Below are 230,686 nucleotides of genomic sequence, written 5' to 3' on the forward strand. Positions count from 1 at the left end.
ATATAGCGCACTTCGCCGTCGCGCAGATGCACGCGGATGCCGCAGCGGCACGCACACATGTAGCAGGTCGTGGTTTTGACTTCGAGTTTTTCGTTTTGCGTACGCGCGTGGTGTTCCATGTGTGCCTCCTCCTGCATTGCCAACTGCGTGAGCCCCGCTCCATTTCATCAGCCGCGCCCATCATGGACGGCGGCAAAACCTACCCATGCATCGTATGACCGATAGATGTAAAAGAAAAATCGCTATTTCATATCCAATGTATCGCACGCACCGATAGTTTCAGCCGCCCGTTCCAGGTGTCAGGCTGCCTGCAGCGCGCGGGTATCGCTGCCATAATGGATTTTCAGCCAACCCCAACCTGCCCCACATGAAGGAGCCGTGCAGTGAGTGATTCCGCAGCCTCGTCTTCCAGCGACGCCAAGCGTCGCGTTGCGTTTCTCGGCCTCGGTGTCATGGGACATCCCATGGCCGGACACCTGGCCAAGGCCGGCCTCGACGTCACCGTCTATAACCGCACCTTTTCCAAAGCGGAACAATGGGTGTCCGAGTACGGCGGCCGCGCAGCCCGTACGCCACGTGAAGCCGCGGACGGCGCCGAACTGGTGCTGGCCTGCGTTGGCAATGACGATGACCTGCGCAGCGTCACGCTCGGCGACGACGGCGCATTTGCGGGTATGAGGCAAGGCACAACTTTCGTCGACCACACAACCGCGTCGGCGAATGTGGCGCGTGAATTGGCGGCAGTCGCCAGCGAACAGGGCTTGCAGTTCATCGACGCGCCCGTCTCGGGCGGCCAGGCCGGCGCGCAAAACGGCAAGCTGACCATCATGTGCGGCGGCGATGCAAAGGCGTTCGAATATGCCGCTGTCACGCTCAGGCACTATGCCGCGGCCGTCACGCTGATCGGTCCGGCTGGCGCCGGGCAACTGGCGAAAATGGTCAATCAGATCTGTATCGCCGGTCTGGCGCAGGGTCTGTCGGAAGCGATCAACTTCGGTGAATCCGCCGGACTCGACATGCCGCTCGTGCTGGAAGTGATCGGCAAGGGCGCCGCCGCAAGCTGGCAGATGGACAACCGCGGCAAGACGATGATCGAGGGCAAATTTGACTACGGCTTCGCGGTGGACTGGATGCGCAAGGACCTCGGCTTCTGCCTCGACGAGGCGAAGCGCAACGGCGCCGCGTTGCCGGTTACTGCGCTGGTCGACCAGTTCTATGGTGACGTGCAGAACCTGGGCGGCAATCGTTTCGATACCTCCAGTCTGATCTGGCGCTTACGGCAGTTGAAGCGCGCCGACTGACGACGCGCGGCTCCCACTTGTTTGCGCCGCTTCGATACGAGCCACACCGTCCGATGAGCCAGCCACGTTCGCGTCACGTGTTAAATGCGGAACATCAGGTTGTAGAGGCCGCACTCGATGCACAGGAGCAAGGCGACCTCGCCGGCGCCGAGCGCCTGTACCGCGCATTGATTGAAGCCGACGATCGCAACGGCATCGCCCACAACAACCTGGCGAATCTGCTGCGCACGTCCGGGCGGTTCACCGACGCTGTGGATCACTATCGACGCGCGCTCGAATGGATGCCGGATTCGGCGCCGATCCGCGCGAATCTGGCGGACACCCTCGAAAGCATTCAGCAATACGAGGCGGCCGAAGCTGAATACCGCCGGGCGCTGGAACTTGACCCTGCTTGCGCCGAAGCCCGCTACAACTACGGGCTCCTGTTGCTTGCGGCGGGACGTTATGCGGAGGGCTGGGCCTATTACGAAGCACGCTCACAGGTATTCCGTGAGCACGGTGCGTTGCCGTTTGCGCGCTGGAACGGCGAAGACCTGCGCGGCAAGACGCTGTTGCTGCTGCCTGAGCAAGGCTATGGCGACACGATCCAGTTTGTCCGCTACGTGAGCCTGCTTAAGGCGCGCGGTCTCGCGAAGCTCTCGGTGATCTGCAAACCAGCGCTCGTGCCCCTGCTACGCACGGTGCAAGGCATTGATGCGCTGATTACGGATCCGCAAGGTCTGCAGGTACACGATTACTGGGATTCTTTGCTCAGCCTGCCTTGCCGCTTCGGCACGACGCCAGAGTCGATCCCAGCGCAGATTCCTTACGTGGGGGTCTTCACCAACCGCCTCGAGACGTGGCGAACCCGCCTGCCCGCCCACGGGATACGCGTGGGACTCGTCTGGCAAGGCAACCCAGAACACGATAACGACGCCGAACGCTCGTTGCCCCATTTTTCCGCGCTGCGGCCCTTGTGGTCAGTGCAGGGCGTGAGCTTTATCAGCTTGCAGGTAGGCGGCGCCGAGGCCGAGGTACAGGAATGCGCTGACGAACAGCCGGTGGTGTGCCTCGGCGACGAAATTCGCGACTTCGGCGATACCGCCGCCATTGTCGGACAACTGAATCTCATCATCTGCGTCGATACCGCCGTCGCCCATCTGGCCGGCGCGCTCGGCGTGGCCTGCTGGCTAATGCTGCCGCGCCGGGGCGTCGACTGGCGCTGGCATCGCACCGGCGTGCAGTCGCCGTGGTACCCCAAAGCCATGTACCTGTTCCGCCAGCGCGAGGCTGGCTGGCAAGGGATGATCGGCGAGGTCAGAGACGCGCTGACGGATATCGTGCGCGAGCGGCAAGCCTGATTTCCGCGGCTGGGGAAAGCAACGCCCAACGGACGACGCGGGCGCCTCGTGCTGGTGCCTCAGGCTGCTGCCTTGTGCGGGCGCCCTAGGCTGGTGCCTCCGTGCTGGCACCTCAAGCAGCCACCTCACGCAAGCGTCTCAATTCGCCTTGCACAGCACGGCAGTCATGATGAGCGGCAGGACTTCATGCACGACCGCGTCGCTGCCCGCGTCGTGTAAATGCACCTTCACGGATTCGCTCGTCCCGAACACCACCACGCCGTAAATCGAGCCCGCCATGGCCTCGCCCTTGCCCTTGTGAAACAGGTCGTCATCGCGCGCGTAGCCGAGCACGGCATAGACGCGAAAACCGAAGGCTGTCAGTTGGCTGTCGCGGGTCGGGCGAAACGCGTTGACGGAGTTCGCTTCCACGTGCATCGGTTGCGCTTCGATGAACTGGTCGTCTTGCAGCGAAGTGATGAAGGCGTGCGCGTTGGAGGTGCAGTCGAGCTGCGCGTCAAGTTCGTGTGAGACAGCAGGGAGCGAATAGAGTAGCGCGCCGATGGCGGTCAGCGCTCCGAGCGCGTTGGGAAAGCACATTCTCATGGTGATGCAACCCCTATCCTGGCAGGTATCCGGCACGCGGAGCCCGTTCCTAACATAGGACCTTTGCCCCGCTCCCACTGTACGGCAGCCATCAATGCAGATTACATAGGCCCTCAAGCGGCACCGCGGTGCCACAGTACGCAGGTGGCGTGCCTGACTGCGTGCCTGACTGCGTGGCTGGCGCGTCAAAACCGTGTCAAAACACTTCGCGCCGAATCCAGGCCGTTTCGCGCCACACCTCGTCATTCTGTCGCAAACCGCTCGAACCTTGCAGAAGCCGGCTCGAAGATGTGCGTCATCGAACCTCTCGTTCATAGACACGGAGCCAGCCGCCATGTTCATTTCCATTCTTCAGCAAACGCCTGATTGGGTCTGGGGCCTACTCGCCGCTCTGACCTTCATTGGCCTCAAGCAGACGCTGCCGCGCCGCAGGTCGTTGCGCGCCAGCATTTCGTTGCCTCTCGTGATGGTGTTCCTGTCGCTGTATGGCGTCGCGTCCGCCTTTCCCAGCCAACCGCTGGCATTGATCGCCTGGGCGAGTGGCGGGGCCGTCACGCTGTTACTGGCGCAAATCCTGCGCGTGTGGGGTGAGATTCGCTGGCTGCCGCAAGAACGCAGCGTGCTGATGCCGGGAAGCTGGCTGCCGCTCGTCTTGCTGCTCGGACTGTTCGTGGTCAAGTTCGCTGTCGCCGTGGCGCTGTCGATGACCCCTGGCCTTGCCGTCGACGCAGGTTTCGCCGGCTTTACCGGCCTCGTCTACGGCGCGTTTAGCGGCGTCTTCCTCGCCCGCACCCTTGCCGTGTGGCGAGTGGTACGCTCATCATCCTTGCCATCGCGCTCGACGAGCGCCTGATTCCGGACTCTCGCATGCCCCCGTACCCCGTCGTTTTCAAGTGGCTTTGGCGTGAACTGAGAATCACGGTCCTCATCGCGCTGGCGAGCACGTTCATCTTCGGCCCATTGTCGGACGGGGCATTTGTCTCCAATCTGATCTACTCGTTCACCGTCACGATTTGTATTCAGACCTTGGTCGAAACCGGGCGCTACGGCCTGTCGACCCGCCCGTTCCAGCGCCTTTCCGCTGGCCGGCACGCCGGCGCGTCCGACAGCCTCGAACCCCGTCGGCGTTGGCCCGGCTGGGCCTTGATGGCGCCGTGGGTGGCGATGTCGGCCGTGGTGGGTTATCTCGGCGGGCATGTGCTCGGCGACCTGCTCACCGGCACGCATCGTCCCCCGCTTGGCTTTATCCGCGATGCGCAGTCGCTACTGCCCGCCCTCGCGCCGACCCTCGCTCTTGCGATCGGCTGCACCTATTTTTTCTATGCACGCGGGCGACTCGCCGCGACCGAGGCACGCGCGCAAGCCGCACTGCGCACCTCCGCCGAAAACCAGCTCAAGCTGCTGGTGTCGCAACTGGAACCACACATGCTGTTCAACACGCTCGCGAACCTGCGCGTGCTGATCGGTCAGGACCCGCCACGCGCACAGGCGATGCTCGATCATCTGAATGGCTTTCTGCGCGCCACGCTCGACGCTTCGCGCTCGAACTCGCACGCGCTGGCTGCCGAGTTTGCCCGCATCAGCGATTACCTCGAGTTGATGCAGGTCCGCATGGGTCCGCGCCTGCACGGCACGCTCGACCTCCCCGCCGACCTGAGCGGCTTGCCCGTGCCGCCGCTGCTGCTGCAACCGCTGGTCGAGAATTCGATCAAGCATGGACTCGAGCCGAGCGTCTCGGGCGGGCAGATCGAGATCGCCGCCCGGCGCGACGGCCACGCGCTCGTGCTGAGCGTGCGCGACACCGGCGTAGGCCTCGGCGCAGCGGCGACGCACGGCAGCCGCTTCGGTATGCAGCAGGTGCGCGAACGGCTCGCCGCGCTGTACGGCGACGCGGCATCCCTTGAATTGACCACGCCGAGCGACGGGCGCGGCGGCGCGCTCGCCGTGATCCGCTTACCCGTCGCCTGAGCCCACCCAATCCATCAGTCACGCACCCCTTATGCACGCTACCGCCCTGATCGCAGAAGACGAGCCCTTGCTCGCCGCCAACCTGCAAGCCGAACTGAGCCGTTTGTGGCCCCAACTGCGCATCGTTGCAAGCGTCGGCGATGGCATGTCGGCGCTTAAACAGGGGCTGGCTCTGCAGCCCGATGTGGTGTTCCTCGATATCCGCATGCCTGGGATGAGCGGTCTGGAAGCGGCCCAGGCGCTGGCCGAAGATTGGCCCGACGCCGGCCGCCCGCTACCGCTGCTCGTCTTCGTCACGGCTTACGACGAATACGCGCTGCACGCCTTCGAACGTGCCGCGCTCGACTATGTCCTCAAGCCCGTGCAACCGGAGCGGCTGGCAAAAACCTGCGAACGGCTGCAAGCAGCATTGCAGGCGCGTGCGCAACCGCAAAGCGGGGAGCTGGCGTTGGCGCCGATGATCGATCAGTTGCGCACGCTGTTTGGTGCGGGGATACCTGCCGCCGCGGGTGTGCCTGGCGCAGCTCAACAGGCCGGAGTGGGCGCACCAGCCACGCCGTTGCGCGTGATCCAGGCGAGCGCCGGCAACACGATTACGATGGTTCCGGTCAGCGAGGTCTTGTACTTCGAGGCGGCCGACAAATACGTGCGGGTGATCACGGCCGGGCAAGAGCACCTGATTCGCACGTCATTGCGCGAGCTGCTGCTGCAACTTGACCCGCAGCAGTTCTGGCAGATTCATCGCGGCACGGTGGTGCGCGCCGAAATGATTGCGAGCGCCTCACGCGACGAGGCGGGCAAGCTGACGCTCAGCCTGCGCGGTCATCCCGCGAAGCTGAGCGTGAGCCGTTTGTACGCTGATCAGTTCAAGGGCATGTAAGCCCATTGCGTCCGCTGGGCGCGTGCGGGCCTTTCTAAGACGTCAGCCGACCGAGTTCCAGCGCGCATCCGCGACGGTCAATTTCTTAGGTATGAGCTTGAGATCGGTAAACGTGTCGGCAATCTGCTGCTGATACGCCAGCGTGGCATCGGTAATCGGCTGCACGCCGTAAGCGGCGCGCCCCAAAGCCAGCTCAAGGGTCGCTGCGTCGAGTCCGACGAGCGGCGACAACTGGGCGGCCACGGCGGGGATGTTTTTGCTCCCCCACTGGTCCACCTGGTTCAGTTCGTCGAGCAGCGTATGCAGCACTTGCGGCTGGGAGTCGGCAAACTTGCGCGACGAGACGTAATACTGGGTGTTGCGCACGATGCCTTCGCCGTCGGTCAAGACGCGCGCATTAGCCTGACGCTGGATAGCGGCCAGATACGGATCCCAGATCACCCAGGCATCAATGCTGCGTTGGACGAAAGCGGCGCGCGCGTCAGCGGGGGTGAGATAGACCGGCTGGATATCCGTGTACGTCAAGCCGGCGCGCTGCAATGCCTTGACCAGCAGATAGTGAACGTTCGAGCCCCGGTTGAGCGCGACCTTCTTGCCGCGCAGGTCCGCAACGGTGCGAATCGGCGAGTCCTGCTGCACGACGAGCGCCTCGCCTTTGGGCGCGGGCGGTTCGTTGGCGATGTAGACGAAGTCGACCCCTCCGGCCTGCGCAAAGATAGGCGGAGTTTCGCCCACCGTGCCGACGTCCACCGCGCCCGCATTCAGTCCTTCGAGCAATTGCGGTCCGGCTGGAAATTCCAGCCACTGCACGCCCACGCCTTGCTGAGCGAGCCGTTTTTCGAGCGTGCCGCGCGCCTTCAGGACAACGAAGTTACCGTATTTCTGGAATCCGATTCGCAGTGTTTTCGAATTCCCCTGAGCGAACGCGGATTGGCTCGACAGCAGCGCCCCTGCGCCCCCGGCAATAACGGCACCTGTCCCCACGGCGAGCGCGGCGGCGGCCTTCAAAAGCGAGCGTCGGCTGGAATCGACCGGTTGCGCGTCGGGCGTGGAATGTTCTGATGAAACCATGATGTCCTTCGCAAGTTCGTGATGGGTTGTACCGCCGCAAGCGGACGGACCATCGCGGGGCGATGATTAGAATAAGGACACCCTCGCGAGAAGCGAACTAATCATTGCGCATATGCAAAGCACGGCAGATGGGAACGCGCCTGCCGTGAAACGGTGAACCGATATCGGCGAAGCGGCACCCGCTCGCTGCGGGCGCATCAGCGGCGCTCAACTCGGAAATTCGGCGCGCTCCATCGAGCTGCCGGCCGGCATGGCAGTCGCGATCTCGGCGATCGTCACGGGCTTGATTGGCGCGCGGATCCGGTAGTAGCCGACTTCTTCCGGCGGCCGCCCCTGCACTTCGGCGAGCAGTTCGGAGACCGTCGTGCCGCACCAGCGGCCCTGGCACGGGCCCATTCCACAGCGGGAAAACGCCTTCATCTGGTTTGGCCCGGTGCAGCCGAGTCCCGCAATCCGCCGGATCTCACCCGCACTGACTTCCTCGCAACGGCACACGATCACGTCGCTGGCCGGCTGCCGCAGCGCCGGTGCCGGTGTGTACATGGCGTCCAGCAACGGACGGATAGCCAGATGGCGGCGTGTGGCCGAGCGTGCCGAATGGCCGTCGCGGTCGCGAGTCGCGGTGTCGATCCGTTGCAGCGCGGCGGCAATATCGAGCGCGGCCAGTTCGCCCGCGCGTTCGGCGACCTTGGCGCCGCCGACGCCCGCGCCGTCGCCGGCAATCCAGATGTTCGCGACGCTGCTACGCCCCCAGTCGTCGACTTCCGGCCGCCAGCACGCCTGATGCGCATCCCAGCGATGCACGCAGCCGATCGAGCGCGCGGCGTTGGTGCACGGCACGACGCCTTGATGCAGCAGCACCAGGCTGGCCGGCAAGGCATGAAGCTGCGCGCCCACCCGGAAGCGCAGCGCCTCCGCGTGGGTCTCGCCCAGCACCTCCAGTTCGTGCGCAGCGCGGTAGATCTCGACCCCGGCGCGCCGCACCGCGCGCATCATTCGCATGCCCTTTAGCAGATAGTCCGCGGCCAGCAGTGCGCGCGGCAGATAGCGCAGCGCGCCCCGCGCGGCGCCTGGCGGCGTCGTGTCGACTACCGCGCGGATCGTGCGCCCCGCCTTGAGCAGTTGCGACGCGTAGAGCCACAGCAACGGACCGCTGCCGGCCAGCACCGTATCCGCGCGCGGCGCGAGGCCGCCGGACTTCAGCAAGGCCTGCGCGGCCCCTACGCCCATCACCCCGGGCAAGGTCCAGCCGCGCACCGGCCACGGCCGCTCCAGCGCCCCGGTTGCGAGCAGCACCGCCCCGGCATGGACCTGCCGTGTGCCCGCCTGCGAGCCGCGACAGGTCAGCATGGCCACCGGCGACGGTGCAGGCTCGATCTGCCAGACCAGCGTCTGCGCGAGGTACTGCGCGCCGCTCGCCATGAAGCGTGCAATCAGCGCCTTCCCCGCGGCATAGTCCGCGCCGAGCACGGTTGGGTCCGCGAGCGGCGACACACTGGCGGCACGGTAGATCTGGCCACCCGGATGCGTGCCCTCATCGGCGACGATCACCGTCAGTCCACTGCGGCGCGCGGCAATCGCCGCAGCCATACCGGCGGGCCCCGCGCCGACGATCAGGAGATCGCACCGCAGTTTGCCCCTTGATTCGCCGTTTAATTCGCTCCTCGGTTCATAGCCTGGTTCGCTCACGCCAACCTCGCCTTGCCTTGCATGGCGCGCACCCGCATGCCGTCACGGACTGGCGTCATACAGCCCTGCACATTCGACACGCCGTCCACTTCGACGAGGCACTCGAAGCACACGCCCATCATGCAGAACGGACCGCGCGGCGCCCCACTCACCGTGGAGGTGCGGCATGCATCCTGGCCACTTGCCAGCAACGCGGCGGCTACCGTGAAGTGAGCCGGCACCTGCTTGAGGCGGCCGTCGATTTCAATCGAAACGACATCGTTCGCCGTCAGCGGCAGTAACTCAAACATGCTGGTTGACCGAAGAAGCGGTGAAACGGGTCGTCGTGAATGCGTCGAGCACCTCGGGCCGCGCGCCGCCGGCCATCCACGGCGCCAGCACGTCAGCATGGGCGGCCGCGAGCGTCACGCCGCTGTGGCAGATGGCGATGAACGCGCCCGGATGCGTCTGCGATTCCTCATAGACCGGCAAGCCGTCCGGGGTCATGATGCGCAGCGCTCCCCAGGCGCGCACGATCCGCGCATTCGCCAGCAGCGGGAATGCGTTCTGCGCGCGCTGCGCGATATCGGACATCACGTCGCGTCTCACGCCGTCGTTGAGGCCGACGTTTTCCGCCGAGTCGCCGAGCAGCACCGAACCCTCACGCGTTTGCCGCGCGACGAGCGTGGGGTAGTCGAGAAACGGTGCGAGCTTTTCGGTGACGAGTATCTGGCCCCGCAGCGGGGCAATCGGCGCATCGAGACCGACCATCGGTCCAAGGCGCGCGTTGCCGAGACCCGCCGCCAGCACCACGCGCTCGGCTTCGAGCGTCGCGGCCGTGGTGACGATATCGAAACGGCCGCTGCGCGGGATGACTTCCGTCACATCATGGCGCGGCAGATACACGCCGCCGCGCGCCTGAAACGCCTCGTGCAGCGCCCGTAGCGTGAACAGCGGGTTCGCGTGACCATCGTTGCGGGAGTACAGGGCACCGGCCAGTTCGCTGGAGGCCGCGGGAATGCGCCGACGCAATTCGGCGTTGTCCAGCACCTGATAGTCGAGTCCGGCGTCGCGCTCGCGTAGCGATTCCAGTAAGCGCTGGCCCTCGTCCAGTTGCTGGACGGTCTCGCATAGCTCGAAGCCGCCCGGTCGTTCAAAGCACGGATCGACGCCGGTCTCGCAACGCAGTTGCGCGGCGAACGTGCCCCAGCGCTGCGACGACACGAGCGACCATTGCGCATACGGCAGGCAGCGCCCGCCTTTGCCTTGCACCCAGATCAGACCGAAGTTGCCGCGCGCGGCGCGATAGGCGGTGTCGTCGCCGTCGCAAACCGCGACGCGTCGGCCTGTGCGCGCGAGGCCGTAGGCCAGCGCCATGCCGACCAGTCCGCCGCCGGCCACGACCACGTCGAACGTGCGCGCGGTGCGCGGCCTTTGCTGTGCCGGTGCCGTCATGCGGCCCGCCACGGCTTCGATCCGATATTATGGTGATGCGTCACGCGTCAGAACCCCTGAAAAAGCCCACGGGCTCAACTTTCGGGCTGGCAGAAGAACGCGTCAAATGACCTTTTTTGGGTCACCCATTCCTCAATGTTATGGCCTCATCCGACCTTAAAATCCGCCAGGTCGAGGCGTTTCGCGCCTTGATGCAACGTCACACCGTCACCCGCGCCGCGCAGACGCTGCACGTCTCGCAGCCCGCGGTGAGCCGCCTGCTGGCCGACTTCGAGGCGAGCGTCGGCTTTACGCTATTCGAGCGGCAACAGGGCCGGCTCGTGCCGACCGCCGAAGCTCGTGTGTTGTTCGAAGAGGTCGAGCGCGCGTTTGTCGGGATGGACCGCATCACGCTGGCTGCACAGCAGATCCGCGCCATGCGGCGCGGCACGTTGCGGGTTGTTGGCTCACCGGCGGTTGCACTGGAACTGTTGCCGCGGGTCGTGACCGCGTTTGTCCACGCGCATCCAGGCATCGATGTCACGCTGCTTACGCATAGCTCGACCACGGTGGTCGAACTGGTCGCCTCGCATCGCTGCGACGTCGGCTTTGCCGCAGAAGCAATCCCGCATCCTGCGGTGCGGCTCGAACGTTTGACGGACGCGCCCATGCGCTGCATCGTGCCACTTGGCCATCGGCTCGCCAGGAAACGCACGGTGCAGCCTGAAGACCTCCGCGACGAAGCGTTCGTCTCATTTCCCCACTGGTTCGATGCACGCACCGCAATCGACCGCCTCTTTGTCGAGCATGGCGTGTCGCGTCAATTGGCGGTGGAAGCGCAACTGTCGCAGACGATCGTCTCGCTGGTCGCCAATGGCGCAGGCGTCGCGCTGATCGACCCAGTGACGGCCGCGTATGCCGCTGGACGCGTAGTAGTGCGGCCGTTTTTGCCCGAGCTGCCGGACGAGTTCTATCTGGCGAGCGCCGCCGCGCAGCCGCTATCGACGCTGGCGGCGGCCTTTGTCGACAGGGTGCGGGCGGCGCTGCAGGAACTGCTGGCGTAAGCGGTGCACGCAGCAAGACCCGCTGGCCGGTTTTACGCCACGGCCGGGAAATCCAGCGTCGTGTCGTTCACGCGGTTCACCAGGTTGGTGAACGTAATGGAGGCGATCGCCAGCGCTACTTCGATCACTTGCTGTTCGCTGTAGCCAGCCGCGCGCACCGCGTCGACCTCTTCCGCCGCGACCGTGCCGTGCGTTTGGACCAGCGTGCGGACAAAGCGCACGAGCGCATCGCGCTTCGCGTCCCCGGTCGAGGTGCCGGCGCGAACCTCCTTCATGACATCCTGCGACAGGCCCGCAAACTTGCCCATCAGCGTATGGGCGGCGATACAGTAGTCACAACCCGCCACTTCGCTGACGGCCAGCTTGATGGTTTCGATATCCGCCTTGGCGAGGCTGCTGCTTGCCAGAACGGCTTCGACGCCAAGTATCGCGCCCAGCGCGGCCGGGCTATGCGTACCGACGGTGGCGTAGGCATTCGGCACTCTGCCGGCAGCCTTCTTGATCTTGGCGAAAAGTTCTGCGGCGGCGCCGGTAGCGGCTTCAGGGTTGATTGCGCTAAAACGGGACATGATCGACTCCTTGAGGTCTGGTTTAATCTGCAAGCCATGTCGTATGGCATGGGAGTCAGTGTAGTCAGAGTCAGTGAGCGAGTTAATGCCACAATCACCCAACTTTTTGCTCAAACGTCTCATCTCAGCCTAAACGGGTCCTTCACCGTCTGGCGATCCGCCGCAAAGACCCGACGCACTGAACGTTTGAGCCGGATCCAAACGCACCCTGCTACCGCCCGCTCAGCGAGCCACGCCCGCGTACCGCCGTGCGCGGTAGTTCAATTGAGAAGACGGTGCCCTGCGTCTCATCCGACTGCACGCCAACCTCGCCGCCATGCATATGGACGATCTCGCGCACGATATGCAGGCCAAGCCCGAGCCCTTCCCGCGGCCGTCCGCCAATACTGCCCGCGCCGAACGCCCTGAACAGATGCGGCACGACCTCAGCGGGAATCACGCCCCGGTTCGTCACGCTCAGCACAATCCGCTCGGCCGTATCAGCTTTGATCCGCACCACGATGCTGCCGTCCGGCTCGCCGTGATGCAGCGCATTGCTGATCAGGTTCGAGATGGCCTGCCACATCAGATCGTTGTCCCAGCGACCTGCCGAATCGCCCTCGCTCACAAAGACGATCTGGCCCGCGCCCTTATGCGTGGCGAATTCGTCGATTACGGATTTGCACAGCGTCGCCAGTTCGATGGAGCGCGGTTGCAATTGCAGCCGGCCGCCTTGCAGGCGCGCGAGGTTGAGCAACTGGTCGACCATGCGGGCCATCCGCAGAGAGCTGCTCTTGATGCGCGTCGCCGTGGTCGTCACCGCCTCGCTGGCCTCGAGGCGCATCAGATACTCCGCCGACGAAAGCACCGCCCCCAGCGGCGTGCGCAGATCGTGGCTCAGCACGGCCATCAGCATCTCGTTGGCTTCCAGCATCTGGCGCGTGGTTACGAGTTGCGCGGCCAGCTGACGCTTCTGCTGTTCGAGCTGCACGAAAACATCGACCTTCGATTGAAGGATGCGCGAATCGAACGGCTTGTAGAGGAAATCCACCGCGCCGGCTTCGTAGCCGCGGAACGTCCGCGAGGCGTCCTGCGCGGTCGCCGTCAGAAAGATGATCGGCACGTGCGAGGTACGCGGACTGCCGCGCATCAGCGACGCCAGCTCGAAGCCGTTCATGCCGGGCATATTGACGTCGAGAATGGCGAGCGCCACCTCGTGCTTGAGCAGCAGGTCCAGTGCGGCGGTGCCGGAATCGGCCACCAGCAGGTTGATTTCCGGTCCGATCAACGACGCCTCTAGCGCCGTAATGTTATGCGCGATGTCGTCGACGATCAGGATGTTGACAGGGAGATTCGTCATGGCATCGGGTCAGGATTCATGTTCGGTAAAGGCCGGTAACCGCGCAAGACGGCGGGCCATGGTAGAAGGAGACAGAATTTCGTCCACTGCGCCGCGTTCGATCGCGGAGCGCGGCATTTTCGGCGACAGGGCGGTTTCGGGCGCTTGCACCCAGGCTGCCCCGCCTGCGGCGCGCACCGTTTCAAGGCCGTGCACGCCGTCTTCATTGGCGCCCGAGAGCAGGATGGCAAGCATGCGCTCGCGATACAGCCACGCCGCGGATTCGAACATCACATCGATGGACGGCCGCGAAAAGCGCACGGCCGCTTCGATGGACAGCGCCACGGTGCGATCGTCTTCGACCAGCATGTGATAGCCGGGAGGCGCGACGTACACGCGGCCGGCGAGAATCCGCTCGCCGGCATCCGGTTCGACCACCGGCAAGCTGCTGCGATGGCTGAAGCTCTCCACCAGATAACTCGACGGATCGGGCGGCAGATGCACCACGATCATGACGGCCGCCGCGAAATCGCCGGGCAACGCGGCCAATAGCCCGTTCAGGACATCGAGTCCGCCTGCGGACGCGCCGAGCGCCACCAGCTCGAACGCGCGCGAACGCGTTGAGGCGGACTGGCGCTTCACGGCGGGACGGATGGCACGCATAGTGGCTCGCGTCAGTATCGGCAGGGTTGGCCGGGCGACATGGGCATGGCGGTCGCGCTAGCGCTTCTGGTAGATGCGCTCGCGCGGACAAAACTCGTCAAACGCTTCGTGCTGGTTTGAAAAACGCAAACTTTCCTTACTGCCGAGGCCGAGAAAGCCGCGCCGCACAAGGGCGCGCTGAAACAGCCCCAGCGCGCGGTCCTGCAACGCGCGGTCAAAATAGATCATAACGTTGCGGCAGGACACCAAGTGTGCTTCAAGAAACACTTCGTCGGTCGACAGGCTGTGATCGGCGAATACCACCCGGTCCTTCAGCGCGCCGGCAAAGCGCGCCCCGCCATAGGCCGCGTGGTAGTAATCGGATAGGGATCGCTTGCCGCCCGCCGCCAGATAGTTTTGCGTGAAGCCGGCAATCCGGTCGAGCGCGTAAATGCCGGCTTCGGCACGCGTCAGCGCGTCGGGGCTGATATCGGTAGCGTAAAACAAGGTGCGCTCGGTCAGGTCCTCTTCATCGAAGAGGATCTTCAGCGACCACAGTTCCTCGCCCGTGCTGCACCCCGCCACCCAGACCTTGATGGACGGATAGGTCCGCAATACCGGCATCACCTGCTGGCGCAGCGCCAGAAAATAGGCCGGATCGCGGAACATGTCGCTCACCTGCACCGTCAGGTATTGAAACAGCCGTGCGAAATCGGCGCCGCTTCGCATGATCCTGTCCTGCAGTTGCGAAAGCGTGGTGAGGCCGAACTCGTCGAGCGCCTGGGTCAGCCGGCGGCGCAGCGACGACATCGCGTAATGGCGAAAATCGTGCTGATACTTCAGATAGATCGCCTCCAGCAGCAGCGTCAGTTCGATGTCGAAATTGCTGATGCGCGGGGGCCGCGGTTCGGGCGCAGTGGGGTTCATCTTCATGACAGGTCTCTCTACCCCTAGCGCTGCCGCAGCCATACGCGGCACAGCGAGACGAGCTTGTCGACGTCGATCGGCTTCGAGATGTAATCGTCCGCGCCCGCTTCCAGGCAGCGCACGCGGTCGTTCGCCATCGCCTTCGCGGTCAGCGCGATGATCGGCAGATGCGCGAAGCGCGGATTGCGGCGAATCTCGGCCATCGCCGTCAGGCCGTCCATCTCCGGCATCATGATGTCCATCAGCACCAGATCGACCTCGGGCTCGCTCTCCAGCAACTCGAGCGCTTCGCGGCCGTTGCGCGCAATCTGCAGCTTCGCACCTAGCGGCTCGATCACGTGCGACAGCGCGAAAATATTGCGCACGTCGTCTTCCGCCAGCAGGATGTTGCGGCCTTCAAATGCGTTGTCACGCTGCCGTACGGTGCGCAGCATGCGTTGCTGCTCCGGCGCGAGCGACGATTCCACGCTGTGCAGGAACAGCGTGACTTCGTCGAGCAGGCGTTCGGGCGACTTTGCGCCTTTGATGATGATCGATTTCGAATAGCGGCGCAGCCGGTGCTCTTCTTCGCTGGACAACATCCGGCCGGTATAGACGATCACCGGCAGCGCGAGATGGGCGGCGTCGAGCGCAAGCCGTTCGAGCAGGTCGTAACCGGTGCCGTCCGGCAGCGCGAGGTCGGTCACCACGCAGTCGAAGGAGCTGGCCGCCAGTTCGTCAAACGCGCTCGCCAGCGTCGCCACGGCGACGATTTCCGTGTTTTCGCTTTGCAGCAGCGCGCGAATGCTCTCGCGCATCGGCGGATCGTCCTCGATCACCAGCACGCGCTTCAGACGTTGCTGCAGGCGCGCTTCGAGACGCCGGATCGCCGCTTCCAGCGTCGAGCGTGCGGTCGGTTTGAGCGTGTAGCCGATGGCCCCCAGGTGCAGCGCTTTATCGGCGTGATCCGTGGCCGACACGATATGGATCGGGATATGGCGCGTGAGCGGATCGTTCTTCAGCCATTCGAGTACGGTCAGGCCCGAGCGGTCCGGCAAGCCGACATCGAGCAGCACGGCCGCAGGCCGCATGTCGCGCACCAGCGCGACGCCGCTCGTGGCGTCGGTGGCGTGCAGGAAGTCGAAGTCGAGCTCGTGGGCCAGGTCGCGCAGAATCTCGGCAAACGGGATGTCGTCCTCGATCGCGAGAATCATCCGGCTGCCGCGTGCGCGCTCGTAGCGGTCGTCGCCAATGGGCGCGCCGCCGGCCTCCTCGGCGCCGTTACGCGCACCGGCTTCGGCGGACGGCGCACGCTGGAGCGCGGCTGCGCTCGTGGCGGTGGTCGTAGTCGTGACCGACGATGCCAGCGAAGACGAGGCATGCGCCACCGGTGCAGGCATGGCGGCCGCAGAATCAGGCGACGCGGGTTTAATAGTTTCACCCTGCGTCTGCCCTGGGTTGGTGGCCACTGCAGCAGCTACTGCCGCGCTCGCATCCCTCGGCAGCCACAGCGTGAACAGACTGCCCTTGCCCAGTTCGCTCGCCACCGTGATACGGCCGCCCAACAGCCGCGCGAATTCGCGCGAAATCGACAGCCCCAGGCCACTGCCACCGTAGTGCCGGCTGGTGGAACCATCGGCCTGCTGGAAGGCCTCGAAAATCATCTCCAGCTTGTCCGGCGCAATGCCGATGCCGGAATCGCGCACCTCGAAGCGCAACATGCCGTCCTCGGCCGGCGCCACGCTCAGCGACACCTCGCCACGCTCGGTGAATTTCACGGCATTCGACAAAAGATTGCGCAATACCTGCACCGCACGCTGGCTGTCGGTAACGAGCATGTCGGGCGCACCCGGTGCCCGGTCGAACGTCAGCTTCAGATTCTTCGTGGCGGCCAGCGGCGCAAACGTCTCGCGCAGCGACTGCAGCGTGCTGTCGAGCGAGACCGTCTCGAGTTCGATGTTGATTTGCCCAGCCTCGACCTTAGACAGATCGAGGATGTCATTGATCAGCACCAGAAGGTCGCTATTGGACGCGTGAATCGTTTCCGCGTAGCGCACCTGTTCTTCGCTCAGATTACCGGTGCGATTCTGCTGCAGCAATTTGGCGAGGATCAGCGAACTGTTCAGCGGCGTGCGCAACTCGTGCGACATGTTGGCAAGAAACTCGGACTTGTAGCGGCTCGACTGCTCGAGCCGTGCCGCGTTGGCCGAGAGTTCGTCCTGCGCGCGCAACAGATCGGTTTTTTGCCGCTCGAGACGCTGCGCGTACTCTTCGAGTTGCACATTGGTCTGTTCGAGCTCGGCCTGCTGGTTTTCGAGCCGCGCCTGCGAATCCTGCAGCGCGCGACCCCGCTCTTCCAGGCCTTCGTTCGAGACGCGCAGTTCTTCCTGTTGAACCTGCAACTCTTCGTTCAGTTGCTGCATCTCGACGAGCGCGTCCTGCAGGCGCTCGCGGTACAGGGCCGCCTCCAGAAAGTCGCCCATGCCGCCGGCAATCAGTTGCAGGAACTCCTGGTCGCGCTCGACCAGTGCGCGGATGAAGCCGAGTTCGACGACCCCGTTGACGACGCCGTCGTTTTCGATGGGCAGGACAATCAGATTTCTCGGGGGACTCATGCCGAGGCCCGATGCGACCTTCACGTAGTCGTCCGGTACGTCCTGCAGCAGGATGGTCCGGCGCGTCAGCGCGGCCTGGCCGATGAGGCTCTCGGCACTCTGGAAATTCTGTGACGCCTGTTCGCTCTCAAAGCTGAAACCGTACGAAGCCGCGCGGTGTAGCACGCTGCTTTCCTTGTCGCGCACATACAGCGCCGCCACCACCGCTCCCAGATAGTGCGCCAGAAATTCGAGCATGGCGGCGCCGACCAGCGCCGGCGTGGATTGCCCCACCACCTTCTCGGCTAGCAGCCGTTGCCCCGAACGCAACCAGACCTGCTGCTGCAGCACCTCGGTCTGTTCGTCCTGTTGCTTGAGCACGCCGTCGTAGGAGGCGGACAGGTCGAGCAACTCGCGCCGCCCCCGCCAGGCGAGCAAACCGCTCACCAACAGGCTAAAGAAAACGAACGTGCTGACCATGACAATCGTGACGTTGCGTGCCGCCGCCGTGCGCTCCTGTCTCAGGCGCAACTCCGCATCGAGGAATTCGCCGAACTCGCGGCGCGTCTCGTCGAACAGGACTTTGCCGCGGTTGCTCGCTATCTCCGGCTGATACGCCAGGTTCCGGCGACGCAGATCGATGGTCTGCTGCGCGTAGGCGTCCCATTGCGCCTGCACGGCATGGATCCGCTTTAGCAGTTCGACCTGAGGCGGATTGTCGGAGACGAGATTCGTCAAGTTGGCGATCTCGGCCTCGAAGCGCGGTTGCCCCAACTCGTACGGCGCGAGGAAGCTCTCGTCGCCGGTAATCAGGAAGCCACGCATGGACGACTCGCGGTCGACCGCGAGCCGCAGCATCTCGTTGGCGTCGCCGATCACGCGCTCCGAATGCTCGGCCCAGCTCATGGTATTGACGAGGTACGCGATCAGCGCGACGAACACCGCAACGGTCAAGAGACCCACGCCTAACGGCAGTGCAATGTTACGACGGATGATGCGGCGGAATTGATCCTGGTCGACGGCTATTGAGGCAGGCATTTTTTTCTGTGTTTCGTCTGGTTAGTTTGCTCGGCTCGGCAATTTCGACTGATATACCGCCACTACAAGATACGTTGCCACGTCCAGTTGGCCAAAAAAGTATGAGGACGCAACGCAAGGTCTCGATACACCCCATACACCTGCGACAGCACGCGCGGTTTGCCTTCTCGCCGCGCGATGGCCACGTATCATACAGCGACTGTACCCGTTCGATCCATGCACATTGCTTATCGGAAGCATGCAAAGCCGTTGAATCGGATAGGTCTGCTCAGCAAGCGGCGTGCCCGGTCCTCTGCACCGGAATGCCAATCCGCGTCGTTCACTGAGGAACGTAACTTGCTGCCCAAATCCTCCGTTTTTGACTCTCGCCTCCGCGCGTCGCTCATGCCCAATCGCCCTCGCCGCACGCCCCGCTATCTCCGTTCCTCCGTTGCAGCGCTATTGGCTTGCCATATCGCATTCAGTCATGCGATGCCGCCGGAGACACCGCTCGCCTCGTTGCCCGCGACCGCCAGTGCGGCCCTCGGTTCAGCGCCGCGGCAGCCCAATGGGGTTGCGAAACAGCCAGGCATATCAGCAGGCACGCATGCCAATCCTCACGCCCAGCCATCACCGGTGGCCCCGGTGCCGCCGTCCGAGGCGTATGGCGATCTTTACCGGGACGTTGAACTGGCGCACCTGTTTCCCGACAGCAAGACGTTCGCCGACATGGTGCCCAACGCGCCGCCACCGCAAATCGTAGCAGCCTATACAAGCGCCCGGCAGCAGCCTGACTTCAACCTGGCCGCGTTCGTCCGCCAGTACTTCGTCACACCGCAGCACACGGTGAAGCCTTATGTGTCCGATCCCAATCAGGACGTGGTGGGCCATATCGACACGTTGTGGGACGTGCTGCGCCGCGACCCGGACGCGAGCGCGAGCCCCTGGTCATCGTTACTGCCGCTGCCGGATCCCTACATCGTGCCGGGCGGCCGCTTCGACGAAATCTATTATTGGGACTCGTACTTCATCATGCTCGGTCTCGAGCAAAGCGGCCGGCACGATCTGGTCGTGGACGAGCTGCAGAACTTTGCGACCTTGATCAATCGCTACGGTCACGTTCCGAACGGCAATCGCACCTACTATCTGAGCCGCTCGCAGCCGCCGTTCTTTGCGCAGATGGTGGCACTCGTCGCCGAAAAGGATGGCGAAAAGACCTACCTGCAATATTTGCCCGAGCTGCAGCAGGAATACACGTACTGGATGGAGGGTAGCAACCAGCTGGCGGCGGGACATGCGTACCGTCATCTGGTGCGGCTCGCCGACGGCACCTTGCTGAACCGCTATTGGGATGAGCGCGACGTGCCCCGCGACGAGTCTTATCGCGAGGACGTGACGACCGCCAGGGAGACGCCGCAACGCGACTCCGCCGACCTGTGGCGCAATCTGCGCGCAGGCGGCGAAACCGGCTGGGATTTCAGCTCGCGCTGGTTCGGCGACGGCAAGAACCTGGCATCGATCGAGGTGACCTCGCTCGTGCCGGTCGATCTGAATTGCCTGCTTTACCAACTCGAGCGGACGCTCGCGCATGCCTATCGCCTGAAGGGTGACGTGACGCGCGCGGAGAATCTGGAGCAGCGTGCGAAGGAGCGCGCCGATGCCATCCGCCGCGTGCTGTGGGATCCGCGCCTGCAGGCGTTCAGCGACTTCGATTTCACGCATCATCAGTTGGCGCTCCGCCTTACCGCCGCGACGGCGTACCCGCTCTATGCGGGCGTGGCGGACAAGCAGCAGGCGCATGCCGTCGCCCAAACCCTGCAGCGCGGGCTGCTTCGACCGGGCGGATTGGCAACCACCCAGGTCAGAACCGGGCAGCAATGGGACGAGCCGAATGGATGGGCACCGCTTCAATATATTGCGGTCACGGGGTTGCGCCGTTATGGCGAGGCGGCGCTGGCGCAGACGATCGCCACGCGCTGGATCCGCACCAACGTCGCGTATTACCAGCACACCGGCAAGCTCGTCGAAAAATATGATGTGGACGCGAGTACCGTTGGGGTGTCGGCCGGTGGTGGCGAGTATCCGCTGCAGGACGGTTTCGGCTGGACGAATGGCGTGTTGCGGGTGCTGCTTGTGCTGTATCCGGATGCGGTTAACGTATCCGCCAGCCGGCCGGCGGATATTCCGGCAGGACCAGTTGGGGTGTCGGAGGCGGCGTCCGCTGCTGCTGCGGCGCATTAAAGCGCACTGAAGGGCGCGGCCGGTCGCACTTTGCGGCACGGCCGGGTGCACTCTGCGGCCCATCGAGGGCGTCTTCGGGTCGTTGCTTCCGCACCCGGCGCCCTCTGCCCTACTCGTCGTGGCTCATGCCGGCACCGACTCCGCCTGCGCCTGACGCGACCACACCCGATGCTGCTCCGCCGCCGCGACGAACGCCTTCACGACCTCGGCGATCTGCTTGTCGTCGCCGGTCGCCACGCCATCCGCGTCGGCCGGCAGGTGCGCCGCATCCAGCACGTCGCGGCCCGCGCCGAGCGCTGCGATCGCTTTCAGGTGCTTAAAGGCTTCGAGCACGAAGTGCCACGCGTCTCCCGATTGCGCAAGCGCCTTCGCGCCGGCCTCGCCGCCGACAACCACGATCGCGTCGAACATGATCGACGGCATCCCGGCAATCGTCGCATCGGGCTGCAGATTGCCGATTGCCGCGAGCGTCGGTGCGACCAGCAGCGGCGTGGCGCCTTCGTCCCGCAGCGCTTTCTGCAGCTTGCCAATTGCCGCTGCGTCCGAGCCGGGCGCTGCCAGCAAGGCAATCTTGCAGGTCTTGATGCCGGGCTTCGCACGGTTGAGCAGGCTCAAGGCCGGTGAGGTCTCCGGCTTCGCTGTAGCTGGCGTCTTGCCCTTCTTCGGCGCAGGCAGGCCGAGCCCGGTCGCGACTTCGGCCGCCAGACCAGCATCGAAGTTAGCGAGAATCTCGTTGACGACGCGCTCGCGAATCTCCGGCTTCGTCACCTTGCCAAGTTCGAACTGGTAAGCCGCGCTGATGTGGGCCTTCTCGACCTCGGACATGCTGCGATAGAACAGCGCCGCCTGCGAGAAGTGATCGGCGAACGATTCGCTGCGCACGCGGATCTTGGTGCCGTCGACGCGCTCGTGATAGGTCTCGAAGCCGCCGTCAGACGCCGCGGGATCGGTTTCCTTCGGCCAGCCGCCGTTCAGCGAATTCGGTTCATACGACGCTTGCCCGACGTTGATTGCCTGACGATGCATCGCATCGCGCTGGTTGTTCTGAAACGGGCACACCGGGCGGTTGATCGGAATCTCGTGGAAATTCGGTCCGCCGAGGCGGCTGATCTGCGTATCCGTGTAGGAGAAGAGCCGTCCCTGCAGCAGCGGATCGTTGCTGAAATCGATGCCAGGCACGACGTGCCCCGGATGGAACGCCACCTGTTCGGTTTCGGCGAAAAAATTGTCGGGGTTCCGGTTCAGCGTCATCTTGCCGATGATTTGCACCGGTACCAGTTCTTCTGGAATCAGCTTGGTCGGATCGAGCAGGTCGAAGGTGAAGCTGCTTTCATCCTGCTCTTCGATGATCTGCACACCGAGTTCGAATTCCGGAAAGTCGCCGCGCTCGATGGCTTCCCACAGGTCGCGTCGATGAAAGTCGGGGTCCTTGCCGGCGAGTTTTTGCGCTTCATCCCACAACAGCGAGTAGGAGCCGAGCACGGGACGCCAGTGAAACTTGACGAAACGCGCCTTGCCCGCGGCGTTGACGAAACGGAACGTGTGAATGCCGAAGCCTTCCATGGTGCGCAGGCTGCGCGGAATCGCACGGTCCGACATGGTCCACAGCACCATGTGCGCCGATTCGGGCACGAGCGAGACGAAATCCCAAAACGTATCGTGCGCGGAGCCGCCCGTCGGCATTTCATTGGGCGCTTCCGGTTTGACTGCGTGGACGAAGTCCGGAAACTTGATGGCGTCCTGAATGAAGAAGACCGGCATGTTGTTGCCCACCAGGTCGTAATTGCCTTCCTGCGTGTAGAACTTGACGGCGAAACCGCGCACGTCGCGCACGGTATCGGCCGAGCCGCGCGGCCCCTGCACCGTCGAAAAACGCACATAGACCGGTGTCTGCACTGCGGGGTCCTGCAGGAATGCGGCCTTGGTGTACTCGCTCATCGGCTTGTAGACCTGGAACACGCCATGGGCGGCCGAACCGCGCGCATGCACGATGCGCTCGGGGATGCGTTCGTGGTCGAAATGCGTGATCTTTTCACGCATGATGAAATCTTCGAGCAGCGAGGGGCCGCGCGGACCGGCGCGCAGCGTGTTCTGGTTATCGGCGATCTTCACGCCCTGATTGGTCCTGAGCGCTTCGCCATCAGGCCGCGAGCGAAACTGTTCGAGATCTTTGGATTTGGAATCGGTGCCCGCGGGGGCATTGCCTGCGGTCTGTCGGGTATTCGATTTACCTGCCATGGAAAGACTCCTTGCGTTCGGCGCCGCCAAGCGACACGTTGGCCTGGCGCCAGGTTGACAAGCAGCAAGCGGTGTTCCCAAGGGCGCGGATGGTTTGGTACCAAGGGAAAGTCGTAGATTGCACAAATACCTGTATGAATGTACAGTACTATTCACCTGTTTCCTTGCCGTGAACACGCGACGGCTACTTCTGCGAAAACCGTGACGGCTCGTGCGTGGGAACTGGCGCGAGTTGCCGGCACAGGTCACGCGCCGGGCGAACACCGGTTATATCTATGGAGAAGACATGCTGCGATTGTTGAGCGCGGGCGCGGCGTTGCTCGTGGTGGCATCCACTGCGACTGCCGGTGAGCACTACGTGGAAGTCTGGAATCCGCCGGAAGCGCGCATCGGGCAGCCCGCGGGTAAAGGAAAACCCAAGGTGGGAAAAACGGCACTGCTATCGCGCGGCATGGGCAAGGTTGCGACACGCCGCATCGCGGATCCATTGGCTAAAGCTTCGGCAGGGAAACATGTCGCAAGCGACGGTGCAAGGAAAGCCACGAACCCGCGCTTTATCGACATTCCCCGCATCCTGACGCCCGAAGGCAATGTGCTGCAGGTCGGCACCGGACACACGTCCGTCTATGTGCTGCGATGATGCAAGCGTTTGACCTACAGTAGCTTAATGGAATCCGAAATCTATCAGGGCTATGCGATCTGGGGTCACGCCATCGTTCAAGGCGACGGATACGCGGCCAGCGGCACCATCACCCGGGGCAGCAAGCTCGTGGAAGGGTCGGGTGTGCTCGGGACATTCGAGACCGACGAAGAGGCCCGGTTGGCCGGCCTCGACTGGGCTCGGGCCTGGGTCGATAGTCACGGGTGAATAGTCACCATTTGGTTGCGGCTTGGTTGCCGCTTATTCACCGCTTCGTCACCACTTAATCACCGCTGAAACGAGCCCGCGTGGAATCGGGCTCGCACGCGGGCTTGTGACGATGCGCTTGCCACCTGTCAAACCAGACCATGATTGTCCCGTTGGTCGGCGACTGTCCGGTTCGCGGCATCTAACGTCCTATAGGCTGATGGGAGCGTGCTTTGCAAACCGGCATCCGCAGACGGTTGCGAAGTAATCGCCTTCACCCCGTTCTGGATGGTAGGTGCGGCGACGTAAGGGACGAATGCTGCGATGGCAACGACAAAGACGAAAGTAAACATGGCTGCCAGCCTCTCGATTTCCAGGGTTGGGGGATCCCCGCGAAGGACATCTCGCCGAGGCATTTCGGTCCACCGCCTGGCAATGGCGAACATCCGAGGACTGCATGTTTCGCCCAAGGCCACTGCGTCCACTACCCGCGTAAGGATGGCCGGCACGCGCCACCCAGCGCTTCGACTTTTTGCCGATATCTCTACTGCAATCCCTTCCGATTTTAGACGTGAATAGAAGCTGGCGTTAGCGCGGCACCATTGCAAAGGTCTTCTGGCCCGAGTACCCCATGAAGTTGTCGATCAGCAGCAGCAGGTCTGCCTCGTCGGGTTGCGTACCCCATCGGCTATGGCCCGAACTCGACGCTATAGCGAACCACGAATGTGGCGGAAACCATTCGGCGTGCACAGCGTGCTCGCCGATGATACGCAGGCGTCCGGTATCGCAGAGATACTCGGCGCGAACGGTTTCCCCGTCCACCACTTTGCTAGCAGTAATAGGTGCGGACTCAAACATGATGTCCTCCCGTTTTATGGACCTTCTCCCTCCAGACGCGCGACTGCCCTCCTCTGTACTCGAACGATTCAAACGAGCCCACTGCTGGCAGCGTGTTTTTAGCAGCCATCGGGGCAAGCCTGGGTAATCGTGCGAGCGCCTCGCGCATCGCTGTAGAAGGCAAGTTTTGTGCCGATTTGGTCAACTGCCCGATACACGGGCTTTTGCTCAAACATCAGTTTTAACGGCTGCATGCTTGTGTGGCGAAACGCGTCGCGTCATGCGCCAAATCGAGCACGTCAGCACCGCTTCGGTGCGGATCGAGGGTGCGGGACACACAGAGTATTCATCTGATGTCATTTAATACGGTGTACAGATCAATTTACAAACGAGCAAAGGGCCGTAATTTCAAACTGTATAGCCTCCGCCTTCCCGCGCGCTTGATCTGTACAAAGCACGGCCCGACACTGCCATCAGTAGGCGGATCGCCTGTGCCAATCGTCTGCGCAATTCGTTCAATACATCAGGGAAATCGCCCGCAAGGCACGCACAGCGTTAGCTGGCATCTCACGCTCCCGCCGCCTCTGGCACCGCTTCGTGTCCCTGCAATCCTGCGCGACGTGCCTATTGGCCGCTGCGGAAACGCGGCGTGGCGACCTCGCCGGCGTCGCCAAGGCAAGCAATTCGCCGAACTGCACGGCCAAGTCCCCTCGTTTCGCCGGATCGTGCTCGTTTCTTTCTCTTTACACTGGTTTTCATGGGCACGACGAATCACTGAGCCCATACGCGGTCTTCCCCCGCGTTGTATTGACCGTACCTGTAGAGCAGTTCCGTAGAGCAGTTCCGGTAGTGGCCGTAGAAAAACGCAGTCCATTCAAGCGATACGCAGTAAGCAGCAGGTCTCAGGCAGTTGAACCAGGCAGTGGGTATCACGCAACACGCCGTAACGAGTAAAGCAGTCTGTAGCAGGCATTTGCAGTAACCGAAGCACCCAAAAGCGCTTCTCGCATCACATGAAATAAAAGCAACAGGGGTTTGCAGCAAAGCGAAGGTGAAGGACCACGTTTCAAGCAGTATCGAAGTGCAACAGCGTTGTTTTGATGGGAAACACGTCGGCAAGCTCCACGCGCCTGTACGACTCTTCCATCCTGTCCGGCCCTGTCCCTCGCGGGACGGGGCTTTTTTTTCGGCCATCGCTATCCTCATCCGCGAACCATGTTTTCGTAACAGACTTTTTCAGCGCGCCGCAGTTTAAGCCTATCTTAATTGTTGCTTGCGATCATGCTGACAGGACGCATATCAGAGGTTGCTTTTACCCGCCGGTGCAACGCATACAAGTAAGTTCGGTGGCGGGCCGAGCGTTACAGAACGAGGTTGAAACCGTCATGCCCAACAAATCGCCAAGCCGCAAACGCAACCAGCCTGCCATGTCGCCGCTGTTGCGCGCCCTCACTTTCAGCCGGGCTGCGCACGAACCGGTGACGCAGGCCATGCTCCTGCAGTGCTACACCGCCATCGATGCGTTCAAGCGCGGTCATGGCTCGCGGGATCTGTTTATGACCCTTGGCCGCCATTTTCTGGTGTCGGAAGAACTCTGCCGTCTCGGACTCCAGCCTGAGGGTCTGGAGTACGTCGAGAGCGCGCACGCCGCCATGGTCCAGCTCGACGTCACCGAGCATCAGGCCGGTGGCTGGACACTCGGCGAGAACGAATATCTGCGCCTGTGCGCCGCGCTTTCGATTCTGGATGGCCAACTGTCTGCTGCATCGCTCGAAATGATCGCTCGGGCAGAGGCGCGCATGGTGGAAGGCCTGCTTCGAGCGGGACAAAGACAGGCCGTTGCCGAAGCGCCGACAACGGTCTGCTAGGCCGGCCCCGTCGCGCGCAGTGTGCCGAGGCAACAAGCCGGGTCACTGTGCACAGGCTCCCGTTGGCACCCGCGCACAGCAAGCTGAGTCAGGCAAGCCGACTCAGAACTGATAGTTGATCGACAGATCCAGCACGCCGTTCGACGCCCGCTGCGTGATCGGACTGCGCGCCGCGCTGCCGACCAGCTGTTCGAGCGCGAAGTCGCATGCGGCAAACCAGTGTTTCTGGAAAAACCAGATCGCACTGACGCCGAAGCCCGCAGACTTGAGGCCGGCGCTCGCGTGATAGGCGGCGTATTGGGAATCCGCGGCCTGCGCGTCGCTGACACCGAACCAGCTGTTCATGTACTTCGAATCCGCGAACGTCAGGCTTGGGCCGGCAAACCAGAAGAATGTTTTCGAGCTGCCCGGCAGCGGCATATACGCGCCAATATCGCCGATCCAGCCGTTGGAGCCGCCGAAACTGCGACGGATGTCGGCGCGTAGCACCAGCGGGAAGTCCTTGGACACGACGTAATCGGCCGCCAGCTTCAGTTCCGGTGCAGGGTTGATGTTGCCGAGGCCGTGCAGATGCTCGTCATCGTCCTGGCCGCGCCGTCCGAGATCGTAGGCGGCGGCAAGACTGATCCGCCAGTTCTGGCCCTGCGCCACGTTGGCGCCGAAGCCTTCGCCTGTCGAGGCGAAGTACAAGTCGCTATAGCGGATGTCGACGCTCGGACCACCTTCGAAGTGGTATCGGTCCGCGCCGTCATAGCGCGGCTGAAAGGCCGCGGCGGCGCCGACCGCGACCTGCCACGTGGGGATTTGCGGCTCCATCAGTTTTTCCAGCGGGACGCCCGCGGAATACTGCCACTCCTGCAGCGGCGCCGGCGTTTGCGCCTTGGCCGGGGCCGGCATAACAGCCATGCCTGCGACAGCGGCGACGGCCAACCACGGCGCCACGGCTGTTGTCTTGTGGTCGCGGCAGCGGATTATTTGCGTTATACGTCTGTTCGACACCCATCCTCCGATCGCGTTGGCTGCGAATGAATTGATTGCCCGCCATCCGAATTGCGCGTGAGGCTGTAAAGGCTGCCACGCAGACATGCCTGGGCATGTAATTTCTTCAGCGGCGAGTACGTGTGGGTCAGGCGCTGGCTGGGTTCAGCCTGGGTTCATTGTCGCGTTCTCACGAAACACCTGCTTTCTCGCGGTCCCATTCTCCATACGACTGACCCCTCGCAGGCTGGTCCTTCGCAATAACCGGGCCTGATCGGTGATCGGACTGATCGGTGGTGCGCTCGCGGAGACGGCGGAGTACGTGCGCAACGAGGCAACACGCGAGCGGATGCGGCACGCATTGAATGTACGCGCGCCGCGCTTCGGAGGCAAAGACTCGAATGATCTAGCGTGCGAGGACAGACGGCGATTCGGCGAGGCGCGCCAGAATCCGCTCGTAGTCGTTGGGCGTATCCATATCGGTTGTAAACCGGTCGTGGACGGCCTCGTGGATAACGACCTCGTCGGGATGCTCGGCAATCAGCTTGCGACACCCCGGATTGATGTGGCCGCTGATCACCTCGGCGGCATAACTCACGGAGAACGCCACCGGATTTCCCCGCTGCCCGTTAAACGCGGGGACCAGGATCGATCCGCGCGGCATGGCGGCGTAGGCGTCGATCAGCTCGCGGTAATCCTCGGCGGTAAGCAGCACCTGATCGGCAAGGCAGACCAGAACGATGTCGCAAGGCGCTGCCAGTCCGGCCACGCCGGCGGCCACCGAGGTCATCTGGCCTTCTTCGTAGCGTGGATTCGGCTGGAAACGGACCGGCAAACCATCGAGCGCTTCCATCACGGCTCGTCCGCGAAAGCCGGTCACCACGACGATTTCTGTCGGCCCAGCGGCAGCCAGCGCACTTACCGTGCGTCGCACCGCCGGCTCTCCACCGAGCGGCAGCAGCAACTTGTGCTGCCCCTGCATTCTCGACGACATGCCGGCGGCCAGCACGACCGCGGAGAAAACAGGAGTTTGCGGGGCCGCACCACTGCTCCATGGAGCGTTCATGTTTTCTCCAACGGTTCGGTCGGCTCTGCCGGTTCAGCGGGTACGTCGGCCGGCGCCGCCGCCAGATATTTCTCCGGCGAGCGTTCGAACTCGATCTTGCAACCGTCGCAACAGAAATAGACGCGCTGTCCGCCCCAGTCGATCACGTGCCGCGCCGAAGCGATGTCCACTGCCATACCGCACACCGGGTTGACGTAGCGTGCGCTGACAGCCCGCGGCTCGACCGATGCCATCGCTTCGCACGGCGGCAAATCCGGCACCACCTCGCCGCTCGCTGGGGACGAACTCTCTGCCAGCGCCGCTGCCTCTTCCAGTTCACGGCGCAGCATCACCAGTCCGGCAACCGCTCCCAACGCAATCTCCTGTGGCGTATGAGCGTGGATCGACGGTCCGGCGGGGGCATGCAGCGCCGCAAGACGCTGTGCGCCAATGCCACGCGCTTGCATCGTCTCGCGCAGCTTGTCCGCCTTGCGACGACTCGCGACCAGCAACACGCCCATCGCCTCGCTGCGTAACGCGGCTTCGAGCGCGTCCTCGTCGTTGTCGCCCTGGGTGGCGACAAGGATCAGTTGCGGCTTGACGCTGTCGAACGCGGTGGCGTCGTAACCTTGCATGACGTGCCGCAGCGAGAGGCCCGCGAACGGCGCACTCACCGTGGCCGCAGCGCTCACGCGCAGGCCGACGCGCTGCGCCAGCGCGCACGCCTCGAGGGCGGTGGGCGTGGAACCCAGCACGAGGATTGACGGCGCGGGCACGGTCGGCTGGATGAACAGTTCGAGGGCGCCGTTGCTCGCACACGGCATCGCATGCGTTTCGATCCCCGCCTCGCTATCGGCCTCTACGTCGGCCTCCGACACGCCCGGCTGGTTGCTGATACGCACGCGCTTAGGCTGCCCCGTGCGGATCGCCTGCTGCGCCGCCTGAATCACGATCCCCCGTGAACAACCGCCGCCTATCCAGCCATGCAGTTCGCCGTTACCGTCGATCAGGGCCTGTGCTCCAACCCATGCAGAGGTAGGCGGCCCGGCGCGGATCACGGTGGCCACCGCGAACGGCTCGGACAGGTCGATGAGCCGTTGCTCGAGTTTCAGGAGGGTATCGGAGATATCAGTGTTCATTGCAGGGCGGATAGCACTTGGGGCAGCACCCGTTCGAGACTCGCCAGGTCGCGGGCGCCGGCCAACAGATCGATATATGGGAGCGCAGCCTGCATGCCGGCGCTCGCCGGGGTGAAATCGGCACGGCTCGCGAGCGGGTTGAGCCACACCAGACAGCGGCAACGGCGCCGCATCGCGGCGAGCGATTGCTGCAGGCGTTCGGGGTCCCCGGCGTCATAGCCATCGCTGACCACTACTACAGCGGTGCGTGAGTGCAGCAGTTTCGCTGCGTACTGCTGATTGAATTCGCCGAGGCTGTCGCCGATGCGCGTGCCTCCCGCCCACCCTGCAGACAAAAGCTGCAAGCGTTCCTGGGAGCGCCACGGGTCGGGGTCGCGCAACGCCTGTTCGATGCCCACAAGGCGTGTATGGAAAATAAAGCAGTGCACGTCCGACACCCGCGCGCTCAGCACCCGCGCGAGCCGCAGATAGAAAAAGCTGTACAGGCTCATCGAACGGCTCACATCCAGCAGCAGCACGATGCGCGGCCGCTGGCGGCGTTTGCGCCGCCAGCCGAGTTCGAGCGGCATGCCGCCGCGCGAGACGCTGCGACGGATCGTCCACGCCATATCGACGACGCGCCCGCTGTTGGCGCGCTGTTCGCGGCGCAACTGGATACCCTGCAAGCGTTGGGCGAAGCGGCGGATCGCATCGTCGATCGCGAATAATTCGTCGGGCTGGTTCAGATGCCGGAAGTCCGCATGCGCGAGCGATGCTTCAACGGAAGCGCCCTGCTCGGCCGTCTTGCCTGGCACCTGATCCGGATCGGCCGCACCGGGGCCGTCGCGGCCAAGGGGCGTGCCTTCGCTTGCGTCGCGGCGCCCAGCAGTGTCGCCGGTTTCAATGCGGCCCGCGCCGCCCGCTTTGGATTCGCCCAACTTGCGGCGATTCGGGGCAAGAAAATACGCCTCGAATAAGGCGTCGAAACGACGCCACTCCTCAGCCCGCGAACACAGCAAAGCGCGCAGGCTCCAGCGCAACAGCTCGCTATCAAGTTGCCCCATCCGTTGCGCCACCTCCAGCGACGCGGCCACGTCACTCGAGGTCACGTGAAAATCGTTCGCGCGCAGCCAGCCGGCAAAGCCCGTATAACGCGCTACGAGCGCGTCTTCGAGGCTCGCCGGCGGCGCGTGGCCGGTGGCGCTGGGGATTCCGGTCAACATGACGCCACCAGTCTTTCGACGACAGGCCGCGTCATGCCCGCCTGATCCTCGCGCGTCTTCACGAGGGCCGAGAGCGAATCCATGATCCGCTCCACACCGTCTTCGTCGAGCGCGCTCACGCCCAGCCGGAGCAAGGCGGCGACCCAGTCGAGTGTTTCCGCGAGCCCCGGCTTTTTCTGCAGGTCCATCTGACGCACCGACTGCACGAATTCGACCATCTGCCGCGCCAGCTTCTCCGGCACCTCCGGCACCTGGGTGCGCACGATCAGCAGTTCCTTGTCGAAGCCCGGATAGTCGACGTACTGGTAGAGACAGCGGCGCCGCAACGCATCCGAGATCTCGCGGGTGCCGTTCGAGGTGAGAATCACGAAGGGCCGTTCGGTAGCGCGGATCACGCCGAGCTCCGGTATCGACATCTGGAAGTCGGACAGCAGCTCCAGCAGATAGGCCTCGAAGGCTTCATCCGTGCGGTCGATTTCATCGATCAGCAAGACTGGTGCGGGTGTGGTCGTGATCGCTTCGAGCAGCGGTCGTTTGAGCAGATAGCGCTCGGAGAAGATGTCCTGCTCCTTGTCGTGAACCGGCCGCGAATCCTGCTCCAGCAATTTGATTGCCAGCAACTGGTGCTGATAATTCCATTCGTAGAGCGCCGAGTGGGCGTCCAGTCCTTCGTAGCACTGCAGACGAATGAGCCGCGTGTCGAGCAATCTGGCGAGCGCCTTCGCGACTTCGGTCTTGCCTACGCCGGCTTCGCCTTCGAGCAAGAGCGGGCGGCGCATTTCCATTGTCAGCAACAGCGTGGCCGCAAAGCTGCGCTCGGCGATGAAGCCGTGCTGTTCCAGCCGCTGCTGCAGGCTGACGACATCGCTCATTCGGTCGGTCGCCATGGCGGTCTCGATAGTCAAACCGTCTTGTGCGAGAACAGCCCGCGCAGCCAGTCGCGCAAGATGGCCCATGCCATTGCGAGGCCGTTTAGCTCGGCGGGTGGCGCGGTAGGTTCGGGCATCGTGGCGGGGCGCGCGGAGGGCGCGGCGGCAGCCTTCGCGGCGCCCGTCGCAGTGGTAGCGGCAGTCGCGGTGGTAGTGGTAGTGTGCATACCCGCCGAGGCGGCCGCGGGCATGGCAGTTGCCGGATCGGCGGATGCGGCGCTGCAGGCGCTCGCATCGCTGGCGCTCGAAGCCGACGCGGTAGCCCCGACCGTGGGCGTGTTGATGGCCCCGGCTGCGTCCGCTCCCTCCCCGGCCGCTTCCATCTGCTGCGCCTGCAATCGCGCCGCAAAATTCGCCACAAACTGCTTGAGCATCTGGTCCGCCACCGGCCCCATCAGCCGGCCGCCTAAAGAAGCGGCCTTGCCGCTCATCGTGACTTCGCTCTTGCCCGCCAGTTCGCAGGTGTCACCGGTGGCCCTCACAGCAGCGGTCAGATCCATCGACGCCGCCGAGGTGCCTGTGGCATCGGAGCCTTTTCCGACCATATGCAGGCTGCGTGTCGCGGTATCGAGATTCAACACCTCGATCTCACCTTTGAACGCCATCGTCGCCGGCCCTAGCCGCACGGTGATCGCGCCTTTGTAATGGGTCTCGTCGATGCGTTCGGTAATCTTCGCGCCCGGCATACAGCCGGCGACGGTTTCGATGTCCTGCAACAGCAGCCATGCACTTTCCGCCGTGCCGGCGAGTGGAAATACCTTATCGAGTGCGACTTTCATCCCAGCATCCTTTTCTAGTGCGGTGCGGCGCAACCCGGTTCATCAAAAACCTGGTACTGCAGAGCGACCCCGCACGAGCTCAATTACCCAACAGCAGGAACCGACCCGCGCCGCGCTACTGCCTCGTCAGTCCGAGCGCGCGGCATTGCTGCCAGACGCGCCAGGCGTTATGAGGCATGTTCATATGCGTGACGCCGAGGTGTGCGAACGCATCGACCATCGCCGACGTAAAGCACGGGATCGAGCCGACGTGCGGCGACTCCGCCACGCCCTTGGCGCCGATCGGATGATGCGGCGATGGCGTCACGGTGAAATCGGTCTCCCAATGCGGCGTTTCTACCGAGGTCGGCACGAAGTAATCGAGCAGCGTCGCGCCGAGCAGATTGCCGGCTTCGTCGTATGGCATCTCCTGCCCCATCGCGACCGCAAAGCCTTCGGTCAGGCCACCATGAATCTGCCCTTCGATAATCATCGGATTGATGCGCGTACCGCAGTCGTCGAGCGCATAGAAGCGGCGCACGCGGGTTTCGCCGGTATAGCGGTTCACTTCGAGCACGCACACATAGGCGCCGAACGGAAACGTGAAGTTGGGCGGATCGTAGTAGTCGACTGCCTCGAGGCCCATTTCCATACCCTCTGGCACGTTGTTGTACGCGGCCCAGGCTACTTCCTTGATGGTCTTGAACTGCTCGGGCGAGCCCTTCAGCACGAAGCGGTCGAGATCGAACTCCACATCGCCTGGACTCGCCTCGAGCAGATGCGCCGCGATCTGCCGGGCTTTCTCGCGAATCTTGCGCGAGGCACGGGCCACGGCGGCGCCCGCCACCGGCGTCGAACGCGAGCCGTAAGTGCCGAGGCCATAGGGCGCGGTCGAGGTATCGCCTTCTTCGACGGTAATCACCGAGGCCGGAATGCCGGCCTCGGACGCGATGATCTGCGCGTAAGTGGTCTGATGGCCCTGCCCTTGCGTGATCGTGCCCATCCGCGCGATGGCCGAGCCATCCGGGTGCACCCGAATCTCACAGGAATCGAACATGCCGACGCCGAGGATGTCGCACATCTTCGACGGTCCGGCGCCCACGATCTCCGTGAAATTCACCACGCCGATCCCCATCAGCCACTCCGCGTTGGGGTCGGCTCGTCGCGCGGCCTGCTCGGCGCGCAGCGCCGGATAGTCGACTGCGGCCAGCACTTTCTTCAAGGCCGGCTCGTAATCGCCCGAATCGTATTCGAGCCCGAGCGGCGTCGTATAGGGGAACTGGTCCTTGCGAATGAAGTTGCGCAGACGGATTTCGACCTTGTCCATGCCGAGTTTCTGGGCCAGCACGTCGACCATCCGCTCGATCAGATACACCGCCTCGGTCACGCGGAACGAGCAACGGTAGGCGACGCCGCCCGGAAACTTGTTGGTATAGACGCCGTCGACCGAGACGAACGCGTTGGGAATTGCGTACGAGCCGGTGCAGACATGGAACATGCCGGCCGGCCACTTGGTCGGATCGGCGCAGGCGTCGAACGCGCCGTGGTCGGCCGTCACATGGACGCGCAGCGCCTTGATGCGGCCGTCGCTATCCGCGGCCAGTTCGCCTGTCATCAAGTAGTCGCGCGCAAAAGCAGTACTACTGAGATTTTCCGAGCGTGACTCGATCCACTTGACCGGCCGCCCCAGCACGATGGAAGCGACAATCGACACGACATAGCCCGGATACACGCCAACCTTATTGCCGAAGCCGCCGCCGATATCCGGCGAAATGATGCGAATTTTCGACTCCGGTATCGCGGACAGCAGGCCCACCACGGTACGCACCACATGCGGCGCCTGCGAAGTGATATACACCGTCAGATCGCCGCGCACCTTGTCGAATGAGGCCACACAGCCGCAGGTTTCCAGCGGACAGGGATGCACGCGCGGATAGAGCATCTCCTGCTTGACGGTGACGTCGGCGTGATCGAAGACGCGGTCGGTCTTGTCCTTGTCGCCGATGTTCCAGGTAAAGATGTGATTCGGATGACGGCGCGCGCCATGCGCACCAGTCTGCTTGTCGCGGATGTCTTCGCGGATCACCGGCGCGTCCGGTGCGAGCGCCGCCAGTGGATCGACCACCGCAGGCAGTTCTTCGTATTCCACTTCGACCAGTTCTGCCGCGTCTGCCGCCACATAGCGGTCGTCGGCAACGACGAAGGCCACCTCCTGATTCTGGAAGCAGACCTTTTCGTCGGCCAGCACGGCCTGCACGTCGCCGGCCAGCGTCGGCATCCAGTGCAGCTTGAGCGGCTTCAGGTCGTCCGCAGTGAGCACCGCGTGCACGCCCGGATGGGCGAGCGCACGAGACTTGTCGATCTTCTTCACGCGGGCATGTGCATACGGACTGCGTACCATCACGCCGAACAGCATGCCCGGCATCTTGATGTCGTCGACGTAGGTGCCTTTGCCCTGAATGAAGCGCGGATCTTCACGGCGCTTGCGGGAGCAGCCCATCCCTTCCAGCGCGGCAAGACGATCGAGATTGGCATCGAGGTTTCCCATGGCGTATCTCCGGTCGTCAATGGTGATCTGCGGTTTCCGCTGCCATCAGCGGATGCGATGTTTCCACAGCTTCACCTCGCAGCTTGCGCGCTGCGTACTGCACTGCCTTCACAATGTTCTGATAGCCCGTACAGCGGCACAGGTTGCCCGCCATCCAGTAGCGGATTTCTTCTTCACTCGGATTGGGGTTCTCCTGCAGCAGGCGATACGCTCGCATCAGCATGCCGGGCGTACAGAAGCCGCATTGCAGGCCATGCTCCTGCGTGAAGCCTTCCTGCAAGGCATGGAGCTCGCCGCCTTGCGCCAGTCCTTCGACGGTCATGACCTCCGCCCCTTCGGCCTGCACCGTCAGCATCGTGCAGGACTTGACCGACATGCCGTCGAAATCCACCGTGCACGCGCCGCAATGCGACGTTTCGCAGCCGATATGTGGGCCGGTATGGAGGCATTTTTCGCGCAGCGTGTGAATCAGCAACTCGCGCGACTCGACCACTACATCGGTTTCCTTGCCGTTCAGCTTGAACGACACCATGATTTTTCTGCTCATGCCGTGTTCTCCAGGACTCGTGGTTTCAGTGTGCCGCTCGCGCATAGGCAGTAGTCAGTGCGCGCCGCGTCATTTCGCCCGCCATCGCGGTCTTGTAGTCGAGGTCGCCGCGCAGATCGGCCACCGGCGCGCACACGCTCATCGCCAGACGTGCGGCCTCGGCGATGCTGGCTTCATTAACCGGCTTGCCGCGTAGCGATTGCTCGGCATCGGTCGCGCGGATGGCCGTTTCGGCGACATTGGTCAGCGCAATGCGCACCTCACTGACCGTTGCTCCGCTCATCCTTAAAGTTACCGCTGTCGCTGCGGTCGCGAAGTCACCGGTCTTGCGCTTGAGTTTGGCGTAGCAATAGCCGGTGCCCGCCGCCGGTGTCGGGATACGGATCTCCGTCATGATCTCGCCGGGTTCCAGCAGCGTCGTATAGGTACCGACAAAGAAACCGTCCGCCGGCACGACCCGCTCGCCGCGCTCGCTCGCCAGAACGAAGGACGCATCGAGCGCGATCATCAGCGCCGGATGGTCGTTGCCCGGATCGCCGTGCGAGATGTCGCCGCCGAGTGTGCCGCGATAGCGCACCTGTGGATCCGAAATCTGCCGCGCGCCTTCGACCAGCAACGGGCAGCGCGTTTGCAGCAACTCCGACCAGATCAGCTCGTTCTCGGTGGTCATGGCGCCGATACGGATTTCGCCGTCCACCTCGCGAATCCCCTTTAACTCGCTCAGCTTGCCCAGGTCGATCAGATGCTCCGGTTCGGCAAAGCGCAGCTTCATCATCGGCAACAGACTGTGGCCGCCGGCAAGCAGCTTGGCGCCTTCGCCGTGTTCGTTGAGTAGCGCGATAGCTTCCGGCAAGCTGCGTGGAACGTGGTATTCGAATGGTCGTGGGATCACACCGGCCTCCTTTTTTGTCATCCGCCTGGGAGCGGGAGTGTCATGGCCCCGTGATCGAGCATTTCACAATGCAACGCAGCAATTCAACGCGATTTCACGAACGGCGGCACGCGTGCGTCAACTACCGGAAAACGTACATGAAAGCCGAAGCGCGTCAGACGATAAGGCGCACGCGTACGGTGGTGCGCCGAGGTTGGCAAATGGAATACCCGCTTCATAATCTACTTCCGGCACGCTGCACCACGCCGACGCCGTTTTCCCGAACGGCGGGTTTACCTGCGTGAATGACCCGGAAATTTGCGCGAAAATGGCTCAGGACAGATGCGGAGCCCATGCGCCATCGCGCCTGGACACGCCCCATGAGGGCATGGAGACCGTATGAAACCGCTTGAACACGCCACACCAACGGCGTCTGAGTCGCGTCGCAGCGAGACCTTCCAGCACAAGCTGGAACAGTTCAATCCGGGCATGGTTTGGCTCGACGAGCAGGGATACGTCACCGCCTTCAACGACGTGGCGCTGCAGATTCTCGGGCCCGCCGGCGAACAGTCGCTCGGGGTCAAGCAGGACATGCTGTTCGGCATCGACGTGGTGCAGCTGCACCCGGAGAAAAGCCGCGACAAGCTGCGCTTTTTGCTGCACTCGCGCGATGCCGGCGGCTGCCCCGTCAAATCGCCGCCGCCGGTGGCGATGATGATCAACATCCCGGACCGCATCCTGATGATCAAGGTCTCGAAGATGAGCAACTCGAGCGGTGCCTGTGGCACCTGCATGATCTTCTACGACGTGACCGACCTGACCACCGAGCCGTCAAGGCCGGAGGCGGGCGAATCCGGTGCCCCGGGTGCTCCCTTTGCGCAGCCTCGGCGCCTGTTCAAGATCCCGGTGTACCGGGGCAACCGCGTGATTCTGATTGACCTGAAAGACATCGTACGTTTTCAGGGCGACGGCCATTACACGACCATCGTCACGAAGGACGACCGCTACCTGTCCAATCTGTCGCTCGCCGACCTCGAACTTCGGCTCGACAGCAGCATCTACCTGCGTGTGCATCGCAGCCATATCGTGAGCCTGCCGTACGCCGTGGAGCTGGCTAAGTCAGACGAAAGCGTCAATCTCGTGATGGATGACGCCGAGCAGACCCAGGTGCCGGTCAGTCGCTCGAAGACGGCGCATCTGAAGGAGTTGCTCGGGGTGGTTTAACGCTGCCACGCCGCTTTCCTGACGCCTTCACGCAGCCAGTGTCTTGGCCAGTTGCTCGCGCAAGAAGCCCGTGAACGCCTGGATGGTCGTCGAGCTCTGGCGGTGCTGCGGATAGACCGCATAGAGCGCCGACGCGCGCGGCAGGAACGGCTCCAGCACGGAGACGAGTTGCCCGGCTTTGAGCGCAGCAGAAACGATGAAATCCGGCAGCCGCGCAATGCCGAGCCCGGCGATGGCGGCATCGCGAATCAACTCGCCGTTGTTCGCACGCAGCGGCCCATGCACCTCGACGGCCTTTTGCACCCCGTCCACTACGAGGTCCCAGCTCCCCGGGCCGCCGTGTCCATACAGCAGACAGGCGTGACGCTCCAGATCGGCCGGTGCGGCAGGCGTGCCGCGCCGCCGCAGATACTGCGGACTGCAACAGGCCACCATCCGCACCTCGGCCAGCTTTTGCGCGATCAGCGTAGAGTCGGCCAGTGTGCCGATCCGGATTGCCATATCGAAGCCCTCGCCGACCACGTCGACGGTGCGATCGCTCAGTTCCATATCGAAGCGCACGTCCGGATGCTTTTTCAGGAACATCGCCACCAGCGGCGAGAGATGCACCATGCCGAACGACATCGGCGCGCTCACCCGCAGCAAACCATGCGGTGCCGCGCGGCGCAGCGACATGGCCTGTTCCGCCTCTGCCACCTCGCCGAGAATGCGCTTTGCGCGTTCGTAGAACTCCTGACCAAGCTCGGTGACCGCCAGCTTACGCGTATTGCGGATCAGAAGCCGCACGCCGAGCGCTTCCTCCAGCGCCATCACGCGCCGGCTGACCAACTGCTTCGAGAGCGACAGGCGGTTGGCCGCGCTCGTGAAATTGTGCGCGTCGACCGTGGCGACAAAGATCCGCATGTCATCGAGTTGCATCGCATTCACCTCTCTCTGGTGACCTGATTGCCCACCTGGCTGCCCGCTTGCCTTTCGGCGCCATTGTCTACTCCACCGTGACAGTGTTTCCGATTAAGCCTCGATTATAAGCACATTGATTGACGTACACTGCTGTTCATGGATCACGGACGACAATCCTCGCCGGATCGCACAATCAAGGAGATACAACATGCTCGATATCAGACACGCCAATCAACGCGGCCGCGCGGAGCACGGCTGGCTCAGTTCGCGTCATACGTTTTCCTTCGCCAGCTACCACGACCCGAAGCAGAACGGCTTTTCGGACCTGCTGGTGATCAACGACGACCGCGTCGCCCCATCGCAAGGTTTCGGCAAGCATCCGCACCGGGACATGGAAATTTTCTCGTACGTGCTGGAAGGCGCGCTGGAACACAAGGACACCATGGGCACCGGTTCGGTGATCGTGCCCGGCGACATCCAGTTGATGAGTGCAGGCACAGGCGTCGCCCATAGCGAGTACAACCACTCGAAGGCGGAGCCCGTGCATTTCCTGCAGATCTGGATTGCGCCGGCAGCCAAAGGCACGCCGCCGCGGTATCAGCAAAGCCACTTCGGCACAGCGGAAAAGCGCGGCAAGCTGCGCCTCGTGATTTCGCCGGACGGAGCGAACGAGTCGCTGTTGGTGCAGCAGGATACCCGTGTCTATGCAGGTCTGTTCGACGGCGACGAAACCGACCGGGTGGAACTGGCGGCTGACCGCTACGCCTATGTCCACGTGGCACGCGGCAGCGTCACGGTGAACGGTGTGGCGCTGGGCGAAGGCGACGGCGTGCGGGTCCGCAACGAACAGGTCCTGACGTTCGCGCAGGGCCACGACGCCGAAGTGCTGGTGTTCGACCTGCGCAACATCGAAATGTCGGAACTGTGGGCCTGAACAGGCCCTGATGGAAAGATCCGCCGCAGAGGTTTGCGGCGGATCTTATCCACAACTTACGTCTGGAACCCCGATTTATCTAAATTCGCAATCCTCAACAAGAATTCACTGGAGCCAATCATGCGCTATACCCTGTTTGAAAATCGCAAGGACGAACTGATCCTCGTTTCCCGCATTTTGCTGATGGTGTTGTTCGTGCTGTTCGGCTGGTCGAAGCTGACCGGCTTCTCGGGCACCGTGGCCTATATGACGCAGACCGGCGCACCCATGCCGGAGGTATCGGCGATCATCGCGGTGGTGATGGAATTCGTCGTAGGCGTCGCCATCGTGGTCGGCTTCTATACCCGTCCGCTGGCAGTAATCCTCGCGCTCTATACGTTCGGCACGGCACTGATCGCTCACCATTACTGGACCATGAGCGGTATGGAGCAGTACGTCAACATGATCAACTTCTACAAGAACGTCAGCATTATCGGTGGCTTGCTGCTGTTGAGCGTGACCGGTCCTGGCAAATACTCCATCGACAGGAAGTAATGCCGGTACGGCGCCGCTCAGTCACGCGGTTGTTCGAAGTGGCGGTTTGAATGCGGGCGTAACCGAAGGCGCGAATTGCCTCGGTTATTGCCCGCTGTTCGCATCATCGCGAGACGTTTTGCTCAACTACGATGGTTCTGTGGCTTTCAGCGAAGCCACCTCCAATACGTAGCCCCGTTCGTGAATCGTGAATATGAGCTCCTGTTTGACAGGATGGCTCGAGCGAGATGGGAATGCAGTCTGCACGCCGCTTAATCAGGGGACGGCCGTGGATATTGTGAAAATTGCCAGGACAGCGGGCTTGCAGATTCTGCTCGATGCCCGGATCGGCCGCGAAACCTATCACAGCGTAAGCGGATCGCTCTCCTCGTTGCAACGTTTTGCCGATGCGGTGTGTGCCGCGATGGCAGATGAATTTGCTGCGCGCAGCGAACAACCCGAGCGTCACGAAGCGTAATAGCCCGGCACGGCCATACGACATCGTCGGGTAGCGTCACCTCATTCGCGCGGCCCGTCAAACGGCCGCCTTGCCGACGGCGAGTTGGTGAAAAACAACGAAGCCCGCACATAGGCGGGCTTGGTTGTGATGCAACAGGCGGCGGTTGTGTGCAGCCGGGTTACATCCGCCGTCCGTCAAGAGCAGAATTTAGCTCTCTGCGAGCGCAGCTTCTTCCTCGGCTTTGACTTCCACTTCATCATCCGCGCTGCTGCGAATCAGATGATCGAACGCGGCGAGCGAGGCCTTCGCGCCCTCGCCCACGGCGATGACGATCTGCTTGAACGGCACCGTCGTCACGTCGCCGGCGGCGAACACGCCCGGCACCGAGGTCGCACCGCGAGCATCGACCACGATCTCGCCGTGCTTCGACAGTTCGACTGTGCCCTTCAGCCACTCGGTGTTCGGCACGAGACCGATCTGCACGAACACGCCTTCCAGTTCGACCTTCTTCGTCTCGCCCGAACGCAGATCCTTATAGACGAGGCCGTTGACCTTCTTGCCGTCGCCAGTGATCTCGGTGGTCTGCGCCTGCGTCACGATCGTGACGTTGGCGAGGCTGCGCAGCTTGCGTTGCAGCACTTCGTCGGCACGCAGTTGCGCGCCGAATTCGAATAGCGTCACTTCTCGCACGATGCCGGCCAGATCGATTGCCGCTTCGACGCCCGAATTGCCGCCGCCGATCACCGCGACGCGCTTGCCCTTGAACAGCGGGCCGTCGCAATGCGGGCAGTAAGCCACGCCGTGATTGCGGTACTCGCGCTCTCCCGGCACGTTGATTTCACGCCAGCGCGCACCGGTGGCGAGCACGATGGTTTTCGCCTTCAGCACCGCGCCATTCGCGAGATGCACTTCGTTGATGCGGCCCGGGATCAGCGCTTCGGCGCGCTGTACGTCCATGATGTCGACTTCATAGCTCTTTACGTGCTGCTCGAGCGCCGTGGCGAACTTCGGTCCTTCGGTCTCCTGAACAGAAACGAAATTTTCAATAGCGAGCGTGTCGAGCACCTGGCCGCCGAAGCGTTCCGCGACGACGCCCGTCGAAATACCCTTGCGTGCCGAGTAGATCGCTGCGGCCGCGGCTGCGGGGCCGCCACCGACGATCAGCATGTCGTACACCGGCTTGTTCGCCAGTTCTTTTGCCGCACGCGCGCCGGCACCGGTATCGAGCTTGGCGAGAATTTCCTTCACGCCGCTGCGGCCCTGGCCGAACACTTCGCCGTTCAGGAACATCGTCGGCACGGCCATGATCTGGCGTGCTTCGACTTCGTTCTGGAACACCGCGCCGTCAATCGCCACGTGGCGGATGCGCGGGTTGATGAGTGCCATCACGTTCAGCGCCTGGACGACTTCCGGGCAGTTCTGGCATGACAGCGAGAAATAGGTTTCAAACTGATAGTCGCCGTCGAGCTCGCGGATCTGTTCGATCACCGCGTCGTCGAGCTTGATCGGGTGGCCGCCCACCTGCAGCAACGCGAGAACCAGCGAGGTGAATTCATGCCCCATCGGGATGCCGGCGAAGCGGATGCCCGTGTCTTTACCCGGCTCGCCGATCGAAAACGACGGCTTACGTTGGTCGTCGCCGCGCCGTTCGATCACCGTCACGCGCTCCGACAGCGACGCGATGTCCTCGAGCAACGCCAGCAGCTCTTGCGATTTGGCGCTGTCGTCGAGCGAGGCGACGATCTGGATCGGCCGGCTGACCTTTTCCAGGTACGATTTCAACTGAGTCTTGAGATTGGCGTCCAGCATGGTTGTTCGAATTCCGTGACGAGAGTTGGGGCTCCGGGCGCCACCGCAGGGCGTGGCGAGGAGGCGTGCGGACCGCATGCATGAGATTGCATGACGCGGTCCGCACCAGAGAGACGCCCGCGAGAGGCGCGTGATGCGATACAGCTAGCCTGAGCTAAGCGCGCTTGCTTAGATCTTGCCGACCAGGTCCAGCGACGGGGTCAGCGTTTCAGCGCCCGGCGTCCACTTGGCGGGGCAAACTTCACCCGGGTGTGCCGCGATGTATTGCGCTGCCTGAACCTTACGCAGCAGTTCGCCGGCGTCACGACCAATGCCGTTGTCGTGGACTTCGCACAGCTTGATCTCGCCTTCCGGGTTGATCACGAACGTGCCACGCAGGGCCATGCCTTCTTCTTCGATCAGCACGTCGAAGTTGCGCGAGATGGCCAGCGTCGGATCAGCGATCATCGGGTACTGGATCTTCTGGATCGTGTCCGACGTGTCGTGCCATGCCTTGTGGGTGAAGTGCGTATCGGTCGAGACGCTGTAGATTTCCACGCCGAGCTTCTTGAATTCGGCGTAACGATCGGCCAGGTCGCCCAGTTCGGTCGGGCAAACGAACGTGAAGTCAGCCGGGTAAAACACGAACACGGACCACTTGCCCTTGAGGCTTTCTTCCGTCACGGTCTGGAAGTCGCCATTGTGGTAAGCGGTTGCCTTGAAGGGTTTGACTTGGCTGTTGATGATCGGCATTTGCTGCGTCCTCTTTGTTACGTGGTTGAGAAAGTGAGGAGAGTATGTCTAGAAACACTTAATAGCAAAAGTTGATTGTTTATATCATCGCGATTGTCATTACCTATTTCTCGTAAAGGCCACGCTGGAGCCTCTCTCCGGCCATCTGACAGGCGTTCTTACAGCCGTTGCTTAAAAAAATCACCGGCTTCCGAAGCAGCGTTTGCCCTTCTTGAGCAATACTTCTATGTTTTCCCTGCGGACGGCAAACGTGTTCCACGGATGGTTCGCGCGGGAATACCGGGGATGGAGACACGCTTTGACAGGAAGCCGCAACAGCATGAATCGACGCCAATATCATGACGCGCAAGGGCCGTTTGCCCAGACCAGCGCGCGATCGTCCGGCCGCCCGCTCGAGGGGGCGCAATGACCGATCAGACCCGCCCGTCCTTCATCAGCTGGTTGCCCTACATCGTCGCGGCGACCTTCTTCATGGAGTACCTGGACACCACGGTGATCGCCACGGCCCTGCCACAGATGGCGCGCTCGTTCCACGTCGGTCCGAACAGTCTGAGCCTCGGCATGACAGCCTATATGCTGGCGCTGGCGATTTTCATTCCGGTGAGCGGGTGGGTCGCCGACCGGTGCGGTTCGCGCACGGTATTTTTTAGCGCGATCGGCGTCTTCACGGTTGCGTCGGTGTTGTGTGGCTTGTCGCAAAACGTCACGGAGTTCACCGCCGCGCGTTTGCTGCAGGGGATAGGCGGCGCCATGATGGTGCCGGTCGGCCGGCTGATCGTCGTACGCAGCACCGAGAAAAGCCGCCTGATGCAGGCCATCTCCACCATTACGTGGCCGGCGATTGTGGCACCGGTGGTCGGTCCGCCGGTGGGCGGCTTCATCACGACCTACGCGAACTGGCGCTGGATCTTCCTTCTGAACGTGCCGTTCGGCATCGCGGTGATGGCTGTGGTCATCGCACTGGTACCGAACCTGCGCGGCAGCGAACGCCGGCCCCTGGATCTTATTGGCCTGCTGCTGAGCGGCGCCACGCTCACGTCAATCCTGTACGGCGCCGAACTCGCCAGCCAGCCGGGTGAAAATCCATGGATCGCGGGCGGTTTCGTGGCGGCGGGTCTCGTGCTCGGGCTTGTCGCGTTCCGCCATGCGCAGCGCCATCCACACCCGCTGATCGACGTCTCGACGCTGAAGATTCCCACCTTCTCGGTGACCATCGTGACCGGCTCGTTCACCCGCATTGGCATCGGCGCCGTGCCGTATCTGATGCCGCTGCTGTTCCAGATCGGCTTCGGACTGTCCGCGTTCAAGTCAGGGCTGTTGCTGCTTGCGAGCGCGCTCGGCAACCTCGGCATGAAGGCGTTGACCACGCGTATCCTGCAGCGCTACGGCTTTCGTATCGTGTCCATTGTCGACGTTGCGGTGGCCGGCGTCTTTACGATTGTCTGCGGCCTGCTGACGCCCGAGTCGCCGCTTGCGTGGGTGCTACTCGTGGTGTTCGTCTATGGCGTGGCGCGCTCGATGCAGTTCTCGACGCTCGCCACCCTCGCCTATGCCGACGTCGCCCAGCCGCAGATGAGCGCCGCCAGCACGCTCTGGAGCGCCGCGGCGCAGATGACGATCGGCCTCGGCATTGCCTTCGGCGCGGTGGCTCTGCGCGGCGCGGCGGTGTTCAACGGCGAGTTGTCCGGGCATGTTTTTACGCTGGACGACTTCCGCATTGCCTTCCTCTGCGCTGGTCTGCTGACGCTGGTGTCGATCTGGGGATACTGGCAGATGGCGCACGACGCCGGCCAGAGCGTGGGCGGTGGGTCGCGGCGGCAGGACGCTTCGTGAACGGCGAAGGGCGGCGTTAAACAAACGCCCGCTCACGCACCCACTTCGTCATGATCCATTTTTCGCCGTCAAGCACGGGCGCGCCGCCATGCAGCGTCAGCGGATCGAGTTCGCGCTGGCGGTTCATGTAGCGGAAATACACCGCGTTGCCCTGCTTGGCCGCCACGGAAATTCCGGCGTTCGGAAAGTACGTCTCACCACCGTTGGGCACATCGTTGAGATAGAGCACGAGCGTCGCCACGCGGTTGCCGCTGCGCGCCGTATGCGCCGCGCTGCCCGCCTGCTGCGGCGGGAAGTAATCGAAGTGCGAGCGGTATTCCGCTGCCACCTGATAATTCAGCACCTGGAAACCTTCACCGTTCTCGACCGGCCAGTTCATCAGACTCGCGATACGCTGCTCCAGACCTTCGATGAATGGATCTGCACCGCGGTCGAAAAACATGCCCTCGCTGGTACGGTTCACAATGACGTCCCTGCTGCCGTTCTCGGGGTTGACCGTGGTTGAACGCGTCAACTTGGGGCGCGCGCGTTCGATGAGCTCCGCGCATTCGTCCGCGCTCAGCACATCGCCAAAGACAATGACTTGTGGACGCTCACAGCGCATCAGCACCTTGATGTCGCGATCATGCGCGCGGATCACGTTGCCTGCAGCGACCGGCGCCGGATCGTAATGGTATGTGCCGTTTTCAGCTTCGACACCGTGCGGGTAGTTTTCCTCGCTGTAGCGGCCGGTAGCCGCCAGCAGCGCCCCTCGCACGGCCGCATCCGCGGCGGGCCGGTCAAAACCGACCTGGACCATGGCGTCGACCATCGACGCCGCGTTGCAGCCGCGATTGGCGTGATCGGCGAGCCACTCTTGCACAGCTGGATTGACTTCAGGCATAGGTCTTCATCTCACTTTCGAATTGCGCGTTCCGCATGCACACGGCCGAGGCCGTGTAGCGGCAAACCGAAAATGGTATGTCTTCCTATCGCTCCAAATAGCCCGACAGTTCCGAGGACACGCCGGCAATTGCACAGGGCGATCGTCATCCATCGGGCATTTGTGTGTGGCTCATTTCTTACACGGATGTAGAGCACAGAGGGTCGATCGCAGCCCGGCTGACCCGCAAGCGCTGTCACATCGGCGCAACGTTCGACCGCTAACTTGCTGGCATTACTCGAATCGCGTCCGCCCAATGCCATCGCCGTCAGAGCGTCCCCGTCAGTCGCGCGGCAGTGCCTTCAAGGCTGCCTCCGTGAGCGCCATGCTGAATGCCGCTCTGATGACAATGCAGATCGTCATTGGCCTGTTCGCTCATTCCGACGGACTCGTGGCGGACGGCATTCATACGCTTAGCGATCTCGCTGCAGACGGCGTCGTTATCGCCGTGCTGTTTCTCGGCGCGGCCGCCGCGTCCGGCCGGCGTGCTGCCAGTGCCGACGGCAGCTTGCATGCCGCGCTCGCCTCGCTGTTCATCGGCACACTGTTGATCGGCACCGCTGGCGAGATGTTGTGGCATAGCATCGAACCCGCCTCCATCCTGACCGTCAGCGCGAGCGTGCGTGCAAGCGCGCTGGTCGTCGCCATCTTCGTGATGTTCGCCAAGGAGGCGCTGTTCCGCTACATGCGCTCCGAATCGCAGCGAACCCATTCCGGCGTTCTGCTCGCCAGTGCGTGCCACGCCCGGCTCGATGCGCTGTCCGCGCTGGTCGCCACGCTGGGGATTCTCGGCAGCATGGCCGGTCTGCCGATGCTCGATCATGTCGCCGCCGGCGTCATTGGCCTGATGATCCTGCGCATGGGTTACAACAACTGCTGGGCGGCCCTGAAAGACCTGTCCGCGCGCCCGCTCGGCAACACTGCGGGGCAATGAACGTGGCTGGGCCTGCTGCTGGCCGGCCGTTCGTGCGTTTGCGCGGCGCCAGCATTCGCTTGACTCGCGTCGCTGTTTGTGATTCTATTACGGCCATGCTCCGCGCACAGACCCTGCTATCCCTCCTACTACTAGCCCGCTCTACCGGGCTAGGTCTGCTGCTACGCGCTTCCTGCATCTAACGCATCTGAAGCGTCACTAATTCCCAAGCTTTGCTGACCTTGCCCCGGTTGCCAACCGGCGGCCGCGCTTCGTCTCGTTCCTTTCACGCTCCATGGATTGCTCACCGGGCAACGGGCTGATGAAACACCACAGAATTCCTTCTTTGCTTTACCGGACGGCCACGACGTCAACGCGGCCGGCCCTCCATATCCGGCCTTTGCGACCCGTCCGTGGCCCGTTCGGCCAGGCGGCCCCGTGCCGTCTCGCCGCGCCACGCCGGACACCTTTGCAAGTCTTCGTTTCGATCCCTTCACGTCCTTTCTGAACTCACGAGACCATCATGTTGAAAAATCCCGCTACCAAGTACCGCTCCTTCCCTCCCGTCAACTTGCCTGATCGCAGCTGGCCCTCGCGCACCATCACGCATCCGCCGATCTGGATGAGCACCGACCTGCGCGATGGCAATCAAGCCCTGTTCGAGCCGATGAACGCGCAGCGCAAGATGCGCATGTTCAAGACCCTGGTGCAGATCGGCTTCAAGGAGATTGAAGTCGCTTTCCCGTCGGCGTCGGAAACCGACTTCAATTTCGTGCGCGAGCTGATCGAGGGCGGTCATATTCCCGATGACGTGACGATCGAAGTGCTCACTCAGGCGCGCGACGACCTGATCGAACGCACCTTCGAATCGTTGCGCGGCGTACCGCGTGCGATCGTCCATCTGTACAACGCCACCGCGCCGGAATTCCGCAAGATCGTCTTCGGACTCGAGCGCGACGGCGTCAAGCAGTTGGCCGTCAACGCCGCGCGCACCATGAAGCGTCTCGTGGACGCGACGCCGGAAACGGCCTTCACGCTGCAATACAGCCCGGAAGTATTCAGCGGCACCGAACTCGAATTCGCCAAGGAAGTGTGCGACGCCGTGTTCGATATCTGGCAACCGACGCCCGAACACAAAGCCATCGTCAACCTGCCGGCAACTGTCGAAATGTCCACGCCGAACATCTATGCAGACCAGATTGAATGGATGCACCGCAACCTGGCCCGCCGTGATTCGCTCATCGTGTCCGTCCACCCGCACAACGATCGCGGCACGGCGGTCGCGGCGGCTGAACTGGCGGTCATGGCCGGTGCCGACCGGGTCGAAGGGTGTCTGTTCGGCAACGGCGAGCGCACCGGCAACGTCGACCTCGTAACGCTCGCGCTCAATCTGTACACCCAGGGTGTCGATCCGGGCCTCGACTTCTCCAACATCAATGAAGTCGCCCGCACCGCCGAAGAATGCACGCAATTGCCGGTGCATCCGCGCCATCCGTACGTTGGGGACCTGGTGTTCACGGCGTTCTCCGGATCGCACCAGGACGCCATCAAGAAAGGCTTTGCCGTGCAGAAGGACGATGCGTTGTGGGAGATGCCTTATCTGCCGGTCGACCCGCGCGATCTGGGCCGGACCTACGATTCGATCATCCGCGTCAACAGCCAGTCAGGCAAAGGCGGCATCGCCTATCTGCTCGAGCAGACCCATGGGGTGGTGCTGCCGCGCCGTCTGCAGGTCGACTTCAGCTCGGCCGTCCAGCAAGTAACCGACGACAGCGGCCAGGAAGTCAGCGCCCAGCAGATCTGGGAGGTGTTCCAGGACGAGTATGTGCGCAGCGAATCCCCGGTGCGCTACATCGGCCATTCGTTGTCGGAAGACGGCGGCCGCGAGCGCATCAAGCTGACGGTGGATATCGCGGGCGAGCGCACGGTGCTGGCTGGCGAAGGCAACGGCCCGCTCGACGCGCTGATGCACGCGTTACGCACGCCGGTGCGGATCCAGCACTACGAGGAACGCGCGCTCACGCAAGGCGCCGACGCGAAAGCGATCGCGATTGCCGAAATGGCGGGCGCGCAGGTGGTGGGCAACGCGTTCGGCGTCGGCATTGATGCGAATCTGATTACGGCGTCGATCCGCGCCGTGATCAGCGGGATCAACCGTGCGTATGCGCGTTGTGATGCCGAAGCACAAGCGCGTTTCTTCGATGCGGTGCTGCGCGAAGTCGCTCACGACGCTGAGCGCAGCAAGGCGCTGCAGGCTAGCTAACGCTCGGGCGGGGATGTGAACGCCCCGCCCGTCACGCGTACTCGCGCTCCCGCATCCACTTCGTCATGATCCATTTCTCGCCGGCCCGCACCGGCGCACCGCCGTGCAGGGTAAGCGGATCGAGTTGCCGCAGGCCGTTCAGGTAGCGGAAATACACCGCGCCACCCTGTCTGCCGGCAACCGACAAACCCGCCTCCGGGAAAATCGTTTCCCCGCCGTCCGGCACATCGTTGAGGTAGACGATGAGGGTCGCTACCCGTTGGCCGCCGCGTGCCGTATGCACAGCGCTGCCCGGCTGGTCCGGCGGAAAATAATCGAAGTGCGGACGGTATTCGCCGCTCGTGTTGTAGTGCAGGATCTGCAGGCCCTCACCATTCTCGACCGGCCAGTTCATCAAGCTCGCGATCCGCTGGTCGATACGTTCGATGAACGCATCCTCGCCGCGCTGAAACCAGATGCCCTCGCTGGTGCGATTGCGGATCACGTCCTCTTGCCCCGTCTCCGGATTGACGGTGGTCGAACGCTTGAGACGATGCCGCGATCGCTCGATCATCTCAGCGCACTCTTGCGCCGAGAGCACGTCGCCGAATACGACCACTTGCGGCCGCTCGCAACGCATCATGACCTTCACGTCGCGATCGAACGCGCGGATCAGATTGCCGCTCGCCACCGGCAGCGCGTCGTACTGGTAGTCGGCTTGCGGAGCTTTGACGAGACGCGCCTGTGTGCCGCCTTCGGACTGGCTGGCGCCGGGTGTTGTTGCATGGTTCGCGGCGACAGCGGTAAGCCCGTTGCCCGACCCCGTTGCTGCGCCTGCGTGCCCCAAGCCGCCCGTGCCCGCACCACCCAGTGCTACCCTGACCGCGCGCTGTACCGCAGCGCTAGCCGACAGCGAATCGAAACCCGCCCCCACCATCGCTTCGACCATCGAATCCACCGTACAGCCACGCTTCGCATTGGTGGCAAGCCAATCCTCCCAGGCCGCATCCACGACACGCATAGGTATTCGTCCCTTTTGATTTTGTTGGTTCGGCGCACGTGGCCATTAGCAGCAAACGACATGACGGCTAATGACCTCTCAGGCACAGCGCGCCTGCTGACAAAATACTGCATCATCTCGCAGACCTCACGCAAGTAGGCCGGATGGCCGAGCTTTCAATGCCATCCAGCGCTGTCCTACGCGATCCAGTGCAGCCTCAGGCCCGTTTGGCCCGATAGGCGTCGAGGCCTTTCCTCGCCTGGGCACGAATTGCCCGCTGCACCGTTGGCGTCCAGCCGAGCAAGGCGCCTTTAAATCCCAGCGCCTGCCGCGACCAACGCCACAGATCGAAAGTATCGCGATGCTCGGCGATGCGTCCGTCCCGGAACACGAACTGCGCCTGAATCCGGTTGATCACGCCGCGACCCGTTTGACTGAACAGATAGCGAGCCACCCAATGGGCGCTGCCGGTGCGTTCGTTGGCATCGACGGCGTCATATGTCAGCGAAAACTCCTGCGCGCGCTGCACCAGCATGCGCCACATGTCACGCGCTTCTTCGCCGCGCAGCTCGCCGAACACGGGATCGCTGAAGACGACGTCGTCGGCATAGCATGCGCCCATCGCTTCGGCATCACGCCTTTGGAAAGCCTCGTAGAAGCGTTCGATCAACTCGGTGTTGGGATGACTCATTGTTAGTGTTGTTCCCGTTTTAAACGGATTGGAGTCTGAAAAGAGGTGTCTCGATGACAGTCTAGCGTGTCGCGATAGCCGCAGCCGCACCGACCATCACCGTCGCGCTCGCCCGATTGGCGATTTTGGCCGCGCGCCGACCCATCAGCAGCTTGCGTGCTCGCGCGGCAAGCAGCGTCCAGGCGAGATCCACCGTGATCAATACGGCGAGCGCCGTCAACGTCAGTTCGAACCAGGCGAAAACAGTCACGCGCGAAAGATCGACCAGGGTGGGCAACAGCGCAAGATAGAACACCATAACTTGTGCCATTGGAACCCGCACAGCCCCTGGAGAGCGGCCATTGCTGCTGGCGAGCTAGCTGCCAGATCGCACCGTTGCGCGCCCGACCTGCCCGGCTGCTTCAGTAACCGCGCGGCTGGCCAGCAATCGCACCGCTAGAGCAATCACCACCGCCAATGCCGCGGCTACATAAAGCGCTGCGGCAAAACCGCTGGCAAAGCTGGCATGCGCGGCCGCAGCAAGCGACGCGCGAATGGCCGCTGGCAAATGCGCGCTCGCCTGTCCGATATCGCCGGCGAGCAGGCTCGACATGAAGCCGGGATCCAGCTCATGTCTGACGGCCGAGGTCAGCTCGGGCCGCGCGTAAAACGCAGTCTGGGTACGCGCCGCCAGCACCGCACCGAGCACGCCGACCGACGTCACGATGGCAGTAAAGCGCGTCGTCGTGCTGATTCCTGACGCCATGCCTGTGCGGTTCGACGGAACGCAGGCCATGATGGCCTTTTGCGTGTCGCCGTTCAGCACGCCTGCGCCGAGGCCCGTGATAACCATGCCGCATGCCACGAGGTCATAGCGCCCTGCCGCGGCGACCCAGGCCGTCAGCAGATTGCCTGCGCCGATCAATAGCAGTCCTATGCTCAACATCGTCATGCTCGAGAGATGCCTCGACAACATGGCGCCGATATACGGACCCACCACCATCGCGAGCGCAAACGGCAGCATCCCTAAGGCGGCCGTGATCGCGGATAGCCCGAAGGCGTTCTGCAGATAAAGCGGCAGGAAGGTCATCATCACCTGTGCACAGGCGGCATAACCGAACATGGCAAGGACGGCGGCAACGAAGCGCGGCTGGCGGAACAGCGCCAAGTCGACCATCGCATGCTGGCGCACGCGTTGCACCTGAACGAACGCCGCCAGCAGCAGAGCCGCAGCCGACAGCTTGACGCCCGTCGCCCCGCTCGCCCAGCCCGCTGAGGGCGCTTCGATCAAGGCCCAGATGCCCACCACCAGCGCCAGGCCGAACAACATGCTGCCGGCCGCATCGACCGGTCCGGCCTCGGGGTTGCGCGATTCCCGGATGGAGCGCAGGACACATACCGCCAGCACGGCGCAAACCGGCAGGTTCATCAGAAAGATCCAGCGCCAGCCGAACCATTGCGTGATGACGCCGCCCACGAGCGGCGCCACGGTCGTCGCCAGTCCCATGCAGGTGCCCCACACAGCCCAGGCACGAACGCGCTCGGGTCCCTCATGAAACGTATTGGCAATGACGGCGAGCGCGGCAGTGAGCAACATGGCCGCGCCGACGCCCTTCACCGCACGCGCCAGGTTGAGCAGCGTGGCCGACGGCGCCAACCCGCAGCCGAGCGACGCCAGAAAGAACACGGCGAGGCCGAGCAACAGCATGCGCTTGCGGCCGAAGCGATCAGCCAGACCGCCTGCCGGCAGCAGGCACGACGCGAACGCGACCATATAGGCGCTGACGACCCATTCGACGTCGGCGAAGCTCGCGTGAAACGAGCGCGCGATCGACGGCAAGGAAACGGCCACCACGTTGGTGTCGAGGATGATCAGCGCACAGGTGGCCGAGGCCGTGGCGAGGACGAAACCCGCGTTGGTGGCGCTGCGCGCCGCTGGAAGCGGGACGGGTTCATCTGCGGCGTGAGCGCGCCGCTCGTCGCGAATCTGGGGCATGGGGTAACCGGATTGGAAAGAGACTGGCACCAGTCTAGCGGCGCCTCAATTGCCTGTCATTGACATAGAATGGCGAAATAATTGACTGAATTGACAATACTATGCGGCAGCTCGAACTTCACCATCTCCGCTGTATCGCCTGCGTCGCCAAGCACCTCCATTTCTCGCGGGCGGCTGAGGAACTGGAGATCGCCGCGCCGTCGCTGACCCGGCAGATCCAGGAGGCCGAACGGTTGCTAGGCGTACGGCTCTTTCATCGAACCAAACGCTCGGTGGCGCTAACCGCCGCCGGCGAGGCCTATCTCGCGGATATCACGCCGGCGCTCGAACATCTCGCGCGCGGCGCTGAACGTGCCGCGCTTGCGGAGCGTGGTGAACTGGGCCGCGTTGAAATCGGTTACATCGCGTCGGCCGCGTATGCCGGCGTGCTGCGGCAAACGGCGGGCGGATTTCATACCACGCATCCGGGCATCGAGGTCACGATCCGCGAGGTCGTGATGGATCGCGTGCCCGGTATGCTCAGCGAAGGCCAGCTCGATGTCGCGTTTGTGCGGCCGCCCATGCAATTTAGTGAAGGCATCCGCACCACCACGGTGTATCGGGATACGTTCGTGGTCGCGCTGCCGGAAGACTCCGAACTGGCCACGGCGCCGACGCTGTCCCCGGCGCAGTTGCGCGACGAATGGTTTGTGCTGCCCGAGCAGGAAGCTGGCACCTACGAAGTCGCGCGCCGCGGCCGCTTCTCGCCGAAGCTTGGCCCGCAGCCCGGCACGCTCGCCGCGGTGCTGGCGTGCGTGTCGTTAGGCGGCAACGTAGCGGTCGTGCCGCATACGCTTGCTGACTGCATCGCCCTGCCCGGCGTCGTCTACCGGACGATCAGCGGCAAGCCGATCCCCTCGGAAATCGCGCTCGCCTACCGGCAATTCGAGCGCGCCCCCGCCGTGCGCACCTTCGTGGACTACGTGAAAAGTCGCTAGCATCGCCACGCGTCCTGCTGCGCCGTCTAGCACTCGCGACGCCATTCGTTATATCCTACTGAATATTACGGTAGGGAGCGAATCAGGAGCCGAGGGCGCGCACAGCAATCCACGCGCCGAGGGCACTCCCGTCAACCTTGCAAGACAACCGGCAACCTGGAGCCCAGATTGGTGCGCAGTCGATCCACCCTGTCCGAAGCATCGGAACGCCGCGACCGGCCCCCGAAAAGCTTTTCAACCACGATCACCGCGTTGAAAGCGGCGCCCGATCGCGGGCGCGCGGAACTGATCCGCGATGTCGTCGATGCTTTCAGGCGTCTTTACGGCAGCGTGTTGCGCTTCGTCCAGATGTTCGCGGACGGCCAAGGCAGTTTCCCGTCGGCCGGCGCCTCGGGATCGCATTCGTTCAATCAGTTGCTTTCTTTACTCACAGAGCAAGGCAAGGCGGCCGGTTTTGGGCGCTTTTACGAACTGAGAACGGCGATCGAGGAAGCCCGCTCGGCGGAGCAACTTCGCGACGCAATTTTCTCTGACGCCCATAGCAACGACCACGCCGCGCTGCGCAGGGCCGCAGCGGAACTGGAACGCCTCGACGCGACCTTCGTGGGACTGTGTGTCGAGCACGTGCTGGAACAGCACGCGCGGGCGGCGCTGGTGCTGTCTTCCGACGACTAGAGAAACGCCGCGGCGCGGGCCTTCATACGCCCATCGCTATATTCGATGATATATTGCGGTGCTGAGATTGATGGTGGCAGCCTCGACATCATCCGGTGCACCTCGCCGGCGAGTCTGACACCGGAACCGGATTCGAGGTCATCATGCAAGCTCCCCCGTTTCGCCTCGCTCGAACCGCTGACGCCAGCCGTGCTGACGACAGCGCCGGCGCCCGTCTGCGCGCGGCCGATGCCTGCTGCGCGCCGCCCTCATCCGCGCAACTTGCCAGCTCGAAGCGGCGCACCAAGCTCGCCGAGCTCGATTCCCATCTGCATTGCTCGGTAATCGGGACGTGCCTCACCACGCACGAATTGCGCAAGCTCGTGCCCAAATTCACCGATCTCGATCGCCAGCACGCCAGCGACCTGGAAATTCACCACGCCGCGGTCGAGCTCGCCATTGCGGGCGGCGCGGGCGGCAAGGCGCTGCACAAGGCGCTTGACGAACGCTACGCCGGCGCCATCCGCCGCTTCGAGCAGGCGCGCGATGAAGAGGCTGTGCTCGCACTGTGGAACGAAGCGCTCAAGAATGGCGACATCCCGCCGGCCTACTGGGCGCTGATGACCCACCCCTACGCAACGATGCCGGTTCGCCAGGCGGCCTTCGGCGAACTGCACATGCTGTCGCACCTGGTGGGTGCGGCGAATCGCGCGGATATCCGGCGCCTCGTGGCGCTCGAAGAAGAAAATGCCGCGCTGCGGGACAAGATTGAACGGCAACAGACGCGTCTGCACGAGATCAGCACGCAGCGCGATGCGGTCATCGCACAACTGAGCGAGCAGATCGTCAAACTGACGGCCCAGGCTAGCCGGCAAGCGTCCGCCGACACCGCCAGCCTCGCGGATGAGGTCAAGGCGCTGCAGGAAAAACTCGCGGAAGCGGACCAGCGCCTCGCGCTGCACACCAGCCGCCGCGAAGCCGCGGAACAGCGCGCCTTGCAGGAGCAAGGCACGGCGGAGGCGCTGCGCGAAAGTCGCGATCAGGCGCTGACGCTACTGAAGGTGGTCCAGTCGGAATGCCACGCGCTTGAGCGGGCGACGCTCGACGCGCTCGATCAGCCGGACGCCCGCCGGGCAGGACTCGCCGGCGTGGCGGGCAAGCGGGTTGTGTATGTCGGCGGCCGGCCCGGCTCGAACGCGGCGCTCAAGGCGCTGGTGACGTCGGCCGGTGGCGAACTTGTCATGCACGACGGCGGCGTGGAAGATCGCAAGGGCTTGCTGGCGGCCGCGCTACCGGGCGCCGACCTTGTCGTGTTTCCGGTGGACTGCATCGATCACGATTCGATGAACATGCTAAAGCGCGTGTGCGAGCGTCATCAGGTGGACTATCACCCGCTGCGGACGGCGAGCGTCGCCAGTTTTATCGATTTGATCGCGCGCCTGCAGACCGATCGGAGCGCGGCGCACACTGCAGCGGCCAGCGCGCGTCCGCCGTCGGCGTTTTGTCTGCGGCACGGGTGAGGCGCGTTGGTCTCCCCTTGCGTTGTGGGGCGTCGGCGCTTGCTTGGGGCGTTTATTAGCGCTGATGGTGAGTGGCATCAGGAATAGCGAGTCGGCGCCCCGCTTTCTCCGGGTCAACACCTGAGCTCACTGCAAGCCGCGTCAGGCCCGGATCAGCCGGATCAATTCGTCGATCTGCTTCGCGCAGGCCGCTTCGGCTTGCGCTTCGACGTCGCGATAGAGGCGCACGATGCTCTCGCCGACCGGCGTGAGCACGCAGCCGCCGCCGCTCTGGCCGCCTTGCTCGGACACCGTCGCCGGCGACTTGAGTGACTGGTTCAGCTCATCGATCAACAACCACGCTCGCCGGTACGACATGTCGAGGCTACGGGCCGCAGCCGAGATCGAACCGTGCTCGCGCACCGCTTCGAGCAATTCGACCTTGCCCGGTCCGAGCGCCACGGTATCGCCCTTGCGAATGCGCATCCGGAAGCGCACCTCGGGCCGCGTTTTCGTGCGGGATGAAGTGGAGGCCGGCGTGGGGGCTTGCGTGCCGGTTTTGATGCCGGCTTTGGCGCCGACTTTTTTCGCCGGGACGGATTGGGTTTTCGCGGATTCAGCCATGCGCGAAAGCATACACGAAGCGGCTTGCGAGGCAACACTCGAAAACGGCGTGCTGCGCGAGACTGCGGGATTGACCCAGGCGACGCCTCAGCGGGCGATTTCCGGAAGTCTCAGGAACCGGATGGAAAGCAATACCCATAGTCTTCGCAGCCGGGACAACCCGGTGCAGGACCGGGCTCCTTGCCGAGCGACAAGGCAAGCTGCCGGGCCAGAAACTTCTTCCAGCGCTGATTCTCGACGTTAAGCACGACCAGCGACGGAAAATACCGTTCGAGCATCGCCGAGACCTCGTCGCGCCCCGCCAGCCCCAGATCCCGCCACAGATGATCCGGCCGCAAGCACGCATGCGCGATGATCGAGGCGAGACAGTCGGCGTCGTCGAGTCGCACGGCTGGATTCGCGTACGCCAGCAGCAACACGCGCAGGGCCGAGACGAACTCGACATGCTCGTATTTGTTCAGGGTCATGCTGGCGGTGGAGGCTGAGTCGTTTGGGCCGCGTGAGCCGACGGTGCCAAGTGAACTGGCTGAGCTATAAGGCAGTTCGGGCAAGGCCAGCGCCCCAGCAAAATGCCGCCTGACGAGCCCGTCCCATTGCGTCTGTGACAGGCCGAGCAACGCCCACTCTTTGCGCACTTCGCGCGCTGCGATGAGTTTTGCAAACAGGCGAGCATCGAACGAATGGGCGTCCACGGCCTTCGCCAACCATTGGCCGGCCCGCTTGGAGCAAACCTGGTTGAGGCGTTCCGTCTGCGCCGCCATAGCAGGCGGCGTAGCAGGTGAACTGGAGCGCATGTCGTCAGGCATGATAGGCAGGCTGCAGAGAGGTTGGCCCATGCATGGTACGACGCCGATTCACCTTGCGCGCAAGCCGCCGTCAAAAGCTGCACAGACCAACAAGGCCCCTGCGCCCCTCACCGCAAAGCTTGCTAAAGCATTACAGCGGCCGCAGCACCTGCACGTCGACACGCCTGAGCCGTTTGACGTGCCGCGGCGCCGCCATGATGTCGGCGCCGGAATACAGGATCGGCGCCCCGTCTTCCACGCCCAAGGACCCGCCGTCGCACTCGTAGGCAATCAGCACGCTCTCGCCCACCGGCGTGTTGAACAATTCGTGCCACGAAAAGGTCACCGCATACCCGTCGTGCGCCGCGGCGACAAACACCATCCGTTTGAAATCGCCCGGCGATTCGTTGCGCAAACCTGCCTCTGAGATCAACTCTGTCAGCAACACGCCACGATACCGGCCCACGCGCCGAATATAACGGTTGGTCGTAAAACAGCGCAGGTCGAACGGCTCGCCCAGCGCGCTGTCGTAGCGTCTGAGCTGTTCGACGGATAACGACAACGGACGCAGCACATGGCCGGTCAGGACGAAATCGCTTGCGGCCTTCTCGTGCACCTCGTGCGCCTCGAGCGCCTCCTGCGCCTCCTGCGCCGGCTCCACGCCCAGATTCGATAGTTCCATGCTTCCAGATCCTCCGGCATCGAGTACGGCGCGTGTCAGGCAAAACTCAGCAAAAAGCGCGCAAAAAAACCGCGTCAAAAGGACGCATTAATACAGGCGGCCCAAGCCTCGGCGCAGACGCGTCACACAATGCGCCGGACCGCTTGCCACGCTGTATTTTGGCATATATTACGCCGCGCTCCGCCCGCCGCGACAGGCGGCCGCACGGCATACAGGATATATCGCCGGGCCCATGCCCGCCGCTGGGCGAATCGACCCACATTCCGCTTCGGCGTCGTAATATAGCGATCTTCATAACGCTACGGGAAATGGCATGATTCGCAAGCTGCTTGCATCGTTCACGGTAGTCGCCAGCATGGCGGCCGCCACCCCCAGCTTCGCCCAGGACAATACGGTCAACGTGCTGTACGCCGGGTCGCTCGTCAATCTGATGGAGCGCAGCGTCGGGCCCGCGTTCGAGAAATCCACGGGCCTGCAGTTCCGCGGCTACGCGGCGGGTTCGAACAAGATCGCCAACGAAATCAAGGGCAAGCTGCGCCGTGGCGACGTGTTTATCAGCGCGAGTCCGAAGGTCAACCAGACCCTGATGGGCGCGGACAACGGCGATCATGTGAGCTGGTACGTCAGCTTCGCCGAGTCGCCGCTCATGATCGGCTACAACCCGAAGAGCAAGTTCGCCGCCGACTTCAAGACGAAGCGCTGGGACCAGGTGCTGCAGGAACCGGGTATCCGTATCGGCCGTACCGATCCGAAGCTTGATCCGAAGGGTGCCTTCACGGTTGAAATGATGACGAAGGCGGCCGATCTGTACCATCAGCCGGACCTCGTCGAAAAAACGCTCGGCGACCCCGAGAATCCCGCTCAGGTGTTGCCTGAAGAAACGCTCGTCGGACGGCTGCAATCCGGCCAACTCGACGCCGGTTTCTTCTACTCCACCGAGACTTCAGATCTGAAGATTCCCGCGTTCCAGCCCGCACCTGAACTGGCGGCCAAGGCCAGCTATACGCTCACGATCCTGAGCGACGCACCCAACAGCGCCGGAGCCGCGCGCTTCGTGGACTTCCTGCTGAGCGCACAGGGCCGCGCACTGTTGAAGCAGCATGGCGTGGATGTCATCAAGCCCACCGTCACCGGCAATGGTCAGGCGATCCCGCCGTCGGTACAGGCTGTGATCGACGCGGCACAGTAACGGTATGAAGCGTATCGCGGCCCGGCCGCTTTTCTGGCTGGCCGCGCTGCTTGCCGCCTACCTGTGCGCGCCGTTTATCGCCAGCGTGCCCCAGCTCGGCGCGGCCGACTGGGCCAACGTCGACTGGGACGCCACGTGGTCGGCGGTGGGGATCTCCGCGGCGAGCGCCAGCGTGGCCTCGCTGGTCATCCTGATCGGTGGAGTGCCGCTCGGCTATTTTCTGGCGCGTTCCAACTCTCGCAAGGTCGCCATACTCGGCTTTGTCGTGCAGTTGCCACTCGCGTTGCCGCCGCTCACGAGCGGCGTTCTCCTGCTGTTTCTGCTCGGACCGTATAGCGGCATTGGCCGCCTGACGGGCGGCACGCTGACCGATTCGTTTGCTGGGATCGTGCTCGCGGAGACCTTCGTCGCTGCACCCTTCCTGATCATTGCGGCGAAGTCCGCGTTTGCCGCTGTCGATCCGGTTCTCGACGACGTCGCCGCCACGCTCGGTCATCACGCCGGCAGCCGCTTTTTTCGCGTCATCCTGCCAGTCGCGTGGCCGGCCATTCGCGCAGGGCTTGCGCTTGCGTGGCTGCGGGCGTTCGGCGAATTCGGCGCAACCGTGATGGTGGCGTATCACCCGTACTCGCTACCGGTTTATACCTATGTCGTGTTCGGCGGCCAAGGCCTGCCGGCCATGATGCCGTTGCTGTTACCCACGCTGACGATCGCCATTGTCTGCGCCGCGCTGTCGCTGTACAGCCGGGGCCAGAGCGGCGTCGCAGAACTGGAAAACGGCGAGGATGCGACCGTCCAGCCCGCGGGTCAACCGCCTTCTGCCGAAGCCGCCCCGCTCCAACTCGCGTTTCAGTTGACCCGGCATCTTGGGGCCTTCGACCTCAACGTGGCATGGGCACCGGCCACCCGGCGCCTCGCGATCATTGGGCCGTCCGGCTCCGGCAAGTCGCTGACGCTGCGCCTGATCGCAGGACTCGAGCAGAACGAAAACGGCATGGTGCGCCTCGGCACAACGGACCTCGACGCGTTGCCGCCCGAGCGGCGCCAGATCGGCTACATGCCGCAGGACTACGGCCTGTTTCCGCATATGACGGTCGCCCAGCAACTGGCCTTTCCGGTGGATGCGGACGCCGCCAGCGCCCGCTATTGGCTCGAACATCTGGGGCTCGCCAAGCTGGTCGGGCGGCTGCCCCGTCAACTGTCGTTTGGCCAGCGTCAGCGCGTGGCGCTCGCGCGTGCCTTGACGCGGCACAGTCAGCTTCTGTTGTTCGACGAGCCGTTCGCCGCGCTCGATACGCCGCGCCGCCGACGTTTGCAGCAGTCGCTGCGTGCGTTGCAGCGGGAGATCGCAGCGGTGACGATCATCGTCACGCACGATCCCGACGAAGCCGCGCTGCTCGCCGACGAAGTGCTGGTGATTGAAACGGGACGCGTGCTGCAAGCGGGGCCGATCGACACGATCTATGAGCAGCCCGCGACGATGCGTGTCGCCGAACTGCTCGGTCTGCACAACGTCGGTGAAGGGGTCATGCGCGAGGAAGGCGTGCTCGAAATCGGCAACGGCCTGCGGGTGAGGACGGCCGCGGCAGCCGCGCGCTCGATCACGGCAGACCAGCCGGTGATGTGGCGCGTGTCGTCGCACGCGCTGATGGCTACGCCCGATGGTCCGCACCTCGGCACGATCGACGCCATCGAACTGCGGCGGGGCGAGCGTTATGTCCGCGTGGAAATAGGCGGCGCGTACTTCGATATTGCGAGCGAGGACACCCGTTTGCGTCAAGGCTCGCAACACCGGTTCGCCATTGCGTCAGCGGGCGTGTCGGTGTGGGCCGCCCAAGCCGCGCAAGCTTGAAGGAACGCACGCCACGGAGATCCATTTCGCCGCGTGAGCATCCGCCTGCGCGATCAGGGCATCGCCGCGGATCTCGAGCGCCGCTTCCTGCGGTACGAGTTCGGGCGTCATTGTCCGATCCTCCAGGCAGCGCTCCAGCCGAGCTCGCGCTTCGCCTTGTCGCAGGCTAGCGTGCCATCGTCTTCCGCGATGTTGTAGATACCCGGCGTGCCATGTGACAACGCGAGCACCATGGCTTGCGCCGCTGCGTCGACGTGGATCGGAGCGGCGCCCGCCGCTGCATCGAACCCTGTACCCGGACCATAGAGCCGCCCATAGCGCAGCACGATGGCATCCAACGGAGCCTCCAGCACCTGGCGCTCGAGGCTCGCCACGCCGTGCAGCGTGACGCCCCGCGGACCGTCGAAGTCAGTGTCCAGCGGATCGTCCTCGGCATGCGGCAAGGGGCCATCTGCATAGGCCCACCCGATGCTTTGCGCCAGCATGCGCCGCACGCCCGCCGCGACCGCCGCGACCGCCGCAGCAACCAGATTGCGCGTGCCCTCATCGCGGATGCGCGCATTGCGCTGCGCCGCGTCGGCCATCCTGGCGGGATCGAGACCTGGTGGCAGGTCGGTCAGTTGATGCACCACCACCTGGGGCCGTGCAGCAGCGAGTGCGTCACGCAGCACCGCCGCATCGAACACGTCCACCACTACCGGCTCTACGCCCAGTTCTCGCAGCATGCGCGCCCGCTGCGGCGAACGTGTGGTTCCCACCACGCGCCAGCCAGCCGCGACGAATAGCGGCGCAAGCCGGCGCCCGATGGCGCCAGTTGCACCGGCAAGGAAAAGACATTCGGCCATAGCAGGAATCTCCTTCGTTTAGCGGTGCGGTGGATCAATCGATCCGCCGTACTTAATGTCTGAGCTCGAACATGATATAAGAGTTCTGATATTAAGCGCAAACCATGATGGAGAGAACTGTTCGGCTAGCCTCGCGCAGCAGCAGGCGCGACAAGATCGCCAGGATGCAGTCTGACGGCAGACAGTGCAAGCGGCTGGAGTCCGCTCTCAGTCAGCGGTTCGCCATGCAACACGCTCGCGCGCAGCACGCGGCCATCGAGCTTATGCGGGTCGCTAAACGCGCCGGGCGGAATCTTGCCGGTGGGACAATCGATCAGTTTGATGAAACGCGGTGTGAGGCGCTGCCCAACGTCGATGTCCACGGAGGCTACCGCGATTCTTGCGGCCGAAGCGGTCTGCGCAGGCACCCAGCGCGACGCGCAGAGCACCGCTACAAGTGTCCCGGCCGCCGTGAGCGCCAATGTCCCCATCCATTTTATATTTTTCATCTCGCACTCCTTACTTTACTGCTTATCAGCATTGCGCAGGTAAAGATCAGGCAGGATAAGGGATGTGGGGTGGTCGTCGAGAAGCTGCCGCCGTCCACGAGAGACGGGTCAGCGAAATAAAAAAGAGCGTATATCAACGCCGGCGTCGAATCGCGCCGCAATCAGCCGCTCCGTTCCCCTGGCGATCGTGTGGACCGATCTGCCGCTCGGCCTAAGCCGTCCCCGCGAAGCATCGATGCGATCGGTCTGCACCGGACGGGGGAACACCCGCCCCCGTCCGGTGGCTGCCGATCGGGCTGTTGATCCGCCCGTTGTGAAACTGATACTGCGAAGCCCTTCTATGAAGGCTTACCTGCCCGTTGGCCCCATCGCGCACTTCTGTTGGCCCCGTCGCACCCTTTGATAGGGGCTTGATCGGTCGTTGGTCTTTTTCTTCCCTGTGCGTCTTCGCGCTGCCTGCTTTTTTTCTGCTTGTGCGTCCCCGCGCCATCTGTAGTGCCCCGACCTGCTTGTGCGTCCCCGCGCTATCTTTGGTTCCCCGCCCTGTTTGTACTTTCCCGCATCGCTGCGTTGCTGCCGGGCGCAGATCATATAGCGACGACCGTGCCAGACGTTCGCAAAGCGTTATGCCACCGGGCGTGGCAGCCAGCGCGCCCAGCAGCCCGGCACGCTTTGAGGGGCTCCGTGCAAAAATTGTTGCAGGCGTGCGACTCGCCGGGAACGGCAAAGATACGGGGCAGGAAACGTTGCGCCAGCAAGTACTTCCTTGCCTGCCGCGCTGCTTTCGTATGGGGCTTGGCGGAAAGCCACGCGACGACGCCGCCGGTTAGCACTGAGGGGTTCGAAAAGTGCCTTGTCGGTCACTATGTGGGCTACCGCACAAAGCCCAAAGTGTCTCATTTGTGAGACGCCGCCCCGCGCGGTAGTCTGCGAAGCGAAGAGTCGGTTACGTGCTTGGAGCATCCGGACAGTCGTTGTGTGTCACGCCAGACGTGCTGTGCCGAGCGAGACCGGCCGGCGCGACTTGCCGCCACGCCGACGGAGCTAGAGCGCTCGCCCCGCGATGCCCAGCCCGCTCCGACTGAATGGCTGGAGCCGCCTCTATCAAGGCATTGGGGCCGCTCCCCCGGTTTTAGCCGACTGCCGCTGGCGCTATTCGCACACTGCAACGGCACGCAATTCTTTCTACGGCGCAAAGGTTTGCGCAATTAAGCGCGTAATCGAATGCCATCGTATTGCTGTCGATAAAGACTGCCTCCGGTCAAACATTCCGATTACCCAATTAACAATTGTCCGAAAATAATCGCTACATGCATTCCCAGATTGAGACAGAATTGATACACGACGTGTACCGGGCCGCCTGCGTCACCTCTCAACGCAGCGCGCATACCCGTCTGCGATCAGGACGGACGGTGCGGCAAATCTCCGTATCCAGATTTGCTCGTATGGCGAGCTCAATTATTTTGTTCTATCTTTGGCCATACATCGCATAGAGCGCAATATAGAGAGAAATCGGCATGAAACATGCCGGCATGTCGTATCAACGGGGGAAGAAACAAAAATGAAAATTGACAGTTCGTATGAACAAACTATTCGGCACGCCAATGATTCGCTCTTGAGCGGCCAAGGCGGTTGCGAGCCCGCTTTCTCCGGCAGCGCCCGCAACCCATTTGCGTGGCTGATCCCGTCAGCGGCCTCGGGCGAAGTGCAACGCGCCGTCGCCAGGTCTGCGGGAGCTGCGCTATCCCGGCCCAATTGTTCAGTTTGAAGAATCCTTTACCTGACCCAGTAAGCGCGAACGCTGCATCAAACCGGGGGTAACATGACCACGACTGTCACGCCGCATGAGATGGACCGCACGGTGCTCTGTGTTTCCGCCAGACCCGACGAAATGCTGACCAAGTTTCTGGCCGCGTGCGGCTGGCAGGTCGCCCATGCGAAGACGACCGCCCTGGCCGAACGCATGATCGAGCGAGACAACATCAAGGTCGGCCTGATCGAATTGCCGGAAAACTGTTCGTCACAACATCTGTCGGCGCTCGAAGCATGCATGCGGCGGGTCGAGACCAATTGGGTCGCCCAGATCGAGCCGGGCCAGTCCGACAACGAGTTGGTCAGCCGCTTCATCCTCGACTATTGTTTCGATTTCGTTACCCGGCCCTGCCTGAATGAACGGCTGATCTTCGCGTTGGGACACGCCCATGGTCTGTCGAACCTGCGCAAGATGCGGATCACGCCCGAACCTTCCATGGGCCGCCACGAGATGGTCGGTCAGTGCGAGGCCATGCTCCAGCTCTATCGTCACATCGACAAATGCGCGGTCACGGATGCGCCGGTATTTGTCGCCGGCGAGTCCGGGACCGGCAAGGAGCTGACCGCGCGCGCCATCCACGTGCGCTCGCCGCGCTCGACTCAGGCGTTCGTCGCGATCAATTGCGCGGCCATTCCGCCTACCTTGCTGCAAGCCGAATTGTTCGGCCACGAGCGCGGCGCCTTCACGGGCGCCGTGCAGCGCAAGACCGGCCGGATCGAAAGCGCCCATCAGGGCACGCTCTTTCTCGACGAGATCGGCGACATGCCTCACGAGTGCCAGGCGGTGCTGCTGCGTTTCCTGCAGGAAGGCACGATCGAGCGCCTCGGTGGCACCAGCGAGATCAAGGTGGACGTCCGGGTGATCTCGGCAACCCACGTCGATCTGGAAAAAGCCGTCGAAGATGGGCGGTTCCGTTCCGACCTGTATCACCGGCTGTGCGTGTTGCGGCTCGTCGAGCCGCCTCTGCGCGAGCGCGGCGGCGACATCAAGCTGCTCGCCAACTACGCGCTCAGCATGTACAGACAGGACGGCGCGCGCAAGATCCGCGGTTTTTCGAGCGATGCGGTGGTGGCGATGTCCAATTACGGTTGGCCCGGCAATGTCCGCGAGCTGATCAACTGCGTGCGGCGCGCGGTGGTGATGAGCGAGGGCCGTTTCATTACCGCGTCCGACCTCGGCCTGCCGCAATCGGCCAACGCGCCTGCGGTGACGCTTGCCGAGATCCGCAGCAAGGCGGAAAAGGATGCCATCGAGCAGGCCTTGCAGCGGCATGGCTACAAGCTGTCGGAAGCGGCGGCCGATCTCGGCGTCTCGCGCGCCACGCTATACCGGCTGATGCACGCCAACCGCGTCAACCAGGATGGGTCACGTGCGTCGGACTCAGCCGCGCCGCAAGACGACGAAGACAGTGAGCGGGAGCTGCGCTCGCTAACTGCGTCGACGCACTGAACCGAAGCATGGAGCGCGGCCGGTTCGTGCAACGCGACTGAGCCGCGCCAGCCGCCCCGCGGCTCAGGCCGCGCCTGGATTGGCCTCCGGATCCGACCGGTAAACAGCAATGCCCTCCATCGGATCGGGCCGCTCACGCCACGGCGTCTTCTCCAGCATGCGCGCGGTATCTTCATAACCGGCCGCCCAGCGCCGCTTGATGCCGCTCGACGAGAAATCGATGTCCTTATGCAGATCCTCGCCCGCGAGGCGTGGCGCGTCGAGTTCGATCACCTGCATGGTCGTGCCACAGCCCCAGCCGAGCAATTCCCTGACCTCGGCCGCATCACGCTGCTCCTCGGGAATGTACTGTTCCAATTCACGAATCACGTGGCGCAGGCGGTGAATCTGTTTCTGCCGCTCGAGATGGCTTTCAGCACGGCTTGAATACTGGATGTCGCGTTGCCGGCTCATCGCCTGCAAGATCGACTTGGGCTCCCGGCCATGCGCCGGCCACAACTGCACCGCAAAAATCACCGAGTCACGCCGCGGATGATCGTCGAGCACCGCTTCGAGCGGCGTGTTGGAGTAGATGCCGCCGTCCCACCATGCCTCGTCCTCCAGCCGCACCGCGGGAAAGCCAGGCGGAAAGGCGGCTGAGGCCATCACGTGATCGACGTCGAGCGGCGCATCGCGGTTCGTGAAGTAGCGCATGCGGCCACTGCGAACGTTCACGGCGCCGACGGTCAAGCGCGTCTGTTTGCCGTTCAGGTAGCCGAAATCGATCAGCGACAGAAGCGTTTGACGCAGCGGCTCGGTCGAATAGAACGCAGCAGGCGCTACGCCGCCATCGCTATGCATGCCTAACAAGGTACCGAGGCGTGGCGCAAAGAATGCCGGAATTCCGCGCGTCATGATCGACACGTTGCGCAGCCAGTCGTCGAGCAGAGGCAACAGGCCGGCCGTCGCACTGCCCTGATACGCGACCAGCTCCCAGAACTGCTTGAGCCTTTCGATGCGCTGTTCGCGCGGGTTGCCGGCGATGATCGCGCCGTTGATGGCGCCGATCGAGGTGCCGATCACCCAGTCAGGTTCCACCTTCGCTTCATGCAGCGCTTCGTACACGCCGGCCTGATAAGCCCCCAGGGCACCGCCGCCCTGCAGGACAAACACGATCTGGCCAGGAATATCCGAGCAGTCCGGCTGCTCGGGCGTCCCGCCGGGAGTGTCACTCGGTGCCTCGTTGACCATGGTGCTTCTCCGGTTGTGCAGCGCAGCCGCGCCCGCCTCGCGACGGAATCGTCGGCATGTACGGGCGCATCGGCGGCGAAACGTCGGCCTCGGGAGGCGGTTGGCGGCGTTTGAAGGCCTGACGTGACAGCGTGGCGCCCCGTTTTGGGTCGATGATGGCATGCGTACATGACAACATGCAATGCAAGCAAACACGCCTGGATTCGCCGGACGAATACGCCCTCGTACACGCACGCTCGAGCCGGTGGATGCGCCTTGGCCGCTTGGCCAGGCGCCTATCGCTCACGGCATGGCATTGCTATGCTGCACAGAGATCATTCGCGCAGGAGTGGGTTTGACCGGTCCGCAGCTTCCCCGGATACCCGCACGGGTATCTCACGTCGTCGCCGCTCAGGCGAGCCCCTGCGATGAACTCGTCATCGGCGCGCAGCCGTTCGCGCTCGGGCGTGCCTGCCGTCATAAGCGGCTCGCGCTCGCGGCGACGATTCTCGGCTCGAGCATGGCGTTCATCGACGGCTCGGTCGTCAATGTCGCTCTACCGTCGATCCAGGCCGGGCTCGGTGCGAGCGTCGCCGCGATCCAGTGGGTCGTCAACGCGTATCTGCTGTTTCTCGGCGCGCTGGTGCTGGTGGGCGGCTCGCTCGGCGACAAGCTGGGCCGGCGGACAATTTTTGTCACCGGTATCGGCGTCTTTACGCTGGCGTCAATCGGCTGCGGTTTCGCGCCGCAAGCGGGCGTCCTGATCGCCGCACGGGCCGTGCAGGGAATCGGCGCGGCGCTGCTGGTGCCGAGCAGTCTGGCGATTATCGGCGCCGTGTTCGACGAGAACGAGCGCGGCAAGGCGATAGGCACCTGGGCGGGGGTCGGCGCGATTACCTCCGCTGTTGGGCCCGTGGCGGGCGGCTGGCTGGTCGATACGTTTTCGTGGCGGGCGATCTTCTTTCTCAACGTGCCGATTGCCTGTGCGACCGTCGCGCTGGCTCTCGCGTCAGTGCCCGACAGCCGCAAGTCCGGCTCGCCGGAGCAGCTCGACTGGCTTGGAGCGGCGGCCGCCGCGGTGGGCCTCGGCGCCCTCACCTATGGTCTGACGATAGCCTCCACGCGCGGCTTCGCCGATCCGCGAGTGCTGGGTCTGATCGGCACGGGCATGGTGGTGCTGGCCGGGTTCATTGTGATTGAAGCAAAGAGCCGCAGTCCGATGGTGCCGCTCGATCTGTTTGGTTCGCGCGATTTCGTCGGCGCCAATCTGGTGACCTTGCTGCTCTACTTTGGCCTCGGCGGCGCGCTGTTCTTTCTGCCCTTTACGCTGATTCGCGCTTATGGCTATAGCGCTACCGCCGCGGGGGCCTCGCTGCTGCCGATGCCGGTCACGATCGGACTGCTGTCCCGCTTCACCGGCAATCTGACCAACCGGTACGGCGCACGGGCGCTGTTGACGGCCGGCCCGCTCGTCGCCGCGGCCGGGTTTGCGATGCTTGCCTTGCCGTGGGCGCGCACAGGCTACTGGACGGGATTCTTTCCGGCACTGACCGTGCTCGGGTTAGGCATGACCATCACCGTCGCGCCCTTGACGACGACGGTCATGGCCGCCGTCTCGTCCGAGCGCACCGGTGTGGCGTCAGGCATCAACAACGCGGTCGCCCGGGTCGCGAGTCTGCTCGCCGTTGCGGTACTCGGCATTGTGTTTGTGTGGTCGCATGACGCGGCGCTGGCCGCGCGGCTCAGTGCCCCTGCCACGCAAGGCACCGTCGCTGCGTCTGGCGGACAGGACACCCTGCAAGCGTCGCCGCAGCTTCAATCGGCCGCGCAACCGGCGCTTGCCCGCGCGCAGGCCGACGCGCTCGGCGCAGCGCTGCGCGCGGTCGCGCTGGTGTCGGCCGTGTGCGCGCTGGCGGGGGCAACCGTAGCGGTCGCGACGATCCAGCCGCGCAAATGACCGAGCGTGCATAATCGTCGTGGTGCTCGTGCTTACGATTCACCGACGCACGCCCTACAAGACTGATTTATCCCCAATCGGTCCCCATTGTGCGGAACTTGCGTAGCAAGGCCGCTGTCGTCTTATAGTTCGAATTTTTCGGTCGAATTGACCTGCATCCGGACGGCGCCGCTCATCGCAGCCGTCCCGCCTATCCCCTATGCGCAAACTACTTGTCGTCTGGTTATTGATCTTGCTCGCCGCGCCGGCATTCGCCGCCTCAACGCAGCCCGCAGCCGCCCCGGCCGTTACGCTTACGCCCGACCAGGCCCGGCAGGCGCTGGCGGTCCTCAACGATCCACAGCGACGCGCGCAGGTCCAGGACACCCTGCATGCGATCGCCGCGGCCGGCGCCCTTAGCGCGCCACCGGCTTCCGCGCCGACCGCCGCTTCCGCGCCGACCGCCGCTTCGGCGCCGGCGCCGGCAAGTGGCCCGGCGGCTGCCGTGCACGCGGCGCTCGAGTCGAACGGTCTCGCCTCTCAACTGGCACGCCAGGGCGCGCATGGAGCGGTCCAGGTTGCCGGTGCGCTGCGCCACTCGTTGGCGGCCCTGCTGGACGTGTCGTCCGTACGCGGATGGTGGAGCAATCTGCTGAGCAGCCCGCAGCAGCGCGCGGTGCTGGGCAATATTCTGTTGTCAGTGCTTGGCGCGTTGCTGCCCGCGCTGGCGCTGGAATGGCTGGCGCGCCGTCTGCTGCGCCGCGCGATTACCGCGCTCGCGATACGCCGCAACATCGATCCGCGCGAACTGTTCTTCGACGAACCGTCGGAAGCAACGTTGGCGGCCGCTGCCGAGGCCGAGGCCCAGGCCGCGCCTGCCACGCCAGCCGCGTCGGCCGCGTTGGACAGCACCTCTAGCCGCACTGCACCGGGTGCGACCGTAGATAACGACAGCGAATCGGCTATCACGGCCGCTGAGGAACTGGCCGCGGCCGGGGCCGCCCCTTCGACCGTCGCGCCGCCAGCGGACGCCGCCGGCTCCGCTCGTTCGACCGCCACGCCGCCGGCCAGGGCCGCCGGGTCCGCTGCCGCTGCGAGCACCGCGCCGCCGGGCGATGCCGCACTCCACGCTGCCCGCCACTATTCCTTGATGCGCCGCCTGCCACGGGCCGCGTTGCGCATGGTGGTCAGATTCGTGCCGCTGGGCATCTTCATTGGTGCATCGAGCCTGCTGATGTCGATCCTCACGGACGAAGGCACGCCGCAGGACCGCGCGCTCGATTCGATCATCGATATTTATGTGCTGTGCCGCGTGACCGTCATCGTCAGCGGCTTCTTTCTGCAGCCCGACGCGCCACGCCTGCGTCTGCTGCAGATGGGCACCGCCTGGGCCGCCTTTACGCAGCGCTGGGCAGTGATTTTCGTCAGCGTGGTCGGCGCCGGCTCGGCGCTGGCCGATACGGCCGTGGTCCTCGGCCTGAACGAAGACGCTCATCTCGCCCTGATGAAAGTGGTGACATTGGTCGGCCACCTCATGATCGCAATGCTCATCCTGCAATGCCGCCGCCCGGTTGCCACACGCATACGGGCGCGCAGTGCCGCCAGCGCGTCGTTGTCGGTCATCGGCAACGCGTTGGCCGACTCATGGGCCACGATCGGCGTGTTCGTCGTGATGGCGCTGTGGTTCGTGTGGGCTCTCGACGTACGCAATGGCTATCACGCTCTGGTGCATCTCGGCGGCATTTCTATCGCGGTGCTCGTGGGCGCGCGCGTCGTTTCCATCGTGATTTTCGGCGCCCTCGCGCGGCTCTTTGACGGACAGGGACAAGGACAGGGACCGGATTCGCAGACGAGCGACTCCCTCGTTCATCAGCACGCTTACCGCTACTACCCGCTGCTGCGCCGGATTGTGTCGTGGCTGGTCGGCATCGTCACCGCGCTGGTGCTGCTGCAGGTCTGGGGCGCCAACGTCGGCGTGCTGTTCGCGAGCGGCACCATCGGCCACCGGCTCGCCTCCGCGCTCGTCACCATCGCGGTTGCGGCGGTTGTCGCGCTGTTCGTCTGGGAAGCGGTCAACGTCACCGTCGAACGACGTCTGCACCAGTGGACCACCTCCGGCGACCTGGTGCGCGCCGCGCGGCTGCGTACCTTGTTGCCGATGCTGCGTAGCCTGCTGTTCGTCGTGATCGCGCTGGTCGTGATCCTGACGGGGCTCTCCGAAATCGGCGTGAACGTCGGGCCGCTGCTGGCAGGCGCCAGCATCTTTGGCGTCGCGCTGGGCTTTGGCTCGCAAAAGCTGGTGCAGGATTTCATCACCGGCATTTTCCTGTTGATGGAAAACGCCATGCAGGTGGGCGACTGGGTCACGCTCGCCGGCGTATCGGGCACTGTCGAATATCTGTCGATCCGCACGGTGCGCCTGCGCGGCGGCGACGGCTCGCTGTACACGGTGCCGTTCAGTTCGGTGTCGACGGTCAACAACACCAACCGAGGCCTCGGCAACGCGGCGGTGAAAGTCAGCATTCTCTATGGCCAGGACGTCGACCTCGCGATCGCCACGCTCAAGGAAATCGGCGCGTCCTTGCGCGACGATCCGCAGTTCAAGGACGGCATCCTGTCCGACTTCGCGTACTGGGGCATCGATTCCGTCGACGGCTCAGCGATCACGATGAGTGGCCAGATCCAGTGCCGCGACAGCGGACGCTGGGGCGTGCAACGCGAATTCAATCGGCGCGTGGCCGAGCTGTTTCAGGCGCGCGGCATCCAGATCGCCAATCCGCAGCGCACCGTATTCGTCGAGAGTGGCTCCCGGATGCCCGGTGGGAAAACGGACGATGGCGTGCCTGGTGCGGGGACTCAGGATGCGCCGGGTGCAACGGATGCGCCAGATGCAACAGGTACGCCGGTTACCTCAGCGCAAGCCGCTCAACGGCCCAACGTCGCGAAGCCGCCTGCCGCTTAAGGACCTGTGGTGCGCGATGCGACCTACCGCTTAAGGAACCTGTGGTGCGCGATGCGGCCTGCCGCTTGACGACCCGTAATGCGCGATGCTGACGGGTTGGGCGTTGCGCAGCCAAGTCCGTTACGCCGGTGGAATAAAGACCGCAGAGGCCGCGCGCTGGCTTCACGGCACCTGCCACCAGCGCGGCAACAATCGGCGCACCTCGGGACGCCGGTAGCGATCGTCGATCAGATGCACGACGCCCACGTCCTGCTCGGTGCGAATCACCCGCCCTGCCGCCTGGACGACCTTCTGCAGTCCCGGATAGAGGTACATGTAGTCGTAGCCATTACCGAACTTCGCCTCCATAGTGCGGCGCATCTGCTCGTTAACGTCATTCATCTGCGGCAGACCGAGCGTGGCAATAAACGCGCCGATCAGTTGCTCGCCCACCAGGTCGACGCCTTCCGAAAACGCGCCGCCCAGCACGGCAAATCCCACTCCGCGGCCCACCGCTCTAAAGCGCGCGAGAAAAGCCTCGCGCGCCGTCTCGTCCATGCCTTGTTCCTGCGCCCAGACGGGCACCTCCGGATAGCGCTCGCGCATTAGCGCCTCCACGCGCTGCAGATAATCGAAACTGCTCAGGAAACCCAGGTAGTTGCCGGGCTCCGCGGCGTACTGCTGGGCAATCAGCTCGACGATCGGCACGAGCGAGCGCTCGCGGTCGCGCCAGCGCGTCGACACGTGGCTCGCGACGTGCACCTTCAACTGCTCCGCGCGGAACGGTCCCTCGACGTCGAGCCAGCGGGTCTCGTCTGTCAGCCCGAGCGTGTCGCGGTAGAAATGATGCGGACTGAGCGTGCCGGAGAACATCACGGTCGTGCGCGCTGCGGCATAACGCGGGGCGAGAAACGGCGCGGGAATCACGTTGCGCACGCAGAGCGTCGACGCGGCTTTTGGACGACGGGTTGGACTGCCCATTAGGCCCGCGTTTTTCGTGACGCCGGCTTCGTGGCGGCCGGCTTCCGAGCCGCCGACCTGACGCGCGACGTAGCGGTCCGGCGCAAGCGTCGTGTCAAACACCGAGTGCTCGCCGAACTGCTCGGCGAGCGACACGAAGTGCATCGCATCGAAGTAGAACCGCAACTGGGCTTCGTCGATCGACAGCGGCGCCTCGGCCAGTTGCTCGGTGACTGCGCCGATCAGATTCTGCCCCGCGCTCAGGAAACGCGGCGGCACGTCCGGGTGCACCTGGTAGGCGTCGGTCTGCGTGCGATTGAGTGCATTCCACTCGCGGTTCAGCCGCTCGAGCGGTTTGCGCAGTGCGGCAGGCGCGCTCTTGCGGGCGGCCCTGAATGCGCTTTGCTCCAGCGACGCCGTGTACATCCGCCGCGCCCGGTCGAGCAGGTTATGCGCCTCGTCAACCAGCACCGCCACCCGCCACTGGTTGATTTGCGTGAGCGCATAGAGCAACGCGTTGCTGTCGTAGTAGTAGTTGTAGTCGCCCACCACGATGTCGCTCCAGCGCACCAGTTCCTGCGATAAGTAGTACGGACAGACATCGTGTACGAGCGCCGCTTTGCGTACCGCCGCGCGGTCTAGGCGGTGTTCGGACAATGCCGTGCTGCGCGCATCGTCGAGGCGGTCATAGAAGCCGCGCGCGAGTGGACAGGAGTCGCCGTGGCAGGCCTTGTCGGGATGTTCGCAGGCCTTGTCACGCGCTACTAACTCGAGCGTGCGCAAGGGCAGCGGCGACGTGGGGCCACGCGTGCTCGTTACAGCGTTGGCGTTTTCGTTGGCGTCGGCGCTCGCACTGGCACTGGCACTGGCACTGGCACTGGCATGCAACATCTCGATCGCATCCAATGCAAGCGCACGCCCCGGCGTCTTCGCGGTCAGAAAGAAAATCCGCTCGATCTGATCTGCCGCGCAGGCCTTCAGCAGCGGAAAGATCGTCGCAAGCGTCTTGCCGATCCCGGTGGGCGCCTGCGCCATCAGATTATGCCCGTCACGTGCAGCACGGTAGACCGAGACCGCCAGTTCGCGCTGCCCGCTGCGAAACTCACTGTACGGAAACGCCAGCGTGCTCAACGCTGCATTGCGGGCGCTGCGGTGCGCCTCCTCCTGCATCGCCCAGTCGATAAACCGTTCGCACTGCTCGACAAAAAACGCTTCCAGTGAAGCCGCGCTATGCAACTGCGTCAGCACGGTTTCCTTCTGGCTCGCAATGTCGAAATACACCAGCGCGACGTGCAACTCCTTCAACCCGCGCGTCTGACACAGCAGGTGTCCATAGACGAGCGCCTGGGCCCAGTGCAGCACACGGTGATTGCCCGGCATGGCCTCGAGGTCGCCGCGATAAGTCTTGACCTCCTCCAGCCGGTTGAGCACGCCGTCGTATCCGTCCGCCCTGCCGCGCACGCTGAGGGTGCGATGCGTGCCGGCCAGCGTGATCTCCGACTCGTAGTCGCTCTCGCGGCGCGCGGCGACGATCGCGTGTCCGGCGATCCCTTCGGACGCCGTCGGCGCAGGCGTGAAGCGCAGGTCGAGATCGCCACGCCGCGCCGTGAACTCGCACAACGCCCGCACCGCCACGACGTAAGTCATGCCGCGACCTCGGCGCCCGCGCCGAGCGCATCGTCGGCCCAGCGCACGTCGAGCACGCGCACTGGCATGCCGTGCTGCGCGCAGTACTCGAGCCAACGAATCTGATTGTCTTGCAGACGGTCGCCGGGTCCCTTCACCTCGATCAGTTCGTAGCGCCGCTCGGTTGGCCAGAAGCGCACCAGATCCGGCAAGCCCGAACGGTTGCTGCGGATATCGCGCAGCAACCGTTCAAACCATAGTTTCAGATGCGCGGCCGGCAAGCAGTCGAGGGCCTGCGTGACCAGTTCGGCCGTCAATACGCCCCAGAACACAAACGGCGACTGCACTCCGGCTTTGCTCGCCAGGTGCCGCAGGATCGTCTCGCGGTACACACCGCTGTCCAGTTGCGCAAGACAAGCATCGAACTGGGCGGCGCGGCGCGCATGGAAATCGGGCGCATGCAGATCCGCAGGACCTCGCTGGAATGGATGGAAGAACGCGCCAGGAAGCGCCGCAAACACCGGCTCCCAGCACAACAAACCGAATAGCGAGTTGATCAGCGCATTCTCGACGTAATGAACCGGCGCCTGCGGGCAGCTTAGATGGTCGCGCGCTGCGTATTCCACGGTGAATGGCGCTGCGGGCCGGCTCAGAACCAGCGCGCTACGCTCGATGGGCCGTATGCCCACCGCCCGCGCAACCGGCTGACCCAGACGGCGCTGCAGCCGCGGCAGCATGCGTGCGACGCGCTGGCGCTCCTCTTCGCCCTCCGGTGCATCGGCGGCGTGCAACGCCAGCGTCAAAGCGTGCTCGAAACGGCCACTGCGCTCGAGCACGCGCATGCGCCGATGCCGTGCCCCCGACCACGCACAACCGGCGTAGACGGTCAGCGCCGCATCCCAGTCCTGCTGGCGCTCGCAATGCTGGCCGATGCGAAACAGCAGCTTGGCGCGGCGAGTATCGAGCCATGCGTTGCCGGTTTCGATGGCCGCTATGTCCGCCAGCAGCCGGTCGACGGACTCGCCATCCGCAAGCGTCTCGAGCGCTTCACGGCAGGCGTGCAGCGCCAGATAGCGATCCACGTCCGCACGCTGCTGGAAAGCCCGCGACGACGGCGCGAACGCCACCGTCTCGTACTGGAACACACCGAGATCTGCCAGCACGAACTCCGACCAGTCCTGATGCAGATTGCCGAAAAACATCAGGCGCAGACGCTCGCACAACGGCGCGACGGTGACGTGGAATACGCGGTCGGTGCTCTGCGGGTCCCAGACGTTGTAGGGCCGGACGCCTTCGTGGGTGGCACGCAGCGCGTCGAGCAGATCCGACTTGCGGGCGCCTTTGCGCGCCGGGGTCCCGGAAAACGTCCCGGCAAACATCTGCAGCAGTTCGGGCCGGGTGGCGAGGCTGAACAACTCTTCGAGGCTCAGGTGCGGCTCGGGATCGATCCAGCCGAGCGCCAGCAGCGGCGCAGCGGCTTGCAGCGGACATCCGATCTCGTCGTAATTCAGGCGGCTGGCCCGGAACAGCGTGCCCTTGCGCATCAGCATACACACGAGCAGCGCCCGCGAGGCCTGCGGCAGGCGGCCGAATGCGCCGAGAAAGCTGCGCTCGTCCGCACCGAAGACATCGTCGTAGCGTTCGTCGAGCCACGCCAGCGCGCGCTCGAAATTCAGCAGGTAGTAAGGCGCCGCAGCAGGCGGCAAAGGCGCGCCGCCGGACGGAATTAAAGGCAATCCGGAGGAAACGACGGAGGGCGCGTCAGGAAGCATCGGTCACCACGGGCGTTCATGGGGGCTGTATGTTTATACAGTGCATGATAGCAAACCCCACGTGGCCGCGACGCAGACGCTGGCAGGAAACAGACACGGCGGGACTAGCGCCGGGTTAGCGGACCTGCAGCACGCCTTACGGCGCGCTGCAGAATACGGGAGCCCTCTCCGATTAGAAGCGATGCTTCATACCGACTGCGACGACCACCTGCGAGTTACCCGACGAGGGATCGAGACTGTAGACGCTGGCGTCGAACGCAGCATTGCCGTTGCCACCGCCGACGCGCTGGTAGACGCCTTCCAGGTAGACATCCGTGCGCGGCGAAAGCAGGTAATCGGCCTGCGCCATCACCTGGTTCCAATGCGGCGTGGCCGACGTAAAGCCCTTCGATGCGCCCCCGAACCCGCCCGTCGTGTACGTGTAGGACGCACCCAGGCTAATGTCCGGTCGCACGAAATAGCGACCGTTGATTTCGAAGTTGTCGAACTTGATGTAGTTGCCGGCGATAGCGCCAGTGGACGTGCTGCCGCCTTGCCAGATGCCCGTTACGTTGTCGGTGACGGAATGGGTCCAGACGACACCCACCGAAGACTGGCCGAACTTGTATTGAGCACCCGCGCCGTAGATTTGCTGGCTGCCGCCGGTCGTGAGCTGGTCGCCGTCACCCGTGCTCACTGCGCCTGATGCGTTCGCGAGCGAAGGCTGGGAGGTACGGTTGATCTGCAGGTACGCAGCCGCGACGTTGAACGGGCCGTACGTGTAGCTCGTGCCCAGGCTGTATGCGCTGTTGTTCGCGAATCCGCCCGCCTCGCCGGAGAACGCATACATCGCGCCCGCCTTGAAGCCGCCGAAGGAGGCACTGCTGAACTTGACCGAGTTGTTCAGACGCAGATCGTTGTTCAGGTTGTCGTTGTCGTACACGTGGGAGGCCAGGTTACCGCCAAAACCCGAACCCGTCGCGCTCATCGGGGCGATGTAGTCGACCATGAAATCGTATTGACGGCCGAGCGAAAGCGTACCGTACTGGCTGGAACGCAGACCCACCCACGCTTGCCGGCCGAACAGGTCGCCACCGTTCTTCAGCGCGCCGCTGTCGACGTTGAAGCCGTTCTCGAGCCAGAAGACTGCGGAGAGCCCGCCGCCAAGATCTTCCGAGCCGCGCAAGCCCCAACGCGACGTGAAGACGTTGCCGCTTTGCATCGACCAGGCGCTTGCGCCAGGCGACGTGCCGCTCGATTCACTCACGCGCGCGTTGTTCTGATAAACGACACCCGTATCAATGAGCCCAAAAAGCGTCACGCTGCTCTGAGCGTGTGCCGCCCCCGCTACAAGCATGGCCGACACAGCAGCCAGATATCGCATCTTGATCAATCCACACCCCGTTTCAAGTTCGTTTTTTCTCACCAGACGATCGGCGATCGCCGTGAAAAAAACCGAGCGAAGTATAGGGTTGGGTTTAATTGCGCAGAACGAGATAATCGCGGAAATCAGACTTCCAGTTTTTGCTGATAATTCTTCACAAAATTTTAACAGTCCAGCGCTCAGGCCTGTCAGCGGGTCGTCTCATGAAACGAGATGCGAGGCAATTCGTCCGGTGGTGGGTCGCACCGCCCTTGCAGTTTATTGGGGACACTCCCGGCGTGTCGCAAATCTACCACGACCGGAATTATCGCTTCCTCATGGGAGACTAATAACGTCGCGCGAAAATCGCAATTAGTAATTTTGCCCTGGGCGGCGATTTGAAGTTAAAAATTAATTCTAATGACATGAAACATTTAATTTCAAATTGAACTCTATCTTTTTCAGATTCGACAGCCACAAACGCAATTGCGCATAAGGCGCGAAGCCGGAGGAGGCTTCGCGCCTGCCGCTTTAAGGCTGCCAGGCCGGGCCAGCAGGAAAGTGATACTGATCGAGTGAGGCCGCATGCATTTCGATGCTGTAGCCGGGGCGTTGCGGTGGCATATAACGGCCGTTGCGGATCACGACCGGATCGACGAAATGTTCATGAAGATGATCAACGTATTCGAGCACCCGGTTGTCCAGCGATGCCGACACGCAGATATAGTCGAACAGCGAGATATGCTGAACGTACTCGCACAACCCGACGCCGCCCGCGTGCGGGCACACGGGCACGCCAAACTTCGCCGCCATCAGCAGGACGACGATCACCTCGTTCAGACCGCCTAGACGGCAGCTATCCACCTGACAAAAATCGATGGCCTGCGCCTGCAGCAACTGCTTGAACATCACACGGTTTTGGCAGTGCTCCCCCGTCGCTACGCCGATCGGATGAAGCCGCTGGCGGATGGCCGCGTGGCCGAGAACATCATCGGGGCTCGTGGGTTCCTCGATCCACCAGGGATCGAATTGGGCGAGACGCCGCATGTTCGCGACTGCTTCATCGACATCCCACACCTGGTTCGCATCCATCATCAGCTTGCGGTCTTCGCCGATTTCTTCACGCAGGATGCGGGCGCGGCGCATATCTTCGTCGAGATTGCCGCCCACCTTCTGCTTGAAGTGCGTCCAGCCCTGCGCGACGCCTTCACGGGCGAGCCGGCGGATCTTCTCGTCGTCGTAGCCAAGCCAGCCGGCCGAGGTCGTGTAGGCCGGATAACCGTGCGCCAGCATTTCCTGTTCGCGCTCGCCTCGGGTTCTGGCATGGCGGTGCAGCATGGCAATGGCTTCCTGCGGCGTGATTGCATCGGTCACGTAGCGGAAATCGAGGCAACGCACGAGCTCTTCGGGGCTCATGTCGACGAGCAGCTTCCACACCGGCTTACCTTCTGCTTTTGCCCACAGGTCCCATACCGCGTTCACAACAGCCGCCGTCGCCAGATGAATGGCGCCCTTGTCCGGGCCGATCCAGCGCAGTTGGCTATCCGAAGTAATTGCGCGCCAAAAGGCACCCATATTCGCGGCGATATCCTCGAGGGTCTTGCCAACGACAAGCGGCGCCAGCGCCTGCACTGCCGCCACGCAGATCTCGTTGCCGCGCCCGATGGTAAACGTCAGGCCATGGCCCGTGAGCGACTGCGGCGAATCGGTTTCGAGCGTCACGTAGGTGGCGGAGTAATCCGGCGCGGCGTTCATCGCATCGGAGCCGTCGAGCGAACGCGAGGTCGGAAAGCGAATGTCCCGGACGGACAGACTGGTGATCGTGGGCATCTGAACTCCCTCCTCTCGGACAGCGTCGGCTTGCAATGACTTCCTGAAACAACGAGGGCCGTGGCGCCGCAAAGCACCGCGACCCTTTCCTTTCCCGCCATGCCAGCGGCTACACGATCAATCGTAAAGCACGGCGGCGATCTTCGGATCGGTGATATTGGACTTGTCGTACCAGTAAAAGCCCGTGTCCACCTTCTTCGGCAGCGTCTCGCCCTTCAGCGCCTTCACAGCAGAGTCGACCACGCATTTGCCGATGCCGATCGGGTTCTGCGTAATGGCACCGTACATCAGGCCCGAAGTGATGTCGTCCTTTTGCTCCTTGCCGGAGTCGTAGCCAATCAGGACGAGCTTCTTGCCCGATTCCTTGACGCCGATCGCGGCCCCCTCCGCCGAGCCTTCATTCGAGCCGAAAATGCCCTTCAGATTGGGATTGGCCTGGATCATCGTCTTGGCGATTTCCGCGGACTTCAGATGGTCGCCGCCGCCATACTGGACTGAGACGATCTTGATGTTCGGATGCTTCGCCTTCATCTCGTTCAGGAAGCCGTCGCGCCGGTCGACGCCGGTGCGGCTCGTCTGGTCGTGCACGATCAAGCCGACTTCACCCGAATCGCCGATGGCCTCGGCCATCTTGTCGGCGGCGAGTGAAGCCGCGGCCAGGTTGTCCGTCGCGCAGGTCGTCAGCGGAATGTTGCTGTCGACACCCGAGTCGAAGGCGATGATGGGTATCTTCTGCGACTGTGCGCGCTTCAGAAGCGGAATGGCCGCCTTGCTGTCGAGCGCGGCGATGCCGAGCGCCTGCGGCTTCTTGGCGAGCGCGGCCGAGAGCATGTCGATCTGCTTATCGACCATGGCTTCGGTTTCCGGGCCCTCGAAGGTGATCCTGACGTTATGTTCCTTGGCAGACTGTTCCGCACCGGCTTTCACCGCCTGCCAGAACTGATGCTGGAAGCCTTTCGAAATAAGCGGGATATAGGGTTCGTCCGCAAGCGCCAGACTGGTCCCGCCAACGAGCGCGCCGACGCCAACCACGACGCTGATGAGTCTTCTTTTCAACATGAGGTCTCTCCTCCTAAGGTGGCCATCAACCTGCAGCCGTTGAGGGAGCCTGTAGCGCTCCCTTTTCTTGATCTTTGTTCCTGATCCTGACCTTGCCCTTCACCGCGTGACGTCAACTCTTCTTGCGCCGCAAAATATCCGCATAGACCGCCAGAATGATGATGAGACCTGTCACCACGATCTGCCACTCCTGAGCGACGGACAGGATGCGCAGGCCGTTGGTCAGTACGCTCATGATGAAAGCGCCGATGATCGTGCCGAGAATCGTGCCCGAGCCACCGCTCAACGAGGTGCCGCCAATCACCACCGCGGCGATCGCTTCGAGTTCATAGCCCTGGCCGAGCGCCGGTTGGGCCGAATTCAGACGCGAGGCGATCAGGAGCCCCGCGACGCCGCAAATGGCCCCGCCCAGGCTGTAAATCGCGATCTTCCACCGGTCGACATTCACGCCGGACAGGCGCACCGCCTCTTCGTTGCTGCCGAGCGCAAACGTGTAGCGGCCGAGCGCCGTGCGATTGAGCGTGATCGAACTCGCGACCGCGAGGAAAAACAGGATCAGGACCGCGTTTGGAATCGGCACGCTCGGCAGGACATAACCGATCAGCGAATCCTGCGAGATCATGTAGAAGTTGTCGGTGTCGGTGAAATAGATCGGCTTGTCGGCTGAGACGACTAGCGACAACCCTTTCAGCAGCATCATCATGCCCAGCGTGGCAATGAACGGCGGGATTTTCATTTTTGCCGTGAGGGTGCCGGAAATGCTGCCGCATAGTGCGCCCGTGCCGATCGCCGCCAGCACGCCGGTCCACATCGGCAAATGCCAATAGGTGAGAAACACGCCGCAAATGACCGCCGTGAAGGTCATCAGCGTGCCGACGGACAGATCGATGCCGCCGGTGATGATGACAAACGTGCAGGCGATCGCCAGCACGCCGTTGACCGCCGTCGCCTGCAGAATCCCGAGCATGTTGTCCATTTGCATGAACGAGGGCGAGGCGAAGCTGAAAAAGACCAGCAGCAGGATCAGGCTGCCGAAAGCGAGCAGCTTCTGCAGCGCGGCCGGCTTGAAGAGACGGGCTCTAAGGCCCGAGGGCCTTTCCTTGCTGCCGAGCGCCGAAGTATCCGATGGCTGTGTCATGAAATAAACCTCTCGAGGCTCACGCCGCTTTTAGGGTTTCGCGCTGCGTCGCGAGATGCATGATGCGCTCCTGCGTCGCCTCCGCCGCTGAAAGTTCGCCGGTAATGCGGCCCTCGCACATGACTACGATGCGGTCACTCATGCGCAGGATTTCCGGCAGCTCCGACGAGATCATGACGATCGCCTTGCCTTGCCCTGCAAGCGCGCGCAGTAGCTTGTAGATTTCGCTCTTGGCGCCGACGTCGATGCCGCGCGTCGGCTCGTCGAAGAAGAGCACGTCGCAGTCGCGCTCGAGCCATTTCGCAATGACGATTTTCTGCTGGTTGCCGCCCGACAGAAGCCGCACCTGCTGCGCCGCGGAGGGCGTGCGGATGGCGAGCAGCTTGATGAAATGGGAGGCGGTCTTGCGCATCTGCTTGCGGCGCAAGAAGAAATTGAGCGAGAGAAATTTGCCGAGGTTGGACATCACGATGTTCGCTTCGACGTCCATGCCGGTCGCAAGGCCGAAACGCTTGCGGTCTTCCGAGAGGTAGCCGATGCCACGCGCCACGGCGTCGCTCGGCGTCCTGATGGTCGCCTTGACGCCTTTCACGACGATTTCGCCGGATTCGATCGGATCGGCGCCAAACACCGCACGGGCGACCTCGGTGCGACCCGCGCCCATCAGGCCGGCAAAGCCCAGTATCTCGCCTTTACGCAGCGTAAAGCTCACATCTCTGACCAGCGGGCCGGCCTGCAGGTTTTTGACTTCGAGCGCGACCTCGCCCTCGCCTGCCACACTGTGGGACGGCTCGAGGTCGGCCAGCGTACGTCCGACCATCATGCCGATGATCGCTTCGACGCTGGTGTCTTTGGCGGCGACGGTGGCCACGTACTCGCCGTCGCGCATCACGGTGACGCGGTCGGCGATCTGCTTGAGCTCATCCATCTTGTGCGAGATGTAGATGATGCCCACGCCCCGGCTTTTCAGCTCGCGGATGATACGGAACAGCTCGGCGATCTCGGCGTCGTTGAGCGCCGAGGTGGGCTCGTCCATGATCAGGACGCGCGAATCGAACGACAAAGCTTTGGCGATCTCGACCATCTGCTGGCTGGCGACCGTGAGGCTTCCGACCAGGGCGCGCGGGTCGAGATTCACATGCATGCGGGCGAGGATGTCGTGGGCCTGCGCGTTGAGCTTGTCTTCGTCGAGGAACAGGCCGAGGCGTCCGCGCGGTTCGCGGCCAATGAACATATTCTGGGCGACGCTCAGATGATTCATCAGCTGGAGTTCCTGATGAATGATGCAGACGCCCATGTCCTGCGCCTCGCGCGGGCTCGCGAACTCGACTGGCTGGCCGTCACAGAGGAATTCGCCCGAATCCCGCGTGTACACGCCGGCGAGGATTTTCATCAGGGTCGACTTGCCGGCGCCATTCTCGCCCATCAGCGCGTGGACTTCACCCGCCACAAGTTCGAACTGGACTTCGTGAAGCGCCCTCACGCCGGGAAAGCTCTTGCTGAGCCTTTTGACAGAAATGAGCGGGGTCACGGTGCGGCTTTGATGACAATGCCGCGACGGCCGCCGGCCTCCTCGCGAGAAGCGGGTCGAGAATACGCGGGGCGTGGCCACGCCGAGCGTGGCCGGCTAACGCCGCGGAAATCGTAACGAGAAGCCAGACTCATGCCTCGGAGCCCCCCAAACCGATGTGCCACGATTCTACGACGCTGGACAGCGGCGATTCAATTAGGCATTCCCTAATATCGCAGGCGATCGCGTCAATTCTGTGCATTGGCGTAATTGCTTCGACTGCCCCAGTTGGGCCAACATGTGCTGCGCGCCGTTGCGACGGCCACGTTGGCCTCCGCGCAACCGGAAGTCGCTTCTCCGCAAGGCCGTGTCGTATTGCTGCCGGGCGCTGGCGACCCGGGGCCACTACAGTCGAGACACCGCACCATGCACGGCACCCCACGCACACGATGAAACCGGCCAACGAATCCTGGCTCCGCGACGCGGCCAGTCTACCGGCCGAGTCGGCGGGTACCACGCAGCATGAAGCGATGGAAACGCCGCCCACGCCCACACTCAACGAGTCGGTCAGCCGCCCGGTGGCGCCGCTCCCCGGCGGCACGCTCCAACCGCCCGTGCCGCCCACGAACGCCGCCATGCCGTCGAGCAGCATGCAAGCGACCGCCATCCTGCTGCTCGGCTATGCCATTCTCATCACCGGCAACGGCCTGCTCGGCACGCTGATCTCACTGCGGCTGATCCAGCAGCAGGCGCCGTCGCTGGTGGTCGGGGTGGTGCAATCGGCTTACTACGTCGGCTTTATGGTCGGCGCGCTGTGGGGCGGCGGGCTGATCGGACGCGTGGGGCATCATCGGGCCTTCGTCACCTTTGCGGCCGTCTCGGCCTGCTGCGCGCTCGGTTACGCGGCGTGGAGTTCGGCCGCGACGTGGGCCGCGTTACGCTTTGTGATGGGCTTTTGCCTTGTCGGCATTTTTACGGTGGTCGAAAGCTGGCTGCATCAGGTGGCTAGCAACGCACAACGCGGGCGCGTGTTCTCCGCGTATCTGATCACGAACTATCTGGGCGTGGGCACCGGACAGTTCCTGATCGGCCTCGCAGATCCGGCCGGATTCGCGCTTTTCAGCGTCGTCAGCGCGCTGTTTTCGGCCTCGCTGATACCCGTTGCGCTGGCGGGCAATGCGCCCATGCCGACGGCGCCCGTGGAAACGGGCAGCAGCAGCGGCGGCGGTTCGCGGCTTGCGCGTGGACTATCGGGCTTGAGTACTGTCTACAAGTGGGCCCCGCTCGGCGTCTACGGTTGTCTCGCCGCCGGTATGCTCAATAGCGGTTTCTATTCGATGCAGCCGGTGTTTATGCGCAAGCTCGGCTATTCGGTGACCGACGTGTCCCACTTCATGGGTTTTGCGCTGCTTGCGGCGCTCCTGCCGCAATGGCCGGTGGCGCGGCTAGCGGACCTGTTCGACCGGCGCATCATCATCGTGGCGATCACCGCGCTCGCGGCAGCGTGCAGCGCGTTGCTGTTCCTGCTGCATGGGGGAATGCTGGTCGAAGCGCTCGGATATCTGTATGTCAGCGTGGTGTTTTCGCTGTACGGCGTGGTGACGTCGTACGTCAACGACTGCATTCCCGCTGGCCAGCGTATTGCGGTCAGCGCAGGACTGCTGCTGATCTTCTCACTAGGTGCCAGCGGCGGTCCGACGCTGGCTTCGGCACTTATGGCGCTTGCGGGTCCAAATGGGCTGTATCTGTTCACGGCGACGGTGACCTGCACGCTCGCAGTGCTGACGCTCAGGAGTTTGCGGAGTATGCCGCGTGCCCGTATCGCGAGCTGATCCTAGCCGTCAGCGCGCGGCACACGCAAAGACTTCAGGCCCTGCCCTTATCCCCTTACGACTACATTACGACTACATTACGACCGCGTAGACAATAGCGGGCGCCACGCAACGCCCCCTGCACCATCATGCGCTCGCTCATCGGGTTCGCCCCGGTGGTAAAAAGATATTGGGGTAATACGTGATGTGCGAGTGGCTTGAAACTGCCGCAACCGGCTAAGCGGCAAGGACTCTGGAGCGTCGCCGGTCCGCCTGATCGCTTCGAGTTGTCCATTCGCATCCAGTGGCTGGTCAGACGAAGCGGCCGCCTGAGACGGTACCGGTCCGACGCCGGCGCGACCCGAAGCCAATTGCATGAAAACCCATCCAGTCGAGTAGGAAAGCCATACGCGGCGCCACTTCATGAAATCCATCCCCAGCAGCATGTCCGAATCGCTCAGCGCGGCATCGCCGACTTCGATATGCACATTCCTGAAAGTCGCCGTCCCCAGCCGGAGGCTGTCGAAGCGATGCACGTACAGATGGATCCGGTTGCCCGATATGCCCGTTCCTGACGATTGCGGATCGCTTGCGAGCGCGGTATCGTCGACGCCGGACGCCAGCATGGCGTCATGCTTGAGCAGGGAATGTGTCGCTCCGGTATCGAGCACGGCCTTGATCGGATGACCATTCAATGCAAGCGACAGGATGAAACGATGCCGCGGCGTGTCGATCGGCGAGTATGCATCGTAGCGACCGACCCATGGCACAAAGCGGCCGATGCATCCTTCGGCGGTATAGAGCGTCATGGTCTTCGCGGGAAAATCTAACTCGACGTCGTAACGTGACAACATCCGGGTGCCGATCAGTCCAATCGGAACCGAGGGCGCAGCCCGTTCCGCAGGGTTCAACAGATCCGCGACGTCGACTCGCGTATCCCGCCACTCCTCTGTGCCGAATTTGAGTGACGGCAGCACGCGCGGATAAACCGAGCGGATATCGCCCACGCCACGTATTACATTGGCTTGCGACGTGTCGGACTCCAGATGAAACGCGTCGGCCGCCTCGGCAGTGAGGACGGTATTTTCGGATCCCGAATCGACCACCATCAGGAACGTGTGGCCACCGATGTCGACGGGAACATCGTAGTGCCCGCCGATTTCCGTCAACGGCAGCGTCGCTTCCTTAGTCAGGTGGCAGGTGCCGTATGGTTCGGCATTCGCGGTCTGTGCCCAGGAGCAGGTGCAAGGCAGCGTGACGCTAGCCACACAGATGACGAGTCGTAAAATATTTCGCATAACCATGTAATTGAAATGGCTGGTGGGTTTCATTGCATGTCGTCGCCACTGAGACGACCCAGACTTCCGGCGAGCCGCAAGCGCGCCGCTCGCCAGTCGGCCAGCGCTTGCACACGCTGTTGCTGCGCATTGGCTAATGCTGTCTGGGCATTGAGCAGTTCGAGGATGTTGCCGACGCCCGCCTGATAGCGATGTTGTGCCGCCGTGAACGAGCGTTGCGCGATATCGAGCAGAGTCGCGCTGTCCTTGACACTGTCAGTCGAGGTTTGAACCGCCTGATAGCTGTTCCAGACCTCCAGTCCAACCTGTTGGCGCGCGTCTTCGAGAGCGTCCCGCTGCTTTTCAAGTTGGGCCTGCGTCTGGCGAATCTGGTAGGTGCGGGTAAAGCCCTCGAAGAATGGAATCGTCACCTGCACGCCCACATACCATTCGTGGCCGGTAGCCGGAAATTCCAGAATGCCCAGGCCGAGGCTCGCCGGCTGGTTATCCCGGCTGTACTTCGAGACGAGGCTGATGTTGGGCAGGCCTTGAGCGCGCGTCTGGTCGACCTTGGCCACTGCGGCGTCCACCTCGGCCTGTGCTGCGAGTACCGACGGATGGGCGTGCGTGGCCTCGTCGATCAACTCGCCCACCGACTCCGTGAAAGCCGTGTCCGGTTGCACACCCGCCGTCACGGCGGGCAGCGTTATCGGAACGTCCGGCGACAGCTCCATATCCGAGGCCAAGGTCCCCGCGGCCGATTGCCATGCGCCCTGCGCCTTGTTGCGACTAAGGACGGCTTGCGTATACGCCGTCTGCGCCTGCAGCGCATCGGAGATCGGCGCAATGCCTTTGTCGACGCGTGCCGACGCAACCTTCGCGCTATCGCCAGACATACGCTCGACGTCCTCTGCCGCGGCTAGCGCGCCTGCTGCCGCCTGGGCGGCGTAGTAGTCCTTCGCCACAGCGACGAAGAGGTTCTGAAGCGTCGCGTTCTGCGTCGACTGCGCTGCCGCCAGCAGCGCCGATGCGTTGCGAGCCGCCGCCGCGCGGGCGCCGAAATCGTACAACGTCCAGTTCAGCGACACGCTCTCCATATTGGTCGTGGCCAGTTGCGCAGAACTCAAGGTCGGATGATCGATCACGTCCGTCACGGAGTTATCGCGCACCACCTGCGCTGTGCCGGAGAGCGTGGGTAAGTACGCAGCGCGCGCAACGCCGAGGCCCGCCGCCTGGGCCTTCACATCCGCCCATGCTTCGCGCGTCTTCGGATTGCTGCATAGCGCGCGTTGCACGGCTTCCGCCAGTAGCAGCGGCTTACCGGGCGAGCCAAACTGACACGCGAGCGGGTCGGGCACGATGGCGCCTGCTGCCGTTGCCGAAATGCCATTCGTGGTGCGTAGCACGTCGAACGCATACACATGCGAGGTCGCAACGAGGAACGACGTCAGGAGCGTCGCGATGATCGGCCTAGCGCTCACGCATGCTCTCCTCTGCGCTCTCCAGGAGCGGCCCAAGAAAATACTCCGCTACGCTGCGCTTGCCGGTCTTGATGTCGGCTGTGACTTCCATCCCGGGCGTCAACGTGATCCACTTCTTCTCCACCCGAATCCGGTTGGTCGACAGCCGGATGCGGACCGGAAACGTCAAGCCGAGCTTCTTGTCCTGTACTGCGTCGTTCGATACCGATACGACGGTGCCGGTGATATAGCCATAGCGGGTGTATGGAAACGCCTCGACCTTGACGGCGGCCGCCTGCCCGACATCCACAAAGCCGATGTCCTTGTTCTGAAGTTGCGCCTCCACCTCCAGCGTATCGTTAGGCACGATCTCCATCAGCGATTGAGCCGTGGTCACGACGCCCCCGAGAGTGTGCGTAGCCAGTTGCTGAACCGTGCCCGACACCGGTGCACTCAGGCTGAGCAAAGCCTCGCGCGTTTGGGCCTTGGTCTCGTCATCGCGGCTTTGTGTGTCTTGCTGCGTGTCTTTCTCCAGCTCGTCGAGCTGGTCATGACGGAATTTGGAAGCATCCGACTCGATGTCCGCACGCTGCTCGGCGATCCCCGCAGCCAGTTCGCGCGCGTGGCTCTGCTGAGCCGCCAGTTCGTGCTCCTGTCCAAGTGCCGTCTGCTCCTTGTCCAGATAGTCGCTCTGGGCGACATACTTGTCGCCCGCGAGCGATTTGTAGTCGTTTGCCTGCTGACGGGCGAGCGGAGCGGTGGCCTGCAATTTGGCGATTTCCTGCCGCGTGCTGTCGAGCTCGGCCTCCCGCTTCGACAGCTCGGCCTGGGCACTATCGAACTTGTCCTTGTATTCGCTGAACGCGCCTTCAGCGAGACGCTGCGTTTCCTGCATCCGGTCCGCCGGCGCGCCCGCGACCGGTGTGACGACAGGCGGACGATTGTCGCGCTGCGCTGCAAGCAATGCGCTCGCACGTGCGGCGCCCAGTTCGGCATCGAGCTTCGACGAATGGGCTTTATCGGCATCCGCCGACGCCTGCGTCGTGTCGAGCTTCATCAGCAATTGGCCCGCTTTCACCTGCTCCCCGTCCTGAACGAGGATCTCCCTGACCACGCCCGTCATGGCCGGCTGGATGACCTTGACGCGTGCGTCCGGCACAAACTTGCCGGTCGCCGATACGACGATATCGAGCTTGCCGAATACGGCGATCAACAAAACCAGCAACGTCAGCAGGACGATGATGCGCATGGTCCAACGCGGCGCGGGATGCACCGGTGTTTCAACCAGTTCGAGTTGCGCGGGCAAAAACGCGAGTTCGTGAGCGGCACGCTCGGGCGAATCGAACTGATGCCGCACCCGCCATGCGCTACGGAATACGCCGGCATAGCGCGCGAAAAGATCGCGCACAGCCTGCAATCGCAAAAATTTCATTGTCAACCGTCCTGCAGCGAAACAAGGTGGGCGTAATAGCGGCCGAGCCGCAACAGCGCGTCATGGGTGCCCCGCTCCACGATCTGGCCTTTGTCCATGGCGACGATCTGGTCAGCGTGCCGCACAGCAGTCAGCCGGTGGGCGATGATGATGACTGTGCGGCCCGCGCACATCGCTTTCATATTGTTCTGGATGACGCGCTCGGTTTCGAAGTCCAACGCGCTGGTGGCCTCGTCGAACACGAGAACGCGCGGATTGGTCAGGAGTGCGCGTGCAATCGCGAGGCGCTGTCGCTGACCGCCGGACAGGTTCGAGCCGTGCTCGCCGACGATCGTGTCGTAGGCTTCCGGCAACTCGCAGATGAATTCGTGCGCGCCCGCGAGCTTTGCCGCGTTGATCACCGCTGCGAGCGGCGCGCCCGGATCGGTCAACGCGACGTTGTCGCGAATGGAGCGGTTGAACAGCAGGTTCTCCTGCAGCACCACGCCGATCTGCCGGCGCAGCCACGCAGGATCGGCCAGCGCCAGGTCGATGCCGTCGATGCGCACGGTCCCCTGCTCTGGCACGTAGAGCCGTTGCAGGAGTTTGGTGAGCGTGCTCTTGCCAGAGCCTGAACGGCCGACAATGCCAATTACCTGCCCCGCGCTGAAATTCAAACCGACGCCATCGAGAATGGGCGGTCCGTCGGGGCGATACCGAAAACTGATGTTGTCGAAGCTGATATCGCCCTTGAGCGCCGGAAGCGCCTGGCGGCTTTGCGGCAACTCGGTGCGAGAATTGAGGATATCCCCAAGGCGGCTCATCGAAATGCCGATCTGTTGGAAGTCCTGCCAGAGCTGCGCAAGCCTCAGCACAGGAGCGCTGACGCGTTGGGACATCATGTTGAACGCGATCAGTTCGCCGACGGTCAGCTTGCCGTCGATCACCAGGTTCGCCCCGAAGAACAACGTGCATAGCGTCACCAGCTTGCCGACCAGCTGAATCAGTTGCTGGCCGACATTGCCGAGCGAACTCACGCGAAAGCCCGCGGACACATAGGCCGCCAGTTGAGTTTCCCAGCGTTTGATGAACTGCGGCTCGACCGCCATCGCCTTGACGGTCTCAACGCCCGATACCGCCTCGACGAGAAACGACTGGTTGTCCGCGCCGCGTGCGAACTTTTCGTTCAGACGAGCGCGTAACACCGGCGTGAGTCCAGCCGAGATTGCACCGTAGACCGGCAGCGAGATAGCGACGATCAGCGTCAGCCACACGCTATACAGGCACATGACGCCAAGGAAGATAAACGAGAACGTCAGGTCGATCAGCGCGGTGAGCGCCTGCCCGGTCAGGAAGTTGCGGATATTCTCCAGTTCTCTGACCCGCGCGACCGTATCGCCGACGCGGCGCGCGCCGAAATAGCTGAGCGGTAGGGTCACCAGATGTCTGAACAACCGCGCACCCAGTTCGACGTCGATACGGTTGGTGGTGTGCGCAAACACGTAGTTGCGCAGCCCCGTCAGCAGCACCTCGAAGACCGAACTCACCAGTAGCGCGACGCATACGACATTGAGCGTACTGTAGGTCCGATTGACCAAAACCTTGTCCATCACCACCTGGAACATCAGCGGCGATACCAGGCCGAAAAGTTGCAGAATCAAGGAGACGCCCAACACTTCCAGCAACAGGCGGCGATACTTGACGACGGCGGGAATGAACCAGGAAAAGTCGAAGCGCGCCAGTTCGCCCGCAATCGATGCGCGGGAGGTGAACAGCAGCATGCGACCGCTTGAGCGCGCTGCGACGTCCTCAATGGGACGCGTAATTGGCGCTTTCATGCCGGGCTCGAGAACGAGCGCTGTTTTGCCGTCTGAACCCGCCAGAATGAAGTGTCTGCCGGTGCGATCGAGTGCCAATGCGGGGAACGGCGTCTTGCTGAGACGCTCGATGACAAGTGGTAGCGCACGCGCCTTCAGACCGATGCTGCGCGCCGACAGCACGAGTTCCATTTCGGAGAATACGCCGCTCTTCACTGCGGCCGCATGTTTCAATTGCGACGCATCCGTGGCGATACCATGAAAGCGCGCCATTACGACGAGCGCGGCTAATCCGGCGTCTTCAAGTTGCGCCGGTTGTTCTTCAATGCCCATTGCTTAACCAGAGAAAGTGCTTTTTATATCTGCCACCGAGGTGGTGTCGATCCGTTGAATTCAGAATGGCTAAAGAACCCGTACTCCGCGCACGTTCAACTCGTGTTTCTCCCAAAACTGCGTGTGCGCGAATTTGGCAAACAAATCCGGAGGAATAGCGGGCTTGCGGACCTGGTGTTCGACCTTTTGCCTGACCTTGTGGAGGCCGGGCATGCCGAGCAACGCGTCGTAGTCCGGTTCGTTATAGGCGACGTTATTGAAGTCGTGCGTAAACCACGGCTCGCCGATTTCCTGATAAATCAGCCGCAGCGTGCGCTCAGACGCGCCGACCAGATGATCGTATGGAACGACGATAAGACGCTTCGCCTCTTCGCCGAACCACGCTTCACGAAGCGTGCTCCACGGCAGACCAATCAGGCCGGTTTCAGAATTCATTAGCGCTTCAGCACGAGAATACGCCGACATGCCCGGCTGGAAATTGAACATGCGCGAGAGTTGTAACGGGTTCTTCGCAAGCATCCTCTCGATGCTGTCGATAATCCAGCCCGTCTCACGCACGCAGCAGATGATGCGTGAAGCTGGATAGAGCGCCTTGAGTAGCGCGACTCTCCCGGTCCACGTGCGGTTTGTATCGAACACCACCTGGTCCGATCGCACTTGCGCGTAGTAGCTGTCGAAAACGCCGCGAAGCATGGCGGCGCGTTTGGCGTCGTCGAAGAACACCGCGAATTCGCCGACGCACATATTCTTGTGGAGCCCGCCGCAAAGAGCAGCGACCGGACTCGTCATTGAGGCCGTGAAGCGCGGATTCTGGCGTAGCAGCGCGCATAGGAGCGTCGAGCCTGAACGGGGCAGGCCTGAGATCAGATGGAGGTTGTTTACCACAGAATTGATTTACCGTTAGTAATGCTTAGGTGTATTGGTGTATCTATCATGTTCGATTACATCTTGAGTCCGTACCGCAGGTCTACGTTTTTGGCGTAGACATGCGGCGCCAGCTCGTACTGGGCAAGCAGCTGTTAGTGGAGCGACGCGGCCAGCAACGGTTGCGTGCTCAATTGGGCAATGACGGCCGGACTCGTCACCGACGACGACGCTGGCGCGTATGCGGCCATCGCCTGGATCAACTGATCCACCTGACTGCCTGCCGACGAACTGGAGAGCGGGCTCGCAGCGCCGCCGTACAGCGACTGCATGCCGGCAAGGTCCGTGGCATCGAGCGTACGGTTGGCTGACGTAAGCTCGTAGTACATGACTGAGCTCTGGTCCGCGTTGTCAGCCAGGCCCAGCGCGTGCCCGATCTCATGCAGCAGGACCTGTTCAAGCGTTGCGGCGGTTCCTGCGTACGTGAGCTGTCCGTCGGCGCCCGTAGCAAGTGCGTCCTGCGACGGATCCTCGAGTTTGATGTTTGCACCCTCGATCTGGCCGCCCTGTACGGTCCCGGTCGTGTAGCCCACCACGCCCGTGGACGCTGTACCGAGCTGTCCAAAACCGATCTGGATATTGGCCTGGGAAGGGCTGGAGGCTTCCTCGAACGTCAGCCCCGAAGCTGCCGCCCACGTGGCAAACGCCTGTTGCACCTGCGCCATGTACGTCGCCTCGGCAGCGCTGTCAGTGCCAGCCGGCGCCGCGAAGCTCCACGTGATGATCTGGCTGTCCCACTGCGCGCCTTCCAGAACGGCGTTACCCGTGCCGGATGTCGGCGTGGTCGAAGCGATCTGCGAAGCCTGACTCAGAGCAGCCTGTGCCGCCGCCGCCCCCGTCTGATTGCCGTTTGCCAGATCGGCCTGTGCGATCGAACCGATATTGCTTCCGACCGCTGCCTGCACGGTCGATGCGCTGCCGGCAAACCCGTATCCGCCGAAGTAGCCATACCCGCCGTCCCAGAACGAATCGCCCCAGTCCGAGGAGTCGTCCGTGTATCCGCCGTCCATGCTGCTGCCCCCGGCGTAGGACGCGGTTTCCTGTCCGGTCGATGCATTGAAGTCTTCATATCCCGTTTCGGTGCCAGTAGACTGGTTGAAGAGGTCAATCTGCGATGCGTAATTGCCGCCGGTGAAGAAACATTCTTCGTAAGCGTATGCCTGCCCGGGATTGAACAGCTCGGCTTCTGTTTCCTGTCCCATCGAATTGAACAGGATGTTTTCCAGTTCCTGACCTACAGTGTTGAAATTGATCTGGCTGCTTTCGTCGCCGTTGCTATAGAAGGTCATCTCGGTCGAAGCATACGGGTCGTTCGCCGTGAACAACAAGCGCTCCTGCTCGGTCGTCGATCCGTTGAAGATATCTTCCTGGGATTCCTGGCCGGTAATCGGGTTGAAGGTCGCCTGGTAGCTCTCTGCCCCATCCACGTTGAAATAAATCTCAGTACTCGCGTAGTTATCACCCGGCGTAAACAGATCTTCCTGCGTTTCCTTGCCGCCTGAGAACAGATACTCCGATGTCAACTGGCTTGACGAGTTGAAATTGTCCTGGCTCGTCAGTTGACCACCGCTGTAAAGATCGAGCTGTGCACTGCGGTTAGTGAAGTCCACAAGCTGTTGCGTCATCGACCCCGTGCCGTTGCTTCCGGAATAGTTCTGGAGAACTTCAGAATCACCGCTGGGCAGTCCGGTAAACAGCTGCTCCTGTGAAGTGCCGTTGCTGAGGTCGATCAGATCCCAGGTGTTGGCGCCCGTGCCATTTGTGCCCGCGTAGTACTCGCTCAACGACGTTTCGCCACTGGACAGGCCTGTGTAGAACGTTTCCTGCGAATCGCCAGACGTGAAGTCGGTGATCTGCCAGCTCAAGGTGCCAGCGCCGTTCGCGCCGGTATAGTCGTTAATCAACTCCGACTCGCCGTTGCCAAGGCCAGCGAAGAATTGCGCTTGAGAGGTGCCGTTGGTGAAGTTGTAGAGGTCTTCAGTCTGCGTTCCGGTTGCGTTGGTGCCTGTGAAAGCCACTGTTTCGGAGGATTCGCCGGCGGCGAGGCCCGTGTAGAGCGTCTCCTGCGAGTTGCCGGCGGTGAAGTCAGCGATCTGCCAGCTCAACGTGCCAGCGCCGTTTGCGCCGGTGTAGTCGTTGATCAGCTCAGACTCGCCGTTGCTCAGGCCCGTAAAGAATTGAGCTTGGGAGGAGCCGTTCGTGAAGTTGTAGAGGTCTTCGGTTTCTGTGCCTGTGCCGTTTGCTCCGCTGTAGTCTTCGATGATCGATTTGTCACCCGACGGCAGGCCTGTGAAGAATTGCTCCTGCGAAGTGCCGTTCGTGAAATTGTAGAGATCTTCGGTTTGGGTGCCGGAAGCGTTTGTGCCGGTGAAGTATTCGGTTTCGGATGATTCGCCACTGGCCAGCCCGGTGTAATACGTTTGCGTCGAACTGCCGGAAGAAAGGTCTGTGATTTGCCAGTTCAGTGACCCAGCACCATTTACGCCGCTGTATTGGTCGACGATCTCGGAGTCGCTGCCCGGCAAACCGGAGAAGGTCTGGGTCTGGGAGCCACCAGTCGTGAAATTGTAGATGTTCTCGGTGTTTACGCCGGTAGCGTTCGTTCCGCTGAAATCTTCGATCTCGGAGGCAATGCCGCCTCCAAGGCCGCTTAGAAGCGTTTCCGTTGAATAGCCGGAACTGTAGTCGGTGATATCGGACGTCTCAGTGCCAGTGCCATTCGCGCCGGTGAAGTTATCGATCTGCTCCGAAACACCGCTTGGAAGATCGGTGAAATACTGAGTTTGCGAGCCACCACTCGTGAAGTTGTAAATATTTTCGTTATCCTGACCATTCGAACCGTAGTCAAGCGTAACGGATTCGCTCGACGATGCCGCGGAGTTAACGCCGTTCAGCGTTGCCGAAATGCCTGCGTCCAGCGTGACGGATCCGTTGCTGAGATTCACCGCATCGCCACTTCCTTCAAGCGTGTATTGCCCACCCGAAGCGTTAAGCGTGATGCCGTTACCCTCGAGGTTCACGTTGTCTCCCGACGCGCCTGTGACGGTACCACCTCCACTAAGGCTGTCGATAGTCAGGCTGTTGTTGATACCCAGATCTACCATTGTCGTCGCATCGCCCAACAGTACGGTCACGTCCGTCGCGCCCGCGAGGTCCAGCGTGTCGCCGGTTGTGCCCGTACCTTCGAGCGTAAATGTACTGCCCGAGCCAGCGGTAATCTGGTTTCCTGAACCGCTTATGGTGGCATTCGTCGCGCCATTTGCGATATTAATTTGAAAAGAACTAACGTCGGCCACAACTCCAACACCTTCGACGGTCAAATCGTCGACTGAACCGTTATAAGCAAGCTGTACCGCACTCGTTTGCACGCCCTGAGCATTGTTCTCAGTATATTGAAATGCATTCCCGGCCAAGGAGGTTTCAGCCAACGTATCGCCGCCTGCTCCGGGCATGATGATTTCCGAATCACCGCTGGGGTCATTCATGTTGAGCAGCATGTCCTCATCCAACTGTGGAGGTGTATTGCCGATCCAGTGGTTGAACCCTGGCAAAAACGTGCTGTTGAACCAGTTCCCGACATCGACGGCTGTACCAACCGCACCTACAGCCAAGGCGAAATCATTGGCGTTCTCCCCAATCTCGCCCATCAAATTAGCAAGACCACTATTCCCAATTGCTGTTGCCCATGCTCCTATAAAGGTGGCCGTGGTACCGGCCATGCTGGCAGCGTCCCCTGCAATTGACGAGAACGCGGCTGTTTGAGCATTAGGTTGCTGCAGCCGAACTGCATCCTGGTACGCTTGCACCTGATTCGGCAAATCGGTCACACCCGCGAGGCCGCCTAAAGCAGAAGAAAACGTTGGATTCTTTCCAAGCGTAGCTATCGCGCTCGAAAGCGCTTCTGCGCTCGAAATCAGGCCTTGCTGCGCAGCAGAATCATCAGGGTTCGCCTTGTATTGCTGTGCAGAGTTAACATACGTCACCCACGCGTTGAAGAACGTCCCGACATCTTTTCCGGTTTGAACAATCTCAATTCCAGACATAAAAACTACCCTCCACGTTTAAGGTTGGATACTTCTGGCCAGACGAAATCCATAGTTACTCTCGCGAGTGCTGACCGCCATTCCTGCCCGGCTTGCGGACCGGACGGCAAAAGGAATTCCAGCCCAGCTTGTTCCTCGCAAGGCTCTTGATTTACAGGAATCCTGGGCCGAAGATAGATTAGGCGGACCGCCATATCCGACCATCACGCAATCCTCAACCCATTGCTCTGCATTGCCCAGCATGTCGTACAGTCCCCACGGATTCGGCTTGAACGTGCCAACTGGTGCGGTATAGATATACCCGTCCGTGCAAGACGCATGGTCTGCTGCTGGATCAAGAAATCTCGCCGACTCGTCGCGTGCGTTTTCGTATTTGCATTGATCCTGGGGATTGTTGCCCCAGTACGCAGCCGTGACCGTGCCCGCCCTCGCCGCATACTCCCATTCAGCCTCGGTTGGTAGTCTGTAGGCTGTTTCCGTGGTCTTGTGCAGCTTCGAATTGAGCCATCCAATATATTTCTGCGCGTCATCCCACGACACGCAAACGACAGGATCATTATCTGTCTGCCTGAACCCGGGATTCTGCCAGCCCGCGCTAGCGTCAGTGATCCATGCTTTGCCATTGAAAATTTCGCAACCTTTGCCCTGAAATCCGGTCTCCCTGGCAAAGATGGCAAACTGCTTTCTAGTCACATTAAATTTCGCAATGGCAAACGAATTTATGGGCTCTTCGTGCCGTGGCGTCTCATCGATATACATGTAGGAATACTTATCCTGCCCTTCGAATTCCGCCTTGGTCGCACCCATCATATATTTTCCCGAAGGCAGCACTACCATCTCGGAGCACCCATCGCAGTCGCGGAAATGATCAAGCTGCCCAACCTGGGTCATAGGCCCATCGGCCATCGCAGCGATCGCCACCAATGAAAGGATAACAAGACCCAACAGCTTTCCCACGATAGTAATTTCATGACAATTTTTATTAATCTTCATTTTTCAGAACTTTCAAGCCCCCCATAATATCGTCCTCAATTCAGCATATCTGCTGCTACTCTAAAACCCGTAGTGCTGCTACGATTGGCCTGCCCAATACCTCCTCGACTGGCTACACGTACGTCAAACGGGATTGTTGACCAGCTCGCACCACGAACCATCCGTATCTCGCAACTAATTGAACGAAGCGCGGCAATCCCTGAACCCGGATCCTTATAGCTGTGAAAGCAAGAGGATGTCCATTGATACGCATCGCCAAGCATATCGAATAATCCCCACGGATTACTGGGAAAGGCACCCGCAGGAGACGTGGCCGCATATCCATCAGTGCAATTTGCTTTGAACGAGCCATGATCGCCAAAAATCTGATTGGATGAGATGTCACGTGCATTGGCGTATCGGCATTGAACGCTGGCGCCGCCTGACCAGTACACTGGTGCTCTCGTGCCCGCTCGCGCGGCATATTCCCACTCTTCTTCGGTCGGCAGACGATAGTGAAATTTCACGCGAGACTTTGAGGAAATTTTTCTCATTCAATCATGCAATATATTCTTCGGCGTCATTCCACGATACGCACACTACGGGGTCCTTCTGAGTTTGAGGAAAGCCTGGATTTTCCCAACCTGCCGAATAATCGAAGATCCACCGCCCGTGCTCAACAGTTCTGCACCCCGCGCCAGATAATCCTGTTTCCTTTGCAAAAACAGCAAACTCGCCCCGCGTCACGTCCATCTTTGACAAATAGAAAACGCCAACCTTTACTAAGTGTTGTGGCGTCTCAATATCTTTTCCGATGGGATCATTGTCTCGGCCACGGCATTCATCATCGAACCACCCATCAAATACGTTCCCATAGGAACCTTCACCGTATTGCAGCAAATGTCATCCTCTTGACTGGCGTGCAGCGATTCACCCCAAGCGTGCGAAGTTGAGAAAAACCAAAGAGCCGTCAGTATAAATAATGTCCTCATATTTTCTCTTATCGGGCGTTGGTTCATGAAGGTGAAAGTGGCCCGCAGACACAGGCTGATCAATACCTTGTACACGCGGCGCTGAACGAAGGTGCGTGAGGAACGGTGTTGTGCTCCCCCATGCGAAAACTCCGGAAAACTGTATTGCCGCTTCATTACCAGAATTCTTCACCCGCCTATCCGAGCAGCCAGCACTGGATTATGAAACCATTCTTCAGTTAAAGCTCCGTCTTTAAACGTTTAATTGACATCCAATATATACTTTTCAGCCCGTGAAATGTGTGTATTTTCTGTCAAATATTTATTCAAATAGCCTACAGTCTTTCAAAATCATTTCAACATTAAGAATTGTCTGCGTAATCACGACGTTAAATCAGAATTTTTTGACACGCGCTAGCGCCGATAGAAATATCCCGTAAACTTCGGATCAACACGGACTGATTTACGAACACCCAAACAACTACGTCCAACTCCGCTATGCGAACGCCTTTCGCCATCGCTATTCGGACCATGCGAGATGACGACGCAACGAATGCAGCGCAGGTCTTTGCGGGTTCGCGCCAGGTGAAAGACGACTCTGGCCATGCACTCGCGCACCAATCCCACTTTCTGGACCGAGTGAGGCTGTGAACCTGGACGAGGGAACGACCGTAGGGCGGCAGACTACAGACTCGCTATGGGTGACCACAACGAAGGAGAAAGCTGGAAGCCGGCAGTTACGATTCGCGTTACCCGCCATGCCGCATCACTGATAGCGTTGCCGCACGGGCGGGTTATGTCGGGGGCGCAATATTCGTGGGACCGTTCTCGGTCGTGCAGAGGCGGCAGCAGTTTCGTGACCGCACGCAAAGTTCGTGGTTGACTGCGATACGCCGGGCAACCCGCACGGCTGCAAAGGATGAGAGTTCCGCGTTGCGACCGGCAGACGCGCGGCGACCTGCCTGTTGTTTTATTTTTATTTCAGCCAAAAAGCCGTACCGCACAAGGCTTCAAAGATCATTCAGCCGCACCTCGACCAGCCTCACTGCACCCCGAGCCACACCACCGTCAACGACCTCACCCCCTGCGCACCGCGAATCAGCACGCCTTCGATATCCGCCGTCGCCGACGGCCCGGTCACCAACGCCGCATAGCGGGCATGCTGAAAATCCGGCCGCCGATAAACGTCCTGCAAGCCATCGATCATCTGCGTCGGATCGAGCAGCACGACCAGATGCTGCACAATATAACCAAGCGCGTTCACCACATATTCCTGCTCGCTGAACCACACCGAGCCCGTCTCCGCGACGCCAAACCGAGCCCGTACCACGCCAACGTCCACATCCTGCAGCGAGACCGGAGGTGTATCTGCGCTCAAGGCACGGGTGCCAGGCACCTCTGGCGTGGCCGAACACACCGAGGCATCCGGCCCGAAGCGCTCGCGGATCAACGCAAGCACATCCGCCGCTGAAGCCGCCTCGACACACGTCCCACCCATGCCTGCCAGCGCCGCCGTAAACTGCGCCCGCAGATCGCCACCAGCCGAAGCAAACAGCGGCACCTCAGGACGCTGCCGAGCATCCGGCTGCGCCGCGCGCACCTTCGCGAGAAAAGCCTCACGCGTTGCCATCGCCACCTCCGCGATTCTTCCGGTACCACGCGTGAAACGTCAACTTCGGCGCCTCCGGCAGTTCGCGCTGCCGGCCCCAGATATTGAGCGGGTTATACAGCACAAAATTCGGCAGACGCCGCAGCGCGCCGCCCATCGACGACACCGTCGCGCGATACAGCGTCGGACTCGCCAGCAGACGCCCGGCCATTTTCAACACTTCCTGCTTCACGAACGGCACTTCGTGGCGTTCGGTGATCACTTCGCGCCACTTGTAGATCTGCTCGTGGATGTTGATCTTCACCGGACAGACATTCGTGCAACTGCCATTGAGCGTCGAGGCAAACGGTAATGCGCTATAGCGTTTGAGGTCGTAGGTCGGATTGATGATCGCGCCGATCGGCCCTGAGTAGGTGCCTCCATATGAGAGCCCGCCACTGCGCCGATAAACCGGACAGGTGTTCATGCACGCCCCGCAGCGAATGCATTTGAGCGAGTACCAGAAGTCCTGCATCGCCAGCCGCTCCGAACGACCATGGTCGACGAGAATAAAGTGCATCTCGGTGCCCGGTCGCGGCGCGCGAAAGTGCGACGTATATTGCGTTATCGGCGAACCCAGCGCGCTGCGCGACAGCATGCGGATAAACACGCCGAGATCGGCCACCTTCGGAATCAGCTTTTCAATGCCAATCGACGCGATATGCAGCGGCGGCACATTGGCCGACAGGTCCGCATTGCCCTCGTTGGTGCAGACCACCACCGTGCCCGTTTCCGCCACCGCGAAATTGCAGCCCGTCATGCCGGCAGTCTTCTCGCGCACGAAATACGGCCGCGTATTCATGCGCTGGCTTTCCGCGAGGTAATGAATATCGCTGTTCTCGGGATCGGTGCCGATGGTGCGGCCAAACAGTTGCGCGACATCGCCGCGCAGCTTGTGCACCGCGGGCACCACCATATGGCTCGGATCCTGATGATCGAGCTGTTGGATGCGCTCGCCGAGGTCTGTCTCCATCACCGTGATGCCGCGTGGCTCGAGATAGTCGCGCATCGCACACTCGTCGGTGAGCATCGATTTGCTCTTCACGAGCGTCGTCATGCCGCGCTCGGACATGATCTTATAGACCAGTTCGTTGTGCTCTTCCGCCGTGGCCGCCCAGTGCACGATCACGCCGTTCGCTTCGACCGCGGCCGCAAACTGTTCGAGGTACTCCGACAAATGCGAGAGCGTGTGTTCCTTGATACCCGAGGCAAGTTCACGCATCGTCTCCCATTCGGGGATGCTGTGGGCCTGTGCATCGCGTTTTTCGCGCAGATCCCAGAGGCGCTTGTCATGAAACGCCACGTGCTCCGTCTTGGCGATGAAGGCGCCTGCCGCTTTGGCGTGGTCGATCCGGCTCATTCGCGTGCTCCGTTCAAAACCTGCGCGATATGGATGAAGCGCGCCTCCGCTTTCATCCGCTCTGCGCAGCCCTGCTGGTGCATCAGGCAAGACATATCGCCCGAGACGATGTATTGCGCCCCTGCGTTCAGGTGGTCACGGACCTTGTCCTGCCCCATGCGGACCGACACCGGCTCTTCCGTCACCGAGAAGGTGCCGCCGAAACCGCAGCACTCGTCCGGGCGTGCGGGCTTGACGAACTCGATGCCTTTGACTCCTTTCAGCAAGGTAAGCGGCTTCGAGAACGGCGTGCCGGCGACTTCGGAGATCGACGCCTCTTTCAGATGCCGCAACGCGCTGCAGCTATTGTGGAGTCCTACCCGATGCGGAAATTCGGCCCATGGAAATTCACGTGCGCCGACCACATCATGCAGGAACTCGACCAGTTCGTAGGCGCCGGCCCGCACTTTCTTGACCTCAGCGGTCTGCTCGATCGCAGTCAGATGCTCGCGCACGTGATGAATGCAGCTGGCCGAGGGCCCGACGATGTAGTCATAGCCCGCGAAGTTGCGCGCAAACACCTTCTCCGCGCCCGCCGCTTCGGTCTGCGCGCCGCTGTTGCCCATCGGCTGTCCGCAGCAAGTCTGCTCCTGAGGATAGTCAACCTCGATGCCGAAGCGTTCGAGCAACTCGAGCGTCGCTACCCCCACTTCCGGGTAGAACGCGTCGATAAAGCAGGGTATGAAAAGTGCGACTTTCATGGATTCAAGGCCAGCTTATTGAGGGCGAAGCGCTGCGACCCGGACGAGGACGCATAGGCTTACTTTACTGCTAATTCCACTCCGCTGATGCTTAAGGCTTACACTTGCGCATCAAGTCAGACTGGTATTGTTGGTCTGACCAAGAATATAAGGAAGTTGGAAAGGCGTGTCAATCGGGGCGTGGAAGTGTGGTTGGTGTGGCCTGAGTCGGCCGCCGGGTAAACCGGCGAGGCGTCACCGTCTATGAGGACGACGCCTTGATGCATCAGGACGGCTTCGCCGCCTCTTCCTCATACAATTCGCGCACGAAGGTCAAATGCCGTTCGGCTGCCTTGCGCGCTTTTTGCGCGTCGCGCGCCATGACGGCGTCGAAGATGGCCTGATGTTGGCTTAGCAATTGCCGCTCTTTCGCGTCGTCGTATTCGATCAGCCGATGATATTGCCGCATGCCTTCGCGAATCAGCGTATGAATGCCGTGCATCACATGCGCGAGCGCGATGTTGTGCGTGGAGTCGGCAATCGCGAGGTGAAACGCCGCATCCCGTTCCGCCAGATTCGTGCGATCTCCGGAAAGCGAGCAGGCCTTCAGTTCTTCGAACGCGCTGCGGATCTTCTCGAGATCGGCGGCGGTGGCGCGTTCGGCGGCGTAGACCGTCGAGATCGATTCCAGCCCTTGGCGCAACTCGAGAATATCGGCGCTGGTGCGCGGATTTTGCAGCAGCAGTTCCGCCAGCGGCTTCGAGATGATCGGCGCGGTGACGTCCACCACGGTGAAGCCGCCCCGCCCCGAGGTTTCGATGTAGCCATCCGCTTCCAGCCGGATCAGCGCCTCCCGCAGCGAGGGGCGCGACACGCCCAGCTGCGTCGCCAGATCGCGCTCGGCGGGCAGGCGGTCACCCGGCATCAACGCGCCGTCCGAGATCAGGCGTTTGATCTGGTCGGACACGACATCGGACAGACGTTTGCGCGTGAAGGACTGAATCGGGTCGAATTGCATGGGCTGGGTTGGCGTAGCGGTAGAGGGTCTGACTGGCGGCGCGGATAGCCGCCACGCCGTCAATGCGCGTGACGTTTCTGCTGGACAAAGCGTTGCGCAACAACGGACTGGCGCAATTATAGCGTCCGCCTCCGGCAGCGCAGGACGGCCAAAGCGACCTCACCTATCCGCATCACCGAGACTGGCCGCGCGCAACCGGTCGAAATCCAGAATCGCGATTTCCCCGGATTTCAAGCTCACTATCTGTTGACTTTCGAGGCTCCTGAGCAATTGATTGGTGGTCTGGCGCGAGAGCGACACCATTGAAGCGAGGCTGTCCTGCGAGAGCCTTATCCGGCTCTGTGTCGCGTTGAGACCACCATAACCTCCGGCGATCATCAGTAAACGGTTCGCCACGCGCTGCGCCGCGGGCAATAGCGTGATCGCCTCGGTGTTCTCGAACAAAACCCGCAGCCTTTGCGCCATCAACAGCGCAAAATCGCGCCAATAGCGGGGCGTGGAATCGAGCAGGCTTTGCAGCGCGGCTTCGGGCACGTGCAGCAAAAGCGTCCGGCTGACAGCGCTGGCGTCGTTCGGACGCGGCAACCCATCGAACAGCGAGATTTCCCCGATCCATGCGGTCGGGCCGAGTACCGCGAGCAGCGCCTCTTTCCCATCCATCCCGACGGTGCCGATAGCCATTGCGCCGCCCAGCACGGCGTACAGGCCATAAGACTGCTCGCCGCGCCGATACAGGTATTGGCCCCTTTCCAGCGTGAGCAGGACGGCATGGCCGATCAGATAGTCCTGCAACTCGACGCACAAGCCCCTGAACCACGGCGTCGTTTCGAGTTGTGAGCGGTAGCGGTGCAGGCTGGATTCCATTGGCGCGTTGAGCTGTCGTGTACCCGACAGATTTTAGGCGGGTTCGCGCCCATCATGGGGACTCGCATCTGACGACGCGATGACCTTGGCCCTTGACGCACCCGCTGCGTCGCAGGAACCCAATGCGCGATCTCGCAGGGCGCTATTCCAGGTTATTCCATCGCTTGCATCATCGAATAAGGAGTGTCGACATGGCCTCATCTGCTGTCAGTCTGAAGAACGACGTATCCCCTGCCGAATGGGAAGCGCGAGTCAATCTCGCAGCGGCGTACCGCCTCACCGCGCTGTTTGGTTGGGACGACCTGGTGTTTACCCATATCTCGGCGCGCGTACCCGGCCCCGAACACCATTTCCTGATCAACCCGTACGGCATGATGTTCGACGAAATCACCGCGTCTTCGCTGGTCAAGATAGACCTCGACGGCCGCAAGGTTTCCGATTCGCCGTATGACGTCAATCCGGCCGGCTTCACGATTCATAGTGCCATCCATGCGGCACGCGAAGACGCCCTTTGCGTGATGCACACTCACTCGGTCAACGGCGTTGCCGTGTCGGCGCAGGAAGAGGGTCTGCTGCCGCTCTCCCAGCAGTCGCTTGGGGTGCTGGCATCGCTCGGCTATCACAACTACGAAGGCATCGCACTCAACGAAGCCGAGAAACCTCGTCTTGTTCAGGACCTCGGACACAACAGCTACCTGATGCTGCGCAATCACGGCCTGCTGACGGTGGGCATGACGCCGGCGGACGCCTTCGTCGCCATGTACTTCTTCGAAGCAAGCTGCATGATTCAGGTGCGCGCCCAGGCAGGTGGCGGAAAGCTGACGCCCATCGCACAGCCGATTCTCGACGGCATCAAGGACCAGATCCGCATCGCAACGAGAGGCGCCAATCCAGGCGCATTGGTGTGGCCTGGGCTGCTGCGTCGGCTCGATCGCCGCAACCCCGGATTTGCTGACTAACTCAAGTGAGAACCTGTATGGCAAAAATCTTTATCTACGGCGCCGGCTCGATTGGTTGCTATGTCGGCGGACGGCTTCTTGCCGGGGGTAGCGACGTCAGTTTCATTGGGCGTGCTCGCGTGGCCGACCAGTTACGCGATCGAGGCATCACGCTGTCGCGGCGCGACGATAGCCGCTGGCATGCGCCGGCGGAACGCATCGACGTATCAACGGATGCGGCCAGCGCCGCCGCAGCCGATCTCGTGCTCGTCACCGTCAAGTCTGCTGCGACACCCATGGCTGCGGCGGAACTGGCGAACGTGCTTCGCCCCGGTACGATCGTCGTGAGCTTCCAGAACGGCGTTGGCAATGCGGACGTGCTGCGCGCCGCGCTGCCGCAGCAAACGGTGCTGGAGGGGATGGTGCCATTCAATGTCGTCGAACGCGGCCCTGGCGCATTTCATCAGGGTTCAGGCGGCGAGCTGGAGATCAGGCAGGCGCCGGCCATGCAGCCGTTCGTCGACGCGTTCAGGAAAGCGGGTCTGCCGCTGATCCAGCACGCCGATATGTTGCCGGTGCAGTGGGCGAAGCTGTTGCTCAATCTCAACAATGCCATCAATGCGCTCTCGAACCGGCCGTTGAAGGAAGAGCTCTCGCAACGCGCCTACCGGCTCTGCCTCGCCATGGCGCAGAAAGAAGCGCTCGCGCTTCTGAAGCGGGCCGGCATACGGCCAGTCAAAGTGACGCCGCTTCCCACCTCCTGGATACCGCACGTTCTCAGCGTGCCTGATGCGGTGTTCGAACGGCTGGGCCGCGCGATGCTGACCATCGATCCGCTCGCGCGCTCGTCGATGTCCGACGATCTGGCGGCCGGGCGTGCAACGGAAATTAACTGGATCAATGGCGAAGTCGTGAACCTCGCCCAACGCCTTGGGCGAACGGCGCCGGTCAATCAACGGCTGTGCGAACTCGTGCGGGAAGCCGAGCGAGCCAATGTGCGGCCATCATGGTCAGGTGAGGCACTGCTGGATGAGGTGCGGGCTGCGGCCAGGCGCTAACTGCCGCTGCAAACATCACGAATCTCTGCATTGCTTCCGCAGAAGCGCGACATTTTTTCGTCCGGGAAAAAGCGCGAGAATTGTTGCATATGGAGCGCTACGCGCCGGGCGTAGCCTTTGCCACCGCCGCTATAGCGCGATAATGCCGAGTTGACGTCGCCGCCGGAGGCGTCAAGATAGCCGCGCAAAATCGACGAGCCGATGGCCACGTTGACGACCGGATCGGAGAGATCCTTGCCTCCCGAGACCAGTTGCGGGTGAGCCGAAGGCAACACCTGCATCAGCCCTTTGGCACCCGCTGAGCTGACCGCCCGGCGGTTGAAGCCCGATTCGGTGGCGATCACGCCGAGCAGCAACACCGGCGACATCGCAAAGCGGTTCGCGGCGTCGAGTACCGCGTGCGCAATGGTGGTCGACTCGCCACGCGCTATACGGAACTGCCCCGACAAGATGGTTGCGATCTCAACGAGTGCCGACGCATTGCCGACGCTGTCCGGCTGACTGGCCACGATCGGCGCAGCCACGTCCGACGTATCGACGCCCGGCGCATCTGTGATCAACGGCACTTCGGCCGCCTGCATCGCACTCGCGAATGAAAGTGCCAACACGCCCAGCGCCACGCCCATCAGGCGTGTGGCCCGTGCGGCACGGCTTTCGTTTCCCCTCTTTGTCCGGCTGTTCTGCATATCGCCCGCTGGTTGTTAGCATGCGATCAACAGTACCGGGAACGGTATATCGGGCGAACAAAAACCTGTCCGCCCGGTGTAAACGCCGCATCAAGACCGCAGCGTCAAAACACGGTGCGAAAGTCGCGTTACCCCCGCCTTACCCCACCGCCTTACCCCGCGTTCAAGGCCGGCGTGCGCACCCGCAGGCTGGCGACGAACGCGGCGATGCGCTCGCATGCTTCGGCGAGCCGCGCCTCGTCGACCACGAAGCCGAGCCGCACGAAACCATTCGCGGTCTCGCCGAAGGCACTCGCATCGAGCAGCGAGACGCCCTGCGCACGAAACAGTTGCCACGTGAAATCGACGGTATCGAGGCCGCAGCCGCTGACATCCACCATCATGAACATGCCCGCCTCGGGCAACAGGCAGCGCAAGCCCTTCACCTTGCTCAAGCGCTCGTACACGACGTCACGGCGGCGCCGGTAAACTTCGCGCATGTCGGCCACGATCTGCGCCTTATGCTCGAATGCGGTCAGTGCCGCCTCCTGGATAAACCCAGGCAGGCCATACAGCATGCATAGCGCGAGCCGGCCGAGATGACCGATCAGCTCCGCGGGTCCAATGGCCCAGCCCACTCGCCAACCCGCCATCGCGTGCGATTTCGACAGGCTGGCGATAGTCACGGTTCGTTCGGCCATGCCCTCGAGCGACGCAATGCTCACATGCTCGCGTTCGAACGTCAGGTCGGCATAGACCTCGTCGGATAGCACCCATAGGTCGTGCTGGCGAGCCAGTTGACCGATGCGTTCCAGATCGGCACGCGGCATCACGACGCCGGTCGGGTTACACGGCGTGGCGAAGAAAATCGCTTTGGTACGCGGCGTAACCGCCGCTTCGAGCGCGTCGCAATCCAGATGAAAACCACGCGACGGATCGAGCGGCACCGGCACAAGCGTGGCGCCCGAGGCTCGCACGCACGCTTCGTAGGTCAGATACAGCGGCTCCGGCACGATGACCTCGTCACCGGCCTCGCACAGGCAAAGCGAAGCGGCGAAGATGCCGTTCTGCGCACCGGCACACAGCATCACGTTTTCCGCGCTCACCGCACGGCCGGTCGTGCGCGTATGCTCGCGCGCAATCGCGGCACGCAAGGGCTCACGCCCGACCACCGCGGTGTAGTGGGTATCGCCATCGCGCAACGCGTCGACCGCCCGCTCGACGATCGGCTCCGGCGTCGCGAAGTCAGGATCGCCCACGCTCAGCACGATCACATCCTCGCCTCTTGCCCGCGCCTGCTGCGCGGCATGGTGAATCTCCCACGCAGACGTGCGCTTGCCCTGCAGGCGCTCGACCAGACTTGAATACTTCATCCACCCACTCCTCTCGGTACAGACAGCGGGACTGCGCCGCTGTCCTACCCCGTTGTAGCAGTGTGCCGGGCGTGCCGGTACACGATGTTCAAGACATTACCCATAGACGCTTGCAGCTGCGGCAAGGACGCCGCCTTGAGGGCCGCGCATGCACGTGCTGCAACCGCGCGTCGGCGACGCGCGGTCCGGCCATCAATGTAATGGGGAGCGGGCGAAACGTCCACCGTTACGAGGAACGTTCGGAGGATAAACCTGTGGGGGGCGGGAAGTTTTATGCGGGCGGCATGCGCCGCCCGCGTGGGTTGCAGATCGCCGCTTAAACCTGCCGGCGCAACTCAGCCGGCGGCACCTTCATCAAGTGCCGGTATTTCGCCACGGTGCGGCGCGCGACCAGCACGCCCTGCTCGGCCAGCATGCGCGCGAGCGAAACGTCCGAGAGCGGATCGTTGGTGTTTTCCGCGGCAATCATTTCCTTGAGCAGCGCGCGCACGGCCGCGGCCGAACAGGTGCCGCCGCTTTCAGTGCCCAGCTCGCGCGGGAAGAAATGCTTGAATTCGAAAATGCCGCGCGGCGTTGCCATGTACTTGTTGCCCGTCGCGCGGGAGATGGTGGATTCATGCAGGCCGAGTTCCTCGGCCACATCACGCAGCACCATTGGCTTGAGCGCGATTTCGCCGTATTGGAAGAAGGCCTTCTGGTGCGCGACGATGCATTCGGCCACGCGCTGGATCGTGTCGAAACGCTGTTGTGCGTTGCGGATCAACCAGCGGGCCTCCTGCAGTTGCTGCGCGAGCGGCGAACGGCTGGCACCGGCGGACTGCGCAAACAGCTCCGCGTACATGCGATGGATGCGCGCGCGCGGCTGGACGGCCGGGTTGATATTGACGATCCATTTATTGCGCACCTGGCGCACGATCACGTCCGGCACAACATAGTTGTCCTCCGTGCGGCCATAGAAATTGCCGGGCTTCGGGTCGAGCTTGCGCACCAGCGCGCAGGCCACGCGCAATTCATCTGCCGAGCAGCCAATCTGCTTTTGCAGTTCAGCCTGCTCGCGGCGTGCCAGACGTTCGAGATGATGCTCGACAATCTGCAGTGCCACCTCGCGGCCCGGCACATCGTCGGGCATGGCGTGGAGTTGCAGCGCGAGGCACTCGGAGAGCGTACGTGCGCCGACTCCGGGACGGTCCAGCGCCTGAACCAGGCGCAGCGCCACCAGCAGTTCGTCTTCCGTCAATGCGGGCTCGAGGTCGACGATTGCGGCCAGATCGGCCAGGTCCTGGCGCAGGTAGCCGTCGTCGTCGAGCGCTTCGATCACGAAACGCGCGACCTCACGGTCGCGCTGGTCGAGCCGATAGAGCCGTAATGCGTCGTGCAACTGTTCACGCAGTGTGGGCTGTGCGCGGGCCCAGTCGGCCGGATCGCTGCCTTCAGAATCGCCGCTCTGGCGCGACGAACTGCGGCTAAACGAGTCTCCAGAGTATTCGCTGCTCGAATAGTCACCAGAGTCGCTGGAGTAGTCGCCGGATGATTCATCCTGACCCACGCTCTCGCGCGTGTCGGAGGCCGCGGCGTCCAGCATCGTGTCGGCTTCGCCCGCGATGGCGGTTTCACCGGCCACTGCCTGGGTGCCGTCGGCGCCTGTCGAAGAAGTTGCGAGCGCAACATCTTCGGTGTCGGTGGCGTCGTATTCGAGGAACGGATTCGTGTCGAGGGCAGTACGCAACTCCTGCTGGAACTCGAGGGACGACAACTGCAACAGCCGCACCGACTGCTGCAACCGCGGTGTCAGTGCAAGCGACTGCCTTGTGCGAAGTTCAATTGAAGGCGGCATTGTAGTGAGGTCCTGTGAACAGTTCGAAAAAGTCGTGTGGCATAAGCGGAGCAACTGCCGTACCAGCTTTCGCAAACTGCTGTTTTTTCTCAGCTTTACTGTTTTTTTCGGGCCTGAGCACGCCGCGCACGAGCGATTCCCGCGCCCGTTTTTACAATCGGCCGGAAAAATGCGGACGGGCTGCAAAGGCCGCCCGACAGAGCGTTGCGGCCCTTTGCTGCGGCGCGCCACGGCGGGCGCATCCGTCGCGCACAGCAAATCCGCCCGCACGCACGTCGCGTTCTCGCCGCGCCGGGAACGCTCCTTGCGAATGAAGTCGTGTGGACGGGTAAACCTCAGACATGTGGTTCACGCGCGAGCAGGTGCCATGGGAATGAATCGTTTATCCGGTGTCGATAACGGACCAGACGGAACCGTAGCGGCAACGATCCCACGCGTGTCATCGGCGACGGGCTTCAGTCGTGATCGACCGCCCAGGTAACAAGACCGCCTCTCTTATCAACAACACGAAGGAGTAGCTTATGAAGACCATCCATTTCATTAAGGCAGCGGGCAGTATTGCCTGCGTCGCGTTCGCCCTGAATGCCGCCGCTCAAACGAGCAACTCCGCTCCGCCTCCCGCGTCCGAAACCGTAGGCCAGCACATCGATGACGGCACAATCACCACGAAAGTGAAAGCTGATCTGCTCAAAGCCAGCAATGTGAAGTCGACCCATATCCACGTGAAGACTCGCAACGGCGTGGTGTGGCTCACGGGCACGGTGCCGAGTTCGGATGACAAGGCAGCGGCTGCAGAAGTTACGCAAAACGTGAACGGCGTACAGACCGTGAAGAACCGCCTGAAAGTGGTCGCCGACTAAACCGGAGCCAGCTTTCGCGGCATCGGCGGCGCCGATGCCCGCATGAACAAGGGGCTGTCCGCATCGCGGACGGCCCCTTTTCTATGGTTATGAGGGTTCGGACGGCGTCGCGCTTTAGTGGCGGCGCCGCGTGTCCTCAGTGAGCTTTAGTTACTTCCTTGCTGCAGCAAACTGATCGCGCAGATCGCGAATCCGATCATGGTTCTGCAGAACGCCCTGAAACTGCTTTTCCACCACGATGCGCACATCGGCCGGCAGATCCTTCTCCAGTGCGTCGTGATAATTCTTTTTCGCTACGTCCTCACCCTTTTCGCAGTCGGCGAGGATCGAGTAGTCAGTGCGTCCGGCGACGGCTGATTTGACGTCGGTCCAACCGCGATGCAGAGCGCCGCTCACCGTGCCGCCGGTTTCCGGCTTGCCGCCGAGCCTCTGTACGACATCCTGCAGTTCACGCGCGCCGCGCGAGCAGTCTTCTGCCCGCGAGACGAAGAGCGTCTTGAGCTGCGCATCGTGCGCATCTTCGGCCGCCTTGCGAAAGCCACGCTCACCGTCCTTCGATGTTTCGACCAGTTCGTTCAATACACTCGTCACGTTGGTAGACATTTGCAATCCTCCGGGTTTCGTGGTTCATCAAATCCGCTGCCGGCGGCAGCGACTCACCTTTTATCCCGCATGCCGCGTGCCTGGAACGCCCGCCCTTTGACGTACCGACGCGGCTGCCAGAAACGTTCGTTAGTACCTTGCACGTGCGGCCTCGGCACGTATGGTTTTGGCAAAGTTACCCGGCAACGGTAAATGTTTGCTAGGTCACAGGCTCGCCCAAGCCCCGCGAGGCTCGCTCAAACCGGCCGGGCGCGCGCCTCACCGCCCTCCCTCGGGGCTTCGAGCCAATGGCACGGTTGTTGCTGAATTTGTGCTGCCCACCACAGTGCGGACGGTTGCCGAGCGACTGGACACACTCACATCGAAAACCAATGGGCATGCAACATCGACAGAGGGAGCTCATCATGAAGAAGATCAGGAGAGCAGAGTTTTTGCTGGCTGTGGCGATTGTCACGTCCTCCGCGGTGATGCAGGTCCGCGAGTATGTGTTGAAGGCCGCGCCGCACGATGCCATACCGATGCTGTCTTGCGACACCCCGCATCAAGGCCTTTCACCCGCGGCCTGCGCAGCCATGCGCGGCCAGCGTCCCGCGGATGGCGCGGCTCATCCGCAACAATCGGCCCTGCGTATCTGGGTTTAAGGCCTGTAGAGGCGGATTCACGGTTTGGCGCGCGGCGACCGCATCCACGGGCCGCCGCATTTTTTATGCGTCGGCCTATGGCAGACCGACGTCGCGCCCAAACGATCGCACGTCCGCTCAGGCGTGCTTTTCGTTGAGCTCAGGGATGGTTTCCGGCGGGCGGGTCGGGTCGAAGTCGGCCCAACGGCCTTGCTGCCAGCGGCCGGTAGCGCGTTCGATCGCCGTGCCGCCGGCGTCGCGCAAGATACGGCCTGCGTCGTACTGGCTGCCCGGCGAGACATGCACCGCCACCAGCACGCCCGAATCGCGCGTCTCGCCATCCTGCGCAGTGCGCCGGCTTAACCTGCCGCCTTCACGCGTGTGAGACATGGCGCCGACTAGCGAACCGATATACGCACCCACCCCGGCCGCGATGACCGACACCAGCAGTGGAGCGGAAAACAGCGTAAAGATGCCGACACCTACTGCCGCCCCCACTACGGCGCCGATCGTCACCCCCTTACCTGCGCCTTTGGGCGCCTCGGTGGCGCCGGCATCCGTGCCGGTATCGCCGCCGATCGGATAGCGTGCATGTTGTCCGGTCGGATTGACAAAGAACAGCGTGACATCCTCTTCGACGAATCCGCTGTTGAAAAGTCGTTGTGCGGCGGCTTCAGCCGCCGGAAACGTCGTAAAACGCGCAGCGACGATGAGCGACATAAGACCTCCTTTCATCGCGAAAAATGGTTGTGGACACATCCATGACTAGCGGCGACCTGGCTCCATTCCTTCGACCCGGAACAGTCCGCTGTGCAGCACCACGCCGCCTCCGTCGTTCCGGTCGAGTTCTTCGGCACATACCGAACGGATCCGGCCACGGCCCTGTTCGAATGCCTTAAGCAGTACCTCTTCCAGCGCAGACTGCGCGCCGAAATGATCCTCCAGCGCCTCGGCCGTGATCGCGCAGAGAACCGGTTCGCCGTCGACCTGGGCCATGAACTGCACGGTCAGGCTCGACCCGTTGAAGCCCGGCGTGTCGTCAGGGAAAGTAATGCGCATGGTGGCGTCCTCATAGGCCGGGCGCGGCAGAATCGCGTTCATGATGCCGCCGGCCCGAGTGTCTTCAGGTGCAGATCGCCCGGTCCAATGGCTGCGACCATCGCTTGTACGGAATACCGGAATCTCATGCACTTTCTCCCAGGTCAATGTGCCTGCTGTGGGCTTATGCTGCCTTGCGCTTCGTCAGTTGCGCGATCAACGTTCTGTTGAAGGCGGGCAGATCGTCAGGCTTACGGCTGGTGATGAAGTTGTCGTCTTCGACCACTTCCTGATCGACCCAAGTGCCGCCGGCGTTGCGAATGTCGTCCTGCAGGCTGGGCCAGCTCGTCACGGTGCGGCCCTTCATAATGCCGGCGGACACCGGCAGCCATGCGCCGTGGCAGATCACCGCGATCGGCTTGTGCGCTTGATTGGCGGCCTTGACGAAGGCCTGCGCCTGCGGCAACAGACGAATCGCGTCGCCATTTACTACGCCGCCGGGCAATACGACAGCGTCATATTCGGCTGCCGTTGCCTTGTCGAACGTCGTGTCGACCTCGACCGCATCGCCCTTGTCGACGTGCTTGAAGCCCTGGATTTTCCCAGGCTTTGCCGAAATCACATGAACGGTCGCGCCTTCTGCGGTCAGCGCGCGCTTCGGTTCCACCAGTTCAGCCTGCTCGAAACCGTCGAGTGCGAGGACTGCTACCTTGCAGCCCTGTAGTGAGTTAGCCATGCGTACTTCTCCTTTGCGAGCGTGAAAGTGGATTCAACTGGCGCTACACCTGGCATCGCCTTGAACTCGCTTTCGGCTCCATTCAAACAGCTAGCGAGCAAAAGCCATGCCCGTGCAACGTCAGGCTTTGTCTGCGTCCGGGTCATCGGGCGCAAACGGCCCGTCGACGCGGTCCGGTTCAATGTCCGCGTCGGCTAAAAGGTTGGCGTCGCCGTCGGCGGACGCCCGTTCGCCGGTGCCGTGGCGGTCCGTGTCGCTGCCCAGTTCGGCATCGCCCGTTTCCAGCGCGTGATTGTCGAGTTCCGAGTCGACATCGAAGACATGGCGCCGGGCGCCAGCTGTGTCGCTGCCGCTGTCGGACGAGTCGCTCGGGCCTAACGCGCCGGTCGTGCCGACGGTTTCGCGAACCTGGTGTTGAGGTTCGTCGTCGGGATTCAGTGTGCTCATTTCGGCCTCCGTGGGTTTTCTGCACCTGCACCGAAGCGCCGCAAGGAGCGTTCCGCGTGCCGGCAGACGTGCACCGCAAAAGCTGCAACAGCGCGTGCAACGGTGGCCGCGGTCTGACATCACCGGACTTCGCCGGACACCACCGCGAATCGCAGGTATTGCCAGGTATCACCCTTGCTAGATGCTCACTGCGATGACCAGTAAGCCGCTGCGGACAAGCGTGGCCGCCTGCGCATCCCTTTTTCACCGTGACCAGCATCGATTACCGCCGAACATGACCGCCTCGACACGATCGACCCGACGCCCATCAGCCACCGCAGACGCGGTGGCGACGCATGCCACCATGCCGGGCGGTTTGCGCCACGCCGACGACACGCGTCCCGGCTACACGCGCAAGCCGCTCAAAGACGGCTTCGCGTATTTCGATGTGGCGGGCACACGTATCGACGATGCCGATGAAATTGCCCGCATCAACGCCCTTGCCATTCCGCCCGCCTACATTGATGTCTGGATCTGCCCGGACTCACGTGGGCATTTGCAGGCAACCGGCCGCGATGCACGCGGGCGCAAGCAATACCGCTATCACCCGCTCTGGCGCGATACCCGCGATGCCGACAAGTTCGAGCGCCTCGCTGCGTTCGGCCGGGCATTGCCGAAAATCCGCGCGCGCGTGACACGCGACCTGAAGCTTCACGGCATGCCTTGCGACAAGGTGGTCGCCGCGATCGTGCAATTGCTCGACTCGACGCTCATCCGGGTCGGCAGCGTCGAATACGCACGCGACAACCAGTCATACGGATTGACCACGCTGCGTAAAAAGCACCTGAAAGTCGAAGCGGGCCGCGTGCGCTTCCGGTTTCGCGGCAAGAGCGGCATCGAGCACGACGTGACCATCGACCAGCCGCGCGTGAAGCGCATCGTGCTGCGCTGCGCCGAGTTGCCAGGACACGACCTGTTCCAGTATCTCGACGATGACGGCACACGCCACACGGTCGGCTCAGCGGACATCAACGACTACCTGAAACGCGCGAGCGACGCCGATTTCACCGCCAAGGACTACCGCACGTGGGCCGGCAGCGTCTACGCGTTCGCCGCGTTGCGACGGCTGCTCTGCGCCAACGCAGCGGAAGCGCGACGGCACATCGTCGCGACGGTCAAGGAAGTGGCTGCGTTGTTGCGTAATACGCCCGCCGTATGCCGGCGCTGCTATATCCACCCGGCTGTGATCGCCGCGTTCGAGGCAGATGCGTTGCAAGGCCTCGCCGATTGCAGGCCGCGTCGCGGCCTGCGGGTCGACGAAGCGGCCTTCGCCAGCCTGCTCGCCAGCACTGCGAAACAGGCGGCAAGACAAGCGGCCAACGACGCACGCAGGCGCCGCCAGTCCAGCCGCCCCACCCGTTCCCTCGCGCGCGGCAGCGCCGCTGCCACGGATGCTCCGAGCGATGAACGACTCACAGCACTCCTGAGTCAATCTCGCGCCATGAGAAAGTCCTCCAGCACGCCAGGCGCTACACGCGGAACGCGTGTGCGCAACTCCGCCGGCACGGCGCCGAGGCAGAGCGGGCAAACGGGGACGTGACGCAGGCGGTCTGCAGCGCGCCGGTTGCAACCGAGGCCTGCGGCCGGCGGCGCGCGCTTCGCAGCGCGTTGGACTACGCGTGCGTCTCCACCCAATGGGCGGAAAGCGCCGCCCGACGCAGCCCCGCGAAAGGCGGCTCGCGCAGCATCGACTCTCCTCCCTGTCCTAAACTCCGCGCACACGCTCGGCCACAAAGGTGCACCATAACCATTCGTCGCTTTCCAGTTTTTCGCGTTACTACCACCCGTTTCCGGAGGAACACCATGCGCATTGAAACCGCCTTCCTTTTCGACCTCGACGGCACGCTGGTCGACAGCGTGTATCAGCACGTCCTTGCGTGGAAACAGGCGCTGGATCACGAGGGAATCGAACTGTCGGTATGGCGCATTCATCGCAAGATCGGCATGAGCGGTGGGCTGTTTGCCGATCAGTTGCTACGCGAGACTCACAGCAAGATGAGCGCCGAGCTCATCGATCGGTTGCGGCAGGCGCACGCCGCGGCCTATCGGGGCCTGGGCAGCCAGGTGCGGCCGCTACCCGGCGCGCGCGAACTGCTTGCCGCGCTGACCGAGAGCGGCACCCGCTGGGCCATCGCCACGAGCGGCCGGATGGAAACCGCCGCGGTGAATCTCGCGGCGCTTGGGGTAGATCCTGAGAAGGCGGTGGTCGTGACCCGCGACGACGTAAAGTATGCGAAGCCCGACCCCGATCTGTTCATTGCCGCGGCCCATCGCCTCGGTGCGCCGATCGAACAAAGCATCGTGGTCGGCGACAGCATCTGGGACATGCTCGCCGCGCAGCGCTGCCGTGCCTTGGGCGTCGGCCTGCTGTCGGGCGGCTACGGCCAGGACGAACTCGAGCGCGCCGGCGCCCTGCGCGTCTACGAAGATCCTGCCGATTTGCTACTGCACCTCGACGAGGTCGCCGCCCGCCCCTGATGTATCGCTGCCCGACGGCGTGAACCGCCGGCCGGCACCCTACGGTATCAGGTGCCGCGCGCCTACCAAGGGCTGCAGGGCGCGATGACCAGCATCGCGATATCGGTCGCAACAAGGCCGAGCATGAACATGGTGCTGGACATCGCGCAGATCCGCGACAGGAACCAGTCGCGCTCGGCACGTGTGCCTCTCAGCGCCGACGGAAAGCGCCATGGGATGCGCGCGGTGCGCCACAGGTTGCGCCATGCCACAAAGGCGCCTGCGCTGCCGAAGACCAGACAGACGAGACTCGCGACGGCGACGGTGGCCGGCGTCCACGGCATGGCGTGCACAACGAACAGCGGGCCGCCCACCGTGCAAGGCCCGCCGAGAACCATTTCCGCGATGCCCACCTGGGCGAGCCACGCGAGCGGAGCCAACAGTAGCGCGATCAGGATCTGCAGGCCGCTGACCTGCTGCGCGCTGGACTGCGACGCGCTCGCCTCCTGCGGCGGTTCTGGCTCGCGCGCCACGGCGCCGCCGGTCTGCGGTGGAGTGCCGGGGCCACGACCCTCACCAGGCCCGGGGCCGTGGCGCGGCGGGGCGCGCGAGTTGAGTCTGTCCGCGGTCATGCTGATTCCGATAAAGATGCTGGGAGTTCACTGGGATGTCGCCACTGCCACGGCTCGCGAGTGGCGCCGAGACCTATCGGAGCGCAGCGCAGGCCTGTTCAAGCGGGTTCGCGGCGTGTGCGCGCACTGGCTGGCTATCCGCCGTGTGCAATGCAGCAAGAAATGGGCCGAATTCGCAAGCGGTTGAATAAACCCGCTACAAAACCGTTGCGACGGCGTCGTATCGTCCCACACGCCCGGTCCTGAGGCCCGCAGCGCGCAAGAATTGCAATCGTGCTGACGCTTTTTACGCGTCTTTCTGCGCGGAGCAACGCTGAATCGGGCGGGTTAGATACCGCGGCCAGGCCGCACGCGGCAAGCTCGCATCCAGACACCGCCGTTCAGGCGCCACATCACCGAAGGAACAGCCATTGCTGTAATCACGGGACGCATCCATCGATCCAAAGGGAGACCCATCATGAGCATGCTCAACGAAACGCAAACCCGCACCGGCGCTGGGGCCAAGATCGTCGGCAAAGGCACCGAGACAGCAGAAGGACCGGGACCGGACGTGATGGCGGCCGCTACGCTCGACGGCAACAAGGTTCTCAGCAGCGACGGCGACGACGTTGGCAAGGTCAAGGACATCATGCTCGACGTGCGCTCCGGACGGATCGCGTACGCCGTGCTGTCGAGCGGCGGCTTCCTCGGCATCGGCGACAAGCTGCTCGCGATCCCCTGGCATGCGCTGACGCTCGATACTGAGCGCAAGTGCTTCCAGCTCGCCATGTCGTCGGAGCGCATCAAGAACGCCCCCGGCTTCGACAAGGACCACTGGCCGTCGATGGCCGATCAAACCTGGGCCACCTCCGTTCACCAGTACTACGGCAGCGAACCGTACTGGGGGCGTGACGATCTCGGCGTCGGCGCGATTCCTCCCGGCAGTTCGGATGCTCCGGAAGCCGGCGGCGTCAAGTTGTAAGGACGCCTCTGCGGCGGCGCGTCTGCAAAGACACATCTGCGATGGCGCGTCGGTGACGGCGCGCTTCTCTTCATTTACGAACGAGGCAAGCCATGGTGAGCAAAAAGCCGAAGCGCCCGGTCGCGCGTGGCAAGTCAGGACGACCACCACGCCAGCGTCACGCCCGGGCCAATGCGAGCCACGCCGCCAAAACGAGCAGCGGCAAACGGGCGACGCGTTCGAACCGGTGGTCGCACCATGTCATGGAAACCAGCGACGCGATGGACATCGAATCTGATATCTTCAAGACCGGTAGCGCGGAGTCCATCGCCGAATCGCTGAAGCGCTCTTCCACCCATAGCCGCCGCCGTAAGGGCACACCGTTCCAGTCGGCCATGTCGATGCTCAATTTCTATATCAACCGCGCCGGCCGGAATCTGCCGAAAACGCGCCGCGCCACGCTGGAGCAGGCCAAGCGCAAGCTGCGCATCGCCTTCGGCCGCGCGCCGTAGAAGCGGCCCGCGCCTCTTTGCCAGCCCATGCACGATACCGAAACCCTCTGGTTCCTGATTGTCGGCGGCGTGCTCGTGTTCATGGGCATCGCTGCGACCACCTTCCGGCGGCTGCCCGTCAGCGCCGCCATGTTCTATCTGGCGATCGGCTACGCCCTCGGTCCCGCCTGTCTGAATCTGTTGCATCTGGATCTCGCCGGCGACGCGCATCTGCTGCGCATCGTGACGGAGATCGCCTTGCTGGTCTCGCTGTTCGCCATCGGTTTGCGCTTGCGCGTTCCGGTGTTCGACGCGCTATGGTGGCTGCCGTTGCGACTCGGCGTGCCGGCCATGTTGCTGACGATCGCGTTGCTGATGCTGTTCGGCGTCTACGGATTGCGGCTCGCCTGGGGGCCGGCCCTGCTGCTGGCAGCGATTCTCGCCCCCACCGATCCCGTCCTCGCCCACGATGTCCAGGTGCACGATCCTGGCGATCGCGACGTCTTGCGTTTCGCGCTTTCCGGCGAAGGCGGCCTGAACGATGGCATCGCGCTGCCCTTTGCGATGCTAGGCCTCACGCTGTGCGCCGCGCCGCTCGCCTCCGCTGATACGTTCCTGACGTGGCGTTCTGTCGGCGGGGTGCTCTGGGGCATAGCCGGCGGGGTCGCGATTGGCGCCCTGCTGGGCTGGGCCACGACGCACGCGGTCACCTGGCTGCGCACGCGTCATGCGCAGGCACTCGGCCTTGAGGGCTTCTTTGCGTTGGGCCTCATCGAACTGTCGTTCGGCTGCGCACAAATCGCCCACACCTACGGCTTCCTCGCGGTATTCGCGGCCGGCGTCGCCATGCGGCGCGTCGAACACAAAGCAAGCGGCGAGCGCTCGCCGCGCAGCACGATCGGCACCGTCGATTCGGAAGACGTAACCGCGACAGCCGCGGATCCGGACAAGGCCCACGCGTATATGGCCGAGTCAGTGCTGGGCTTCACGATCGAGCTCGAGCGAATCGCCGAAGTCGTCATCATGACGATGATCGGCAACGTGCTGGCGAACCTGCACGTACCGTTTTTCACGTGGTCAAGTGCCGCGCTGATCGTGGTGCTGTTCCTGCTGATCAGGCCGGCCGCGGTCGAACTGTCGTTGCTCGGCTCGCAGGCGTCGCACGCGCAACGCCGCCTGATGAGCTGGTTCGGTATTCGCGGCATTGGTTCGTTTTACTACCTCGCCTATGCACTCGAGAAGGGCCCCGCAGCGACGATTCTGCCGCTGCTGCCGCTCGCGCTCGCGGTCGTGACAGGCTCGGTCGTGGTGCACGGAGTCTCGGCGACGCCGTTGATGAACTGGTATCACCACGGACGTCATCCGCAGCCTTGAAGGCAAGGCGCGCTGGCGCACCCTGTACCCGCCGTGCTCCCACGCAAGTCGATAGAATATGGGGTTCCCTTCAGTGCATCACCACGTGAAAACGCCCCCCATCGACACCATGACGGAATCCTCCCAAGCCCGCCGCGCTGAGCGGATGAGCGCCGCGAATTCGCTGTTCGCATTCCTGAAATCGCTGCCGCTACCTGACCGCCTGATTGAAGGCTGTGTCATGGCGCTGCAGGCGGTCGCGGGCGCCAGCATTGCCTTTCTGCTCGCTAGCCACCTCCACGCCGAGCAGCCGTTCTGGTCCGCGATCACCGCCATCGCGGTCAGTCAGCACAGCTATGTCGACACGCGCAAACTGTCGTTTGACCAGTTCATTGGTGCGATGGTCGGCGGCATATGCGGACTCGCCGGCGCCGTGCTCGGCGGCGAGCATTTCCTTGCCTATATGGTGACGGTCGCGGTCGCGATCATCATCTGCTGGGGCGCAAATATCGGCAGCGCGGCGCGCCTTGGCGGCATTACCGCCACGATCGTGTTGCTGGTGCCACGCATGGGACCGGCATGGGAAGTCGCGCTGGAGCGCCTGGGCCAGGTCACGCTAGGGACGGTGTGCGCGTTGATGATCTGCGCGCTGATTCACGTGATCGAGCAGCGCTGGTTCGGCAAGACGTAGCCCGCCTAAACACCCCGGCTTGGCCCGTCGGTCGGCGGGTTAGCACAGTAACTCTGCAGCGTCGACGCTGTGACTTCCACGCCTGGGAAGTCAAGGAGCAGCGGTCGGCGCGGCGGCGGCTTCGCGCCGCCGGCGCCTCCCCTCTCAGGCCATCGCAGCGGCCTTACTTCACTGAACGATGACGGCTCTGCTCCAGCTGGTTCCGGCGCGGCTCACACTGACGCTCCAGCATCCAGCCCGGATACTCGGAAGGCAACGCGCTGACCGCGTCGAGCTTCGCCAGCTCATCCGCGCTCAGTTCCACCTTGGTGGCGGCGATATTGTCGTCGAGCTGTTCGACTTTCTTCGCGCCGACAATCACCGTCGTCACCTCGCGCTGATGCAGCAGCCATGACAGCGCGATTTGCGCCACCGACACGCCTTTCGCCTCGGCGATGCCGCGCATGACATCGATACAGTCGTAGGCGCGCTCGCGGTTCACCGGCGGGAAATCAAACGTGGTGCGGCGGCTGCCGCTCTCGCCCTGCTGCTCGCGGCTGTACTTGCCGCTCAGCAGCCCGCCTGCCAGCGGACTCCACACCATCAGCCCGAGCCCTTCGCTCTGGAGCATCGGCACCAGTTCGCGCTCGAGGTCGCGGCCCGCGAGCGTGTAATACGCCTGCAACGTTTCGAAGCGCGCGAGGCCGTGCCGCTCGGCGATACCGAGTGCCTTGACGATCTGCCACGCGGCCCAGTTCGAGACCCCAACATAGCGGACGTGGCCGTGCTGAACCAGCGTATCGAGCGCGCGCACCGTTTCTTCGATCGGCGTGGCGGGATCGAAGCCATGAATCTGGTACAGGTCAATGTGATCGAGTTGCAGGCGTTTAAGGCTCGCCTTGATCCCGTCCATGATGTGATAGCGCGAGGCACCGCGCGTGTTGGCGGATTCCGCCGTCGCGCCAAAGACCTTGGTGGCGACCACCACGTGGTCGCGCGGCACCTTGAGGTTTTTCAGCGCGAGGCCGGTGATCTGCTCGGACAGGCCTTGCGAGTAGACATCGGCGGTGTCGATGAAGTTGATGCCGGCATCGATCGCGCGGCCAACGAGACGCTCCGCATCCGCCTGCTGCAGATCGCCGATCTGCCGCCAGATGCCTTCGCCGCCGCCGAAGGTCATTGTGCCAAGACAAAGTTCAGAAACAAACAGGCCCGTTCGGCCTAGCTGGTTATAACGCATCGTGAGGCTCTCCGGCTGGGTGAGGAATCCAATGAGAATACTGCACAGGAAGAAATCCAGCAGCCGGGCTGCCAAGGTTGAAGTTGCCGCGGGTTAAGGTGCTCGGTATCGCTTACGCGGGCCCGGCAATAGCTACTCATCGCAGTGGGAAAGCCCGCAAAATCTGCCGCTTGCGCCGTGGTGATCCACGTGGCGCGCCGCGCAAAAACCTGCGAGACTGGACTCTGACTCCTCATCCGGCGCGTCACGCGTCGCCCCTCTGGATATGGTCCGTCGCGCCCCCATCTACGGCAGCATGACTTCCGCCTCTTCCTCGAGCGGCGTGCTGGATGACTTTCATCCGGCGGTCGCCAGCTGGTTCCTGAAAACGTTTCCGGCGCCCACCGACGCCCAGACCGCCGCATGGCCACTCATCCGCAGCGGCCGCTCGACCCTGGTCGCCGCACCGACCGGCTCCGGCAAGACGCTGACCGCGTTTCTATCCGCGCTCGACGACCTCGTTCAGCAAGGCCTCGCCAACGGCGGCGGGCTGCCGGACGAAACGCTCGTGGTCTACGTGTCGCCGCTCAAGGCACTCTCCAACGACATCCGTCTCAACCTGCAAGTGCCGCTGGAAGGTATCGCCGCCGAACTCGCGCAGCGCGGCCTGCCGCCGCTCGACATCCGCACCGCTGTACGCACGGGCGACACCACGCAGCAGGAGCGCAACGCGCTGAAGAAACGCGCGCCGCATATTCTCGTGACGACGCCGGAGTCGCTGTATGTATTGCTCGGCTCGGACTCGGGCCGCCGCATGCTGGCCACCACGCGCACCGTGATCGTCGACGAAATTCATGCGCTTGCAGGCAGCAAGCGCGGCAGTCACCTCGCGCTTAGTCTCGAACGCCTCGACGCGCTCTGCGGCCGGCACCTGCCGCGCATCGGCCTGTCCGCCACGCAAAAGCCTATCGAGGCCGTGGCACGTTTTCTGGTGGGCGGCGCAAGCGTCACGAGCGAAGCGCCTGTTGACTGCGCGATCGTCGACGTTGGTCATGTGCGCGAACGCGACCTCGCGCTGGAGATTCCGCCAGTGCCGCTCGAAGCGGTGATGCCCAACGAAGTCTGGGAGCTGGTCTATAACCGGCTCGCCGAACTGATCGCCCAGCATCGCACCACACTAATTTTCGTCAACACGCGGCGCATGGCCGAGCGGGCCGCGCGTCATCTCACCGAGCGCCTCGGCAAGGAAGCGGTCGCGGCGCACCATGGCAGCCTCGCCAAGGAACACCGCTTCGACGCCGAGCAGCGCCTCAAGCGCGGCGAGCTAAGCGTGCTGATCGCCACCGCCTCGCTGGAGCTGGGCATTGATATCGGCGATGTGGATCTGGTCTGCCAGTTGGGCTCGCCACGCGCGATTGCTCCGTTTTTGCAGCGCGTCGGGCGCTCCGGGCATCACGTGGGCGGCATGCCGAAGGGGCGTCTATTCCCCAACTCGCGTGACGACCTGATCGAATGCGCCGCCTTGCTCGATTGCGTGCGGCGCGGCGAGCTCGACGCGCTGCAGATACCGCGCGCGCCGCTCGACGTGCTGGCCCAGCAGATCGTCGCAGAGGTTTCGAGCGCCGAGTGGAGCGAGGATGCCCTGTTCGACCTGATGCGGCGCGCCGCCCCCTACGCCGAGCTGGAGCGCGATCAGTACGACGCCGTGCTGCGCATGCTTGCCGAAGGCTATACCAGCCGTCACGGCCCGCGCGGCGCGTATCTGCATCGCGACGCGGTCAGCGGCACGCTGCGCGGCAGGCGCGGCGGCAAGCTGGTGGCGGTGACCTCGGGCGGCACGATTCCCGAGAACGCGGACTACGCGGTGATCCTCGAACCGCAGGCGGTGAATATCGGCACGGTCAACGAGGACTTCGCCGTCGAGAGTCTGGCGGGCGATGTCTTTCAGCTTGGCAATGCGTCGTACCGCATCCAGCGCGTCGAAGCGGGCCGCGTGCGGGTGGAAGATGCGCAAGGGCAGCCGCCCAATATTCCGTTCTGGCTGGGCGAGGCGCCAGGGCGCAGCGATGAACTGTCGTTGGGTGTCGCGCGCCTGCGGGCGCAGATCGATCAGTTGCTCGAGGACGATGGGGTCGTGGCAACCACGACAGCCACGACATTGGAAAGTGAATCACGAGTGTCTCGAGCCAGCGCTACCCCACGGCGCGCGGCACGCCGCGAGCGAGCGCTTGCCGTCGTCGATGCGTCCGCCGCGCCCGATGCCGACCAGGGCGAGTCGGTCATCAACGCTCCCCCGGTCTTGGCGTCGGAGCTTAAAACCCCGCTCGCCGCCACCGCTGCGTCCCTTGCCCCGGCCCCCACGAACGCGCCAAGGCTCGAACGGGCCATCCATTGGCTGACCTCAACGCTCGGTCTTGACGAAGCTGCCGCGCGTCAGATTGTCGAATACCTCGCGCGCGCCCGCGCCGCCCTGAGCGCGCTGCCGACGCAAAACACCCTGGTGATGGAGCGCTTCTTCGACGAATCGGGCGGCACGCAACTCGTGATTCACGCGCCGTTCGGCAGCCGCGTCAATCGAGCGTGGGGCCTTGCGCTACGCAAGCGCTTTTGCCGCACCTTCAATTTCGAATTGCAGGCCGCCGCAACGGAAGACGCCATCATCCTCTCGCTGACCGGCAGCCATAGCTTCGCGCTCGATGAGGTGTGGCGCTACCTGCACTCGAATACCGCCGAGCATCTGCTGATCCAGGCGCTGCTCGACGCGCCCCTCTTCGGTGTGCGCTGGCGCTGGAACGCGACCACCTCGCTTGCGCTACCGCGCTACAGCGGCGGCCGCAAAACGGCACCTCAACTGCAGCGGATGCGTAGCGAGGATCTGCTGGCAGCGGTGTTTCCCGATCAGGCGGCATGCCTCGAGAACATCGTCGGCGAGCGTGAACTGCCGCATCATCCGCTCGTCGATCAGACCGTCGACGACTGCCTGCACGAAGCTATGGACACCGAAGGGTGGCTGAGCCTGCTGCGCCGAATCGAGCAGGGCGAGGTGAAACTGGTGACGCGCGAGTTGCCGGCGCCATCGCCGCTCGCCGCCGAGATTCTGACCGCCAAGCCCTACGCCTATCTCGACGACGCGCCGATCGAAGAGCGCCGCACCCAAGCCGTGCTGAACCGGCGCTGGTCCGATCCCGCCTCGTCGGACGACCTCGGCGCGCTCGACGCGGACGCAATTGCCGGCGTGTGCGAGGAAGCCTGGCCGCAGCCGCGCAGCCTCGATGAGATGCACGAAGCTCTGACCGGTCTTGCATGCATCAGCGAGACCGAGGCGCAACACAATCCCGACTGGCCGGCGTGGCTGGCGGCGCTCGCCCAGGCGGGCCGCGCCACCCGGCTGCGCAGCGCAGGCGGCGCCGCCCTCTGGCTTCCGGCCGAACGCCTGACGTGCCTGCGTGCGATCTACCCGGATGCCTCGTTCGAGCCACCCATCGTCGCCCCCAAAGGTTTTACCGAACCATGGAGCGACGACGAAACGCTCGTCGACGTTATCCGTGCCCGGCTCACGGGATTCGGTCCGCTGCCGGCGGCGGCCATTGCCGATGCACTCGCTCTGCCGGCTGCCGCTGTGGAGCGCGCGTTGACGGCGCTCGAAGCACAAGGCTACGTGATGCGCGGCCGCTTCACGCCAGGCGCGCCTACCGAGGAATGGTGCGAACGCCACCTGCTGGCGCGGATTCACCGCTATACCGTGCGACGCTTGCGGCGGGAAATCGAACCGGTCGAGCGGCACGATTTCATGCGCTTCCTGTTCGAGTGGCAACACTTGACACCCGGTACGCGCGGCGAAGGACGCGACGCCCTCGCAGCCGTGCTCGACCAGATGGCGGGTTTCGAGGCGGCAGCGGCGGCCTGGGAGGAAGACATCTTGCCGGCCCGGCTCAAGGATTATTCAATTACTTCGCTGGACGAACTGTGTCGGTCCGGCAAACTGGTGTGGACGCGCTTGACCGAACGCGCCCACACTGCTGCCGCGCCGGTGCGCAGCACACCCATCGTCTTATTGCCGCGCCGTGACATTGGCCTATGGAGCGCGTTGATCGATCAAGGCGAAGCACCCAGATTGTCGCCACGCGCACAAAGCGTTTTTGACGCGCTCACGCAACACGGCGCCATGTTCTTCGACGAACTGCTAGGCGATACGCGGCTCCTCGGTATAGAACTGGAGAATGCGCTGGGCGAACTGGTGGCTGCGGGGCTCGTGAACTCCGACAGTTTCGCCGGCTTGCGCGCGTTGCTGAAACCCGTCGCGAAGCGCCAGGCGCATCACAACAGCCGGCGGCGACGCGGCGGCGTACTGATCGGCGGCATGGACGACGCCGGCCGATGGGCGCTGGTCAGGCGGCGCAGTGCGGTTGCGGCAAGCGAAGACGCGAGCCCGGTGCCGCCGGCAGGTCGTGCGCCGCTGCTTGCGCCCGAGGTACTCGAACACCTGGTGATGACCTTGTTGCGCCGCTATGGCGTAGTGTGCTGGCGACTGCTTGCACGCGAAGCCGAATGGCTGCCGCCGTGGCGCGATCTGTTGCGCGTCCTGCAGCGCCTCGAAGCGCGTGGTCAGGTGCGTGGCGGACGCTTTATTAACGGACTGGCGGGCGAGCAGTTCGCGCTGCCGGAGGCCATCCCGCTGCTGCGCGAAGTGCGCCGCCATGCCAACGACGGCGCCTTTGTCTGCGTTGCGGGCACCGATCCGCTGAACCTGGTCGGCACCCTGCTGCCGGGCGACAAGGTGCCGGCGGTGGCAGGTAATCGGCTGCTGTATCGGGACGGCGTGGCGGTCGCCGCTCTGGTGGCGGGTGAGTTTATTTATCTGACGAATGCCGACAACGAAACACGGGAGCAAATGCGCACCCGGCTGGCGCGCCGTTATTGAGGCGCGACGCCGTCTAAGCGACCCTGTCTAAAGATCAAAGGGCCGTTGCCGTTAAAGGTTTATGACCGCGAGTGAACGCTGCCTGGATACAATGAAGTCCGACTTTCATCTGATGTAGACTATTTGCCACCCGTCAGCCGGCTGTTCAAGCTGTCGGCCCGCAAGCGCGCCCTGCCCGGGAAACCTATGAACGACGACCAACACGACCAGGTGCTCTATGCCCAGTTCGGCACAAGCAGCCCTTGCTGGCGTCTGTCCAAAGACAGCAACGCGCTGGAGCTGACTCCGGTAACGGGCGACATGCCGGCCAATGCCGCCATCCCCCTCAACCCGCAGCAGGCGGCGAAGATCCGCCGCCTCACGGGTATCACCGCCCATCTGATTCTCGACGTGCGCCTGTTCGGCGAGCCGCTGCGGCTGCATCTGGTCGGCAAGAAGCTAAGCAGCAATCTCTGGGCTGGCACTGCCTCGGCCTACGAAGACACCGAATCGGTGGCGCGCGACCTGGTCCACGGCCTGTCGTTTGCCGAGCAGGTGGTGTCGGAAGTCAACTCAGTAGTCGTGATCGTCGATCGCAACGGCCGCATCCAGCGCTTCAACCGGCTCGCCGAAGAACTCACCGGCATGAAAGAGGAAGACATCGTCGGCCGCAGTGTCTGGGCGCTGTTCATGTCATCCGAAGCGGGTGCGGCGTCAAGCCAGAACATTTCCGGCTTCTTCAACCGCGGAGTCTCGTACGAAGTCGAGCGGCTCGTGAAGACCGTTCACGGCGAGCGGCTCTTCCTGTTTCGCAACAAGTTCGTGCAGAGCGGCAGCGGCATCGATGAGCAGTTTCTGATCTGCTCGGGCACGGACATCACCGAGGAACGCCGCGCGCAGGAGCGTCTCACCGAACTGGCCAATACCGACTCCCTGACCGGCCTCGCCAATCGCAACGCGATTCAGGACAAGATCCGCGCCGCCATTGCGAGCGCGGCTGTCGACGAGTCGGTCGGCGTCCTGTTCCTCGACCTCGACAACTTCAAGAAGGTCAACGACCACTACGGTCATGTGTTCGGCGACCGGCTGATCACCGACGTCTCGGCGGCCATCAGCACTTGCCTGAACGAAGGCGATACGCTGGCGCGGCTGGGCGGCGACGAGTTTATCGTGCTGGCCGCAACCGCCACCCTCGACTCGCTGGAAGCCATCGCGCAGCGCATTCTGGAACGCATGCGTACGCCGTTCAGCCTCGGGCTCGTCGAGGTCTACACGGGCTGTTCGATCGGCATCGCGCTGTGCCCGGAGCATGGCGACAGCCTCGAATCGCTGATCCGCTCGGCGGATACCGCGATGTACGTCGCCAAGGACGAAGGCAAGCGGACCTACCGGGTGTTCTCGCAGGAGATGGACCGCAAGGTGGCCGAGTATATGTGGCTCGACACCAACCTGCGCCGCGGCATCGACGAAGGCCAGTTCACGCTCTTCTATCAGCCGAAGCTGTCGCTTTCAACCGGTGCGGTGCAGGGCGTCGAAGCACTGATACGCTGGAATTCGCCGGAGCGCGGGCAGGTCATGCCCACCGAATTCATTCGCTATGCCGAAGAATCAGGCCTGATCGGACACCTCGGCCGCTGGGTCATGCAGACGGCGGCCGTGCAGGCCGCCCGCTGGAAGGCCGACGGCCTCAATCTGCGCGTGGCGATCAACGTCTCGGCGCGTCAACTGGTGGATACCGCGGTGGTCCGGCATTTCGCCGAAGCGCTTCAAAAAGCGGGACTCGAGACATGCCTCATCGACCTCGAACTCACCGAAAGCTGCCTGATCGAAGACGAAGCCGCCGCAATCCAGCTGATTACGCAATTCCGCCAACTCGGCGCCCAGGTTCACCTGGATGACTTCGGCACCGGCTATTCGTCGCTGTCGCAACTCGGACGGATTCCGCTCGATGTCATCAAGCTCGATCGCAGCTTCGTGCGCTCGATCAACGAGAACTCCAAGGCCCAGGCGCTGGTGCGCTCGATGGTCGCGGTAGCTCAGGAGCTGAATTTCAAGGTGGTCGCCGAAGGGATCGAAACGGAAGCAGAAGAAGCCTTCATGAAGGGGCTCGGCGTGGACTATGTACAGGGCTTTCTGTACGGCCAGCCAATGCCGGCCGCGGTGTTCGAACAATGGCTGCGTGACAGGCAGAAGCTCAGGTTGATCGCCTGAGCTTCCGCGCCCGGCTCAGGCTATGCTGGCGCTAGTCTGCCGCATCGTCGAGGTGCGGCGGTTCTGCAACATGACCAGCCGCTCCATGAAGGCCAGATCCTTCTCATCGATCGTGAAGGCGGCTTCCACCCAGTCCTCGGTAATCTCCATCAACTCGGCACGCGAGAGCTGCAGAACCCTCTGGCGCGCCCGCAACATGGCGCGGATGCCGTTCATTTTCGGGCGCAACGTGTCGATAAAGGTCCGCGTCGCCACATAGGCCTCGCCCGGCTCGAACAACTGATCGACGAGCCCCTTGCCCGCATACCACTCCGCCGTATGCGACTCGCCGACGCCGATCAGCTCTTCCGCGAGGCGCATACCGGCCTTGCGCGCGACCAGCGAATAGCCGCCCATGCCTGGGAACAGGTTGAACGCGATCTCCGGAAAACCCATGCGGGCGTCGTTCTGCGCGAGCAGGAAATGATGCGCAAGCGCGGCTTCGAAACCGCCCCCCAGTGCGGTCCCCTCCACCATGGCAATCGAGATGGCGCCCGTATCGAAACCGCGGGCGGCGGCATGCACGCAATCGACACAGGCCCGGGCATACGACATCAATGCCTGACGCCGGCCGGAGCGGATCGTATCAGCAAAGAAGTCGAGATCGCCGCCGACGTTGTAGATCGACGGGATCAACGAGCCTGTCACCCAGAAATCGATCGGCAGGCCGGAATCGCGTGCGGCCTGGGCGAGGCCAAGAATATCGTGCACCAACTCGAGGTTAAAGCAGGGACGCGGTTGCGCGCGCAACATCATCCACATGACGTTGCGCCCCTCCTCGTAGTAAGCGGAAATCTGAGACAAATTACCAGCTTCGAGGAACGGACGGCAGGCGTGATGATTATGAAGGTTCATTTTGTATCGGTCCTTTAAAGTTAAACGGCGGTGATGCAGGACGAGCCTAAAGCAGACATCAATCAGCTGGGAGCGGCCTGCCTAACGGACGAACACAAGTTGTCCTTGCAAGCCCGTGGCATGGGGGTGACCGAGGAAGTTTGAAACGGGAGCAGTCCGAAATATGCAAACGATTGCCCCGTGAAAAAGCGCACCGAAATTGACGTGTCAAAGCCCATCGGCAGGTCGATGTGTGCTCGAATACGGAATTTATTGCCGATGTTGAAGCAGACGGTAATTATTTACTGCCAGGCAATGCAATCGAAAATACTGCTTGAGGTTATTTTGGAGCGGTGATTGGGATGCGGGGGTATGGCGAGGAGAGGTGGCAGCAGGGGTACGCTGATTGATGGAGGGACGGGCCGCCAATTCGTTGCCGTCGCAGCATGCGCGACGGGCCCGATTGGCTAACCGACATCATTGGCGGGTGGTGGCGCCCACAACGAACGGGCAGCCCCAACTCTAATTCCGCAGGCAGGTCGTTGTTATTGCAGATGCCGGAACCAGCGCTCGACTTGCACCGCCGGCATGCCGACTGCAAGCGCTGCATCGTGGATCTGCTGCCAGGTGGCCGGGTCAATGGGCACGCCCTGAGCCTCGCGCTCTGCCCGCGTCGCGCGCTCGGGTTCGCCAGGCGCCTGGATGCGTTCAGTACCCGCGGCAAGTGGCGAGGCCTTCACCCACTCGACAAATGCATCGGCCTCAGCCTCGGCGTTCGGCGCATCGAAGGCGACAGGATTGATGATCACCGACAGCATGCAGTTGATGATGGCGTGGTTGGTACCCAGCGTATCCGCATGAGTCGTGAAGCCGCCGGACAATGCACCGCCGAAGATCTCGCACATTGCCGCCAGTCCGAAGCCCTTGTGGCCGCCAAATGGCAGCAGCGACCCGGCGGGCTCCTCGATCATCGCCTTCGGCTCGATCGTGGCCTGCCCTTCGTGATCGATCAACGCACCGGGCGGAACCTGCTTGCCCTGGTTATACGCGACCCGGACCTTGCCGAATGCCACGGCGCTGGTAGCGAAGTCGAGCACCAGCGGCGGCTTGCCGCTGCGCGGAAAAGCGGCGCAGAACGGATTGGTGCCGATGCGGCGGTCGGTCCCGCCGAACGGCGCAACGAGCGGATCGCCCGCCACGTTTACGAAGTGAAACGAGACGAGCCCGGCATGCGCGCATTGCTCGGCCCAGTGACCGATGCGGCCAATATGATGCGCGCCGCGCAGGCCCACCGCGCAGATGCCGAGGCGTTTCGCGCGCTCGATGCCGTGCTCCATCGCCTCATAGGCAACCACCTGGCCGAAGCCTTTGCCGCCGTCGATGGTCAGAACCGCGCCTGCGTCGCGCGCCACTTGTGCGTGCAGGTTGAGCTTAAGTTCGTCATCGCGCAACGAGGCCACGTAACGCGGAATCATCCCCACGCCATGCGAATCGTGACCGGTGAGATTCGCGGCCAGCAGATGGTCGGCAACCAGTTCGGCTTCACGCGGCGCACTGCCGGCTTGCTCCCAGATTGCCCGCACATAGTCGTGCAACGTTTCGGACGGAATTCTGAGCGGAGACGGGTAGGCAGGGCGGGGATCGGTCATAAGACGCTCAAAACCCTCAAGGCGCAGCGGCAATCACATCGGCAACCGCCGCCGTCAGCTTCTTGCCATACGGCACATGCAGGAACTCGTTCGGGCCGTGCGCGTTCGACTTCGGTCCGAGCACGCCGCACACCATGAATTGCGAGTGCGGGAAGCCTTCCTTGAGCACGTTCATCAGCGGGATCGTGCCGCCCTGCCCCATGTACGCGCAATCCGCGCCGTAATGCTGGCGTGACGCGTCATTGAGGGCCGTCGCGAGCCACGGTGCAAGCTCCGGAGCGCTCCAGCCGGTGGCCGCGCCGGCGTCCGGCCTGAAGGTGACCTTGGCGTTGTACGGCGGATCGAACTCGAGCAACGCCTTCAGTTCCGCGACCGCTTTGACCGCATCGAGAAGCGGCGGCAAGCGCAACGACAGCTTGAATGCGGTGCGCGGGCGCAGCACATTGCCCGCGTCGGCGAGGGCCGGTAACCCGGCGGCCCCCGTCACCGACAGCGACGGACGCCACGTCGAATTAAGCAGCGCCTCTTTCGGATCAGTAGTGGTGGGCAGCACCTGGCGGCCATCCTGACCGCACGCCCACGGGATCTTCTTCCAGACGTCGTCACCCAGAATGTGGGCGGTGGCCTCCGCTTCACGCAAACGATCGGCCGGAATCGGAGAATGGAAACCCTTCGGCAGCAGGTTGCCGTTCGATGCGTCTTCAAGACGATCAAACAGTTGCCGCATGATGCGGAAGCTCGACGGCGTGATGCCGCCGTAGCCGCCCGAGTGAATGCCTTCGTCGAGCACATGGACTTCGAGGTCGCCAGCGACCAGCCCGCGCAGCGACGTGGTCAGCCACAGCTGATCGTAATTGCCGGCACCCGAATCGAGGCATACCACCAGCCCCACTTTGCCAAGGCGCTCGCGCAGCGCGTCGACATACGGCAGCAGATCGTAGCTGCCCGACTCCTCGCAGGTTTCAATGAGGCCAACGCAGCGCGGACGCTCCACACCTTGCGCGTCGAGCGCGGCGAGTGCGGTGAGGCTCGCGTAGATGGCATAGCCGTCATCCGCGCCGCCGCGGCCGTACAACTTGCCGTCTTCGAGTTTTGGGGTCCACGGGCCGAGGTCGTTGCGCCAGCCGTCGAATTCAGGCTGCTTGTCGAGGTGACCGTAGAGGAGGATGGTCTCGGCGCTGCCCGAGCGCGTGGCCGGCGTCTCGAAGAAGATGACCGGCGTGCGGCCCGGCAGGCGGATCACTTCCAGCTTGAGGCCCTTGACCGGCTGTTGCTCCGCCCACTGCGCGGCGTCCGTCACCACGCGGTCGATAAAGCCGTGCTTGGCCCAGTCCGCGTCGAAGCCAGGGCTCTTGGCGGGCACGGCGATATAGTCGGTCAGCGCCGGCACGATCTCGTCGTTCCACTTGCGGTCCACAAATTCGCGGAGCGTGTCGTGATTGATCTGCCTCGTCTGCTGGGTGTCGTCGGAAATCATGTTGGCTGTCCGGTCGGTCGGTCAAAACGCACATGATAGACCTCTACGGTGCCGGCCTGAAGTCCCCCGTTCGGCCATGCCGTCTCGCGGCGCTGCAGCATGATGGCGCCGATGGACTGCGACTGCGCCTCGTCTTGACCGGGTCGATTCACGCTAAAACGGACGGCGCGCTGCGCAAATCTCCCATTCGCGCGACAATTGAAAGGTTCCAACTACGCTTGGAGAACCGCGATGGGAACCAGCACGGTCATTCAAGCCGTCGCCGCAGTCATCGCACTGGGGCTGTACTTCCTGCCGGCCATCCTCGCCGACCGGCGCAAACGCCATGACCTGCTGACGCTCGCGCTGTTCAACGCATGCCTCGGCTGGACCGGCTTCGGCTGGCTCGCGGCGCTCTATTGGGCGCTGCAGCCGAACCCGCCGAAGGACGTCGCCGTCGAAGTGGAGCAAACGCGGCGCGTCGTCAGGATGCGCAATTTTTCCGTGATGCTGGTCCAGCGCGTACAAAACCGCGCAACGCGGAACAAGAGCGACCGCTGAGACTCCGACCGGGGACCACCGGCGCAGGAGCCGCCCGCGTGCAGTCCGATTTGCCCGCTCCGCGTCACGCATGGAATAATCGTCCGGTCCGCGCAACTGGCGCTTGAAGATGGGCCACCATCGGGAAACGCGGACCGCGACACCAATCTCGCGAACCGCCGCGCGCCTGGGTATTGTTGCCTCGGCTGCCTCAGCTACATCAGCCGCATCAATCTCCAAGGAGCCCTGCCATGCCTGAACTCGCGAAGCTGCTCACCTTTGGTCTCGTCTCGCTCGGGATGGCGCTCACGCCCGGCCCGAACATGCTCTACCTCGTTTCGCGCTCGATCTGCCAGGGCCGCACCGCGGGTCTGATTTCGCTAGGCGGCGTGGCGCTCGGCTTCGTCTTCTATATGTTGAGCGCCGCGCTCGGCATCACCGCCCTGCTGCTCGCCGTGCCGTTTGCGTATGACGCGCTGCGCTTCGGCGGCGCGCTGTATATGCTGTGGCTCGCGTGGCAAGCGGTCAAACCGGGCGGCCGTTCGCCGTTTCAGGTGCGCGACCTGCCGGCCGACAGCCCACGCAAGCTGTTTGCGATGGGATTCGTCACCAACCTGCTGAACCCGAAAATCGCGGTGCTGTATCTGTCGCTGTTGCCGCAGTTCATCGAACCGCAACACGGCCATGTGTTGGAGCAGTCGCTGGTGCTCGGCTCGGTGCAGATTGCGTTTAGCCTGACGGTCAATTCGATTGTCGCGCTCATGGCCGGTTCTATTGCGGTGTTCCTCGCAAGGCGCCCCGCATGGATCCTGGTTCAGCGCTGGCTGATGGGCACCGTGCTCGCGGGCCTGGCGGTACGCATGGCCACCGAAGCGAGGCGGTGAGCATGCTGCACACGCGGGCGCTGGTTGCCGATGACCTCGAGCTGATTTGCCGCCATCGCTACGAGATGTTCCGCGAGGCCGGACGCGAACCAGCGGTGCTCGATCGGATGACGCCCGCCTTTCGTACCTGGCTGCAGCCACGCCTCGTCGACGGCACGTATTTCGGCTTTATCACGCTCGACGGCGACACGCCGGTGGCCGGCATCGGCTTGATGGAAATCGACTGGCCACCGCATCCGCTGCATCCGGAACAGGACCGGCGCGGCTACGTGCTGAATGTCTATGTGGAACCGAGCCACCGGCAACGCGGTATTGCGCGCATGCTGATGGATCGGGCGGAGGCGGCGTTTAGCGAGCGAGGCTTGCCGTATGCGATTCTGCACGCCACGCAGATGGGGCGCCCGCTTTACGCGGGACTCGGCTGGACCTCGACCACAGAAATGGCCAAAGCCGTACACGCGCCCCCAAGGGCGTGAGATTACGAATCAGTGAACCGGCGCGTATCAGCCCGAATGGGCCACGCGGGTGAAACGGCCCAGATGCACCGAACCCGGCGGGATGGAGCGCGGTTCGAGCCGGACTTGCTCCTGCTCGAACATCTCCTGGCGCAGTTCGCCGTACTCGTCGAACCATTGGCAAACCACCCAGTCACCCGCAGTCAGCGCGACGGGCCCGACATAGGTGACCGTCATGCGCGGGCCGCCCGACTTGAGCGTGACCACATCGCCGACATTGAGCGGCGCGATTGACGGTGTATCGAAAGCATCGAGGGTAGCGGTCAACATATCAATCCCCGGGATGAAAGCGTTGGAGTTTTTAACCCATTGTCTCAGACAGGTGGCTGGCGAAAGATTTAAAAAGTTTGCCAAGATTAACAATCGAATTTACGGTCTGCAAGTGATTTTTATTGATACCGTTTTCATACAGCGGGGAATCAGAATGCGGTCATCGGCTCGCTGAGCGAAACAATGCTCATACGGCCAAACCCCTAGCCTACAGGGGTTGCGGGCGCGTCTTCAGACGCGCGACGGGGAACAATTTACGTGAGTCCTAATATGCCAACGTAAAAGATGCCGGGATAATTTGTCAGACATTGAAATCGTTTTGAATCATTTCGTTTAATCAGATCAATTATTGTCGGAACCATCCATAAACGACCCAATCACCCATGAATTTCTCGGACCGCGAAGCCGGCTGCATTAATACGGTGCAGTGCAATACCCGGAATCGGTCAGGGTATTGCACAGATTACCCGGCGCGGCGCAGCGCGACCTGCTGATGGCGCACCAGCAGAACGCTCAGGCCAATGCACGTCAGCATCAATAGCGCATTGATACCGAGGCTGTACTGGAAGGCATGGGCGTAGGCATGGGGCGTCGCTCGTCCGCCCAGCACGCCGAAGAACGCGCCGCTGATGGCGGCCGTGCCGAACGCCGAACCGATCTGCAAGGTCGACGAGGCGACGCCCGACGCCAAGCCTGCCTTCTCGGGCGCGACTTCCGTGAGGATGATCCGCATGATCGACGGCAGCAGCAGGCCTTGACCGACGCCCGCGCACACCAGCCCGCAGTAGAACAGCAGATCCGGCGCGGGGGCTTGGGTGGCCGACCAGCCGGTCAGCGTGAAGCCCACCGTCATCATCGAAAAACCAAGCGTCAGTACATGTCCGCCGATGCGCCGCACCACCGCGGGCGAGGTCAGCGGTCCCACCACGAAGCCAATCGCAAACGGCATGATCGCGACGCCCGAGGCCAGCGGCGTCCAGTGCAAACCGGTCTGCAGGAAGATGCCGTAGGTCAGGAAGAAGGCGCTGTTGCAATAGAACAGGAACGCGAGCACGAGGCCAAGCGCAAATGCCGGATTGCGGAAGAGTTGCAGATCGACGAGCGGGTGGCCGCCGAGGCGCTCGACACGCCGCTCGGTTGCGATGAAGAGCGCAAACACCGGCACGCTCAAGGCGAACATCGCAAACGTCCAGGCCGGCCAGCCGGCTTCACGGCCGTGGGTCATCGGATAGATGATGAGCAGCAGCAACAGCGAAAGCAGACCCACGCCCTTCAGATCGATACCTGCACGCACGGCCGGCTGGTTTTCCGGCACGAACTTCCAGGTGCCGATGAACGCCAGGATGCCGACCGGAATGTTGATCAGGAAAATGATGCGCCAGTCGAGGCCGAACGGCCGGTACGTGATCAACGCGCCGCCGCCGAGTTGTCCGACGATCGACGAGAGCCCGAACACGAAGCCGTAGAAGCTCATGACCCGGGTCTGCTGGGAAAGCGGCACGACCGCACGAACCGTCGCCAGCACCTGCGGCGCCATTACCGCCGCTGCGATGCCTTGCACGATCCGGGCGAGCACCAGCACGTGTCCGTTCGGCGCCAGACCACAGAGTGCCGACGAGATCACGAAACCGGCCATGCCGGTCATAAACATGCGGCGGCGTCCGTACAGGTCGCCGAGGCGCCCGCCGGTGATCAGCAGCACGGCGTACGCAGATGCGTAGGCCGAGACGATCAGCTGCAACTGCGCGTCCGCGGCGCCCAGCCCGGTGTGAATAGCCGGCAGCGCGAGATTGACGATGAAGTAATCGAGCGGCGCGAGAAACGCCCCGACGAACAGCACGGCGAGCGCAAGCCCCTGACGCTCGAAACGCGGCGGCGCCCCGGCCGAGCAAGCGGAGCCCGCGGCGCCACCCACGGCCCGTCCGGGAACGGCGAAGGCCGCCGGCGAGGATTTGACGCATTCGCTATTCATGACCATTCGTTCAATAATTAGGCAAAAAAATTACACGAGGGCACGCATCGCGACATCCACGATGGCGGTCAACTCGCGTTCCTCATGTGCTACCCGGCCGAGTACGCGCAGCCCCTGAATAATGCACAGCAGAAAATTGCTGACCGCTTTTTCGTCGAGCGTCGAACTGAATGCCCCGCTCGCCTGGCCGCGGATCACCGCGGCTGCAAGCAGCGTGGCCATGCGGCGCTGGATCGAGGCGATGCGCTCGCGCAGCGCGTCGTCGTCCGCCTGCATTTCCAGCGTGGTATTGGTAATCAGGCAACTGCGCCGAGTCGCCAGCCCGGATGCTGCCTTGGCGTAATGCAGGATGGCGCTGCGCAGCGCCTCCATGGGAGGCAGTGGCGCGTTCAGACGCTCGGCGAGCCGGGCAATCGAACCGTCCGCGTAATGATCAAGGGCGGCCAGCATGATGCCGTGCTTGTCGCCGAACACGCCGTACAGGCTGCCGCGCAATAGGCCGGTTGCCTTGCAGAGGTCGTCGATCGACGTGGCGTGATAGCCGTGGCGCCAGAATACCTCACTTGCGTGCTCGAGCACCGTGGCGGTGTCGAACTCACGCGGGCGCCCTCGGGCGCTCGTGGTGCGGGTCTTCTTCAGTGTGGCGGCCTGGGTCATGGAAGTTGATATTATGACTATCCATTCAATAAATCAAGCCTGCTGGGTGTGGGGGTTTGAGGGGATGCGTCGGACCGACTCGACAGAGTTCGAGCGCGGATCTTCCACTTCATGGTTGCCGCCCTGCGACCTGAACCGATCTCGATAGTCAGACGGATTAATTTGCAGCCGACGGAAAAACGTCCGGCGGAAGCCATCGGTACCATCGAAGCCGCATCGAAGTGCGATGTCGCGCAACGAGAGATCCGATCCTTCCAGATATCGTCGAGCTGCATCGATACGTGCATTATTGAGGAACGTCATTGGCGTGACGCCGCATTCCTTCGTAAAGGTCCGCGCGAGGTTGCGCTCGCTCATGTGGATGCGCCCGGCTAGCGAAGCCACAGTATGATCAGCGTCGAGGTTGTCCAGCATATATTGCTGCAGCACGGCGGTTTGCGATCCGGGGGCGGCTTGTGACTCAAGCAAAGGACTGAATTGGGACTGCCCTCCTGCTCTGCGCAAATAGACAATCAGATACTTCGCGACATCCAGCGCCATCGCCCGTCCGAAATCATCCTCGATCATCGCCAAAGACAGATCGATTCCCGCCGTCACGCCGGCCGTCGTGTATATCTTCCCGTCTTTAACAAAAATATTATCCGGCTCAATCTTTGCACGCGGAAAGGTGGACGCGAGTCGCGGTACATCCATCCAGTGTGTGGTCACAACCTTGTTGTCGAGCAACCCGGCTGCGCCTAGCGCAAACAATCCATTGCAGATTGCCGCAACCCGGCGCGCCGTCTTATGTTGGGCTTTGAGCCACTCGCTCAAGGCGGGATCGTCGAATGCTTCGAAGATGCCAAGACCACCGGGAACAACCACCGTATCGAAATCCGGACAGGTATCGAAGATGGTTCTATCCGGAACAACCGTCAGGCCACTGGATGAGCGCACGCTACCGCGAGTTGTTCCGATGGTGAGCATTTCATATTCGGACTGCCCCCGGCTTAGCACCTTCACCTCGCCGAATGCGTCCTTGGGTCCGGCAATATCGAGCAGCTGAAAGCCTGGAAACAAGACCATGCCAACCTTTATCTGCCTCATCTCGAATCACCTGGTGCGGACCTTCAGATCATCGGGTAGCGTGCCAAACATGCGCTATGCGGAAGCGGCTTCCCGCTCGTATCCTTTCAGTTTATAGACCAATCCGGAAGCGAGCCATCCGACAATAAAGATGCCTACGATGCAGAAGCCGAGCAGATTGAAGTTGTCGTTAACCATGTCGATGAAGCGCCAGAAACTGCCTGAAAAACTAAACGCCTGGCTAACAAGTCCAAGCGCCTCCACACCTCCCAGCATCAGTGCGACAGTGGTGGACAACAAAGTAATCGTCAGATTGTAGTAGAGCTTACGAAGCGGCTTAACAAACGCCCACCCGTAGGCACCGAGCATCAGGATCCCGTCGGTTGTATCGATCGTGATCATCCCGGCTGCGAACAGACACGGGAACGCGAGAATGGTCCACATCGAAAAACCAGCCGACGCCTGCGATGCCGAGGTCCCCATCAGGGCAATTTCGGTTGCCGTCTCAAAGCCCAGCCCGAACAGAATACCCAGAGGAAACATCAGCCAGCTCGACCGGATGAGCCGGAACAGCGGCTTGAAGAGCCGCGCAAGGAAGTTGCCCTCGAACTGTGTCAGTCGAAGATCGCTGTCATGGAGCGGGGCGCCGCTTTGAGCACGCTTGAACGCACGAAAAATGTCCCAAAGCAGAACGATGTTCACCACGCCGATGGTGACAAGAAAGGCCGCAGACACAAAATTGCCAATGGCTGCGCCCGTTTCCTGGAAGACTTCAAAGCGATGCGTCAGAGCTTTTGTTGCCAATGCAACTGCAGCCGCACCCACCACCACCGTCAGCGAATGCCCGAGCGCAAAGAAGAAACCCACACTAACGGGACGCTTTCCGTCACTCATCAGCTTACGTGTGACATTGTCGATTGCAGCAATATGGTCAGCGTCCATCGCATGCCGCAGCCCGAAGCTATAAGCAAGGAAAGCCGTTCCCAACAGTGCGGGCGAGGAACGAAGGACAAGCCACGCCCATGTCCACGCCAACAGGTTGATCAAGGCAAGTGTCGCGTACATTGACACGACCTTTCCGCGCGTGGACTCGCCAGCGCCGTGCGTGATGGATGCAGTATTCATGAGGGCGTCCTTTGATTGAATGACTAGTGTTCCAGGCTACTTGAATTCGGGTGCGCCACGTGCCCGGCGGGACGTCGCGCGATCATGACTTCTGCTAGTTCGTTCGTAGACAGGACTCCGCTTGCCTCGACAACATCGAGCAGTGCCTCGAGAAACCGCTCGTAGTAGTCCCAGCGCGGTTGAGTTCCGCACTCGGCGGCCTCCCATCTGCCGATGGCCGCGATCAACGACTGCCGAAAATCCTCCCACTCGAAGCAGCCTGCCTTCGACAGAGACAACGCGAGCCCGAAGACGTCACGTTCCCAACGATTTGAAAAGAACAGCTTTCCGTCGAGACGCGGCGGCGAATCTGCTTCGCCAAGCATGGAGGCCGCCGCATATTCCTCGAAGCGCGTAAACATGAATTTCTCCTAGGGCGCCGGCGCGGCAACCAGCGCCACGCCCATCATCGACTCGGGCGTAACGAGACTCGCGAGTTGCTCCTCGCTAAAGCCTTCCGTGTTCGCCGGCCGCTCGGGCACCACGAACCAGCGAATCTGCGCGCTGCTGTCCCACACCTTGACTTCCTTGGTTTCCGGAACCGTAATGCCGAACTCACGCAACACTGCGCGCGGTTCACGCACGCCCCTCGCCCTGAAAACCGGATCCTTGTACCAGTAGGGAGGTAAGCCGAGAACCGGCCACGGATAACATGAGCACAGCGTACAAATAATGAGGTTATGAACGTCCTCATCGTTTGCAACGGCTGCCATGTGTTCACCTTCGGCACCCGTCATGCCGACAGGTAAATCCAGTTCGGCAATCGCCTTTGGTGTATCCGCGACGAGTCGCTTTTTGTAGTCAGGATCGACCCATGCCCGTGCAACGATTTTTGCGCCGTTGAACGGACCTGCCATCGTCTCGAAGTGTTGCAACACCGCGTCCACAGAATCGCTTCCGAGCACACCCTTTTCAATCAGAAGGGCCTCAAGCGCTCTGACTTTGGCGGCGCTTGACGCTTCGCGATCCTTATCAAACTGGAATAGATCAGTCATCCTCGGTCACTCACTATGTTCAATTGGCGGGTTGCACGTACGCTTCGTAGAGGTCGGCGTAGATCGTGCTGTTGACTTCGCTCTTGCCCTCCCCCCAGATGTCTGCAGGCTTGAAAGCGACACGATAGACGGGCATCGGATCGCCAATTCCATCGACACCTGTCGAAACGAAGTAGTTGAATGCCCCGGGGTAGACAAGATCGATCATTCCAGGCTTGTTCCGGAGGTAACCGGGCAGTCTCGTATGGTCAACAGCCTCCGGATCGGCGATACGGACAGTGTCGCCAACCGAGAAGCGGGCCGGCGTCGGAAGTGGGTGATAACCCGAGTCCCCCTGCTTAAGGTACGCATCGATCTGTTTGCCGATGGCCTCGTTCGGCCTGGCGGGAAGTTCCGCCTCCGGGTTCGAACGGTAGTAGCCGATCTTCTCATTCAGTTCGTCGCTCGTGATATAACCCTGATCGATGAAGAACTGCGAGATTCCACCCAGCCACTTCTCGTAGTAGCGGAACTTGAAGTACTCGAAAGGTTGCATGTCTTCTGCGCCGGTCCGTAGCGAAGCCCACGTCCAGTCATTCCTGAATGTCGTAGGCAGTTCCTTGACCGGGTAGCGAGCTAGCGCGTCGGACAGGTGTGCGCTCTCCGCCATCATTACAGTGTGGATTCCAAATATGCGTTTCTCCCAGTCTTCGACGAATACTCGCGTTTCAAGGTTGACCGGCCCGAGATTCTCGAGACCGCCTAGGTGGTGTTGTAGCTTCACTTTATGCTCCGAGAAAGAAAAACCTGATGTCAGCCGAGCTTCGCTTCGCGCTTATGGCAAAGCGCATCGCCCAAAATCTCCGAAGCGAATCCGAACACTCCACCCAGGACCAATGCTGCCGCAGCCGCCAGGGCCGGGTTACCGAGGCCGATCATCGTGATCGATTTGCCGGAAGCGACCGTTGTCCCGACTGTCGATGCGAAACCCCACACGATCGCAGGAAGGACATCCAGCAGCTTTATCTTTGACGCCTGAACCATTGCTGCACTTCCAATGCCGACAAGCACCGCAATTCCGAATGCGGTATTGCTCATGGTTGCGATGCCCAGCAATGTCAGGGAACTAATCGCGAGCCCGGCCAGATTCGAGGCAACGCTCTTTACAAAGCCCCCCGGTCCCGCGCCGAGAACGAAGAACGACGCCCATGCGATAAAGGTCACCCAAACCGGAACCGGGAACACAGTGCCGGTGATCCAGGTGTCCAATACCGCGAGAAGACCAATGCTAATGGTGTAGGCCTCAGACTTTTTCATCGTATGCTCCTTAAGGAATTCGGATTCGATGGCGGTTTTCGTTGAAAGACTAGCTAGTACAACTAAGCAGACCGTTCCGGAGTTGCGCTTCGTCCAGATTGCGGCCAATCACTACGAACTTGCTGTCGCGCGCCTCGCCAGACCACGGTTTTCCGAAGCGGGAGTCGAGGAGCATATGCACGCTGTGAAAATGCAGGCGTCGCGCCTCGCCATTCAGACTGAGCACACCTTTCATGCGTAACAGGCTTTGGCCCTGTGACTGCACAAGCTGGTTAATCCAACGGTTGAAGCGCCCCGCGTCCAGAGATCCGGGAACGATGAACGCACACGAGGCGATCGAACTGTCATGCTCGTGGTCGTGCTCGCCGTCGTCGAGAAGGCCGGGTTCGACAGACAGCAGGTTGTCAAGCGAGAAGCTCCGGACGCCAAGTAACGTGTTGACATCCACCGCAGACTGATGCGAAACGTCGATTGATGCGGATGGGTTGAGCGAGCGGATGAGCTCGACGAGTGCAGTGACATCGGCGCGCGACGCGACATCGGACTTGTTAATGATGATCCGGTCCGCGAACACGACCTGCTCACGTGCGATGTCATCGTCGAGCTGCGCCTTCGCGTGACAGGCGTCGACCACAGCGACGACCGATTCAAGCTCGACGCGATCGCGGATGTCAGGGTCGGCGAGAAAGGTCTGAAGGACCGGCGCCGGGTCGGCGAGTCCGGATGTTTCGACGATCAGGCGCTCCAACCTGTCCCCGTAGCGCTCTAAAAGCTCATTGACACTTGACACCAGGTCTGTGCGTACGGTGCAGCATACGCATCCATTGTTGATCTCAATGACGGCGTCCTCTTCAGCGACAATCAGCTGGCCGTCAATGCCAACCTCGCCGTATTCGTTGACCACAATGCCGATCTGCATGGGTCTTGTCGCAGCGAGGATGTGGTTCACCAGAGTCGTCTTGCCGGCGCCGAGAAATCCGGTGACAACAGTCGTAGGTATCTTCTTGAGTCGCATCGCTTTATCCAGTGGCGCTCAGTGATGCACTGAGCAAGCGTGCGATAAATAGCGACTTCCGGGCCGAAAATCGGGCGGTGGCCGTGTTGAGGTTGTTGTTGGCAGAAATCGCTGGATACGATTGCCGGATTTGCAGGAACAGGCGAATACAGACAGAGAGCACCCGTGCCCGGTTGACCTGCGCACCGTCTCAGGATGTACCGGATTGGTGCTCGAGGGGCCAAAGTCGTGCGTTTTGCACGACTACGAGCGAACCCAAGCCTGATTCGCCCGATCGACACCTATAACGCCGTGCATTCGTCCGGGCGATAATTCAGCAACTTGCGACGGCATGCCCCGATGCATCAACGCCTTCCGCGTAGATCGAATCGATCGAAGTCATCGGGTCAGCCACGCGTCGACTGGAGGCCCCGATCCGCGCTCGAGCCGTGTCATGCGTGACATCCACACCGAGTGCCGAAAGCGTCTGACTGTCGATATCGATCCAGCAGGCAACCACCATTCTGCCGTCGATGCATTGCGCCGGTCCGGCCCGGTGCGCATGCACGCCGATGCGCCGGAATAAGCGCTCCATGCTGAGGTAGGTCACGCCGATAATCTGGCGCGCGCCCAGCCGGGCAGCACAGCTCACGACCGACGCCAGCATTGGGCGAAAGAACCACGTGAAATTGTCACCTGCCGCCGGATCTCCGGCAATCGGGCTGGCAGCGAATCGGGAGAGTTCCCATACGTCAGTTGACTCGGGCGCCGGCATTCCCTCGGCGAGCAGAAATGGAAATAGTTCTTTCAACAGATAAGGCTGCGTGGTCGGCAAAAGCCTCGCGCAACCACAAATCGAACCGGCTTCGTCACGTCCGACCACATAAACCGTGTCGTCACGGTCGTATTGGTCACGTTCGAATTCATCGTCTGCCATCGGCAAGCGCCACCCCAACTGCTTGACGAATACTTCATGCCGATACTGCGCAAGCGCATTATCTACAGCCTCAGGCAACCGTCCATCGTCGTGAATGAAAGTCTGCATGGTGCACCCCTGGTCGCTTTTTAACGAACGCATTACAGCGCGCACGGGGTTGTGCAGTAACTGATAGATTTGACAGGGCGTTATGAAGCGATGTTTTCATTCGCCGATATATTCAGCCACACCATCAATTCAGGATTGCAAAAAGCGAACTTCTTTTGGCTTTAAATAAGCGATGAAGTGTTTTAAATGTTTGCATTGCCACTGCCAGGCTTACTGTCGTTGAAAAGAGGAAAGCGTGGGATGCCTCCCCTTCAAGCCGAGTGCGACGGTGGCCGAGACCGGATTCGACCAGTTCAAACCCGTGAGCCTGTGCGCCAGCGCCCGTGCGGTGCGCACCATTCCAAGGTCGGTGCATGAACCATCAACGGCCATGAGATTGCTTCTCACGTCGCCCCAGGCGATCATGAACGCGCCTGACGTGCCATCGATATACCAATCCCAACCAACCGATACTTGCGAAGTTAATGGGTGGATTGCGCCTTGCCATTCTGTATAGCCAGCATCGAGAGCATCAATCGCATCGGCGCGTAAATCCGCCAACAGCCCCTCGTCGATGCCCGAAGAGACATGGACCAGCGTCAACCGGGTCAACATGACCTCGGGAACACGCACATAGCCATCAGACGATGAGCAGTGAAAGAGCAACGGAGGGAGTGTCATCGGGGCTGTACCTTTCGTTATAGCGGGACGATCGTTAAAGCAATCGCAACCGGGCTGACCTAGCCGCCCGAAAGCGCCCTTTAAGACGCGCGCAGTATATTTATAATATCTATTGCACGCGCGATACCTGTGAGGTCTGACAGGTCGTGGATGGGCGTCTACGGTCCCGTTCGCACCCAAACGAACACAAAAGAAAAATGATGAGGCGATTTCAAAGTATTATTGGCGGGCTCGCTGTTCGTTTGACAGAGTTCGACAGCGCCTGTAACAGACGCGCTTAACCGTCTGTTGCTCGATACCCTCTCTCAGGTTCTGGCGGCCCTCGGAAAAGCCAGAACTTTTCACGCCAGCGCAAGCTGGCGTTTTTTTCTCCTCAGCGATGAGGATGAAGTTGGTATGCGTCGCGCATATCATCCCGCTCAATCCGCCGTATCCCCGCCGGCCGGTACACTCGCACGGGCCTTGCTCCCCGGCGCCGGCGACCACGAAGGGCGCGTCTTGCGTTCGGAGTCCACGACGACGATGTAGCGCCCTGCCCACGGCGTCACCTGGCGATCGCTATGCAGTACCCACAGCGACTGGCCTGACTCGGCTAGCGCCTCATACTCCGCGTCGAGAATGCCGTAGTGGTCGAGGAAGACATTGAGCGACGCGGGAATGCGCACACACCCTTTCGAATGGCGAATGCCGAGCAGCGGTTCGAGCTTGTCGGGATCCGTGGCATGCATCTGGAAGCGCATCTGCGACATGCCGCCCTTGCCCCAGCCACGTTCGCCTTGCGCCCACCCGAGATCGAAGATCCGCATGTCGCGCTTGCCGTAGCCACGAATGCCGTTCTGATTCATCGTGCCTTCGGCGCGGTAATCCATATTGTCAGGGGTATGTTCGAACACGCCGAGCGGTGTAACGAAGTGGTCGAACTCGCCCGGCCTTCCCGTTGCCACCGGCGACGCGCCGATCATCACCCACCTGTCGGACGGCGCCGGACGAAAATAGATGAAGAGCGCCTGAACGTTGGCGCTCCGATCGACAAGCACGACATATTCGCCCGACAGATTGCCGAGTTGATTTTGGGCAAGCGCCGCCTCGAGCCGTTCGCCGTACTCCTGCTGGACCGCTGCCGGCACCTTCAGACGGCGCGTGACGTCGCGGGCAAACACGGCGCGCAACAACAGCGCCCGATGTGGATCGACCACGCCCGCTGCGTCCGGGGCCGCGACGGCGGAGGCTGTGATATCGACCGGCGGCGGGGGCACGCTCTTCTGCGCCCCTGCACCAAAAGCGAGACTGAAAGACAGCGAGAATAATACGGCGCCCAACGTACGGCTTATATTTCCAACGCATAGCGCCCAGTTGGCAGAGCTCCGATTAACTCCAGTGCAATGGATCATTCTGCGTTTCACAGGCGGGTCAAGCCGTTTCTTGTGGTTCATCGTGTGTTTGGGAAAACCTGCCTATCATTGACCGTCAAGCAGTTTATTCAACATGCAGATGGACACGATAGTACTCAGCGCATCCGTTTCTGTAAATCACCGATCTGCCCGACTGCAGCCGGTTATATTTTGAGTTTTCGACATTTATGTGTCGTTTCGCTCGCGCATTTAAATCGACAACCGGACTGAATCTAAACCAAAACTCCGCCGCTAAACCGACCGCTGCAGATGGACGGTATAAGCGGCAAAATAGCCAACGTTGGCGCCTGGATGAATGTTCAGCCTGCCTGCCCTCGTCGAGCAACCCGCACACTTGCAAAGGAACAACATGACACAAGACGATCCGGCCGAGCGCCAACGGCGCATTGCTGCGGAAATGCACGTCACGGAAGATTTCGTCGCAGAGCGGGAGATCGAGCGGCGCATCACGTTCCTCGCGGACTACCTGCGCGCGAGCGGCCTGAAGACGTACGTGCTCGGCATTAGCGGCGGCGTCGATTCGACCACGGCGGGGCGTCTCGCGCAGCTTGCGGTCGAACGCTTGCGCGCGGAGCACTGCGAAGCGCGGTTCGTCGCGGTGCGCCTGCCTTATGGAGTCCAGCAGGACGAAGCGGATGCGCAGCAGGCGCTCGCCTTCATCCGCGCCGACGAAAACCTCAGTATCAACGTGAAGCCTGCGGCCGACGCGATGCTCGCATCATTGACCGCGGCTGGCGTGCCGTTCGCCGATGCGACGCAGCAGGACTTCGTGCATGGCAATATCAAGGCACGGCAACGCATGATTGCGCAGTACGCGGTAGCGGGAGCGCGCGCCGGGGTCGTGATCGGCACCGACCATGCGGCCGAGTCGGTCATGGGCTTCTTCACCAAATTCGGCGACGGTGGCGCGGACATTCTGCCGCTCGCGGGGCTCAACAAGCGGCGGGTACGCGCCATCGCGCGGGCGTTGGGCGCCTCCGACGCCATTGCGCACAAGGTTCCCACGGCGGACCTGGAAATGTTGCGTCCGCAACGTCCTGACGAGGATGCGTATGGCATCCCGTACGATGACATCGATGATTTTCTGGAGGGTAAGGCGGTCACGCCGGCGGCCCGCGAGACGGTGCTGCGGTTCTATGAAAGCACGCGTCACAAACGTGCCCTGCCGTACACGCCATTCGACTGGCCAGCGCAGTCGTAAACGCGCAATGCGCACCACGAAGTGCGCAACGGTGAAGTGGCGACAGCGACACGGCATATGCCTGTCTAGCCGCCGACTGGAAAACGCGTACAACGGATCGCTCAGCGAGGCGGCGGATCTTCCTCGTCGAACAACTCGCTGCTGGCGGTGAGCGGAATGCCGCCCAGATGCTTGCCCTGCAACTGCCGCGCGATCACTTCGCCGACGTACGGTCCGTCCGTCTCCAGTTCGACTGTGGCATACGCCTTGGGCGTGCCGATCTCGTGGACCGTCACGCTCTTCGCGTAGTGACCCAGTTCATGCTCGAGAAACTCGCGTACCTCCTGCTCGGAGCACGATTCGGCGATATTCCTGACGAACAGGTTCATATTCGCAATGCCTTAGCGCCTGCGGCGGTCCGTGCTGCGGATGCGAACAGGCTGGAGGCTAGCGCGCCTTCTGGCTTCCGCGATGGCAGCGGCACCGGTGATCAGAGCTGCGCCGAATGCAGCCAATGACAGATAAAAGGCAATCATTTCAATCTCCCCTTCGAATTTCGTCCTGTTATCAGGATAGACAGAATCGACCGCGGATACGATGCGACACGATGTCTTGAGCAATTTCGATTCCAGCTATCCCGCCACCAGATGGCTTACCGAACCATGCCGGAAAGCGAAATGATCTGTTGACGGATAACGCCCGCAACAGGCAGTCTCGAAAAAACCCCTTAATGCACTGTACCTGAATAACCACGAAGACAAATACTTAAACCGCACTCTTTGGCGGCGCCGCAACATTTCAGGCGATACCCGTGGATGAAAGGGGATCGGCCAATGCCGATATGTCAGGGTTCTTCATCGTGGCTACCGGTAGCCACGTTGACCCCGCTTGCATCGCACGAGTCCCGGCCAAATCCCGCGTAAGCCGCGGACCAGTTGCCGACTATGGCCGCTTGCGCATCGCTCAGGCTCAACTTGCCTTCGCAGACGCAACGTTTGAGGTGCACGACGAAGCGCGCTTTGCGGCGTTCCCCGCGGGTGCCCGCCCACGGTAGCAGGTCGAGATTGGCCGGCGCGTCAGGTGAGCCGCCTAGCAAGACCGGCACGCGCCGGTCGAGTGCGTAGTCGGTGCCTTCGTCCACGCCAATACCACGCTCGGCGAGCAAACGTTGCTTGTGCTCCATCATCACGTCGAACGGCGGCGAAACAGCGTCGACGTAATCCGGACGGCAGATCGTGTCGGCGATTGACTGCTGGGTGACGCGCTCGTCAAGGATTGCGGCGCTCTGCGTGGCAGCGTGGCCGGCACGCAGTCCGGCAACCGCGCCGAACACCACTACGATGCCGATACGCGCAACCCGCGCTGCGTCACGGCGATAGGCCCGTTTGAAGGCGCACGCGGCGCCCGATTTTCTACTGCGTAGCGCTTCGCCACGCCTGCCTGCCTTTCCTGGATTCATTCTTCAGCGCGCCAGGCCTTGACGCGGAATGGTTAAATTCGCAGGGCAATTAAAACACATTCACCTTCGGCGAGGAAAATTCACCTTCCGCGCACGCTGCTGCCACGGACGCCAGGCGTTGTGCGAGTAAGGAAGATCCGCTGCATCGTATGCTTTCGTTGCCGCACGTCGAAGGGTGCAACAAATTGCCGCACCCTTCCCTGCGCAGTTATTCGCCTGACTCGCCAGCCTGGTCACCACCTGACGCGGCACGTCACCTCACGCGCCGCGTCGCCGGGCACGGCGCCTAGCTTGGCCTGCGGGCCTGCAAATCACGGATGCGCAGCAACGCGGCCGAGTTGGAGACGGTTGCGTCATACATCTTCGCGAGATCCGCTTTCAGCGCCGTGCGCGAGTTGCCGTCGAGATAGACCATATGCCCCGAGGGATAGAAACGCGCGGAGAGGTTCTGACGTACCTGCGGGCTCACGAGCGGCATCTGCTGCAGGTCGAGAACGGTCTGGTAAAACGGCGTAACGAAGTCAAAAAAACCGTTCGCTGACAGCACCTTCAGATCCACGTTGAGTGCCATAACCGCCGCGAGGTCGCCGGCGGTGTAGAGAATCACGTTGCCCTTCGCATCCACGCCTTTCTGGGCGCCGGTTGGATCGATGTGGCTGAAGTCCCAGTACTGGAACGCCTGATCGTTCAGATCGGTGAACGACGAGTTGGACGTGTAGAGCAACTGCTCGTTCAGATAGACGTTCCACATGGTCGTGTAGACGCCTGTCACCGCCGTCATGGTCGGATCGTTGCCACCGGAGTTCGGATTGATCTTGCCCGCGATGCCCGTTTCGATGGCGGTCACGCGGCCGTCATATTCCCCGAGCGCGAGCCCCTTCGATTTCAGCAACGTGGTCAGGAACAGCGAGTTGCCGCGGCTGTCGTACCCGGCGATGTCGAGGCTCCACGCGAGCAGCGTCGCCTTGTCGATGCCGGTGTATTCGCTCAGCTTTTCGACCGTAGCCGAATCCGTGGCCGGCACCTTGCGCAACGCAGCCAGGTAGTCGGTGCGCGAGAACTGGGCGACTTCTTCGGCAAACGCGCCGAGATCGGTTGGGGTGGGCGCGATGCCGAGCTTCTTGTGGTACCAGGCATCCGCGGCAGCTGTAGGCAACGCGCCGACCGGATTGCCCGACTGGGTGTAGTCGAGAATCGACGATTGCAGCGTGATGCCGTTCAGATCGACGCCGTCCTCGTGCAGCAGGTAAGCCAGCACGCAGCTACGCGCGGTGCCGTACGACTCGCCATAGAGGTATTTCGGCGAGTTCCAGCGGTTGTTCTTGGTCAGAAAGCGCTTGATGAACTGTTTGATCGAGGTCGCGTCCTGGTCCACGCCCCAGAAATCGCGGTTCTTGCTCGGTGCGATCGCCGCCGAATAGCCGGTGCCGACCGGATTGATAAAAACCAGATCGCTCTCGTCGAGCAGGCTGTCGGGATTGTCTTCCAGCGAATACGGCGCGGGCGGCGTAAAGCTCGGCATCGCCGTCTTGATGCGGCGCGGCGCAAACGAGCCGAGCAGCACGAATACCGAGGACGAACCCGGACCGCCGTTGTAGAAAAACGTAACGGGTCGCGTCTCTTCTTTCTGGTTGTCCGCCGTGAACGCCACGTAGAACATCTTGGCGTTGGATACGGAACTGCTCGAGTCGACCGTCACGAGATGGCCGGCTGTCGCGGTATAGGCAATCTTGCGGCCGCCGATCACGATTGAGTGCTTCGTAATGGCGGCGTTTTCCGTCGCATCGGTCACGGAATCGTCGGGTCCGTTACCGTATGCGACGGGATCGAAGAACGGCTGATCTCCGGCAGGGTGCGCCGCCTTCGCGGCCGCCCCGGCGGGAGCAGCATGAGAATTGTGAGACGACTGCGGACTGCCGGAACCTGACTCGGTGTTCGTCATGATCGCTCCATCGGATTCGTTTTACGTCATTTACGTCATATAGGCGCCCTATACGGCGCTGTCTCTGTCACGAACCACCCTGCCTTGCCTTGCTACCAAAACCCGCACACCGCAAAGAGGCGGCGGGTTCACCGCACGCCTCTCTCGCGAGACTAAAGACTATAGTGCCGCCGCGACTTTCTGACCATTGGGGCTGCCAAGCCCTGTACAGGCGTCCCATCCCGCCGACGCCTCAAAACCGCCGTTGTTGCCTTGCGTGATGTCGCGCAGTGCACTGGGCGTGGCATACAGCTTCGGATTGACGAAGCCTACCGGCGCACTGTTGGCCGCATTGATGCGGGCGATCAGCGCGGCCCACAACGGCGCCACCGCGCTCGTGCCGCCCACCACGGTCTGCGAGCCGTCGATCAGCACGTCGTAGCCGCTGTCCGGCGATGCGTCGCCTGCCACGTCCGGCACACCACGCCCGGTGAGCGCCGTTTTCACGCCCTTGGTATTGGTGGACGACAGACCCTTCTGCCACGTCGGCACCGCAAACGCGGTGCTGACGCCGCCGCCGGTTGCGCCACCCTGCGTGCCGTCGTTCCACACCACTTCCTTGGTGATGGTCTGGCCCGACGCCGTCAGCCGCGTGCCACCGCAGGCCAGCACGTACGGGCTCGAGGCGGGAAAATCGACCACGTTGCCGCTGCCGGAGCCGTCACTCGAACCGCTGTCGCCCGAGGCCACGCAAACCGTCACGCCCATGGTGGCGGCGGCTTGCAGCACGCTGTTGAAGGCTTGCAGCGACTGCGCCGTCCACGATGACTCGGGGCCACCCCAACTGATCGAAATAACCGATGGCTTGTTGGTGGAGTCGTGAACCGCGGTGCTGACCGCGTCGATGAAGCCCGTATCGGTGTTCGTGGTGAAGTAGACCGCGACTTTCGCGCCCGGCGCGATCGACCCGACCACCTCGATATCGAGCGTCACCTCGCCGTCCGCCCCGTTCGCGTCGCCGGTGGGATCGTTAGCGCCGTTGTCGACACCCACCGCGACCACGGTGGGCGAACTCACGCCAAGGCTCGAAAAATAGGTATTGAGATCGGATGTCTCATAGCCGCCGCCGAGTTCGATAATGCCGACGCACTCGCCACTACCATCGCCTTGCGGGAACTGATAGAGCGCCGCGACTTGCAACGGGGTGAACGAGGTGGGCTGCGGCGCCTTTGACGCATGAATCGGCGGGCGGATACGGAAATGCGGACGCGCCTGCGGCCGGTTGTCGAGCCCCAGCACGGCCGTCACGATGCCCGAGAGATCATCAGGCACGCTGATTGAGCCGGTGCGGCCGCGATACTGACCGATCGAATGGTGCTGGTAATGGTGAAGTTCGACGTTGAACGCCGCCTGGAACTGCGCGATGGTGCCGCCCAGCACAACGGTGCGCGCGGCCGGATCTTCGCGCACCACCGTCAGACCGGACTGCGCCGCGAAAGCTTTGACCTTGGTCATATCCTCCGCCGCCGCGCCGAACTCCTTGGCAAAGGCTTCGCGCGACAAAGGCTTGACGCTCGGGTCGCCCGCCTCGATTTTGCCGAGCAGCGCGTCGAACTGCGCCTGTGCGTGACGGCGCAAGACCACATGCACTTCAATGCGTTCCGCCGGATTGCAATTTCCGACCAGTGTTGAACCTTCCGCTACCGATCGCTCACTTCCTTGCAGGAGATGCTTGGCCATTGTTTCGATACTCCTCATACACAGCCGTGAGGCTGCGCGTTAGTCCCGGCGGGCACGCGCCTAACCGTACCACTCGTACAACGACATCGCGGCGGCGCCTACGCGGGAGTCTGGTTGCTAGGACATCGTCAAGCCGTCCGACAGATCCATTCGAACACAGTTCCGGAATCGGCAACAGTTGTCCGGATGGCTAATGTGGCTAATGTCCATGTGTGCGTCACGCAGGTCGCGCTATGATGCTGCAGCGGCAAACCAGCCGTTGCATTGGCGCCTGCGCTGAACGCGCACGCGCGTCGAAGAATCCGAGTGAATCAGAGGAACGTTCCATGTCCATTTCGATGTATCAAGCGTCCGTGCCCGTATTGGTGCGCGGCCTGACCAGCCTGCAAGCCATTCTCGGCAAGGCCGAGGCGCATGCTGCCGAAAAGCAGATCGACCCGTCCGTGTTTATCGGCGCCCGACTCTTTCCTGACATGCTGCCGCTCGTGCGCCAGGTCTACATCACCACCGATACCGCCAAAGGCTGCGCCGCGCGCCTCGCCGGCGTCGAGCCGCCCAAGTTCGACGACGTCGAAGTGACGTTCGAAGACCTGCATGCACGCATTCAGAAAACGATTGATTACCTGAAGGAATTTAATGCAGCGCAGATCGACGGCTCGGAAGAACGCTCGATCACGCTGAAGATGCGTAGCGGGCCGGTCGAATTCACCGGCCTCAGCTATCTGCTGCAGTTCGTGATGCCGAACTTCTATTTCCACGTGACGACCAGCTACGACATCCTGCGCCACAACGGCGTCGAGCTCGGCAAGCTGGATTACCTCGGCGCCCGTTAAACGCAGCGGCCTCGGTTAGCTGCTCACGTTGCCACTCAGGCAGCGATTCAGGCAGTCACGCTCAAACACGCGGCTGGAAGGCAATGATCCCCATTCCAGCCAGCGTGAACGCAACGCCGGTCAGGTCCCAGAGGGTTGGGCGCACCTGCTCGACGCACCACAGCCACAGGATCGCCACGGCCACGTAGACGCCGCCATAGGCCGCATATACCCGGCCGGCTGCCGTTCCATGCAGCGTCAGCAACCAGGCAAAGATGGCCAGACTGAGCGCGCCGGGCACCAGCAGCCATATGGAGCCGCCGTCCTTCAGCCAACGCCAGGGCAGATAGCAGCCAAGAATCTCGGCAACGGCGGTTACGGCATACAGCAGGAAAGTCTTCATGGACGACAAGTCGTGTGTGTGGTTGAGGATCGGCAGCGAGCGGCGCAGTTTACGCCGTCTCGTCGATCGCCTTTATTAACACAAACACTTTGCCGGTGCTGCGGCGTCCAGAAGCACAAGGCCACGCGAGGCTAGTCGAGCGACAGGCGCAGCGCAAAGCCGATCAAGGCAGCGGAGAAGGTCCAGCGCTGCACCGTTTGCGCGAGCGGATGAGCGCGCATCCAGTTTGAAATGCGCGCAGCACCGATTGCATAGGTTGCATCGAAACACGCGCCGATCGCGACCAGCACGACGCCAAGCTCGGCCATCTGCAATGCCACCGGCCCGGCCTCGGGCCGAACGAACTGCGGCAGCAGCACCGAACAGAACAGCAACGCCTTGGGATTGAGCAGGTTGGTCAGCAGCCCCTTGACGAACGCGGCGCGCAACGGCTTTGTCTCGACGCTCGCGGCGGCGCCTGCGGGCAACGCAAACACCGGGGAGCGGAAGATCTGCACGGCGACCCAGCCCAGGTACACCGCTCCGCCGTACCGAACGACTTCGTAGAGCCACGGCGCGCTGCGCAGCAAAGCCGCCATCCCGCACGCCGACAAGGTCACATGCGTCGCTCGCGCGATGCCGAGGCCGCCGGCCGTGGCGAAGCCGGTACGGGCGCCGCGTGCGATGCTCGTCTGCATTAGCAAGGCCATGTCCGGGCCGGGCACTGCGTAGACGACGAACAATGCAGCCATGTAGACGATCAGAAGATGCGCGGAAATCATGTGAGCCTCATATCTATAAGGGCTCTATCTTGCTATCGAAGCGTGAGGGTTTTCTGGCGAATTGCCGGGGCAAATAGCTGTGCGTTAGGGGAATGCGCTAAGATTCTGATACCTAATAGCGCGTCCCCCTGACGATGAACGATCTCGACAAAGTCGACCGCGCGATCCTCGCTGCGCTGCAGAGTGACGGACGCATGTCGAACGCCCGCCTGGCGGAAACTGTAGGCCTGAGCGAAACGCCTTGTGCGCGCCGCCTGAAGCGCCTCGAGAACGACGGCTACATCGATCAATACCGCGCCGTGCTGTCGCGCTCAGCGCTTGGATACGGCGTCGTCGCGTTCGTCTATGTGCGCTTTGCGGTGCACGACCGCGCAGTGGCCACCCGGTTCGAGCGCGAAGTGCTGGCCATACCGCGCATCCTGTCGTGCCACAACGTGTCGGGCAGCGCCGACTACATCCTGCAGATCGTCGCGCGCGACCTCGACGACTTCGGCACCTTCTTGCGCGACGAATTGCGCAGCCTGCCGGGCGTTACCTCGCTCGAGTCGTCGCTGTCGCTGCGTGAAGTGAAGGCCAATGGCGGCTTGCCGCTGAGTTGATCCCCTGACCGGTGCGTGCAAGGCGCACCAGTCATGGCATAGTCACCAATACGGCGCGACACGATGTCCGCACCGGATGCACAACGGAGTTTTTTCAATGGATCACGAACAGGCGCGAGCCGAAGAATCGCGCGCGATGGAGCGCGTGCTGGCTGCCACGCAGCGGGTGCAGTCAGCTTTCACGTCACTGCAATCGCAATTTCCGCCGCAAGGCGAAGGACGGCCCTCGCAATTCGCGCTGCAGACCTTCGATGCCGCGCTGCAGGAACTTGAAGACGCGCAAGCTGCCTTCGATGAATTGCTCGGCGATCTGCTTGACGGCAAGCGCTGAGTGGCTTAGCTGCTGCTTACCTGCGTAGCTGCTGCGGTTCACGCGGCGGCTGACCTTCTCTATTCCAACGCACGTTTCGCGCGGACTCGGAGAGGCTCGGCGGGGTTGACCGTTAGTTGCGTTCTTGCGCATCCTTTCGGGAGCCCCGAGCCCTGCGGATCGTGCCTAAATTGATCATCGTCATACTCTCCTTCTATCGACCCCATCCCCAGTAGTGGTTTATCGCATATCGTAAAAATACGATATATGATTCGTTCCGTTGCGATGCAGATGCCACGCTGTTGCCTTTTGTCTCTGCCCGCGATTCATGAACTCGAAACTCACCCGATGACCATCGACATCGACGCGATCCACAAGGCGCTCGCCAATCCTATCCGCCGCGAGATTCTGGCGAAGCTGAGGAACCCGCACGCGCACTTCGGCGATCAGGAACTGACGCTCGACCACGGCGTGTGCGCCGGCAAGATCGACGCATGCTGCGGGCTGTCGCAGTCCACGGTATCGGTGCATCTGGCCGCCTTGCAGCGCGCCGGTCTGGTCACGTCGAAGCGGGTTGGCCAGTGGGTGTTTTTCAAACGCAACGAGCCCGTCATCCAGGCGTTTCTCGAGCACATGAACACGGACCTTTGACGCTTGCGTCTGCTTCGCCCCGCTTCTTTCATCACGCTGTTCTTATCGTCGCGGGCACTGTGCCCGCCAGGAAGGTGACCCTTTATGCCGACTCTTTTTGACCCGCTTCAGATTGGCGATCTCACGCTGCAGAACCGCATCATCATGGCGCCGCTAACGCGTCAGCGCGCCGGCGACGTCCGCGTGCCGAACGCGCTGATGGCGAAGTATTACGCCGAGCGCGCCTCAGCCGGCCTGATCATCAGCGAAGCCACCTCGGTTACGCCGCAAGGCGTCGGCTACGCCGCCACGCCGGGCATCTGGTCGCAGGAACAGGTAAAAGGCTGGAAGCTCGTCACCAGCGCCGTGCATGCTGCCGGCGGCACGATCTTCCTGCAGTTGTGGCACGTGGGCCGCATCTCGGATCCGATCTTCCTGAATGGCGAGCTGCCGGTCGCGCCGAGCGCGATCGCACCGCAAGGCCACGTGAGCCTCGTGCGTCCGGAACGTCCCTTTGTGACGCCGCGCGCGCTCGAACTGGCCGAAATTCCGGGCATCGTCGACGCGTATCGCAAGGGTGCCGAGAATGCCAAGGCAGCCGGTTTCGACGGCGTGCAAGTGCACGGCGCGAACGGCTATCTGATCGACCAGTTCCTGCAGGACAGCACCAACCATCGTACTGACGCGTACGGCGGTTCGATTGAAAACCGTGCCCGCCTGATGCTGGAAGTGGTGGATGCGTGTATCGAAGTATGGGGTGCGAATCGCGTCGGCATGCACCTCGCGCCGCGCGGGGACGCACATACGATGGGCGACTCAGATGCCGCCGCGACCTTCGGCTATGTCGCGCGCGAACTCGGCAAGCGCAAAATCGCGTTTATCGCCGCGCGTGAAGCGCTCGGCGACAACCGCCTCGGCCCGCAGTTGAAGGCGGCGTTCGGCGGCCCATACATCGCCAACGAAAAATTCACGAAGGAATCCGCGCAGAAAGTTCTCGACGCAGGCGAAGCCGATGCCGTGGCCTGGGGCAAGCTCTTCATCGCCAATCCGGATCTGCCGCGCCGCTTCGAACTGAACGCGCCGCTGAACGAGCCGAATCCTTCGACGTTCTATGCGGAAGGTGAAGCCGGCTATACCGACTATCCGGCGCTGGAAACGGTGGAATAAGCAGACGCCTGGCTCGAAGACGCACAAAAAAACGCACAAAAGCAGGCAAGACTCGCGGCGGGCACGACCGGATAGCATTCCGGTTGTGGCCGCCGCGTTTTTATTGGAAGCCCGCTTCGGTCTCGCCTGGTCGCGTCATTGACCTCGCAGTCCAAGCGCCCAAACAGATCACGCGCGCGCTGCCGCAACCTCGCGGCGCATAAACACGCGTTTCGATTCGTCGAGGCCACGGTCAACATGTGCCGCGCGAATGGCGCGCAACTTCGCGTCGAGCTGCGCGGTCTCGATCACGCTAAAGCCCAGCCGCCGATAGTACGGCGCATTCCAGGGCACGTCGCGAAACGTCGACAACACCAGTTGCTGCGCACCTGCCTTGCGTGCAAGCCAGTCCACTTGTTCGATAAGCTCAGCACCGATGCGCCGCCCAGCCCAGGCGGTCAGCACATCCAGCTCCTCAATATAGAAGCGTGTGGACAACGGCGCAAACATGACGAACGCGACGCAGCGCGCCGCGTCATTCACTGCAACGATAATCTCGGACGCCTCGATCTTGCGGCGCACGAAGTCCGCCTTCATCGGCTGGGCATCCGCAATGCCCGTCATACCGATCGTCGCGAAGCGCTGCGCCGCTTCATACTCGATCACACGCACCGCCTCGATCTCGTCCAGTTCGGCAAAGCGAAAAGTGATGGCAAAAGAGTCCTGCATAAGCTTCCGATGCAAATCGATCACATCTCCGTCGAACCTCACGGGACGGCAGCGGCCAATTCCGGCCATGCCCGCTCCCAATGCGCCGCGCGCATTCCCTAGTCTGCTCGAATATTGACACCGCCGCGGCGAAACGAATAGGCACGCAGCCTGCCCTCCGTCACACAACGACGCACCGCAGATCGAAATGCCATGCCTCCGGCACCCTCCGGAAGTTACACTCCCGATACCTGCCCTCCTCCACCTCACGATGAATCTGATGCACCTGCTGCAGGTCGCCCTGCACTTCGACCGAAACCTCGGCAGCCTGATCGCGCAATATGGCACGGCCGTCTACGCGATGCTGTTTGCCATTGTGTTTGTCGAAATTGGCTTCCTGCCGCTCTTCTTTCTGCCAGGCGATCCGCTGATCTTCATCTGCGGCGCGTTCGCCGCCACCGGTGCGCTCAGTATCTGGCTGGTGATTCCCGTGCTGTTTGCGGCGACGGTGGCCGGCAGCATCGTCAACTTCGTGATTGGCCGCGCGATCGGCGAGAAAGTCTACACCGCCGAGTATCGCTGGCTCGACAAACACGCGTTGCAAAAGGCGCACGCCTTCTATGAGGCACGCGGCGGCTTGACCTTCCTGCTGTCGCCGTTCATCGCCGTCGTGCGTACTTTTGCGCCATTCGTCGCGGGCGTCTCGCGGATGACGTTCGCACGTTTCACGTCGTTCGTCGTTGCAGGCGCTGCGCTGTGGATCGTGTCGCTGGTGGCGGCCGGATATCTGTTCGGCAATGTGCCGGTGGTGCGCGATCATATGAGTTCGATCGTGCTGCTTGGTGTCGGACTCGGTGTCGGCTCGCTGCTGGTGAGCGCGCTCTGGCGCTTCGTCAACAACCGGCGGCAACGCCCCTGATGCTCAGAGGGCCCTGCGGCGACACCACGACGCGCGCCCCAGCAACCGGTACCCTGAAAATTCCAGAAATTGGCTATTTCACAAAGCCACTGAGAGGCCTAATCTTCCTCATGTCGCGCCATCCGGCGCATCGACCGAAAATGAGGAAGGAATCATGGAACAGCGTCTCGACTTCTACAAAGCCAGTCCGCACGCAATCAAAGCGATGCTCGCGCTGGAAGAACGTATCGGCAAGAGCGGCATCGAAAAATCGCTCGCTGAACTGGTGCGTCTGCGCGCCTCGCAAATCAACGGCTGCGCGTTCTGCGTGGACATGCATACGACCGACGCCCGCAAGGGCGGCGAAACAGAACGCCGGCTCGCCACCGTCGTCGCGTGGCGCGAAACGCCCTTCTTCACCGAGCGCGAGCGCGCTGCACTCGAATGGACCGAGGCCGTCACACTGGTGTCAGAGACGCATGTGCCCGACGCAATCTGGGAAGCCGTCAAGCCGCATTTCAGCGACGAGGAACTGGTCGACTTGACCTTGCTGATCGCGGCGATCAACAGCTGGAACCGTTTCTCGATCGCTTTTCGCAAGATGCCGGCCTGAAAAGTCCAATATAAGGCGGCTGATTCGAACGCAACGCGCCGGTCCGCTCCTTGTGGGGGCGGACCGGCGCGTTGCATGCATAGCTTCGAAACCTTTCCATATGCCACCCGCCTGACACGGAAGGGCCTGCCGCGCCTTAATAACAACAACAGGTCGCTGCCGTCGCGCTTTTTAACAATATTTAATTTGGGTTGCGGCCTTATATCGAGCAGACTTGGTAAACAGCACGGTCGGATGACGGAGAAACTCATGAACATCGACGATGCATGGGACGGTCACATGCGCCGCGCGCACCTCGACGCCGCACAGCAGCAGCCTGTGCCAGCGTCGCGGCCACACAAAGCGCCGCTCGCGCACCGCGCGATGCAGATTTCAATCGCGCTGGTGTGCGCCTGGTCGATCGTCGAAACGCCATGGGAACTGAGCCCTGCGGATGGCATGACGCGCGTCATTGCGCTGGTGCTGGCCAAATGTCTGCTGCTCGGTGTGGGGGCGGCGGCGTTTTTCGGGGTCCGCTATGCGCGCCCATTTTTTGCGTTCCTATGCGCAGCGAGCGTGTTTGCGCTCGCCTCTGCGCTGCCGCTCGAATATGCGGTCGCGCGTGAACTGTTCTCGCTCTCGCTGATCGAGTGTGTGTGCAAGATTGCGCTCGTTGGCAGTTATGCAACCTGGTATGTAAAAGGGCATTGAACGGACGACCCGCACAAAAAAAGCCCGCAACTGCGGGCAACCCTCTCGGAGGAGAACACGGAACAACGATTCGAATTCAGCACATAGGACTGCCCTGTCGATTCACCCTTTCGTCGCGCCAAACGTCAAACCCGCCACGAAATGCTTCTGCATCGCGAAGAACATCGCCACCGAAGGCAGCGCGGCCAGAATCGACCCCGCCGACACCAGATTCCAAGCGGTGGTCCACTGCCCCTTCAGCGCAGCAACACCCACCGTGATCGGCGCCGCCTCATCGCCCGTCGTCAGGCACAAGGCCCAGAAGTAGTCATTCCACACAAACGTGAACACGAGAATCGCCAACGCCGCGAGAGCCGGACGAATCAGCGGCAAGACGATCCTGAAGAACACCGTCCACTCATTCGCGCCTTCGATGCGCGCCGCTTCGATCAGCTCAAACGGCAACTGCTTGATGAAATTACGCAGAAACAGCGCGCAGAACCCAGTCTGAAACGACACATGGAACAGGATCAACGCGCCAACCGTGTTGAACAGCCCGAGCTTCAACGACAGATCCCGCACCGGAATCATCAGCACCTGCACAGGCACGAAATTGCCCGCCACGAAGGTGGCAAACAGCGTGCTATTGCCGCGAAAGCGGTAGATAGCCAGCGCGAACCCTGCCATCGCCGCCAACGTGATCGAGCCAACGACGGCAGGCACCGTAATCAGCACGCTATTCCAGAAGTAATGGAGCATCGGCGAGGTGGTCAGCGCATCGCGATAGTTGTCCCACATCGCAAAGTGCTTCGGCCAGCCCCAATAGTTGCCCTCGCTCAGTTCGTCGGACGAGCGAACCGAGGTGACCAATACGGCGATCATGGGCAGCAGCCAGATCAACAACGCCACCGGCAATGACAGCTTGTACAGCCGCCGTGAGGTTGGTTTCCATTTGGTAATCGGCATCGGATACATTACGGCCTCCTTATTGCTCAGCGCGCAGCATCCGCCGCAGGTGATAGACGATATAAACCAGCATGATCGCGAACAGCACCACGGCTATCGACGCCGAATAGCCAATCCGGTAATACTTGATCGCCTGGTCGTACATGTAATACGCGAGCACGGTGGAACTCTCGAACGGGCCGCCACCCGTCATCACCGAAATCAGATCGAAGCTGCGCAGCGCCCCGATCACCGTGACCACGATCGCCATGAACGTGGTGGGGCGCAGTTGCGGCAGGATCACATGCCAGAGCATCGACCAGCCGTGCGCGCCTTCCATGCGCGCCGCCTCGACCTGCTCGGCGTTCAGCGCAGTAAGGCCGGTCAGATACAGAATCATGCAGTATGCGGTTTGCGGCCAGAGCGCCGCGAAGATGATGCCGGGCGTCGCATAGCGCGCATCGCCAAGCACCGGCACGCCGTGCCCGAGGATCAGCGCCAGCAGGCCAAAGGTCGGATCGTAAAACCACGAGAAAATCAGCCCGACCACCACGCCTGACAGCACGAACGGAGCAAAGAACAGCGACTTGACGATGCGGATGCCGGCCACCGCCTGGTTCAGATACAGCGCCACGGCGAGGCCCATGGGTGGCGCCAGCAGAAACAGCAGCAGCCAGATCAGATTGTTCTTCAGCGCGGTATAGAAGGTCGACGCATGGAACAGCTCCACATAGTTCGCAAGACCGACGAAACTGGGATCGGTCATGCCGTCCCAGCTGAAAAAACTGATGCGGATCGTCGACAGGATCGGCCAGACGACATAGATCGCCACCATCACGCAGGCGGGCGCGAGGAACAGGAAGGCGGCACGCCGTTGCCGGCGCGAAGTGGGTGACGGACCACGGCGGCGTGGCGCTGCACCCGGCCCACGCGACGCGCCGGATTGCGCAGCGCCGCCTGGTGCGCCCGGACCTGCATCGCCGGTAATGGACTGACGGCTGACGGAGTGAACCACGGCGAGTCTCCTGATCGATCTCGATCGAGCGCAGGCGGCGCCAGGCCACCCACGCTCGCTTCGCTTACTGACTACTACGATTGCCGACTACGCTTACTTCTTGTAGATGCGCTGACGGGTCTGCTCGAGTTGCGCCAGCACCTCATCGAGCTTCGAAGGATCCGCCACGAACTGCTGCATCCCCTTCATGCCCTCGTCGGCCATCTCCTTGGTCATGTCACGATCGTAGAACTGCGCAATGCCGCCCTTCGTATTGGCAAGGATCTGGAAGCCGATCTTCGAAATCGGCTCCTCCGGTTCCGGCGACTTGCTATTGGCCGACAACGAGCCAAGCCCGGTCGCCAGTTGTGCACCGATTTCCGGCGTCTCGACAAACGCAAGGAACGCGTGAGCGTCGGCCTTGTTTTTAGCCTTCGACGGGATATGCAGCGACTCGACCGGGCCATCTTCGGCAGTCGGCACCTTTGAATCGATGATCGGGAACTGGAAGTAGCCCATTTCCGGCTTCACACTCGCCGGGAAACCGCCGGTGATGAAAGTACCCATCAGCATCATCGCGGCCTTGCCCTGGAACAGGAACGGCTGCGCCGAATCCAGATCGTAGGAGAGCGAATTGTCGATGAAGTAGCCGGCGTCGATCAGTTGCTTCCACGTCGTATACACCTTCTTCACGCGCGGATCGGTGTACGGCACTTCGCCCGCCATCAGCTTTTGATGGAACGCGTTGCCGTTCAGGCGCAGATCCAGATAGTCGAACCAGCCGGCCAGCGTCCATGCGTCACGGCCAGCCACGGCAATCGGCGTAATCCCGGCCGCCTTCAACTTCTTGCAGGCGTCGAGAAACTGATCCCACGTTTTCGGCTCGTCCGCGATGCCGACCTTCTGGAACAGATCCTTGCGGTAGAACATGCCCCACGAGTAGTAGACGGTCGGCGCCGCGTACTGCTTGCCCTTATAAGACGAGGCCTCCTTCGTCGAGGCATAAGTGCTATTCCAGCCGTTCTTGTTCCAGTCGCCTGTCAGGTCGTCGAACAGGCCGCGCTGTGCGTAATACGCCATCCGCTCGCCGTCATGCCAGTTCACGATGTCAGGCGGGGCCGTCGACAGCCAGCCCGGCAGTTGCACCTTGTAGGCCTCCTCATCGATAAACGACACGTTGACGTCGGTACCGGGATGCGCCTTCTTGAATTCGTCGATCACCTGCTGCCAGACCGCCCGCTGACTGGCGCCCTTGAACGCGATATTCATGGTCAGTGTGGCCGCCTGCGCGCTGCCGGCCATCGATCCTGCCGCGGTGGCCGCAGTCAGCGCGACGGCAACCAGAACCTTGCGAAGTTTGAATGTCATGCCTGTCTCCTTGGTTTTTACGTCGTTTTCGGTCGTGCCGGATGCTGCGTGAAGTGCTACATGAGGGGACTGCCTTAAGGTACTGCGTTACTGTTACAGCCAGACCTCAGGCCCGGTGTCCACGCCGGGTCCCGAGGTCTAAACCCGTTTAACTCGAGCGATACACCGCAACGCCCTGAGGTTGGATCTCGCGCGAGCCGACCACAAAGGCGGCGTCCGGAACATCTGCGAGCGTGTGAACCTGTGCGCCATAGTTCAGGGCATAGGTCAGGCCGCCGCGCCGGCTGATGCGCACGCCGTCACCGAGCGCCGTCACCTCGATACCGGCTTCGCGCGCGATGCTGGCAAAGAGCCTGGTGGTCAGCGCGTCGTCGAACAGACTCGCAAAGTAGTGGATCGCACCGCTGCGGACATACGCAGGATGGCCATCAGCGAAACGCGCGCGGATCTCTAGCGTGTCCTTGCCGGCCGAGCCGGTTTCGATGAAATCGCGCCAATGCCGCCCGACGCCGTCATCGAGGCTCGCGCTGCCCGCAAGCCTGACGGGTTCCGTCACATTGGGCCGCAGCGACTCGACGCGCCACACGCGAGCCGGCAACACCGAGGCTAGCGGCCCCGGCGGCAATGTAGAGGGAATCTGCAGATCTTCGGTCTTCGAGCCCGTACGCGGCCCGAGCACCACCTGGGCGCCGGAGCGCGCCAGTCGCTCCGCGAAGTCTGCGGGCACCATCGGCAATGGCGGCACAACAACCAATTGATACCCGTCGAGCGCAGCGTCCACCGGCACCACATCGACATCGAGTCCGAGTCCACGCAACGCCGAGTAGTACTCGAACGCAAAGCGCGGATAGTGGAAGTCCGCACCCTGAGGATGAATTTCAAACAGCCACTTCGCCTCGTAGTCGTACACAAGCGCGACCTTCGAGCGGATGCCGGCGTTCGCATCCTTATCGGCCACCAGCACGTTGCGGATCTCCTCCGCAACCTGGGCCGCCTCGCTGCCGCCGATATCCAGCCGGTTATCCGGCGTGTTCAGGCCCGCATGCATCTGCTCCTGGGCAAACGGTGCCTGGCGCCAGCGGAAATATGACACGCAGCCCGCACCGTGCGCGAACGCCTCCCAGCTCCACAAGCGCACCATGCCGGGCAGCGGCGCCGGATTCCAGTGCGCCCAGTTGACCGGGCCGGGCTGTTGCTCCATCACCCAGAACGGCAGCTTCGACATGCCGCGGTAAACGTCGTGATTGAACGAGGCGAAGTCCGGATGGCCGGTGCGCAGCCACTTCGCCTTGAGCTCGGGCGCAAACCATTGCTCTTCGAGCGCGCCGAGCGGATAGCTGTCCCACGTCGCCACGTCGAGATCGGCGGCGACCTTGTAGTGATCGAATTCGGTGAACAACTGCATGAAGTTGTGCGCCACCGGCCGACCCGGCGAATTCGCGCGGATGATTTCGACCTGCATGCGGTTGTAGCGCGCCACCTCGTCCGAGGCGAAGCGCCGGTAGTCGAGCCGATGCGAGGGATGCGCCTCGGTGACGGTGGCCACCGGTGCGTCGATCTCGTCGAAACTGCGGTACTCCATGCTCCAGAACACCGTGCCCCATGCGCGGTTCAGCGCATCGATCGTCTTATAGCGCGTCTTCAGCCACTCGCGAAAGCGCCCCACCGCCGCCGGCGAATAACTGACTACGGTGTTGTGGCAACCGAACTCGTTATCGGTCTGCCAGTACGCGACCGCCGGATGCTTGCCGTAGCGCTCGGCCACTGCCGTGCAGATCCGCTGCGAAGCGACGAAATACGACGGTGACGAGAAATCGTAGTGACGGCGCGAGCCGAAGGCCCGCGGCCGCCCGTCTGCGCCAACCGGCAAAATGTCAGGATAACGATCGATCAGCCACTTTGGCGGCGTCGCCGTCGGCGTGCACATCACCACCTGCAGTCCGGCCGCGCCCAGCACGTCGACGGCGCGATCGAGCCAGTCCCAGTCGTATTCGCCGGGAGACGGCTCCATCCGACTCCAGGCAAACTCAGCAATCCGCACCTGCTCGATACCAAGCGCTTGCATGCGGCGGGCGTCGTCTTCCCACATCGATTCCGGCCAATGTTCCGGGTAATAGCAGACTCCAAGGCGCATCCGAGTGTCCTTTATGCGTAGTGTTCGACGGTTTCGAGCGAAGCGACGGCAAAGCCGTCTTCGGTAAATAAATGGCAGATGGAGGCCGGTGCGCGGAAGCTGGCGCGATCGCCCTGCTTCAGGCGCGTATCGCCGGGCGCCTTGGCGATCAGCACGGCGCCATCGGCCTCATCAAGATGGACGTAGCTGTGTTCGCCGAGCTGCTCGACGAGTGAGACAGTGCGCGTCAGCTCGGCGGGATCTTCAGTGATTGGCTGCGCTGCCGTAGACGCGGCCGTAGACGTTGAGGCGACGCCAGCGCCGGCTCCATCCGCCAGTTCCAGATGTTCGGGCCGCACACCAAAGGTCACCGCCTGCGCCACGCTCAACGCCGCGCCGTCGACGCTCGCGCGCACGATTTCGCCACTGTGATCGAGCTTGACGCTCACGCCGCGTGGGTCGATCGCGGCCACCTTGCCCGGCAGAAAATTCATCCGCGGCGAGCCGATGAACCCCGCCACGAAGCGGCTGTTCGGGCGGTGATACAACTCGAGCGGCGCGCCGATCTGGGCGATGCTGCCGTAGCGTTCGGTGTCCTTGCCGGCGTGCAGCAGCACGATCTTGTCGGCAAGCGTCATCGCCTCGATCTGGTCATGCGTCACATAGACAACGCTCGCTTTCGCAAACTGCTTGTGCAGACGGGCAATCTCGACGCGGGTCTGGCCGCGCAAGGTAGCATCGAGGTTCGAAAGCGGCTCGTCGAACAGAAACACGCCGGGCTCGCGCACGATGGCGCGGCCGATCGCCACGCGCTGCCGCTGCCCGCCCGATAACGCCTTGGGCCGCCGCTCGAGCAGCGCCTCGAGCTGCAGAATGCGCGCAGCCTCGCGCACCTTACGGTCGATTTCATCTTTGGGGGTTTTGGCGAGCTTCAGGCCGAAGGCCATGTTCTCGAACACGGTCATGTGCGGGAACAGCGCGTAGCTCTGGAACACCATTGCCACGCCGCGCTGCGCCGAAGGCACATCGTTGACGATCTTGCCCCCGATCGAAAGATCGCCGTCGCTGACGTCCTCGAGACCCGCAATCATGCGCAACAAGGTGGACTTGCCGCATCCGGACGGGCCGAGAAACACACAGAACTCGTTCTCGCCAATCTCCAGATCGACATTGCGAATCACTGGCGCGCCCTCGCCGTACGATTTCTGGACGCCTCTTAACGAAATGCTCGCCATCGCCTCGTCTCCGTGATTTAATCGGCTCGAAATCGGAGATTAAGCGCTTAATCTGCAAAGCCGAAAAAAATTGACCGCGTAGGATCAATGGCCTGCTGCAGCGTCTCCGATATCGTTCTGTCTGTGCGGCAAATGGTGCCGCGCCTTTCGGACGGATGCAAACTTTGAGAAAACGTCCCAAATAGTGACCAAACAGTGAATAAACCATGCCTACACTGAGCGAAGTCGCGCGTCGTGCCGGTTGCACGCCTGCCACGGTGTCGAACGTGCTGCGCAATCGCGGGCGGGTCGGCGCGCTGACCCGGCAACGGGTGCTCGAAGCGGTGGAAGCGCTTGGCTACCAGCCGCATCTGGCGGCTCGGGCGCTCGCCGAGGGGCGCGCGCCCACGATCGCGCTGATGGTCTCGAGCATCGCCAACCCGTTCTATCCGGAGTTTGCGCTGGCCGTCGAGCGTGCGGCGCGCAGCAGCGGCCACTTCCTGATCATCTGCAATACGAACGAAGATCCGTTGGCAGGCCGCGCCTATCTGGAACAGATTGCCGGGACGTTGTCCGAGGGCGTGCTGGTGATGAACGCCAATCTCGACTTCGCCGATCTGCACAAGACAGAGGCCCGCGGCGCACCGGTCGTGCTGTGTATGTGGGAGCGTCCGCACGAACCACCCGGCCTGCCTTGCGTGGCCGTCGATTTCCGCCTTGCCGGCCAACTGGCCGCGCAGCATCTGCTCGAACTCGGACACCGCCGGATCGGCGCGATTGTGGGCAGCAAGGTCGCGGGCATCCACGCGGCGCGATACGACGGATTCATCGATGCGCTGCGCGCTGCAGGTTTGGACGCAGAGCAAGCGCCTGTGCGCTACGCGCGGGACACCACCCGGGGCGGCTATCTCGCTACCCGCGACTTGCTGGAAGCGCACCCGCACTTGACCGCGATTTTCGCCACCAATGACCTGCCCGCGCTCGGCGCCTTGCATGCGGCTGCCGATCTGGGTTTGCAGGTACCGCACGACCTTTCGGTAGTCGGCATTACTGACATTCAGTTAGCCCAGGAATCGCGACCCGCATTGACGACCGTTGCCGTACCGACCGTCGAGGCGGCGGAGCTCGCCGTGTCCCTGTTGCGCGAACTGATCGAGACGTCGCCGCGCGGCGTGCGGGCGGCCGCCAAAGCGCCGCGCGTGTGCATCGCCTCGGCGCCGAAACTCGTCGTGCGCGGCTCGACACAGGCGCCGCGTCCGGAAAGAAACTGAGCGGCCGGCTTATTCGCTAACCGGCCAGGGCAACTGCGACGACGACCAATCGAGTTCCGTCCCCACTACCGAGCGCATTTCTGGCGACTGGATCGCCACCGTCACCGCGATACAGGGCCGGCCGCTCGCCAGCGATAGATAAGGACTACTGGCCACCGGCACGCCCGGCAGCAGAACGGCGTTCCTGAAGTACGGACGATGATCCCAGCGGGCATCGCGCGGATCCGCGACCGGCTCGAGCGAGTGGCCGAGGTTGGTCGCTGCGACGCCCATGACTTCCTGGCCGATCTGACGCCCGCGGTCGTCCAGGATGAAACAACTGATGCAGAGTTCGTGCTGAGCCAGATCGGCAAAAGCGTCTTCCATGCCGACGCCGCTCAGCAGCGCATCGGCAGCGTTGCGCAGGGCGAAGCGGTACGGCTCCACCTCGCTCTCGAACATCGCGTGCAGGTGCGCCCGGCCTTGCGCAATCACGTCGAACGAACAGTCGATCAGGCGGTTGACCGAATCCGGCGGCGCGATCTGCGCAGCCGGCCGGCCCAGCAAAAAGCCTTGCGCGAAATCGACGTTCGACTCCACGGCCAGACTCAGCTCCTCGGTCGTCTCGACGCCTTCGACGACCACCAGCATGCCCGCCTGGTGCAGCAGGGAGACGAGTTTGGGCAAGATAGATTGCTGGGTGCCCGGAATCGTGGCGCGGATCAGTTCACCGTCGAGCTTGACGAAGTCCGGGCGAATGCGGAACAGCCGATCCAGATTCGATTGACCCGCGCCAAAATCGTCTACGGCGATCAGAAAGCCGTGCTCGCGATAACGCGCCGCCGCGCGTGACATCTCATCGACGCTGCCGCCATGCGACTCGAGAATCTCGAGGACGATCCTGTCCGGTTCGAGCCCGGCCATGCGCACGATACCGGCGAGCTGATCGGCATACCCCTGCGCCACGAACGTGGCAGGCAGGATGTTGAGAAAGATCCACGCTTCATCGGGAATCAGCCGCTGCGCATTGCCGAGATGGACCACGTGACTGGCGCGATCGAGCGCGCCCTCGTCGCTCAACGGCCGTGGCGCGAACAGCACTGCGGGCGGCACGAGCGTGCCGTCAGCCTGTTCGCCGCGCAGCAACGCCTCGAAGCCCACCTGCTTCTGATGCGACAAGCTGTAGAGCGGCTGAAAATGCGAGGTCAGGTAGTAGTCATCCCACCTGGGCCGCGTGCTTTCAGATGGATTACCCAGATCGTTCAGATTGCCGCGACCCAACAGTTGCAGCGGGTCGAACGGGATGGCCCGTTCGGCGCACACCCGGTTGCGGCCGGACTGTTTGGCGCGCAACAGCGCTTCGTCAGCACGGTCGAGTAAGGCCATGATGCTCTCGCCGACGCGATGCTCGGCCACCCCGAAGCTCGCCGTCACGTAACCATCCGGGCGCTCAATAACGGAGATGGCGCTGCGCAGGCGTTCGGCCAGTTCCAGCGCCGAAGCAAGGCCGCCGCGCCGCAACACCGCGAACTCCTCCCCACCGATCCGGCTGACGCTGTCTTGCGCGACCGTCTCGTCCATCAGCACTTGCGCGACTTCGGCGAGCGTCTGGTCCCCGGCTGCATGGCCGAACTGGTCGTTTAACGATTTGAAAGAATCTATGTCGACAAAAATGGCGCAGACCTTGGCCGCTTCGCCAAGCGCGGCCAGACGCCGCTCAGCCTGCTCCATGAAGGCACGGCGGTTCTGCAGACCGGTCAGCGGATCGGTTGCGGCCAGTTGCGCGAGGCGGTTCTCGAGCAGGAAATGATCGCGCCGGAACCAGTAGAAACCGAAGTGGAACACCGCTGCGGTGGGCGCGCCGATCAGCACCCACAGCCACGCCACGACATTGACGTCGTGGATCTGCGGCTGCCTGAACAATAGTGGCAGGCCACTGACGTAGAAAATCGCCGTGCCGACGAAGAAGTGCGTCGGCGTGAGCCAGAGCGGCGCCGAGCAGATCGGAATCACCACCAGGGCGGGCAGCGCCCACAGCAGAGGTTGCTCGACACCGGAGATGTTCAAGGCAATGGCGATGACCAGGACCAACGTGTAAGCAACACCGAGACTGCCGAACACGGCCGTGCTGCGGGCTTTGCGGACACCCGCCACCAGCAACGCCAGTATCAGGATGCAGACGATCCGGTAAGAAAGCGCAATGGAAGGCCCGGCTACGAGGTTGCGCGCCAACACAAACAGCAGCGTGGCGATGACCGTGAAAGCCATGGTGACCGTCGATAGCGGACGCTGCTGTTCCAGCGAACGTCGATGAAAGCGGTGACGCAAATGGGCATCGGTCATGTGTTGCGTTGAGGTGGAAAGCATATTGATAGAAATCAGGCCAGTTCCGTCGCTCTGCCGATGTATAACGGCAACTGTCTGACAAATATTAATGCCTTCGATCAAACAAAATTAGATGCGGGCGCCCTCATCGGAAGTCGGCGCGCGCGCAGCGCGGCCAGTGCGTATAGCAGCCAGGTCGAAATCAATTGAGCGTGGCCAATCCGAGAAACGGCAGACGGCCTGATGATGCAACCGCACAACAGTCTCACCAGGTCTTACACGGAGCGCGGGCGTGGAGCACGCGACGCTATCGTTGCGCTTACGCCCTTACGTGCCTTGTTCGGTAACCGCATCGGCAAAAAATTCGCGCCGATATTGCATCCGTTCGTCCGAAGTGTGCGTAAGCGCCTATAACTTCAATCAGGACGGTGGTAGCGAAATGTTAATGTCTTCAGTAGACTTCGCATAACGAGGCGGAGGTCACCTTTATATCAGGCAACACAGGTAAAAGTAACCGCTGGACGCGTGCAATGCGCGCCTTACTTGCAACACTTTCAGATGTCCGTATCCAGGCACCCGTGTCACTACGGCTTGACGGTAATTGGTCATCCTTTCGGAAAACATGGTCCCTACCCTCGACTACCTGCTTCAACGTCAGATTTCCCCTCAATGGCGCGGCTTACTCACTGCGCTGGCAGAAGAGTTCGAAGCACAGATCGGGCAAGGCGAATTGCGTCAGTTGATGTACCGCGTGGGTTGCCGTTTTGCGGCAGCGCATCCGCTACCGCCCTGCGCCTCGACCGCCGATCTCGCCGACGCGTTAAATGCACGCTGGCAAGAAGCGGATTGGGGTTATGTCGAACTCGTGGACGAAGCGGATTATCTGCGTATCTCCCATTCGTGCGCGCCGTTGCAGGCATTCGGCTCCGCCGCGCTCGCATGGACACCGGCCTTCCTCGAAGGTGTCTATCAGACGTGGCTCAGTGCGCTGGGTGCGGAGGGTCTGTCGGTAGCCCAGGCGAGCGAGTTCGATGAGTACGCAACCATCGAATTCCGGCTTGGCCGCCAGCTGGCATAGGCCCTGCTGCAGGTTGGACTTTTTACCGGCGATGGCGGCGCGCAACAAACGCGCGACGCAAGACAAGACAGACATGAACAAGACGGCGGCGACATGAGTCCTTCGAGCGACATTGAAACCCTCTTCGGGCATTTTGGCGGCAACGCGGGCGATTACCAGGAAATCGGCCGTGAGAACGAAGCGAGTTCGGCGCGCACGCGCTGGCCGCTGCTCGTTACGCTCGATCTGACGCAACCCTCCATCCCGGCCATCCCGCAGCGCGGCGATCCCCTTGCGCAACCGGGGGACGAAGCCGCGCAAGCGCAGTCGCCGGAAGGCGACGCGCAAGCAGCAAACGGTCCCGCTGAAGCAGGACACGCCGCCAAGCCGCAGGTCCGCAGCAAGACGCCACTCTTTGCGCGGCCGCATCGGCGCACGATTCCGCCGGTCGGCAACGCCGTCAAGCCGGAGCCGCCGCGCGGCGCTGAGCGCTTTTCCGCCGTGCCGCAAGCGGCCAAGGCCGAACTCGCTGCGAGCGAGGCGGCGGTAGCAGCGCCTGTTGTGAGTACTACGCCACCCACGCTTGTCCCGATTGCATCGCAAGCTCCCGCCGCTACCGCAACGGTGCCGCCCATCGGCAATGTGCCGCCCGTATTCGCTCCGGCGATGGCGCCTGTTGCCATGCCGCCGATGGTTGCACGCACAACTTCCGCTGCGCCCGCTTTCCGTGCACCCGTGCCTTCCGCGCAAGGTTTCGCCGCACCTGCTGCGCCTGCGTTTGCCGCAAGACCCACCGTGCCCGCGAGTGCGTACACCCAACCGGCATCGGCCGGTTTCGCGGCACGCGTTTCGGCACCTGCTGCACCGACTGCACCTGCCGCACCTGGCATTCAGCCGCCATCCATTCTCGGCAAGCTGTTCAAGCCGGCCGCGCCCAGCACATCACCCGCGGCACGAACACCTGCTGCTGAAGCTGCACCGGCCGCGCTCGGTTCCTTATTTGAACGTTTGCGCGGCGATGCCCCGACCGCGGCAACGCCCGCTCCTCATTCGTGGCTGACCAACGGCCCGCGTCGCTCATGAAAGTTATTGCGGTCGTTTCCGCGAAAGGCGGCGTCGGCAAGACCACGCTTGCGGCCAACCTGGCTTCCGTTCTCGCTACCAGTGGCAGGCGTGTCATCGCGCTCGACCTCGATCCGCAAAACGCCTTGCGCCTGCACTTTGGCGTGCCGCTCGACAGCATCGACGGTTTGTCGCGCGCCACCTTGAGCGGCGATGCGTGGCAACGCATCATGTTCGATGGCGTGGACGGCGTGACCGTGCTGCCCTACGGCGCGGTCCTCGAAGACGATCGGCGCCGTTTCGAAGCCTTTGTCGATCATGAGCCGCACTGGCTTGCGCAGTCGCTCAGTACGCTGCGGCTCGATGCCTCCGACATCGTGGTCATCGACACCCCGCCGGGTTCGTCGGTCTATACGCGCACCGCATTGTGCGCAGCGACCTTCGCGCTGAACGTGGTGCTCGCGGATGCAGCCTCGTATGCAGCGATTCCGCAAATGGAGCGGATGATCGAAGCGTATGCCGCGCCGCGTCCCGACTTCGGCGGCGTGGGTTACGTGATCAACCAGGTGGACCAGTCGCGCCAGTTGACCAAAGACGTCCTCAAGGTGCTGCGCCAAATGCTTGGCGAAAAGCTGTTCCCTGGGGTCATCCATCAGGACGAAGGCGTCAGCGAGTCGCTCGCCTGTGACACCACGCTGATCCACTACGATCCGCTCAGCCAGGCCGCCGCCGATTTCCGCGCGTGCAGCCAGTGGCTGATGTCGCGGGTCGACTCGATTGCTGTCTCACCGGGGAGCGTTGCATGAGCACGCCACAAGCACGCGGTACGGAACCCACTGCCGAGCCATCGCGGCTCGAGCGCTTCGTCGACGCCCGCTTGTGGAGCAGCACGCCGGTCGTGGTGTGCCTGACGCTGTTCGCGCTCGTGATTCTGTACTTCGTGTTTACGGTGCCGCTGGCGTTCTCCGAGCAGCTGACTTTCGCCACTTGCTGCTTTGTCTGCGCCCTGCTGTTTCGCCGCCTGCAGGGCCGCTATGCGACGCTCGTAATGATCATGCTATCGGTAGTCGCGTCTGGCCGCTATATGTATTGGCGTCTCACCACCACGACTTACTGGGAGCATCCGCTCGATGCGATCTGGGGTCTCTTGCTGGTCTCGGCCGAGGTCTATTCGACGATCGTGCTGTTACTCGGGTACTTCCAGACCGCCTGGCCGCTCAAGCGCGAGCCGATGCCGCTGCCGGCCGACCGCAGCGCCTGGCCGACCGTCGACGTTTTCATCCCAACTTATAACGAACCGCTGTCGGTCGTCAAACCGACCATCTACGCGGCGCTCGCACTCGACTACCCGGCTGACAAGCTTTCCATCCACGTGCTGGACGACGGCCGCCGTCCGGAATTCAAGGCGTTCTGCGAGGAAGTCGGCGTCAACTGGACGATCCGCACGCACAACCGCCACGCCAAGGCCGGCAATATCAATGAAGCCCTGAAGATCACCAGCGGCGAATACCTGGCGATTTTCGACTGCGACCACATTCCGACCCGCTCGTTCCTGCAGATCGGCCTCGGCTGGTTCCTGCGCGACAAGCTGCTGTCGATGCTGCAGACGCCGCACCATTTCTTCTCGGCCGATCCGTTCGAGCGCAATCTCGGCACCTTCCGCAAGGTGCCGAACGAAGGCGAGCTTTTCTATGGTCTCGTGCAGGACGGCAACGACCTGTGGAACGCGACCTTCTTCTGCGGTTCGTGCGCGCTACTGCGCCGCTCGATGGTGGAGGAAATCGGCGGCATCGCCGTCGAGACGGTGACCGAAGACGCGCACACCGCCTTGAAGCTGCACAGGCTCGGCTACACCACGGCCTATCTCGCCATCGCCCAGGCGGCAGGGCTTGCGACCGAAAGTCTCTCCGGCCACATCGGCCAGCGGATTCGCTGGGCGCGGGGCATGACGCAAATCTTCCGGATAGACAATCCGTTGACCGGCAAGGGGTTGAAGATCGGCCAGCGGCTGTGCTACCTGAACGCGATGATGCACTTCTTCTACGGTGTGCCGCGCCTCGTGTTCCTGACCGCGCCGCTGTCGTTCCTGTTCTTCGGTGCGCACGTGATCGAAGCGGCCGCCAGCACAATCGCCATCTACGCGCTGCCGCACATGATGCATGCGAGCATCACCAACTCACGCATGCAGCGTCTGTTCCGCCATTCGTTCTGGGCTGAGGTCTACGAATCGGTGCTGGCGTCGTACATCACCGCCCCGACCCTGCTCGCGCTGATCAACCCGAAGCTCGGCAAATTCAACGTGACGGCCAAGGGCGGCCAGATCGAGAAGAACTATTTCGACTGGACCATCTCGCGCCCCTACCTGTTCCTGCTGCTGTTGAACCTGCTCGGCTTTATCACCGGTCTCGTGCACATCTACCTGAACCTGGGCCTGCGCAGCGAAGTGCAGACCACCATCCTCAATCTGGCGTGGACCGGCTACAACATGCTGATTCTCGGGGCGAGCGTGGCCGCGGCAAGCGAGCGCCGCCAGATTCGCGCAGTGCACCGCGTGGCGATGAAAATGCCGGTGATGCTGAAATTCTCGACGGGCCGCACGCTGGCCTGCCAGACCATCGACTACTCGGAGGGCGGTGTGGGCGTGGAGTTGCCCAACAGCATCCAGGTGCCGATGCACGAACGCGTGACCGTCTCCCTCTTTCGCGGCGACGAAGAATACGCGTTCCCCGCCACGGTCGGCTTCACTGCGCCGGGACGGGTCGGCTTGCGCTTCGGCGAAATGTCGCGCGAGCAGGAGTACGAGTTCGTCAAGTCCACTTTCGCGCGGGCCGACGCCTGGATGGGCTGGGCCGAAGGGCGCCAGCAGGATACGCCGTTGCGCGGCCTGTCACACGTGTTGCTGGTCGGCGTGCGCGGTATTGCCGGCCTCTTCGAACATCTTTACGGAGACCTGCGCGGCTCAATGCGAGGTCGCCCAATCGACGTCAAAAAGCTGGAAACGAAAAAAGACTGACTTATGGGCAAAGGGATTGCGCAGACACATACTCAACACTTGCAAAGCGGGCGCGGCATGACAGGATGGGCAATGCGTTTGCGTTTGCGTTCGCGCCGCCTCGTACGCGGACTCGCCTGCTGGCTGGCTTTTCAGACTGCATTCGCAGCGCCATTGGCGTCGGCCGCCGGGCTCGTCGCCAGTTCGGCGCGTGCCACCGCGGCGCCAGGTACAGCGGACGCCACCGGGGTGGGCAACGTACCGGCACCGAGCGCCGCCGTACCGTTCGATCCCAACGCGATCGTCCAGCCTGCGCTGGCCACGCCGACCCCGGCGCTTGCCGCATCGTCCGTGAAAGCGCTCGGCATCAAGACCCCGACCACTGCGGAACCCGGCACCCTGGTACCGGGCGGCCGCCGCCAGACGCTGACGTTCGCCGACTTCGGCGCGCTCGATCCGCTGCAGTTGCGCGGCACCGAAGGCCAGAACGGCATTGCCTTCTCGGTGCGTAACGACGAAGTGGTGACCGGTGCGATCCTGCACCTGATCTATAGCTATTCGCCCGCCCTGCTGCCGGCGATCTCGCAGCTGAAGGTGCTGGTGAACGGCGAAGTCGCGGCCACCCTGCCGGTGCCGCACGAGCAGGCGGGCATGCTGGTGGCGCGTGACATCTCGATCGATCCGCGCTTCATCACCGAATTCAACCACCTTAACGTGCAGTTGATCGGCCACTATACGCAGCAGTGCGAAGATCCGGCCAATTCGTCGTTATGGGCCACCGTCAGCAATGCGAGCTCGCTCGATTTGACCTACGCGTCCCTGACCAGCAAGCCGGATCTGGCCGCATTGCCGCAGCCGTTCTTCGATCGCCGCGACGTGCGCCGCCTCGAGCTGCCGTTCGTCTTCCCGGCCAAGCCCGGCGTCGAAACGCTGGAAGCAGCCGGGATCGTGGCGTCATGGTTCGGCGCGCTGGCCGGCTATCGCGGCGCGCTGTTCCCCGCCCAGGTCGACGAAGCGCCGCTGTCGGGCAATGCCGTGATCTTTGCCACTGCCGATCAACGGCCCGCCGGCGTGACGATTCCCGCCATCTCCGGACCGACCATTGCGGTCGTGGATCGGGAAGCGCCGGCGCGCGGCAAACTGCTGCTGGTGCTCGGGCGTAATGAAGCCGAACTGAAAACCGCCGCGAAAGCGCTCGGCGTCGGTCAGAGCGTGCTCTCCGGAGAAAGCGCGACGATCACCCAACTGAACGAGCTCGGCCCGCGCGTGCCATACGATGCCCCGAACTGGCTGCCTACCAACCGGCCGGTGCGGTTCGGCGAGTTGGCCGAGGCGCGCGATCTGAGCGTCTCCGGCTACGATGCCGACGCCGTGCGCGTGAATCTGCGTGTGCCGCCCGACCTGTTCATGTGGCACACCAAGGGCGCGCCGATCGATCTGCGCTATCGCTACACCGTGCGCCCGTTGCCCGACCGGTCGTCGCTGAACATCAGCATCAACGACGGCTTCGTGCAGTCGCTGCCGATTCCGGCCAAACCCGCGTCGATGTTCGACCTTGGCCGCTATTTCAGCACCATCCTGCCGGACAAAAGCGCTGACGCCCGCCGCACCGTCCACATCCCGCCGCTGCTGCTGACGCCGCGGGCGCAGTTGCGGCTGCACTTCTTTTACGACATTCCGAACACCGGCGAATGCCACGGCCGCCTGCTCGATAACGTGGTGGGCTCGATCGATCCGAACTCGACCATCGACCTGTCGTCGTTCCCGCACTACATGGCATTGCCCGATCTGGCGGCGTTCGCCAACAGCGGCTTCCCGTTCACGCGGATGGCGGACCTCTCTGAAACCGCCGTGGTCCTGCCGAACGACGCGGATTCGAGCGACTACAGCCTGTACCTGCTCGAGATGGGCCGCATGGGCGCATCGACCGGTTATCCCGCCACCGGTGTGACTGTGACGACCGCGGATCAGGTCGACCAGTTCGCCGACAAGGACCTGCTGATTTTCGGCGCGCCGGGCCGCCAGCGGCTGCTGCAGCGCTGGGCCAAATCGATGCCGTTCTCGAGCGACGGCGATTCGCGGACGTTCGAGCTATCGGACATCGTCTTCAAGCTGGAAGACTGGTGGCATGGCGAACGCGGCGTCGAACGCGCTCCGGCGCGCGCCGACCTGTCGCTCGTCAGCTCGAACGGTGCTGCGCTGTTGACCGGCTTCGAATCGCCGCTGCAGAAGGAGCGCAGCGCAGTGGCGTTCGTCAGCGCCGCCGGACAGTCGGATGCCGACCTGAGCTCGGCCCTGCTCGATGCCGACGTGCTGCCGCAGATCCAGGGTGCCATGGCCGTGATTCATGGCCGCAGCGTCACGATTACCTCCAACGGTACGGCGTACTACATCGGGCACCTGTCGCCGCAGGAATATATGCGCTGGGCGTTGTCGTCGCATCCGCTTCTGCTGCTGTTAGGCGGCATCTTCGCCGCGCTGATTATCGCAGCGCTGTTTTACCGTGCGCTGCGCTCGATCGCTGCGCGCCGCCTGAGGGATTGAGATGCCGGTCAAGCTAAAAACGGCACCCGTTGCATTTGCCCTGGGTCTGCTTGCAGCCATGACGTCCGTCATGCCGAACGCCGCTGCGGCGGCGACTCAATGCGACTGGCCCGCCTATCGCACCTTCGTCGAACGCTTCGTGCAAGCTGATGGGCGCGTGATCGACTATTCGACGCCCACCCAGCAGACCACGTCAGAAGGCCAGTCGTACGGCATGTTCTTCGCGTTGGTGGCGAACGACCGCGCCACCTTCGACCGCCTGCTCGACTGGACCCGCACCAATCTCGCGGGCAATCAGTTCGATGTGCAGAATGTGCGGCTGCCTTCATGGCAATGGGGCAAAAAGCCGGATGGTTCGTACGGCGTGCTCGATCCGAATTCGGCATCGGACTCCGACCTGTGGATCGCCTACGACCTGCTGCAAGCGGGACGCCTCTGGAACGACAACCACTACACGACACTCGGCGAAGCGCTTGCCAAACAGATCGCCAGCAAGGAAGTCGTCAGTCTGGCCGGTCTCGGCCCGATGTTGCTGCCTGGCCCACAAGGCTTCCAGACCGGCGACGTAACGCGCCTGAATCCCAGCTACCTCCCGCTGCCAGTGTTGCGCGCGCTGGCCAAAGAATTGCCCGGCGGCCCATGGAGCAAACTGGCCGACAACGCGTATCAACTCATCAAGACAACCGCGCCGCGCGGCTTTGTGCCTGACTGGGCGGCATGGCGAGCGGGCCAGTTCGTGGTCGATCCGAAAACCGGCGACACCGGCAGCTACGACGCGATCCGCGCGTATCTTTGGGCCGGCATGGCAGCGCCTGGCGATCCGCTGGCCAAGCCCTGGCTTGCGGCAATCGGCGGCATGCGCCTTCAGGTGACCGAGGTGGGTTTTCCGCCCGAAAAGGTCGCGGCGACCACCGGCACCGTGAGCGGCGAAGGACCGCTCAGCTACTGGGGTGCGCTTGCACCTTACTTCAAGACGCTCGGCGACGAGCGCGACCTGGGTCTTGCGCGCACCCATCTGGCGGCGCTCGACAACCCCGTCGCCGGCCATGAGCCTGTCTATTACGACCGTGTGCTGGGCTTGTTCGGCACCGGATTCATCGACGGCCGCTATCGCTTCGACGATGCCGGCCGGCTTGTGCCGAGTTGGAGAAACGCATGCGATTGAGCGCCCTCACGCTGGCGCTGAGCCTCGTTAGCGCCTCTACCGCGACGCTGCCCACCGCCGTGTTTGCGCAGGCTTCGGCCGATCCGCTTAACGTGCTGATCGACCAGGGCAAGTACTGGCAGACCCATCACCGCGGCGACCTTGCCGAGCAGGCCTGGCAGAAGGTGTTGCGCATCGATCCGAAGCAGCCCGATGCGCTGTTCGGCATGGGCATGGTGCTTGCCGACCGCAAAGACGGCAGCGGCGCGCAACAGTATCTGGCGCGTTTGCGGGAAGTGGCGCCGAACTATCCGAACATCGACGAACTCGGGCGGCGCCTCGGCGAAAGCAGTCTGCGCGACCAGACCGTCAACGACGCGCGGCGCTTGCAGCTAAGCGGCCAGAGCGCGAGCGCTGTGCAGCAATATCAGCGCGCGCTGGAAGGCAAGCCCGCTACGCCTGAACTGCAACTTGAGTACTACCAGGCGCTCGCCGCTACCCCGCAGGGATGGGACCAGGCACGCCGCGGACTGCAGCAGCTCGCGCAGCAGAATCCGGACGACCCGCGTTTTGCGCTCGCTTATGCCCAGCACCTGACCTATCGCGACGTGACGCGCCGCGAGGGCATCGCGCAGCTCGCGAAGCTCTCGGGCGACAGCTCGGTGGGCGCCGCCGCGCGCAAGAGCTGGCGACAGGCGCTGCTGTGGCTCGATGCCCGCGCCTCCGACGCGCCGCTCTATCAGACCTACCTGCAACTCGTGCCGGACGACGCCGCGGTCAAGGCACGCTCCGATTCGATGGTGCAGCAGGACGCTGCCGCTCGCGAACGCGCCCAGCAAAACGCCGCTGTCGATGCGCGCGGCCGCACGATCGCCGACGGGTTTGCGGCGCTCGATCGCGGCGACCTCGTCACGGCGCGCGCGAAGTTCTCGTCGGTGCTGACGACCAGCCCGAACGACGGCGATGCGCTCGGTGGCATGGGCATCGCCGCGCTCAAGCAGGAGCATTTCTCCGAAGCGCGCGACTACCTGGAACGCGCCTCGCGCGGCGCCAATCCGGCGCGCTGGAAAGACGCGCTGTTGAGCGCGACTTACTGGACCTACACCAGCGAAGCGCTCGGCGCGCGCAGCAACGGCGACTTCGCGAAGGCCAAGTCACTGTTCGAGCGCGCGATTGCCATCAATCCATCCGACGTCACCGCGCAGGTGCTGCTCGGCGAGATGCTGCTGAACAACGGTGACCCGGTCGGTGCGGAACAGGCCTACCGGATGGCGCTGCGCCGTCAGGCCGACAACCCCGACGCGATTCGCGGCCTGGTCGGCGCGCTCGCGGCGCAAGGCCGCGGCGACGAAGCGCTGCAGTTTGCCAATCAGCTCAACGCCGAACAGCAGTCGAAAGCGGGCGGTATCGACCGTCTACGTGGCGAAGCGCAGGCTGCCCAGGCACGCGCTGCGGAAGCGCGCGGCGATCTGGGTGCGGCACGCAGCCTGTTCGAAGATGCGCTGCTCAGCAATCCTGATGATCCGTGGCTGCGCCTCGATCTCGCGCGCATCTACGTGCGTCAGGGTGCCGTCGGCAACGCGCGCAGCATGATGGACGGGCTGCTGGCGGCCCACCCGGATATGACCGACGCGCTTTATGCAAGCGCGCTGCTGTCGGCGGAAACCCAGGACTGGTCGACGGGGCTCGAGCAACTGGATCGCATTCCGGTCGCCCAGCGTACCGACGCGACGGCCACCTTGCAGCACCGCCTGTGGGTGCATCAGCAAGCGAGCCTCGCCATCCAGATGGCGAAGAGCGGGCAGACCCAACAGGCTTTCGCCACGCTCGCGGCCGCGGAGCCGGTTGCAGCCGGCAGCCCGGAACTGATCGGCGTGGTGGCCTCGGCCTATCAACAGGCGGGTGACTCGGGCCGTGCGCTCTGGCTCGTACGCAACGCAATGAACGCCGCGCCAGGCAATACGGATTTGCTGCTGCAATACGCCGGCATTCTGCTCGCCACTCATCAGGATGCCGAACTGGGCACGGTGATGCGGCAGCTCGCGGCGACACAACTGACGCCGCAACAGCGCACCGATTTCGGCAATCTGAATCTGGCCATCGTGGTGCGGCAGTGCGACGCCGTGCGCCAGCGCGGCGACCTGGCGAGCGCCTACGACGTGATCGCGCCGTGGCTCGCCGCGATGCCCGACAATGCCGACCTGCAGGCCGCGCTTGGGCGTCTCTACTCGTCGGCAGGCGACGACCGCAATGCGCTCGCCAGTTACCGCGTGGCCCTGACGCGCCGTCCCGACGATCTGAGTCTGATGCTCGCGGCGATTCCCGCGGCGACCGGGGCCAAGGACTTCCGTTACGCGGAATCGCTCGCCACTCAGGCGCTCAATACTGCGCCGGACGATCCTGCCACGCTTGCCGCTGTTGGCCGCATGTACCGCGCCGAGGGCAAGCTCACGCTCGCGTCGACCTATCTGCAGCGCTCGTTGATTGCAGCCAATACGCCGCTGATGAGCGGCACGCCGCGTGCCGGCTCGGCAAGCAATGTCCCGCGTGGCTGGGAAGTGGCGATGCGCAGGATCGGCGCGACGCCGCTGCCCGGCACCAATCCGTTCGAAGGAAAAACCGCCGTCGATGTACCAGCCGACGCCAATGGCGCAGGCGTCGCAAGCCACGTTAGCGGCGGCGGGTTCAACGCCACCGTAACGATGCCGTATACCGCGCCCGCAGCGTCCCCGTACTCGCAGTCTTCCTATCCGACGCAGAACGTGCCGAACTATCCGCCGCCCCAACAGCCCCCGCCGTATGTGGCGCCTTACACCGCGCCGTACGTGTCGCCCTCTGTCGCACCCGTTAACCCGCCCGGGGCGCCGAGCTCCAATAACGGAGCGGGAGGATATGGTCCGGACAACTACGGATCGAGTCAGACCGGTGCGCCCGCCGCGGCGCCTTTACAGCCGTATCCGGGACAGGGACAGGCGCCGTTTCAGCCGCAGCCTTACTCTCAGCCTTATCCACCACCGTATAACGCGCCCTATCCGCAAGGCGCGGCGCCCTACGTGTCCACGCCGTGGCCAATGTCGCCCGCTGCACGTGAAGCGCAAGCCAATGCGGCCGCGCAGCAGGCGCAGGCCAACTATCCAGCACTGCCAGGCACCCCGCGCAAGACCGGCAAGAAGCAGACGACGGCCCGCAACCAGACGGCGACGCGTAATGCAAACGGCGCGGGACAGCAGGCGTATGCGCAGGCGCCGTACGGGCAGCAAGGCTATGCGCAGCAGCCGGGTTACGGCCAGCAACCGTATCCGCAGCAGCAAGGGTATGGACAACCGGCGTATGGGCAGCCGCCTTACCCGCAACAGCAACCGTATGCGCCGCAACCGTATCCGCAGCAGCAGGCGTACGGGCAGCAAGCGTATGCCCAGCAGAATTACGGAAATCAAGGCTACTACCCTCAACAACAACCATACATTCCGCAGCCGCCGGCAGGCTACGCCCAGGCCTACTATCCGCAAGCGCCCGCTGCGCAAACCGCGCCCGCCGGCAACAGCGGTGGCACCTATGCGCCCTCGCCCGCCAACGTCGCCAATGCACAGACGCTAGGCGTAGCGGAAGAACTGGCGCAGGTCAATCGCGAGCAGACGAGTACCGTGTCGGGCGGCATCGTGTTTCGCAATCGCGCAGGCGAAGACGGCCTGTCGGACTTGACCGATATCGAAGCGCCCATCCAGGGGCGCATCCAGGCCGGCAACGGCCATGTCATCGTCACGGCCACGCCGGTGACGCTCGATGCGGGCACCGCAAGCAACCAGCCCCAAACGCTCGCACGCTTCGGTTCGGGCGCCGCCTCAAACGCCAGCGCCTACGGTTCGCAGACCGCGAACGGCGTAGGGCTGTCGCTCGGCTATCAGAACAAGAGCGTGAGTGGCGACGTTGGCGTGACGCCGCTTGGCTTTCGCGAGGTCAATGGTGTCGGCGGCCTGCAGTACAACGGCGCCGTGACTGACCAGGTATCGTATTCGCTGGCCGTCGCGCGACGTGCCGTCACCGATAGCCTGCTCTCATACGCTGGCACACGCGATCAGGCTGCGAACCTCGAATGGGGTGGAGTGACGTCCAGCGGCGCGCTCGCCACGCTCAGTTGGGACGATGGCACGAGCGGCTTATATGCAAACGCGGAATACCAATTTTTGGACGGCTACAACGTGGCCGCCAATAACGCCATCAAAGGCGGCGGCGGCGTGTATACGCGTCTGCTGAAAGATGCTGACCAGACTCTGACGATCGGCGTGAATACGACGCTGATGGGTTATAACCGGAACCTTTCATACTTCACATACGGACAGGGCGGTTACTTCAGTCCGCAACAGTATGTGATTTTGAATCTGCCTGTGGAATGGACCGGCCGCAACGGCAGCTTCACGTATGACGTCAAGGGTTCGATTGGCGTACAGCATTATCGTGAGGATGCGTCTTCTTACTTCCCGCTGGGCGACAGCGCCTCGGCCAAGCTTCAGATCCCAAGCGGCGCACCCGACCCCGACGGAATCTATCCTGCCCAAAGCAAGACCGGTGTCGCCTACTCGTTTAACGCGGCGGGCGAATATCAACTCGCACCGCAACTCGCGGTGGGCGCGACGGCTTCACTCGGCAATGCTTATCAGTATCGGGAGTGGTTGGGTGCGGTTTATGTGCGGTATAGCTTTACGAAGCAGACGGGATTGCAGCCGTTTCCGCCGACGCCGTTGACGTCGCCTTATGTGTCGTTGTCGAATTAGGGGGTGAGGGGATAAGGCGGTTCTGAACGCATACGCGTGCTTTGGGCATGCGTGTGCGGCGGCGGTCGGTTGATTCCCACTTCTGGCAGCCGCGTCGCGCGTCAGCAACACGCTGCACACACTGCGAAGTCACACCCAGTTTTTGTTCAGCGCTGCGAGACCAACTTGTCCACAGAAATTGTTCACAACGCTGTGGACAACCCCGCTGCACACGCCCCAAGTCCCTGACGCAGAACGAGAATCGCTCAGCGTCCTTGGGGCGTGCAGCTCGCACGGCTAACGCTAAGCCGCGGTCGGGAAGAATCCCAGGTACTCGAATGTCGACTCACTACCGCCCTCAACACCCTCACCCAACGCACCCACAGAAACGAGCGTATCCACCGTCGCCCGCCGGTTCGACACAAAACGCCACCCGGGCGCAGCAGCCGACGGCAACTCGGCCACCGCGGCAACTCCAGAACCAGAAGCCGCATCACTCGCCTGCTGCAACGCCGCCAGCAACGCCCCACGCGACGGCGAATGCACAACGAACCCCTCATTAGCCAACGCAGCCGCGTCAATCCCAAGCAACGCACACACCATCTGCTTGACCGGCGCATCCGCCGCATCGGCCGCCCGCGACCGCTCAATCAAATCCACAGTCGTCGCATCCACCAACTGCCCCGCCCGCACCAGCGGCGCCAAACCCGGCGTCCAGGCCTCCGGCGGACACCCCTTGCTAGCAGGCATCAGTTCAATAAACGGATTGATCTCGGCCGGATAGATACGGCAGACGGCGGGCCGCTCCTCGTAAATGCGGCAGCGCATATCAGCCTGCAGATTCGGACACGGTCCAACAAACGCGCCCGTCAGGATCACCACAATCCGCGTGGGCAAGCTGCCGCTCATCGCCGCGAAGGAGCGGCGGCGTTTATGCGCCGCCTGCAGATTATCCGCAGCGGGTTCCTCAGGCCAGGGCAGGGCCTCGCAAAGAATCTGCACCTCGTTGCCGCGCCCGAGCCATGCGAGTGCTTCTGCGACCGTCAACGGCAAGCGCAGATCGTGGCAGCAATTGCCGCACATCGTGCACTCAAAATCGATATCCATACTCATGCTCAAATCAGCCTTGCTACGCGCAATGCGCCTCCTGCCGACGGCAGGCCGCCGCACTCTATCATGCGCCGGCTTCGAGCGAGTAACGCCGGCAGTGTTCGAGGTAGCCCGCCTCATGGCCGCTCACCAGTTCGACGATACTCTTCCAGAGCCACGGCGGCGCATCGAGCGTTTTGCTGCGGCGACGCCGCAACTCGCCGAGCCACGCCTTGCGTTCGATATCGTCCATCTGCCGCGCATGAGCTTTACCCACGACGAGCGCCAGAAAACGCGCCGCCTTCATCGCTTCGTCCCGCGTCAATTGCTCGATTGTCAGCTTCATGTCTTGCGGCAGCAGTTCGCGAATCACCACAGACCGCTTGGCGAGGCGCGCCGCGCGCATCCGGTCGCCGAGAAACGGGGCGAGGTGGCGCGCGCCCTCTACCACCCGCTGCGCGTTGTCGCGCGGCATGCTCACGCCCGCATAGCGCGGCGCGGCCGCTTGCACCGCCTCCTTGATGTCGATCAGGCACAGGTCGTCGCCATCCAGCGCGGCACCGTCGACGTCGAGCAGCACCGCGTAGCGTAAGCGTCCGAGCGAACTGCAGCCCTTCACCCAATAGGCTGCATCGAGCACGGTGACCTTCGCCGCTTCGTCCTCCGAACGCAATTCGGTTGCCAGACGCGCCAAGGTGCGTTTCTCGAACAGCGCATCGATCTCGCTGCGTTCGCTTTTCGACAACGGCCAGAAACGCTTGCCGAGCGGAATCTGCGGCTCGATATCCTCGATGCGTTCTTCGGCCAGTTCCTGCCACGAGCGCCGCAATGCCTCCCTCATGACGACGCGCACCGCCTCCGGTTTTTCGGCCTGAATATCGGTGTGATCCGAGGTGTCGTCGAAGGCCCGCTCGTAGCCGTCCGCCAATGCTTCCATCATATGAACCGTGGTGACGCCTGGCAGATCCGAGCCGCGCGCGGCGGTGGCGAGCGAAAGGCCCAGCCGGATCAGATCGTGCGCCGGATTGCCGATCACCGTCTGATCGAGATCGCGAATCTGGATTTCCACGCGGCCTTGCGCATTGGCCACCGGCCCGAGGTTACCGGCATGACAGTCGCCGCAGATCCACACCGCAGGTCCTTCCGGCAGCGCGTGATTTTCGATGCCGTCGAGCCATTCATAAAACCGCGTAGTGTTGCCGCGCACATAGGCGTGCGCCGAACGCGCCATCCTGGCGTTGCGGCGGGCAGTCAACAGTTCCAGCCGGGCGCCCGGTTTAGGAGGTCCGGTACGGGCGGCGGCGTTTTTCTTGGGCATGGTGGGTTGTGTGGTCCAGAAGAGTGTCGGCTGATCGACGCAATCACTGTGCCACAGCCTGGACCCGCAAACACTCGCGGCGCATCGCAAGCGCACCTCGGCCCGAGCCGCCCGGGAACGCGGATTGCTGTGGGCAGTCTGATATCACCTCATAATCGTCCAGCTGGAGTGACCTAGCCGTGCCAGAAGACTCACGTAGCACCCCGTTCGACCGCCTACCTCAACGCATGGCGTGTCATCTGGCGGTCGTTGTGGCCTACAAGTACCGGCTGTCATCAAGCGTTTCCCATGCCGTACGCACGTCCCCGGTCTGCGCCCCTGCCCAGCCCGCCTTGTCCGCGAAGCCAGCGCGGCTGGCTCGAACGCGCTCATCGACTTGACAACCGCGGAGCAGAACAATGCCATTCACGGCAGACGACCATGGCTGTCCCGGTTGGAAAGGGGAAATGGCCGAACGCATCCGGGCGTTCGACTGGAGCGCGACTGAACTGGGCCCTATCGACAGATGGCAGCAAAGTCTGGTCGCCGCCGTGCAATTTGTACTCGGCTCGCCCCTGCCTCTCGTGATGCTGTGGGGCAAGCAGGGATACATGGTCTACAACGACGCTTACGCGGAATTCGCTGGCGGCCGGCATCCGTACCTGCTCGGTAGCCCGGTCGAGTTGGGCTGGCCGGAAGTGGCCTCGTTCAACCGCCACGTCGTGGACACGTGCCTCGCCGGCGGCACGCTGTCTTACCGTGACAAGGAACTCGTGCTGCTGCGCAACGGCCAGCCCGAAGACGTGTGGATGGATCTGTACTACAGCCCCGTGGCCGACAACAGCGGCGCGCCGGCCGGCGTGATCGCGGTCGTGGTCGAGACCACCGGGCGGGTGCTCACGGAACGCTCGCGGCAACGTGCCGAAACCGCACTGCGCGAAACCAACGAACGTTTGCAACTGGCGCTCAACACCGGTGCCGTACTCGGCACCTGGGTATGGGACGTCAAATCCGACACGCTCACCGGCGACGAACGCTTTGCCCGCACCTTCGCCATCACCGCCGAGCAGGCCGTGCAAGGCATCGCGCGGACCGTGACCGGCGACGTGATTCATCCTGACGATCTCGAGCAGGCGCATCGTCTGAGCGTGGAGGCCACCCAGACCGGCCAGAGGTACCGGGCCGAATACCGGATCCGCCGTCCGGACGGCGAATACATCTGGGTGCAGGCGAACGGCCAATGCGAATTCGACGCAAGCGGCGCGCCCTACCGGTTTCCGGGCGTGCTGATCGACATTCACGAACGCAAGATCGCCGAGCAGGCGCTGCGCCAGCTCACGGAAACCCTCGAGCAACGCGTCACGGACGCCGTGGCGGCGCGCGCGCTGGCCGAAGAGCAACTGCGTCAGGCCCAGAAGATGGAGGCGATCGGCAGCCTGACCGGCGGCGTCGCACACGACTTCAACAACGTGCTGCAGGTGATCAACGGCAACCTGCAGATGCTCGCCGCCGATGCCGGCGACCACCCGGCCACGCAGCGCAGGATCGCCGCGGCCACACAAGCCGTTAAACGCGGCGCGCGACTCGCCACCCATCTGCTCGCCTTCGCGCGGCGCCAGCCGCTCTCGCCTGCCGTGTTGAATCCGCGGCGGGTACTCGGCGGCATGAGCGAGATGTTGCACCATGCACTCGGCGAAACGATCCGGGTCGAAACGGTGCTTGGCGCCGATCTGTGGAACCTCCTCGCCGATCGCAACCAGCTCGAAAACGCCTTGTTGAATCTGGCGATCAACGGCCGCGATGCCATGCGCGGTGAAGGCACGCTCACCGTCCGCGCCGAGAATCTCGTCGTCACCGGTCACGCCGACGTGCCTGCTGGGGAGTACCTGGTATTTTCGATCTCCGATACCGGAGTGGGCATGTCTGCCGAGGTCCTGGAACGGGCCGTCGAACCGTTCTTTACCACCAAGCCCAACGGTCACGGCACCGGCCTTGGCCTCAGCATGGTGTTTGGCTTTGTCAAACAGAGCGGCGGTCACACGCTGATCGACAGTGCCGTTGGTGAGGGCACCACGGTTCGGCTCTATTTCCCGCGCAGCCACGAAGCGGAAACCACCGAGTTCGTCGACGAAAGCCGGGCGCCGGTCGGCGGACGCGAGACGATCCTCGTGGTCGAAGACGACGCGGATGTGCGCCTGACGGCCGTCGAAATGCTGGCGCAGCTCGGCTACAAGGTGCTGACTGCATCGGATGGCGACGCGGCGCTCGAGTTCATCGACAGCGACGTGCCATTGGACCTCGTGTTCACGGATGTCGTCATGCCCGGCAACGTCAAGAGCGTCGAGTTGGCGAAGCGCGCTGCGTTGCGCTTGCCTGCCGTTCCGGTGCTCTTCACTTCCGGCTACACGCGCGATGAGATCTTCCATCACGGCAAGCTCGATGCCGGCGTCACGTTGCTGAGCAAGCCCTACCGCCGCGACGATCTCGCGCGCAAGGTACGCGGTGTGTTGAACGCGCATCGCGTCGCGCTGGCGGCCGCGCCGTCAGCACCGGCGCACGTCCTGCTGGTGGAGGACGACTTGCCGTCGCGCGAAGCCATGGGCGAACTGCTGGCGACGTTCGGGCTGCAATGCACCGCCGTCGCCAGCGCCGAAGAGGCGCTTGAGCTCGTGCCCACGCATCGCTACGATATCCTGCTGAGCGACGTTACCTTGCCGGGCCTGTCCGGCGACGCGCTCGCTCGCGCGCTGCGGCATGCGCAGCCGAATCTGCGCATTCTGCTGATGTCCGGATACGGCGAACAGGCCAATATCGGCGAAGCCATACCCGGTGTGCGCATTCTGCCCAAGCCGTTCGATATCTCGGCCCTGCGCCGCGAACTGTCAGGTTGGGCCGGGCACACCGAACCAACATAGCGTGCTGACGGCGCGCCTGCGCTGCGAGGTCAAGAGGCGACGATGATCATTCAGTGCGGCACCGCGGGATGGACCGACAAATCGCTGATCGCCTGTAAGCGTTTCTATCCGCGCGGCTGCAGCACAGCGGAGGCGCGACTGCGTTTCTATGCATCGCAGTTTCCGCTCGTGGAAGTCGACTCCGCTTACTATGGGATGCCGTCGGCAACGAATTCCCAGTTATGGGCCGAGCGCACACCGCCAGGTTTCACCTTCAATTTCAAGGCATTCCGGATCTTCACGGGACACCAGACCTCGCCTGATGTGCTGCCGAAGGACATCGCGATGGCGCTGAGCGATGCCGCTTCCCCCTCCACCACGCGCAAGAAGAATCTCTACTACCGCGATCTGCCCGCAGAGATCCGCGACGAGTTGTGGAGGCGCTACCTCGAAGCGCTCGAGCCTTTGCGGCAGACGCAGCGCCTCGGCGCAGTACTGTTCCAGTTTGCGCCGTGGATCACCAGCGCGCCGGAAGATCTCGCCCATGTCGACGAATGCGCGGCGCGCATGGCGGGCTATACGGTGGCCGTCGAGTTTCGCAACGCGTCCTGGCTTGACGAGCGTCATGCGCCATTGACCCTTGCGTTTCTGCGCGAACGGCAACTGGTGCACGTGATCGTCGATGCGCCGCCGGACGTGACGAACCGCGTCCATACCGTGTGGGACGTGACCAACCCGCAACTCGCGATGGTCCGCCTGCATGGCCGTAACAACGAAACGTGGAACCCGGGCGCCGGCGCCTCGGCGTCGGCCCGTTTCAACTACGACTACAGCGACGCCGAACTCGACGAACTGGTTGCTTCGATTCGTGCGATTGCCACCCGCGCCGCGAAAACGCACGTGATCTTCAATAATTGCTTCGAGGATCAGGGACAGCGTAATGCGTTGACCATGATGGGCATGCTTGGCGGTACGGCGTCTGCGCCTGTTCTAGTCTGATCAAGCCAACGATGCCGCCTGACACGGCGTATCGGGGCGCCGCCTGAACAAAATCCCGCTTCGATGCACAATGCTTCTACAAAGCGCTGCCCGGCGCTCGCCGAACGTACGTCCCCCATTCTGGAGAACAATATGGCATCGCAGCACGCAACCCAGGTCGTATTGGCCTCGCGCCCCACCACGGCTCGCGCGAGCCTCGAAAATTTCCGTGTCGAGACAGTTCCGATGCCGGTGCCCGAAGCCGGCCAGGTGTTGCTGCGCGTCGATACCCTGTCGCTCGATCCGTATATGCGCGGCCGGATGAGCGACGCGAAGTCATACGCGAAACCCGCCGAAGTCGGCCAGCCCATGCCCGGCGAAAGCGTGGCAACGGTCCTCGAATCCCATTCCGCCGACTTGCAGCCTGGCGATGTCGTGCTCGCGCAAGCCGGTTGGCGTTCGCACGCGGCGCTGCCTGCGGCCGGCCTGAAAAAGCTCGCTCTCGACGGCATTCAGGCCTCCGCCTATCTTGGCGTGCTGGGGATGCCTGGCTTTACGGCCTGGTCCGGGCTCGAAGTGATCGGCAAGCCCGAAGCGGGTGAAACCCTGGTGGTGGGTGCGGCAACCGGGCCAGTGGGGTCGCTGGTCGGGCAGTTGGCAAGACAGGCGGGTCTTCGAGCGGTAGGCATTGCGGGCGGCCCGAAAAAGTGCGCGTATCTGCTCGACGAACTGGGCTTTTCCGCCGCGATCGATCATCGCTCGCCCGACTTTGCCGAGCAGCTCCAGGCCGCCTGTCCGGACGGTATCGATATCTACTTTGAGAATATCGGCGGCGCAGTCTGGAACGCGGTTCTGCCTTTGTTGAACCAGTATGCAAGAGTGCCCGTGTGCGGGCTGATGGCGCAGCAGTCCGGCAAGCTGCAACACGATCCCTCGACGGACTATCTCGCCATGACCATGCGTGCGGTTCTCACGCGCAGCCTGCAGATTCGCGGCTTCATCAATTACGAGTTCACTGCTCAATACTTCGATGCGTTTCTGCGCGATGTAAGCGCGTTGCTGCGCGAGGGAAAGATCGAGCACCTCGAAGACATTACCGTTGGCCTCGAGAACGCACCGCAAGCATTCCTGAATATGATCGATGGTCGGAACTTCGGTAAGGTGCTGGTTCAGGTGGCGTCAAACTAGCATGCTGGCGAGGGGCTGGTTGTGGCGGCGGCAACCAGGCCAAGGCGTTGCAACTCGCGGTGTCACGCTTCAGGCCTTGATGCCGGCCCCGGACCCATCCCCTCCCCTGACCGCGGCCTCGACAAGGCCATGTAGAATCGCCTGACGGACTTCTCGCTTCGAGCCCAGCGGCGAACTGCGCACTCGAATCCAACCTGAAGGTTCAGCGGCCAGGTTTTCCACCCCTATGCAGCAACAGGGCTCCGGTTTGCCCCGTTCGGTCGCGCCTCCATATAATTCAATACTCAGATCTCAGATAGATGCCGAATCAAACCCTGCTCCAGATTCTCAACGCGCGTGTCCAGGATGCCCTCGCGGCAGCGGGCTGCACGGACGCCACCGCCAATGTTCAGCCCGCCAGCCGTCCCGAACATGGCGACTATCAGGCTAACGGCATCATGGCTGCAGCGAAAGCGCGCAAGCTTAATCCGCACGCGCTCGCCCAAACGGTGGTGGATCACCTGAAACTCGACGGCATCGTCAGCCATGTCGAGATTGCGGGGCCCGGCTTTATCAACATGACGGTTGCCCCGGACTACCTGGCTAGCTGGGTGAGGACCGCGCTCGACGACCATGGTGGTCTCGCTGTCCCGCGCGCGACCGAAGACGCCGTGCAATGTGTCGTAATCGATTACTCGTCGCCGAATCTCGCCAAAGAAATGCACGTGGGGCACCTGCGCTCAACCGTGATCGGCGACGCGTTAGCGAGAGTGCTGCGCTTCGTCGGGCACAAGGTTGTCGCACAAAATCACGTGGGCGACTGGGGAACCCAATTCGGCATGCTGACGGCGTGCATGGACGAAGCCGGTCCCGATGATGCGTCGAACCTCGCCCTCGCCGATCTCGAAGTGTTCTATCGCAATGCCAAGAAGCGCTTTGACGAAGACGCAGCCTTCGCCAACCGGGCGCGGGACTACGTCGTCAAACTGCAGGGAGGCGACGCGCGCGTGCTCGAACTCTGGAAGCGTTTTCTCGACGTCTCCATGAGCCATTGCGAGGAGATTTATCGCAAGCTCAGTGTGGGCCTGACGCCTGCCGACGTGCACGGTGAAAGCGCCTATAACGACGACCTGCCTGTGGTGGTCGCCGATCTGCAGGCCAAAGGCCTCGCCGTGACGAGCGACGGCGCCCAGGTGGTCTTTCTCGACGAGTTCAGCAGCAAGGACGGCGTGCCCGCCGCGTATATCGTGCAAAAGCAGGATGGCGGGTACCTCTATTCCACCACCGACCTCGCCGCGATCCGCTATCGCGCCACCACGCTGAAGGCCAACCGGATGCTCTACGTGGTCGACGCCAGGCAGAAGCTGCATTTTCAGCAGGTGTTTTCCGTGGCGCGCAAGGCGGGTTACGTCCCGGCAGATGTACAACTCGAGCACGTCGGATTCGGAGTCGTGCTCGGCGGCGACGGCAAGCCGTTCAAGACCCGCAGCGGCGACACCGTCAAGCTGGCCGAGCTGCTCGCGGAAGCCACGCAGCGAGCCTTCAATCTGGTCACCGAGAAAAGTCCGGAGTTGCCGGAAGCGGATCGGCGGGCGGTGGCCCAAATCGTCGGCATCGGTGCGATCAAATACTTCGACCTCGCCAAGAACCGCAGCACGGATTACGTATTCGACTGGTCCAGCATGCTGTCCTTCGAAGGCAATACGGCGCCATATCTTCAGTACGCGTACACGCGCATCAAGAGTGTGCTGCGCCGCGCTGGCGACTGGGACGTCAATGGCAAGGTGCACCTCGCGGATCCCGCCGAGCGGCAACTCGCGCTGCAACTGGCGCGCTTTTCCGACGCCGTGCTCGCAGTCGCGCAGGACGCGTTGCCGAATTACCTGTGCGCCTATTTGTACGAGCTCGCGGCCGCTCTCATGCGCTTTTACGAAGCGTGCCCGGTAGTGAGCGCGGCGGGCGAGACGCGCACCAGCCGTCTGCAGCTATGCCGGCTAACCGCCGATACGCTGCGCACCGGACTCGGCCTGCTTGGCATCGAGGTTCTTGAAGCGATGTGAGGGCTGAACGGCGGGCGATCGGCTCTGAATCGCCCCGGGAATCGTGGAGGCTGGTTGGTTTAAGTTAGTACGGGTTCGGCGACGGGCGTTTCAAGTTGTCGATAGTAGTTTGCCTCAGCTTCAGCAGGCGGGATATAGCCGAGGGGTTCCATCAACCGATGATGATTGAACCAGGCCACCCATTCCAGCGTTGCGAGCTCGACGGACTCGCGTGTTTTCCAGGTGCGGCGATGAATCAGTTCGGCCTTGTACAAACCGTTGATCGTCTCGGCCAGCGCGTTATCGTAGCTGTCGCCACGGCTACCGACCGACGGCTCGATGCCCGCTTCGGCCAGTCGCTCGCTATAGCGAATGCTGACGTATTGCGAGCCTCTGTCGGAGTGATGTATCAACGTTCCATCGCCGCCTGGCCGCCGCGCATAGAGTGCCTGCTCAAGTGCATCCAGAACGAAGTCTGTAGTCATCGACGAACTGACGCGCCAACCGACGATGCGCCGGGCGAACACGTCGATCACGAAGGCCACATAAAGCCAGCCCTGCCACGTCGAAACGTAGGTGAAGTCAGAAACCCAGAGCTGGTTTGGCCGGTCTGCCCTGAATTGCCGGTTGACTCGATCCAGCGGGCGCGCGGCCGCCGCATCGGCAATGGTCGTGCGAACACGTTTGCCTCGCATCACGCCACGCAAACCCAGTTGCTTCATCAGCCGTTCGACCGTGCAGCGAGCTACCGCGATACGCTCCCGGTTCATCTGCTTCCAGACTTTATCCGCTCCGTAGACACGCATGTTGGCTTGCCAGACACGCTGGATCTCCGGCCGCAGGCGTTCATCGCGTATCGCACGAGCGCAGCGGCGCGACGGATCGCGAAGCTGTGCAGCATGGCGCCGGTAGCCCGACGGGGCAATCCGCAAGACCTTGCAGATCGGCTCGACCCCGAAGGTGTCGCGATGCTGATCGATGAAGGCCTTCAGGACTTCAGGCGGCGGTCGAGCTCCGCCTGGGCGAAAAACGCACTCGCCAGTTTCAGAATCTCGTTGGCGCGGCGCAGTTCCTTGACTTCGCGCTCCAGCGCCTTAAGACGTTCGCGTTCCGACGTGCTCACGCCCTCGCGCTCGCCGCTATCAACTTCGTCTCGTTTGACCCAGTCCAGTAGCGTCTGGCTCGTGCAACCGATCTTGGGCGCAATGGATTCGACTGCCGCCCACAGTGACGGATGCTCGCCGCGCTGCTCTCGCACTAGGCGAACGGCACGCTCTCGGACCTCGGGGGAAAACTTGCTTTGCTTGCTCATGGCTCCATTCTCTCAAGAGTTGGAGCCTCCACCAAATCCGGGGCGATTCAGCTCACCACGGGCCGATTAGAAACAACACTCTAGACTCTCACGTTGACCATATTTTTTTGCGTCGCGCGCAAGCGTCGCGAAGACGACGCGGCCACCCCGCTACTCCCCGCCTGTCGGCCATCCCGACTGCCCTCCCGTCCGGTCAGCGCGTGCAAAACGCGCCGCAACCCTGGCAGCGTCACCCCGCTCGACCTCGTTATGTATCTGCCGGAAAACAACAAGTTTTATTTGTATCAAACAAATTTTGACTCGGACATTGTGTCTTGGTAATGTTCCGCAACTAATCGTAAGGCATACCTTAAGAGGTCTGGCAGCTTGGTAAGGACGTTCTGTTATAGCGTCGTTTGATGCAGGCAAGCTGAGTGATTCAAGCGCAGGACAGCTCAAGCGTCCCGCGAGCAGTTGGCCTTGATGCAAGGCATAGCGAGGCAGGGTTTTCCCGAGAATGCCGCTATGGGTTGTATGGCAAAGGAGTTGTTCTTTGCCCCTGGGAAAGGCCGCAATGAAGTCCTGGTATCCCGCAGCAGCAGTGAACAGGCTAGTGAGGCAGTGAGTTGTTGTGAAATCAAAGCAAAGCATTTCGTAATGAATGCATAATGATTTTGTGTGCTTGATAAGCAGACGTGGTCGCCAGCAACACGAATGAGACTGGATCCCCGACACGCGTCTAGCAAGATAAAAAACGCTGCGCAATCCGATAATAACTGTTTAGTACTCCGATACTAAACACAAGCTTCCCGACCGGTTAGGCCACACGCTGAACGTGGCACGACGAGGTGCGCGATGACCCACGCGGGGGAAGCTGCTGACGGAATACGGCGGAGTTCATGCCGTGCATCGAGTGGAGAGGTCCAAAAGACCTCTCTTCGCACAACAGCGTATTGCCTTACTGACAAGTGTGAGGGGAATGATGAAACAAAGGGCATTAGCAGTCGCCATCAGAAGAATAATCTGGGCCGAACTGGCACTCTCGGCCGCGATCGCCGTTCCGGCGTTCGCGCAAAGCCAGCCGGCAACGGGGACTACACCAGCAGCACCCGCAGCGACGACGGCACAAAGCGACACCACAACCGCCACGCCTGGCACGAGCGGTGCGCAAAGCAGCACACCAGGCACCGCCGGCAGCAACGGCAAAGTGCAGCAACTGAAGCGGTTTGAAGTGACCGGCTCGCTGATCCGCAGCTCGGACAAGGTCGGTTACAACCAGGTTCAAGTGGTCTCCCAGAAGGACATCCAGGACAGCGGTGCGACGACCGTCTCCGACTTCCTGCGCCAGACGTCGGCCAACTCGGCCAATAGCTGGAGTGAAGGCCAAACCTCGAATTTCGCTGCAGGTGCCGCTGGCATCGCGCTGCGTGGTCTCAGCGAAAAATACACTCTCGTTCTGCTCGACGGCCAACGTGTTGCGCCGTTCGCGTTCTTCTCGAACAGCGTCGACTCGTTCTTCGACCTGAACACGCTGCCGCTGAACGACATCGACCGCATCGAAATCGTCAAGACCGGCGCCGTGTCGCAATACGGCTCGGACGCGGTTGCCGGCGTGGTCAACGTGATCACCAAGCACGACTTCCAGGGTCTGCAGCTCGACGGCGGCCTCGGCAGCTCGGTAAGCAACAGCGCGGGCAACGGTACCTACAAGTTTGGCGTGCTCGGCGGCTTCGGTGATCTGAACTCCGATCGCTTCAACGTCACCATCGCGGCAAGCGCCTACAAGGACAACGGCTCCACGCTGGCTGATCGCGATTCGACGCAGAACCAGGACTTCACCAATCGTTCGGGCGGCTTTTCGCTGCTCTCGCCGTCGTACTGGAATATGCCTGACGGCAGCGCATTGTCGACGGGCGGCTGCGCTGGTGGCGGCACGACGCGCCCGGCGGCCACCAACTCGCTGACCGCAGGCTCGGCGGGTACGGTCTGTAGCTACAACACGGCGAACGACACATCCATCGCCCCGATGATGGAGCGTTACAACGTCAAGGTTCACGGCGACTTCAAGATCAACGACACCATGACGGCGTGGGCGGATCTTCTGGAAAGCAACAATACAAGCACCCAGAACGACGGTGTACCGGTTGTCGGCAGCCCGCAAGGTGCCGCGCTCGTCTACAATCCGGCGACGAAGCTGGTCTCGCCGTTCAACTTCACGGTGCCGGCAAGCAACCAGTACAACCCGTTTGGCGTAGATACGCCGCTGACGTACGCTTTCCCGCACTCTGTGTCGGAAACAACCGACGCCAACTATTACCGCGCGGCGACCGGCCTGAAGGGTTCGTTCAGCCTGCCGTACGGTGACTGGGACTGGACGACTTCGCTCAGCCATTCGCAGAGCACGGTGTCGAACACGTACAGTGGCCAGCTGAACGTGAACGCGCTGACCAACATCTACCAGAACGGCGTGTTCGACTTCGGCAATCCGGCGGCGACGCCGAACGGACTGAACGGCCTGTACCAGAACGCCAACAACCTGGGTATCTCGAAGCTCGATACGGTCGACGCGACGCTTTCGACACCGAACCTGTTCCATTTGCCTGCAGGTGACGTGGGTATCGGTTTCGGTGCGCAGTTCACGCACCAAAGCGAAATGATCACGCCGGGTTACGAGTATTCGCAAGGCACGGTGATCAGCCCTGACCTCGAAACGGTGAACGGCCAGCGCAACGTGGCGGCTGTGTACTACCAGATCGACATTCCGATCGTGCGGAACCTGACGTTCAGCCAGTCGGGCCGTTACGACCACTACAGCGATGTCGGCGGTGCGTTCTCGCCGCGCTTTGCCCTGCGCTATCAGCCGGTGCAGGCATTGACGATGTACACGTCGTATAGCCGTGGCTTCCGTGCACCGACGTTCGTTGAAGACAGCGCGTCGAAGACGATCGGTATCCAGGTGGATTCGGCGACCGGCCAGAACTATACGTCGATCACCGAAGGCAACCCGAATCTGGCGCCTGAGCGTACGAAGAACCTGAACATCGGCTTCGAATTGTCGCCGACCCGTACGACCGACGTCGGCTTCGACTGGTACAAGATTCGCGTCGACAACGTGATCGGCCAGGGCGCGCCTTCGTCGACGGTCACCGACGCCAACGGCAACCTCATTTATGCGGTGATTCCGTACCAGAACCTGGGCTACCTCGACACGAACGGCTTCGAAGGCACGCTGCGTCAAGCGTTGCCGACGGCGGTCGGTACGTTCACCCTCGCGGCTGACTGGGCTTACGTGAACAGCTTCAAGCTCGGCTTCCCGGGTTCGTCGCCGATCAACGGTGCAGGCAACAACTTCACCATCACGCAACCGTTCGGCGGCAGCTTCCCGCGCTGGAAGGGCAATACCTCCGTCGACTGGAATTACCACAAGTGGGATGCACAGTTGACGTGGGAGTTCACGGGTCCGTACGCGCAGAATCTGTTGCCGTCACCCGCTCCGAACAAAGTCGGCTCGTATAGCCAGTTCAACCTGATGGTGTCGTACTCGGGCTTCAAGCACTGGACGATCTACGGCGGCGTGGACAACATTTTCAACCGCACCCCTCCGTACGATCCGATCTTCGCGAACGGCACGCTGGACCAGAGTGGCTACGACACTTCGGTGTACAACTACCTCGGCGTGTTTGCCCAGATCGGCGCGACGTACAAGTTCTAAAAGCGTAGTAAGGCAAGCAGTACTATTGTTCCTCTCAGACCGCTCCGGCTCCCCTTCTCAGTCAACCGGAGCGGTCATTTTTCTTGAGACGCCAGCAGGTCAGATTTCATCCGCGAATTCATCCAGAAAGCGCTGCAAGCGCTCATGGCGCACGAGCGCGAGCCGGGCACCGGTGGCGGTCCGGAAACCCGACGCCAGCTTGAGCAGCTTCGCGCGGAAATGATCGAGCGCGTAGCGCCGGTCATCGAGCGGCCGCTCCGACGCGTGCGGATCGAGCGGGTCATATAACGCGCTGCCCATCCGGCCCGCAACGTAAAAACACCGCGCCACTCCGAGCATGCCGATCGCATCGAGCCGGTCCGCATCCTGCAGCGTTTTTGCTTCCAGCGTCAACGGTTCGATACCGGCTGAAAAACTGTGTGCGGCCACGGCGTGTGCCACGGCCTCGATCTTCGCCTGCGGCCAGCTGAGCTCGCCCAGCACGCGTGCGGCCCTTTCAGCGGACAGGCGCGAGGCCTGCGCACGCAACGGCGAATTTTTCTCGGTGGGGACGCAGTCGTGCAGCATCGTCGCGGCGAACAACACGTGCGCATCGCCACCGTCCTTTGCCTGAATCGCCGCTGCATTCTTCCAGACACGCTGCAGATGCGAGGTGTCGTGCGAACCGTCACCATTCGCGTCGCCCGCGTGCGGCAACAAGGTCTTGGCCAGATCGTGAAACGGGGAAAATGCGGGTTGCATCATGGGCGTCGCAGGTTGAATGGGGCGACGATTATCGCCTGGGAGCGACATATCCGCAGTGTATCTATCTCGAGCCCTCGCCTCTTGCCGGCCCGGGCAAACTCAATGCGCCTCGATCAACTCACGCAGCGCCGCATCGCGAATGTCCATCACCTCGAAGATCCCTAACGCCCGCAGAGCTGGTAGCGTGTCGACGATATCGCGCTCGGCCTCCGCCCGGCTTTGCACGGACGCGTTGTGATCGATCCAGACCTTGGCGTTGATGAGAAACGCGCCGACGGTACCCTTGCGCACGGTGACGCCGCCAAAGCCCCCCTGATTCACAGGGTCGGGTAGAAGGTCTGCTGCTTTCATGGCTGTCTATCCTGGTTGAGTGGCCGGGCGAGCGGCCGGTTGGAGAGATTCCACTGTAGATGGACGGATGCAGCGCTTCTCCGGTATAAAGGCCATTCGATACGCTGTTTCGGCCATGACCCATCCTTTGATTTCCCCGCAACAGGCGCAGTCCGCTGACGGACCCTTCCTAATTGCTGTCGAAAAGACCGGCGAGGACGTGCGCGTCACGCCCTCGCACAATCACGCCCGCGGACAATTGCTCGGCGCGCTGCACGGCCTGCTGTCGGTTGGCGTCGACAACCAGCAATGGGTCGTACCGGCCATCCATGCGGTCTGGATTCCGCCGCATCGCACGCATGCGCTCCGCTCGCACGGCGCCTACTCGGGCTGGAACGTGTATATCGAGGAAGCGGCCTGCGCACCGCTACCCGCCGAACCTTGCACGGTTCGTATGTCTGCGTTGCTGCGCGAGGCCGTGCGGCGTGCCGCCAGTTGGCGCAGTGCGATCCTCGACGCAGCGCAGTTGCGTGTGGCGGGCGTAATCCTCGATGAAATCCAGAGCCTGCCGCGCGAGCGTCTGGGCTTGCCGATGCCGCAAGACGCCCGCCTGCAACGCATCGCGCATGCGCTCACCCATGACCTTGCCGACAACCGGCGAATGGAACAATGGGCCGAGTGGGCCGCCGTCTCTCCGCGCACCTTGAGCCGCCGCTTCGTCGACGAGACGGGTTTCAGTTTTGCCGAGTGGCGGCAGCAAGCCCGGCTGTTGCGCGCCCTCGAAATGCTGGCCGCGGACCTGCCGGTCACGACCGTCGCGCTCGAACTCGGTTACGACAATGTGAGCGCATTCATTGCCATGTTCAAGCGCGCGATGGGTACCACACCGGCCCGGTATTTTCATTCGTATGCTGCGGACCCTGCGCCCGCTGCCGCTTCGACGGCGACAGAAGACGACGCCACGTAGCGTGCGCCGCTGCCGCAGTCGTTCATCTCGCCGGCAATCCTGTTAAACGCGTGCTGATAGGCACTGGATGATTTGCCGTCGCGGCGCGCGAGTTCGGCGAGGTCCAGCACGGCTGCGTACTTCAACGCGCAATGCTGTGAATGCGGTGAAGGCGACGGCAAAGCGGACGCAGATTGCGACACGTCATCCGGCACCGGCACAGCGAACGCGTTCGTTTCGCCTGCGGTTCCGGCCGCAACGGCTACCACCGCCATAAGCGCGACGATAAGCATAACGAACCTCGTACGTTTTATAAAAGAGCAGGTACGGGTAGTGTTTTCGCGCGAACGGGTGGGTTTCCCGCGGCCTTGCCCATCTCTCACTTGCGGCTCGCCTAGCATAGGGACTCCTGATGATTCAACGTCGTTGTTCATGACCAGTGAGCCGGAATCCAGATACCGCCGTACCAGTGCCCCGGCACCCACACCACCGGACGCGGCGCGACGTAGACCACGCGCGGCGCAACATACACAACGGGCGGCGGGGGCGGCGGCACATACACAACCGGCGGCGGCACGTAAGCGACAGGAGGCGCTACCACGACCGCCGGCGGGCGCACCACCACTGCGGTGCCGCCGGTTGTAACGGTCCCGGTCGTGACTACCGTGCCGCCCGTCGTGACCGTGCCGCCGGCCACCACCGTACCGCTGCTCGTGACGGTATTGCCGTGCGCGCCGGTGACGCTGCTCGAAGTCGTCACCACGCCTCCCGCCACGCGCGTGGCGCTGCCGGAATGATCGACGGTGCCCCCATCCGGACCGTTCACCGTACCCGAGCGGTAGCAGGAATTGCCGGAGCAGTTGGTCGAGGCCGAATGGTTGTACGTATTGCCGTTTGAGCCGGTGACCGAGCCGGAAGACGAATACTGTCCGGGCGCATCACGCGTCACGCTGCCGGAGGTGCTGGCGGTTTTGCCGTCGGGGCCGGTCAGCGTGCCCGTGTGGGCGCAGGTGCCGCCGGCGCAGCTGGTGTCGCCAGCGTGCTGGACCGAATTGCCATAACGTCCGGTGGCGGTTCCCGAATTCGAAAACTGGCCGGGTGCCGTGCGCGTCACTGTACCCGTGTTGGTGGCGACACCGCCCCAGGGACCTGTTACGCCACCTGCGTGCGAGCAGCTTCCGCCGCCGCAAGATCCGGCGTGCGCGCCGTTATAGGTGCCGCGCGAAGTGTAGGCCGTGCCGCGCGAGGTCCAGGCCGATGCCGGCGCGCTGCCGAGCACCAACACCGCCGTGCAGGCGGCCAGGGCCAGCTTTTGCGTGGTGATGCGGGCACGCACAGCGCTCGCGGTGGAAGCCAGCCAGGCGCCGGCGGTGGGAAGCTGAAACGAGGAGATTTTCACGGTGTGTCCTTCGCAGTTCGGGCCACATTCAGCACTCTGGCGTGGCGACGAACGGACTATAGAAGGACCGGCGCGCTGAAACTATTGCAAAGATATGTCGCGCGGTGTCATCGCACGAGGGTTCGCTGGGAAGCCCGCCACACGGGCGTCTGCGCGATTGGCCCGGGCGCCGTGACATCTCGTGACATAAAGTGTGAAAGGGCAAAACGACGGTGGCGCACCGCAGACGTACGCCCCCTTGACATCAATTGCGTCGGCGCCGTTCGCGCGAGCTCCTTTAACGTCGACGCGCAGGCCCAGTGCGACAGGCGGCAAAACTGCGCCAAAATGCAGTAAAGCCGTCTGAAAGGTATGATGGAAAGCCGCCCCCCAGATCATCCGGAGCGCGCCGCGCAGTCGCGACGAATAGTGGCCGGCGTCGCGGCAAGCGGGATGAAGGACGTGCCAGAAACCGAATCTAACCACGGAGTGAACGATATGGCTTTGCACAAGGCAGTATGGGTAGCAGTGGCGCTTGCAGCATCGATCAACGCGCACGCACAGGTCGCCGGCACACAGCCTCTTAGCGTCACCGTCGAGCAGTCCAACGCGCTTCTGCAGGGCTGGAGCGTCAAGAAGAGCGTGCTCGGAAAATCGGTCTATAACGACCAGAATGAAAAGGTCGGCACGGTCCGCGATCTGATCGTCGCCCCGGACGGCTCCGTCTCAGCGGCCATTGTTTCGGCGGGCGGGTTCCTCGGCGTCGCCACGCACGACGTCGCCGTGCCTATCGCAGCGCTCGACGTACGCGGCGGCAATCTGTATCTGCCGGGTGCCACCAAGGACGCCATCAAGGCGACGCCGGAATTCCAGTACGCCAAGGTGCAATCGCCGCCCAAGCCTAAGAAGGCACAGTGACGCGATTTCTGACGTCATGATCTGAGGTGGTTGCGGCTGGCCAGGTCAGCCGCAACCACCGTTCGAAGCACTCGAGCTTCGCCCTTAGGCCTTCAGGCCGCCCGCGCCTTCGGCGCACACTCCACTACTTCACCCCTTGCTCCATAAACCGGCGCCTATGACCGGGATATTGCTTCGACCATGAGCCCGCCCAGTAAGGCTGCGCCGGTGACCACCGTAAATACCCCGGATTGACGCTCGCTATATCCACCCATATATTTCGAACGCAGCCTGGGCGGAACAGCCTTGAATACGCGGCTGAACCACGGGGATCCCGCATGTGATGTCCAAGCAAATCATCGATTCTCATCTCATCAAGGTTTTGCACACGCTGCTTACCGAATCCAGCGTATCGCGCACCGCTGCCTTGCTGGGACAGTCGCAGCCAACGGTGAGCGTCGCGCTGCGCAAGCTGCGTGAAATGACCGGCGATCCGTTGCTGGTGCGCAGCGGCAGCCGGATGGTGCCGACCAGCCATGCGCTCACCCTGATCGACCCGGCCGCACAGGCGCTGAGCAGCATCGCCGCCATCCTGCACCCGACGACGAGCTTCGATCCCGCCACGACGAATCGCACCTTCCGCATCGGCTCGCCGGATTATCTGGATGTGTTCTTCGTTCCGGCGATTGTCGACGCGTTTCATAACGAAGCCCCAGGCGCCAAGATCGAATTCAAGCATCTGATGATGGTCGACGGCGGCTACGAACATGGACTGGAAAGCGGCTTCCTCGATCTGGTGATCGGCAACTGGCGAACGCCTCCGGAGCATCTGCACCTGCAGCCGCTGTGCAAGGACGAGCTGGTTTGCCTGATGCGTGCGGGTCATCCGATCAAGCCGGGCCGTCTCACTCAAGCCGTCTATCAGGAGGCCGAACATCTGGCCGTCACTACATACAACACGACTGCGTGGGGCACGATCGACGTCGAACTGGCACGCAACGGACTGTCTCGCACGGTGACCACCACGCTGCCCTATTTCGGCATGGCGCCATACGTGCTGGTGCGCTCCAATCTGTTGTTCACCACCACGCGCGCGCTCGCCACGCATTACACCGGTCTGCTGCCGCTCAGAATCGAGCCCATCCCCGGCGGTGCGCAGCCGTTGACGTATTACCAGCTTTGGCATGATCGGACCCATCGGAGCGCCGCAGCCACCTGGCTGCGCAGGATGGTAGCGAACGTGGCGAAGAATCTGCTCGAGACGTAGCCGCGCCTGCGAGCGCTATCTCGCGTCACAACGCGACGTGCCGCCCCCTCGCACACGCAGAGACCTCACACACAATAAAAAAGCGCCGCAAGCAAAGCCTGCGGCGCAAAGCGAAGAATCAGTGGCGCTGAGAGGTGACAGGCCCTTTACACAACCGATCCGACGCGAAGTGAGGTCGGTCAGATGGAAGCTTTTTTATGGTTGAAGAGCGAGCGCCTTGAGTAACTCAGCCTTGCCTTCGGTCGCCGCCCCAACCAGCGCGAAGCCGATCGGCTGGCCGTGGTCCACGTGATGGCAGACGGCGCGCGCACCATGAGGCTTATCTTCCGTAGTCGGATCGATTCGCCATTCGCCCTCCTCATGCGGTACCACCACCACGGCCGGCGCCGCTGGCGTCTTGACGACCACCGGCATCACCGGGAATGCAACCCGCGTCGCTTCACCGTTGAGCGTGCGCGCCAACGCGCGTGCCGCGTGCATGATCGGCAAGACGTAGGGCCGCAGCTTACCGTCGAGCGCTGCGCAATCGCCGAGCGCGTAGACGTCGGGCGCGCTGGTGCGGCACCAGGCATCGGTACGGATGCCCTGCTCGACCGCAATGCCAGCCGACGACGCCAGCGCCGTGCGTGGGACGAGGCCGATCGCCGAGACCACCAGGTTCGCATCGACATGCTCGCCATCGTCAAGCGTCAACCGGTAGCCGGCCTGCAGGCGCTCCATCTTCGCGACATCACGCCCGAGATAAAAGCGGATGCCACGTTCGCCCAGGGCTTTTGCAAACACCGCACCGGTGCGCTCGGGTAGCAGACGCGCCAGCGGCGTACTGGCCGGGTCGATTAACGCAACGGCGTGGCCGGCTGAACACAGGTCGTTGGCAAACTCGCAACCAATCAGCCCGGCCCCAAGAATCGCCACGGATGCGCATCCCGTAAGCGCCTGCCTGAAGCGGGCGTAATCCGCGAGATCGTTGATCGAGAGAATCTCGTCGGCACCACTGCCGTCGATTCGCAAGCGCCGCGGGTCGGCGCCCGTTGCAAGAACCAGCTTGCCGTAGCGCAGCGGCGGTTCACCTGCCACCACGATCGTATGTTCATCCGGCAGGATATGCTCGACATGCTGATGCGTGCGAATCTCCGCGCTGAGCTGCTTGGCCATCGCCGCCGCGTCGAAGCTCGCCAGCGCATGCGCTTCCTTCTTCATCGCCAGCGCGTTGGACAGCATGGGCTTCGAATAAAAGCTGCCGTCATCCTGACTGATCAGGACAATCGGCACCGTGCTGTCGAGCTTGCGCAACTCACGTGCAACCGTATAACCGGCCAAACCCGTACCGACGATCACAACCGGCGCTTGCACGTAATTCGATTGGTTTTCGCTCATGCCGTTACCCGTTGCATTTCGAAGTCATGTTTGCCGGTCGCGCAGTCGGGACATATCCAGTCCTCAGGTACGTCTTCCCAGCGCGTACCCGGCGCGAGTCCCGCTTCAGGCAGACCCGACGTTTCGTCATAGCGAAACCCACAGATCACACATTCCCAGATGCTCATCGCCATTCTCCCGATTAACGCACATAGCCCTGGCCGAGACCGATCTCGCCGAGCGCACGCCGGTAGGCTCCGGACGAACGGTCGGCAAGAATCGGCGCCTCCGCACTGCGATCGATGGGCAAATCTTCCGGACACTGCAGTTCGACAATCGCGCGATCTTCTTCGAAGACCTGACGATTGAATTCATAGACATCCTCGAGCGGCAGATCCTTGTCGAAGTTTCTGACAATCGGCACGAACAACCGGGTCAAGCGCGCCGAGACCGGGCTTGCCGCATTCAGAATCGACAGGCGTCCGCCTTCCGGAAAGTGAACCGTGAGGCGAGCAAAAAACGGCACGTCGACTTCGAAGATGCGCCGCCACAGAAAACCCTCGGGCGCGCGATGCTGCATCGACTTCGGAAAATTGCTGACCGTGCTGACGTATTCCGCATGCAGGCCACGTTCGCGCCGCTCCACTGAATACTGCGGCACGACCGGATTCTGGCGATCGGCGAAGCTGTCGTGGTGAATCCATGCGAAGTGCGCGACGTCGATAAAGCCCTCGGTTTGCCGGCCCGCAGAAGCGTGAATGTCGATCGAGGGCGGCAAGATCTGCTGAAACGACGGATCGTCCCAGTTGGGAAACTCGGGCAACGCTTCAGCGCCGCCGCCGAGCGAAACCCAGATGAGGCCATAGGCTTCCTGCGTGGCATAGGTGGTCAGATGCAGGCGCTCGGGAATTGGGCCGTCCCCTTGCGACGGGATGTGTTTGCACTTGCCGTCCGCGCCATACGCGAGGCCGTGATATGGACACACCAGATTGCCGTTTTCAACCCAACCCTGGGAGAGCGGCGCGCCGCGATGCGGACAGACATCGCGTGCCGTCACGAGCTGGCTGTCCGGGCCGCTACCGGTGCGAAACACGACCAGCCGTTCGTCCAGCAGCGTCACGCTAAGGGGTTTGTCTTTCACGTCGGTGGCGAATGCCACCGGATGCCAGTAGCGGCTGAGGATCTCCCAGTCGTGGCTATCGAAAGTGCAGTTGCGCGGCTGCGTGGCCGAGCGTTGAAACGTCAAAGGGGCTACTTGGGGGGAAGTCATGTTGTGTCGTCTCCAGGACCTGACGTGGATTCGTCGCAGCCGCTGTGTTATCGGACTGCGTGGACACAACAATAGCGGGATGCGGCGGGCGAACCCATCCCCCGGCGGGCATCTACTCTATGTATGGATACGAATAGGAGGGAGTCAGCGGCGCGGTGCGCGGCGCCGCGCGTGCTTACGCAAGCAGGTCTTCGTAGAACGCGCCAAACGGCCGCGTGGGATGGGCAATCTGGATTTCCAGAATCCACAGGCAGGCGTCAGGCCGCTCGTCGAAATCGCCCAGATTGCCGGCCTTGTAAATTGCATGCGGGAAATCGCTCACGCGATGGCCCTTGATATCCACATTCAAACGCCAGCCGAGCGCCTCGGCGCGTTGTGCGGCGTACTCGTACAGCGCCTTGCCGCCGGCGCCGGTGGTACGCCAGTGATGCTCAACCTCGTCGAAGATCGTCTTGACCGCTTCCGCGCAGGCTGTCATTTCCGCATCGTCACCCACCACGTAGGTAGCGCCGGCATCGCCCTCGTGACCGTCCCACACCACACCGAGATCCACGAAGAAAATATCGTTCTCGGCAAGTTGCGGATCGTCCTGTGGATGCTCCTTGAACGTCTTCAGCGTGTTCTCGCCAAAGCGGATCAGAATGGGATGCCAGATCCGGTCCATGCCCAGTTCATGCAGCACTTCCTTGCAGATGACATTCGCCTCCGATTCGCGCATGCCTGGACGGATTTTCTTCGCGACTTCATCGACCACTTTCCAGGTCATCGCCCGTGCGTGCTGCATCGAGTCGATGGAAAACTCTTTGCCGACCGCCTGTTTCGCGTTGCTATTCAAAGGTCATCTCCGTGCTATTACTTCGCCGCGGCACGCGACCACGCGAGTTCGACAAACGCCCGGCACAACGCCTCCATACCTTTGGCGTCTTCCTCATCGAAGCGCGCGACCAGTGGACTGTCGACGTCCCAGACTCCGATCAGCGTCCCGTCAGCGGCAACCAGCGGTACCACGATTTCCGACTGCGAAGCCGAATCGCAAGCGATATGTCCAGGAAATTCATGGACGTCGCGCACCACCTGAGTGGCCCGCGTCTGCGCCGCCGTACCGCACACACCCTTGCCGAGCGCAATGCGCACGCACGCCGGTTTGCCCTGGAACGGCCCGACCACCAGTTCGACGCCGTCGAACAAATAGAAGCCCGCCCAGTTCAAGCCCTCCAGCGAATTGAACACCAGCGAGGAAAAGTTCGCCGCATTGGCGATTCGATCGGTTTCATCTGCGAGCAGCGAGCGCGCCTGGGCGACCAGTTCCTCGTATTGAGCCGGTTTGGAAAGTTGCGATGAAGCGGTGGAAACCTGAAACATGATGCAGTCCGTAGCGGAAACCAAGGGAACGGAGCGGTCCCCGGCGTTGCGCGCCGATGAGGCCATCCGTCATGCGAACGCGTATCTTACGCCGGTCAGGCGGCCGGCGTGGAGGTGGCACCGCTGCGGACTCAGGTATGGCTATCGCAATGGCATGATCCGGCCTGGCTACCCGGCGCCGCCGGCTCCGTGTCGTACTCGAGCTTCGGATACCAGTCCGTGCCGCGGCCGCCCGGCGTCATGTCGAGCACGTTCCATAGCGGCATGATGTCGGGTGCGCCACGCGGATCCTGACCGGGATCAGCCGTCTGCGGGCCCATCTCGCCGGCCCAGAAATGCCGCACCACGCCGCCCGAGCGGGTGAAGACGTTGAACTCAGGGACGTCGTCGCCATCGGGATCCTCGTTCGCATAGTCGCGATTGAAGGTGTTGCCGCCCGATGAATACACGCGCAGGTGGCGCCAGCCACGCTCCCTCTTGAAGGCCACAAGGCGCTCGATCGGCGAACGGGCGATGACCGCAAACGCCACGCGTTGCAGAATATCGGCCATCTCGCCATCGAGGCCGCCCAGCGTCGACGTGCACATCGGACAGGACCGTTCGCTCCGCTGGCCAAACATCCAGTTGTAGGTCACCAGCGTGTCGTGACTGCCGAACATCTCCGATAGCGTCACCGACCCATGCTCGCCCTCGAACCGGTAGTCCTGCGGCACCACACCGCCCGGCGGCAGCGCTCGCCGCTGGGCCGCCACCCGCTCGATGTGGCGGCGCAGTTCGATTTCCTCGGCCAGCAGCGCGTTGCGCGCCTCGCGGTACTGCGTGCTTTCGCCCGGAAAGCGCAGTGGCAGCTGGGCCAATAGCCTGGCCGGCTGCAGTACCGGCGCAATTCGATCCGTATCAGTCATCCGTCGTCTCCTGACAGGTTGAGGGAAAATAAGGGCGCAAAGTGACAGCCAGATACTGGTACGGTTTCGCCGCACAACCGCCCTATTCAAACGACGAACGGCAAATCGAAGAATCGACAATGTCGCGTGGCAAATCCGGCCTGTATTTTCTAAATGCCTGCACCGCCACGGCGCAATGTTCGGTAAAAGGTTAAACGCCTGTTCGATAAAGAAGAGATTGTCTGAACAAAGGGAAAGATGCGACACTGCTTGAAAAGCTGCGGCTCCGCACCTGAATCGCCACGATTTACGGAATCCGCCGCCCCACAAATCAAACCGCAGTTTGCGTCGCTTATGGGTTTCATGTCCATTATCACGCTGCTCAATATAGGGGATAACCATCAGTCGAAACGGCATTCAACGCATGGCGTTCAAGTTCTCGCCGCGCCTGCCGTAGATCAGATTATGTGGATTGCCGGCATAAAAGAATCAGGAAAGCCTTGAATCGGCATACGCCCTTCTGACGGCTTTCGCTCGCCTTCCTCACTTCCGGGATCAAACTGTGCGCCGCCCGCCCAAGCTGACACATCTCGTGCTATTCGCTGTCTTGTTCGTATCGCTGCACGTGATAGGTCTGCTGGTGTTTAAGTCCCAGACAGCGTCCACGTTCGCCAGCTATCCGTTCCTGCTTCTTGCGCCATCGCTTGCGTTTGCCAGTTGCTGCTGGCGCGCTGGGGCTGAGGAGCGCGAGTCGCGCTCGCCGTGGATTCTGCTGAGCGCCGGGATGTGCCTGTGGACTTGTGGCATGGTCCTCAGCGCCTGGGAGGATATCTTCCAGCACCTTCCCGAGAGCGCCGCGTGGTTCTCCGATTTCTCGTTCTTCCTCTACGGCGTGCCGGTTCTGCTCGCCATCTCGTCCGTCTCGGCAAAACAGCGCATGCCGTTCTTCATCTGGATGGACGCAGCCCAGGCGCTGATGACCGGCTTCCTCGCCTATGTCAGCATCTTTTCCGTGCTGCCGTTTTCGGACACCCCGCTCGCGCCTGTCTCGGCGTCGACGCTCGTTCTGACCTATAACGCCGAGAACTTCATCCTTGCAGTCGCCGCGATGCTGCGTCTGCTCGCTCAGCCACGCGGAAGGGAGCGGCGGTTCTACGCGGTCCTCTGCAGCTTCCTGTGGATCTACGCGATCGCCGCCTACGTGTACAACAATTGGGCCGCCACGTCGGACGGGCATGCCGTCATGGACGTCCTCGTCGATATCCCGTTCATCTTCCTCGTCACGGCGACCATGGCGCCAAGCTCGCCACGCACCGAGGTCGAACAGGAACCGCACGAACAAAGGCTTACGCTCTTCATCGAGAATGTCAGCCCGATCTTTTACACGGTAGCGCTGCTTGCGCTGAGCATGTGGGTGATGCGCCAGCATTTTTATGTGGGCACGGTGGGGATATTTACCGCCCTCGTCGTCTATGCCACCCGGTCGACCACGCTGCAAGGCCGCTATATCCGGGTGCAACGCGAACTGCACGACGCGCGCGACCGTCTCGAACAGATGGCGCTCACCGACGCGCTGACCAACACCGCCAACCGCCGCCGCTTCGACGACGCGCTGGCGCTCGAATGGAATCGTGCCATCCGCAACCGGCATCCGCTGGCGCTGCTGCTGGTGGATATCGACTACTTCAAGCTGCTCAACGATCGCTATGGGCACCCGGCCGGCGACCGCTGCCTCGTCTCTGTCGCGCTCGCGCTGCAATCCGCCTTGCCGCGCAGCACCGACCTGCTCGCGCGCTATGGGGGTGAGGAGTTTGCGGCGATCCTGCCCGCCACGGATGAAGCGGGCGCGTGCCTCGTGGCCTCAACCATGCAAGAGGCGGTTCGGTCGCTGAAGATCCGCAACGAAAGCTCGACCGGCCTCTATGTCACCGTCAGCGTCGGGGTGGCCGTGTTCGAATCGCCGCAAGCCGACGCGGCGGAAATCATCGAGGCGGCCGATCAGGCGCTATACCGCGCCAAGCAGCGCGGACGCAACCGTATCGAAGCGACCGTCCAGCGCGATTTTCTGCGCAACGGCACGCGGTAATGCGAAAGTGGCGAATGTGTGCCGCGCAAAGCGCCCGGGCATAGCGCGGGTCAGAGCGATTCAACCGGGATTTCCACGTCTTCGAAGCGCTTCCAGCGATAGATCGCGGCCGAGAGCAGCCAGCTGACGATAAACACGCCAATGATCACGTAGCCGATCATGCCGAAGTTGTCGTTCAGGCTACCGATGGCGCCCCAGAACGCGCCCGACAGATGCAGCTGGTCGCCGATCAAACCGAGCCCTTCGATACCGCCCACCAGCAACGCCACCACCACCGAGATCGTCGTGATCGTGATGTTGTAATAGAGCTTGCGGATCGGCTTGACGAAGGCCCATCCATAGGCGCCCAGCATCAGGATGCTGTCGGTGGTGTCGATCAGCGTCATCCCCGCAGTGAACAACACGGGAAACACGAGGATCGACCAGACCGGCAGGCCTTGCGCCGCGCTCGCGGCGGAAATCCCCAGCAGGCCGACCTCCGTCGCGGTGTCGAAGCCGAGACCGAACAGAAAGCCCAGCAAGTACATATGCCAGCTTTTCGTAACCAGGCTGAACAGCGGCCGGAAGATGCGCGCGAGAAAGCCGCGGCTGGCGAGCAGCATGTCGAAGTCTTCGTCCACGTAGGGCTCGCCGTTGCGCACGCGGCGAAACGCGCGAATCACCGAGCGCAGGATCACGAGGTTCATCAGCGCAATGGCGAAGAGAAAGAGCGTGGACACGATCGTGCCGATCACCGCGCCGACTTCCTTCAAGCCATCCATGCGGCTTTGCAGCGCCAGCGCGGTGGCGGCGATGCCTGCCGAGGCGAGCACCACGATAGTGGAATGGCCCAGCGAAAACATCAGCCCGACGCTGACCGGCCGCTTGCCGGCCTGCATCAACTTGCGGGTGACGTTATCGATGGCGGCGATGTGGTCGGCGTCCACCGCATGGCGCAGGCCGAACGAGTAGGCGAGCAGGCTCGTCCCCATCAGCAGAGGATAGTGGTGAAACGCGATAAAAGCCCATGCCCACGCGGCCACGTTGAACAGCAGCAGAAACGCGTAAAGCCCGACGATTTTCTGTCGCAGCGGACCGCTGCCGTCGCCGAACAGCGCTTTCATCAGACTTGTCATGGGAGGCCCGCTATCCGAACTTGAAATTGTCTCCCCACAATAATACTTTTTTCAAAAAAGATCATATCGATCGGGTTCGCTTATTTGCGGTGGCTTATTTGCGTAGGAGCCTTCGCGTTCGGTTACGATTGAACAACGACACGATCCGCAGTGAGGAGACGCCATGCAACGAATCACGATCACCATCGACGACGATCTCCTCGCCGTAGTCGATGCGCTGGTGGCGCAGCGCGGCTATACGAGCCGCTCGGAGGCGTTCCGCGACATCGTCCGCGAAAGTCAGGTGCATGCGCAGCAAGAGGCGCCGGACAGCCAGTGCGTGGCGACCCTGACCTACGTGTACGACCATGCCACCCGCGATCTGGCGCGCCGCATCACCCAGGCGCATCATGACCGGCACGACCTCGCCGTCGCCAGCATGCGGGTCCACCTCGACCACGAGAGCCTGCTGGAGTCGTCGGTCCTGAGGGGGCGCGCGCATGATGTCGCCGCGTTCGCGGACAGCCTCACCAGCCAGCGCGGCGTACGCTATGCGCATCTGCATACGATTCCGGTCACCATCGAGCATACCGAGCACCACCATGGCGACGACACGCCCCGGCACGAGCATCTGCACGTCTGACATGCAGACGGAGGCGCCCTGCGCGCCCCAGGTGCGATAATCGAGGACTGACACCGCGCCACCAGGAGAGCACTTTGAGCGCCATCGACAATCCTTTACATGACCAGGAAGTCGGCGTTGCCGACGCCACCCAGGACACGACCCGTATCGACGACGTGCGGATCGGCGCGGTACGCCCGCTCATTTCGCCCGCCCTGCTGCAAGACGAGCTGCCTGTGCCGCCTCGCGTGCAGACGCTCGTCGAGCAAAGCCGCGTGGCCATCGCCGACATCCTGCATGGCCGCGACGACCGGCTGGTGGTGGTCGTGGGCCCGTGTTCGATCCACGATCACGACCAGGCGCTCGATTACGCCCGCCGGCTCAAGCACGCCGCCGACGCGCTGCAGGAAGACCTGCTGATCGTCATGCGGGTGTACTTCGAAAAGCCGCGCACCACGGTGGGCTGGAAAGGCTATATCAACGATCCGCGGCTCGACGGCAGCTTCCGCATCAATGAGGGCCTGCGCCGGGCGCGGCAACTGCTGCTGGAGATTAGCGCGCTCGGCTTGCCTACCGGCACCGAATTCCTCGACCTGCTAAGCCCGCAATACATCGCGGACCTGGTGGCGTGGGGCGCCATCGGCGCACGAACCACGGAGAGCCAGAGCCATCGCCAGCTCGCCTCGGGCCTGAGCTGCCCGATCGGCTTCAAGAACGGCACGGACGGCGGCGTGCAGATCGCCTCGGACGCGATCGTCGCGGCGCGCGCGAGCCACGCGTTCATGGGCATGACCAAAATGGGCATGGCGGCGATCTTCGAGACGCGCGGCAACGAGGATGCGCACGTGATTCTGCGCGGCGGCAAGAAAGGGCCGAACTACGACAGCGCATCGGTCGAAGAAAGCTGTGCGGTCCTGCGCGCGGCCGGCTTGCGCGAGCAGGTCATGGTTGACTGCTCGCACGCCAATTCGGGCAAGTCACACCTGCGTCAGATCGACGTGGCCGAGGATCTGGCCCGCCAGCTCGCCGCGGGCGAAGACCGCATCATCGGCGTGATGATCGAGAGCAATCTCGAGGAAGGCCGTCAGGATCTGAAGCCCGGCGTGCCGCTGCGTTGCGGCGTGTCGATTACCGACGCGTGTTTGAGCTGGGTGCAGACCGAACCCGTGCTCGATACGCTGGCCAAGGCGGCACGCGAGCGGCGCGTGCGCTGAGCGGTATTGCACAACAGGGGCAGAACCATGGCGGAACGTATGAACAAGAAAGTGACGTATCTGGTCAGCATCTTTATCGGCGCACCTACCGAGCGGCATGCAAAGATCAAGGACATCGCCTCGCAGATCTCCGCGGGCGACTACGAGTTCCTGCATCTGCATCAGATGGGCGCGTTTCTGGTACTCAACACGGAGCGCGGCGCCAAGGAACTCGCCAACGCGTTCTCAGCGGCAACCGCACCGGACGACCGCCTGTTCATCTCCGAAATCGGTCAGGACTGGCACACGCTCGGCCTGAATAAGGCGTCGTTCTGGCTGCAGAATCATCTGGCTACCAAGACGCAGACGCCTGCGGCTAAAAAGGGCAATCCGTTTGGGGATGCGTGAGTCTGTAGTCCACAACCATGCCCCAGCTCACATCGACATGCGTCCTGCCGGGGCCCGCTCGGCTGTCACGTTCTTGGTGGTACTGACGTTACTGACGCCGTTGGCACTACTGACGCTATTGGCGTTGCGCTCCACCGTCATCGCCGTCTCGCGCACGCCTTGCACGTCGATACGTGACGCGTCGACTGAGAACGCAAAGGTATTGACGCCGACCGCACTTTCGACCGACACCGTGCCGCGATGCATCTCAGCAATGGCCTTCACGATCGCCAACCCGAGGCCGTGATTCTCGCGGCTATTGGTGCGCGACGCTTCTGCCCGATAGAAACGGTCGAACAGGTGATCCAGCGTCGAAGGATCGATTGGCGTGCCGGGATTGCTGACCGCGATGCGTACCTTGTCCTCCTCACGCACAATCGTCACCCTGACCGTATCATGCGGCGCGCAGTGCTGGATCGCGTTCATCAGCAGATTGGTGCAGGCGCGGCCAAACAGCGAGCGGTTCACCAGCGCCATCGCATCGCCACGTGAAACCGCCCGCACCTGGGCTTCTTCGAACGGAATCTCGAGGAACTCCAGCGTGCGGGCCACTTCCGCGGCCAGCGACACTTCAACCAGCCCGGTGGCGCGCTCACCCTGATCGGCACGCGCAAGGAACAGCATGTCGTTGATAATCGCACGCATGCGTTCGAACTCTTCCAGATTCGACTGCAACGTATGGCGCAGATCGTCGACCGAGCGGTTACGGGTCAGCGCAACCTCGGTCTGGCCGATCAGGATCGTCACCGGCGTGCGCAACTCGTGTGCGACGTCCGCATTGAACGACTCGAGCCGGCCATATGCGCCATCGAGCCGCTCCAGCGCGCCGTTGAAGGAATTGGCGAGATCGTTCAGTTCCAGCGGCAGCGAAGCCGTATTCAGGCGCTGCGAGCGATTGTTCGGGCTGACCTCGGAGGCGTCCTTGGTCAGACGCGTGAGCGGCGCGAGTCCGATACGTGTTACCGAATAGCTCAGCAACAGCACCGCCAGACTGCCCAATGCCGAAAGCGCAGCGAGCGCCGCGCCGAATGTCCGCATGGTACGCACGTTAGGCTGGCAACTCGCCGCGACTTCCAGTTGCACCGTCGGCCGCACACCGCTTGCCGGTATCGAGATCGTGCGAGTGAGCATGGCCTGCCCGCCTGCCTCAGGTTCCACCCGTGTATAGCCGCCCGCCCAGCTATCCGTCACGCGTCCCTGGACCGGCTGACCATAGTGGAAACTCGGGTCGGTGCTGGAAACCGAGTAGGTCGTGGTGCCGTCGCGCGGCGACATGTCCGTCAGCTTCTCGCGCGCCATGCGCCATTTGTCCGCCGTGACCGAGTGATACACGATGATCTTGGCGATCTCCATGCGGTCATCGAGCGACTCGCGCAAGTGATGGTTCAGTTGCACGCGCATCACGAGAAACAACCCCGTGCCGACTAGCGTAAAGACCGACAAGGCGACGAGTGCGAACATCATCGCCAGCCGGCGGGCAATCGAGCGGTTCATGTCAATTCCGCCTCCTCACGTACTTCGAGCACATAGCCCATGCCGCGCACGGTGTGCAGCAGCTTGGTGCGGAACGGGCCGTCCAGCTTGGCGCGCAATCGTTTGATCGCGGTTTCGACCACGTTCGTATGGCTGTCGAAGTTCACGTCCCAGACCAGCTCGGTAATTGCCGTCTTCGACAGAATGTCGCCCTGGCGGCGTGCCAGGACGCTCAGCAACTGGAATTCCTTGGCGGTCAGATCGAGGCGCACGCCATCGCGAGTCGCACGGCGGCCAATCAGATCGACGAACAGATCGCCGACCGAAATCAGCGTCGATTCCTGCGAACGGGTGCGCCGCGCGAGCGCATGCAGCCGCTCGACCAGTTCAAGGAACGAGAAGGGTTTGGTCAAATAATCGTCTGCGCCTTCGCGCAGGCCGCGCACGCGGTCGTTGATGTGATCGCGTGCGGTCAGCATGATTACCGGCGTGGATTTGCGCATGCGCAGCGCTTTGAGCACGCTAAAGCCGTCGCGCTTGGGCAGCATCACATCGAGGACGATCACGTCGTAGTCGAACTCAGTGGCCAGATGCATGCCCTCCTCGCCGTCGAGTGCGATGTCGACCACCCAGCCTTGCTCGGTCAATCCCGAGCGCAGGTAGTCCACCACTTTGTGTTCATCTTCGACGATGAGCAATTTCATGTACGCCCCTTGAGTCCTTACAATTATACGAAACGCCTCGTTTTCCCGTCTGCCAACCGCACACATCCTCCCCACGCGAATAGGTGAAGCTCAGTTCGGCTGGCTCGACTGGTTCATGGCCTGCTGCTTGTCGTCAACCGGCGCGCTAACATCCCAGCCGCCGCCCAGCGCCTTCACCAGCGAGACCGACAGCGTCATCTGCTGGCCGTGAATCTGCACGTCCTGGCGCTCGCTCGTGAGCAGCGTCTGCTGCGCGGTAATCACGTCCAGATAGGCGACGAGGCCGCCGGAATAGCGATCGTTGGCGAGCGACAGCAGGCTCTGCGAATCGACCACCGCCTGATGCGACTGCTTCGCCGCGCCATCCAGCACCGACAGTCCGGTCACGCCGTCCTGCACCTGCTGGAACGCGGTGAGCACGGTCTGGCGATAATTCGCCTCGGCCGCCTGGTATCCTTCGCTCGCGAACTTGACGTTGGCCGAGCGGCGTCCGCCGTCGAACACGACCTGCGAGACCGCTGCGCCGAGCGTCCACATCAGGCTAGGCGCGCTCAACAGGTCGGCGAAATTGGTGCTCTGCCAGCCGATGCTCGGCGTAAGCGTCAGGCTCGGGAAGAACGCTGCCTTGGCGACGCCGATCTGCGCGTTCGCTGCCGCCATCGCGCGTTCCGCGGAGGCCACATCGGGGCGCCGCTGCAGCACGTCGCTTGGCACGCCCAGCGGAATCTCCGGCACTCTCGTCTCGATCACCTTAGGCTCGATCGCGAATTGCGGCGCGGGTACGGCGACCAGCGCGGCAATCGCATGCTCAAACTGGGCACGTTGCACGAGTAGCAGTTGCGCCTGCACCTTGGTCGAATCCAGTTCCGACTTCTGCTGCAAGACATCGAGTCCGGACACCGAGCCGAGATCGTGTTCCGACGTCACGTAGTCGAGCGCTTTCTGCTGCAGCACTACCGACTGGTTCAACACGTCGATCTCGGCATCGAGCTCGCGCAGCGAGAAATAGTCGGTCGCGAGGTCCGTGGTCAATACGAGCCGGGCGTTGGCAAGATCGTCGGCTGACTGCTCGGCAGAGGCTTTCGCCCCTTCCACTTCGCGGCGAATCCGGCCGAATAGATCCGTATCGTAGTCGATCGACGGGCCGACTATCAGGCCGTTTTGCACGGTGGACGAGTTCGGCGTGCCATAAGAAGTGAGAGGCCGGTTCTTCGAGATCTTGAAGCGCTCCCCCGTCCCGCCGAGATCGACCTCGGGTACCTGCTGCGCAGCCGTATTCGCGAGCGTCGCTTTGGCCTGCTCATAATGCGCCACCGCGGCGGCAAGCGTCTGGTTCTGCTCGAGCGCCTGGCCCTCCAGCCCGTTGAGCGTCAAGTCGCTAAAGCTCACCCACCAGGTCGGCGTGATCGGCGCATGCGACGGCTCCGCCACACGCCAGTACGAATCGGTGCGCCACTCAGGCGGCGCATCGGCATGCGGCTGATGGTAATCCGGGCCCACGGTGCAGGCTGTCAGGAGCGCGGCACCGAGGGCCGCCACCATGCGGGCGGGCGGCACAGTCATGGGGCACACACGCTTCACGACGCCCCCTTGCTGTTGTTCGAGGGCTGCTCGATCTGCACATGATCGCCATCCGCAATCGAATCGCTCGGGTTGATGATGACCTTGTCGGTCGGCTCGATACCGCTTTCGATCTCGAGCGTCTGCCCCAGATCCTGCGCAATCACGACCTTACGCAGATGCACGACACCGTTGTTGTCGACGACCGCGATGCGCGGACCTTCTGCGCGGAACAGCAGCGTATTGCCCGGCACCATGATGTCGGAGTGCGCGACGGCCGGTATGGCCACCTGAACGTAAGCACCTGGCCGCAGCTTGCCATCCGGATTCGGCAGCCGCACTTCGATCTGCAGCGAACGGGTCGGCACATCGATCGCCCCGGAAATATTGGCGATGGTGCCGTGGAACTGCTGCCCAGGCAATTCCGCCTGGGTCACGACCACCTGCTTGCCGACCGCCACGTTTTGCGCGTAGGCCTGCGGCAATTGCACGTACACGCGCAGCGGATCGGACTGCGCCAGCGCGAACAGCGCACGGCTCGTGCCGCTGCCCGCGTCGATCAGGTCGCCAACGTCGACGTTGCGCTGCGTCACCACGCCGTCGAACGGCGCAACGATCCGCTTGAACGATTCAAGCTGGTTCAGGCGCCGTACGTTTGCGTCAGCAGCGGCGAGATTCGCCACGTCCTGCGTATAGGTGCTTTGCCGTTCATCCAGTTCCTGTTGCGAGACCGCGTCGCGTGTGCGCAGTTGCTGCCAGCGATCGTACGAACTCTTCGCCAGCCCAAGGCTCGAGTTGATCTGGTCGCGCTGCGCCTTGGCCTGCTGCAGTTCCTGATCGATTTCTGGCGTGTCGAGATCGGCCAGCAACTGGCCCTGCTTCACGTGCGCGCCGATATCGACGTACCAGTGCAGCAGATAGCCCGTTGCACGCGCGAAGATCGGTGACTCCACATAACCGCGCAGCGTACCTGGCAGCAGCGTATTGCCGCTGCCGTCGGTCTGCTTGGGCGTCACCACATTCACGTACTCCTTGGCATTTTGCTGGGTCGTATCCGCCACCGAACGGTTCTGCAGAATATCCGCCACCACGGTGCGCAACGCGCCCACGGCGAGCAGCGCCAGCACGATCCAGATGGCGATCTTGGCGCGTTTCCATTCGCGGTTGCGGGGCGGCAGTGCGTGCCCATCCTCGGTGTCCCGTGCGGGAATCGCTAGCGAAGCGTGAGTTTTTTCAGTCATCTCAGTCAGCCGTCATTTAACTTTACGCGTGCTTGCCATCGCCGGCGCCAGCGCCGTCGTCGGGGCCCTGCCCGCCATGCGCGCCACCGTTACGGTGAGCGAGGCGTGTGTGGATCGCTGCAAAAACCAGCGGTACGAAAAAGAGCGTCGAAATCGTTGCAAACAGCAGGCCGCCGATCACCGCGCGGCCGAGCGGCGCATTCTGCTCAGCGCCCTCGCCGAGACCCAAGGCCATCGGAATCATGCCGATGATCATGGCGAATGCCGTCATCAGCACCGGCCGGATCCGGCTGGCACCGGCCTCGAGCGCCGCGGTCAGCGGCGGCGCGCCGCTCCCGAGACGCTGCCGCGCGAACGAGACCATCAGAATACTGTTCGCGGTCGCGACACCCATGGTCATGATTGCACCGGTCAACGCCGGCACGCTCAGGTGCGTGCCGGTGATGAACAGCATCCACGCGATGCCTGCCAAAGCCGCCGGCAACGCGCTAATGATGATGAGCGGGTCGACCCACGACTGAAAGTTCACCACGATCAGCAGGTACACCAGCACGATGGCCATCGCGACACCCACACCCAGACCAAAGAACGAGGTGCGCATCGTCTGCACCTGGCCGCGCACCACGATCTGGCTGCCGCGCGGCAAGGTTGCGCGGGCCTGATCGACCAGCTTGTTCACCTGCGTAGCTACGCTGCCCAGGTCGCGGCCTTCCACGCTCACATACAGGTCGATCACCGGCCGGATGTTGTAGTGCGTGACGACGGCGAACTGGTTCTGCGGCGACACCTGCACCAGGTTGCCGAGCAGTTGCGTCGGCCCGTTGGACGCGGCCGAAACCGGCGTGCGCAACAACTGGTCGATTGACGATATGTCGTACTGCGGCGTCTGTACCGCAACGCTGTATTCGACCCCGTTCTTGTTGTTGAACCAGAAGCTCGGCGCCGTTTGCGTGCTGCCTGACAACGAGATGAGCACGTTCTGCGCCACATTGTTCGCGTTGAGGTTCAGTTGCTGCAAACGGGTGCGATCCATCTGCAGATTGATCACCGGCTCGTCGAGCTTCTGCTGGATGTGCGTATCCACTGTGCCCGGAATCAGCCGCACCTGCTTGTAAAGCTTGCGCGCCACGTCGAAGTTGCCTTGCTGGTCGTTGCCGACGATCTGCACGTCGATGGCCGCAGGCAGCCCGAAGTTCAGAATCTGCGTCACGATGTCAGCCGGCTGGAAGAAAAACTCCACACCTGGAAAACGCTGTGGCAAGAGCGCCCGCAGCTTGTCGATATAGCGCTGGGTGGGCTTGTGGTCTTCGTTAAGCGCCACCTGAATTTCGCCGTCCAGCGTGCCGATCGTCCCCGAGTTGCTATACGAGAGATTAATACCGCTATACGGCAATCCCAGGTTGTCCAGAATGGTGTTGAGCTCCTTGCCCGGCACCACTTGACGCACGACCTTTTCTACCTCGTCGGCAAGCCGCGCGGTTTCTTCGATCCGCGTGCCAGTCGGCGCGCGCATGTGCAGGCGGATATCGCCGGCGTCGACGGTCGGAAAAAAGTCTTCGCCAAGCACGAACACGAGGCCCATCGAGACCACGCAGAACCCGAGGAAGATGCTGCCAAATGTCCCGCGGCGCACCAGCACGCTGCTCAGGATCACGATATACGCGGCACGCATGCGCTCGAAACCGGCGTCGAATCGATGGTAGATCCGCATGAACGGATTCGGCTTGCTGCCCTCTTTCGGCTTGTGGGCATGGCCCATCAGCAGCATGGCGAGGGTCGGCACCAGCGTACGCGAGAGCACGTACGACGCCAACATGGCGAACACCACCGCTTCGGCGAGCGGCACGAACAGGTATTTCGCCACGCCGGTCAGGAAGAACATTGGCACGAACACGATACAGATACACAGCGTCGAGACGAGCGCAGGCACTGCGATTTCGCCGGCACCTTCGAGAATCGCCTCGTGTAGGTCAGTGCCCATGTGTAAGTGACGCTCAATGTTCTCGATCGTCACTGTTGCGTCGTCCACCAGAATCCCGACCGCGAGCGCGAGGCCGCCCAGCGTCATGATGTTGATGGTCTGCCCTAAGGCATGCAAAACAATCAGCGAGGTAAGAATCGACAGCGGAATCGACACCGCAATAATGCAGGTACTGCGCCAGTTGCCGAGAAACAGCAAGATCATTGCCGCGGTCAGCGCCGCCGCAATCAGCGCTTCGCGTATCACGCCCTGCACCGCAGCCTTGACGAACACCGACTGGTCGAAAAGCGCGGTAATTTTCAGGTCAGGCGGTAACGCGGAGCGAGCGGTTGGCAGCAGAGCCTTCAGGGAGTCGACGATGGCGAGCGTCGACGAACTGCCGGTCTTCAGCACCGACATCAGCACGCCGCGGTGGCCATCCTGGCGCACCACATTGGTCTGGGGAGAGAAGCCGTCGCGAACATGCGCCACCTCCCGCAGATAGGTGGTCGCACCATTGAGCGTGCGCACTGGGATGTCGTTCAAGCCCGCCACCGTCGAGGGCGACCCGTTCATGTTGACGGTGTATTCCGTTGCGCCGATCTTCGCCGTGCCTGTCGGCAGAATCAGGTTCTGCGCGTTGAAGGCGTTGACCACGTCGGCCGGTGTCAGCCCCTTCGCGAGCAACGCCCGCGTGTCGAGGTCGACCGAAATCAGACGTGACTTGCCGCCGTACGGGTATGGCACGGCGGCCCCTGGGATCGTCACCAGTTGCGGGCGCAGGAAGTTGAGCGCCGTGTCGTTGAGATCCTGCTCCGAGAGTTTCGGACTGGACAGTCCGAGCTGGATCACCGGAATACTGGAGGCCGAGTAGCTGATCACCAGTGGCGGCGTGGCGCCTGGCGGCATCTGCTTCAGCTGCGCCTGTTCGACCGCGACCGTCTGGGCAATCGCGGTCTGAATGTTCGCGTTCGGCTGGAGGAACAGCTTGATGATCGTGATGCCCTGGAGCGACTGCGACTCGATGTGCTCGATGTCGTTGACCGTCGTGGTCAGACTACGCTCGTTGACGGAGGTGATCCGATTGGCCATGTCCTCGGCGGACAGACCCGTGTAGCTCCAAATGATGCTGACAACTGGAATGTTGATTTCCGGCAGCACATCGACTGGCGTCGTCAGCAAGACAAATGGCGTCGCCAGCAGAATCAGAATAGCCATCACGATGAACGTGTATGGCCGCTTTAGCGCAACGTTGACAATCCACATTGAAACGCGCCCGAAAGAATGCTGGAAAGGATGAGAAGTCGCCGTGGCCGAACGTACGCACGACGTTCGCGCCAGATCAACGTTGACGAAGCCGCGAGACAACCGTTGGGTGAATCACGCAACGGATGAATGGCGCGCTGAGCAACGCTAGCGGACGCAATGCCAAACCCGACAGTCGCGCCGACAGGTCAGCCCCTCGAAAGCGACCCCACGCCACGGTAAAGCTGGGCCTATGCTAATTGTTTGGCACCAACGTCTGCATGGCACCAAAATGGCAAAACTGTCAGGAAGGCAAATGTAAGCTGACGCGACCCGAAGGATGATCTGGCGGTCTGCCTGGCGCCCGGATTTGCCACCTGTACTGGCAAGTCGACACCATCGTCGAGCATAGCCCGTTTGAAACGCGACGCGAATCGGGGGTCCTCCCACCCGGCGGCCGCGCCTTATTACAGAAGATTGCAGCGCGTACTCCCTACATACCGCTCAACGACTCGATACGCGCCTTGTATTATTGAACGATCAGTCATAATATTTGCAGCAGTGCCGGGAGGTGCTTGTATCAGGCGTATGAGGTCCGTGTGGAGTCGCGCAAGTGACGTGTGCGGCGCTGGTGCAACAATCTGTATTTGCGTCGACGGGCGCGGGTCTGAAAACGCGTAACGTTAAAACCGCAGCACCGGCAGGCGTTTATGCCAGCCAAGCGCCGCGGCCAACCACAAACCCTACTTCACCTCACTCCACTTCCCGTACTTCGCCACGGCCTGTTCATCGAAGCTAAAGCCGAGCCCCGGCGTCTGATGCAGGATGATCCTGCCATTCTTATGCTCAAGCTGCCGGTCGATCAACCGTCTAAAGTTCAGCACCTGATCGTCCCAGAAGTACTCCACATAGCGCGCATTCGAGGTCGCGGCCACGAGCGGCGCATGCACATCGTGGAACCAGTGCGGACACATCACGACCCCGTAGCTCGACGCAGTCGCGGCAATGCGCCGCCATTCGGTAATCCCACCGCACACCAGCGCGTCCGTTTGCAGGATCGCCGCGCCGCCCTTGTCGAGCAGCTCCTTGTGATACCAGCGGCCATAGCCGATCTCACCGGTGGCAATCGGCACCCGTGTCAGCTTCGCGAGGCGCGCATGATTGTCGATGTCGTCGGGCGAGAACGGCTCTTCGATGAAATACGGATCGTATTGCTCGATACGGCGCACGTGCTGCATGGCCTGGGTGGCATCGGCCCAGCCGTTGTTGATGTCGATCATCAGTTCGATGTCCGGACCAATCGCTTCACGTGCGGCCCGCACGCGGGCCTCTTCTTCACTCGGCGAAAGCCGCCCGCCCTTCATCTTGACCGCCCTAAAACCCAGCTCGACGTAACGCGCCATTTCTTCGCCGAGCATGGCCGGCGTCTTGCCGTCCAGGTAATAGCCGCCACTAGCATAGGCGGCCACGGTATCGAGCTCGTTCGCGCCGAGGTACTTGTGCAAAGGTACGCCATGGGTGCGTGCATTGAGGTCCCACAATGCCGTATCGAGGATGCTGATGGCACGCATCACGGTACCGGCACGACCCTGCAGCAACGCCTCCTGATACATCGTCTGCCACAGTGCTTCGACCGCATACGAGTCTTTGCCGATCAGCACGGGCGCCAGCAACTGCTCCACCGCAACGCGCAGCAACTCCCCCGCCGCGCTGCCGACGTAGCAAAAGCCGATGCCCTCCACACCATCGCTCGAACGCACCTTCACGAGGCCATAGTGGCGCGTGGACACCGTGCGGGTGGAGAACGAGGTCACGCGGTCCAGCGACACAGCGGCGGCGCAGACCGACACCGATTCGATTCTTGGCATTTCTACACTCCTCCGTTTGGGATACCTGCCGTCCACATCTTGCGCGGATCTGGCATTAACGAGTGTGATAGCCTCGAGGCCTCAAAAACAGTATCCTTTGGCTTCTTCAAAAGATAAAAGTTTTATCCGATGGACTCGCGCTATCTGCAAAGCTTTGTCTATGTGGTCGAGCTCGGCTCGATCGCGGAAGCCGCCCGCAGGCTGGATCTGACGCCTGCTGCGGTGGCACAGCGCGTCAAGATGCTCGAAGAGGAACTGGGGGCCAAACTCGTGCGGCGCTCCGGGCGCACGGTTGGCACGACCGAAGCCGGCGAGCGGATTCTGGACCGGGCACGCGCCGTCCTCCATGACATTCGCGACCTGAAGTCGGACCTGAACGACGCCTCCGTGCTGGCCGGCGAACTGCGCCTCGGCGGCACGCCGACGATGATGACGAGCCTGATTCCCGACGTGCTCGCCGAGCTGCTCGCGCGGCATCCGCAGATGGACATCTATCTCGAGCCGGGCACCTCGGTGGACCTGTACCGTAAGGTGGTCAGCGGCGATCTCGATGCCGCGATGCTGGATCAACCGCTCTTCGATCTACCGAAAAGCTGCGACTGGCACACGTTTCGTGAAGAACCGCTGGTGTTACTCACGCCCGCCTCGATGCAGGTAAGCGACGTGCACGAGGTACTGCGCAGCGAACCGTTTCTGCGCTACGACCGCCGAGTCGTGGGCGGGCAACTGGCCGACGGCTATCTGCGCCAGCACGGCATCAAGCCGCATCAGCGCTGCGAACTGGACGGGCTCGATGCGATCGCCGTGCTGGTCGACCGTAAGCTCGGCGTATCGCTGGTGCCGGACTGGCGGATGACGCGTTTCGCCGGGCTCGCGCTTGCCAAATGGCCGCTGCCGCATGCCTTTCCGAAGCGCGTGGTGGGGTTGCTGTGGGGCCGCTCGTCGGCGCGTATGCGGCTCGTGCAGGCGTTCCTGAAAACGGCCATGGATCTGGAGCCGAAGGGGCGAACGGCTTCCAGAGAGCGCCCCTGACTGTCCTGCTCCGCCCAATACCAACTGTACCTGTAAGAACGCCCAAGCCATCATGCAGAATAATCCTGCATGCCCGCCGGCTGGGGCCGAAGATTAATCCCATCAACACGAGCAACGCCCCGCCGCCTCTAATGCTGCTATCAACCGCCCCTGGAAACCCCGTTCCATGACTGCCAGCGCCTTCCTGTCGGCCAACGTCCTGCTCGCCTACACCGCCTACTTCATCGGCACGGCAAGCCCCGGCCCTAGCAATCTCGCCATCATGTCCCTCGCCATGGGTTCGGGCAGAAAAGCTGCGTTTGCCTTCGCGCTCGGCGTCATGTCGGGTTCGTTCTCCTGGGCGATGCTCGCCACGCTCGGCCTGTCGGCGGTGCTCGCCACCTATTCGCAACTGCTAGTAGCCATCCGCGTCGTGGGCGGCCTCTACCTGCTGTGGCTGGCGTGGAAATCGGCCCGCTCGGCGCTCACGCCGCAGATGCCGCTCGCCCGCACGACACGCGCACCGGCCTCCTCGCAGCGGCTCTATGTGCGCGGCCTGTTGCTGCATCTCACCAACCCCAAGGCGATTCTGGTCTGGCTGTCGATCGTCTCGCTGGCCGTTCCGGCAAGCGGCGGCGCTGCGCACACCGCACCGGTCGTGCTCGGCTGCATGGGCATCGGCGTGTTCGTCTTCAGCAGCTACGCCGTGCTGTTCTCGACCGAAACCGCGCGCCGCGTCTATGGCTCGATCCGGCGCTGGCTGGACGGCTCGCTTGCCGTCGTGTTCAGCGTGGCCGGCGTGAAGCTGTTGACCTCGCGCAGCTAGTCACGCACGCGCGGATGGTTCGCGCAGCGTCGCTTTGCGCTACTGTGACGGGTATCGCACACGCGCAAATGCAACTGGAAACAGCATGAGCAGCCGGGACAACCAGGACCCGCGGGAACAGTACTCGCCATGGCAGATTCGGCTCTATCTGGCGAGCATCGTTATTCTCGTCGCGGGCCTGATCGGCGCCGCCATCATATATGCCACTGCGCCGGCCGAGGACAATGCGGAACTGGTCTACGGCATCAACAACGACCCGCGTTACATCGCCGAACTGCAACGCATCGGCGGTACTGCCGAAGTCGCGATGGCCGAGCTACATCAATGGTTCAACGGTCTCTGGCATGGCAAGCCGCTCGCCTATACGGTGGCGGTTTTATGCGCTGCGCTTGCCGGCCTATGTTTTTGGGCGGCGCATACCCGGCTCTTCGATCCGACGCAAGAGCAGTCTGACGATCAGGACAGTTAAACATACTGGTTAAATGGGGCGGCCGCCGAACCGGCGCGCCCCGTGCCGACTACGCGGCGTCACACTCGATGACGCGGTGATTGCCAATCCGCTCAACCTCGCCGAGTCCATTGATCACGCACGCCTGACCGATCAGCCCTTCGCAACTCAGCCCGGCCTCCTTAAGTTGTTGCGCTGTCAGGCTGCCGCTCGCCACGCCTATATAGACCCAGTACTGTAGCGGCCGGGTGCCCATACCTAGTCCACCGGCGTCCACGACCACCCCGAAATGTTTCTGTGCGCGGTAATGTTCGGGCCGGGCGTTCTTGTCATCGTCCGCCTTCCATTCCTCGATGAAGCTGTCGTAGCGGCTCGCGCGCAGCGCAACAAAATCGTACGTCCATGCGTCGTTGAAAAGCGACTCGAGGAATGCCGTGCGCGCGCCGTCCTCCCCCATTGCCTTGCACATCATACCGAGCAGGCCGCTATTCAGGTTCGACGTAGCGTCGTTAAAGTGGGCCGGCAATTCCACCACGGTCCAGCTTGCGGCAACGTCTGCGTCTTCGGTAGCCGGCTGATCGAACTCCATGTGAATGCCGCGCGCGTCCCAATCGAGAAATTCCCGCATCAGGCACTCAATATCATTGGCAAACAACCATTCATCCGGCGAGGCCTGAGCGCCGCCCGGATCGTCTCCTCCGCAACTGACGGCAAATCGCGGGCGTCCGATTCCATTGACGTATTCCTCGAATTGCGCACCGCTAGTAATGACTGACCTAAAGACTTTTGTACCGTGCGAGGTGACTTTCATTGACGATCTCCAGAGGTTAATCAATTTTTTCATGGAGTAAAGAACCAGCAAGGAAACACAAGATACTCAATTTTTTACTGCGCGGGAAGATGCCGGTTTAAATTTTATCAATGCTGCATTGCACCTTTCTTAATACACACGTCTTTAATTGTCGACACTATCTTTACGTTCTTTGAATTTCATTATTTCATTTTAATTACTACATTCACAAATCATATTTTCTGTATGGATCGCACAATTATTTTGAAAGGCGGGTTGCAAGTCTCCAGTTAGAAATCCCCAATCAGGCGAGAATTTCCTTCATCAACGCATTGGTCTTCATCTTTTCGTTCCGGGAAACAGGCGCACCGCTGCACGGCACTATGGCCGGTTTTCGGCAGTGAAACAATCATGTTCAATGAGCAACTATCTGAAACTCTTTATAGCCAGTGAGTTTCAATTTTCTTTTTTAAAAAAGCTCTACTTTTTCCTTCGACATTCAACTAGAATTCCCTTGCTGTCCTTTTAGGTTCCCCGCACGTTACGACCTCCCTGGGTCGTGGCTGATGAACGCGCCCGCCTACGGCGGGCGTCTTTTTTCAGCAATATGAGGTTATAGATATTGCCCCGAAGCAGGCAGAACCTTCATGACACGTGGCATTCATGCGAAGTTATGCGTAGCAAATAACCTTGCAATGCGAATACTCAAGACAGGATAAAGAAACAGCGAGGTTCACTGATATGGACCGTATCCACTACCGGCCGTTTCCGCACAGTCCCATTCGGGTGTCATGCCATCGGTCCGCAGTCGCACTGTCTTATGCATCATGAAGCGAATTGCCTGAACGGCAGCGCTCAACGTCGTCCCTGGGCTTTGGACTCCAGAACAACACCTCGCTAAAGAACCTATGTCAACGATCAGCCCTTTCGTACGGATCGAAGGCAGTATCAACCAGCCGCGGTCACGTGCAGCCGATTCTTTCCCTCCGCCCTTTGGCGCAGAGTGGGCATTGCTCTCGCCCGAAGGCAGCTTGCGTGCCGATCTCAGCGCACTTCTACGAACGTTCTGCCTGCACGACGAGACCATCTGGTCGATGTGTCACTGGTCCTCCGCGTGGCCTCGGCAACCCGCTGTGCATCTGGCTGAGCCTGCCTCACCCTTCGCTATGCCGCCTGGTGAGCGTGAGCATGCTCAGGCATCCGCGATGCCCGTGGCCAAGGATGCGCCGGCGATGTCCCTTCGCGGTGGGTTCCCTCCCGGCGTGCGCGTCGCCGGCGCGTGCGCGATGGGTGGTGCCGCGCTTCTCGCCTGGCTCGCCATCGGCCATCTGCCGCAGCGTCACACGGAACCGGGCAGCGCATCGGTGCTGCACGCGCAGCCCGCAAACGACGCGTCCGGAACCGCCCGGTCATCTATCGCCATGCCCGACGAAGTCCCTGTGCAAACCCACGCACCGATAGCCTTGCAGCCGCATCTGGATGAAGCGCGCCACGCACGCCATGGGATACATGAGGCGAATCGTGCCATCCATCGCAAGGCTCACTCGTCTGCTTCGCAGAGTGTCACTGCGAAGCGGCATGCAGGGGCGGCGGCTTCGTCCAGTGGGTTGCATCGGCCGGCATCATCCGCCGTCCATCGCCGGCCGTGGGCCCGCCCGTCTGCGGCGGGCGGGTACTCGCCGTTCGCGCCTGCGCGACTCGGCAGCGACGAATACGCGTCTGTCACGATGCCGGCTGAGGCGCGTCTTCGCGACGCGCTACTCACCCCGCCTGCGATGCATCGGGGCACTTCCAGCGACGCTGAATGGATGAGCCATATATCGCAACGTCGCGTCACCGAAGTACCTGACGAGTTCGGGAAGTAACCCCCTCTGCGCTACATCACACCTTGCGTGTGCGGATCGGCCGGCACGCCCGCCGCAGCCAAGGCCTCATGCATCGTGCTGAAGATGCACGACGCCTTCACGACCTGAGTAATGCCATGTCGATCCATGTCCGAACGCAGATAGCGATTCACCCGTGCAAACACCACCGTGACGTTCTGCTGCATCAACATCTCCAACAGATCGGTCAGCGAACGCGCCGCCGAATAGTCCAGGTCCGTGATGGCACTCGCATCAACGACGAATGTGCGCACCTTGCCCGGCGCGCGATCGATCAACTGGCGCACGTCTTCGACAAAGAAATGGTCGTTGGCATAGAACAGGTCCGCACCGAAACGGTAGACGATCAACCCCGGCGCAGTCAGCGTGCCGGGTTGCGCGGGCACGGGCTGCCAGCGCCCATCGGAACCGGGCGCCAGCATCATCGTATGCGGCCGGTAGCTGTGGCGCACGTGACGCAGCAACGACAGCGCAACGGCAATCAGAATCCCATGCTCGACGCCGAGCACCACCACCGCAATCGCGGTGAACACGGCCAGCGTAAATTCCCCCGGACTCTCGCGCCGGATCGCCTGCAGACTCTCCACATTGATCAGCCCGATCGCAATGGTAAACACGATGCCGGCCAGCACGCAGTGCGGCAGATACTGCAAATACTTGCTGAAAAACAGCAGCACCACGACCACCACGCCCGCAAACGCCACCTGGGCCAGCTGGCTGCGCGAGCCGGCGCGGTCGGCCATCGCGGTCTGGGTCGGACTGCCGTTGACGACGAATGCGCCGGAGAAGGACGCCACCGTGTTGGCGGCGGCGAGTCCAAGAATGTCGGCGTTCAGGTCGACCTCCTCGTGGTAACGCTGCGCGAAGACGCGCCCAGCGGCCGCGCTCTGCGCAACGATCATCACGAAGCATGATGCGGCCACCGGCAGCAGATCGAGGATCTGGTGCCAGCTCGCGTGCGGCAACTGCAAAGGCGGCAACCCGCCGGCGACGGGGCCGAGAATCGCAATGCCGTGTGCGGAAAACTGGTAGATGTCGCTAGCGGCGATGCTCCCCACCACGGCCAGCAACGGCACCGGCAGGCGCGGCATAAAACGCTTCGCGCCGAGAATGCTCAGCACGACGATCAATGAAATAGCCAGGGTCGGCAGGTTGACCTGCCCGAAACGGCTCACAACCTGCGCCAGTTGCTCGGTACTGTGCGGCGAGGACACGGCAATGCCCAGCATGTCGCCCAGCATAGCGATGCCCACCTGCACGCCCACGCCGGCCAGAAAGCCGACGAGTACGGTGCGCGAGAGAAAGTCAGCTAGGAATCCGAGTTTGAACACGCGAGCCACGAGCAGCAGGATCGCGGTCAGCAAAGCGACCATGCCGGCGAGCGCCACATATTCGCCGCTCGCGATCGGCGCCATGGTGGAGAGCCTGCTGGCGAAAATGGTCGCGGTCGCAGAGTCGGCGGCGACCACCAGATGACGCGACGCGCCGAAAAACGCAAACGCCAGCAGCGGCAGAAACACTGTGTACAGGCCGGTCACAGCCGGCATGCCGGCGATGCGCGCGTAACCAAGTACTTGCGGAATATCCATCGACGCGAGCGAGACGCCGGCCAAGACATCGCGTAGCGCGGCAGCGCGATTCAGAGGAAGGATGCCTTTCAGCAGGCCGAAACGGGTGGCTAATTTTTCTGGAGAATCTTGCATGCAGGGACGTCGTCGCAATCAGGTGGCAATGCCGCATCCTGCCGCGAGTGGGCCCTATAACGCAAGACTCGATTGCCAACCGAAAGGTAAGACCTGCGAAACCAACTAGCGTTTGAGCTGGCCGGTGAGGG

The 230,686-nt window shown here is 62.5% G+C and carries 190 protein-coding genes, 2 pseudogenes, 1 riboswitch and 1 other annotated feature; of the genes and pseudogenes, 74 read left to right on the plus strand and 118 right to left on the minus strand.

The genetic code is table 11. The annotated features are described in order from the left end of the window. Nucleotides 1-119 (minus strand): hypothetical protein (locus P3T40_RS12140; protein WP_429268185.1); only part of this gene is annotated, 119 nt, incomplete at its 3' end. Nucleotides 120-383: 264 nt separating this feature from the next. Between P3T40_RS12140 and P3T40_RS12145 the strand changes: the two genes are divergently transcribed. Together P3T40_RS12145 and P3T40_RS12150 are read left to right on the plus strand one after the other, a co-directional pair. Continuing rightward, nucleotides 384-1,301 carry an NAD(P)-dependent oxidoreductase gene (locus P3T40_RS12145; protein ID WP_429267942.1) on the plus strand — a complete coding sequence of 306 codons (918 nt, stop codon included), beginning with the start codon at nucleotides 384-386 and terminating at the stop codon, nucleotides 1,299-1,301. A gap of 53 nt (nucleotides 1,302-1,354) precedes the next feature. Beyond that, nucleotides 1,355-2,641, plus strand: a complete 1,287-nt coding sequence (locus P3T40_RS12150; protein ID WP_429267943.1) for a tetratricopeptide repeat protein — start codon at nucleotides 1,355-1,357, stop codon at nucleotides 2,639-2,641. 138 nt (nucleotides 2,642-2,779) lie between these two features. Here the strand turns inward: P3T40_RS12150 and P3T40_RS12155 are convergent, their stop codons facing one another. After that, nucleotides 2,780-3,226, minus strand: a complete 447-nt coding sequence (locus P3T40_RS12155; protein ID WP_429267944.1) for a hypothetical protein — start codon at nucleotides 3,224-3,226, stop codon at nucleotides 2,780-2,782. A gap of 193 nt (nucleotides 3,227-3,419) precedes the next feature. Here P3T40_RS12155 and P3T40_RS12160 point away from each other — a divergent pair, with 193 nt between their 5' ends. Genes P3T40_RS12160 through P3T40_RS12170 form a run of 3 tightly spaced genes read left to right on the plus strand, consistent with a single transcriptional unit; the run spans nucleotide 3,420 to nucleotide 6,074 of the window. Next, the gene (locus P3T40_RS12160) at nucleotides 3,420-4,079 is read left to right on the plus strand and encodes a DUF6622 family protein (RefSeq protein WP_429267945.1); all 660 of its coding nucleotides are present in this window, start codon (nucleotides 3,420-3,422) and stop codon (nucleotides 4,077-4,079) included. A 14-nt stretch (nucleotides 4,080-4,093) separates the two neighbouring features. Then, entirely contained in the window at nucleotides 4,094-5,194 is a 1,101-nt protein-coding gene (locus P3T40_RS12165; protein WP_429267946.1) for a sensor histidine kinase, read from the plus strand. A gap of 31 nt (nucleotides 5,195-5,225) precedes the next feature. After that, nucleotides 5,226-6,074: a LytR/AlgR family response regulator transcription factor gene (locus P3T40_RS12170; RefSeq protein ID WP_429267947.1), complete on the plus strand. Its 849-nt coding sequence runs from the start codon at nucleotides 5,226-5,228 to the stop codon at nucleotides 6,072-6,074. 42 nt (nucleotides 6,075-6,116) lie between these two features. Here P3T40_RS12170 and P3T40_RS12175 read toward each other — a convergent pair whose 3' ends face one another. The 4 genes from P3T40_RS12175 to P3T40_RS12190 all read right to left on the minus strand — a co-directional run bounded on the left by P3T40_RS12175 (nucleotide 6,117) and on the right by P3T40_RS12190 (nucleotide 10,268). Beyond that, nucleotides 6,117-7,145, minus strand: coding sequence for a sulfonate ABC transporter substrate-binding protein (locus P3T40_RS12175; RefSeq protein WP_429267948.1), 1,029 nt, complete (start codon nucleotides 7,143-7,145; stop codon nucleotides 6,117-6,119). Nucleotides 7,146-7,352: 207 nt separating this feature from the next. Then, nucleotides 7,353-8,777 carry an NAD(P)/FAD-dependent oxidoreductase gene (locus P3T40_RS12180; RefSeq protein ID WP_429268186.1) on the minus strand — a complete coding sequence of 475 codons (1,425 nt, stop codon included), beginning with the start codon at nucleotides 8,775-8,777 and terminating at the stop codon, nucleotides 7,353-7,355. A 53-nt stretch (nucleotides 8,778-8,830) separates the two neighbouring features. After that, entirely contained in the window at nucleotides 8,831-9,124 is a 294-nt protein-coding gene (locus P3T40_RS12185; RefSeq protein WP_429267949.1) for a (2Fe-2S)-binding protein, read from the minus strand. Beyond that, the gene (locus P3T40_RS12190; protein WP_429267950.1) at nucleotides 9,117-10,268 is read right to left on the minus strand and encodes an NAD(P)/FAD-dependent oxidoreductase; all 1,152 of its coding nucleotides are present in this window, start codon (nucleotides 10,266-10,268) and stop codon (nucleotides 9,117-9,119) included. The genes P3T40_RS12185 and P3T40_RS12190 overlap by 8 nt, the downstream gene beginning before the upstream one ends. Before the next feature lie 140 nt (nucleotides 10,269-10,408). On the opposite strand from P3T40_RS12190, the gene P3T40_RS12195 reads away from it, so the two are divergent. Next, entirely contained in the window at nucleotides 10,409-11,311 is a 903-nt protein-coding gene (locus P3T40_RS12195; protein ID WP_429267951.1) for a LysR substrate-binding domain-containing protein, read from the plus strand. 32 nt (nucleotides 11,312-11,343) lie between these two features. On the opposite strand, the gene P3T40_RS12200 is transcribed toward P3T40_RS12195, so the two are convergent. The 5 genes from P3T40_RS12200 to P3T40_RS12220 form a co-directional block, all read right to left on the minus strand. Then, nucleotides 11,344-11,880 carry a carboxymuconolactone decarboxylase family protein gene (locus P3T40_RS12200; RefSeq protein WP_429267952.1) on the minus strand — a complete coding sequence of 179 codons (537 nt, stop codon included), beginning with the start codon at nucleotides 11,878-11,880 and terminating at the stop codon, nucleotides 11,344-11,346. A 211-nt stretch (nucleotides 11,881-12,091) separates the two neighbouring features. Further along, nucleotides 12,092-13,219 (minus strand): hybrid sensor histidine kinase/response regulator, encoded by a 1,128-nt coding sequence (locus P3T40_RS12205; protein ID WP_429267953.1) that lies wholly within the window; start codon nucleotides 13,217-13,219, stop codon nucleotides 12,092-12,094. A 9-nt stretch (nucleotides 13,220-13,228) separates the two neighbouring features. Beyond that, nucleotides 13,229-13,861: a chemotaxis protein CheB gene (locus P3T40_RS12210; RefSeq protein ID WP_429267954.1), complete on the minus strand. Its 633-nt coding sequence runs from the start codon at nucleotides 13,859-13,861 to the stop codon at nucleotides 13,229-13,231. Nucleotides 13,862-13,918: 57 nt separating this feature from the next. After that, nucleotides 13,919-14,767: a CheR family methyltransferase gene (locus P3T40_RS12215; RefSeq protein WP_429268187.1), complete on the minus strand. Its 849-nt coding sequence runs from the start codon at nucleotides 14,765-14,767 to the stop codon at nucleotides 13,919-13,921. Nucleotides 14,768-14,790: 23 nt separating this feature from the next. Beyond that, complete coding sequence (locus P3T40_RS12220; RefSeq protein WP_429267955.1) at nucleotides 14,791-18,378, minus strand: response regulator; 3,588 nt, start codon at nucleotides 18,376-18,378, stop codon at nucleotides 14,791-14,793. Between the two features lie 471 nt (nucleotides 18,379-18,849). Between P3T40_RS12220 and treF the strand changes: the two genes are divergently transcribed. Beyond that, nucleotides 18,850-20,598 carry an alpha,alpha-trehalase TreF gene (gene treF / locus P3T40_RS12225; protein WP_429268188.1) on the plus strand — a complete coding sequence of 583 codons (1,749 nt, stop codon included), beginning with the start codon at nucleotides 18,850-18,852 and terminating at the stop codon, nucleotides 20,596-20,598. A 123-nt stretch (nucleotides 20,599-20,721) separates the two neighbouring features. Here the strand turns inward: treF and katE are convergent, their stop codons facing one another. Further along, nucleotides 20,722-22,836: a catalase HPII gene (gene katE, locus P3T40_RS12230; protein ID WP_429267956.1), complete on the minus strand. Its 2,115-nt coding sequence runs from the start codon at nucleotides 22,834-22,836 to the stop codon at nucleotides 20,722-20,724. Nucleotides 22,837-23,122: 286 nt separating this feature from the next. On the opposite strand from katE, the gene P3T40_RS12235 reads away from it, so the two are divergent. Both P3T40_RS12235 and P3T40_RS12240 read left to right on the plus strand, forming a co-directional pair. Next, complete coding sequence (locus P3T40_RS12235; protein WP_429267957.1) at nucleotides 23,123-23,476, plus strand: hypothetical protein; 354 nt, start codon at nucleotides 23,123-23,125, stop codon at nucleotides 23,474-23,476. A 27-nt stretch (nucleotides 23,477-23,503) separates the two neighbouring features. Further along, nucleotides 23,504-23,704: a hypothetical protein gene (locus tag P3T40_RS12240; protein ID WP_429268189.1), complete on the plus strand. Its 201-nt coding sequence runs from the start codon at nucleotides 23,504-23,506 to the stop codon at nucleotides 23,702-23,704. A gap of 567 nt (nucleotides 23,705-24,271) precedes the next feature. Here P3T40_RS12240 and P3T40_RS12245 read toward each other — a convergent pair. Continuing rightward, nucleotides 24,272-24,541 (minus strand): hypothetical protein, encoded by a 270-nt coding sequence (locus tag P3T40_RS12245; protein WP_429267958.1) that lies wholly within the window; start codon nucleotides 24,539-24,541, stop codon nucleotides 24,272-24,274. 1,364 nt (nucleotides 24,542-25,905) lie between these two features. On the opposite strand from P3T40_RS12245, the gene P3T40_RS12250 reads away from it, so the two are divergent. After that, on the plus strand, nucleotides 25,906-26,388 hold the full coding sequence (locus tag P3T40_RS12250; protein WP_429267959.1) for a hypothetical protein: 483 nt from the start codon (nucleotides 25,906-25,908) through the stop codon (nucleotides 26,386-26,388). A gap of 102 nt (nucleotides 26,389-26,490) precedes the next feature. Here the strand turns inward: P3T40_RS12250 and P3T40_RS12255 are convergent, their stop codons facing one another. The 9 genes from P3T40_RS12255 to P3T40_RS12295 all read right to left on the minus strand — a co-directional run bounded on the left by P3T40_RS12255 (nucleotide 26,491) and on the right by P3T40_RS12295 (nucleotide 36,426). Then, nucleotides 26,491-27,294 carry a MipA/OmpV family protein gene (locus tag P3T40_RS12255; RefSeq protein WP_429268190.1) on the minus strand — a complete coding sequence of 268 codons (804 nt, stop codon included), beginning with the start codon at nucleotides 27,292-27,294 and terminating at the stop codon, nucleotides 26,491-26,493. 478 nt (nucleotides 27,295-27,772) lie between these two features. Beyond that, complete coding sequence (locus tag P3T40_RS12260; RefSeq protein WP_429267960.1) at nucleotides 27,773-28,432, minus strand: nucleotidyltransferase family protein; 660 nt, start codon at nucleotides 28,430-28,432, stop codon at nucleotides 27,773-27,775. Next, a complete protein-coding gene (locus P3T40_RS12265; RefSeq protein ID WP_429267961.1) occupies nucleotides 28,429-29,550 on the minus strand; it encodes an XdhC family protein in 1,122 nt (373 codons plus the stop codon). Before P3T40_RS12265 ends, P3T40_RS12260 begins: the two co-directional genes overlap by 4 nt. Continuing rightward, on the minus strand, nucleotides 29,547-30,752 hold the full coding sequence (locus P3T40_RS12270; RefSeq protein WP_429267962.1) for a vWA domain-containing protein: 1,206 nt from the start codon (nucleotides 30,750-30,752) through the stop codon (nucleotides 29,547-29,549). Before P3T40_RS12270 ends, P3T40_RS12265 begins: the two co-directional genes overlap by 4 nt. After that, nucleotides 30,746-31,639: an AAA family ATPase gene (locus P3T40_RS12275; protein WP_429267963.1), complete on the minus strand. Its 894-nt coding sequence runs from the start codon at nucleotides 31,637-31,639 to the stop codon at nucleotides 30,746-30,748. The genes P3T40_RS12270 and P3T40_RS12275 overlap by 7 nt, the downstream gene beginning before the upstream one ends. A gap of 14 nt (nucleotides 31,640-31,653) precedes the next feature. Next, nucleotides 31,654-32,460 (minus strand): SRPBCC family protein, encoded by an 807-nt coding sequence (locus P3T40_RS12280; protein ID WP_429267964.1) that lies wholly within the window; start codon nucleotides 32,458-32,460, stop codon nucleotides 31,654-31,656. A gap of 115 nt (nucleotides 32,461-32,575) precedes the next feature. Then, the gene (locus P3T40_RS12285) at nucleotides 32,576-34,987 is read right to left on the minus strand and encodes an aerobic carbon-monoxide dehydrogenase large subunit (RefSeq protein WP_429267965.1); all 2,412 of its coding nucleotides are present in this window, start codon (nucleotides 34,985-34,987) and stop codon (nucleotides 32,576-32,578) included. Between the two features lie 16 nt (nucleotides 34,988-35,003). Next, entirely contained in the window at nucleotides 35,004-35,534 is a 531-nt protein-coding gene (locus P3T40_RS12290; RefSeq protein ID WP_429267966.1) for a (2Fe-2S)-binding protein, read from the minus strand. Between the two features lie 25 nt (nucleotides 35,535-35,559). Next, the gene (locus P3T40_RS12295) at nucleotides 35,560-36,426 is read right to left on the minus strand and encodes an FAD binding domain-containing protein (protein ID WP_429267967.1); all 867 of its coding nucleotides are present in this window, start codon (nucleotides 36,424-36,426) and stop codon (nucleotides 35,560-35,562) included. Between the two features lie 378 nt (nucleotides 36,427-36,804). On the opposite strand from P3T40_RS12295, the gene P3T40_RS12300 reads away from it, so the two are divergent. Continuing rightward, nucleotides 36,805-37,629: a LytTR family transcriptional regulator DNA-binding domain-containing protein gene (locus P3T40_RS12300; RefSeq protein ID WP_429267968.1), complete on the plus strand. Its 825-nt coding sequence runs from the start codon at nucleotides 36,805-36,807 to the stop codon at nucleotides 37,627-37,629. Nucleotides 37,630-37,656: 27 nt separating this feature from the next. On the opposite strand, the gene P3T40_RS12305 is transcribed toward P3T40_RS12300, so the two are convergent. Further along, a complete protein-coding gene (locus P3T40_RS12305; RefSeq protein ID WP_429267969.1) occupies nucleotides 37,657-38,547 on the minus strand; it encodes a LysR family transcriptional regulator in 891 nt (296 codons plus the stop codon). Nucleotides 38,548-38,737: 190 nt separating this feature from the next. Here P3T40_RS12305 and P3T40_RS12310 point away from each other — a divergent pair, with 190 nt between their 5' ends. From P3T40_RS12310 to P3T40_RS12320, 3 genes are all read left to right on the plus strand, one after another. Then, nucleotides 38,738-39,463, plus strand: coding sequence for a pirin family protein (locus P3T40_RS12310; RefSeq protein WP_429267970.1), 726 nt, complete (start codon nucleotides 38,738-38,740; stop codon nucleotides 39,461-39,463). A 120-nt stretch (nucleotides 39,464-39,583) separates the two neighbouring features. Next, on the plus strand, nucleotides 39,584-39,997 hold the full coding sequence (locus P3T40_RS12315) for a DoxX family protein (protein WP_429267971.1): 414 nt from the start codon (nucleotides 39,584-39,586) through the stop codon (nucleotides 39,995-39,997). A 301-nt stretch (nucleotides 39,998-40,298) separates the two neighbouring features. Further along, nucleotides 40,299-40,454: a hypothetical protein gene (locus P3T40_RS12320; RefSeq protein ID WP_429267972.1), complete on the plus strand. Its 156-nt coding sequence runs from the start codon at nucleotides 40,299-40,301 to the stop codon at nucleotides 40,452-40,454. Between the two features lie 189 nt (nucleotides 40,455-40,643). Here the strand turns inward: P3T40_RS12320 and ahpF are convergent, their stop codons facing one another. Both ahpF and ahpC read right to left on the minus strand, forming a co-directional pair. Continuing rightward, a complete protein-coding gene (gene ahpF / locus P3T40_RS12325; protein WP_429267973.1) occupies nucleotides 40,644-42,245 on the minus strand; it encodes an alkyl hydroperoxide reductase subunit F in 1,602 nt (533 codons plus the stop codon). 168 nt (nucleotides 42,246-42,413) lie between these two features. Continuing rightward, nucleotides 42,414-42,977: an alkyl hydroperoxide reductase subunit C gene (ahpC, locus tag P3T40_RS12330; protein WP_074295264.1), complete on the minus strand. Its 564-nt coding sequence runs from the start codon at nucleotides 42,975-42,977 to the stop codon at nucleotides 42,414-42,416. Between the two features lie 405 nt (nucleotides 42,978-43,382). Here ahpC and P3T40_RS12335 point away from each other — a divergent pair, with 405 nt between their 5' ends. Beyond that, a complete protein-coding gene (locus P3T40_RS12335; protein WP_429267974.1) occupies nucleotides 43,383-44,810 on the plus strand; it encodes an MFS transporter in 1,428 nt (475 codons plus the stop codon). A gap of 16 nt (nucleotides 44,811-44,826) precedes the next feature. Here the strand turns inward: P3T40_RS12335 and P3T40_RS12340 are convergent, their stop codons facing one another. Next, nucleotides 44,827-45,693 carry a 2OG-Fe(II) oxygenase gene (locus tag P3T40_RS12340; RefSeq protein WP_429267975.1) on the minus strand — a complete coding sequence of 289 codons (867 nt, stop codon included), beginning with the start codon at nucleotides 45,691-45,693 and terminating at the stop codon, nucleotides 44,827-44,829. A gap of 364 nt (nucleotides 45,694-46,057) precedes the next feature. Between P3T40_RS12340 and P3T40_RS12345 the strand changes: the two genes are divergently transcribed. Continuing rightward, entirely contained in the window at nucleotides 46,058-46,666 is a 609-nt protein-coding gene (locus P3T40_RS12345; protein ID WP_429267976.1) for a cation diffusion facilitator family transporter, read from the plus strand. A 502-nt stretch (nucleotides 46,667-47,168) separates the two neighbouring features. Next, nucleotides 47,169-48,908: a 2-isopropylmalate synthase gene (gene leuA, locus P3T40_RS12350; RefSeq protein ID WP_429267977.1), complete on the plus strand. Its 1,740-nt coding sequence runs from the start codon at nucleotides 47,169-47,171 to the stop codon at nucleotides 48,906-48,908. A gap of 31 nt (nucleotides 48,909-48,939) precedes the next feature. On the opposite strand, the gene P3T40_RS12355 is transcribed toward leuA, so the two are convergent. The 4 genes and pseudogenes from P3T40_RS12355 to P3T40_RS12370 form a co-directional block, all read right to left on the minus strand. Next, nucleotides 48,940-49,908 (minus strand): 2OG-Fe(II) oxygenase, encoded by a 969-nt coding sequence (locus tag P3T40_RS12355; RefSeq protein ID WP_429267978.1) that lies wholly within the window; start codon nucleotides 49,906-49,908, stop codon nucleotides 48,940-48,942. A gap of 196 nt (nucleotides 49,909-50,104) precedes the next feature. Continuing rightward, the gene (locus P3T40_RS12360) at nucleotides 50,105-50,578 is read right to left on the minus strand and encodes a nuclear transport factor 2 family protein (protein ID WP_429267979.1); all 474 of its coding nucleotides are present in this window, start codon (nucleotides 50,576-50,578) and stop codon (nucleotides 50,105-50,107) included. Nucleotides 50,579-50,639: 61 nt separating this feature from the next. Further along, a pseudogene (locus tag P3T40_RS12365) lies at nucleotides 50,640-50,876 on the minus strand (LysE family translocator); the annotation flags it as partial. A 57-nt stretch (nucleotides 50,877-50,933) separates the two neighbouring features. Beyond that, nucleotides 50,934-52,553 (minus strand): MFS transporter, encoded by a 1,620-nt coding sequence (locus P3T40_RS12370; protein WP_429267980.1) that lies wholly within the window; start codon nucleotides 52,551-52,553, stop codon nucleotides 50,934-50,936. 101 nt (nucleotides 52,554-52,654) lie between these two features. On the opposite strand from P3T40_RS12370, the gene P3T40_RS12375 reads away from it, so the two are divergent. The 3 genes from P3T40_RS12375 to P3T40_RS12385 all read left to right on the plus strand — a co-directional run bounded on the left by P3T40_RS12375 (nucleotide 52,655) and on the right by P3T40_RS12385 (nucleotide 55,704). Further along, entirely contained in the window at nucleotides 52,655-53,530 is an 876-nt protein-coding gene (locus P3T40_RS12375; RefSeq protein WP_429267981.1) for a LysR family transcriptional regulator, read from the plus strand. 171 nt (nucleotides 53,531-53,701) lie between these two features. Next, on the plus strand, nucleotides 53,702-54,205 hold the full coding sequence (locus P3T40_RS12380; RefSeq protein ID WP_429267982.1) for a hypothetical protein: 504 nt from the start codon (nucleotides 53,702-53,704) through the stop codon (nucleotides 54,203-54,205). Between the two features lie 143 nt (nucleotides 54,206-54,348). After that, the gene (locus P3T40_RS12385; protein WP_429267983.1) at nucleotides 54,349-55,704 is read left to right on the plus strand and encodes a DUF2325 domain-containing protein; all 1,356 of its coding nucleotides are present in this window, start codon (nucleotides 54,349-54,351) and stop codon (nucleotides 55,702-55,704) included. 141 nt (nucleotides 55,705-55,845) lie between these two features. Here the strand turns inward: P3T40_RS12385 and P3T40_RS12390 are convergent, their stop codons facing one another. From P3T40_RS12390 to P3T40_RS12400, 3 genes are all read right to left on the minus strand, one after another. Further along, entirely contained in the window at nucleotides 55,846-56,307 is a 462-nt protein-coding gene (locus P3T40_RS12390) for a winged helix-turn-helix domain-containing protein (protein ID WP_429267984.1), read from the minus strand. 110 nt (nucleotides 56,308-56,417) lie between these two features. Continuing rightward, entirely contained in the window at nucleotides 56,418-57,113 is a 696-nt protein-coding gene (locus P3T40_RS12395) for a nitrogen fixation protein NifQ (RefSeq protein WP_429267985.1), read from the minus strand. A 130-nt stretch (nucleotides 57,114-57,243) separates the two neighbouring features. After that, nucleotides 57,244-57,774 (minus strand): molybdopterin-dependent oxidoreductase, encoded by a 531-nt coding sequence (locus P3T40_RS12400; RefSeq protein WP_429267986.1) that lies wholly within the window; start codon nucleotides 57,772-57,774, stop codon nucleotides 57,244-57,246. Nucleotides 57,775-58,087: 313 nt separating this feature from the next. Between P3T40_RS12400 and P3T40_RS12405 the strand changes: the two genes are divergently transcribed. Both P3T40_RS12405 and P3T40_RS12410 read left to right on the plus strand, forming a co-directional pair. After that, a complete protein-coding gene (locus tag P3T40_RS12405; RefSeq protein ID WP_429267987.1) occupies nucleotides 58,088-58,963 on the plus strand; it encodes an extracellular solute-binding protein in 876 nt (291 codons plus the stop codon). 4 nt (nucleotides 58,964-58,967) lie between these two features. Next, nucleotides 58,968-60,815, plus strand: coding sequence for an ATP-binding cassette domain-containing protein (locus P3T40_RS12410; RefSeq protein WP_429267988.1), 1,848 nt, complete (start codon nucleotides 58,968-58,970; stop codon nucleotides 60,813-60,815). A 107-nt stretch (nucleotides 60,816-60,922) separates the two neighbouring features. Here the strand turns inward: P3T40_RS12410 and P3T40_RS12415 are convergent, their stop codons facing one another. Together P3T40_RS12415 and P3T40_RS12420 are read right to left on the minus strand one after the other, a co-directional pair. After that, nucleotides 60,923-61,660, minus strand: coding sequence for an NAD-dependent epimerase/dehydratase family protein (locus P3T40_RS12415; RefSeq protein WP_429267989.1), 738 nt, complete (start codon nucleotides 61,658-61,660; stop codon nucleotides 60,923-60,925). Between the two features lie 125 nt (nucleotides 61,661-61,785). Then, a complete protein-coding gene (locus tag P3T40_RS12420; protein WP_429267990.1) occupies nucleotides 61,786-62,148 on the minus strand; it encodes an SAF domain-containing protein in 363 nt (120 codons plus the stop codon). A gap of 1,822 nt (nucleotides 62,149-63,970) precedes the next feature. On the opposite strand from P3T40_RS12420, the gene P3T40_RS12425 reads away from it, so the two are divergent. Further along, nucleotides 63,971-65,410: a sigma 54-interacting transcriptional regulator gene (locus P3T40_RS12425; protein WP_429267991.1), complete on the plus strand. Its 1,440-nt coding sequence runs from the start codon at nucleotides 63,971-63,973 to the stop codon at nucleotides 65,408-65,410. Nucleotides 65,411-65,473: 63 nt separating this feature from the next. On the opposite strand, the gene P3T40_RS12430 is transcribed toward P3T40_RS12425, so the two are convergent. After that, nucleotides 65,474-66,640, minus strand: coding sequence for a patatin-like phospholipase family protein (locus tag P3T40_RS12430; protein ID WP_429267992.1), 1,167 nt, complete (start codon nucleotides 66,638-66,640; stop codon nucleotides 65,474-65,476). A gap of 334 nt (nucleotides 66,641-66,974) precedes the next feature. Between P3T40_RS12430 and P3T40_RS12435 the strand changes: the two genes are divergently transcribed. Beyond that, the gene (locus P3T40_RS12435; RefSeq protein WP_429267993.1) at nucleotides 66,975-68,576 is read left to right on the plus strand and encodes an MFS transporter; all 1,602 of its coding nucleotides are present in this window, start codon (nucleotides 66,975-66,977) and stop codon (nucleotides 68,574-68,576) included. Between the two features lie 199 nt (nucleotides 68,577-68,775). Then, complete coding sequence (locus tag P3T40_RS12440; protein ID WP_429267994.1) at nucleotides 68,776-71,517, plus strand: mechanosensitive ion channel family protein; 2,742 nt, start codon at nucleotides 68,776-68,778, stop codon at nucleotides 71,515-71,517. 162 nt (nucleotides 71,518-71,679) lie between these two features. Here P3T40_RS12440 and P3T40_RS12445 read toward each other — a convergent pair whose 3' ends face one another. From P3T40_RS12445 to P3T40_RS12475, 7 genes are all read right to left on the minus strand, one after another. After that, complete coding sequence (locus tag P3T40_RS12445) at nucleotides 71,680-74,103, minus strand: helicase C-terminal domain-containing protein (RefSeq protein WP_429267995.1); 2,424 nt, start codon at nucleotides 74,101-74,103, stop codon at nucleotides 71,680-71,682. After that, the gene (locus tag P3T40_RS12450) at nucleotides 74,100-75,854 is read right to left on the minus strand and encodes a VRR-NUC domain-containing protein (RefSeq protein WP_429267996.1); all 1,755 of its coding nucleotides are present in this window, start codon (nucleotides 75,852-75,854) and stop codon (nucleotides 74,100-74,102) included. The genes P3T40_RS12445 and P3T40_RS12450 overlap by 4 nt, the downstream gene beginning before the upstream one ends. A 172-nt stretch (nucleotides 75,855-76,026) precedes the next feature. Then, the gene (locus P3T40_RS12455) at nucleotides 76,027-77,217 is read right to left on the minus strand and encodes a porin (RefSeq protein WP_429268191.1); all 1,191 of its coding nucleotides are present in this window, start codon (nucleotides 77,215-77,217) and stop codon (nucleotides 76,027-76,029) included. Nucleotides 77,218-77,727: 510 nt separating this feature from the next. After that, complete coding sequence (locus P3T40_RS12460; protein ID WP_429267997.1) at nucleotides 77,728-79,026, minus strand: L-fuconate dehydratase; 1,299 nt, start codon at nucleotides 79,024-79,026, stop codon at nucleotides 77,728-77,730. Between the two features lie 117 nt (nucleotides 79,027-79,143). Then, a complete protein-coding gene (locus P3T40_RS12465) occupies nucleotides 79,144-80,085 on the minus strand; it encodes an ABC transporter substrate-binding protein (RefSeq protein ID WP_429267998.1) in 942 nt (313 codons plus the stop codon). Nucleotides 80,086-80,197: 112 nt separating this feature from the next. Beyond that, nucleotides 80,198-81,223 carry an ABC transporter permease gene (locus tag P3T40_RS12470; RefSeq protein ID WP_429267999.1) on the minus strand — a complete coding sequence of 342 codons (1,026 nt, stop codon included), beginning with the start codon at nucleotides 81,221-81,223 and terminating at the stop codon, nucleotides 80,198-80,200. A gap of 19 nt (nucleotides 81,224-81,242) precedes the next feature. After that, complete coding sequence (locus tag P3T40_RS12475; protein WP_429268000.1) at nucleotides 81,243-82,754, minus strand: sugar ABC transporter ATP-binding protein; 1,512 nt, start codon at nucleotides 82,752-82,754, stop codon at nucleotides 81,243-81,245. A gap of 428 nt (nucleotides 82,755-83,182) precedes the next feature. On the opposite strand from P3T40_RS12475, the gene P3T40_RS12480 reads away from it, so the two are divergent. Beyond that, on the plus strand, nucleotides 83,183-84,565 hold the full coding sequence (locus P3T40_RS12480) for an MFS transporter (RefSeq protein ID WP_429268001.1): 1,383 nt from the start codon (nucleotides 83,183-83,185) through the stop codon (nucleotides 84,563-84,565). A gap of 77 nt (nucleotides 84,566-84,642) precedes the next feature. Here the strand turns inward: P3T40_RS12480 and P3T40_RS12485 are convergent, their stop codons facing one another. The 14 genes from P3T40_RS12485 to P3T40_RS12550 form a co-directional block, all read right to left on the minus strand. Beyond that, a complete protein-coding gene (locus tag P3T40_RS12485; RefSeq protein ID WP_429268002.1) occupies nucleotides 84,643-85,875 on the minus strand; it encodes an aspartyl protease family protein in 1,233 nt (410 codons plus the stop codon). Beyond that, entirely contained in the window at nucleotides 85,872-87,302 is a 1,431-nt protein-coding gene (locus P3T40_RS12490) for a TolC family protein (protein ID WP_429268003.1), read from the minus strand. The genes P3T40_RS12485 and P3T40_RS12490 overlap by 4 nt, the downstream gene beginning before the upstream one ends. Next, complete coding sequence (locus P3T40_RS12495) at nucleotides 87,292-88,713, minus strand: HlyD family type I secretion periplasmic adaptor subunit (RefSeq protein WP_429268004.1); 1,422 nt, start codon at nucleotides 88,711-88,713, stop codon at nucleotides 87,292-87,294. Before P3T40_RS12495 ends, P3T40_RS12490 begins: the two co-directional genes overlap by 11 nt. A gap of 2 nt (nucleotides 88,714-88,715) precedes the next feature. Continuing rightward, nucleotides 88,716-90,842 carry a type I secretion system permease/ATPase gene (locus P3T40_RS12500; protein WP_429268005.1) on the minus strand — a complete coding sequence of 709 codons (2,127 nt, stop codon included), beginning with the start codon at nucleotides 90,840-90,842 and terminating at the stop codon, nucleotides 88,716-88,718. A 69-nt stretch (nucleotides 90,843-90,911) separates the two neighbouring features. Then, entirely contained in the window at nucleotides 90,912-91,727 is an 816-nt protein-coding gene (locus tag P3T40_RS12505) for a sulfotransferase family protein (RefSeq protein WP_429268006.1), read from the minus strand. A gap of 134 nt (nucleotides 91,728-91,861) precedes the next feature. Next, nucleotides 91,862-95,809, minus strand: coding sequence for a matrixin family metalloprotease (locus tag P3T40_RS12510; protein ID WP_429268007.1), 3,948 nt, complete (start codon nucleotides 95,807-95,809; stop codon nucleotides 91,862-91,864). 18 nt (nucleotides 95,810-95,827) lie between these two features. Then, on the minus strand, nucleotides 95,828-96,802 hold the full coding sequence (locus tag P3T40_RS12515) for a formylglycine-generating enzyme family protein (RefSeq protein WP_429268008.1): 975 nt from the start codon (nucleotides 96,800-96,802) through the stop codon (nucleotides 95,828-95,830). Nucleotides 96,803-96,837: 35 nt separating this feature from the next. Then, nucleotides 96,838-97,335 carry a formylglycine-generating enzyme family protein gene (locus tag P3T40_RS12520; protein ID WP_429268009.1) on the minus strand — a complete coding sequence of 166 codons (498 nt, stop codon included), beginning with the start codon at nucleotides 97,333-97,335 and terminating at the stop codon, nucleotides 96,838-96,840. A gap of 4 nt (nucleotides 97,336-97,339) precedes the next feature. Next, entirely contained in the window at nucleotides 97,340-97,681 is a 342-nt protein-coding gene (locus tag P3T40_RS12525) for an SUMF1/EgtB/PvdO family nonheme iron enzyme (RefSeq protein WP_429268010.1), read from the minus strand. Between the two features lie 1,113 nt (nucleotides 97,682-98,794). Beyond that, the gene (locus tag P3T40_RS12530) at nucleotides 98,795-99,382 is read right to left on the minus strand and encodes a LutC/YkgG family protein (protein ID WP_429268011.1); all 588 of its coding nucleotides are present in this window, start codon (nucleotides 99,380-99,382) and stop codon (nucleotides 98,795-98,797) included. Continuing rightward, complete coding sequence (locus P3T40_RS12535; protein ID WP_429268012.1) at nucleotides 99,369-100,760, minus strand: lactate utilization protein B; 1,392 nt, start codon at nucleotides 100,758-100,760, stop codon at nucleotides 99,369-99,371. The genes P3T40_RS12530 and P3T40_RS12535 overlap by 14 nt, the downstream gene beginning before the upstream one ends. Continuing rightward, complete coding sequence (locus P3T40_RS12540) at nucleotides 100,757-101,500, minus strand: (Fe-S)-binding protein (protein ID WP_429268013.1); 744 nt, start codon at nucleotides 101,498-101,500, stop codon at nucleotides 100,757-100,759. Before P3T40_RS12540 ends, P3T40_RS12535 begins: the two co-directional genes overlap by 4 nt. Before the next feature lie 265 nt (nucleotides 101,501-101,765). Next, nucleotides 101,766-102,497 (minus strand): FadR/GntR family transcriptional regulator, encoded by a 732-nt coding sequence (locus P3T40_RS12545; protein ID WP_429268014.1) that lies wholly within the window; start codon nucleotides 102,495-102,497, stop codon nucleotides 101,766-101,768. A 159-nt stretch (nucleotides 102,498-102,656) separates the two neighbouring features. Further along, a complete protein-coding gene (locus tag P3T40_RS12550) occupies nucleotides 102,657-103,361 on the minus strand; it encodes a Crp/Fnr family transcriptional regulator (protein WP_429268015.1) in 705 nt (234 codons plus the stop codon). 191 nt (nucleotides 103,362-103,552) lie between these two features. Here P3T40_RS12550 and P3T40_RS12555 point away from each other — a divergent pair, with 191 nt between their 5' ends. Then, nucleotides 103,553-104,320 carry a class II aldolase/adducin family protein gene (locus P3T40_RS12555; protein ID WP_429268016.1) on the plus strand — a complete coding sequence of 256 codons (768 nt, stop codon included), beginning with the start codon at nucleotides 103,553-103,555 and terminating at the stop codon, nucleotides 104,318-104,320. 17 nt (nucleotides 104,321-104,337) lie between these two features. Then, the gene (locus P3T40_RS12560) at nucleotides 104,338-105,357 is read left to right on the plus strand and encodes a 2-dehydropantoate 2-reductase (RefSeq protein ID WP_429268017.1); all 1,020 of its coding nucleotides are present in this window, start codon (nucleotides 104,338-104,340) and stop codon (nucleotides 105,355-105,357) included. Here P3T40_RS12560 and P3T40_RS12565 read toward each other — a convergent pair. From P3T40_RS12565 to P3T40_RS12575, 3 genes are all read right to left on the minus strand, one after another. Further along, on the minus strand, nucleotides 105,354-105,965 hold the full coding sequence (locus tag P3T40_RS12565) for a lytic transglycosylase domain-containing protein (protein WP_429268018.1): 612 nt from the start codon (nucleotides 105,963-105,965) through the stop codon (nucleotides 105,354-105,356). The two genes, P3T40_RS12560 and P3T40_RS12565, sit on opposite strands and share 4 nt — an antisense overlap. Nucleotides 105,966-106,195: 230 nt before the next feature. Next, nucleotides 106,196-107,395, minus strand: a complete 1,200-nt coding sequence (locus P3T40_RS12570) for a pyridoxal phosphate-dependent aminotransferase (RefSeq protein ID WP_429268019.1) — start codon at nucleotides 107,393-107,395, stop codon at nucleotides 106,196-106,198. 316 nt (nucleotides 107,396-107,711) lie between these two features. Further along, nucleotides 107,712-109,229: an RNA polymerase factor sigma-54 gene (locus P3T40_RS12575; RefSeq protein ID WP_429268020.1), complete on the minus strand. Its 1,518-nt coding sequence runs from the start codon at nucleotides 109,227-109,229 to the stop codon at nucleotides 107,712-107,714. A gap of 521 nt (nucleotides 109,230-109,750) precedes the next feature. Between P3T40_RS12575 and P3T40_RS12580 the strand changes: the two genes are divergently transcribed. Next, a complete protein-coding gene (locus tag P3T40_RS12580; protein WP_429268021.1) occupies nucleotides 109,751-110,089 on the plus strand; it encodes a BON domain-containing protein in 339 nt (112 codons plus the stop codon). A gap of 150 nt (nucleotides 110,090-110,239) precedes the next feature. On the opposite strand, the gene P3T40_RS12585 is transcribed toward P3T40_RS12580, so the two are convergent. Further along, nucleotides 110,240-110,692, minus strand: a complete 453-nt coding sequence (locus tag P3T40_RS12585) for a PA2169 family four-helix-bundle protein (protein WP_429268022.1) — start codon at nucleotides 110,690-110,692, stop codon at nucleotides 110,240-110,242. A 404-nt stretch (nucleotides 110,693-111,096) separates the two neighbouring features. Here P3T40_RS12585 and P3T40_RS12590 point away from each other — a divergent pair, with 404 nt between their 5' ends. Then, nucleotides 111,097-111,333 (plus strand): hypothetical protein, encoded by a 237-nt coding sequence (locus tag P3T40_RS12590; RefSeq protein ID WP_429268023.1) that lies wholly within the window; start codon nucleotides 111,097-111,099, stop codon nucleotides 111,331-111,333. A gap of 117 nt (nucleotides 111,334-111,450) precedes the next feature. On the opposite strand, the gene P3T40_RS12595 is transcribed toward P3T40_RS12590, so the two are convergent. From P3T40_RS12595 to P3T40_RS12610, 4 genes are all read right to left on the minus strand, one after another. Beyond that, nucleotides 111,451-112,032 carry a hypothetical protein gene (locus P3T40_RS12595; RefSeq protein WP_429268024.1) on the minus strand — a complete coding sequence of 194 codons (582 nt, stop codon included), beginning with the start codon at nucleotides 112,030-112,032 and terminating at the stop codon, nucleotides 111,451-111,453. 45 nt (nucleotides 112,033-112,077) lie between these two features. Further along, on the minus strand, nucleotides 112,078-112,413 hold the full coding sequence (locus P3T40_RS12600; protein WP_429268025.1) for a DUF1488 domain-containing protein: 336 nt from the start codon (nucleotides 112,411-112,413) through the stop codon (nucleotides 112,078-112,080). A gap of 121 nt (nucleotides 112,414-112,534) precedes the next feature. After that, complete coding sequence (locus tag P3T40_RS12605; protein ID WP_429268026.1) at nucleotides 112,535-113,086, minus strand: type 1 glutamine amidotransferase domain-containing protein; 552 nt, start codon at nucleotides 113,084-113,086, stop codon at nucleotides 112,535-112,537. 120 nt (nucleotides 113,087-113,206) lie between these two features. Continuing rightward, a complete protein-coding gene (locus tag P3T40_RS12610) occupies nucleotides 113,207-113,533 on the minus strand; it encodes a chemotaxis protein (RefSeq protein WP_429268027.1) in 327 nt (108 codons plus the stop codon). Nucleotides 113,534-113,807: 274 nt separating this feature from the next. On the opposite strand from P3T40_RS12610, the gene P3T40_RS12615 reads away from it, so the two are divergent. Next, entirely contained in the window at nucleotides 113,808-115,112 is a 1,305-nt protein-coding gene (locus tag P3T40_RS12615) for a DNA topoisomerase IB (protein ID WP_429268028.1), read from the plus strand. Nucleotides 115,113-115,375: 263 nt separating this feature from the next. Then, the gene (locus P3T40_RS12620; protein ID WP_429268029.1) at nucleotides 115,376-116,050 is read left to right on the plus strand and encodes an HAD family hydrolase; all 675 of its coding nucleotides are present in this window, start codon (nucleotides 115,376-115,378) and stop codon (nucleotides 116,048-116,050) included. 62 nt (nucleotides 116,051-116,112) lie between these two features. Here the strand turns inward: P3T40_RS12620 and P3T40_RS12625 are convergent, their stop codons facing one another. After that, nucleotides 116,113-116,661, minus strand: coding sequence for a hypothetical protein (locus P3T40_RS12625; RefSeq protein WP_429268030.1), 549 nt, complete (start codon nucleotides 116,659-116,661; stop codon nucleotides 116,113-116,115). A gap of 463 nt (nucleotides 116,662-117,124) precedes the next feature. Between P3T40_RS12625 and P3T40_RS12630 the strand changes: the two genes are divergently transcribed. The 4 genes from P3T40_RS12630 to P3T40_RS12645 all read left to right on the plus strand — a co-directional run bounded on the left by P3T40_RS12630 (nucleotide 117,125) and on the right by P3T40_RS12645 (nucleotide 120,136). After that, nucleotides 117,125-117,622 (plus strand): PRC-barrel domain-containing protein, encoded by a 498-nt coding sequence (locus P3T40_RS12630; protein ID WP_429268192.1) that lies wholly within the window; start codon nucleotides 117,125-117,127, stop codon nucleotides 117,620-117,622. A gap of 92 nt (nucleotides 117,623-117,714) precedes the next feature. After that, nucleotides 117,715-118,113: a DUF3175 domain-containing protein gene (locus P3T40_RS12635; protein WP_429268031.1), complete on the plus strand. Its 399-nt coding sequence runs from the start codon at nucleotides 117,715-117,717 to the stop codon at nucleotides 118,111-118,113. Between the two features lie 27 nt (nucleotides 118,114-118,140). Continuing rightward, nucleotides 118,141-119,466, plus strand: coding sequence for a cation:proton antiporter (locus P3T40_RS12640; RefSeq protein WP_429268032.1), 1,326 nt, complete (start codon nucleotides 118,141-118,143; stop codon nucleotides 119,464-119,466). Between the two features lie 109 nt (nucleotides 119,467-119,575). After that, nucleotides 119,576-120,136, plus strand: a complete 561-nt coding sequence (locus tag P3T40_RS12645; RefSeq protein WP_429268193.1) for an FUSC family protein — start codon at nucleotides 119,576-119,578, stop codon at nucleotides 120,134-120,136. A 163-nt stretch (nucleotides 120,137-120,299) separates the two neighbouring features. On the opposite strand, the gene P3T40_RS12650 is transcribed toward P3T40_RS12645, so the two are convergent. Further along, nucleotides 120,300-121,355 carry an aldo/keto reductase gene (locus tag P3T40_RS12650; protein WP_429268194.1) on the minus strand — a complete coding sequence of 352 codons (1,056 nt, stop codon included), beginning with the start codon at nucleotides 121,353-121,355 and terminating at the stop codon, nucleotides 120,300-120,302. Nucleotides 121,356-121,620: 265 nt separating this feature from the next. On the opposite strand from P3T40_RS12650, the gene P3T40_RS12655 reads away from it, so the two are divergent. Together P3T40_RS12655 and pdeR are read left to right on the plus strand one after the other, a co-directional pair. Beyond that, entirely contained in the window at nucleotides 121,621-126,255 is a 4,635-nt protein-coding gene (locus tag P3T40_RS12655; RefSeq protein WP_429268033.1) for an Lhr family helicase, read from the plus strand. 186 nt (nucleotides 126,256-126,441) lie between these two features. After that, nucleotides 126,442-128,445 (plus strand): cyclic di-GMP phosphodiesterase, encoded by a 2,004-nt coding sequence (gene pdeR, locus P3T40_RS12660; protein ID WP_429268034.1) that lies wholly within the window; start codon nucleotides 126,442-126,444, stop codon nucleotides 128,443-128,445. Nucleotides 128,446-128,460: 15 nt separating this feature from the next. Here pdeR and P3T40_RS12665 read toward each other — a convergent pair whose 3' ends face one another. The 3 genes from P3T40_RS12665 to P3T40_RS12675 all read right to left on the minus strand — a co-directional run bounded on the left by P3T40_RS12665 (nucleotide 128,461) and on the right by P3T40_RS12675 (nucleotide 132,444). Next, nucleotides 128,461-129,339: a crotonase/enoyl-CoA hydratase family protein gene (locus P3T40_RS12665; RefSeq protein WP_429268035.1), complete on the minus strand. Its 879-nt coding sequence runs from the start codon at nucleotides 129,337-129,339 to the stop codon at nucleotides 128,461-128,463. Between the two features lie 524 nt (nucleotides 129,340-129,863). Beyond that, the gene (locus tag P3T40_RS12670) at nucleotides 129,864-130,967 is read right to left on the minus strand and encodes a malate/lactate/ureidoglycolate dehydrogenase (protein ID WP_429268036.1); all 1,104 of its coding nucleotides are present in this window, start codon (nucleotides 130,965-130,967) and stop codon (nucleotides 129,864-129,866) included. Between the two features lie 16 nt (nucleotides 130,968-130,983). Further along, nucleotides 130,984-132,444, minus strand: a complete 1,461-nt coding sequence (locus P3T40_RS12675) for a M20 family metallopeptidase (protein WP_429268037.1) — start codon at nucleotides 132,442-132,444, stop codon at nucleotides 130,984-130,986. A 231-nt stretch (nucleotides 132,445-132,675) separates the two neighbouring features. On the opposite strand from P3T40_RS12675, the gene P3T40_RS12680 reads away from it, so the two are divergent. The 3 genes from P3T40_RS12680 (at nucleotide 132,676) to P3T40_RS12690 (ending at nucleotide 134,323) form a co-directional block, all read left to right on the plus strand. Further along, nucleotides 132,676-132,984 (plus strand): superinfection immunity protein, encoded by a 309-nt coding sequence (locus P3T40_RS12680; protein ID WP_429268038.1) that lies wholly within the window; start codon nucleotides 132,676-132,678, stop codon nucleotides 132,982-132,984. 82 nt (nucleotides 132,985-133,066) lie between these two features. After that, nucleotides 133,067-133,163: riboswitch (ZMP/ZTP riboswitch) on the plus strand. Nucleotides 133,164-133,214: 51 nt separating this feature from the next. Then, the gene (locus P3T40_RS12685; RefSeq protein ID WP_429268039.1) at nucleotides 133,215-133,847 is read left to right on the plus strand and encodes a LysE family translocator; all 633 of its coding nucleotides are present in this window, start codon (nucleotides 133,215-133,217) and stop codon (nucleotides 133,845-133,847) included. A 2-nt stretch (nucleotides 133,848-133,849) separates the two neighbouring features. Further along, nucleotides 133,850-134,323 carry a GNAT family N-acetyltransferase gene (locus P3T40_RS12690; RefSeq protein WP_429268040.1) on the plus strand — a complete coding sequence of 158 codons (474 nt, stop codon included), beginning with the start codon at nucleotides 133,850-133,852 and terminating at the stop codon, nucleotides 134,321-134,323. A 27-nt stretch (nucleotides 134,324-134,350) separates the two neighbouring features. On the opposite strand, the gene P3T40_RS12695 is transcribed toward P3T40_RS12690, so the two are convergent. The 13 genes and pseudogenes from P3T40_RS12695 to P3T40_RS12755 all read right to left on the minus strand — a co-directional run bounded on the left by P3T40_RS12695 (nucleotide 134,351) and on the right by P3T40_RS12755 (nucleotide 145,871). After that, nucleotides 134,351-134,632 (minus strand): YodC family protein, encoded by a 282-nt coding sequence (locus P3T40_RS12695; protein ID WP_429268041.1) that lies wholly within the window; start codon nucleotides 134,630-134,632, stop codon nucleotides 134,351-134,353. Between the two features lie 463 nt (nucleotides 134,633-135,095). After that, nucleotides 135,096-136,604 carry an MFS transporter gene (locus P3T40_RS12700; protein ID WP_429268042.1) on the minus strand — a complete coding sequence of 503 codons (1,509 nt, stop codon included), beginning with the start codon at nucleotides 136,602-136,604 and terminating at the stop codon, nucleotides 135,096-135,098. 30 nt (nucleotides 136,605-136,634) lie between these two features. Next, entirely contained in the window at nucleotides 136,635-137,261 is a 627-nt protein-coding gene (locus tag P3T40_RS12705) for a TetR/AcrR family transcriptional regulator (RefSeq protein ID WP_429268043.1), read from the minus strand. 33 nt (nucleotides 137,262-137,294) lie between these two features. Further along, complete coding sequence (locus P3T40_RS12710; protein ID WP_429268044.1) at nucleotides 137,295-138,347, minus strand: GlxA family transcriptional regulator; 1,053 nt, start codon at nucleotides 138,345-138,347, stop codon at nucleotides 137,295-137,297. 54 nt (nucleotides 138,348-138,401) lie between these two features. Beyond that, a complete protein-coding gene (locus tag P3T40_RS12715; protein ID WP_429268045.1) occupies nucleotides 138,402-139,451 on the minus strand; it encodes a HoxN/HupN/NixA family nickel/cobalt transporter in 1,050 nt (349 codons plus the stop codon). Nucleotides 139,452-139,474: 23 nt separating this feature from the next. Then, complete coding sequence (locus tag P3T40_RS12720; protein ID WP_429268046.1) at nucleotides 139,475-139,852, minus strand: nitrile hydratase accessory protein; 378 nt, start codon at nucleotides 139,850-139,852, stop codon at nucleotides 139,475-139,477. 9 nt (nucleotides 139,853-139,861) lie between these two features. Next, on the minus strand, nucleotides 139,862-140,485 hold the full coding sequence (gene nthA, locus P3T40_RS12725; RefSeq protein ID WP_429268047.1) for a nitrile hydratase subunit alpha: 624 nt from the start codon (nucleotides 140,483-140,485) through the stop codon (nucleotides 139,862-139,864). 19 nt (nucleotides 140,486-140,504) lie between these two features. Further along, nucleotides 140,505-141,248 carry a nitrile hydratase subunit beta gene (gene nthB, locus P3T40_RS12730; RefSeq protein ID WP_429268048.1) on the minus strand — a complete coding sequence of 248 codons (744 nt, stop codon included), beginning with the start codon at nucleotides 141,246-141,248 and terminating at the stop codon, nucleotides 140,505-140,507. A 29-nt stretch (nucleotides 141,249-141,277) separates the two neighbouring features. Next, nucleotides 141,278-141,781 (minus strand): DUF1097 domain-containing protein, encoded by a 504-nt coding sequence (locus P3T40_RS12735; protein ID WP_429268049.1) that lies wholly within the window; start codon nucleotides 141,779-141,781, stop codon nucleotides 141,278-141,280. 49 nt (nucleotides 141,782-141,830) lie between these two features. Next, on the minus strand, nucleotides 141,831-142,796 hold the full coding sequence (locus P3T40_RS12740) for a CobW family GTP-binding protein (RefSeq protein ID WP_429268050.1): 966 nt from the start codon (nucleotides 142,794-142,796) through the stop codon (nucleotides 141,831-141,833). Between the two features lie 442 nt (nucleotides 142,797-143,238). Beyond that, nucleotides 143,239-143,820: pseudogene (locus P3T40_RS12745) on the minus strand (acyl-homoserine-lactone synthase); the annotation flags it as partial. A 210-nt stretch (nucleotides 143,821-144,030) separates the two neighbouring features. Next, on the minus strand, nucleotides 144,031-144,480 hold the full coding sequence (locus tag P3T40_RS12750; protein ID WP_429268051.1) for a DUF4902 domain-containing protein: 450 nt from the start codon (nucleotides 144,478-144,480) through the stop codon (nucleotides 144,031-144,033). A 419-nt stretch (nucleotides 144,481-144,899) separates the two neighbouring features. Then, nucleotides 144,900-145,871 carry a L,D-transpeptidase gene (locus P3T40_RS12755; RefSeq protein WP_429268052.1) on the minus strand — a complete coding sequence of 324 codons (972 nt, stop codon included), beginning with the start codon at nucleotides 145,869-145,871 and terminating at the stop codon, nucleotides 144,900-144,902. 370 nt (nucleotides 145,872-146,241) lie between these two features. Between P3T40_RS12755 and nadE the strand changes: the two genes are divergently transcribed. Next, nucleotides 146,242-147,093, plus strand: a complete 852-nt coding sequence (gene nadE / locus P3T40_RS12760) for an ammonia-dependent NAD(+) synthetase (RefSeq protein ID WP_429268053.1) — start codon at nucleotides 146,242-146,244, stop codon at nucleotides 147,091-147,093. 101 nt (nucleotides 147,094-147,194) lie between these two features. On the opposite strand, the gene P3T40_RS12765 is transcribed toward nadE, so the two are convergent. From P3T40_RS12765 to P3T40_RS12780, 4 genes are all read right to left on the minus strand, one after another. Further along, nucleotides 147,195-147,461, minus strand: a complete 267-nt coding sequence (locus tag P3T40_RS12765) for an RNA recognition motif domain-containing protein (RefSeq protein WP_429268054.1) — start codon at nucleotides 147,459-147,461, stop codon at nucleotides 147,195-147,197. A gap of 455 nt (nucleotides 147,462-147,916) precedes the next feature. Then, nucleotides 147,917-148,531 (minus strand): hypothetical protein, encoded by a 615-nt coding sequence (locus P3T40_RS12770; RefSeq protein WP_429268055.1) that lies wholly within the window; start codon nucleotides 148,529-148,531, stop codon nucleotides 147,917-147,919. 286 nt (nucleotides 148,532-148,817) lie between these two features. Then, complete coding sequence (locus P3T40_RS12775) at nucleotides 148,818-150,473, minus strand: S10 family peptidase (RefSeq protein ID WP_429268056.1); 1,656 nt, start codon at nucleotides 150,471-150,473, stop codon at nucleotides 148,818-148,820. A gap of 159 nt (nucleotides 150,474-150,632) precedes the next feature. Next, the gene (locus P3T40_RS12780) at nucleotides 150,633-152,192 is read right to left on the minus strand and encodes a S53 family peptidase (RefSeq protein WP_429268057.1); all 1,560 of its coding nucleotides are present in this window, start codon (nucleotides 152,190-152,192) and stop codon (nucleotides 150,633-150,635) included. Nucleotides 152,193-152,518: 326 nt separating this feature from the next. Here P3T40_RS12780 and P3T40_RS12785 point away from each other — a divergent pair, with 326 nt between their 5' ends. After that, nucleotides 152,519-153,025 (plus strand): DUF1993 domain-containing protein, encoded by a 507-nt coding sequence (locus P3T40_RS12785; RefSeq protein WP_429268058.1) that lies wholly within the window; start codon nucleotides 152,519-152,521, stop codon nucleotides 153,023-153,025. Nucleotides 153,026-153,086: 61 nt separating this feature from the next. Here P3T40_RS12785 and P3T40_RS12790 read toward each other — a convergent pair whose 3' ends face one another. Both P3T40_RS12790 and P3T40_RS12795 read right to left on the minus strand, forming a co-directional pair. Further along, nucleotides 153,087-153,407 (minus strand): YnfA family protein, encoded by a 321-nt coding sequence (locus P3T40_RS12790; protein WP_429268059.1) that lies wholly within the window; start codon nucleotides 153,405-153,407, stop codon nucleotides 153,087-153,089. A 131-nt stretch (nucleotides 153,408-153,538) separates the two neighbouring features. Then, on the minus strand, nucleotides 153,539-154,168 hold the full coding sequence (locus P3T40_RS12795) for a LysE family translocator (protein ID WP_429268060.1): 630 nt from the start codon (nucleotides 154,166-154,168) through the stop codon (nucleotides 153,539-153,541). Between the two features lie 134 nt (nucleotides 154,169-154,302). On the opposite strand from P3T40_RS12795, the gene P3T40_RS12800 reads away from it, so the two are divergent. From P3T40_RS12800 to P3T40_RS12815, 4 genes are all read left to right on the plus strand, one after another. Continuing rightward, nucleotides 154,303-154,767, plus strand: a complete 465-nt coding sequence (locus tag P3T40_RS12800; RefSeq protein WP_429268061.1) for an Lrp/AsnC family transcriptional regulator — start codon at nucleotides 154,303-154,305, stop codon at nucleotides 154,765-154,767. Nucleotides 154,768-154,864: 97 nt separating this feature from the next. Further along, nucleotides 154,865-155,098 carry a hypothetical protein gene (locus tag P3T40_RS12805; RefSeq protein WP_429268062.1) on the plus strand — a complete coding sequence of 78 codons (234 nt, stop codon included), beginning with the start codon at nucleotides 154,865-154,867 and terminating at the stop codon, nucleotides 155,096-155,098. A 327-nt stretch (nucleotides 155,099-155,425) separates the two neighbouring features. Beyond that, nucleotides 155,426-155,728, plus strand: a complete 303-nt coding sequence (locus tag P3T40_RS12810; RefSeq protein WP_429268063.1) for an ArsR/SmtB family transcription factor — start codon at nucleotides 155,426-155,428, stop codon at nucleotides 155,726-155,728. 84 nt (nucleotides 155,729-155,812) lie between these two features. Next, nucleotides 155,813-156,874 (plus strand): alkene reductase, encoded by a 1,062-nt coding sequence (locus P3T40_RS12815; RefSeq protein WP_429268064.1) that lies wholly within the window; start codon nucleotides 155,813-155,815, stop codon nucleotides 156,872-156,874. Nucleotides 156,875-157,042: 168 nt separating this feature from the next. On the opposite strand, the gene P3T40_RS12820 is transcribed toward P3T40_RS12815, so the two are convergent. Further along, nucleotides 157,043-157,582, minus strand: a complete 540-nt coding sequence (locus P3T40_RS12820) for a GNAT family N-acetyltransferase (RefSeq protein ID WP_429268065.1) — start codon at nucleotides 157,580-157,582, stop codon at nucleotides 157,043-157,045. Nucleotides 157,583-157,832: 250 nt separating this feature from the next. Here P3T40_RS12820 and P3T40_RS12825 point away from each other — a divergent pair, with 250 nt between their 5' ends. From P3T40_RS12825 to P3T40_RS12835, 3 genes are all read left to right on the plus strand, one after another. Further along, the gene (locus P3T40_RS12825; protein WP_429268066.1) at nucleotides 157,833-158,480 is read left to right on the plus strand and encodes a VTT domain-containing protein; all 648 of its coding nucleotides are present in this window, start codon (nucleotides 157,833-157,835) and stop codon (nucleotides 158,478-158,480) included. A gap of 154 nt (nucleotides 158,481-158,634) precedes the next feature. Continuing rightward, nucleotides 158,635-159,072 carry a carboxymuconolactone decarboxylase family protein gene (locus tag P3T40_RS12830; RefSeq protein WP_429268067.1) on the plus strand — a complete coding sequence of 146 codons (438 nt, stop codon included), beginning with the start codon at nucleotides 158,635-158,637 and terminating at the stop codon, nucleotides 159,070-159,072. A 249-nt stretch (nucleotides 159,073-159,321) separates the two neighbouring features. Continuing rightward, nucleotides 159,322-159,762 carry a hypothetical protein gene (locus P3T40_RS12835; RefSeq protein WP_429268068.1) on the plus strand — a complete coding sequence of 147 codons (441 nt, stop codon included), beginning with the start codon at nucleotides 159,322-159,324 and terminating at the stop codon, nucleotides 159,760-159,762. A gap of 102 nt (nucleotides 159,763-159,864) precedes the next feature. On the opposite strand, the gene P3T40_RS12840 is transcribed toward P3T40_RS12835, so the two are convergent. The 5 genes from P3T40_RS12840 to P3T40_RS12860 all read right to left on the minus strand — a co-directional run bounded on the left by P3T40_RS12840 (nucleotide 159,865) and on the right by P3T40_RS12860 (nucleotide 166,396). Next, a complete protein-coding gene (locus tag P3T40_RS12840; protein ID WP_429268069.1) occupies nucleotides 159,865-160,716 on the minus strand; it encodes a carbohydrate ABC transporter permease in 852 nt (283 codons plus the stop codon). 10 nt (nucleotides 160,717-160,726) lie between these two features. Continuing rightward, the gene (locus tag P3T40_RS12845; protein WP_429268070.1) at nucleotides 160,727-161,701 is read right to left on the minus strand and encodes a carbohydrate ABC transporter permease; all 975 of its coding nucleotides are present in this window, start codon (nucleotides 161,699-161,701) and stop codon (nucleotides 160,727-160,729) included. 93 nt (nucleotides 161,702-161,794) lie between these two features. Then, complete coding sequence (locus P3T40_RS12850; protein ID WP_429268071.1) at nucleotides 161,795-163,048, minus strand: ABC transporter substrate-binding protein; 1,254 nt, start codon at nucleotides 163,046-163,048, stop codon at nucleotides 161,795-161,797. A 148-nt stretch (nucleotides 163,049-163,196) separates the two neighbouring features. Beyond that, nucleotides 163,197-165,182: a beta-galactosidase gene (locus P3T40_RS12855; RefSeq protein ID WP_429268072.1), complete on the minus strand. Its 1,986-nt coding sequence runs from the start codon at nucleotides 165,180-165,182 to the stop codon at nucleotides 163,197-163,199. Nucleotides 165,183-165,193: 11 nt separating this feature from the next. Next, entirely contained in the window at nucleotides 165,194-166,396 is a 1,203-nt protein-coding gene (locus P3T40_RS12860) for an ABC transporter ATP-binding protein (protein WP_429268073.1), read from the minus strand. Between the two features lie 206 nt (nucleotides 166,397-166,602). Between P3T40_RS12860 and P3T40_RS12865 the strand changes: the two genes are divergently transcribed. Then, on the plus strand, nucleotides 166,603-167,646 hold the full coding sequence (locus tag P3T40_RS12865; protein WP_429268074.1) for a LacI family DNA-binding transcriptional regulator: 1,044 nt from the start codon (nucleotides 166,603-166,605) through the stop codon (nucleotides 167,644-167,646). Between the two features lie 9 nt (nucleotides 167,647-167,655). Here the strand turns inward: P3T40_RS12865 and P3T40_RS12870 are convergent, their stop codons facing one another. Next, entirely contained in the window at nucleotides 167,656-169,992 is a 2,337-nt protein-coding gene (locus P3T40_RS12870; protein ID WP_429268075.1) for an EAL domain-containing protein, read from the minus strand. Nucleotides 169,993-170,572: 580 nt separating this feature from the next. Between P3T40_RS12870 and bcsD the strand changes: the two genes are divergently transcribed. The 7 genes from bcsD (at nucleotide 170,573) to P3T40_RS12905 (ending at nucleotide 183,521) form a co-directional block, all read left to right on the plus strand. Next, a complete protein-coding gene (bcsD, locus tag P3T40_RS12875; protein WP_429268076.1) occupies nucleotides 170,573-171,028 on the plus strand; it encodes a cellulose biosynthesis protein BcsD in 456 nt (151 codons plus the stop codon). Between the two features lie 93 nt (nucleotides 171,029-171,121). Further along, nucleotides 171,122-172,090: a cellulose biosynthesis protein BcsP gene (gene bcsP, locus P3T40_RS12880; protein ID WP_429268077.1), complete on the plus strand. Its 969-nt coding sequence runs from the start codon at nucleotides 171,122-171,124 to the stop codon at nucleotides 172,088-172,090. Next, nucleotides 172,087-172,875: a cellulose biosynthesis protein BcsQ gene (bcsQ, locus tag P3T40_RS12885; protein ID WP_429268078.1), complete on the plus strand. Its 789-nt coding sequence runs from the start codon at nucleotides 172,087-172,089 to the stop codon at nucleotides 172,873-172,875. The genes bcsP and bcsQ overlap by 4 nt, the downstream gene beginning before the upstream one ends. After that, a complete protein-coding gene (gene bcsA, locus P3T40_RS12890) occupies nucleotides 172,872-175,082 on the plus strand; it encodes a UDP-forming cellulose synthase catalytic subunit (protein WP_429268079.1) in 2,211 nt (736 codons plus the stop codon). Before bcsQ ends, bcsA begins: the two co-directional genes overlap by 4 nt. 3 nt (nucleotides 175,083-175,085) lie before the next feature. After that, nucleotides 175,086-177,605 carry a cellulose biosynthesis cyclic di-GMP-binding regulatory protein BcsB gene (bcsB, locus tag P3T40_RS12895; RefSeq protein ID WP_429268080.1) on the plus strand — a complete coding sequence of 840 codons (2,520 nt, stop codon included), beginning with the start codon at nucleotides 175,086-175,088 and terminating at the stop codon, nucleotides 177,603-177,605. A 58-nt stretch (nucleotides 177,606-177,663) separates the two neighbouring features. Then, entirely contained in the window at nucleotides 177,664-178,770 is a 1,107-nt protein-coding gene (gene bcsZ / locus P3T40_RS12900; protein ID WP_429268195.1) for a cellulose synthase complex periplasmic endoglucanase BcsZ, read from the plus strand. Beyond that, nucleotides 178,761-183,521: a cellulose synthase subunit BcsC-related outer membrane protein gene (locus tag P3T40_RS12905; protein WP_429268081.1), complete on the plus strand. Its 4,761-nt coding sequence runs from the start codon at nucleotides 178,761-178,763 to the stop codon at nucleotides 183,519-183,521. Before bcsZ ends, P3T40_RS12905 begins: the two co-directional genes overlap by 10 nt. Before the next feature lie 282 nt (nucleotides 183,522-183,803). On the opposite strand, the gene P3T40_RS12910 is transcribed toward P3T40_RS12905, so the two are convergent. Both P3T40_RS12910 and P3T40_RS12915 read right to left on the minus strand, forming a co-directional pair. After that, nucleotides 183,804-184,607, minus strand: coding sequence for a YkgJ family cysteine cluster protein (locus P3T40_RS12910; RefSeq protein ID WP_429268082.1), 804 nt, complete (start codon nucleotides 184,605-184,607; stop codon nucleotides 183,804-183,806). A 67-nt stretch (nucleotides 184,608-184,674) separates the two neighbouring features. Next, complete coding sequence (locus P3T40_RS12915) at nucleotides 184,675-185,907, minus strand: DUF2252 domain-containing protein (RefSeq protein ID WP_429268083.1); 1,233 nt, start codon at nucleotides 185,905-185,907, stop codon at nucleotides 184,675-184,677. Between the two features lie 398 nt (nucleotides 185,908-186,305). On the opposite strand from P3T40_RS12915, the gene P3T40_RS12920 reads away from it, so the two are divergent. From P3T40_RS12920 to argS, 4 genes are all read left to right on the plus strand, one after another. Continuing rightward, nucleotides 186,306-188,801, plus strand: coding sequence for a response regulator (locus P3T40_RS12920; RefSeq protein ID WP_429268084.1), 2,496 nt, complete (start codon nucleotides 186,306-186,308; stop codon nucleotides 188,799-188,801). 42 nt (nucleotides 188,802-188,843) lie between these two features. Continuing rightward, nucleotides 188,844-189,779, plus strand: coding sequence for a DUF72 domain-containing protein (locus tag P3T40_RS12925; protein WP_429268085.1), 936 nt, complete (start codon nucleotides 188,844-188,846; stop codon nucleotides 189,777-189,779). Nucleotides 189,780-189,911: 132 nt separating this feature from the next. Beyond that, complete coding sequence (locus P3T40_RS12930) at nucleotides 189,912-190,946, plus strand: NADP-dependent oxidoreductase (RefSeq protein ID WP_429268086.1); 1,035 nt, start codon at nucleotides 189,912-189,914, stop codon at nucleotides 190,944-190,946. 299 nt (nucleotides 190,947-191,245) lie between these two features. After that, the gene (argS, locus tag P3T40_RS12935; RefSeq protein WP_429268087.1) at nucleotides 191,246-192,985 is read left to right on the plus strand and encodes an arginine--tRNA ligase; all 1,740 of its coding nucleotides are present in this window, start codon (nucleotides 191,246-191,248) and stop codon (nucleotides 192,983-192,985) included. Nucleotides 192,986-193,044: 59 nt separating this feature from the next. Here the strand turns inward: argS and P3T40_RS12940 are convergent. Further along, a protein-coding gene (locus P3T40_RS12940) for an IS3 family transposase (RefSeq protein ID WP_429268088.1) occupies nucleotides 193,045-194,276 on the minus strand; the annotation gives its coding sequence in 2 pieces (ribosomal slippage) (nucleotides 193,045-193,985 and nucleotides 193,985-194,276; 1,233 coding nt in all). Further along, nucleotides 193,882-193,998, minus strand: a sequence feature (AL1L pseudoknot). It overlaps the preceding gene by 117 nt. Nucleotides 194,277-195,237: 961 nt before the next feature. Here P3T40_RS12940 and P3T40_RS12945 point away from each other — a divergent pair. Continuing rightward, nucleotides 195,238-197,967 carry a TonB-dependent receptor gene (locus tag P3T40_RS12945; RefSeq protein ID WP_429268089.1) on the plus strand — a complete coding sequence of 910 codons (2,730 nt, stop codon included), beginning with the start codon at nucleotides 195,238-195,240 and terminating at the stop codon, nucleotides 197,965-197,967. A 99-nt stretch (nucleotides 197,968-198,066) separates the two neighbouring features. Here the strand turns inward: P3T40_RS12945 and P3T40_RS12950 are convergent, their stop codons facing one another. Together P3T40_RS12950 and P3T40_RS12955 are read right to left on the minus strand one after the other, a co-directional pair. Then, entirely contained in the window at nucleotides 198,067-198,711 is a 645-nt protein-coding gene (locus tag P3T40_RS12950) for an HD domain-containing protein (protein ID WP_429268090.1), read from the minus strand. A gap of 99 nt (nucleotides 198,712-198,810) precedes the next feature. Then, complete coding sequence (locus P3T40_RS12955) at nucleotides 198,811-199,062, minus strand: hypothetical protein (protein ID WP_429268091.1); 252 nt, start codon at nucleotides 199,060-199,062, stop codon at nucleotides 198,811-198,813. 115 nt (nucleotides 199,063-199,177) lie between these two features. On the opposite strand from P3T40_RS12955, the gene P3T40_RS12960 reads away from it, so the two are divergent. Next, nucleotides 199,178-200,008 carry an AraC family transcriptional regulator gene (locus tag P3T40_RS12960; protein WP_429268092.1) on the plus strand — a complete coding sequence of 277 codons (831 nt, stop codon included), beginning with the start codon at nucleotides 199,178-199,180 and terminating at the stop codon, nucleotides 200,006-200,008. Here P3T40_RS12960 and P3T40_RS12965 read toward each other — a convergent pair. Further along, nucleotides 199,942-200,280, minus strand: a complete 339-nt coding sequence (locus P3T40_RS12965) for a hypothetical protein (RefSeq protein ID WP_429268093.1) — start codon at nucleotides 200,278-200,280, stop codon at nucleotides 199,942-199,944. The genes P3T40_RS12960 and P3T40_RS12965 overlap by 67 nt on opposite strands. 137 nt (nucleotides 200,281-200,417) lie before the next feature. Next, nucleotides 200,418-201,386 carry a hypothetical protein gene (locus P3T40_RS12970; RefSeq protein ID WP_429268094.1) on the minus strand — a complete coding sequence of 323 codons (969 nt, stop codon included), beginning with the start codon at nucleotides 201,384-201,386 and terminating at the stop codon, nucleotides 200,418-200,420. Between the two features lie 477 nt (nucleotides 201,387-201,863). Between P3T40_RS12970 and P3T40_RS12975 the strand changes: the two genes are divergently transcribed. Then, nucleotides 201,864-202,283 carry a PRC-barrel domain-containing protein gene (locus tag P3T40_RS12975; protein WP_429268095.1) on the plus strand — a complete coding sequence of 140 codons (420 nt, stop codon included), beginning with the start codon at nucleotides 201,864-201,866 and terminating at the stop codon, nucleotides 202,281-202,283. 322 nt (nucleotides 202,284-202,605) lie between these two features. Further along, nucleotides 202,606-203,529, plus strand: coding sequence for a LysR family transcriptional regulator (locus tag P3T40_RS12980; RefSeq protein ID WP_429268096.1), 924 nt, complete (start codon nucleotides 202,606-202,608; stop codon nucleotides 203,527-203,529). Between the two features lie 195 nt (nucleotides 203,530-203,724). On the opposite strand, the gene P3T40_RS12985 is transcribed toward P3T40_RS12980, so the two are convergent. The 6 genes from P3T40_RS12985 to P3T40_RS13010 all read right to left on the minus strand — a co-directional run bounded on the left by P3T40_RS12985 (nucleotide 203,725) and on the right by P3T40_RS13010 (nucleotide 208,422). Then, the gene (locus P3T40_RS12985) at nucleotides 203,725-204,906 is read right to left on the minus strand and encodes an NAD(P)/FAD-dependent oxidoreductase (protein WP_429268097.1); all 1,182 of its coding nucleotides are present in this window, start codon (nucleotides 204,904-204,906) and stop codon (nucleotides 203,725-203,727) included. Further along, nucleotides 204,903-205,073 carry a rubredoxin gene (locus P3T40_RS12990; protein WP_429268098.1) on the minus strand — a complete coding sequence of 57 codons (171 nt, stop codon included), beginning with the start codon at nucleotides 205,071-205,073 and terminating at the stop codon, nucleotides 204,903-204,905. Before P3T40_RS12990 ends, P3T40_RS12985 begins: the two co-directional genes overlap by 4 nt. 14 nt (nucleotides 205,074-205,087) lie before the next feature. Beyond that, on the minus strand, nucleotides 205,088-206,155 hold the full coding sequence (locus tag P3T40_RS12995; RefSeq protein WP_429268099.1) for a Rieske 2Fe-2S domain-containing protein: 1,068 nt from the start codon (nucleotides 206,153-206,155) through the stop codon (nucleotides 205,088-205,090). 175 nt (nucleotides 206,156-206,330) lie between these two features. After that, complete coding sequence (locus P3T40_RS13000; RefSeq protein ID WP_429268100.1) at nucleotides 206,331-206,990, minus strand: M24 family metallopeptidase; 660 nt, start codon at nucleotides 206,988-206,990, stop codon at nucleotides 206,331-206,333. A gap of 17 nt (nucleotides 206,991-207,007) precedes the next feature. Continuing rightward, nucleotides 207,008-207,517 carry a GAF domain-containing protein gene (locus P3T40_RS13005; RefSeq protein ID WP_429268101.1) on the minus strand — a complete coding sequence of 170 codons (510 nt, stop codon included), beginning with the start codon at nucleotides 207,515-207,517 and terminating at the stop codon, nucleotides 207,008-207,010. Nucleotides 207,518-207,648: 131 nt separating this feature from the next. After that, complete coding sequence (locus tag P3T40_RS13010) at nucleotides 207,649-208,422, minus strand: DUF899 family protein (RefSeq protein ID WP_429268102.1); 774 nt, start codon at nucleotides 208,420-208,422, stop codon at nucleotides 207,649-207,651. Between the two features lie 571 nt (nucleotides 208,423-208,993). On the opposite strand from P3T40_RS13010, the gene P3T40_RS13015 reads away from it, so the two are divergent. Continuing rightward, entirely contained in the window at nucleotides 208,994-210,487 is a 1,494-nt protein-coding gene (locus P3T40_RS13015; RefSeq protein ID WP_429268103.1) for a diguanylate cyclase, read from the plus strand. A gap of 50 nt (nucleotides 210,488-210,537) precedes the next feature. On the opposite strand, the gene P3T40_RS13020 is transcribed toward P3T40_RS13015, so the two are convergent. After that, a complete protein-coding gene (locus tag P3T40_RS13020; RefSeq protein ID WP_429268104.1) occupies nucleotides 210,538-211,602 on the minus strand; it encodes a HoxN/HupN/NixA family nickel/cobalt transporter in 1,065 nt (354 codons plus the stop codon). Nucleotides 211,603-211,765: 163 nt separating this feature from the next. Here P3T40_RS13020 and nikR point away from each other — a divergent pair, with 163 nt between their 5' ends. The 3 genes from nikR to P3T40_RS13035 all read left to right on the plus strand — a co-directional run bounded on the left by nikR (nucleotide 211,766) and on the right by P3T40_RS13035 (nucleotide 213,804). Beyond that, on the plus strand, nucleotides 211,766-212,224 hold the full coding sequence (gene nikR, locus P3T40_RS13025; RefSeq protein ID WP_429268105.1) for a nickel-responsive transcriptional regulator NikR: 459 nt from the start codon (nucleotides 211,766-211,768) through the stop codon (nucleotides 212,222-212,224). A gap of 74 nt (nucleotides 212,225-212,298) precedes the next feature. Further along, nucleotides 212,299-213,417, plus strand: a complete 1,119-nt coding sequence (locus P3T40_RS13030) for a 3-deoxy-7-phosphoheptulonate synthase (RefSeq protein WP_429268106.1) — start codon at nucleotides 212,299-212,301, stop codon at nucleotides 213,415-213,417. Nucleotides 213,418-213,456: 39 nt separating this feature from the next. Then, nucleotides 213,457-213,804 (plus strand): hypothetical protein, encoded by a 348-nt coding sequence (locus P3T40_RS13035; RefSeq protein WP_429268107.1) that lies wholly within the window; start codon nucleotides 213,457-213,459, stop codon nucleotides 213,802-213,804. Nucleotides 213,805-213,831: 27 nt separating this feature from the next. Here P3T40_RS13035 and P3T40_RS13040 read toward each other — a convergent pair whose 3' ends face one another. The 6 genes from P3T40_RS13040 to P3T40_RS13065 all read right to left on the minus strand — a co-directional run bounded on the left by P3T40_RS13040 (nucleotide 213,832) and on the right by P3T40_RS13065 (nucleotide 223,894). Beyond that, complete coding sequence (locus P3T40_RS13040; RefSeq protein WP_429268108.1) at nucleotides 213,832-215,337, minus strand: heavy metal sensor histidine kinase; 1,506 nt, start codon at nucleotides 215,335-215,337, stop codon at nucleotides 213,832-213,834. Further along, nucleotides 215,334-216,020, minus strand: a complete 687-nt coding sequence (locus P3T40_RS13045) for a heavy metal response regulator transcription factor (RefSeq protein WP_429268109.1) — start codon at nucleotides 216,018-216,020, stop codon at nucleotides 215,334-215,336. The genes P3T40_RS13040 and P3T40_RS13045 overlap by 4 nt, the downstream gene beginning before the upstream one ends. Nucleotides 216,021-216,110: 90 nt before the next feature. Then, nucleotides 216,111-217,583 (minus strand): efflux transporter outer membrane subunit, encoded by a 1,473-nt coding sequence (locus P3T40_RS13050; RefSeq protein ID WP_429268110.1) that lies wholly within the window; start codon nucleotides 217,581-217,583, stop codon nucleotides 216,111-216,113. A gap of 14 nt (nucleotides 217,584-217,597) precedes the next feature. Further along, entirely contained in the window at nucleotides 217,598-218,821 is a 1,224-nt protein-coding gene (locus P3T40_RS13055) for an efflux RND transporter periplasmic adaptor subunit (RefSeq protein WP_429268111.1), read from the minus strand. Between the two features lie 22 nt (nucleotides 218,822-218,843). Beyond that, complete coding sequence (locus P3T40_RS13060) at nucleotides 218,844-222,047, minus strand: efflux RND transporter permease subunit (protein WP_429268112.1); 3,204 nt, start codon at nucleotides 222,045-222,047, stop codon at nucleotides 218,844-218,846. Nucleotides 222,048-222,769: 722 nt separating this feature from the next. After that, nucleotides 222,770-223,894, minus strand: coding sequence for a mandelate racemase/muconate lactonizing enzyme family protein (locus P3T40_RS13065; protein ID WP_429268113.1), 1,125 nt, complete (start codon nucleotides 223,892-223,894; stop codon nucleotides 222,770-222,772). 129 nt (nucleotides 223,895-224,023) lie between these two features. On the opposite strand from P3T40_RS13065, the gene P3T40_RS13070 reads away from it, so the two are divergent. The 3 genes from P3T40_RS13070 to P3T40_RS13080 all read left to right on the plus strand — a co-directional run bounded on the left by P3T40_RS13070 (nucleotide 224,024) and on the right by P3T40_RS13080 (nucleotide 226,200). Next, nucleotides 224,024-224,926: a LysR substrate-binding domain-containing protein gene (locus tag P3T40_RS13070; protein ID WP_429268114.1), complete on the plus strand. Its 903-nt coding sequence runs from the start codon at nucleotides 224,024-224,026 to the stop codon at nucleotides 224,924-224,926. A 166-nt stretch (nucleotides 224,927-225,092) separates the two neighbouring features. Beyond that, a complete protein-coding gene (locus tag P3T40_RS13075; RefSeq protein WP_429268115.1) occupies nucleotides 225,093-225,731 on the plus strand; it encodes a LysE family translocator in 639 nt (212 codons plus the stop codon). A gap of 85 nt (nucleotides 225,732-225,816) precedes the next feature. After that, on the plus strand, nucleotides 225,817-226,200 hold the full coding sequence (locus P3T40_RS13080; protein WP_429268116.1) for a hypothetical protein: 384 nt from the start codon (nucleotides 225,817-225,819) through the stop codon (nucleotides 226,198-226,200). Between the two features lie 49 nt (nucleotides 226,201-226,249). Here P3T40_RS13080 and P3T40_RS13085 read toward each other — a convergent pair whose 3' ends face one another. After that, complete coding sequence (locus tag P3T40_RS13085; RefSeq protein ID WP_429268117.1) at nucleotides 226,250-226,990, minus strand: hypothetical protein; 741 nt, start codon at nucleotides 226,988-226,990, stop codon at nucleotides 226,250-226,252. Nucleotides 226,991-227,877: 887 nt separating this feature from the next. Between P3T40_RS13085 and P3T40_RS13090 the strand changes: the two genes are divergently transcribed. Next, nucleotides 227,878-228,834, plus strand: coding sequence for a hypothetical protein (locus P3T40_RS13090; RefSeq protein ID WP_429268118.1), 957 nt, complete (start codon nucleotides 227,878-227,880; stop codon nucleotides 228,832-228,834). Between the two features lie 11 nt (nucleotides 228,835-228,845). Here the strand turns inward: P3T40_RS13090 and P3T40_RS13095 are convergent, their stop codons facing one another. Then, nucleotides 228,846-230,555 carry a SulP family inorganic anion transporter gene (locus P3T40_RS13095; protein ID WP_429268119.1) on the minus strand — a complete coding sequence of 570 codons (1,710 nt, stop codon included), beginning with the start codon at nucleotides 230,553-230,555 and terminating at the stop codon, nucleotides 228,846-228,848. Between the last annotated feature and the right edge of the window lie 131 nt (nucleotides 230,556-230,686).

The sequence above is a fragment of the Paraburkholderia sp. EB58 genome (assembly GCF_050436665.1).
Lineage (GTDB): Bacteria > Pseudomonadota > Gammaproteobacteria > Burkholderiales > Burkholderiaceae > Paraburkholderia.

Bases quoted from the DNA above. Each gene is read 5' to 3' on its own strand.
- P3T40_RS12150 (WP_429267943.1), top strand. From the start codon at position 1,355: ATGAGCCAGCCACGTTCGCGTCACGTGTTAAATGCGGAACATCAGGTT.
- P3T40_RS12155 (WP_429267944.1), bottom strand. From the start codon at position 3,226: ATGAGAATGTGCTTTCCCAACGCGCTCGGAGCGCTGACCGCCATCGGC.
- P3T40_RS12165 (WP_429267946.1), top strand. From the start codon at position 4,094: ATGCCCCCGTACCCCGTCGTTTTCAAGTGGCTTTGGCGTGAACTGAGA.
- P3T40_RS12170 (WP_429267947.1), top strand. From the start codon at position 5,226: ATGCACGCTACCGCCCTGATCGCAGAAGACGAGCCCTTGCTCGCCGCC.
- P3T40_RS12175 (WP_429267948.1), bottom strand. From the start codon at position 7,145: ATGGTTTCATCAGAACATTCCACGCCCGACGCGCAACCGGTCGATTCC.
- P3T40_RS12185 (WP_429267949.1), bottom strand. From the start codon at position 9,124: ATGTTTGAGTTACTGCCGCTGACGGCGAACGATGTCGTTTCGATTGAA.
- P3T40_RS12190 (WP_429267950.1), bottom strand. From the start codon at position 10,268: ATGACGGCACCGGCACAGCAAAGGCCGCGCACCGCGCGCACGTTCGAC.
- P3T40_RS12195 (WP_429267951.1), top strand. From the start codon at position 10,409: ATGGCCTCATCCGACCTTAAAATCCGCCAGGTCGAGGCGTTTCGCGCC.
- P3T40_RS12200 (WP_429267952.1), bottom strand. From the start codon at position 11,880: ATGTCCCGTTTTAGCGCAATCAACCCTGAAGCCGCTACCGGCGCCGCC.
- P3T40_RS12205 (WP_429267953.1), bottom strand. From the start codon at position 13,219: ATGACGAATCTCCCTGTCAACATCCTGATCGTCGACGACATCGCGCAT.
- P3T40_RS12210 (WP_429267954.1), bottom strand. From the start codon at position 13,861: ATGCGTGCCATCCGTCCCGCCGTGAAGCGCCAGTCCGCCTCAACGCGT.
- P3T40_RS12215 (WP_429268187.1), bottom strand. From the start codon at position 14,767: ATGAACCCCACTGCGCCCGAACCGCGGCCCCCGCGCATCAGCAATTTC.
- P3T40_RS12220 (WP_429267955.1), bottom strand. From the start codon at position 18,378: ATGCCTGCCTCAATAGCCGTCGACCAGGATCAATTCCGCCGCATCATC.
- treF (WP_429268188.1), top strand. From the start codon at position 18,850: ATGCCGCCGGAGACACCGCTCGCCTCGTTGCCCGCGACCGCCAGTGCG.
- katE (WP_429267956.1), bottom strand. From the start codon at position 22,836: ATGGCAGGTAAATCGAATACCCGACAGACCGCAGGCAATGCCCCCGCG.
- P3T40_RS12235 (WP_429267957.1), top strand. From the start codon at position 23,123: ATGCTGCGATTGTTGAGCGCGGGCGCGGCGTTGCTCGTGGTGGCATCC.
- P3T40_RS12240 (WP_429268189.1), top strand. From the start codon at position 23,504: ATGGAATCCGAAATCTATCAGGGCTATGCGATCTGGGGTCACGCCATC.
- P3T40_RS12245 (WP_429267958.1), bottom strand. From the start codon at position 24,541: ATGTTTGAGTCCGCACCTATTACTGCTAGCAAAGTGGTGGACGGGGAA.
- P3T40_RS12250 (WP_429267959.1), top strand. From the start codon at position 25,906: ATGCCCAACAAATCGCCAAGCCGCAAACGCAACCAGCCTGCCATGTCG.
- P3T40_RS12255 (WP_429268190.1), bottom strand. From the start codon at position 27,294: ATGGCTGTTATGCCGGCCCCGGCCAAGGCGCAAACGCCGGCGCCGCTG.
- P3T40_RS12260 (WP_429267960.1), bottom strand. From the start codon at position 28,432: ATGAACGCTCCATGGAGCAGTGGTGCGGCCCCGCAAACTCCTGTTTTC.
- P3T40_RS12265 (WP_429267961.1), bottom strand. From the start codon at position 29,550: ATGAACACTGATATCTCCGATACCCTCCTGAAACTCGAGCAACGGCTC.
- P3T40_RS12270 (WP_429267962.1), bottom strand. From the start codon at position 30,752: ATGTTGACCGGAATCCCCAGCGCCACCGGCCACGCGCCGCCGGCGAGC.
- P3T40_RS12275 (WP_429267963.1), bottom strand. From the start codon at position 31,639: ATGGCGACCGACCGAATGAGCGATGTCGTCAGCCTGCAGCAGCGGCTG.
- P3T40_RS12280 (WP_429267964.1), bottom strand. From the start codon at position 32,460: ATGAAAGTCGCACTCGATAAGGTATTTCCACTCGCCGGCACGGCGGAA.
- P3T40_RS12285 (WP_429267965.1), bottom strand. From the start codon at position 34,987: ATGGGAAACCTCGATGCCAATCTCGATCGTCTTGCCGCGCTGGAAGGG.
- P3T40_RS12290 (WP_429267966.1), bottom strand. From the start codon at position 35,534: ATGAGCAGAAAAATCATGGTGTCGTTCAAGCTGAACGGCAAGGAAACC.
- P3T40_RS12300 (WP_429267968.1), top strand. From the start codon at position 36,805: ATGAAACCGCTTGAACACGCCACACCAACGGCGTCTGAGTCGCGTCGC.
- P3T40_RS12305 (WP_429267969.1), bottom strand. From the start codon at position 38,547: ATGCAACTCGATGACATGCGGATCTTTGTCGCCACGGTCGACGCGCAC.
- P3T40_RS12310 (WP_429267970.1), top strand. From the start codon at position 38,738: ATGCTCGATATCAGACACGCCAATCAACGCGGCCGCGCGGAGCACGGC.
- P3T40_RS12315 (WP_429267971.1), top strand. From the start codon at position 39,584: ATGCGCTATACCCTGTTTGAAAATCGCAAGGACGAACTGATCCTCGTT.
- ahpF (WP_429267973.1), bottom strand. From the start codon at position 42,245: ATGCTGGACGCCAATCTCAAGACTCAGTTGAAATCGTACCTGGAAAAG.
- ahpC (WP_074295264.1), bottom strand. From the start codon at position 42,977: ATGCCGATCATCAACAGCCAAGTCAAACCCTTCAAGGCAACCGCTTAC.
- P3T40_RS12335 (WP_429267974.1), top strand. From the start codon at position 43,383: ATGACCGATCAGACCCGCCCGTCCTTCATCAGCTGGTTGCCCTACATC.
- P3T40_RS12340 (WP_429267975.1), bottom strand. From the start codon at position 45,693: ATGCCTGAAGTCAATCCAGCTGTGCAAGAGTGGCTCGCCGATCACGCC.
- P3T40_RS12345 (WP_429267976.1), top strand. From the start codon at position 46,058: ATGCTGAATGCCGCTCTGATGACAATGCAGATCGTCATTGGCCTGTTC.
- leuA (WP_429267977.1), top strand. From the start codon at position 47,169: ATGTTGAAAAATCCCGCTACCAAGTACCGCTCCTTCCCTCCCGTCAAC.
- P3T40_RS12355 (WP_429267978.1), bottom strand. From the start codon at position 49,908: ATGCGTGTCGTGGATGCGGCCTGGGAGGATTGGCTTGCCACCAATGCG.
- P3T40_RS12360 (WP_429267979.1), bottom strand. From the start codon at position 50,578: ATGAGTCATCCCAACACCGAGTTGATCGAACGCTTCTACGAGGCTTTC.
- P3T40_RS12370 (WP_429267980.1), bottom strand. From the start codon at position 52,553: ATGCCCCAGATTCGCGACGAGCGGCGCGCTCACGCCGCAGATGAACCC.
- P3T40_RS12375 (WP_429267981.1), top strand. From the start codon at position 52,655: ATGCGGCAGCTCGAACTTCACCATCTCCGCTGTATCGCCTGCGTCGCC.
- P3T40_RS12385 (WP_429267983.1), top strand. From the start codon at position 54,349: ATGCAAGCTCCCCCGTTTCGCCTCGCTCGAACCGCTGACGCCAGCCGT.
- P3T40_RS12390 (WP_429267984.1), bottom strand. From the start codon at position 56,307: ATGGCTGAATCCGCGAAAACCCAATCCGTCCCGGCGAAAAAAGTCGGC.
- P3T40_RS12395 (WP_429267985.1), bottom strand. From the start codon at position 57,113: ATGCCTGACGACATGCGCTCCAGTTCACCTGCTACGCCGCCTGCTATG.
- P3T40_RS12400 (WP_429267986.1), bottom strand. From the start codon at position 57,774: ATGGAACTATCGAATCTGGGCGTGGAGCCGGCGCAGGAGGCGCAGGAG.
- P3T40_RS12405 (WP_429267987.1), top strand. From the start codon at position 58,088: ATGATTCGCAAGCTGCTTGCATCGTTCACGGTAGTCGCCAGCATGGCG.
- P3T40_RS12410 (WP_429267988.1), top strand. From the start codon at position 58,968: ATGAAGCGTATCGCGGCCCGGCCGCTTTTCTGGCTGGCCGCGCTGCTT.
- P3T40_RS12415 (WP_429267989.1), bottom strand. From the start codon at position 61,660: ATGGCCGAATGTCTTTTCCTTGCCGGTGCAACTGGCGCCATCGGGCGC.
- P3T40_RS12420 (WP_429267990.1), bottom strand. From the start codon at position 62,148: ATGAAAAATATAAAATGGATGGGGACATTGGCGCTCACGGCGGCCGGG.
- P3T40_RS12425 (WP_429267991.1), top strand. From the start codon at position 63,971: ATGACCACGACTGTCACGCCGCATGAGATGGACCGCACGGTGCTCTGT.
- P3T40_RS12430 (WP_429267992.1), bottom strand. From the start codon at position 66,640: ATGGTCAACGAGGCACCGAGTGACACTCCCGGCGGGACGCCCGAGCAG.
- P3T40_RS12440 (WP_429267994.1), top strand. From the start codon at position 68,776: ATGCGCAAACTACTTGTCGTCTGGTTATTGATCTTGCTCGCCGCGCCG.
- P3T40_RS12445 (WP_429267995.1), bottom strand. From the start codon at position 74,103: ATGACTTACGTCGTGGCGGTGCGGGCGTTGTGCGAGTTCACGGCGCGG.
- P3T40_RS12450 (WP_429267996.1), bottom strand. From the start codon at position 75,854: ATGCTTCCTGACGCGCCCTCCGTCGTTTCCTCCGGATTGCCTTTAATT.
- P3T40_RS12455 (WP_429268191.1), bottom strand. From the start codon at position 77,217: ATGCGATATCTGGCTGCTGTGTCGGCCATGCTTGTAGCGGGGGCGGCA.
- P3T40_RS12460 (WP_429267997.1), bottom strand. From the start codon at position 79,026: ATGCCCACGATCACCAGTCTGTCCGTCCGGGACATTCGCTTTCCGACC.
- P3T40_RS12465 (WP_429267998.1), bottom strand. From the start codon at position 80,085: ATGTTGAAAAGAAGACTCATCAGCGTCGTGGTTGGCGTCGGCGCGCTC.
- P3T40_RS12470 (WP_429267999.1), bottom strand. From the start codon at position 81,223: ATGACACAGCCATCGGATACTTCGGCGCTCGGCAGCAAGGAAAGGCCC.
- P3T40_RS12480 (WP_429268001.1), top strand. From the start codon at position 83,183: ATGAAACCGGCCAACGAATCCTGGCTCCGCGACGCGGCCAGTCTACCG.
- P3T40_RS12485 (WP_429268002.1), bottom strand. From the start codon at position 85,875: ATGAAACCCACCAGCCATTTCAATTACATGGTTATGCGAAATATTTTA.
- P3T40_RS12495 (WP_429268004.1), bottom strand. From the start codon at position 88,713: ATGAAATTTTTGCGATTGCAGGCTGTGCGCGATCTTTTCGCGCGCTAT.
- P3T40_RS12500 (WP_429268005.1), bottom strand. From the start codon at position 90,842: ATGGGCATTGAAGAACAACCGGCGCAACTTGAAGACGCCGGATTAGCC.
- P3T40_RS12510 (WP_429268007.1), bottom strand. From the start codon at position 95,809: ATGTCTGGAATTGAGATTGTTCAAACCGGAAAAGATGTCGGGACGTTC.
- P3T40_RS12515 (WP_429268008.1), bottom strand. From the start codon at position 96,802: ATGAAGATTAATAAAAATTGTCATGAAATTACTATCGTGGGAAAGCTG.
- P3T40_RS12520 (WP_429268009.1), bottom strand. From the start codon at position 97,335: ATGAGAAAAATTTCCTCAAAGTCTCGCGTGAAATTTCACTATCGTCTG.
- P3T40_RS12530 (WP_429268011.1), bottom strand. From the start codon at position 99,382: ATGGCAACGCGTGAGGCTTTTCTCGCGAAGGTGCGCGCGGCGCAGCCG.
- P3T40_RS12535 (WP_429268012.1), bottom strand. From the start codon at position 100,760: ATGAGCCGGATCGACCACGCCAAAGCGGCAGGCGCCTTCATCGCCAAG.
- P3T40_RS12540 (WP_429268013.1), bottom strand. From the start codon at position 101,500: ATGAAAGTCGCACTTTTCATACCCTGCTTTATCGACGCGTTCTACCCG.
- P3T40_RS12545 (WP_429268014.1), bottom strand. From the start codon at position 102,497: ATGCAATTCGACCCGATTCAGTCCTTCACGCGCAAACGTCTGTCCGAT.
- P3T40_RS12550 (WP_429268015.1), bottom strand. From the start codon at position 103,361: ATGGAATCCAGCCTGCACCGCTACCGCTCACAACTCGAAACGACGCCG.
- P3T40_RS12555 (WP_429268016.1), top strand. From the start codon at position 103,553: ATGGCCTCATCTGCTGTCAGTCTGAAGAACGACGTATCCCCTGCCGAA.
- P3T40_RS12560 (WP_429268017.1), top strand. From the start codon at position 104,338: ATGGCAAAAATCTTTATCTACGGCGCCGGCTCGATTGGTTGCTATGTC.
- P3T40_RS12570 (WP_429268019.1), bottom strand. From the start codon at position 107,395: ATGAAGTATTCAAGTCTGGTCGAGCGCCTGCAGGGCAAGCGCACGTCT.
- P3T40_RS12575 (WP_429268020.1), bottom strand. From the start codon at position 109,229: ATGCCGCCTTCAATTGAACTTCGCACAAGGCAGTCGCTTGCACTGACA.
- P3T40_RS12580 (WP_429268021.1), top strand. From the start codon at position 109,751: ATGAAGACCATCCATTTCATTAAGGCAGCGGGCAGTATTGCCTGCGTC.
- P3T40_RS12585 (WP_429268022.1), bottom strand. From the start codon at position 110,692: ATGTCTACCAACGTGACGAGTGTATTGAACGAACTGGTCGAAACATCG.
- P3T40_RS12590 (WP_429268023.1), top strand. From the start codon at position 111,097: ATGAAGAAGATCAGGAGAGCAGAGTTTTTGCTGGCTGTGGCGATTGTC.
- P3T40_RS12595 (WP_429268024.1), bottom strand. From the start codon at position 112,032: ATGTCGCTCATCGTCGCTGCGCGTTTTACGACGTTTCCGGCGGCTGAA.
- P3T40_RS12600 (WP_429268025.1), bottom strand. From the start codon at position 112,413: ATGAACGCGATTCTGCCGCGCCCGGCCTATGAGGACGCCACCATGCGC.
- P3T40_RS12605 (WP_429268026.1), bottom strand. From the start codon at position 113,086: ATGGCTAACTCACTACAGGGCTGCAAGGTAGCAGTCCTCGCACTCGAC.
- P3T40_RS12610 (WP_429268027.1), bottom strand. From the start codon at position 113,533: ATGAGCACACTGAATCCCGACGACGAACCTCAACACCAGGTTCGCGAA.
- P3T40_RS12615 (WP_429268028.1), top strand. From the start codon at position 113,808: ATGACCGCCTCGACACGATCGACCCGACGCCCATCAGCCACCGCAGAC.
- P3T40_RS12620 (WP_429268029.1), top strand. From the start codon at position 115,376: ATGCGCATTGAAACCGCCTTCCTTTTCGACCTCGACGGCACGCTGGTC.
- P3T40_RS12625 (WP_429268030.1), bottom strand. From the start codon at position 116,661: ATGACCGCGGACAGACTCAACTCGCGCGCCCCGCCGCGCCACGGCCCC.
- P3T40_RS12630 (WP_429268192.1), top strand. From the start codon at position 117,125: ATGCTCAACGAAACGCAAACCCGCACCGGCGCTGGGGCCAAGATCGTC.
- P3T40_RS12635 (WP_429268031.1), top strand. From the start codon at position 117,715: ATGGTGAGCAAAAAGCCGAAGCGCCCGGTCGCGCGTGGCAAGTCAGGA.
- P3T40_RS12640 (WP_429268032.1), top strand. From the start codon at position 118,141: ATGCACGATACCGAAACCCTCTGGTTCCTGATTGTCGGCGGCGTGCTC.
- P3T40_RS12645 (WP_429268193.1), top strand. From the start codon at position 119,576: ATGACGGAATCCTCCCAAGCCCGCCGCGCTGAGCGGATGAGCGCCGCG.
- P3T40_RS12650 (WP_429268194.1), bottom strand. From the start codon at position 121,355: ATGCGTTATAACCAGCTAGGCCGAACGGGCCTGTTTGTTTCTGAACTT.
- P3T40_RS12655 (WP_429268033.1), top strand. From the start codon at position 121,621: ATGGTCCGTCGCGCCCCCATCTACGGCAGCATGACTTCCGCCTCTTCC.
- pdeR (WP_429268034.1), top strand. From the start codon at position 126,442: ATGAACGACGACCAACACGACCAGGTGCTCTATGCCCAGTTCGGCACA.
- P3T40_RS12665 (WP_429268035.1), bottom strand. From the start codon at position 129,339: ATGAACCTTCATAATCATCACGCCTGCCGTCCGTTCCTCGAAGCTGGT.
- P3T40_RS12670 (WP_429268036.1), bottom strand. From the start codon at position 130,967: ATGACCGATCCCCGCCCTGCCTACCCGTCTCCGCTCAGAATTCCGTCC.
- P3T40_RS12675 (WP_429268037.1), bottom strand. From the start codon at position 132,444: ATGATTTCCGACGACACCCAGCAGACGAGGCAGATCAATCACGACACG.
- P3T40_RS12680 (WP_429268038.1), top strand. From the start codon at position 132,676: ATGGGAACCAGCACGGTCATTCAAGCCGTCGCCGCAGTCATCGCACTG.
- P3T40_RS12685 (WP_429268039.1), top strand. From the start codon at position 133,215: ATGCCTGAACTCGCGAAGCTGCTCACCTTTGGTCTCGTCTCGCTCGGG.
- P3T40_RS12690 (WP_429268040.1), top strand. From the start codon at position 133,850: ATGCTGCACACGCGGGCGCTGGTTGCCGATGACCTCGAGCTGATTTGC.
- P3T40_RS12695 (WP_429268041.1), bottom strand. From the start codon at position 134,632: ATGTTGACCGCTACCCTCGATGCTTTCGATACACCGTCAATCGCGCCG.
- P3T40_RS12700 (WP_429268042.1), bottom strand. From the start codon at position 136,604: ATGAATAGCGAATGCGTCAAATCCTCGCCGGCGGCCTTCGCCGTTCCC.
- P3T40_RS12705 (WP_429268043.1), bottom strand. From the start codon at position 137,261: ATGACCCAGGCCGCCACACTGAAGAAGACCCGCACCACGAGCGCCCGA.
- P3T40_RS12710 (WP_429268044.1), bottom strand. From the start codon at position 138,347: ATGAGGCAGATAAAGGTTGGCATGGTCTTGTTTCCAGGCTTTCAGCTG.
- P3T40_RS12715 (WP_429268045.1), bottom strand. From the start codon at position 139,451: ATGAATACTGCATCCATCACGCACGGCGCTGGCGAGTCCACGCGCGGA.
- P3T40_RS12720 (WP_429268046.1), bottom strand. From the start codon at position 139,852: ATGTTTACGCGCTTCGAGGAATATGCGGCGGCCTCCATGCTTGGCGAA.
- nthA (WP_429268047.1), bottom strand. From the start codon at position 140,485: ATGACTGATCTATTCCAGTTTGATAAGGATCGCGAAGCGTCAAGCGCC.
- P3T40_RS12735 (WP_429268049.1), bottom strand. From the start codon at position 141,781: ATGAAAAAGTCTGAGGCCTACACCATTAGCATTGGTCTTCTCGCGGTA.
- P3T40_RS12740 (WP_429268050.1), bottom strand. From the start codon at position 142,796: ATGCGACTCAAGAAGATACCTACGACTGTTGTCACCGGATTTCTCGGC.
- P3T40_RS12750 (WP_429268051.1), bottom strand. From the start codon at position 144,480: ATGACACTCCCTCCGTTGCTCTTTCACTGCTCATCGTCTGATGGCTAT.
- P3T40_RS12755 (WP_429268052.1), bottom strand. From the start codon at position 145,871: ATGATCCATTGCACTGGAGTTAATCGGAGCTCTGCCAACTGGGCGCTA.
- nadE (WP_429268053.1), top strand. From the start codon at position 146,242: ATGACACAAGACGATCCGGCCGAGCGCCAACGGCGCATTGCTGCGGAA.
- P3T40_RS12765 (WP_429268054.1), bottom strand. From the start codon at position 147,461: ATGAACCTGTTCGTCAGGAATATCGCCGAATCGTGCTCCGAGCAGGAG.
- P3T40_RS12770 (WP_429268055.1), bottom strand. From the start codon at position 148,531: ATGAATCCAGGAAAGGCAGGCAGGCGTGGCGAAGCGCTACGCAGTAGA.
- P3T40_RS12775 (WP_429268056.1), bottom strand. From the start codon at position 150,473: ATGACGAACACCGAGTCAGGTTCCGGCAGTCCGCAGTCGTCTCACAAT.
- P3T40_RS12780 (WP_429268057.1), bottom strand. From the start codon at position 152,192: ATGGCCAAGCATCTCCTGCAAGGAAGTGAGCGATCGGTAGCGGAAGGT.
- P3T40_RS12785 (WP_429268058.1), top strand. From the start codon at position 152,519: ATGTCCATTTCGATGTATCAAGCGTCCGTGCCCGTATTGGTGCGCGGC.
- P3T40_RS12790 (WP_429268059.1), bottom strand. From the start codon at position 153,407: ATGAAGACTTTCCTGCTGTATGCCGTAACCGCCGTTGCCGAGATTCTT.
- P3T40_RS12795 (WP_429268060.1), bottom strand. From the start codon at position 154,168: ATGATTTCCGCGCATCTTCTGATCGTCTACATGGCTGCATTGTTCGTC.
- P3T40_RS12800 (WP_429268061.1), top strand. From the start codon at position 154,303: ATGAACGATCTCGACAAAGTCGACCGCGCGATCCTCGCTGCGCTGCAG.
- P3T40_RS12805 (WP_429268062.1), top strand. From the start codon at position 154,865: ATGGATCACGAACAGGCGCGAGCCGAAGAATCGCGCGCGATGGAGCGC.
- P3T40_RS12810 (WP_429268063.1), top strand. From the start codon at position 155,426: ATGACCATCGACATCGACGCGATCCACAAGGCGCTCGCCAATCCTATC.
- P3T40_RS12815 (WP_429268064.1), top strand. From the start codon at position 155,813: ATGCCGACTCTTTTTGACCCGCTTCAGATTGGCGATCTCACGCTGCAG.
- P3T40_RS12820 (WP_429268065.1), bottom strand. From the start codon at position 157,582: ATGCAGGACTCTTTTGCCATCACTTTTCGCTTTGCCGAACTGGACGAG.
- P3T40_RS12825 (WP_429268066.1), top strand. From the start codon at position 157,833: ATGAATCTGATGCACCTGCTGCAGGTCGCCCTGCACTTCGACCGAAAC.
- P3T40_RS12830 (WP_429268067.1), top strand. From the start codon at position 158,635: ATGGAACAGCGTCTCGACTTCTACAAAGCCAGTCCGCACGCAATCAAA.
- P3T40_RS12835 (WP_429268068.1), top strand. From the start codon at position 159,322: ATGAACATCGACGATGCATGGGACGGTCACATGCGCCGCGCGCACCTC.
- P3T40_RS12840 (WP_429268069.1), bottom strand. From the start codon at position 160,716: ATGTATCCGATGCCGATTACCAAATGGAAACCAACCTCACGGCGGCTG.
- P3T40_RS12850 (WP_429268071.1), bottom strand. From the start codon at position 163,048: ATGACATTCAAACTTCGCAAGGTTCTGGTTGCCGTCGCGCTGACTGCG.
- P3T40_RS12855 (WP_429268072.1), bottom strand. From the start codon at position 165,182: ATGCGCCTTGGAGTCTGCTATTACCCGGAACATTGGCCGGAATCGATG.
- P3T40_RS12860 (WP_429268073.1), bottom strand. From the start codon at position 166,396: ATGGCGAGCATTTCGTTAAGAGGCGTCCAGAAATCGTACGGCGAGGGC.
- P3T40_RS12865 (WP_429268074.1), top strand. From the start codon at position 166,603: ATGCCTACACTGAGCGAAGTCGCGCGTCGTGCCGGTTGCACGCCTGCC.
- P3T40_RS12870 (WP_429268075.1), bottom strand. From the start codon at position 169,992: ATGCTTTCCACCTCAACGCAACACATGACCGATGCCCATTTGCGTCAC.
- bcsD (WP_429268076.1), top strand. From the start codon at position 170,573: ATGGTCCCTACCCTCGACTACCTGCTTCAACGTCAGATTTCCCCTCAA.
- bcsP (WP_429268077.1), top strand. From the start codon at position 171,122: ATGAGTCCTTCGAGCGACATTGAAACCCTCTTCGGGCATTTTGGCGGC.
- bcsQ (WP_429268078.1), top strand. From the start codon at position 172,087: ATGAAAGTTATTGCGGTCGTTTCCGCGAAAGGCGGCGTCGGCAAGACC.
- bcsA (WP_429268079.1), top strand. From the start codon at position 172,872: ATGAGCACGCCACAAGCACGCGGTACGGAACCCACTGCCGAGCCATCG.
- bcsB (WP_429268080.1), top strand. From the start codon at position 175,086: ATGGGCAAAGGGATTGCGCAGACACATACTCAACACTTGCAAAGCGGG.
- bcsZ (WP_429268195.1), top strand. From the start codon at position 177,664: ATGACGTCCGTCATGCCGAACGCCGCTGCGGCGGCGACTCAATGCGAC.
- P3T40_RS12905 (WP_429268081.1), top strand. From the start codon at position 178,761: ATGCGATTGAGCGCCCTCACGCTGGCGCTGAGCCTCGTTAGCGCCTCT.
- P3T40_RS12910 (WP_429268082.1), bottom strand. From the start codon at position 184,607: ATGGATATCGATTTTGAGTGCACGATGTGCGGCAATTGCTGCCACGAT.
- P3T40_RS12915 (WP_429268083.1), bottom strand. From the start codon at position 185,907: ATGCCCAAGAAAAACGCCGCCGCCCGTACCGGACCTCCTAAACCGGGC.
- P3T40_RS12920 (WP_429268084.1), top strand. From the start codon at position 186,306: ATGCCATTCACGGCAGACGACCATGGCTGTCCCGGTTGGAAAGGGGAA.
- P3T40_RS12925 (WP_429268085.1), top strand. From the start codon at position 188,844: ATGATCATTCAGTGCGGCACCGCGGGATGGACCGACAAATCGCTGATC.
- P3T40_RS12930 (WP_429268086.1), top strand. From the start codon at position 189,912: ATGGCATCGCAGCACGCAACCCAGGTCGTATTGGCCTCGCGCCCCACC.
- argS (WP_429268087.1), top strand. From the start codon at position 191,246: ATGCCGAATCAAACCCTGCTCCAGATTCTCAACGCGCGTGTCCAGGAT.
- P3T40_RS12945 (WP_429268089.1), top strand. From the start codon at position 195,238: ATGAAACAAAGGGCATTAGCAGTCGCCATCAGAAGAATAATCTGGGCC.
- P3T40_RS12950 (WP_429268090.1), bottom strand. From the start codon at position 198,711: ATGATGCAACCCGCATTTTCCCCGTTTCACGATCTGGCCAAGACCTTG.
- P3T40_RS12955 (WP_429268091.1), bottom strand. From the start codon at position 199,062: ATGAAAGCAGCAGACCTTCTACCCGACCCTGTGAATCAGGGGGGCTTT.
- P3T40_RS12960 (WP_429268092.1), top strand. From the start codon at position 199,178: ATGACCCATCCTTTGATTTCCCCGCAACAGGCGCAGTCCGCTGACGGA.
- P3T40_RS12965 (WP_429268093.1), bottom strand. From the start codon at position 200,280: ATGCTTATCGTCGCGCTTATGGCGGTGGTAGCCGTTGCGGCCGGAACC.
- P3T40_RS12975 (WP_429268095.1), top strand. From the start codon at position 201,864: ATGGCTTTGCACAAGGCAGTATGGGTAGCAGTGGCGCTTGCAGCATCG.
- P3T40_RS12980 (WP_429268096.1), top strand. From the start codon at position 202,606: ATGTCCAAGCAAATCATCGATTCTCATCTCATCAAGGTTTTGCACACG.
- P3T40_RS12985 (WP_429268097.1), bottom strand. From the start codon at position 204,906: ATGAGCGAAAACCAATCGAATTACGTGCAAGCGCCGGTTGTGATCGTC.
- P3T40_RS12990 (WP_429268098.1), bottom strand. From the start codon at position 205,073: ATGAGCATCTGGGAATGTGTGATCTGTGGGTTTCGCTATGACGAAACG.
- P3T40_RS12995 (WP_429268099.1), bottom strand. From the start codon at position 206,155: ATGACTTCCCCCCAAGTAGCCCCTTTGACGTTTCAACGCTCGGCCACG.
- P3T40_RS13005 (WP_429268101.1), bottom strand. From the start codon at position 207,517: ATGTTTCAGGTTTCCACCGCTTCATCGCAACTTTCCAAACCGGCTCAA.
- P3T40_RS13010 (WP_429268102.1), bottom strand. From the start codon at position 208,422: ATGACTGATACGGATCGAATTGCGCCGGTACTGCAGCCGGCCAGGCTA.
- P3T40_RS13020 (WP_429268104.1), bottom strand. From the start codon at position 211,602: ATGACAAGTCTGATGAAAGCGCTGTTCGGCGACGGCAGCGGTCCGCTG.
- nikR (WP_429268105.1), top strand. From the start codon at position 211,766: ATGCAACGAATCACGATCACCATCGACGACGATCTCCTCGCCGTAGTC.
- P3T40_RS13035 (WP_429268107.1), top strand. From the start codon at position 213,457: ATGAACAAGAAAGTGACGTATCTGGTCAGCATCTTTATCGGCGCACCT.
- P3T40_RS13040 (WP_429268108.1), bottom strand. From the start codon at position 215,337: ATGAACCGCTCGATTGCCCGCCGGCTGGCGATGATGTTCGCACTCGTC.
- P3T40_RS13045 (WP_429268109.1), bottom strand. From the start codon at position 216,020: ATGAAATTGCTCATCGTCGAAGATGAACACAAAGTGGTGGACTACCTG.
- P3T40_RS13050 (WP_429268110.1), bottom strand. From the start codon at position 217,583: ATGACTGTGCCGCCCGCCCGCATGGTGGCGGCCCTCGGTGCCGCGCTC.
- P3T40_RS13055 (WP_429268111.1), bottom strand. From the start codon at position 218,821: ATGACTGAAAAAACTCACGCTTCGCTAGCGATTCCCGCACGGGACACC.
- P3T40_RS13060 (WP_429268112.1), bottom strand. From the start codon at position 222,047: ATGTGGATTGTCAACGTTGCGCTAAAGCGGCCATACACGTTCATCGTG.
- P3T40_RS13065 (WP_429268113.1), bottom strand. From the start codon at position 223,894: ATGCCAAGAATCGAATCGGTGTCGGTCTGCGCCGCCGCTGTGTCGCTG.
- P3T40_RS13070 (WP_429268114.1), top strand. From the start codon at position 224,024: ATGGACTCGCGCTATCTGCAAAGCTTTGTCTATGTGGTCGAGCTCGGC.
- P3T40_RS13075 (WP_429268115.1), top strand. From the start codon at position 225,093: ATGACTGCCAGCGCCTTCCTGTCGGCCAACGTCCTGCTCGCCTACACC.
- P3T40_RS13080 (WP_429268116.1), top strand. From the start codon at position 225,817: ATGAGCAGCCGGGACAACCAGGACCCGCGGGAACAGTACTCGCCATGG.
- P3T40_RS13085 (WP_429268117.1), bottom strand. From the start codon at position 226,990: ATGAAAGTCACCTCGCACGGTACAAAAGTCTTTAGGTCAGTCATTACT.
- P3T40_RS13090 (WP_429268118.1), top strand. From the start codon at position 227,878: ATGTCAACGATCAGCCCTTTCGTACGGATCGAAGGCAGTATCAACCAG.
- P3T40_RS13095 (WP_429268119.1), bottom strand. From the start codon at position 230,555: ATGCAAGATTCTCCAGAAAAATTAGCCACCCGTTTCGGCCTGCTGAAA.